Below are 188,392 nucleotides of genomic sequence, written 5' to 3' on the forward strand. Positions count from 1 at the left end.
ATGCACCTTATCGATCAGCTCGACCGGCACGCGGGCTTCGACCTCCATCGGCGAATCCTCCGGCACGATCTCCATCAGCTGCTGCCCGGCCTGAATAACGCCGCCCTCGGTAAATACCGCCATGCCGACCACCGTTCCCGCCACCGGTGCCTTAATCTGCGTATCCTGCAGATCGGCCTGCGCTTTCTCCAGCTGGTTTTTCAGAGCGGCGATCTGCACCTGGCCGTCCGCCAGCTGGGTATTCACCTCTTTACTGTACTCATCCCGACGCTGCTGCGCCTGCAGCCGCAGCTCGATCGCCTGCCGCTGCAGCCGCCCGATGCTGCCGTGGGTTTGTGAAATCTCCCCCTCCACGCTGGCAAGCTCCCCCTCCATCGACAGCAGCTGATTACGCGCCACGTAGCCCTTCGCGGCCAGCCCCCGGATGCCGGATAGCTGCTCGTTGAGCAGACGCTTTTGCTGCTGCTTGCTGCTCAGTAAAGACTGCATGCCGCTGAGCAGCGCCTGGGTACCGGCCACGCCTTCATCAATGGCCGCCAGCTCGCTGCGCAGGGCGGCGCGACGGTTGATTAACAGCTGACGCTGCAGCGCCAGCTGCTCCACCACCTCCGGTTCATCCCTGACCGCCGCCAGCTCGGGCAGCATCACGATTTCGCTCTCACCCGTTCGTTCCGCCGCCCAGCGCGCCATTTGCAGCTGCAGGCTGCGCAGCTGGCTTTGCAGCGCGTCGCGTCGGGTTTGCGTAGTCACGGTATTCATCACCACCAGCACCTGGCCTGCCTGCACCTTCTCGCCATCGTGGACGCGCAGCTGCGCAATCACCCCGCCGCCGGGATGCTGTACCGCTTTACGGTTTCCCGTCACCACCACGCTGCCGGAAACCGGCACGCCGCGGTCGAGCGGCGCGAAGCTGGCCCAGCAGAGAAACCCGCCGAATCCGACGATGACCAGCCATAATCCCCAGCGTAAATAGGCGCGTTCGCTGAACGACCCTTCATACCAGGCCAGCTGTTCGGGCTGCGTCAGCGCTCTCATAATTTACCCTCAGCGCGTACCCGCGGCTGCACCGCGGTATAGCCCACGTTAAAACCGCCGTGCCGGCCCGCGCCGATCGGCGTCACCGCGCCGGAGGTCGGCGCGCCGGCCATGCCCGGCAGCTTTTTCAACACCTCGGCGCTCGGGCCTTCGTGCTGCATTCTGCCGGCGGCCAGCACCAGCAGACGATCGGTAATCGCCAGAATAGCCGGTTTGTGCGTCACCAGAACCACGCTTTTCCCTTTCTCTTTCAGGGTCAGAATCGCCTGCTGCAGCGCCGCTTCGCCCTCTTTATCAAGGTTGGCGTTCGGCTCGTCCAGCACCACCAGGGCCGGTAAACCATAGAGCGCGCGGGCGAGCGCCACCCGCTGACGCTGACCGCCCGACAGACCGCTGCCGCCTTCGCCCAGCACCGTGTCATAGCCCTGCGGCAGGCGTAAAATCAGCGCGTGGATACCGGCCATCTGCGCGGCCAGCACCACGCTATCGGCATCCACCTCGCCAAAACGGGCGATGTTTTCCGCCAGCGTTCCGGCAAACAGCTGGATATCCTGCGGCAGATAGCCGATATGCGGACCCAGCGCCGTTTTATCCCACTGATGGATTTCAGCATCGTCCAACCGCACGCTGCCGGATAGCGGTTTCTGCACGCCGACCAGCTGCTTCATCAGCTGCGTTTTACCCGAACCGGATGCGCCAATCACCCCCAGAACGGTGCCGGCAGCCAGCGAAAACTGCAGCTGCATCAATATCGGCTGACGGCCTCCCGGCGCCGTAATCGTCAGCTGCTCAACGCGTAAATGTCCCTGCGGCGCGGGCAGCGGTAAACGCTCGGGCTGCGGCGGATTCGCGGCCAGCAGCACCTGCAGCCGCTGCCAGGCTTCGCGGGCCGCCAGCCACTGCTTCCAGCTGCCGATCAGCTGATCGATAGGCCCCAGCACGCGGCCAATCAGGATCGAGCCGGCGATCATCATGCCGGAGGTAATATCGCCGTTGACCGCCAGCAGCGCGCCGCAGCCGAGCATCAGCGACTGCAGAGCCAGCCGCAGCGTACGCGTCAGGGAGGTGATCAGCGCCATTCTCTCGCTACCGCGGCTTTGCAAATGTAAAAACTCTGCGTGCTGGCAGCGCCAGCGCTGACGCAGGGTTTGCAGCATCCCCATCGCTTCTATCGCTTCGGCCTGCCGCAGCTGGCCGTTGGCCCGCTGGCTGGCATGGAGCGCTACCTTTCCCGCCCGCTCCAGCAGCGGCTGGCTTAAGCGCAGATTGAGCCAGGCCAGCGCCAACAGCAGCGCCGCGCCGAGGGTCGCCAGAACGCCAAGCCACGGATGCAGCAGATAAACCACCAGCAGATAGAGGGGAAACCAGGGGGCGTCAAAAAAGGCGAACAGCGCGCTGCCGGTCGCGAACTGCCGTAAACTGGTGAGATCGTTTAACGCCTGGCCTGCCAGAACATTACCCGTTTTCAGGTTGGTGCCGAACGCGGCGTCAAAAACCCGCGCGTTGAGACGCATATCCAGCTGCGCGCCGAGGCGGATGACCAGCCCGCTGCGCACCCATTCCATCAGGCCAAGAAACAGCAGCAGCCCGACGATCATCAAGGTCAGCATCGTCAGCGTCATAAGGTTGCCGGACGGCAGAACGCGATCGTAGACCTGCAGCATATACAGCGCCGGGGAAAGCATCAGAATATTGATCGCCGCGGTGAACAGCGCCACGCACCAGAAGCCGCGCCGGCAGGTCGCTAACGCCGCCAGGATCTCCTGCCGTCCCGCCTGAGGCACCTGAGTTTCGCTCATTCTTTCTCCTGCCTGAACCGTTTCCCCGCCGCAGCGGGGAAACGGTAGGGTTATGCCGCCAGCAGGTCCGTATGGTCTGCGGTTGCCGATGAGCCCACGACCGCCGCGATCTGATCGAAGGTCGAATCGATGCTCAGGTTGTACTGGTCGAGGATGCCGTTCAGCGCGGTTTCCAGCGCGCTGGTATCGCCGGACATCAGGCCATAAACCACCTCATGCACGATGCCGTCATGACCTTCGGACTGCGCGCTGCTCAGGCCCAGTCCGCTGAAGCTAACGTCCAGCGCCTGGATGTTGTACGGCGAAGAGCTGCCGCCCTGCAGGCCGTCGCCGAACGACAGGCCGTCAAGGGAGCCGTACAGCGTGTGCGCCGGGTCGGCAAACAGGGTATAGGTTAAGTTTCCTTCCGCCACGAATGAGGTGATGTTATTCGCGGTACTGGTGATAGCGTACTGGCTTCCGGACAGCGAACCGCCGTAGAAGCCGCCGGAGTTGCTATCGTCCACGTTACCGTTGGTATGGTTAACGTCACCAAATGTGGCTGACCATTCAGCCAGATAATCATGAATGCTATAGCTGCCTACAGAGCTGTCGTAATCCACTGAAAATGCCATATTGGTCTCCTGATATTACAGATATCGCGGCCTTTTTACGTGCAGAGCACGCCCGAACTGCGCCGCGTCATACGGGGGTTAAAAGCGGTATTCGATGCCACCCTGCACGGTGCGGCCGCGGCCTAAGGTATTGCCCAGGGTTTCGCCGTAGCTGACCACGTAGGCGCGGTTGGAGACGTTCTCCACGGAGCCGCGCAGCGTCAGGTTGTCAGTCACGCGGTAGCTGGCGTAAAGGTCAAACAGGGTGTAGCGCGGCCAGTCGGCCAGATAGGGATAGTTGGTCGGCACGCTGTGATCCTGATAGCCCGGCGCAAAACGCACCGTGACGCCGGCGTCGAGCTTGCGGTCAAAGGCGCGTCCGCCGAGGGTAAACGAGCCGCGATCGCCGGGGAGGAACGCGGCGGAGCTGAACTGGCTGCCGCCGTCGCAGGTCACGAAGTTGTTCGCCTCATCATTATCTTCCCAGTACCAGTTATTGGCGCTGCCGGCGCCCTGCTGCTTCCCGCCCAGCCACGCTTTCCGCGAGCAAAACTCGTTTTTACCGATCATGTGCGTGTAGGTGAAATCGGTATAAACAAAGCCCGCATCGTAATTCAGCTGATACTCGATCCCACGGAAACGGGTGCTGTTGAGGTTATTGACGTACGCGGTGTTGCCCAGCCCCGGCTGCGTGATGCCCGGCTTTTCGCGGTTAATCGCCATGCTGATATAGTTCGACACCTTGGTATCGAAGTAGGCCACTTTGACCGCCAGGCGATCCTCCTCCTGCAGCAGACCGCCTTTCAGCAGGTTCACCCCCACTTCCCAGGCGCGGGAGCGTTCCGCCTGCAGGAACGGGTTGGGGTACTGCGTGGAGTCGCCGTGGGCGCTGCCGCTGGTCAGGGTTTCAGTGATGGCCGGCGGACGCCAGGAGCGGCCGTAGGTGGTATACAGCTCCAGCCAGTCGACGCCCGGCTTCACCGCCAGCGCCAGCGTCGGCGAGACGCGGGACTCTTCGCGATCCACCAGCCATTCATGGTAAGAGCTGGAAATGAGGCAGCCGCTCAGACGACGCGAGGTGCAGGGGTTATCAATGGTGTAAGTCGCTTCGGGGTAGTTCATGCCGGTGGTGCCGCGCAGACGATAGCGGTCATAGCGCAGCCCGCCTTCGACGGTGAGCCAGTCGTCGTACTCGTAGGTCAGCGTGGAGAACAGGCTGAATATCGACCGATTTCCGCCGGGCGTCACGCCCTCCATATCCTCAGACGTTGAGCGGCTGGTGGCTTTGTCATAGTAAAACTCGGCGCCGTAGTTAGCCTTCAGCGTATGCTCCGCGGCCAGCGAGAAGTGCGAGGTGTTTTGCAGCTGGGCGCCGTAGGTGCGCAGGCGGGTTTGCGTCCAGTAATCGTCCGTCGTCCCGCTGCCGTAAGTATCGCTGTTCGAGTCGGTATCGACGTAGTAGAGCTTGGCGTGCAGATCGAGCCAGTCGCGATCGTAGGGCGCGAGGCTGTAGTCGAGGGCGACGTTGCGCGCCATCACCACGTCGTAGCCGCTCTGCTTCCAGCCCAGCGTCCGGTCATCGCCTTCGCCGACGGCGGTCAGGGTGCTGGCCGTCGGCGAGCTCACCTGGGTTTGCAGATAGCTCAGCTGCAGACGCTGGTTAGCGGGCAGATTCCAGCCCACCTTCGCCATACGCGACAGCATCTTGTAGCGGCTATCGGTAATCTGATTGTTTTTTAAGGCGCTGGCATAGCGATCGTAGTTGCCGGTGTCGTTGTTGACGCGAATGTCGCCGATATCGCCTTTATTACCCGGCCAGTAATCGCTCAGGTGGCGCTCGCTGGCGGCCAGCAGAATATCCCCCGTCTCATTGCCCCACGCCAGCGCGCCGCTGCCGATAAAGCGGGTGCCGTTATCGCCGGTGCTGGCGTGCAGCTTGCCGCCCAGCTCTTTGCCGTCATAGATAAAATCGCTGGCATTCAGGGTGTTAAAGGTGGCGATGCCGCCCAGCGTGCCGGCGCTGCCCATGCCGCCGGTGGTGCCTTTTTCGACGGTGACCCCGCTCAGCAGCTCCGGATCGATATACATGGTGCCATTACGCTGACCGTGGCCGCTTTTCTGGAAATTCTGCCGCATCCCGTCGATGTTCATGTTGACCCGGCCATAGTCCTGCATCCCGCGAATATTCACCGACAGGGCCGGATCCTGCTGGCTCACGCTGGAGTAAACGCCGGCGGTCTGTTCGAGGATATCCGCCGCGTGCCGAGCCGGCCGGTCGTCCATCTTCTTGCGGTCGATCACGCTGACGGAGCGAGGCTGTTCGTAGACCCAGTCATCCGCGGAATAATTTAAGGTGGCGGTAACGGTCAAGGTATCGTCATTCACCGGCCCGCCGATGCGGGTTTCATCGGCGCGCTTCGTGCGGAGAATAATCTGCCCGTCGGCGGTAAATTCCGGCGCCACGGCGTTGTTGCCAATCAGCTGACGTAGCGCGGCGGCGATCGGCATCGTGCCGTTAAGCGACTGCGACTTCATCCCCTGCACCGTGCGGTCTTCAAAAAAGATCTGCACGCCGGACTGCTCGCCAAATCGTAGCAGCGCGCTTTGCAGGGATTGCGGGGGAATAGTGAAGGTTTTGCTCTGTTTTACCGCTTCCGTTGCCGCCGACGCGGCCTGGCTTAGCGCAGGCGCGGTCAGCGCTAACGTCAGCGATATGGCAAAAGCAAGGCGACGACGGCTTTTGCAAAATTGGGGCTGTAATGGGTGCATGTGTGTACTCGATTATCGTTGATAATGGTAATCAATCTCATTCAACAATAAAGACGAACGACGTACACAAACCCGTAAAAATTTTTTAGAAAAAGTAAAAATATAAAAATGGGGCCACAAAAATGCCCGCAGGACCTAGTACAGGAGCGTCATTCCCGGCAGCGTCACCTGCTTCGCCCCCAGCGTCTGGCGCAGGGTTTCAACGGCGCGTTCAGGCTGCTTGAGCGCGAAAGCGCCGCTGACGGTCCGCTTTCTCAACGTCGGGTTGACGACGATAACCGTTTGGTTCTGGTAGCGATTTATCTGCGCCACCGCCTCGCTTACCGGCTGCTTGTCGATAATCAGCCAGCCGCGCCGCCAGGCGAACTGCGCCGGCGAAACCGGCCGCCGCGTCAGGCTATTATCGGCATAGCGCGCGCCCTGCCGTTCAGCCAGCACCAGCGATTGCCCTTTATAGCTGACCCGCACGCTGTGCTCATGCACCGCCACGTCCGCTCCGCTGCCGTCAATATCGACGCTGAACTGCGTCCCTAATGCCTGCGTAATGCCGCCGTTCGCCTCTACGCGAAAGGGGCGCATCTCGCTGGCGCCGACCGGGGCCACGGTAAACCAGGCGTGTCCGGAGAGGAGCGTAACGCGCCGCTCCTTTGCATTGAAATGCAGCTCGATGGCGCTGCGGCTATCGAGATCGACCCGGCTGCCGTCCGGCAGCGTCACCTGGCGAATTTCGCCGGCGGCGGTGTAATAATCGGCCTGCCAGCGCAGCCAGGCGTCGGGAAGCATCAACAGTACCGGCAGGGACGCCAGCACGACGACGGCGGCCGTCGCCCAGTGGCGCCAGCGGGGACGAGCGCTCGCCGCCGGCGGAACGGGCAAAGGCAAAGGAACCACCGTGGGAGATAGCGTATCCGCTCCGCAGGCGGCCGGGGCCGATCGCGGCAATGTTCCGAGCATAAGCCACAGCTGCTGCGCCTGAATCAGCGCGTCGGCATGCTGCGGATCTGCATCCCGCCACGCGACCATCGCCCGCTCCTCATCATCCGTCAGCGACCGCTCGGCCATTTTCACAGCCCATAGCGCGGCCTGCTGACGTATTGCCTCACTCAACTGACTCATTTCACTGCTTCCTGACTATCCGGGTTAATCATTAAGACGTTTGAACCAGGTAAAACCCGTAAAAAAAATGCCATTATTTCTGTATTCCGCACATCAGGGTTGCCAGCGCCTGCGCCAGATGTTTTTCTACGGTGCTAAGCGATACGCCCAGCCGCGTCGCAATTTCCGCCTGCGGCAGCCCCTCAAGCCGGCTAAGACGAAAAATAGCCTGCGTCCGTTCCGGAAGATTCATCAGCTGGCCGATAATCCTCTCAACCTGCTGCTGGTCAATCGCGCGCTGTTCAGCGCCCGGATCGTCGCTGGGAAAGTGGGCCATCTCATCATCGCTGAACGCCATGGTTTGCCGCCGCTGCTGCTGACGGTAATGATCGAACAGCAGATTCCTCGCCGTACGGAACAGATAGGATTCACTGTCCTGAATTTTTCCCTGTGGATAATGTTCGGAGAGGCGGGCAAAACTCTCCTGCATCAAATCGTCAGCCAGCTGCGCATCGTGCAGTTGGCTTTTCAGATACGCCAACAGCGGCTGGGCATGACGCTCAAACAGCACCTGCAGCTCAATATTGGACATTAACTTTTCCCTGAAGAGCCTGCATCAAAGCCACTATAAATCACATAAATGATTCTCATTTTCAATAAGCTTTTTAGCCGCATCTGCGTCGGAAGAGTTCGGAGGGAAGCTGGCGCCGGCAACCGGCCGGCGCCAGCTTTATCAATCATGGCCTATTTTCGAGGTCAGGCGGGCGGGTAAAGCGGTGAATCGAGGCTGCGCGCGGCGTTAACGGGAGCGGCGGTTCCGGACCGAGTTTATTGGCGATCCCGCCAGCATCATCCCCGCTCTCGCGAGCTTAGCGCTCGTCGGCTTCCTCCAGCGGAACGATGCGCCACTCATTCGGCTGCTGTCCGGGTGAAATCCACATCGGCACCACGTTACCAAGCCGGATGCCGTAGGGCGTACCGAGCGCATGGCGGCGCAGCACCCGAAACACGCCGGAATGGGCGATAATCAACGGGCGCTCGTACTGCGTCAGGATCGTATTTAGCGCGCCGGTCACCCGGTGGCAAAACGCTTCCCAGCTTTCCCCGCCCGGCGGCGTCTCTTCATACGGCGGCTGTTCGCTCCACGGACGCCGTTCTAACTCCCCCCAGTCCCGCTCGCGCAGATCGTCGAACACCGTATAGGGCACGTCGGGGAGCGCCAGCTCGGCCGTTTGTCGCGCGCGCAGCAGCGGGCTGACGGCGATGCCGTTCCAGCGATAGCGCCCCAGCAGCGGACGAACCTCCTGCGCCTGCAGCTCGCCCTCTTCGGTGAGCGGTACGTCCGTGCTTCCGCCGATTAATTTATCCCGGTTAAGGGCCGTTTCGCCGTGGCGAACGAAGACAAAAGGCTTACAGATTATTGGCATAGTTCCATCTCGATCATCGGATGAGTCATAATTTGGCAGCTCAACGCCTGCTGCCACAGAAGCGGGTTGTCAATGGCGGTAAACAGCGGCGCGAAATAGCGGCAGGAGAGCTGAGAGATCAGCGTTTGCAGACAGCTGACGGTGGGGTGCACATTCCAGCGGCAAAAATCGACGTCGCCTGCCAGCCACTGCTGGTGAGCGAGCTGATTCAGGTGGCCGGTAAACAGGGTTCGATGCTGAAAATCCTCCCGTGCCCGCAGCGCGCCCGCCATGCCGCTCATGCCGTCGGGGTCGGCGGCCAATACCAGCGGCGCGTGGGGCGAAAAGACCGGAAGCACCGCGGCCAGCGCCCGCAGCTCTGCGGCGACGCCATGCTGCAGGCTGCCATCGTCATGCTCCGCCATCTGCGCCAGCATGCTCAGGCAGGCGGCGTCCATGGCAACGTCCGGCCGCCGCTCGCGGGCCATAAACAGCGCCAGCTCGGCGGCGCGTCCGGAAGGCGGCACCGGGCATAGGGTCGGCTGCAGCAGATGCGCGCGCAGCTTTTCCCGCTGCCGGCTTTGCGGCACATCGTATAAACCGTAGGAGGCATCCACCAGCGCCAGGCGCGCGGGAGGCGGAACATCAAAGCGGAACAGCAGGGATTCCATACTGATATCACCGCTGTAAAACAGGCCGCCCGCCACGTTCAGATGGAACCACATCCCGCCCCAGGCGTGGCCGCAGCTGCCGGTGGTCACGGTTATCTCGCCGAGGGAAAACTGACCGCGCACCGCTACCGGGCGGACGTTGCGCCCCGCAGGCAGCGCCTGGCCGGTGACGGCGCTGCAGTAGATAGGAATTTCCGCCGGCAGACGGCTCAGCCCGGCAATATGATCCACATGATCGTGGCTTAGCAGAATCGCGTCGATATCCGCCGGGACCGGCCACGGCGCCTCATCCGGCTCCAGCGCGCCGCCGGCATCCAGCAGGATGCGCTGGCGCGGCGTGCTCAGCAAAATAGCCGCCGGAGCCTTGCGGTTTAAGCCGCTAATGATTTCGATCTTCACGCCCTTCACGCCGCCTCCAGACGCCAGCCCTGGGTCAGCCGTACGCGGACGCTCTGCTGCGCCTGCAGCGGCGAGTGGTGGAAGGCGCTCAGCGACTGCCCGTCAGCGAGGCGCAAATCCACCAGATAACGCTCTCCCTGATAGATACAGTTTTCCACCTCCGCGCTCAGCCCGCTCTCCGCGAGCTGCACGTGTTCCGGGCGCACCAGCACCGGCTGCGCCGCCGCATGCTGGCCCGCGGAAAATCCCTCATGCAGCAGAGCGCAGTCCAGCTGGCGCTGCTGGCCGGGTATCGCCAGAGACAGCACCTGCCCCTTACCGATAAAGCGCGCCACCCAGGCGTTTTGCGGCTGCTGATAGAGCTCCTGCGGCGCGCCCCACTGCATTAACGCGCCCTGATGCATCACCGCGATGTGGCTGGCCAGCGCCATCGCTTCCGCCTGGTCGTGCGTCACGTAGACAAAGGTGGCGCCGGTACGGCGGTGAAATTCCCGGAACGTCTGCTCCATCGTCGCGCGCAGGTGCCGATCGAGGTTCGCCAGCGGTTCATCCAGCAGCACCACCTGCGGCTCGGAGACCAGACAGCGCGCCAGCGCCACCCGCTGACGCTGGCCGCCGCTCAGCTCCTGCGGCGAACGCCCGGCATAGGCCCCGAGCTCGACCACCTCCAGCGCCTCCATCACCCGCTTCTGCCGGGCGGCGCCGTTAACTTTACGCAGCCTGAGCGGATAGCCGACGTTCTCCGCCACGGTCATGTGCGGCCACAGGGCGTAGGACTGAAACACCATCCCCATATCGCGCTGCTCCGGCGGCAAATGGACGGCAGTATCCGCCAGCAGGCGATCGCCCAGCAGCAGGCGTCCATCGCTAAGCTGCTCAAGGCCGGCAAGAATGCGCAGCGTGGTGGTTTTACCGCAGCCGCTCGGCCCCAGCAGCGCGGTGAAGGCGCCCTGCGGGATGGTCAGATTGAGATCCCGTACCACGGTCTGGTTGCCAAATACTTTACTGAGCCGCTCCAGCCTCAGTTCTGCCATGGAATCACTCCTTTGGGTAAATATCTGCCGAGCGCGCTGAGCAGCAGCATCACCACCGCCACCAGCGCCACCACCAGTACCGAAACCGCCGACGCCAGCACCTTATCTCCGCTCTCATCAAGATTGAAAATCATCACCCCCAGCGTCTCTTTCCCGGCGCTCCACAGCAGCGCCGATACCGTCAGCTCGTTGACGGCGGAGAGGAACACCAGCAGCGCGCCGGCAAACGCCGCCGGCGCCATCAGCGGCAGTACGATGTGGCGCAGGCGCTGCGAAACGTTCGCTCCGGCGAGGCTGGCGGCCTCCTCCATCGCCGGGTCCAGCTGCAGCATGCTGTTGTGTACCGGCTTCAGGCAGATGGTGAGAAAACGGGCAAGATAGGCGAAAAAGATAATCGTCAGCGTCCCGATGAGGCTGATATTCAGCAGCGGCAGCGGGCGGGCAAACAGCAGAATGCAGGCAATTGCCAGCACCACGCCGGGCAGGGTGTAGGGAATATCGATAAGGTTGTGCAGCCAGCGCAGCGGCCGGGAAGGATGGCGCACCAGCAGCCACGCCAGCGGCAGGCTGAGCAGCATCAGCACCGCCGCGGCGCTAATCGAGAGCAGCATGCTATTGCTCAGCGCCCGCCAGGTGGCGCTCTGCGCATCAACGACTCCGCGCCAGGCGGCAAAGGTCAGCGTCTCGCCGTTGAGCGGCACGCCGAGCGTCGGCACCAGCGAGGTGGCGATCAGCGCCAGCAGCGGCGCGACCAGAATAGCGAACAGCACGACGCCCAGCAGCGCCTCCGTCGCCAGCCGCCACTTACCCAGCGAGAACCCCAGCGCGCGCCCCGCCATCCCAATCAGCGGCAGCGCGTAGCGGCGCTGCATATGGCCCTGGACGATAACAATCCCGATCGCCAGCACGCCCATCAGCACCGACAGCGCCGCCACCTCATTAAGCATCGACGGGCCGAAGCTGGAGAGCGTCTGGTAGATATAGACCGGCAGCACAAACAAAGAGATCGGGATCCCCAGCATAGCCGGAATACCGAAGTTGCCGAGCGCGGAAACAAAAGCAATCGCCGCCCCGCCCCATAACGCCGTGCGGCACAGCGGCAGCACGATATCGAAAAAGACCCGCCACAGCGAGGCGCCGTTGAGCCTGGCCGCTTCGATATGCTCCTTCGGCAGGCACTGCAGCTGCGTGCGCAGGGCCAGAAACACCAGCGGCGCATGCTGAATGCCGAGCAGCAGGGCGATGCCCTCGGCGGAGTAGAGCGGATTGGCGCTGCCAAATCCCGGCGCCAGGCCGATGCTGTTGAGCAGAATGCTGCTCGGCCCGAAGAGCTGCAGCCAGCTCAGGGCGGTGACCTGCGGCGGGATCATCATCGGCAGCATAAACAGGAACACCCACACCGGCTTAAAGCGGATATTGGTCAACGCCAGGCAAAAGGCGAACAGGCTGCCAAGCAGCAGCGAGATCAGCGTTCCCAGCCCGCTGGTATACAGGCTGTTATACAGCGCGGTCCAGGTGGCGGGATTGCTCAGCACGCGCCACAGGCTGCTGTCGCTGCCCTGCCGCCAGTCGATCAGCGCCGCGATAAGCAGGCGCAGGCTGGGCAGCAGGCTGACCAGCGCCACGAGGCATAATAATAGCCACAGCAGCCCCTTCAGCGAGCTGCCGCCGGCGTTTTGCCGCAGAGTCATATCGCTCATCAATTAACGGCTGCCGAACAGGTCGGCAAAGCGCTTTTTGTTAGCCTCGGTATCGGCCAGCGCTTTGGCGGCGTCGAACGGCATCAGCTTAATGCTGTCGCGCGGCGGGAAGCCCTCAGGTACCGGCAGCGAAGCATCGGCCGGCAGGTAGCCCTGCTGCAGCACCAGCTTCTGCCCCTCGGTCGAGAGTAAGAAATCGATAAACGCCTTTGCGCCCTGCGGGTTTTTCGCACTCTTCAGCATCGCTACCGGCTCGGTCACGATGCTGACGCCCTCTTTCGGGAAGGTAAACCCGATGGGCGCGCCCTTGGCCTTTTCGCGAATGGCCATGTAATCCACCAGCACGCCGTAAGCCTTGCTGCCGGAAGCGATGGCGTTCATCACCGCGCCGTTGCCGCTTTGCGGCATCGCGCCGTTCGCTTTTAGCTTCTCGTAGTATTGCCAGCCGAGATCGGGAGCGTTCATCAGCGTGGCCTGATGGATTTGCGCCGCGCCGGAGTAAAGCGGGCTGGGCAGGGTGGTCATGTTCTTTAGCTCCGGCTTCAGGAGATCCAGCCAGGAGGTCGGTTTAACCGGCGCTTTAGTATTCCAGGCGATGCCGGTGGTGATCAGCTTGGTGCCGTAGTAGTAGCCGTCTTTATCATACAGCTGCGCGTCAAAGCGGCCGGCCTGCGGCGAGCGATAGCCGGCCAGTAAATTCTGCTGCTTCAGGGCTTCCATAGTGACGCTATCGGCGATCAGCAGCACGTCCGGCGCGGCGGCGCCGGCGGCGAGCTCGGCCTGCAGGCGGGCGGTCAGCTTGGTGGTTCCGTCACGGATCCATTTCACTTCAATATCGGGATGCGCTTTTTCAAAGGCGCTGACGGTGGTCTGCGCGTCTTCGTTGGGCTGGCTGGTATAGAGCGTCAGCGTCGATTTGGCAAAAGCCGATGCGCTCATGATGGTTAGCAGCATCGCCGCCAGCACGTTTTTTTTATTCATCGTTCCGTCCCCGTGTTTTCGTTGCGACGATTAAAACAAGGGAATCTGACAAAAATATGACCACTTTCTTTCGTAGTCATAGTTTCATATTGCCGCGCTAGCATGGCCGAAAATAGCGTGACAGGAAGGGAACATGACACCGGAAACCCGTCGCAGCGCCATTGTCGCCCTGGCGACAGAACGCGGCGAAATCAGCATTGAAGCGCTCTCCAGGCACTTTGGCGTATCGCTGCAAACCATACGCAGCGATCTGCGGGACCTGACGGCGCAGGGGCTGCTGCTGCGCCGCCACGGCCTGGTCGCGCCTTTCGCGCGCGAAAATATCGCCTGGCAGCAGCGCAAGATCGTCAATATCAACGGCAAACGCTGGATTGGCGGCCAGGTTGCGCAGCTGCTCTGCGGGGCGCAAAGCTGCTTCCTCGGCACCGGCACCACGGTGGAGATGGTGGCGCACGCCCTGCCGAAGAGCGTTTCTCTCGCCGTCTTCACCAATAACCTGCACGCGGCACAGCCGCTCAGCCAGCTTCCCGACTGCGCGCTGACGATAGCCGGCGGACGTATCCGCAAGCGCGATCTGGATATTATCGGCGGCGACGCCCTGGCGTTCTTTAGCCGCTACCGGGTGGATATTGGCGTGGTGTCCGTCGGCGGCATCGACGAAGCCGGCGAGCTGTACGATTTTAACGATGATGAAGTGGTGGCGCGGCGGGCGTTAACCGCCGGCGCGGACGTCACGGTGCTGGCGATCGACAGCACCAAGTTTGGCCGCACGGCGCTGTGCCGCAACGGCCACGTCGGCGATTTTGACTATGTCGTCAGCGAGCGTCCCCCGACGGCGCAGCAGCGTACGGGGCTGGCCCAGCGCCGGACGCAATGGCTGTACCGCGACGCCGCCGCTGCCCTGACGCCGTACGGCGAGTAGGCGTCTACTCCAGATGTTTACGCTTAAACTGGCCGGCGTCGATGTCATACTGCTTCATCTTGCGCCACAGCGTGGTACGCCCGATATTCAGCAGCTGCGACATCTCCTGGACCCGGCCGCTGGTCACGCGGGCGGCGTGGATAATCGCCTCTTTTTCAATGGCGCTAAACGTCAGGCTGGCGGGGAGCAGCGAAGAGGAAGTGTCGGTGCCGGTACGTTCGGTAAACAGGTACTCCGGCAGGTTGCTCAGGCGAACGTGCCCGTTGTCGCTGCTGATCGCGACGTTTTCAATAATGCTGTTCAGTTCAAAATCATTTCCCGGCCAGGAGTAGTTCACCAGCTGCGCCAGGGCGTCATCGTCCACCTTCAGGCGCGACGAGAAGCGCTTTTCCAGGCTCCGCAGACGGTTATGCACCAGCGAGGTGATGCTGTTGCGCCGCGCCCGCAGCGGGGGAATCACGATCTCAAACGAGTGCAGCGCGTAGTACAGCTGGCGGCTAAAGCGGTTCTGCTCCACCAGGTTGGCGAGGTCGACGGTGGTCGTCGCGATCACCTTCACGTCCACCGGGATCAGGCGCCGGGCGTCGAGGCGGGTTAATACGCCCTGCTTAATGACCTGCAGCAGCGCCGACTGCAGCTCCGGCGCCAGGTACTCGATTTTTTCCAGAAACAGGGTGCCGCCGTTGGCCAGCTCCAGCCGGCTCAGGCGGCCGTTTTCGTCGTCGGTCGGCGCGCTGCCCATAAAATCCTGCCCGAGCGCGCCGTCGGCGTACAGCTGGCAGTTCACCGCAATATAGGGGCCGCCCGCCCGCTCGCTTTCATTATGGATGGCCTGGCTGAGCAGCTCTTTGCCGACGCCCTCTTCCCCGCACAGCAGCACAGGAAAAGCGCCTCTCGCCGCCTGGCGGCCAAAATGAATCAGGCGCCGGGTTTCCGGATCGTCCGCCGACATCTGCTCAAAGGTGTGGCTCACCTTGCCCAGCTGGCTGGTCATCAGCTGGCGCATCTGTTCCACCGGGTGCAGCAGCAGAATAAAGCTGTTGCCCTGCTCTTCGACAATCGGCTTCAGCGTAATCACGGCATCGACAAACTGGTGCTGGCTTTCGAAGGTGACTTCCACATGATTCAGCCCGCGCGCGTGCTTAATCGCCCTGCGCAGCAGCGCCGGCAGCGTCACCAGCTCGTTAATATTGCGTCCCTGGCTGGCCTGCGCATCGAGATGCAGCAGCGTCGCGGCCCGCGCGTTGAGAAACTGCAGAACCCCCTGCTCGTTCCACGCCATCACCCCGTCATCCATGCTTTCCAGCAGGCCGTACATCTGATTAAGGTGCCGATTGGACTCGGCCAGCAGGCTGTCGGTCAGCAGAGAGTTCCCCACCTCGCGGGCAATCGCGAGGGTCAGCGATAAATCCGACGTCGCCTGCTGCTCCGTCAGGCAGCACAGCGAGATAGAGCCAAACAGCCGGCCGTGGTTATCAAACACCGGCGTCGAGCTGAACGACCACGGCCGCAGCGCCTGCTTAAAGTGGCTGTCGCCGGCGGTTTTCACCGGCTGTCCGAGCATCGAGGCCAAAGAGAGCGCGCAGCTGCCGATAATGCTTTCCGCGCAGTAGCTGCCGTCGCGAAAGCCCAGCTCAGCAAGCTGGTCAAGGGTTTGCGGATCGCCGCAGCGGCTGAGAATACAGGCGGACTCGTCGAGGATAAACAGCCCGCAGGGACGGCTATCCATAAACTCCCAGGCGTCCTCCAGCGCCGCCTGGCCAATCGTCAGCAGCGCGGTCTTGCGCCGACAGATGGATTCAAACGTCAGCCCCTGCGCCTGGTGCGGCGCCTGCCAGGTTTCCCGCTGCATAAACTTGCTGCAACGATGCCATGACTGGGTTATCACCGAAGAAAAGCTCTGAGTCTGCGCAGTCATATCCATTTCCGCTGTGTTAAAAACGACAACCCCTCCGGCAGAAGCTGCCGAAGGGGAGAAGAGGTCTCTTTACTCTCCAGAGAAGAGACTTACCGGCACGCTATCACCGCGCCAGCCACTGCTGCCCCAGCAGGTCGGCGGTCAGAATCGCGGCGTAGACGCTGCTGGCGGTCACCGGGAACGGCATATTGTGGATGGTTTCGCCCGGCGCGCAGGTCGCCTGCGCCACGGCCGCAATTTTCCCTTCAATGCCCTCCTTCACGCCCATTTGCGCAAGGGTCACCGGCAGGCCCACTTTCTGGCAGAAGTTCAGCACCGTTTCAATCTCTTCCAGCGGGCTATTTTGTAGCACCAGCTGGGTCAGGGTACCAAACGCCACTTTTTCGCCGTGGTACAGATGGTGACACTCTTCCAGAATGGTAAAGCCGTTATGGATCGCATGCGCGCCGGCGAGGCCGCTGCTTTCAAAGCCGATACCGCTGAGGTAGGTATTGGCTTCCACGATGCGTTCCAGGGCATCGGTCACCACCCCCGCCTGGGCGGCAAGACGCGCCTTTTCACCCTCGGCCAGCAGCGTATCATAGCACAGGCGCGCCAGGCTCAAGGCCGCCGCCGTGGACTGCCCGCCCGCCATGCTGGTTGCCCTGGCATCAAAACAGGCCTTCGCTTCAAACCAGGTGGAGAGCGCATCGCCCATCCCGGCCACCAGCAGGCGCACCGGCGCTTTGGCGATAATCGCCGTATCCATCACCACCATATCCGGGTTTTTCGGATAGATCAGATACTCTTCAAACTCGCCCGCTTCGCTGTAGATAACCGACAGCGCGCTGGTTGGCGCATCGGTCGAGGCGATGGTGGGGATAACCACCACCGGCAGCTTCTGGTAAAAGCCGATGGCTTTCGCCGTATCGAGGGTCTTGCCGCCGCCAATCCCCACCACGCCGCGGCAGCCGTGCTGCTGCAGAATCGCGATCAGGCGGTTGATTTCCGCATGGCTGCATTCACCGTTAAAGCGCTCGGCATGGCAGCTAATATTGTGGCTATGCAGGCCGTTAAGCACCTTGTCTCCCGCCAGCTTCATGACGAAGTCATCGGCAATCACGAAAAAGCTGTCCGCCAGGTTTTTGGCGTACTCGCCAAACAGCGTGGATGCATCAGGTCCCTGGAGATATTTGGCTGGAGATTGAATAACTTTTAGCATTCCTTTCACCCTCAAATAAGAGCCTATCCCACCAGGCGTAATTGGCGTAGCCAGTTTGAACACGGACAGCGCGGAGAAACCGGAGCGTACACGTAGTACGTGAGGATTTCGAGCACTGCCCAGGTTCCAAATGGCAAGTAAAATAGCCCTAATGGGATAGGCTCTAAGTGCATGTTTTTACATAATGAGCCCTGGCGCCACTCCGCTCCGCCTTCTGCTAATGAGGGGAACGGGAGCGCTACCGGAGCGATGCAACCACTGTAGGGCGAGCGGAGAACAAAAAAATCTTTCGTAATTTTGTTCTGATATGGAACAGAGAAAATTTTTTTGCGTTTCATATTGAAACATTAATCACCATGAAACGCTGGGATTGCGATCCCGATCCGCCCGTGCGGCGTAAATTTGCCCGGCAAACAGCATAGCTCACCGGGAAATCGGCCCCTGGCCGCGAAAAAAAACTAAAAACCCGCTTCGTCATCGCCGCTTATCCGCCTCGCGGCGGTATGAAAAAAACCGCTCTGGGTCGCATTTTGCTTTTTTCTTCGCAATAAACGTTTCATTACGGAACATTTATCAGCAATCACGTTCCGGAATGAAACCCTCTTCGGGCAGATTTTTTTTTTCGCTAACTCAGCCAGAATCACTACATCGCCGGACAGCGCTTATCGGCTGGCGAACCCCTACACGATGACCGCCTCCGCCAGCAGAGAGGCTGCATCGAACCACTGCGACGGAGCATAAAGATGAAAAAACTGATTAACCGTGTCGAAGATGTCCTGAGCGAACAGCTGGCGGGCCTGGCGAAGGCCCATCCCGAATTAACGCTGCATCAGGACCCGGTGTACGTCACCCGCGCCGATGCGCCGGTTGCCGGAAAAGTGGCGCTGCTTTCCGGCGGCGGCAGCGGACATGAGCCAATGCACTGCGGCTACATCGGCCAGGGCATGCTCTCCGGCGCCTGTCCCGGCGAGATCTTCACCTCGCCGACGCCGGATAAAATGTTTGAGTGCGCGATGAATATCGACGGCGGCGAAGGCGTGCTGCTGATTATCAAAAACTATACCGGCGATATTTTGAATTTCGAAACCGCCGCCGAGCTGCTGCATGAGAGCGGCGTCAAGGTCACCACCGTGGTTATCGATGATGACGTGGCGGTGAAGGACAGCCTCTATACCGCCGGTCGCCGGGGCGTAGCCAACACCGTGCTGGTTGAAAAGCTGGTGGGCGCCGCCGCCGAGCGCGGCGACTCGCTGGAAGCCTGCGCCGAGCTGGGCCGCAGGCTCAACAACCTCGGCCACTCCATCGGTGTCGCCCTGGCGGCCTGCACCGTTCCGGCCGCCGGGCAGCCCTCTTTTGAGCTGCAGGATAATGAAATGGAGTTCGGCGTCGGCATCCACGGCGAGCCGGGGATTGACCGCCGCGCCTTCAGCTCCCTCGACCAGACCGTGGACGAAATGTTCGCCACCCTGCTGGAAAACGGTACCTACAGCCGCACCCTGCGCCAGTGGGACCCGGCCAAAGGCAGCTGGCAGGACGTCCAGCAGAGTAAACAGGCGCTACAGAGCGGCGACCGCGTTATCGCGCTGGTCAATAACCTCGGCGCCACGCCGCTATCGGAGCTGTACGGCGTCTACAACCGCCTCGCCGAACGCTGCGAGGAGAGCAGGATCGCTATCGCCCGCAGCCTTATCGGTAGCTACTGCACATCTCTGGATATGGTGGGCTTTTCCATCACCCTGCTGAAAGCCGACGACGATACGCTGGCCCTGTGGGATGCCCCCGTCCATACCCCGGCGCTGAACTGGGGCCATTAAGGAGCACAACATGTCACTAAACAGAACGCAGATCGTTAACTGGCTCTATCGCTGCGGCGAGATCTTTACCAAAGAGCGGGATTTTCTTACCGGGCTGGATAAAGAGATTGGCGATGCTGACCACGGCCTGAACATGCATCGCGGCTTCAGCAAGGTGGTGGAAAAGCTGCCTTCTATTGCCGATAAGGACATCGGTTTTATCCTTAAAAATACCGGGATGACGCTGCTTTCCAACGTTGGCGGTGCCAGCGGCCCGCTGTTCGGCACCTTCTTTATCCGCGCGGCCCAGGTAACCCAGGCGCACCAGAGCCTCAGCCTCGACGAGCTGTATCAGATGATGCGCGAAGGCGCGGACGGCGTGGTCAACCGCGGCAAGGCGGAGCCGGGGGATAAAACGATGTGCGACGTCTGGCTACCGGTCGTTGAATCGCTGCGCCACTCCAGCGAACAGCATCTGTCGATGCACGCCGCGCTGGATGCCGCCTGCAAGCAGGCGGAAATCGCCACCCGCTCCACCATCACCATGCAGGCGCGCAAAGGCCGCGCCAGCTATCTCGGCGAGCGCAGCATCGGACATCAGGATCCGGGCGCGACCTCGGTGATGTTTATGATTCAGGAGCTGGCTGCGGCAGCCAAAGAGTAAGGAAAAAGCGATGGTAAACCTGGTGATTGTTTCTCATAGCGCCCGGCTGGGCGAAGGTGTCGGAGAACTGGCCCGGCAGATGTTAATCGGCGACGGCTGCCGTCTGGCGATCGCCGCCGGGATTGACGATCCTGAGAACCCGATCGGCACCGATCCCATAAAGGTGATGGAGGCGATTGAATCCGTTGCCGACGCCGATCACGTGCTGGTGATGATGGATATCGGCAGCGCCCTGCTGAGCGCCGAGACGGCGCTGGATCTTCTCGATCCCGCTATCGCCGCTAAGGTTCGCCTCTGCGCGGCCCCGCTGGTCGAAGGTACGCTGGCGGCCACGGTCAGCGCGGCGACCGGTTCAACGATCGACAAGGTTATTGAGGACGCCATGAATGCGCTGGAGGCTAAGCGCGTTCAGCTGGGGTTACCGTCGCCCGCTCAGGCCGCCCCTGAGGCGACCCCCTTTGCCGAGGATGACGGCGCGCGGTCGGTTTCGGTGGTGATTAGCAACCACAACGGCCTGCACGTTCGTCCGGCCTCGCGCCTGGTGGCGGCGCTGGCCGGTTTCAACGCCGATCTGCTGCTGGAGAAAGGCGGGAAGTGCGTGGCGCCGGACAGCATCAATAAAATCGCGCTGCTGCAGGTGCGCCGCGACGACCGGCTAAGGCTGCTGGCCCGCGGGCCGGATGCCGAGGCGGCGCTGGCCGCATTCCAGGCGCTGGCGGCGGAGAACTTTGGCGAGCAGCCGGACGCCGCCCCGGCGGCTTCCGCCCCCTCCACCGCCCGTGTCCAGGGGAAGGCGCTGTTTTATCCCCTGCCGCATGCCGAGCCGAGACGGCGAAACAGCGCCAATAGCGCCAAAGAGCAGCGGCGCCTGAAGCAGGCCATTGACCAGACGCTGGCGGATCTCAACGCGCTGACCCGCCTGGCGGAGGAGCGCTATTCCGCCGATATCGCAGCCATTTTTTCCGGCCACCATACCCTGCTCGACGACCCGGACCTCTATGACGCCGCCTGCGCCATCCTGAGCAAGGAGCAGTGCTGCGCCGAGTGGGCGTGGTATCAGGTGCTGGTCGATCTCAGCCAGCAGTATCGCCAGCTGAGCGATGCCTATCTGCAGGCGCGCTATATTGATATCGAAGATCTTCTTCACCGTACGCTGCGCCATCTTCAGGGCCGCAGCGAGGTGCCGCTGGCGGTGAATGAACCGGTGATTATCATCGCCGATGATATCTTCCCCTCTACCGTACTGCAGCTCGACGCCCGGCAGGTCAAAGGGATCTGCCTGCAGGGCGGAAGCGACGTCTCCCACGGCGCGATTATCGCGCGCCAGGCCGGGATCGCCTGCCTGTGCCAGCAGGGCGACGCGTTGAAAACGCTGCACGGCGGCGATGCCATCACCCTTGATATCGCCGAAAAGCGCATTATCCGCGGGTAAGCCGTTGCCTGCCCCACTGACCTTACGCCGGAGGCCCTGCCTCCGGGGACTCTGTTTTCGCTCAACCTCCAGGAACCGTTATGTCTCAATTCTTTTTTAATCAGCGCACCAGCCTCGTCAGCGACGTTATTGAAGGGGCGATTATCGCCAGCCCGTGGAATAACCTGGCGCGGCTGGAGAGCGATCCGGCGATCCGCGTAGTCGTGCGCAGCGATCTGAATAAGAGCAACGTCGCGGTGATCTCCGGCGGCGGCTCAGGTCACGAACCGGCCCACGTGGGCTTTATTGGTAAAGGCATGCTCACCGCCGCCGTCTGCGGCGATATTTTTGCTTCACCGAGCGTCGATGCGGTGCTGACGGCCATCCAGGCCGTCACCGGCGAAGCGGGCTGCCTGCTGATCGTCAAGAACTACACCGGCGATCGCCTTAACTTTGGCCTCGCGGCGGAGAAAGCGCGTCGTCTGGGCTATAGCGTCGAGATGCTGATTGTCGGCGACGATATTTCGCTGCCGGATAACAAGCATCCGCGCGGCATTGCCGGGACCATCCTGGTACACAAAGTGGCGGGCTACTTCGCCGAACGCGGCTATAACCTGGCGACCGTGCTGCGCGAGGCGCAGTACGCGGCGAACAACACCTGCAGCCTCGGCCTCGCGCTCTCCAGCTGCCACCTGCCGCAGGAGGCCGAAACGGCCCCGCGCCATCATCCGGATCGGGCCGAGCTGGGGATGGGCATTCACGGCGAGCCCGGCGCTTCGGTTATCGCTACCCAGAACAGCGGGCAGATTATGCAGCTGATGGCGGAGAAGCTGACCGCGGCCCTGCCGGCAACCGGCCGCCTGGCGGTAATGCTCAATAATCTCGGCGGCGTGTCGGTCGCGGAGATGGCGATCCTCACCCGCGAGCTGGCCAATACCCCGCTCCATCAGCGCATTGACTGGCTGATTGGCCCGGCTTCGCTGGTCACCGCCCTGGATATGAAAGGCTTCTCGATTACCGCGATCGTGCTGGAAGAGAGCATTGAGAAAGCGCTGCTGTCCGAGGTGGAAACCGCCAGCTGGCAGAAGCCGGTTCAGCCGCGCGCCGTCGGCGTCATGCCCTGCTCGCTGCGCAGTAGCCGCGTGGAGTTCCAGCCTTCAGACAATAGCCTCGTTGCGGGCTATGTCGGGAAGGTGACCGCAACGCTGTCCGACCTTGAGGCCCACCTGAACGCGCTGGATGCCAAAGTCGGCGACGGCGACACCGGCTCGACCTTCGCCGCGGGCGCGCGCGACGTTGCTGACCTGCTGCATCGCCAGCAGCTGCCGCTCGCCGACCTCGCCACCCTGTTTGCGCTGATCGGCGAACGCCTGACCGTGGTGATGGGGGGTTCCAGCGGCGTGCTGATGTCTATTTTCTTTACCGCCGCCGGGCAGAAGCTGGAACAGGGCGCAGGCGTCGCCGAAGCGCTGAACGCCGGCCTGGCGCAGATGAAGTTTTACGGCGGGGCGGACGAAGGCGATCGCACCATGATTGACGCGCTGCAGCCGGCGCTGGCGTCGCTGCTGGCCGCGCCTGACAATCTGCAGGCGGCGTTTGCCGCGGCCGAGGCCGGCGCGGAAAGCACCCTCCACGCCAGCAAAGCCAACGCCGGGCGCGCGTCGTATCTGAACAGCGACAGCCTGCTGGGCAATATGGACCCGGGCGCTCACGCGGTGGCGATGGTGTTTAAGGCGCTGGCAGAGAGGCAGGATTAGTCAAACATTCCCGCAGGCGCACGGCGCCTGCGGGAATACAGGGCATTTTGGCAATGCGGCCCGGACAGTAAGTTAGCCGCGGCCCGGGACTTCATGGCATCCGCTTATTTACTGTGCCAGTAGGCCTGCGAGCGCACCAGCTGCGGGTCGATCTCTTCCCCTTTAAAGCGCTCAAGCAGCGATTTCACCACCGCGCCTTCGCCGGTCACCCAGATAAAGTAATCCTCAGCCGGGACGCTCACCTGCGCCAGACGTTCGGCCACCGCGGCGGGGTTATGGCCCACCACCCACTCGATATTGAAGCCATCAAAATCCGCCAGATAGTCTTTATAAGACTCATCGCCAATGGTGACGATCGCCGTAACCTGCGGTTGAACCGGCAGCTGGCTTAATGCCTGCAGGCGACGAAGCAGCGCGGGCATCCCGGACTCATCGCCGACATACAGCTGCCAGGCGTAGTCTTCCGGCACCACCAGCGAACCGCGCGGCCCGCCAATCACCAGCTTATCGCCGACGCTTGCCGCCAGCGCCCAGCGGCTGGCGATACCGCCGTCATGAATAAAGAAATCATAGGCCAGCTCGTGGCGTTCGGCATCGTACAGCGGCGTGTAGTCGCGGCTCGCCGGGCGCACGCCCTCGCCCCAGTTAATGCCTTCATCCGTCACCTGCGGCGGCGTAAAGGTCGCGCCCTCCTGCGGGAAAAAGAGCTTGGTATGGTCATCAAAACCCTGCGAAACGAAACCATCCAGCGCTTCGCCGCCCAGCACGATACGCTGGAAGCCAGCGCCCACGCGCTCAACGCGCAGCACGGTGAGCTCGCGGAAACGGAGTTCGTTTTGTACGCGTTGCGGATACTGCGTTTTTTTCATTGTTGTCATCATCAGCGGCCTTCGTGAAATTAAACAGATATATCTAAATACTTTGCAAATGATAATGATTGCCATTAAAAAAGAATGCAAGCTCTTTTTTGATATAGTCAAACCAAAAGACATGAAAATCCAAAAAACAAAATAAAGATAATAATTATCAATTAGTTAATAAAAACAAAGCAATCAAACTTGCCATGATATTACATTTAGATATAAATTAGATATATCAAAACAGACAGGAGAAAACGATGCGCAACCATCATGAAGAAGAGCACGACTCGCGCGAGCATCACGGTGAACGTGGCGATCGCGGGCGGAGAGGCGGCGGGCGGCGCCAGCGTTTCTTCGGCCACGGCGAGCTGCGGCTGGTTATCCTCGATATCCTCACCCGCAGCGCCAGCCACGGTTACGAGCTGATTAAAGAGATCGAGAGCCTGACTCAGGGCAACTACAGCCCGAGCCCCGGCGTTATCTACCCCACCCTCGACCTGCTGCAGGATCAGGGGCTGATCGGCGTTGAGGAGGAAAACGGGCGTAAAAAAATCTCGATTAGCGAAGACGGTCGCCGCCTGCACGCGGAGAATCTGCAGTCCCTGGCCGACATTCAGGAGCGTCTTCAGGCGCGGATGGTCGGCTGCGAACTGCGCAAAAATCCGCAGATGAAGCGGGCGCTGGAAAATTTTAAAGCCGTGCTGGATTTAAAAGTTAATCAGCAGGCCATCAGCGAAGCGCAGCTAAAGCAGATTATTGCCGTCATCGACCGCGCGGCGATGGAAATCTCCCAGCTCGATTAAGCTATCGCCGCGTGCCGCCCGCCAGCCGGCCCTCTTCTGCCCCAGCGTTGGGCAAAGCGCACCGCGGCGAAGCATGCGGCATAGAGCCCGCAGAGCGCATGCCGCGCCCGCTCAGGAGTAAAGCATGCCAAAAATATCGCCGGAAGATTAAATATTGCGCAATTGCGCTTTCACGCTGCGTTTATCCCGATTTTCAGCTCCTCCACCGAAGTGGCGTAATCCCTGCAATACTTAATTCAGTATCATGTGATACGCCCATCCCAGGAGCCCACTTTGAACAGGTTACCTTCCAGCGCATCGGCTCTGGCCTGTAGCGCACACGCACTGAATCTCATTGAAAAGCAAACGCTCGATCATGAGGAGATGAAAGCACTTAACCAGGAGGTCAGAGAGTACTTTAAAGAGCACGTAAATCCGGGTTTTTTAGCGTATCGAAAATCTGTTACCGCTGGCGGGGATTACGGAGCCGTAGAGTGGCAGGCGGGAAGTTTAAATACGCTTGTCGACACTCAGGGACAAGAGTTTATTGATTGTCTGGGTGGCTTTGGGATTTTTAATGTAGGGCACCGTAATCCAGTCGTTGTTTCCGCCGTAGAGCATCAGCTCGCTAAGCAACCTCTTCATAGTCAGGAACTGCTCGATCCGCTGCGGGCCATGCTGGCCAAAACGCTGGCGGCCCTGACGCCGGGCAAACTGAAATACAGCTTCTTTTCCAATAGCGGCACCGAGTCGGTCGAAGCGGCGCTGAAGCTCGCTAAAGCCTACCAGTCCCCTCGCGGCAAGTTTACCTTTGTGGCCACCAGCGGCGCCTTTCATGGCAAATCGCTGGGCGCGCTGTCTGCTACCGCCAAATCGACGTTCCGTAAGCCTTTTATGCCGCTGCTGCCGGGATTCCGTCACGTGCCGTTTGGCGACATCAACGCCATGCGCACGCTGCTCAGCGAGTGTAAAAAAACCGGCGATGACGTCGCGGCGGTGATCCTTGAGCCGATCCAGGGCGAAGGTGGGGTGATCCTGCCGCCGCAGGGCTATCTCCCCGCGGTCCGTAAGCTGTGCGACGAGTTTGGCGCGCTGCTGATCTTCGACGAAGTGCAGACCGGCATGGGCCGCACCGGCAAAATGTTTGCCTGCGAGCATGAAAACGTTCATCCGGACATTCTGTGTCTTGCCAAAGCGCTCGGCGGCGGCGTGATGCCGATTGGCGCGACGGTTGCCACCGAAGAGGTGTTCTCGGTGCTGTTCGATAATCCGTTCCTGCACACCACCACCTTCGGCGGTAACCCGCTGGCCTGCGCCGCGGCGCTGGCAACGATCAACGTTCTGCTGACGGAGAATCTGCCGGCGCAGGCCGAACAGAAAGGCGATCTGCTGCTGGACGGCTTCCGCCTGCTGGCTCGCGAGTATCCGGAGCTGGTGAACGAAGTCCGTGGTAAAGGGATGCTGATGGCCATTGAATTCGTGGATAACGAAATCGGCTATGACTTTGCCAGCCTGATGTTCCGCCAGCGGGTGCTGGTGGCCGGCACCCTGAACAACGCGAGGACGATCCGCATCGAACCCCCGCTGACCCTGACCCTTGAGCAGTGCGAGCTGGTGCTGAAGGCGGCGCGGAACGCGCTGGCCGAGCTGCGGGTTTCAGTGGAAGAAGCCTGACGATAGCCAACAAAAAGCCCGGAGGAAGCGATATTCACCGGGCTTTTTTACGCCTGCCGTTCCGCCATACTGACCCGGGAGACGCGTTATCGCCCGGCTTTCATCCTTATGCAATGCGCCGTTTGCCCATAAAGTTAATATGTCGCCCACTCATTCCATGAGTCAGTATAGATAATATTGCCATCGCAATGCTTCCAGGTAATTTTTTCATAGCGCATAAGAATCGTTTCAAGATGCGTTCCTGTATTTGCTCCTGGGTATAAATCCGGTGTAATTGATGTCAGCTTTACGTTTTCGAGAATAATATTGAAGTACTCCTGCTCTAATCCGGCCTCAATAATCTGGTACATTTTGAATATCGCAGATTGTAGGGTTTTCCCGGTACTCAGCGCGCGATAGAGCATGGGGGTTACACGATCAAATTCTTTTTGGAACATAATCGGCATATGAATACGCGTACCTGTCAGTTTTCCGGTATTGCCGTCAACTGGAATATTGACATTATGGGTGAATGATTTCAACTCGATAGCACCTTCACGACCCAATACAAGCGATGGGCCAACCATTGGTGAACCATTTTCATCCGTCAACCATAAATAAGCTGGGTTTGACATAAAAGATCCTTTTCGTAGTAATTATTTATCGTACTTATCAAATCGCCCGAATAAAACAGGATGGACAATAATTAACAATATGACTGAAACCACAGTCAATACAAACCAGTATTCAGGGACTAAATACATAAAAATTAATCCACTTGCAAATATCCAAACGAGGAAAAGTATTTCCGTAAAGAGTATTGATAGCAAGCTTTTAAACATGGTAGTGGCTCTTTAGATAAGCATAAAATTCATCGTAGTTATTATAGAATCGCATTTGATATTGCTTGATAACATCTGAAAGAATGGGATCAATAAAATAATACAACATTTCAACTTCTGCATTATAAAGGATTGCGTAATACGATGGATCGAGTGTTTTAAGTTGTCGTGCGGCAATAGCGCATTTTTGCTCAGAACCAAAAAGCTGAAGAGCCATGACGATTGCCGGTGTGCGCTTTGACAGGCGCTTAATTACGGCGTCAGATACTAAATCGGATGCAGAAAGAGCTTTCGAAAGAGTCAGAGCCAATGCAAAGCGAGTTGCTCTACCAACGGGTACTTTCGTAGCCATTTGTGTAATTTTGGAGTCAACATATCGTACACTGCCTTGCTGATTGTCATTTTTGCTATCGTTAATGATCATTTCAAAATAGAGGTAGAACATATGACCAATTACGTCGTGATAACGAAAAACAGAAAGAATCGACTTATACATGCGCTGTTCTTCAGAAACTAATTTATTACAAACATCATGATAGCGGGGGATAAGACATGAGGAATACCAGCTTACCCGCTCAACTCCAGAGTAAATATCAGAACCAATACCCTTCATTGCTTTCCATGTGGAGGTCACGCCCTGTTGTCCATAAACAGCTAACTGCCTGTCACTTTGTAACTTCATCTTTAAATAGCTGGAGGCCTTCATAAAGTGTCCTTACTTTTAATATTGTTAAATGGAAATATATGCCGAAAAAACAAACAACTCAAATGAAAATCACAAAAAACACCTTAAACTCTCGAACTGTTCATTCGTAGAGTGTTAATTAATAATTTAGTTAGCAGTTCATTTCTGTATATATAAACATGCTGAATATATCAAGAGTGGGATTCATTGAGGCTGCTATAGGTATTGAGACATAACCATACACGCGATATCAACAATACAAAAAGCTCGCCGTGCGCTGCGGTAAGAATAGTGAAGGATGATACATGTAAAACCTAATATTGCAGAAGCGACGTGAGAATAAATTCATTCTGTTGTACGGAAGGGTTATTTATGGAAGGAGGCTCTCAATTGAAAATTTAAATTCCCGAAGAAAGTTATATTTTCCAGATCAATTAATGGATAAGGCCCATACTGTGAACCACCCTTTGGTTTACTGAGCAATAAAATCTATCTTCACCACGGCGTTAAAATCGCCACCAATGACCCGGCTCCTGAAGTGGTACATCCCCGTATCCAGGGAAAAGTCCCTTGCCCCCCTCCAGCCGGGACTTAGCCTGCGGTAATCCGTTCGCCGGACGATCCCGCAGGCCAGTTTCCAATGCTATTCCGGCAGCAGGCCTATAAAGCTGCGCTTCTGCCGCGGCTGCGACATCATCTCATCCAGCTTCTCGATGCAGGCCAGATAGTGCGGCGTTTTTTTGTGCGCCAGCACGGCTTCGTCATCCCTATAGGCCTCGTAGATAAAAAACCGCGTCTTGACCTCCGGGTCCTGCAGAACGTCGAAGCGCAGGTTGCCCGGCTCCTGCAGCGCCCCTTCATGGTTCGCGCGAAAGACGTCGAGAAACTCGTGCACCCGCTCCGGCTTGATATTGATTTCGACCAGCGTCACGTTCATTTCAGCTCCCCCTGCTTCTCCTCCTGCCAGAACTGATACGCCTCGCGGGCGCTCATATTCTCGTGCACCACTTTCTTCACCGCCTTCAGCATCGCGCGCGGCGCGCTGGACTGGAAAATATTGCGTCCCATATCGACGCCGGATGCGCCCTGGTCAATCGCCCGCCAGCACATCTCCAGCGCCTCCTGCTCCGGCAGCTTTTTGCCGCCGGCAATCACGATCGGTACCGGGCAGCTGGCGGTCACTTTTTCAAAGCCTTCTTCAACAAAATAGGTTTTTACGAACTGCGCCCCCATCTCGGCGGCGATCCGGCTGGCCAGCGAGAAATAGCGCGCGTCGCGGGCCATCTCTTTACCAACCCCGGTGACCGCCAGCACCGGCATGCCGTAGCGGTTCCCGGCATCCACCAGTTTAATAATGTTGCCGATCGACTGATGCTCATATTCGCTGCCGATATAGACCTGCGCCGCGACCGCGCAGACGTTAAGGCGCAGCGCGTCCTCCATCGTTACCGCCACGCATTCGTTGGAAAGCTCGCTGAGGATTGAGTTACCGCCGGAGGCGCGCAAAACCACCGGCTTATTGGTGGCCGCCGGTACCGTGCTTCTTAAGATCCCGCGAGTACACATCAGCACGTCGGTCTCATCAAACAGCGGGGCGATGGAGAGATCGATCCGCTCAAGCCCGGTGGTCGGCCCCTGAAAATAGCCGTGATCGAAGGCCAGCATCACCGTGCGGTTGCTGTGTGGGTTAAAGATGCGCGCCAGCCGGGACTGCATCCCCCACTCCAGCGATCCGCAGCCCTTCAGCCCGTAGAGCGCGTTCTGCTGCGGTCGGTCCAGGCCAAAGTTTTTCCCCTCTTTGATATCGTCTAAATCTGCCATTTCATCCCCCGTCAGAAGTCGTAGTTGTTGATGTTCTCTTTGGTGAACACCACGCGCTCCGGCAGCAGCACGATGCCGTTGCCTTTCGCCTCATACTGATATCCCTGAACGCTGTTCGGCTCGACCTTCAGCGTCCCGATATCTTTTACCTCCACGCTGTCGCCAACGTTAAGATCGCCTTTTTTCAGCAGACGATCGGCGACGTTAACCGCAATTTTCCCCTGCTGGACCACATCCCACAGGCCGAAAGCCTTCACCGTCCCGCGCTCGACGTACGGGCGCATAACGTTCGGGGTGCTAAAGCCGACAATCGCCACCCCCTGACGCTTGAGGTTCTCCGCCGCCTGCGCCGCCGCCGGAAGCGCGTTGGCGTCCGGGGCGATAATGGCGTCGAGATCCGGATAGGCTTTTAATATTCCCTCGGCGGTTTGCAGCGATTTGGTGGCGTCGTTATAGCCGAACTGGGTGGTCACCACCTGCCACTGCGGATGCTCTTTGGCAATCTTCGCTTTGGCCTCTTTGACCCACTGGTTCTGGTCGGTCACCGTCGGGCTGGAGTAGAAGAACGCCACCTTAGCGGCCGGTTTGCTCACCTGCTGCGAGGTCATATCCACCAGCAGTCCGCCGAGCTGCTGCGGGGTGCCCTGGTTGATATAGATGCTGCGGCATTCGGGTTTGGTATCGGAGTCCCAGGTCAGCACCTTCACGCCGCGCTGCATCGCGCGCTTGAGCGCCGGACACAGGCCGTCCGGCGACACGGCGGAGACGATAATCGCGTTGTAGCCCTGGTTGACGAAGTTGTTGATCAGCTGCACCTGGCCGGAGACGCTCGGTTCGGTCGGACCGTCGTAGGTGACGTCGACGCCCAGCGCCTTGCCCGCCTCTTTGGCGCCGTTGCCGCCGCTGGTAAAAAAGCCAACGCCAACGAGTTTAGGAATAAAGGCAATGCGGTCTGCGGCCTGAGCGGTCACCACGCTCATTGCCAGCGCCAGGGCGCTCATTTGCAGGATTCGTTTGGTTTTCATCGTATGTGTGCTCCGATTGTTTTATGCGCGAGAAAGGCGTCGCCAGGTCATTCGCACCCATTCACGGTGCAGGCTCAGCGAGCGCCCCATCACCACCACAACCAACAGCGCCCCTGACAGCGCGCTCGACACCTGGTTGGGGATGCCGACCATCTGTAAACCTTGTTGTAAATATCCCACCAGCAGCGCCGCCAGCGCCGTACCGATAACCGAACCTGACCCGCCGTAGATATTCGCCCCGCCAAGCACCGCGGCGGTCAGCGCCGGCATCAGCAGGTCGCGGCCTAAATCCGAACGCGCCGAGCCGAAATAGGAGACCATCACCAGCGCGGCTACCGCCGACGCCACGCCTACCAGGCCATACAGCACGTACGGTATGCCGTTAACCGATAGCGCGGCATAGCGCGCGGCGCGCGGGTTCTGCCCGAGCAGAAAGAGGTGGCGGCCAAAGCGCCCGCGGTGGGCCAGCAGCCAGAAGAAAAAGGTGATGACGATAAACAGCACCAGCGGCAGCGGCAGGCTGAACAGCGTCAGGTTGGCGAAGGCGGTGAAGGCGTCGGGGAAGCCGCTAATCCCTTCATAGCCGGTCGCGCCCGCCATGCCGGAGAGCAGCAGCGCTCCGCCGCCGTAGAGGTACAGGGTGCCGAGGGTAATCACCAGCGGGCTGATACCGGTGTAGTGGATCAGCGCCGCGTTAATCAGCCCGCACAGCAGGCCAAGCAGCAGCGTTAGCGGGATTGCCAGCCCCATCGGCCAGCCCGCTTGCATCATCACTCCCAACGCGATGGCGCACAGGCCAATGGTCGAGCCGAGCGAAATATCGATCCCGCCGCTAATGATCACCAGAGTGAGCGGCAGGGCCACGATGCCGATACAGATAAAATCGCTGGTGCTGAACAGCAGCATATTGATATCCAGCATCCGCGGGTTAATGGCCCCGAACAGCAGAATTTCCACCACCAGCAGCGCCAGCAGCGCGCTTTCCCAGCTGAGCTTCATCACGCCACCTCTTTGTTTTTACGCTTTGTAAACGGGGCTACGCGCTTTCCCCCCTTATTACCGGGCTGAAAGCGGGCATATTTCAGCGCTCGCTGGTGGCGGCTCAGCGCCTGGCGCAGCCGCCCGTCGAGCACCAGCACGCCGAGCAGAACCAGCCCGGCGATAAAGTCGTTCCACCACGCCGGGAGCCTGAGCAGCACCAGCACGGTATCAATCTGAGTGAGGAAGAAGGCGCCGAGAAACGCGCCGATTAGCGTCCCGGTGCCGCCAAGCAGGGAAATACCGCCGAGCACGCAGGCGGCAATGGCTTTCATCTCCAGCCCGCTGCCGGTCTGGTTGGGCACGAAGCCAATCTGGGCGGCAAAAACAACGCCCGCACAGGCTGCCAGCATGCCGTTAAGGGTGAAGGCGAGCATCCGCGTGCGGTTTACCGCCACTCCCAGCTGGCGCGCGGCGGTCAGATTATCGCCGACGGCGTAGAAATCGCGGCCGGCGGCGGTCCGCGACAGCATCCAGGCCCCGGCCAGCAGCAGAACCAGCACCAGCCAGCCCAGCGGCGAGACGCCGATAAACGCCGGTTCCGAGAGCGACTTGAGGCTATCCGGCAGGCCTTCAATCCATTTACCTCCGGTCCACAGCAGCATCACCCCGCGATACAGCCCGAGGGTGCCAAGAGTGGCGACAATCGCCGGAATGCGCAGACCCACCACCAGCAGGCCGTTAAAGGCCCCCGCCAGGGCGCCAATCGCCAGCGCAAAAGCAATAGCTGCCGTCAGGCCATAGCCGCCGTTGAGCGCCACGCCCACCGCAATGGCGCACAGGCCGACGGTGGAACCGACGGAAACATCGATATTGCGGGTCAGCATCACCAGGGTTGCCCCGAGCGCCAGCAGGCAGAGGATTTGCGAGCTGGCGAAGATCATGCCCAGGGTCTGCAGGCTGAAGTAGGCCGGATTGAGCGCCACCAGCCCGGCGAACAGCACCACGATGGCGAGAAAGGCGCTCAGTTCGCGATTTTTCAATAACGTTTTCATGCCGCTCCTCCAAATGCCAGCGCCATCATGCGTTCGACGGTCACCGCCTGCTGCGCCAGCTCGCCGCTGTGTCTGCCCTGATGCATCACCAGCACCCGGTCGGCCAGGCCAACAAATTCATCCAGATCGCTGGAAATCATCAGCACCGCGACGTTCTGCGCGGCGACGCTTTTCAGCAGCTGGTAGATATCGGCGCGGGCGGAGACGTCCACGCCGCGCGTCGGCTCGTCGACGATCAGCAGCAGCGGGTTGGCCTCGAGGCAGCGCGCCAGCAGCACCTTCTGCTGGTTACCGCCGGAGAGCGTGCGCACCGGCTGGTCGCTATCGGCAAATTTGATCCCCAGCGCCCGGTGATAGCGCTCCACCACCGCCGCCTCGCGTTTATCCTGCTGCCACAGCGACGGCTGGTTAAACATCACCGTGTTCCAGCGCACCGGCGCATCGAGAAACAGTCCGGAAACCTGACGATCTTCCGGCAGATAGACCAGCCCGCCGGCAAGCCGCGCCCGGGTGCTGGCACCGCTGATATCGCGGTTCTCCAGCCAGACCCGCCCCGCGCGCAGCGGCCGCAGGCCGTAGAGGGTTTCGGCAAATTCGGTGCGCCCGGCCCCCACCAGCCCGGCGAGGCCGACGATCTCCCCGGCGTAGATCTCGAGGCTAAGATCGATAAACCCCTCGCCGGTGAGATCTTCCACCCGCAGCACCGGGAAGTCCTGCGGCTGGGTGCGTCGGTTGCCCGGCAGCGCCAGCCACAGCTTCTGCGTATCGCTGAGGGCGTGCTCCCGGTCGACGGGCGTCATGGCGCTCACCAGCTGATTGTCGCTGTAGTCGGCGGTATGCCCGCTCAGCACCACCGCGCCGTCGCGCATGACCGAGACGTGGCTGGCGATCTGGCGGATCTCCGGCAGCTTGTGCGAGATAAAGACGATGCCGACGCCGAGATCCTGCAGCGCGCGGATCTGGCAAAACAGACGCGCCGTTTCGCCCGGCGTTAAGGAGGCGGTGGGCTCGTCGAGGATCAGGATCTGCGCTTTGCGCATCAGGCCGCGCAGGATCTCGACCATTTGCTGATCCGCCACCTCGAGGGTGCTGGCCGCCGCGTCGAGATTCAGCTGGCAGCTGAGCTGCCGCAGCTTTTCCTGCAGCTGCGCGGCGCTATCGGCGCGCTTCGGCAGACGGAACATGATGTTTTCCCGCACCGTCAGGTTGGGAAACAGCATCGGCTCCTGCGGCACCAGATAAACGCCCTGCTGATGAGCCAGCGCGGGAGTCAGGCGCGCAAAGGTGCTGCCGCCGAGGGTGAGCTCTCCGCCGTCGGGGGTTTCCACTCCGGCGACAATCTTCATCAGCGTCGATTTCCCGGCGCCGTTGCCGCCCATCAGGGCGTGTACCTGGCCGGAAAATAGCGTGAAATCAATCGCCTTCAGCACGCTAATGCCGGAGAACTGTTTGTAGATTTGGCGGGCTTCAAGCAGTGGCTTCATTATCACGCCTCGGTTTGAACAAATGATTTTTTAATTTAATAATGTTCAAAAGCGTAGACCGTGAACTATATTTACAACCGTGCGATGATCACAGTTTTATGCTTTAGATCGTTTGAATAAAACCAGCGAACAGCCAAAGATCGGTTTTGCCGGCCGGCTCACATTTTCCGACCGTGCAATAGCGAACATATGATCTAAATTTTTATAAGAGTTCAATTTATGAGCGAAAAACGCATTACGGAAGAGAGCCGCTACGCCGGGCTGGCGTTAGCCGAGGAAGAGCTGGTGGCTCGGGTTGCCTGGTGCTACTACCACGATGGCCTGACGCAGAACGACATTGGCGAACGCCTGGGGCTGCCGCGGCTGAAGATCTCCCGGCTGCTGGAGAAAGGCCGTCAGTCCGGCGTGATCCGCGTGCAGATCAACTCCCGCTACGAAGGCTGCCTGGCGCTGGAGACCGAGCTGCAGCGGCGTTTCGATCTGAAGATTGCGCGCGTTCTTCCGGCGCTGAATACCCCGCCGATGAACACCCGCCTGGGGATCGGCGCGGCGCAGTCGCTGATGGGCGTGCTGGCGCCGGGGCAGCTGCTGGCGGTCGGTTTTGGCGAGGCCACCATGAGCTGCCTGCAGCATCTGAGCGGCTTTATCAGCTCTCAGCAGGTGCGGCTGGTGACCCTTTCCGGCGGCGTGGGTCCTTACATGACCGGCATCGGCCAGCTGGACGCCGCCTGTAGCGTCAGCATTATTCCGGCGCCGCTGCGGGTCTCTTCCGCCGACGTCGCCGAGATCCTGCGTCGGGAGTCGAGCGTGCGCGACGTGATCCTCGCCGCCACCGCGGCGGATGCGGCGGTGGTGGGCATCGGGGCTATCGACCAGCGCCGCGACGCCACCATCCTGCGCTCCGGCTATATCAGCGAAGGCGAACAGCTGATGTACGCCCGCAAAGGAGCGATAGGCGACATTTTGGGTTATTTCCTGCAGGCCGACGGCAGGCGGGTTGAGGGGCTGGAAATTCACCGGGAACTGCTCGGCGTTACCCTTGACGAGCTGGCGCAGCTGCCGACCATTGTCGGCGTTGCCGGAGGAACGGAAAAAGCGCAGGCGATTTACGCGGCTCTGATCGGCAAGCGGATTAATGGCCTGGTAACGGAAGAGACAACAGCACGCGCGGTGCTTACGCTGGCCTCCTGATGGCCATGCGCCGCGCAATACCAGCGAGGCGCATGTCATGAGTTACCTGTTAGCGTTAGATGCCGGGACCGGCAGCATTCGGGCGGTGGTTTTCGATCTTGCGGGGCGCCAGGTGGCGGTCGGCCAGGCCGAATGGAAACACCTAAGCGTGGAAAATGTTCCCGGCTCGATGGAGTTCGACCTTAGCACCAACTGGCAGCTGGCCTGCCAGTGCATCCGCCAGGCGCTGGCCGCCGCTCACCTCGGCGCGGCGGATATTCAGTCCGTCGCCTGCTGCTCGATGCGCGAAGGCATCGTCCTGTACGACCGCAGCGGCGAGGCCATCTGGGCCTGCGCCAACGTCGACGCGCGCGCCAGCCGCGAGGTGGCGGAGCTCAAAGAGATCCACGATTTCCGCTTTGAGTCCGAAGTGTATGAGGTCTCCGGCCAAACCCTGGCGCTCAGCGCCATGCCGCGCCTACTGTGGCTGGCCCACCATCGCCCGGATATCTACCGCCAGGCGGCAACCATCACCATGATTAGCGACTGGCTGGCGGCAAAACTCTCCGGCGAGCTGGCCGTCGACCCGTCAAACGCCGGCACCACCGGGATGCTCGATCTGTTCAGCCGCGACTGGCGTCCGGCGCTGCTGGATATGGCCGGACTGCGCGCCGATATCCTCTCGCCGGTGAAAGAGACCGGCACGCTGCTGGGAGCGATCACCGACGCCGCGGCGCAGCAGTGCGGGCTGCGGGCGGGCACGCCAGTGGTGATGGGCGGCGGCGACGTGCAGCTGGGCTGCCTCGGCCTCGGGGTGGTGCGCGCGGGGCAGACCGCCGTGCTGGGGGGCACCTTCTGGCAGCAGGTGGTCAACCTGCCGCAGCCGCGCACCGACCCGGAGATGAATATTCGCGTCAATCCCCACGTCATTCCCGGCATGGCCCAGGCGGAGTCGATTAGCTTCTTTACCGGCCTCACCATGCGCTGGTTCCGCGACGCCTTTTGCGCCGAAGAGAAGCTGGTGGCCGAGCGCCTCGGCGTTGACGCCTATTCCCTGCTGGAGGAGATGGCCAGCCGGGTGCCCGCCGGCTCTCACGGGGTGATGCCGATCTTCTCCGATGCGATGCATTTTAAGCAGTGGTACCACGCCGCGCCGTCGTTTATTAACCTCTCCATCGACCCGGAAAAGTGCAATAAGGCGACCCTGTTCCGCGCGCTGGAAGAGAATGCGGCGATTGTCTCCGCCTGCAATCTCGCGCAAATCTCCCGCTTCTCGGGGGTCACGTTCGATAGCCTGGTCTTCGCCGGCGGCGGTTCGAAAGGCGCGCTGTGGAGCCAGATCCTCAGCGACGTCACCGGCCTGCCGGTGCGCGTACCGGTGGTGCGTGAGGCCACCGCGCTCGGCTGCGCCATCGCCGCCGGGACCGGCGCCGGGCTGTACGACGATATGGCGGCGACGGGTGAAAAGCTGGTGGGCTGGCATCGGGTGTTTACCCCTGACCCGGCGCACCGCGAGCTCTATCAGGAGATGATGAGCAAATGGCAGTCGGTCTACGCCGACCAGCTCGGACTGGTGGACAGCGGGCTGACCACCTCCATGTGGCAGGCGCCGGGGCTCTCTCCGGCAGCGCCTCGCCACCGGACGTAGCCCACCGGCTACCGCGCCATCGCTGAGAGCCGATGGCGCGGCGCCGCACATCATTCTTTGAATCCCATCACAATCGCCGCACTCCCCTTTTCCCTTTTCTCCCGCGACGGCTAAATTAGTAACTCATCCGACCACATAACAATAATGTTACATATTAGCTACTGGAAGCCATTATGAGCCACTATCCGTCGTTATTCGCTCCGCTCGATCTGGGCTTTACCCAGCTTAAAAACCGCGTGCTGATGGGGTCGATGCATACCGGGCTGGAGGAACACGCCGACGGCGCGGAGCGGCTGGCGGCCTTTTACGCCGAGCGCGCTCGCCACGGGGTCGCGCTGATTGTGACCGGCGGCGTGGCGCCTGCCGCCTCCGGCGTTACGATGGCGGGCGGGGCGGTGCTCAACGACGCCAGCCACCTCGCGCATCACCGGCACATTACCGACGCAGTGCATCGGGAAGGCGGCAAAATCGCCCTGCAGATCCTGCATACCGGCCGCTACAGCTACCAGCCGCAGCTGGTGGCTCCTTCGGCGCTGCAGGCCCCTATTAACCGCTTTACCCCGCACGCCCTGAGCCACGATGAGATTCTGCGGCTGATCGACGATTTTGCCCTCTGCGCCCAGCTGGCGCGGGAAGCGGGCTACGACGGCGTCGAAGTGATGGGTTCGGAAGGCTACCTGATCAACGAATTCCTCGCCGCGCGCACCAACCAGCGCGACGATCGGTGGGGCGGCGACTACAACCAGCGCATGCGCTTTGCCGTCGAGGTCGTGCGGGCCGTGCGCCAGCGCGCGGGTGACGACTTTATTATTATTTATCGCCTGTCGATGCTCGATCTGGTGCACGATGGCAGCACCCTTCCGGAAGTGATTACGCTGGCAAAAGCCGTTGAGGCGGCGGGAGCGACGATTATCAATACCGGCATCGGCTGGCACGAGGCGCGCATTCCGACCATCGCCACCCCGGTGCCGCGCGGCGCCTTCAGCTGGGTGACCCGCAAGCTGAAAGGCGCGGTGTCGATTCCGCTCATCACCACCAACCGAATTAACGATCCGCAGGTGGCGGAGGAGATCCTCGCCCGCGGCGACGCCGATATGGTGTCGATGGCCCGCCCCTTCCTCGCCGACGGTGAATTCCTGGCGAAAGCGCAAAGCGGCCGTGCGGATGAGATCAATACCTGTATCGGCTGCAACCAGGCCTGCCTCGATCGGATCTTCGTCGGTAAAGTGACCTCCTGCCTGGTTAACCCCCGCGCCTGCCACGAAACCCTGATGCCGGTCACCCCCGCCGCCGCGCCGAAACGGCTGGCGGTGGTTGGCGCAGGCCCCGCCGGGCTGGCCTTTGCCGTCAACGCCGCCTCGCGCGGGCACCATGTGACGCTGTTCGACGCGCAAAAAGAGATCGGCGGCCAGTTTAATATCGCGAAGCAGATCCCCGGCAAAGAGGAGTTCTATGAAACCCTACGCTACTACCGGCGGATGCTGGATCTGACCGGCGTCGATCTGCGGCTGAATACGCCGATCGACGCCGATCGGCTGATGGAGTTTGATGAAACGATCCTCGCCACCGGTATCGCCCCGCGGATGCCGGATATCGACGGCATTACTCATCCGAAGGTGCTGAGCTATCTCGACGTGCTGCGCGATAAAGTGCCGGTGGGCGATAGCGTGGCGATTATCGGCTGCGGCGGCATCGGCTTTGATACCGCGATGTACCTTAGCCAGCCGGGGCCCGCCACCAGCCAGGATATTGCCGGGTTCTGCGAGGAGTGGGGAATTGATACCAGCCTGCAGAGCGCGGGCGGACTGCGGGCGGAAGGCGCCCGGCTGCCGAAAAGCCCGCGCAGGATCGTCATGCTTCAGCGTAAAGCCGGTAAGCCCGGCGACGGCTTAGGCAAAACCACCGGCTGGATCCACCGCGCCACCCTGCTGGCTCGCGGCGTGAAAATGATCCCGGCGGTGAGCTATCAGAAGATCGACGATGAGGGGCTACACGTAACCATCGGCGGCGAAGCGCAGCTGTTCAGCGTCGATCGGGTGATTATCTGCGCCGGCCAGGAGCCGAAGCGCGAGCTGGCGGATCCGCTGCGGGCGGCGGGGAAAACGGTGCATCTGATAGGCGGTTGCGACGTGGCGACGGAGCTCGACGCCCGCCGCGCAATTGCCCAGGGAACCCGGCTGGCGCTGGAGATTTAGCCGCGCTTGCCCGGCGGCGCTGCGTCCGTCCGGGCAACCGCCGCTGGCAAGTTCGTCAATCAGCGCAGCTTACGCGCCTTCACCGCTTTCAATACCACGAACTTATTGTTAGTGGCGACGGTGGTGCAGTTGCCGAAAATTTTCTTCAGCTTATGGAAATAGTCCAGGTGACGGTTTGCCACAATATACAGCTCGCCGTTGATCTTCAGGCAGCGGCGCGCGTGGTGGAACATCTCCCAGGCGATATTATCCGTCAGCGCATGCTTCTGGTGGAACGGCGGGTTGCACAGCACGGCGTTGAAGCGGAAAGGCTCCACGCCCGACAGCGCGTTGTTAATCATAAATTCGCAGCGGTCCAGCGCTTCGGGCATGTTGGTTTCAACGTTCAGGCGGCTGGAGGCAACGGCCATCGGTGATTCATCCACAAACACCACGCTGGCCTGCGGGTTTTTCTCCAGCAGCGTCAGGCCAATCACGCCGTTGCCGCAGCCGAGATCGACAATCTCGCCTTCGAGGTTTGCAGGAAGATGTTCAATAAAGAAGCGCGCGCCAATATCCAGCCCGGTACGGGAGAAGACGTTCGCGTGGTTGTGGATCGTCCACTCCGTTCCTTCCAGCTTCCAGCTCAGGGTCTCCGGCGCATCGGCCAGCGCGGGCGCGCTGAAGGTGCAGTTGATCAGGCGCGCTTTCTTCCAGGCCAGAGTGGTGGTGGTCGGGCCCAGCACCTTTTCAAACAGCTCCAGCGTCGAGGTATGGATATCCCGCGCCTTAGCCCCCGCAATAATGCGGGTTTGCGGCGTCACCACCAGGCGCAGCGCGCGCAGCTGCTGCTCCAGCAGCGCCATCGTTTTCGGCACTTTTATCAGCACCACGCCCGGCGCCTGCGGATATTCGGCGGTGCTGTCGAGAAACTTGACGCTGGATTCCGCAATATCGTTATGGCGCAGGTTCTCGCGGGTGGCGAGCTCGGTGAGGTAAGAGTCGCCGATGCTGTAAGGCGTATGTTCGGCCAGCGCGCAGCTCAATGCGCCGAAGGTGTCGTTCAGAATCAGGACCGGGCCGTTAATCTCCGTATCGTCCAACTGCTGCAGCAGGTATTCATCCGCCGCTTCCCACGCCAGCAGCGGGTTAACGTCGTCCGTTTCCGGGAAACGTTTCAGTGTCAGTGAACGGAAACCGTTGTCTAAGTGGCTCATCGGCCCTCCTGAGTGGTAAAATTTTGGCGTTATCCCTGAAAAGGGTGCGTGAGTATACCCTTTTTATTTTTTATTTGGGGCTTTGATGAGTCAACTAACTTACCTGCATGGCTATCCGGAGAGTTTACTCTCTCAGGTGCGCACATTAATTGCCGAGCAGCGCCTTGGCGCGGTGCTGGAAAAACGCTATCCACAGAGCCACGACGTCAACAGCGATAAGGCGTTGTATCAATATACCCAGGATCTGAAAACCCGCTTTTTGCGCGGCGCGGCGCCGGTGAATAAAGTGATGTATGACAGCAAGATCCACGTTCTGAACAACGCGCTCGGCCTGCATACCGCCATTTCACGCGTGCAGGGCGGCAAGCTGAAGGCGAAGGCTGAAATTCGCGTCGCGACGGTGTTCCGCGAAGCGCCGGAAGCCTTTCTGCGGATGATTGTGGTTCATGAGCTGGCGCATCTGAAAGAAAAGGACCACAACAAAGCGTTCTATCAGCTCTGCTGCTATATGGAGCCGCAGTATCACCAGCTGGAGTTCGATACCCGCCTGTGGCTAACGCACCTTTCGCTAAATCGTTCTGCGCAGTAGCGCACTGGTTTTGTCATGATGGCATGCTAGAGTGACGAAAGGTTCCCTTTCACGGAGTTCGTCAACGTTTATGATACGTTTCGCAGTTGTTGGCACAAACTGGATAACCCGCCAGTTTGTCGATGCCGCCCATGAAACCGGCAAGTATAAGCTCACCGCCATCTACTCCCGCAGCCTTGAACAAGCGCAGGCTTTCGCTAACGATTATCCGGTGGAACAGCTGTTCACCTCGCTGGACGATCTGGCGCAGAGCGATGCCGTTGACGCGGTGTATATCGCCAGCCCGAACTCCCTGCACTTCCCGCAAACGCATCTGTTTTTGACGCATAAAAAGCACGTAATTTGCGAAAAGCCGCTGGCCTCCAATATCCGCGAAGCCGAGGCCGCGATCGCCGCCGCCAGGGAAAACCAGGTGGTGCTGTTCGAAGCCTTTAAAACCGCCAGCCTGCCAAACTTCCAGCTGCTGCAGCAGTCGATGAGCAAAGTGGGCCGCCTGCATAAAGCCTTTATCAACTACTGCCAGTACTCTTCGCGCTATCAGCGCTATCTCGACGGCGAGAACCCGAACACCTTCAATCCGGCCTTCTCTAACGGCTCGATCATGGATATCGGCTTTTACTGCCTGGCCTCGGCGGTCGCGCTGTGGGGCGAGCCGCGAGCCGTCCACGCCAGCGCCAGCCTGCTGGAGAGCGGCGTCGATGCCCAGGGCACGGTGGTGCTGAGCTATCCTGATTTCGACGTCACCCTGCACCATTCAAAAGTGAGCGACTCTACGCTGCCGAGTGAAATCCAGGGGGAAGCCGGCTCGCTGGTGATCGAGAAAATCTCCGAATGCCAGAAGGTGTGCTTTATTCCGCGCGGCGGGAAAGCCCAGGACCTGACGCAGCCGCAGCATATCAATACGATGCTGTATGAAGCGGAAGAGTTTGCCCGGCTGGTTGAAGCCAATCAGGTGACTCACCCGGGGCTGGAGGTTAGCCGCATTACGGCGCAGCTGCTGAGCGAGATTCGCCGTCAGACCGGAGTCGTTTTCCCGGCGGATAGCCTGCCGGCGGCGTAAAAGAGTGTAAAGGGGCCGTCAGCGACCATTGACGCCATTTATGAGTTGTAATACTTTGTTACGTGCAAAGGGGAGTAACTTCCTTGCTGGTGGATCGTCATTACGATGTGCGTCAAACGCGCATCCGGTCGCCGGGCAACGATAAAAGGCCGCGTTCTGTGGGCGGGTACTTTTAGCGTTGTAAGTGAGACCTTGCCGGAAGGCGAGGTCTATGCATAAACACGCAGCGGCTGCCGTCTTCCGACGTCAGCCGTTTTGTTTTTATGTAAGGAATATCGTAATGAATAGTGTCGGCACACCGTTGTTATGGGGCGGATTCGCTGTGGTCGTAGCGATCATGCTGGCTATCGACCTGCTGCTTCAGGGACGTCGCGGTGCGCATAGCATGACCATGAAGCAGGCCGCGGGCTGGTCAATTCTGTGGGTCACTCTCTCCCTTCTCTTTAACGCCGCTTTCTGGTGGTATCTGGTGCAAACCGAAGGGCGCGCGGTCGCCGATCCGCAGGCGCTGGCCTTCCTCACCGGCTACCTGATCGAGAAAGCGCTGGCCGTCGATAACGTCTTTGTCTGGCTGATGCTGTTTAGCTACTTCGCCGTCCCGCCTGCGCTACAGCGTCGGGTGCTGGTATACGGCGTTCTTGGGGCGATCGTGCTGCGTACGGTGATGATTTTCGCCGGCAGCTGGCTTATCTCCCAGTTTGAGTGGCTGCTCTACATCTTCGGCGCGTTCCTGCTGTTTACCGGCGTGAAGATGGCGCTGGCGAAAGAAGATGATTCCGGCATCGGCGATAAGCCGCTGGTGCGCTGGATCCGCAGCCACCTGCGGATGACCGACAAAATTGAGGGTGAGCACTTCTTTACCCGGCAAAACGGCGTGCTGTTCGCCACGCCGCTGCTGCTGGTGCTGATCCTCGTGGAGATAAGCGACGTCATTTTCGCCGTCGATAGCATTCCGGCTATTTTCGCCGTCACCACCGATCCGTTTATCGTCCTGACCTCGAACCTGTTCGCGATCCTCGGCCTGCGCGCGATGTACTTCCTGTTGGCGGGCGTTGCGGAGCGTTTCTCGATGCTGAAATACGGCCTGTCGGTCATCCTGGTCTTTATCGGTATCAAGATGCTGATCGTCGATTTCTATCATATCCCGATCGGCGTTTCGCTCGGGGCGGTAGGCGGTATTCTGACGCTGACGCTGCTGATTAACGCCTGGGTCAATCAGCAGCACGATAAGAAAAAACGGCTGCAGTAGGCCCTTTGCGGACCGGGTGGAGCGCCATTTCCCCCGGTCCTTCACGTTTACCGCGCGTTATCCCTACCAATGTCACAAAACCGTTAAAATACAGTTAAAAAATCACATCCTGACGCAATAAGCAGCATTTTACGCTTTCTCCTCGCCGCTGTTTCCGTATACTCAACCGGGCAAACATTTACTTACATCCGGACATAAACGTAGCAAAGAATACGCCCCGGAACGGACGCAACATCACAGGAAGGAATGAATAATGACGACTCATACTCCCCCATCGGGCCTGCTAAAGCGCCTGTCCCAGGGTAGCCTGGTCAAACAAATTTTACTGGGTCTGGTTCTCGGCGTGCTGCTGGCGCTGGTGTCAAAACCTGCCGCCATCGCCGTTGGCCTGCTGGGCACGCTGTTTGTCGGCGCGCTGAAAGCCGTCGCTCCGGTGCTGGTTCTGATGCTGGTTATGGCTTCTATCGCCAACCACCAGCAGGGACAAAAGACCAATATTCGCCCCATTTTATTCCTTTATCTGCTGGGCACCTTCAGCGCCGCGCTGATCGCGGTGCTGTTCAGCTTTATCTTCCCTTCAACGCTACAGCTGACGACAGGGGCCACGGATATTACCCCGCCGTCGGGTATCGTCGAGGTTATCCACGGCCTGCTGATGAGCATTGTGGCGAACCCGGTTCATGCTCTTATCAACGCCAACTATATCGGGATTCTGGTCTGGGCGGTTGGCCTCGGCTTTGCCCTGCGTCACGGCAACCAGAGCACCAAAAACCTTGTCAATGACGTCTCCGATGCGGTGACCTTTATCGTCAGGCTGGTGATCCGCTTTGCGCCGATCGGCATTTTTGGGCTCGTGTCATCCACGCTAGCGACCACCGGTTTTTCCGCGCTGTGGGGTTACGCCCAGCTGCTGCTGGTGCTGATTGGCTGCATGGCGGTCGTCGCGCTGGTGGTTAACCCGCTGCTGGTTTTCGCGCAGACCCGCAGGAATCCCTATCCGCTGGTCCTGATGTGCCTGCGCGAAAGCGGCGTGACGGCATTCTTCACCCGCAGTTCGGCGGCCAACATCCCGGTGAATATGTCGCTGTGCGAAAAGCTGAATCTCGACCGCGACACCTACTCCGTCTCTATTCCGCTGGGCGCAACGGTGAACATGGCCGGGGCGGCCATCACCATTACCGTGCTGACGCTGGCGGCGGTACATACGCTGGGCATTCCGGTTGATCTGCCCACGGCGCTGCTGCTGAGCGTCGTCGCCTCGCTGTGCGCCTGCGGCGCTTCCGGCGTCGCGGGCGGTTCGCTGCTGCTGATCCCGCTGGCCTGCAACATGTTCGGTATTCCCAACGAGATCGCCATGCAGGTCGTGGCCGTCGGCTTTATCATCGGCGTCCTGCAGGATTCCTGCGAAACCGCCGTTAACTCCTCCACCGACGTGATGTTTACCGCTGCGGTATGCCAGGCGGAAGATGCGCGTTTAGCGAAAAACGCCCTGCGTGGCTAATCCGCCCCCCTCCGCTAGCGCGCGGAGGGGCTCTCTTTCACCTGCGCTGTCGCCACCTTGAACGGATCGATACCCCGCTTTTGCATCCGTCGGAAACGAACGATATTCAGCCCATTCATCACCAGAAAACTGCCTTCAATCAACGTGCCGCCGATCGACCCCAGCCAGAAATTATGTACCACCCAGCAGGCGGTCGCGCACCACATCACGCCGCGAACGGTCAGCCCCGTACAGCGAAACAGCGCCCAGGTGCTGGCGAGCGTGCCGATAATCGGCAATAGCTCCATCGCATGCTGAAGTTTTGCCAATCCCAGCACCAGCGTAAGCACAATGAAAACGGCCATCACCCACAGCCTGCGGGTGCGCATTGAGATAAGAGTTCGAACGGTATTAAGCTCGGCGCTCATTCCCGCCGGGTATGCCCCCATCAAAAAGAAATGTACGCCAATGGTTGCGCTATAGACGGCAAGCTGCAGCTTGAACCGGCGCTCATCGCGGTTGAAAAAAGTGGTAATACCGATCAGAAAGGCAATGACACCTACGCCCTGGGCCAGCCAATACGCAGTCATGAAAAATCCTTATAAAACAAAACGGCGCGGCATTATCTGCAACGCCGATTTTGAACCGCCTCCCCTTTATTACTCAAAAGATTTCACGCCACGGCAAGGCGGCAAGTTCAGACACCCCCGGGAGCTTACTGAAGTCAGCGACCGGGGCGAATAAACGCGGCAGGGACGTGAAAGATAACGGGTAATCAGAGGGTGACGCCGCTTTTGAAGATCGCCAGCTCGCGGAAGTCATTGCGTTCGTTACAGGTCTGCCTGCCGCTGGCAATCTCGGCGATAGTATCCACAAACTCTTCCAGCAGCTGCGGCATGGTTTTACCGTGAATCAGCTGGCCGGCATCAAAATCAATCCAGTGTTTCTTTTTCGCCGCCAGCTCGCTGTTGGTGGAGATTTTTACCGTCGGCACAAAGCCGCCGTAAGGCGTGCCGCGACCGGTGCTGAATAACACCATGTGGCAACCGGCGCCGGCCAGCGCGCTGGTCGCGACCGCATCGTTGCCCGGCGCGCTCAGCAGGTTCAGGCCGTGCACCTTCAGGCGCTCGCCGTAGCGCAGGACGTCCACCACCTGGCTGGAGCCCGCTTTCTGCGTGCAGCCCAGCGACTTATCTTCCAACGTGGTGATCCCGCCCGCTTTGTTGCCCGGCGACGGGTTCTCGTAAATCGGCTGGTTGTGCGCAATGAAATACTGTTTGAAGTCATTCACCATGGTGACCAGCTTGTCGAAGGTCGCTTCATCGCGGCAGTGGCTCATCAGCAGCTGCTCGGCGCCGAACATTTCCGGCACCTCCGTGAGTACGGTTGTGCCGCCGTTAGCAATCAGGTAGTCAGAAAAACGCCCCAGCATCGGGTTGGCGGTGATCCCCGACAGCCCGTCCGAGCCTCCGCATTCGAGGCCAAACTTCAGCTCGCTGAGCTTACCCGGCTCGCGCTTGTCCTGGCGCATCACGTGATAAAGCTGGTGGAGATGTTCGATCCCCGCTTCCACTTCATCTTCCTGAGACTGGCAGACCATAAAATGCACGCGTTGCGGATCGAAATCGCCCAGCGTCTCCCGGAAGGCGTCGACCTGATTATTTTCACAGCCGAGGCCAATCACCAGCACCGCGCCGGCGTTTGGATGACGCACCATGTTTTGCAGCATGGTGCGGGTGTTGATATGGTCATCCCCCAGCTGCGAACAGCCGTAGGTATGGCTGAAGAGGAAAACGCCGTCGGTGCCTTCCGCATCCTGGGTCTCTTTCAGGAAGCGATTCTGGATCTGACGCGCGATGCCGTTGACGCAGCCAACGGTCGGCAGGATCCACAGCTCGTTGCGCACCCCGACGTCGCCGTTAGCCCGACGATAAATCTGTACCTCGCGATCGGCGGGCTGCGCCGACGGCTCGGCGAGATCCGGTTGATAGCTATACTCGTCAAGGTCGCTCAGGTTGGTCCGCGTATTATGGGCATGAATATGCTCCCCTGGCGCGATATCCGCCAGCGCATGACCAATAGGCAAACCATACTTAATGACGTTTTTTCCCTTCGCAATGCCGCATAGCGCGAACTTGTGCCCGCGGACGATATCCTGGCTTAGCGTCACCACCGCATCGTCGATAGTGACCGTAGTACCTGCAGCCATATCAGCCAACGCAACCGCGACGTTATCCTGCGAATGGATTTTAATGTATTGCATATCAACCGACCTCTGGTCTTAGTTCAGTTCAATGGCGAAGTAATCACGCGCATTGTTAAAGCAGATGTTTTGCACCATCTCGCCCAGCAGCTGAATATCCGCCGGCGCTTCGCCCGCTTCGACCCAGCGACCGATCATCTGGCACAGGATGCGGCGGAAATATTCATGACGCGTGTAGGACAGGAAGCTGCGGCTATCGGTCAACATGCCGACGAAGCGGCTCAGCAGGCCAAGCTGAGCCAGCTGGGTCATCTGGCGCTCCATGCCATCTTTCTGATCGTTGAACCACCAGCCGGAGCCGAACTGCATCTTGCCCGGCATCCCCTCGCCCTGGAAGTTACCGATCATGGTCCCCAGCACTTCGTTGTCGCGCGGGTTCAGGCAGTAGAGGATGGTTTTCGGCAGCAGATTCTCTTCATTCTGCTTGCTCAGCAGCTTCGACAGCTCTTCCGCCATCGGCCGATCGTTGATGGAGTCGAAGCCAACGTCTGGCCCTAACAGCTTGAACTGACGCTGGTTATTGTTACGCAGCGCGCCGATGTGGTACTGCTGTACCCAGCCGCGGCGGGCGTACTCTGCGCCGAGGAAGACCAGCACGGCGGTTTTGAACTGCGCGACCTCGCGCTCGCTCAGGACGGCGCCGGTCAGGCGGCGCGCAAGGATGCTATCCAGCTCGGCCTCGCTGGCTTCGGCAAACAGCACCACATCCAGCGCGTGGTCAGAGACTTTACAGCCGTGAGCCGCGAAGTGATCGAGACGCTTCGTTAACGCAGACTGCAGGTCGGCAAAGCGACGAATATCGGTATCGGATACTTCGCCAAGCGTCGCCATGTAGTCACCAAAGGTCGCCTGTTCGATATTAAACGCCTTATCCGGACGCCAGCTCGGCAGAACTTTGGTGGTGAAGCTACCGTCTTTTGCCACCGCCGCGTGGTGTTCCAGCGAATCAACCGGATCGTCGGTCGTACCGACCATTTTCACGTTCATCTGCTGCATGATGCCGCGGGCAGAAAAACGCTCCTGCGCCAGCAGCTCGTTACATCGATCCCAGATTTCATCGGCGGTAGCCGGAGATAGCACCGTACCTGTAATACCAAAAGGACGACGCAGCTCAAGATGCGTCCAGTGGTATAACGGGTTGCCGATAGTATGCGGTACGGTGGCGGCCCAGGCGGCAAACTTCTCGCGATCCGACGCATCGCCGGTACACAGGCGTTCAGCAACGCCGTTAGTGCGCATCGCGCGCCATTTGTAATGATCGCCTTTCAGCCAGATGTCATACAGATTTTTAAAACGATAATTTTCGGCAATCTGCTGCGGAGGCAGATGGCAGTGATAGTCGAAAATCGGCTGGTCTTTGGCATAGTCATGGTACAGACGGCGGGAAAACTCGGTATCAAGCAGAAAATCTTCAGTCATAAACGGTGTCATTTTCTTTTCCTCTTCGCCCCTTTGGGGAGCCCTTCAGATGATTGACTATAATGCTGACAAAGTTATCACACCAATTTCCAGAGGCTGAAATCTTTTTCGTGAGTTAGATCAATAAACGCTGACAAAAAAATTACCGCCAAAGTAGTAAAAGCTTCGCCAGGCCGCGCCAGCACTGGCTTTGCTCGCAGAGAATAATACCCCCATAAACTTTCCCACTTTTGTGACGGCACTCAACCTTTGAAGTTGTATGACAAGTTATCTTGCTTTCGTCGAAACATATGAACCGACGGAATGCATTACCGATGACAACACGCATCGGATTGAACGGTATGGATGCCGGCTTAAACATAACGATTGATGGCAAGGTTCGGGCCATACGGGTTTCCCACCCTGAGCCCTCCGTTCTCCCTCTTCATCTCTGTTACAGAACTGAAGATGGCCGCACACGCTGCGGATATAAAATAAACGATGAGGTTTTACATGCGTAAAATTAAAGGGTTACGTTGGTATATGATCGCGCTGGTGACATTGGGCACCGTGCTGGGGTACCTGACGCGTAACACTGTGGCTGCGGCTGCGCCAACTCTGATGGAAGAGTTACACATCTCCACCCAACAGTATTCCTATATCATCGCGGCCTACTCGGCTGCTTATACCGTTATGCAGCCTGTTGCGGGCTACGTGCTGGATATTCTGGGTACCAAAATCGGCTACGCCTTCTTCGCTGTCGCCTGGGCTATTTTTTGTGGCTCAACGGCGCTGGCAGGCAGCTGGGGCGGATTAGCGCTGGCTCGTGGCGCCGTCGGCGCCGCTGAGGCCGCCATGATCCCAGCAGGGCTGAAGGCCAGCTCTGAATGGTTCCCGGCAAAGGAGCGCTCTATTGCCGTTGGCTACTTCAACGTTGGCTCCTCGATCGGGGCGATGATCGCGCCGCCGCTGGTGGTGTGGGCGATTGTGATGCACAGCTGGCAGATGGCGTTCATTATTTCCGGCGTTCTGAGCTTCGCATGGGCAATGGCGTGGCTGGTGTTCTATAAACATCCGCGTGACCAGAAAAAATTAACCACCGAAGAGCGCGACTACATCATCGGCGGCCAGGAGTCTCAGCATCAGACCAACAACGGTAAGAAAATGTCGCCGTGGCAGATTCTGCGCAACCGTCAGTTCTGGGGTATCGCCCTGCCGCGCTTCCTTGCAGAGCCGGCCTGGGGGACCTTCAACGCGTGGATCCCGCTGTTCATGTTTAAAGTGTATGGCTTTAACCTGAAAGAGATCGCCATGTTCGCATGGATGCCAATGCTGTTCGCTGACCTCGGCTGTATCGTTGGCGGCTACCTGCCGCCGCTGTTCCAGCGCTGGTTTGGCGTCAACCTGATCGTCTCGCGTAAAATGGTCGTCACCATGGGCGCCGTACTGATGATTGGCCCGGGTATGATTGGTCTGTTCACCAGCCCGTTCGTGGCTATCGCTCTGCTGTGCATCGGTGGCTTTGCTCACCAGGCGCTGTCCGGTGCGCTGATTACGCTCTCTTCCGACGTATTTGGCCGTAATGAGGTAGCGACCGCCAACGGCCTGACCGGGATGGCGGCCTGGATGGCGAGCACCATGTTTGCTCTGGTGGTCGGCGCGCTGGCGGATACCATCGGCTTTAGCCCGCTGTTCGCCGTGCTGGCAGTCTTCGACCTGCTGGGCGCCGTCGTCATCTGGACCGTACTGAAGAACAAATCGGCGAACGATGATGACCCCACTCCGCTCAGCGCGAGTAAACCGGCGACGCAAAGCTAGCGCCTGCCCCGCTCGATTGACCCGCTAAAGCCGCCTCTATAAAGGCGGCTTTTTCATGCCTGGCAGTGGTGGGATGCGCGTAAAAGTGGTATAACAAATCCAATATTGTCGCCATCTTCCGGGAGCGAATATGGAAATCACAGAACCACGTCGTTTGTATCAACAGCTTGCCGCAGAGTTGAAGGCACGTATTGAACAAGGTGTCTACCTGGTGGGCGATAAGCTGCCCGCAGAGCGGTTCATTGCCGACGAGAAAAGCGTTAGCCGTACCGTGGTTCGCGAAGCCATTATCATGCTGGAAGTAGAAGGCTATGTTGAAGTGCGCAAAGGCTCAGGCATTCACGTTATCTCCAATCATCCAAAGCACCAGCAGCCGATCGACGAAAGCCTGGAGTTCGCGAACTACGGTCCGTTTGAGCTGCTGCAGGCCCGCCAGCTGATTGAGAGCAATATCGCCGAGTTTGCCGCCACCCAGGTGACCAAGCAGGACATCATGAAGCTTATGGAGATCCAGGAGAAGGCGCGGAAAGAGAAGTGCTTCCGCGATTCCGAGTGGGACCTCCAGTTTCACGTTCAGGTTGCGCTGGCGACCCAGAACACCGCGCTCGCGGCTATTGTCGAAAAAATGTGGACCCAGCGCGTACACAACCCCTACTGGAAAAAACTGCACGACCATATCGACATGCGCACCGTCGATAGCTGGTGCGACGATCACGACCAGATCCTTAAAGCGCTGATTCGTAAAGATCCGCACGCCGCGAAGCTGGCGATGTGGCAGCATCTGGAAAATACCAAGCTGATGCTGTTCAACGAAACCAGCGATGATTTTGAATTCAACGCCGATCGCTACCTGTTTGCGGAAAATCCGGTTGTTCACCTTGATACCGCCGCCAACGGCGTAAAATAAGCGATTATCCTCATTCCGGGCCGGCGCCCAGCGTCTGCCCGCAGTCCTGACCAGGTAAGCAAACATCTATAGTGTCAGCCTGTGTAAAGACACTCGCCACCCGCCGCCGCAATCAGCAAAATCAACATGCAACAAACTGCAATTTATCTGCCGTAAAGTCAGCGGTTTTGTTACAATTAGATGCATTTCGTCGTTCTGTAGCCCGCATTTGCTTATGTTTATCTGATGCACAAAACAGTTCAGGGTGCGTTCAGAGGGCAAAGAAAGAAAAACCCGGCAACGTGGGGCTGGTTTTTCCGCGCAAAGTAGCCTGGAACGACCTGAAGAAGATGATGTCAGACAGGGATCCGTTCAGATCGCATCAGCAGCGACCATAATCCTATAACAACCTATGTCGCTATATTTACACTGCGTTCAGACGTACCGTTAACCGATGTACCAGGAATCGTGAATGGAACTATTAACCCAATTGTTAAATGCTCTGTGGAGCCAGGATTACGAAACTCTCGCCAATCCCTCCATGATTGGCATGCTCTATTTCGTCTTATTTATGATCTTATTTCTCGAAAACGGCCTGCTTCCGGCCGCTTTTTTACCGGGCGATAGCCTGTTAGTTCTGGTTGGCGTCCTGATTGCTAAGGGCGCAATGGGCTTTCCCGAAACGCTGCTGCTGCTCACCGCCGCCGCCAGCCTCGGCTGCTGGCTGAGCTATATTCAGGGCCGCTGGCTGGGCAATACGCGAATTGTGCAAAACTGGCTTTCGCATCTGCCGTCCCACTACCACCAGCGCGCACACCATCTTTTCCATAAGCACGGGCTTTCCGCGCTGCTGATTGGCCGCTTTATCGCTTTCGTTCGCACCCTGCTGCCGACGATTGCCGGCATCTCGGGGCTGAATAATGCGCGCTTCCAGTTCTTTAACTGGATGAGCGGCCTGCTGTGGGTACTGATTCTGACTTCACTGGGCTACCTGCTGGGCAAAACGCCGGTATTCCTGAAATATGAAGATCAGCTCATGTCCTGCCTGATGCTGCTGCCGGTGGTACTGCTGGTGTTTGGCTTAATCGGCTCGCTCATTGTGATGTGGAAGAAAAAACACAGAAGTCGGGGCTGATGATGGTTAAAAAACGCCCTTCTCTGCGTCAGACAGGCTGGATGCTGGGCGGTTCTCTTTTGCTGTGCGCCCTGTTCTGGCTTTGGCTGGCGGCGCAACACCACGAAGCCACTCTCGCTATCCACCCTGTAAGTCAGGATGTTGGCATGCCGGACGGTTTTTCCGTCTGGCACCATCTTGATGCCAACGGCATTCGTTTTAAAAGCATCACGCCGCAAAAAGATGGCCTGCTGATCAAATTCGATTCCAGCGCCCAAGGAATAGCGGCGAAAGAAGTGCTGGGACGCGCCCTGCCGCACGGCTATATTATTGCTTTGCTGGAGGAAGATAACACGCCGACAGCATGGCTCTCCCGCCTGCGCGATACGCCACACAGGTTTGGATAATTGCCAAAATTCTGAATATTTTCACGCAGTTTGGTGGTTTCCTGTTTTCCTTACTATGCTTAAGACTGCGGGAGCCACCGGGCTGACGTTAATCAACTGGATCGGGTATATCTTATGAATATGCCCTCACACAATGGAAGGTAGCATCCATGAAACACCGCATCGCTTTGCTCCTGGTTTTAACTTCGCTTAGCACCAGCGCTTTTGCCCTCTCCCCCTGTCAGGAAAAAGAGCAGGATATCCAGCGGGAGATTAGCTATGCCGAGAAACATCACAATCAGAACCGTATTGATGGCCTCAACAAGGCGCTGAGTGAAGTTAAGGCCCACTGTAGCGACAGCAAGCTTAAAGCCGATCACCAGCAAAAAATCGCTAAACAGCGGGAAGAAATTAGCGAACGTCAGCGCGATCTGCGCGAAGCCAAACAGAAAGGCGATGCTGAGAAAATCAGCAAGCGTCAGCGTAAACTTGATGAAGCGCAGCAAGAGCTGAAAGCGCTTGAGTCACGTGAGTACTAGTATGTATATGGATCACTTTACAGGAGAGAAAGATGCCTAAAGATAACGTTGCAGACGACCTGCGTGCAGAACTGAAGACTCTGGCTGATACCCTGGAAGAAGTGCTGAACTCCTCCACGGATAAATCGAAGGAAGAGATAGGCAAGCTGCGCAGCAAAGCGGAAAGCGCGCTGAAAGAAAGCCGCGTGCGCCTGGGTGAAACCGGCGATGCCATCGTCAGGCAGACCCGTGAAAGCGCCGCTCGCGCCGACGAATACGTTCGCGAAAATCCGTGGACCGGCGTAGGTATTGGCGCAGCCGTTGGGCTGGTGCTGGGTGTCCTGCTGACGCGTCGCTAATTATGGCGGACTCTCAACGCACGCAAGGACCAGGTCAGAGCGTTTTCGGCATTGGCCAGCGCATCGTCTCGCTGCTGGTTGAAATGGTGGAAACGCGTCTGCGTCTGGTGGTCGTGGAGCTGGAAGAAGAGAAGTCTAACCTCTTCCAGCTGTTTCTGATGCTGGGGCTGACCCTGCTGTTCGCCGCGTTCGGGTTGATGAGCCTGCTGGTGCTCATTATCTGGGCCGTCGATCCGCAGTACCGCCTGAACGTCATGATAGCGACCACCGTCGTGCTGCTGCTCGCTTCGCTGATCGGCGGTATCTGGACGCTACGTAAGGCCCGGCGTTCCACATTCCTGCGTCACACCCGCACAGAGCTGGCTAACGACAGAGCGCTGCTGGAGGATGATCAACCGTGAGCAGTCAACAGGAACGTGATCGGCGTAAGGCCCTTCTGCTGCGGCAGATCCAGCAGCAGCGGCTGGATTTAACCGCCGGCCGCCGCGACTGGCTGGCGGCCACCGCGCCGCTCGACCGAGGCTGGCTGACGCTGCAAAACCTTCGCTCGTGGGCGATGGTCGGCAGCGGTATCATGGCAATCTGGTCAGTTCGCCATCCTCGCTTTCTTCTGCGCTGGACCCGGCGCGGCGTCGGCGCCTGGAGTACCTGGCGCATGGTCAGAGGCCTGCTGCGCCAGCAATCATCGCGCTGAGTTTTTCCCCCGCTCTGCTCTCAGGACCTTAACCGGTCCTTTTATTTGCCTGTCGCATAAGCAATTACTCAGAATTCTTGAAGAAGATCTACAGTTTTCCTTGCTAACAATTACTTCAACCTCTCGCTAATATTCTCTCCATCGACAGCAACCCCGCGTAATTACGCAGGTTTGCGCCAAAAAACAAAATCGCCGCCCTTTGGGTTTTCTGGAGTAAGAAATGAAAAAATTAGAAGATGTTGGTGTACTGGTAGCACGTATCCTGATGCCAATCCTGTTTATCACCGCAGGCTGGGGAAAAATCACCGGATATGCCGGCACTCAACAATACATGGAAGCCATGGGCGTACCGGGTGCATTACTGCCGTTAACCATTCTGCTTGAGTTCGGCGGCGGCCTGGCAATCCTGTTCGGTTTCCTGACCCGTACTACCGCGCTGTTCACCGCCGGTTTTACCCTGCTGACCGCGTTCCTGTTCCACAGCAACTTTGCTGAAGGCATGAACTCCCTGATGTTCATGAAAAACCTGACCATCGCAGGCGGCTTCCTGCTGCTGGCTATCACCGGTCCGGGCGCATTCAGCATCGACCGCGTGCTGAATAAAAAGTGGTAAGCGCACTATACTGAATCGAAAAGCGAGGAGATATCTCCTCGCTTTTGCTATCTACAGTCTGAAGGAGGAAAAAATGGGCCAATTAGTCGACGGCGTCTGGCACGATACCTGGTATGACACCAAATCCACCGGAGGACGATTCAAGCGTTCCGTTTCGGCCTTCCGTAACTGGCTGACCGCCGATGGCGCTCCGGGGCCGAGCGGCGATGGCGGCTTCGCTGCCGAAAAAGATCGCTATCACCTGTACGTTTCTCTCGCCTGCCCTTGGGCGCATCGCACCCTTATTCTGCGCAAGCTAAAAGGCCTGGAGCCGTTTATCTCCGTCTCGGTGGTGAATCCCTTGATGTTCGAGAACGGCTGGACGTTCGATAGCAGCTTCCCTGACGCTACCGGCGATACGCTGTATCAGCACCAGTTCCTTTATCAGCTCTATCTGCATGCCGACCCGCAATATACCGGGAGAGTGACGGTGCCGGTACTGTGGGATAAAAAGCAGCAAACTATCGTCAGCAACGAATCGGCTGAAATTATTCGTATGTTCAATACCGCCTTCGACGGGCTTGGGGCGACGGCCGGAGATTACTATCCGCCTGCGCTACGCGAGAACATCGATGAGCTGAACGGCTGGATTTACGACAGCGTGAACAACGGCGTTTATAAAGCCGGGTTCGCCACCAGCCAGCAGGCTTATGATGAAGCCGTTGATGGCGTATTTGCTTCGCTGGAACGCCTGGAGCAGATCCTTGCCCGGCACCGTTACCTGACGGGCGACCAGCTGACCGAAGCCGACATTCGTCTGTGGACGACCCTCGTGCGCTTCGACCCGGTGTATGTGACCCACTTTAAATGCGACCAGCGGCGCATCAGCGATTATCCTAATTTGTACGGCTTCCTGCGCGACATCTACCAGATGCCGGGCATTGCGGAGACCGTTGATTTTGGCCATATTCGCAACCACTACTACCGCAGCCATAAAACCATCAACCCGACCGGAATTATCTCCGTCGGTCCGCAGCAGGATCTCAACGAGCCGCACGGCCGCGATCTTCTTTTTCGCTGATGTATCGGGCGCCCTTTGCGGCGCCTGAAATTTCAGAGCCGCGATATTTACCCGCCTTTCATTCACGTCTATTCTTATTACGATCTCTTTAAAAACAAGTGATTGACGGCTAATCGAGGCATGAGAATGGACTGGTATCTACGGGTAATAAGAAACTATATTGGCTTTGGCGGCCGCGCCCGCCGTAAAGAGTACTGGATGTTTATTCTGGTCAATATCATCCTGACCGGCGTGCTCAGCATTATCGATAAAATGCTGGGCTGGCAGCGGGCGGGAGGTGAAGGCATCCTGACGACGATTTACGGCGTGCTGATCTTTTTGCCGTGGTGGGCGGTACAGTTTCGGCGTTTGCATGACACGGACCGCTCGGCGTGGTGGCTACTGCTGCTGCTGATCCCGGTGATTGGCTGGCTGGTGATTCTGGTGTTCAATTGCCAAAGCGGAACGCCCGGAAATAACCGCTTCGGGCCCGATCCAAAACCCCTTTCATCGTGAACAACGCGCGCCGCCTTCGGGCGGCACGCGGCGCTGATTTACTTCCCGGTAAACAGTCGGGGAATTTCCCGCAGGCACCAGGATTTAGCCTCGCCCATGCTATCGCGGCGCCAGGCCATAATAATGTCAATCTCATTGGTATATTCCGGGCTGACAACCCGTAAGCGCCCTTCGGCAATATCCTGCTCAACCAGCGGGTAAGGCATTGTCGCCACCCCCAGCCCTGCCAGCAGCGCCTGGCGCTTATCTTCAATCGTACTGACCGTTAAACGCGGCTGCTTGTCGAGCAGCTGCACCGTCAGTACCGGACGTTCACGCGCGGTATCCGCCACCGCCACGCCGCGATATTTCACCCGCGTGACTTCGGAAAGCGGCTCCGGCTCCTGATGAATAGGGTGATTCGGCGCCGCAACATAGACGTTCAGCACCGAGTAGAGCTTACGCGAGTTAATTTCCGACGAAGAGCGAAAATGCATATCCGGCGCGACGACGATATCCGCCCGGCCCTGCTCAAGGCGCTCCCATGCGCCGGCAAGCACTTCCGTAATGACGGAGAGCTGCGTGTTCGATTTGGTCGCCAGCTTTTCAATCAGCGGGAAAAAGTCGGTGGTCGGTACCAGCGCTTCGGTGACGATAGTCAGGTGCGTTTCCCAACCGCGGGACAGCGCTTCAGCATCGGTAGTGAGCTTATCCGCCGCCTCCAGCAGGACGCGTCCGCGCTCCAGCAGCATGCGGCCAACGTTGGTGAATTTTGTTCGATGACCGGAGCGGTCAAACAGCACCACGTCCAGCTCCTCTTCCAGTTTTTGCATCGTGTAGCTAAGCGCCGAAGGGACGCGTCCGAGCTCGTCAGCCGCGGCGGCAAAGCTCCCGCGCCTGTCGATCGCATCCATTACGCGCAACGCCTCCAGCGTTAATGCTCTCTCTTTAGCCATAGCGCTCTCATTCAGGAAATTTGAATATACCGGGCAGAATATCTGGCTAACAATACAGCGTCCATACCTTTACCATTGATTTAGTGTAAAGAGAGGTCAAGACAATGATTACTACCCGAACAGCCAAACAATGCGGACAAGCAGATTTCGGCTGGCTGCAGGCCCGCTACACCTTTTCCTTTGGACACTACTTCGACCCTAAACTGTTAGGCTACGCCTCCCTGCGCGTGCTCAACCAGGAAGTTCTGGCACCGGGCGCATCGTTCCAGCCGCGTACCTATCCGAAAGTCGATATCCTGAATCTGATCCTGGAAGGTGAAGCGGAGTACCGCGATAGCGACGGCAACCACATGCACGCCAAAGCCGGCGAAGCGCTGCTGATTTCGACCCAGCCGGGCGTCAGCTACAGCGAGCATAATCTGAGTAAAGATCGTTCGCTAACGCGGATGCAGCTGTGGCTGGACGCCTGCCCGGAGCGTGAAAATCCGCTGGTACAGAAGATGAGTATCACCGAAGGTCCCCGGCAGCTGCTGGCTTCACCCGACGGCGCGCAGAATAGTTTGCAGCTACGCCAGCAGGTCTGGATCCATCATCTCGATCTCGCTAAAGGCGATCGGATTAACGTGCAGCTTCACGGACCGCGCGCCTATCTGCAGTCGATTCACGGGACCGTGCACGCCGTGGCGCATGAAGAGGAAAAGCAGGCGCTGACCTGCGGCGACGGCGCATTTATTCGTGATGAAGCTAACATTACCCTCGTTGCCGATACGCCTTTGCGCGCTTTACTGATAGATTTACCGGTGTAAAAACGGGAGTCATGGAGCTTATCAGTGAGTAAGAAAAAATCGAAGAAGAGCGCATCGCCGATTCAGCCGACCTTGCCGGAAACAACAAACGTCGTCAGCTTTGGCTACGAAGAGATGCTAAGCGAGCTGGAGGCTATCGTCGCCGATGCGGAGATACGACTTCAGGATGAAGAAAAAGTCGCCTGATACCCAAAATCGGCTCCTGCCGGGGCCGATGCCGCTTCATCCCGCCTGACCAGGCCATTTTGACCTCCGCCGTGCGGCTTTGTTTTCATAAAGAGCGTCGTGGACAGTCATTCATCCGTGCAGAAAGCACAAAACCCGCCGGAGCGGGGTTCCTGAATAAAGTTGAAGCTGACCGATAAGCCGCGTTCTTTTCATGGAAAGCGTCGTGGACAGTCATTCATCCGTGCAGAAAGCACAAAACCCGCCGGAGCGGGGTTCCTGAATAAAGTTGAAGCTGACCGATAAGCCGCGTTCTTTTCATGGAAAGCGTCGTGGACAGTCATTCATCCGTGCAGAAAGCACAAAACCCGCCGGAGCGGGGTTCCTGAATAAAGTTGAAGCTGACCGATAAGCCGCGTTCTTTTCATGGAAAGCGTCGTGGACAGTCATTCATCCGTGCAGAAAGCACAAAACCCCGCCGAAGCGGGGTTCCTGAATAAAGTTGAAGCTGACCGATAAGCCGCGTTCTTTTCATGGAAAGCGTCGTGGACAGTCATTCATCCGTGCAGAAAGCACAAAACCCCGCCGAAGCGGGGTTCCTGAATTAAGTTGAAGCTGACCGATAAGCCGCGTTCTTTTCATGGAAAGCGTCGTGGACAGTCATTCATCCGCGCAGAAAGCACAAAACCCGCCGGAGCGGGTTTGGTGTCGAATGAGTTGAAGCTGACCGATAAGCCGGGTTCTGTCGTGGACAGTCATTCATCTAGGCCAGCAATCGCTCACTGGCTCAAGCAGCCTACCCGGGTTCAGTACGGGCCGTACCTTATGAACCCCTATTTGGCCTTGCTCCGGGTGGAGTTTACCGTGCCGCGAACTGTTACCAGCCGCGCGGTGCGCTCTTACCGCACCCTTTCACCCTTACCTGATCCCGCTTGCGCGGGCCATCGGCGGTTTGCTCTCTGTTGCACTGGTCGTGGGTTTCCCCCCCAGGCGTTACCTGGCACCCTGCCCTATGGAGCCCGGACTTTCCTCCCCTCCGCCCGTCTCCCCCGAAGGAGGACGACGACGAAGCGGCGACTGTCTGGTCAGCTTCGGCGCGAAGTATAGAGGGTTTGCCGCCGGTTGTCATCCCTCCATCGCCATCCCGGCCCGCAATGTCGCGGCGATATTGCGCGACGCGCGATAAATATTGTCCGATGCCCCGCGAAACGCCTCTTCCAGCGTTGTAATGTTGGTCAGCACGCTGAATACCGCATCGATGCCAAACTGATGCACCACGCCAACGTCGCGGGTCAGGCTACCGGCAATACCAATCACCGGCTTATGGTATTTTTTCGCCACGCTCGCCACGCCGACCGGCACCTTGCCATGAATACTTTGGCTATCAAGCCGCCCTTCGCCGGTCACCACCAGCGAGCAGTCGAGAATATGCTCTTCCAGATTCAGCGCCTGGGTGACAATCTCGACCCCACTGCGCAGTTCGGCATTCAGGAACGCCATCAGCGCGGCCCCCATACCTCCGGCGGCGCCGGCTCCCGCCACCTGTTTCACGTCCACGCGCAAATCCGTTTTTATCACATCGGCATAGTGTTCAAGATTGCGATCCAGCTCAAGGATCATCGCTTCGGTCGCTCCCTTCTGCGGGCCAAAAATACGCGAGGCGCCCACATCACCAGTCAGCGGATTGGTCACGTCGCAGGCTACGCGGATCGCACACTCCTGAAGCCGGGCGTCCAGACCGCGGAGATCGATGGCATTCAGGCTGGCGAGGCTCCCGCCGCCGTTGCCAATCTCGCTGCCGTTAGCATCGCGGAGGCTGGCTCCTAGCGCCTGCACCATGCCAGCGCCGCCATCGTTAGTGGCGCTGCCGCCGATGCCGATAATGATATTTTTCGCCCCATGATCCAGCGCCTGGAGAATCAGCTCGCCGGTCCCGCGCGATGTCGTCAGCAGCGGGTTGCGCAGCGCCGGCGGAACCAGACCCAGTCCGCTGGCGGCCGCCATCTCGATAAACGCCGTTTTACCGTCGCCGGACATTCCCCAACTGGCATTCACCTTTTCACCTAACGGCCCCGTAACCAGAGCGGTATATTCAGAACCCTGCGTGGCGGCAATCATGGCCTCAACGGTGCCTTCACCACCGTCTGCAACCGGAACGGAAACATACTCTGCATCGGGGAAAATTTCCCGAAATCCTTTTTCTATCGCCTGAGCTACCTCAATGGCAGAAAGGCTTTCTTTATAAGAGTCTGGGGCGATTACGATTTTCATAGTTATGTAGCCTGACAGTGCCGCGCAAGGCAAGAATTACAGGGCGCGTTTCGCGCCCTTCTTGTTAGCGAGTGACTTCCACTTTCGCCAGTTTTTCGTAATAGCATGCCAGCGCGCTGTGGTCGGCGGTACCCAGACCATCGGCACGCAGCGCCTGCATCATTTCCATCACCGCCGCCGTCAGCGGCAGCTGAGCGCCCACGCCGTGGGACGTATCCAGCGCATTGGCCAGATCCTTAATATGCAGGTCGATGCGGAAACCCGGCTTGAAGTTACGATCCATGACCATCGGCGCTTTCGCATCCAGCACGGTGCTCCCCGCCAGGCCGCCGCGGATAGCCTGATACACCAGATCCGGATTGACGCCCGCTTTGGTGGCCAGGGTCAGGGCTTCAGACATCGCGGCAATATTCAGCGCGACGATCACCTGGTTGGCCAGCTTCGTCACGTTACCTGCCCCTACTTCGCCGGTGTGCACGACCGAACCGGCCATCGTCTTCATCAGGTCGTAGTATTTATCGAAGATAGCCTTATCACCGCCAACCATCACCGACAGCGTGCCGTCGATCGCCTTCGGCTCGCCGCCGCTTACCGGCGCGTCGAGCATATCCACGCCCTTCGCTTTCAGCGCTTCGCTGATTTCGCGGCTGGCCAGCGGCGCGATGGAGCTCATATCAATCAGTACGGTACCCGGCTTCGCGCCGTCAATAATGCCGTTTTCACCCAGCGCCACTTCTTTCACATGCGGGGAGTTCGGCAGCATCGTGATAATCACATCGCACTGTTCGGCAATAGCCTTTGCCGTTGCCGCTGTTTCTGCCCCGGCAGCAATCGCTTCGGCAACCGCTTCAGGATTACGGTCGGAGACCACCAGCGAGTAACCGGCTTTCAGCAAGTTTTTGCTCATAGGCTTGCCCATGATGCCCAGGCCAATAAAACCAACTTTCATCGTCATAACGTTCTCTCTCTTTTGATCCCGAGGGTTATTTTTTAAAAGAATCCGCAAGCTTCTGCGTGGCGGAGCGGAATGCGCCCAAATCGCTGCCGACGGCAACAAAGGTTGCGCCCCATTCCAGATAGCGACGCGCATCGGCCTCTACCGGCGCCAGAATTCCGCTCGGCTTACCGTGCTTTTTCGCACTCGCAAAAATTTGCTGAATAGCGCGCTGAACCTCAGGGTGTGAGGCATTGCCCAGATGGCCTAACGCCGCGGCGAGGTCGCTTGGGCCGACAAAAATGCCGTCAACGCCTTCGGTTGCCGCGATGGCATCGACGTTATCTACGCCCTGCTGGCTTTCAATCTGTACAAGAATGGTGATGTTTTTGTTTGATTGCGCGAAGTAATCCGGCACGGTGCCAAACATGTTGGCGCGGTGAGAAACGGACACCCCGCGGATGCCTTCCGGCGGATAGCGGGTGGAGGCCACGGCGTTAACCGCCTCTTCTTTACTTTCAACAAAAGGGATCAGGAAGTTATAAAAACCGATATCCAGCAGGCGCTTAATGATAACCGGCTCGTTGGTCGGGACCCGGACAACCGCAGCGCTGGAGCTGCCCTTCAGGGCCATCAGCTGTGGAATAAAGGTCGTAATATCGTTTGGCGCATGCTCGCCATCCAGCACCAGCCAGTCAAAGCCCGCCAGGCCTAATACTTCGGTGCTAACGGGGCTGGCCAGCGCGGACCAGCAGCCAATCTGAACCTGATGAGCAGCCAGCGCCGCCTTGAATTTGTTCGGGAAGATATCGTTATTCATCGCTTATACCTTGTCACTTAACCGTGAATTATTTTTGCAATTCCATACGTTTGATGTCGCCAACAATGAAGAGGTAGCAAACCATCGCCATCAGAGCTGAACAACCGACAAACACCAGCGCTGCGTTAAATGAATGCAGTTCGCTGACCAGATAGCCGATGACCAGCGGAGTAACAATGGACGCCACGTTACCGAATACGTTGAAGACCCCGCCGCACAGACCAACAATCTCTTTCGGAGCGGTATCGGAAATCACCGGCCAACCGAGGGCACCAAAGCCTTTACCGAAGAACGCCAGCGCCATCAGGGTCACCACCAGCGCGGTGTTATCGGTGTAGTTACACAGAATAATGGTTGAGGCCAGCAGCATGCCGAGAACGATGGGCAGCTTACGAGCCAGAGTGATAGAAAAACCGCGCTTAATCAGATAGTCGGAGAACACGCCGCCCAGTACGCCGCCGGCGAAACCGCACAGCGCCGGGATGGATGCCACCAGCCCCACTTTCAGAATCGACATCCCCTTTTCCTGCACCAGGTAAATCGGGAACCAGGTGAGGAAGAACCAGGTGATGGTGTTGATAAAATATTGGCCAAAGAATACGCCCAGCATCATGCGGTTGGTTAACAGCTGCTTGATATAGTGGAGTTTAGGCCCGCTGGCCGCATTGCCGCCGGGCTTTTTATGGTCCATATCCACTACCGCGCCGTTGTCAGAGATAAACTTCAGCTCTTCTTTTGACATCCGCGGATGGTCGGTCGGGTTATGAATCAGCTTTGCCCACAGGCCGGTGAGGATAAAACCAATGACCCCCATAACGGTAAACACGTGCTCCCAGCCCCAGGCGAAGGTTAACCAGCCGAGCAGAGGCGAGAACAGCGCCAGTGAAAAATATTGTGCAGAGTTAAAGATAGCGGAGGCGGTACCGCGCTCTTTCGTCGGGAACCAGGCCGCGACGATACGGGCGTTAGCCGGAAATGATGGCGCTTCCGAAAAGCCCAGCATAAACCGCATAATGAACATCGAGATCCCGGCCCAGGCAAGCGGAAAGACGTCAACAAAGCCCTGCAGAAAGGTAAACAGCGACCAGAAGAACAGACTGTAGGTGTAGACTTTCTTCGAGCCAAACTTATCAAGCAGCCAGCCGCCGGGGATTTGCATCAGCAAATAGGCCCAGCCAAAGGCGGAGAAAATGTATCCCATCGACACGGCGCTGAGCTGAAGCTCTTTTGCTACTTCGGTTCCGGCAATGGAGAGCGTTGCGCGGTCGGCATAGTTAACGGCGGTGACGATAAATATTATCAGTAAAATTAAATATCGGGTGGGGAATCCCTTTTTTGTTGCTTCAACCGTATCAAGCATCATTTTATTTACCTCAGGTACTCGAGAAGTTATTTTATTATTATTTGAGCGTTACACTAAAGATGCCCTTCAAATAAAAACAAACATCAAATAGCAAATCTGGCGTAATGAAATCGTCATTCAGTATAAACAGCAGGCATCCGCCGTGCATTGTGCAAACGCACAATTAATTAGGTTAATATAAATATTACTTTAAACATATGCATATAATAATGGGCGCTGATGCACATATTTACGCTTTGATGCCGCTGCTGGCGCGGCTATCACGATAATGAGTGATCGCGGTCACATTCTTGATGGCGAACTCCTGACATTCTAATTCCACAATACTGAGAACATCCTCAATTAGATTCAAAATATATAGAGTTTATTATTTTATTATCCCCACCTGGCTGGAGAATACTGGACAATGGCCGACATCGAAATTAGACAAGAATCGCCCAGCGCGTTTTATATAAAAGTACATGACACCGATAATGTGGCAATTATTGTTAATGATAATGGTCTGAAAGCCGGGAGTCGTTTCCCGGACGGACTGGAGCTGATTGAACATATTCCTCAGGGCCATAAGGTGGCGCTGGTGGATATTCCCGTTCACGGCGAAATCATCCGCTATGGCGAAGTCATCGGCTACGCCGTTCGCGATATCGCGCGCGGCAGCTGGATTGACGAATCCACGGTAGAACTGCCCAGCGCGCCGCCGCTGAATACCCTGCCGCTGGCCACCAAAGTCCCGCAGGCGCTGCCCGCACTGGAAGGGTATACCTTTGAAGGCTATCGCAATGCCGACGGCAGCGTCGGGAGCAAGAATCTGCTCGGCATCACCACCAGCGTGCACTGCGTGGCTGGGGTTGTCGATTACGTGGTCAAAATCATCGAACGCGACCTGCTGCCGAAGTATCCGAACGTCGATGGCGTCGTGGGCCTGAATCACCTCTACGGCTGCGGCGTAGCCATCAACGCGCCGGCGGCCGTCGTGCCTATCCGCACCATCCACAATATCTCGTTGAACCCGAATTTTGGCGGCGAGGTGATGGTGGTTGGCCTGGGCTGTGAAAAGCTGCAGCCGGAGCGCCTGCTGCAGGGGACAGAAGATGTCCAGCCTGTCGCCGTGGACAGCGCCAGCATCGTGCGGCTGCAGGATGAACATCACGTTGGCTTTAAATCAATGGTCGACGATATTCTGCAGGTTGCGGAGCGTCACCTGGCGAAGCTCAACCAGCGCCAGCGCGAAACCTGTCCGGCTTCCGAGCTGGTGGTCGGCATGCAGTGCGGCGGCAGCGACGCGTTTTCCGGCGTCACCGCCAACCCGGCGGTTGGCTATGCCTCCGACCTGCTGATACGCTGCGGCGCGACGGTGATGTTCTCAGAGGTCACCGAAGTCCGTGACGCCATTCATCTGCTAACGCCACGCGCGGTGAACGAGGAGGTCGGTAAACGCCTGCTCGAAGAGATGGCCTGGTACGATAACTATCTCGACCTCGGTCAAACCGATCGCAGCGCCAACCCCTCTCCGGGGAATAAAAAGGGCGGCCTCGCCAACGTGGTGGAAAAGGCGCTGGGCTCTATCGCCAAATCGGGGAAAAGTGCGATTGTCGAGGTGCTGTCGCCGGGCCAGCGCCCGACGAAACGCGGGCTGATATTTGCCGCCACGCCCGCCAGCGATTTTGTTTGCGGTACCCAGCAGGTCGCATCAGGCATTACGGTTCAGGTATTCACCACCGGCCGCGGTACGCCATACGGCCTCGTCGCGGTGCCGGTCATAAAAATGGCAACCCGCACCGAGCTTGCGAACCGCTGGTATGACCTGATGGATATTAACGCTGGCACAATCGCCACCGGCGAAGAGAGTATCGAAGAGGTTGGCCTGAAGCTGTTTGAGTTTATTCTTGACGTCGCCAGCGGCCGGAAGAAAACCTTCTCAGATCAGTGGGGGCTGCATAACCAGCTGGCGGTGTTTAACCCGGCGCCGGTAACCTGATTTACCGCCGGACGGCGCAGCGTTGAGCCTCTCTCCTGCGAGGAGAGGGGCCACGTTTAGCCCTTCACCAGTCGCACATCAATGCCGCTCTTGCGCAGCCCTTCAAGGCTTTCGGTCGGGATGCCTTCATCAACGATAATCATATCAATCCGCTGAGTGTCGATAATCTTATGCAGGCTCGAACGATTAAATTTCGTTGAATCGGTCACGACAACGATCCGCTCCGCCACTTCGCACATCCGGCGATTCAGACGCGCTTCATCTTCATTATGGGTACTCACGCCGCGATCGAGATCGATGGCATCGACGCCAAGAAAAAGCATGTCAAAGTGGTAATTCTGTAGAGACTGCTCCGCCTGGTCGCCATAGAACGACTGCGACTGGCGGCGCAGGTGTCCCCCGGTCATCAGCAGCTCCACCCCTTCGGCATCCAGCAGCGCATTCGCCACGTTCATCCCGTTAGTCATGACTATCAAATCGGTATGCTGACGCAGCATACGGGCAATTTCATACGTTGTGGTGCCGGAGTCGAGAATAATCCGGTGCCCCGGTTGAATCAGTTCTACCGCCGCCTGCGCGATGCTGCGCTTCACCGCGGTATTGAGCGCGCTTTTATCTTCCACTGACGGCTCCGCAGCGGGCGTTGTACCGTCACAGATCAGCGCCCCGCCATAGGCGCGAACGGCGATGCCCTGCTTTTCCAGAAAGGCCAGATCGTTGCGAATCGTCACCGTCGAGACGCCATATAGCAGAGCAAGGTCGTTCACCTGCACGCTTCCCTGCTGCCGCAGCCGCTGGATAATTTGCTCGCGCCTCTCACTGGTGCCGCTGATGCGCTTATCTGCAGAAGAGTCGGTACTGCTCATAAGTATTCCTTTAGCTAAATCTTTCGTTTCATTTCGTTTTGCCTATTAACACCTTTCTTTTAGCGGAATGCAAGCCCCGCAACGCGCTACGGCGGTCCACATCCTGACGCTGAAACCTTTCATTATGTTTCTTTTGTGAAATAGATCGGAAAACTATTATCTTTCGTTTTATTTTTACAGCACCATGACGCAGTATTAAATGAAACAAAACGAAAGATTAATGTCATTACCATCCGAAATGGAGAGGAAAGTGAAACATCTTACAGAAATGGTGGCACAGCATAAACGAGGGAGTACAAGCGGAATTTATGCCGTCTGTTCCGCGCATCCGCTGGTACTTGAAGCGGCCATTCGTTACGCCCGGGCCCAGCAGGCTCCGCTGCTGATCGAAGCCACCTCCAATCAGGTGGATCAGTTCGGCGGCTATACCGGCATGACGCCCACTGATTTCCGCGGCTTTGTCTGCCAGCTCGCCAGCTCGCTCGATTTTCCCCAGTCGCAGCTGATCCTCGGCGGCGATCATCTCGGCCCTAACCGCTGGCAAAATCTGCCCGCAGCCCAGGCGATGGCCAATGCCGACGATCTCATTAAAAGCTACGTCGCAGCAGGCTTTAAGAAAATCCATCTCGATTGCAGCATGTCCTGCGAGGGCGATCCGCTGCCGTTAACCGATGAGATCGTTGCAGATCGCGCCGCCCGACTGGCAAAGATAGCCGAAGAGACCTGCCGTAAGCACTTTGGCGAATCCGACCTGGTCTACGTGATAGGCACCGAAGTGCCCGTCCCAGGCGGCGCCCATGAAACGCTTACCGAACTGCAGGTCACCACTCCTGACGCGGCGCGCGCGACGCTGGAAGCGCATCGCCATGCCTTTGCGCAGCGCGGGTTGACCAATATCTGGCCGCGCATTATCGGGCTGGTGGTCCAGCCCGGCGTCGAATTCGATCATATCAACGTTATCGACTATCAGCCGCAGAAAGCCGTAGCGCTGAGCGCAATGGTGGAAGCTTATGACACGCTGATATTTGAAGCCCACTCCACGGACTATCAGACGCCGCAGGCGCTTCGTCAGCTGGTGAAAGATCATTTTGCCATTCTGAAGGTCGGCCCGGCGCTCACCTTCGCCCTGCGTGAAGCGCTGTTCTCGCTGGCGGCAATAGAGGAAGAACTCCTGCCCGCGAAAGCGTGCTCCGGCCTGCGTCAGGTGCTGGAAAACGTGATGCTCGATCGCCCGGAATATTGGCAAAACCACTATCACGGCGACGGCAACGCGCGGCGCCTGGCGCGCGGATACAGCTACTCCGACCGCGTCCGCTACTACTGGCCGGACAGCCAGATCGATGAGGCGTTTGCACGCCTGGTGCGCAATCTTGCCGACTGGACGATTCCGCTGCCGCTCATCAGCCAGTATATGCCGTTGCAGTACACCAAAGTTCGCGAGGGCGATCTCAAGGCGGCACCGCGGGAGCTCATCATCGACCACATTCAGGACATACTGCAGCAGTACCACGCTGCCTGTAAGGGCGTTACGTCCCATAACGCATAACAACGAAGAGGAAAACGCGATGCCAAACATTGTCTTAAGTCGTATCGATGAACGTTTGATCCACGGTCAGGTGGGCGTCCAGTGGGTCGGGTTTGCGGGAGCGAACCTGGTGCTGGTGGCCAACGATGAGGTTGCTGAAGATTCGGTACAGCAAAATCTGATGGAGATGGTGCTGGCGGAGGGGATCGCCGTGCGCTTCTGGTCGCTGCAAAAAGTGATTGAAAATATCCACCGCGCCGCCGACAGGCAAAAAATTCTGCTGGTCTGTAAAACACCGGCTGACTTCCTCAGGCTGGTGGAGGGCGGAGTTCCCGTCACGCGTATCAACGTAGGAAATATGCACTACGCCAATGGCAAACAGCATATTGCCAAAACGGTTTCTGTAGACGCGAACGATATTGCCGCGTTTAACGGCCTCAAGGCCGCCGGGGTGGAATGCTTCGTTCAGGGCGTTCCAACAGAACCCGCTTTGGATCTCTTTAAACTACTCTGAGGGATTCATAATGGAAATCAGTCTGTTGCAGGCTTTTGCATTAGGTATTCTTGCCTTTATTGCCGGCCTGGATATGTTCAACGGGTTAACCCATATGCACCGTCCGGTGGTCCTCGGCCCGCTGGTGGGCCTGATTCTGGGCGATCTGCATACCGGTATTTTAACCGGCGGCACGCTGGAGCTGGTCTGGATGGGGCTGGCCCCGCTGGCGGGCGCCCAGCCGCCAAACGTGATTATCGGCACTATCGTCGGTACCACCTTTGCCATTACCACAGGCGTGAAGCCTGATGTCGCCGTCGGCGTCGCCGTCCCCTTCGCCGTCGCGGTACAGATGGGGATCACCTTCCTGTTCTCGGTGATGTCCGGCGTGATGTCCCGCTGCGACCGCATGGCGGCAAACGCCGATACCAGGGGTATTGAGCGAGTGAACTATCTGGCCCTGCTGGCGTTAGGGATCTTCTATTTTCTCTGCGCCTTCCTGCCTATCTTTTTCGGGGCGGAACATGCGAAAACCGCCATCGATGTGCTACCGGAGCGCCTGATTGACGGCCTCGGCGTGGCGGGCGGCATCATGCCGGCTATCGGCTTCGCCGTACTGCTGAAAATCATGATGAAAAACGTCTATATCCCCTACTTTATCATCGGCTTTGTCGCCGCAGCATGGCTGAAGCTACCGGTGCTGGCGATTGCCGCCGCGGCGCTGGCGATGGCGCTCATTGACCTGCTGCGCAAATCTCCGGAACCGGCTGCGCCGGCGGCACAGAAAGAGGAATTCGAAGATGGCATCTAATCAAACCACTCTGCCAGGCGTCTCCACCTCCGAAGAGACGCTGCTTTCCGGCGTAAATGAAAACGTCTACGAAGAGCAGACCCTCGGTGCGGAGCTGACGAAAAAAGATATTAACCGCGTCGCCTGGCGCTCTATGCTTCTGCAGGCCTCGTTCAACTACGAACGTATGCAGGCGTCCGGCTGGCTGTACGGCCTGCTGCCGGCGCTGAAAAAGATCCACACCAACAAACGCGACCTGGCACGCGCCATGAAAGGTCATATGGGGTTCTTCAACACCCACCCGTTCCTGGTGACCTTTGTCATCGGCATCATCCTTGCGATGGAGCGCTCCAAGCAGGACGTCAACAGCATCCAGAGCACTAAAATCGCCGTCGGCGCCCCGCTGGGCGGGATTGGCGATGCGATGTTCTGGCTGACGCTACTGCCGATTTGCGGCGGCATTGGCGCCAGCCTCGCGCTGCAAGGTTCTATCCTCGGCGCGGTGGTGTTTATTGTGCTGTTTAACGTGGTGCATCTCGGGTTGCGCTTTGGCCTTGCGCACTATGCTTATCGTATGGGCGTGGCGGCGATACCGTTAATTAAAGCCAATACCAAAAAGGTCGGGCACGCGGCGTCAATCGTCGGGATGACGGTGATTGGCGCGCTGGTGGCAACCTATGTTCGCCTCAGCACCACGCTGGAGATCACCGCAGGTGATGCGGTGGTGAAACTGCAAACGGATGTTATCGATAAGCTGATGCCGGCGTTTCTACCGCTGGTTTATACCCTGACCATGTTCTGGCTGGTGCGCCGCGGCTGGAGCCCGCTGCGACTCATCGCGCTCACCGTCGTACTGGGTGTCGTGGGTAAATTCTGCCACTTTCTGTAAATACAAAGAGGTATGCGATGTTAGGTATTATTTTGACGGGTCATGGCGGCTTTGCCAGCGGTATGGCAATGGCGATGAAACAGATACTGGGCGAGCAGTCGCAGTTTATCGCTATCGATTTTCCGGAAACCTCAACGACCGCACTGCTCACCTCACAGCTTGAGCAGGCGGTGAGCCAGCTGGACGCTGAAGACGATATCGTTTTTCTGACGGACCTGCTGGGCGGGACGCCGTTTCGCGTGGCCTCAACGCTGGCGATGCAAAAACCAGGGAGGGAAGTGATCACCGGCACCAATCTGCAGCTGCTGCTGGAAATGGTGCTGGAACGTGAGGGCCTGAACGGCGAGGCGTTTCGTCTGCAGGCGCTGGAGTGCGGGCACCGCGGGTTAACCAGCCTGGTCGACGAGCTCGCGCGCTGTCGCGAAGAGAAACCGGTAGAGGAAGGGATATGACGCAGATTCTGCGCGCCAGACGCCTGCTGACCGAGCAGGGCTGGCTTGCCGATCATCAGTTGCGTATAGAAGCTGGCGTCATCACCGCAGTCGAGCCGGTTCCCGCCGGCGTGACCGCTCGCGACGCCGATCTGCTTTGCCCGGCTTACATCGATATTCACGTCCACGGCGGCGCGGGTATTGATGTGATGGACGAAACACCGGACGCGCTCGACAGGCTGGCAATATATAAAGCGCGCGAGGGGGTCGGCGCCTGGCTGCCGACCACCGTCACCGCGCCGCTGCCGGCCATCCACGGCGCGCTGGAACGCATCGCCCGGCGAGTGCTTTCCGGTGGCCCCGGCGCGCAGGTGCTGGGCAGCTATCTGGAAGGGCCCTACTTCACTCCGCAGAATAAAGGCGCCCATCCGCCTGAGCTGTTCCGCGAGCTGGACGTCGCCGAGCTGGACTCCTTGATTACCTGCTCGCGACGAACCCTGCGGGTGGTGGCGCTGGCGCCGGAAAAGCCGGGGGCAATAGCGGCGATTCATCATCTTAAACGGCAGGGCGTGCGGGTGATGCTGGGCCATAGCGCCGCCACCTATGACCAGACCCGTGCCGCCTTCGCTGCCGGCGCCGACGGGCTGGTGCACTGCTACAACGGGATGAGCGGATTACATCACCGGGAACCGGGCATGGTCGGCGCCGGGTTCACCACGCCGCAGGCGTGGCTGGAGCTTATTGCCGACGGGCATCATGTCCATCCCGCCGCCATGCGTCTGTGTTGCTGCTGCGCCGGGCAACGCATTGTCCTGATCACCGATGCGATGCAGGCAGCCGGTATGCCCGATGGCCGCTATTCGCTCTGCGGCGAAGCGGTGGAGATGCGCGGCGGTATCGTACGAACGGCCTCCGGTAGCCTCGCAGGCAGTACGCTCTCGCTTGATGCGGCCGTTCGCAACATGGTCGAGCTGGCGGGTGCTGCGCCGGAAGATGCCATCCATATGGCTTCGCTGCACCCCGCCCGCCTGCTGGGTATCGACGACCGATTGGGATCGTTACGCACGGGGAAATGCGCGAATGTTATTGCGCTAAACGACAGGCTACACCTTCAGCAAATCTGGATTCAGGGCCAGGCTCTCCCCCTTTAGCCCTTTCATTATGTGTCATGTTGGCCTTCGCCCTCTGCGCGCAAGGCCTTTCTTTTTCTTGCGAAAATAGCGTCAATCCCCGCGATTATTTAATTAAAAAAATATATTTATCATATAGATATATAAATTCATTGCTTTTTGATCACAGTTTTCGTTTTATTTCTTATTTCTTTAATTGAACTTTCGATTTCTTTGCTATAAATTTTATTTAACTGATTACATGAATAAGTGAAACGAAACGAAAGATAGCGACAATTTTGCCAGCGTCTGATGTGGAATTCACACGACTAAGGACTGAGTTATGCCTGAAACCTATACCGCAACCTCCGCCGCGACCGGCACCTGGACAGAAGCCGAAATCCGTCAACAGCCCGCCAGCTGGCTCCGCTCGCTGACCAACATCGACAATCTCCGTTCGGCGATCGACGACTTCCTCGCGCCATTGCTGCGTAAAGACGATTTGCGAATTGTTCTGACGGGGGCAGGAACCTCCGCCTTTATCGGTGAGATCGTTTCGCCCTGGCTATCGCGTCACACCGGAAAAAACATCAGCGCGGTGCCAACGACCGATCTGGTAACCAATCCTATGGACTACCTGAACGCCGCGCACCCTCTGCTGCTGGTCTCCTTCGCCCGCTCCGGCAATAGCCCGGAGAGCGTCGCCGCCGTAGAGCTGGCCAATCAGTTCGTCCCGAACTGTTACCACCTGTCGATTACCTGTAATGAAGCCGGCAGCCTGTATCAAAACGCGGTAAACAGCGACAACGCCTTTGCGCTACTGATGCCGACAGAAACGCACGACCGCGGCTTCGCGATGACCAGCAGTATTACCACCATGATGGCGAGCTGCCTTGCGGTGTTCGCGCCCGAAGCGATCAACAGCAGGACCTTCCGCGACGTGGCGGATCGTTGTCAGACGATCCTCACCTCGCTCGGCGAATTTAGCGGCAGCGTATTTGGCAATGAGCCGTGGCGACGGATCGTCTATCTAGGCAGCGGCGGATTACAGGGTGCGGCGCGCGAATCGGCCCTCAAGGTCCTCGAGCTGACCGCCGGTAAACTGGCGGCGTTTTATGACTCCCCAACCGGCTTTCGTCACGGGCCGAAATCACTGGTGGATAACGAAACGCTGGTGGTGGTGTTTGTCTCCAGCCACCCGTACACGCGCCAGTACGACCTCGATCTGCTGGCTGAACTGCGTCGCGACAAACAGGCAATGCGCGTGGTGGCGATTGCCGCCGAAGCCGCAGCCCCTGTCACTGCGGGTCCGCACATCCTGCTGCCGCCTTCCCGCGCTTTTATCGATGTCGAGCAGGCTTTCTGCTTCCTGATGTATGCCCAGGCGTTCGCGCTCGCGCAGTCCATCAGCGTTGGCAATACCCCGGATACCCCTTCCGCCAGCGGTACGGTTAACCGCGTGGTGCAAGGCGTCGTCATTCACCCCTGGAATGCTTGAGAGGAGCGCATCATGAGCATTATTTCTACAAAATATCTTCTGCTGGATGCCCAGGCAAAAGGCTATGCGATACCTGCATTTAACATTCATAACGCCGAGACGATCCAGGCGATCCTCGAAGTCTGCAGCGAGATGCGATCGCCGGTGATCCTCGCCGGTACGCCGGGTACCTTCAAACATATCGCGCTGGAGGAGATCTACGCGCTGTGCAGCGCTTACTCCACCAGCTATGAGATGCCTCTGGCGCTGCATCTCGATCACCATGAAACGCTGGACGATATCCGCCGCAAGGTTAACGCCGGCGTGCGTAGCGCGATGATCGACGGTAGCCACTTCCCTTTCGATGAGAACGTGAAGCTGGTGAAATCGGTCGTGGATTTTTGCCACGCGCGCGATTGCAGCGTAGAGGCTGAACTCGGTCGCCTGGGCGGGGTGGAAGATGATATGAGCGTTGATGCTGAAAGCGCGTTTTTGACCGATCCGCAGGAAGCAAAACGCTTTGTTGAGCTGACGGGTGTTGATAGTCTCGCCGTAGCTATCGGTACCGCACATGGGCTCTATACCAAACGTCCAAAAATCGACTTCCAGCGCTTAGGCGAAATTCGTCAGGTGGTCGACGTTCCTCTGGTACTCCACGGTGCCAGCGATGTGCCTGATGAGTATGTGCGTCGCGCCATCGAACTCGGGGTCTGCAAAGTCAATGTGGCAACCGAGCTGAAAATCGCGTTTTCCGGTGCCGTAAAACAATGGTTTGGCGAACATCCTGATGGCAATGACCCGCGCTATTACATGCGTGTCGGGATGGACGCCATGAAAGAAGTGGTAAAAAGCAAAATCAACGTCTGCGGCTCAGCGAATAAATTAGTGACCTGTTCGCCATCCCTTTCGTAAATTGAACATAATTATATTATTTCAACAACGCGTAACTCGCAGCCTATATCGGCAGGAATTACTAATATGAGTACTCCAAATATTTTATTAACCCGTATTGATAACCGCCTGGTACATGGACAGGTTGGCGTCACATGGACATCAACCATTGGCGCTAACTTACTGATTGTCGTGGATGATGAAGTCGCAAATGACGATATACAGCAAAAGCTGATGGGCATTACCGCTGATACCTATGGCTTCGGCATTCGTTTTTTCTCTATCGAGAAAACAGTCGCGATCATTTCAAAGGCAGCCCCTCATCAAAAGATTTTTCTAATCTGCCGCACTCCGGCCATTGTCAGAAAGCTGATCGAAGGCGGCCTGTCGTTAAAAGATGTCAACGTAGGAAATATGCATTTCTCTGAGGGGAAAAAACAGATCAGCAGCAAGGTATATGTCGATGATCGTGATTTAGACGATCTACGATTTATCAAGCGCAGCGGCGTTAATCTATTTATTCAGGACGTTCCTGGTGATGCGAAAGAGGGCATTCCTGATTAATTGCAGAGTCTCGGTATTCTAATAGCTAAAGTCACCATTACGAGGCAACAAAATGCACGAAATTACACTCCTTCAGGGAATATCCCTGGCCGCGTTAGTTTTTGTTCTTGGGATAGATTTTTGGCTGGAAGCACTGTTCCTTTTTCGTCCGATTATTGTCTGTACCCTTACCGGAGCGATTCTTGGCGATATCCATATTGGTTTGATCACCGGCGGCCTCACCGAGCTGGCTTTTGCAGGCCTGACGCCTGCCGGAGGCGTGCAGCCGCCGAACCCTATTATGGCAGGCGTAATGACGACCGTCATCGCCTGGACAACCGGGGTGGACGCGAAAACCGCAATTGGTTTAGGTCTGCCGTTTAGCCTGCTGATGCAGTATGTCATTCTGTTTTTCTACTCGGCATTTTCACTCTTTATGTCAAAAGCCGATAAGTGCGCGAAAGAAGCTAATACGGCGGCATTCTCCCGTCTTAACTGGACCACAACGCTCATTGTCGCCTGCTCCTATGCGGTTATCGCCTTTCTCTGTACCTATCTTGCGCAGGGCGCGATGCAGGCGCTGGTAAAAGCCATGCCGGCCTGGCTGACGCATGGTTTTGAAGTCGCTGGCGGCATACTGCCCGCGGTAGGTTTTGGCCTGCTGCTGCGCGTCATGTTCAAAGCCCAATACATCCCTTACCTCATCGCCGGCTTCCTGTTCGTATGCTATATCCAGGTCAGTAACCTGCTGCCGGTTGCGGTATTAGGCGCCGGGTTTGCGGTCTATGAATTCTTTAATGCCAAAGCTAAAAATGCCGCCCAGGCGCAGGCGATAGCCCAGAAAAACGATGCAGAGGATTACAGCAATGGGATCTGAAATTAGTAAAAAAGACATTACTCGCCTGGGGTTTCGCTCCTCTCTGCTTCAGGCCAGCTTTAACTATGAGCGTATGCAGGCCGGTGGGTTTACGTGGGCAATGCTGCCGATCCTGAAGAAGATCTACAAAGGCGACAAAGAGGGCCTCAGCGCCGCCATGAAGGATCATCTGGAATTCATTAACACGCACCCGAACCTGGTAGGCTTCCTGATGGGTCTGCTGATTTCAATGGAAGAAAAAGGCGAAGACCGCAGCACCATCAAAGGGCTGAAAGTCGCGCTTTTCGGACCTATCGCCGGCATCGGCGACGCAATATTCTGGTTCACCCTGTTGCCGATTATGGCCGGGATCTGCTCCTCCTTCGCCAGCCAGGGCAACCTGCTGGGGCCTATTTTGTTCTTCGCGGTCTATCTTGCCATCTTCTTCCTGCGCGTGGGCTGGACGCATGTCGGCTATTCGGTGGGGATAAAAGCGATCGATAAGGTACGGGAAAACTCGCAGATGATCGCCCGTTCGGCGACGATACTTGGTATCACGGTAATTGGCGGCCTGATTGCGTCCTACGTGCATATTAACGTCGTCACCACCTTTGCCATCGACGCCACGCATAACGTTGCGCTGCAGCAGGACTTTTTCGACAAGGTGTTCCCAAACATCTTACCAATGGGCTATACCCTGCTGATGTATTACCTGCTGCGGGTGAAAAAAGCGCACCCTGTATTGCTGATTGCCGTCACCTTCGTGCTGGCGATTCTGGGTTCCGCGCTGGGGATTTTGTAAATGAGCAGGATGACGTTTCAGGAACTGAGCGATTACCGTGCGCTGAGCAAGGAGGTCAGCGAGCGATTGCTGGCGCTCATTAAGCGTAAGCCCGACGCGGTGATTTGTCTGGCGACGGGCGCGACGCCGCTGCTGGCCTATCAAATGTTTGTTGAAAAGGCGCTGGCACAAAAAGCGGATACCAGTCGGGTCATCTTCGTGAAGCTCGACGAATGGGTTGGCCTGTCAGCCGATAACCCGGCGACCTGCGAAGCGTTTTTGCAGCAGCATATTATCCTGCCGCTCGCCGTCACGCCCGATCGCTATATTGCGTTTGCTTCCGATAAGCCTGACGAACAGGAATGCCAACGGGTTGTTGAACAGATTGCACGGTGTGGCGGTTTAGACCTTTGCCTGTTGGGGATAGGTAAGAACGGCCATTTAGGGCTTAACGAACCGGACGACGTCCTGGAACCCGCCTGCCATATTACCTATCTCGATGAGCGTACCCGCCTGCACGATATGCTGAAACAGGCGTCAGCGCCCGTCGAGCAGGGGATCACCCTCGGTCTTAGGGATATTCTGGCGGCAAAAGAGGTGTTACTGCTGGTTGCAGGTGAGGGAAAACAGCAGGCGTTCGCCGCGTTCAGAGAAGGGAAAGTATCAACTCGCGTTCCGGCATCGTTCCTGTGGCTACACTCGCAGGCAACCTGTTTGTACTACGCAATGTAGGAGCAGCCGGGCGGAGCTGCTCCCGCCCGGCTTATTGAATACAGGGTAACCTACTCGCCCTGCTGCTCCAGCGCGTGCTTATACAACGCGTTTTTCTTCACGCCGTGAATTTCAGCGGCCAGCGCGGCGGCTTTTTTCAGCGGCAGCTCCGCCTGCAGCAGGGCCAGCGTACGCAGCGCGTCCGCTGGCAGGGCCTCTTCCTGGGCTTTGAATCCTTCGACGATCAGCACCATTTCGCCTTTACGACGGTTCTCATCTTCCTTCACCCACGCCAGCAGCTCGCCGATTGGCGCGCCGTGGATAGATTCCCAGGTTTTAGTCAGTTCGCGCGCCAGCACCACGTAGCGGGACTCTCCCAGCACCGTGCAGATATCTTCCAGGCTCTCCAGCAGGCGGTGGGTGGATTCATAGAAAATAATCGTCCGCGGCTCTTCTTCCAGCGCCTTCAGCGTATCGCGACGCCCCTTCGACTTTGCCGGCAGAAAGCCTTCATAGCAGAAGCGGTCGGACGGCAGGCCCGCCGCGCTCAGAGCGGCAATCGCTGCGCACGGCCCCGGCAGCGGCACCACGCGGATATTGGCTTCGCGGCAGGTGCGCACCAGATGATAGCCGGGATCGTTGATCAGCGGGGTACCGGCATCAGATACCAGCGCGATGTTTTGCCCGTCCTGCAATTTTGCCAGAAGTGTTTCAGCTTTTTGCTGTTCATTATGGTCGTGCAGGGCAAATAATCGGGCGTTAATTCCAAAATGCTGGAGCAGTAAACCGGTATGGCGGGTATCTTCTGCAGCAATTAAATCAACGGCTTGCAACACCTCCAGCGCACGCTGCGTGATATCAGACAGATTACCTATCGGCGTGGGCACAATATAGAGCTGCCCCTGAGAATTATCTGCTGATTCGTGTTGTTTCATTGTCTCGTCCGTATTGCCGAATTAATATTGAGCATTGAGCCAAAAAAATATCACTGGATACATATGGTACCGTCAACATTTCTTCGTTCTAAACCCGCGCGTTGTCTGCCCGTACTGCTGGCTGCTCTGATCTTCGCTGGCTGCGGCACCCATACCCCGGATCAAAGCACGGCGTTTTTACAGGGTACGGCACAGGCAAACTCCAGTTACTACCTGCAGCAAATGCAGCAAAGCGCGAATGATAGCAAGACCAACTGGCAATTACTCGCCATTCGTGCACTGCTGCAGGAGGGCAAAAAGCAGCAGGCCATCGATCTGTTCAACCAGCTGCCGGCTAGCCTCGATAAAACTCAGGCCCGCGAGCAGTCGCTTCTGGCGGTCGAAGTTAAGCTGGCTCAGAACGATTTCCCGGGCGCTCAGGCGCTGCTGAGCAAGCTCGATCCGGCAAGCTTCGAGACCAACCAGCAGCCCCGCTACTGGCAGGCGCAAATCGATGCCAGCCAGGGACGCCCGTCGATTACCCTGCTGCGCGCACTTATCGCCCAGCACCCGCTGCTAAGCCAGCCGAAACAGCAGCAGAAGAATATCGACGAGACCTGGAAAGCGCTGACTTCGATGACCCAGGATCAGGCCAACGCGCTGGTTATCAATGCCGACGAGAACGTCCTGCAGGGCTGGCTGGATCTGCAGCGCATGTGGTTTGATAATCGTAACGATCCGACCCTGCTCAAAGCCGGGGTGAAAGACTGGCAGACCCGCTACCCGCAGAACCCGGGCGCTAAAATGCTGCCGACGGCGCTGGTGAATATGCAAAATTATAAGCCGGCATCAACCAATAAAATCGCCCTGCTGCTGCCGCTAAACGGCCAGGCCGCGGTATTTGGCCGCACGATCCAGCAGGGATTTGAAGCGGCGAAAAACGGCGCCCCGGCGGTTGCCGGAAGCGCGGTGCCTGCGCAGGTCGCACAGGCGGCAAACGCCGCCGGTAGCGAAGTAGTCAGCCCGTCGCAGGCGGAAATCAGCGATCTCACCTCCGCAAACGCCGCTCAGGCGCCGGTACAGACTCCGGCAGCGGACCAGGCGACGGCGCCGACCGCGGCACCCACCGCCGATCCGGCGGCCGCACAGGGCGCTACGCCGGCCGCCACCAGCGCCGCGCCTGCCGACGCCGCTCAGCCGCCGGTTACGGCGCCGCAGACCCAGCCGGTTGCCTCAACCCCGGCGAACCCTGCCGCCGAACTGAAAATCTATGACACAACCAGCCAGCCGATGAGCCAGCTGCTGGCCCAGGTGCAGCAGGACGGCGCTACCATCGTCGTTGGGCCGTTGCTCAAAAACAACGTGGAAGAGGTCATTAAAAGCAACACCTCGCTGAACGTCCTTGCGCTGAACCAGCCGGAAAAAGTCGAGAACCGCGCCAATATCTGCTATTTCGCCCTCTCTCCGGAGGACGAAGCGCGCGATGCGGCACACCATATTCACGATCAGGGCAAACAGACTCCGCTGCTGCTGGTTCCACGCGGATCGCTGGGCGATCGCGTGGTCAGCGCCTTTGCCAACGAGTGGCTTAAGATCGGCGGCGGCACGGTTTTAGAGCAGCGTTTTGGCTCAACCTCTGAGCTGAAGTCCAGCGTCAACAGCGGCATCTCGTTGACCGGTAGCCCGGTGTCGACCCTGCCTTCCGCCCAGGACAGCGCGCTGGGTAGCCCGAGCGACGTGCCGGTCAGCAGCGGCGGCAGCGTCGATGCCGCATGGATCCTGGCGACGCCGGAACAAATTGGCTACATCAAACCGATGATCGCCCTGCGCAACGGTAGCCAAAGCAACGTGACGCTGTACGCCAGCTCCCGCAGCGCTCAGGGCACAGCAGGCCCGGATTTCCGTCTGGAAATGGACGGCTTGCAGTACAGCGAAATCCCAATGCTGGCTGGCAGCAACCCGGCGCTGATGCAGCAGGCGCTGTCCGCCGTGCGTAACGACTACTCGCTGGCTCGCCTGTATGCGATGGGCGCCGATGCCTGGTCGCTGGCCAACCATTTCTCGCAAATACGTCAGGTACCGGGCTTTGAGCTGAACGGTAACACCGGCGATCTGACGGCCACGCAGGACTGCGTGATCAACAGGAAACTGTCATGGCTCAAGTACCAGCGCGGACAGATCGTCGCAGCCAACTAACCAAACAAACCGGCGACGCCTGGGAAGCCCAGGCCCGCCGCTGGCTGGAAAGTCAGGGACTGCGTTTTATCGCCGCCAACGTTCGCGAACGGGGCGGCGAGATTGACCTTATTATGCGCGACGGGGCGGTTACCGTATTTGTTGAAGTGCGCTATCGTCGTAGCGCAAGCTACGGTGATGCCGCCTCCAGCGTCACGCTGAAAAAGCAACAACGACTCCTCCATGCCGCGCGTCTGTGGCTCTCCCGACATAATGGGAGCTTTGATACTGTGGATTGCCGTTTCGATGTGGTAGCCTTCACCGGAAACGACATCCAATGGCTGAAAAACGCCTTTGGCGAATAGCGTAAACGAATTTAAGGGATCCCGTGCTCGATAGAATTAAAGCCTGCTTCACTGAAAGCATTCAAACCCAAATTGCAGCAGCGGAAGCACTCCCGGACGCCATCTCCCGCGCGGCGATGACCCTCGTGCAGTCACTTCTCAACGGCAACAAAATCCTCTGTTGTGGCAATGGCACCTCTGCCGCCAACGCACAGCATTTTGCTGCCAGCATGATCAATCGTTTCGAAACGGAGCGCCCTGGTTTACCTGCCATTGCACTAAATACCGATAATGTGGTCTTAACGGCAATAGCCAACGATCGCCTGCATGACGAGGTTTACGCCAAGCAGGTGCGCGCACTTGGGCACGCCGGCGACGTACTGCTGGCGATCTCCACCCGCGGCAATAGTCGGGATATCGTGAAAGCCGTTGAAGCGGCCGTCACTCGCGATATGACCATCGTTGCGTTAACCGGCTATGACGGCGGTGAGCTGGCTGGCCTGCTGGGTCAGCAGGACGTCGAAATTCGCATTCCCTCACATCGCAGCGCGCGTATTCAGGAAATGCATATGCTTACCGTCAACTGTCTGTGTGATTTGATTGATAACACGCTTTTTCCACACCAGGACGAATAAGGAGAACACATGAAGGCTCTCTCGCCCCTCGCCATCCTTCTTTCTGCGCTACTGCTTCAGGGATGCGTTGCCGCAGCAGTAGTCGGAACGGCAGCAGTCGGCACCAAAGCCGCAACGGACCCGCGGACGGTCGGCACACAGGTCGATGACAGTACGCTTGAGCTACGCGTCAACAGCGCGTTGTCGAAAGATGAACAAATTAAGAAGCAGGCCCGCATTAATGTCACCGCCTACCAGGGCAAAGTGCTGCTGACCGGTCAATCTCCGGTGGCCGATCTCTCCGCGCGCGCGAAGCAAATTGCGATGGGCGTCGAAGGAACCACGGAAGTCTTTAATGAAGTGCGTCAGGGTCAGCCGATAGGCTTAGGGACCGCCTCTTCGGATACCTGGATTACCACCAAGGTGCGCTCCCAGCTGCTGGGCACTGACCAGGTTAAATCATCAAACGTGAAGGTGACAACCGAGAACGGAGAAGTGTTCCTGATGGGGCTGGTTACCGACCGCGAAGGTCGCGCGGCGGCGGATATCGCCAGCCGGGTAAGCGGCGTTTCTCGCGTAACAACCGCGTTTACCTATATCAAATAAGCACCGCTTACCGGGCTACAAACCTTGTGCTTTGTAGCCCGGTAAAATCATCAGATTAACGCCAGCCCGCCAACAACCGCGCCGCACAGCGCCACCAGCCCGCCGGTCAGCCAAAGGGCCTTCGCCGGAAACGCCTTATGCAGCATAATCAGCGACGGTACGCTGACCGCAGGCAGCGTGATCAGCAGAGCCAGCGCTGGCGCAAACCCCATTCCCGCCAGCATCATGGTCTGTACGATAGGGATCTCCGCCGCCGTCGGGATAACGAACAGGCAGCCGGCTATCGCCATCGCAATGACCCAGAACAGCGTGTTACCGACCACGCCGTCGGCGTGCGGGAACAGCCAGACGCGCGCGGCCCCCAGCGCCAGCACCGCCAGAATATAGACCGGGATCGTGTTCCAGAACAGCGTCCACAGCGCCCGCAGCCAGCGGCTGAAAAAACCGCCCTCAGCAATTTGTGGGGAAAGGTCGGGCACGACTGCCGGCTGAGTAGCGGCTTCCTGAACCCATTTTTGTACCAGCGTCGCCACCACCAGCACGGTCGCGAGGCCAGCCACCAGGCGAATCAAGGCAAACTGCCAGCCGAGCACAAATCCCATAAACACCAGCGTCGCCGGGTTCAGCAGCGGATTACCCATCCAGAACGCCAGCGCGCCGCCCATCGACACCTGCTGTTTACGCATGCCTGCCGCCACCGGCGCGGCGCAGCAGGTGCACATCATGCCGGGCAGCGAGAAAATCGCCCCCAGCAACGTACCGCGAAAACGCGATTGCCCGAGGGTGCGCAGCAGCCAGTTACGCGGGATCAGCACCTGAATCAGCGAGCCCAGCAGCACGCCCAGCACCGCCGCTTTCCAGACCGCCAGGAAGTAGACCAGCGCGTAATCCCACGCGGCTTTTAGCGGATTGCTATCGGCCTGGGCCAGAATAGATTTTCCAATGCTGTGCGTTTCTGCGGCAGTGAAGGCCTTACCGTAATATGGCTGCCATTTGACAAACCACAGGCCGACGATGACAACGAGGAAAAAGAGCGCGGGCTTCCACCATTGAAAAGATGATGCCGCCTGAGATGAAGACCGATCGGCCATAGCATTCCCCAGCAAGAAATATGGTTATAAAGCGAAGCGCTGAATACTACGCCTCGCCGGCGGCGATTTCACGCAATTTTGCCGATGGCAGAACGGTGACGCCTTCCTGGGAGGGCGCGAGCGCTTCACTGAGCATCGCCCGCGCGACGTCGCGGGCGTCGATAGACTTCCAGTTCCCCGGCAGCAGGCGAAACAGCGGCGCCATCAGCACTTCATTCGCGCGTTTTTTATCACGCTCGCCCAGCAGCATAGAGGGGCGAAGGATCGTCAGATTCCGCCACGCCTGGGCGCGCAGCGCCTGCTCCATTTCCCCTTTGACGCGGTTGTAGAAAAACAGCGAATGCGGGTCGGCGCCCATGGCGCTGACGACCAGCATATGCTTTGCCCCCAGCCGTAGCCCGGTCAGCGCCGTATCCACCACCAGCGTATAGTCAGCATGGATAAAGGCCGCTTTGCTCCCCGCATCGCGCAGGGTCGTGCCCAGGCAGCAAAAGACGGTGTCTATCGGGTCAACGACCTGGGCCAGCGCGTCGCTCAGCTGAGGGTCATGGGGATTAAATACGCCTTGCGTATCCGCCAGTGGGCGGCGAGTGGGCGCGGTTATCGCCGAAATAGTCGGTTCGCTCACCAGCATTCGAAGTAAGTGCCCACCAACCAAACCGGTCGCGCCTGTTATCAGCACCTGGCTCATGATGTCTCCTGAAGTCCCGCCGCGACAGGCGGCGGATAGCCTGAGAAAAAGTATGCAAGAAAAGGAAGGATTTGCACGTTTGCAGGGGGAATTACTCTATCGCAGCGTCGCGCTGCCAGTGCAGCTTCTTGCCGAAGCCGAGGGTATTGTCGGTAAACTTGAGCTCGTCGGGGCGGATTTCCCACACCGCTGCCGGTAGCGCGCGGGCAACCGGAAAGCGCCTCACGTAGCGCTGACGCATCTCTGCCTCCTCTTCTCCGTGGAGCCGGCGGATTTCACCTTTAAACTGAACTCCGCGGATCAGCGCCACGGTTTTCGGCTGACCATTCACCGTCCCGGCAACCTTAGCGCGCTCGCCGGTCATTTGCCCGTGGCGAGTTTTTTCATCGCTAAGGAGATAAAATGCTACGTTTTCAGGATCATAAATATAGAAAGCATTGGCACACCAGAGCTCGCCCTCGCTGGCGACGCACCAGGTGATGACGTGCTGTTTGCTCAGCCAGCGGCCGATCGCGGCAAGCGTATCCATCTTTTTTCTCCAGTATGCTATGGTGCACACACCTTAACATACCGACCTTTGGACCGTGCGCTGGTTTCTCTATCTGATTCGTACCGCCGATAATCGCCTCTATACCGGGATTACCACCGACGTCTCTCGTCGCTTTTGCCAGCATCAGGATGGCAAAGGAGCGAAAGCTTTACGTGGGAAAGGCGTGCTGCAGCTGGCCTTTAGTCAGGAAGTTGGTGAACACTCACTAGCACTACGGCTGGAGTATCGCATCAAGCAGCTAACGAAGCGCCAGAAAGAGCGCCTCGTTGCCGGAGATGGTTCGTTTGAAACCCTGCTGGAGAGCCTTAGAAGCGATTGAAGTGGTCGCTGTACTCAACCAGTCCGTGTACCCCTTCCAGCGCGTCATCGGCCAGAGGATGTACCTGAAACGCCTCAGCGGTGTCCGGCCAGCGGCAGCGCAGATCAAAACGCGCGGCCGGTTCAAAGCCCAGGCGGCCATACAGCGCCGGCTCGCCGAGCGTAACGACCGCGGCGTAGCTAAATTCATTCAGCGAATCCAGCCCTTCATAGACCAGCTGGCGACCGATCCCCTGACCACGGTAGCTCTCTTCTACCGCCAGCGGCGCCATGCCAACCCACTGCAGCTCTTCGCCTTCTACGGAGACCGGGCTGAAGGCCACGTAGCCAATAACCTGACCTTCATCGTCCGTTGCCACCACGCCTAGCGTGATCAGGCCGTCTTCCCGTAAATCGTGCACCAGCTGCGCTTCGGCATCGCCGCCAAAGGTTCGGCGCAGCAGAGCGTCGATTCCCGGTGCATCAATTCCAATTTCAACTCGAATCAGCATGCCTCACCTACCGATGTCTGTTCAGGTTTCCGCGGGCTGTTTAAGCCTGCTTCAACAAAATCCGCCAGTTGCAGCAGCATTATGCGCAGCGCTTTCGGCATCTGCTCCAGCTCAATGGCATCCATCAGGTTTTTTACATACAGCCCCAGCTCGGTATCGCCTTCGATAACCAGCCGACGCTGGAAGAATAGCGTATCCGGGTCCTGCTTACGCGCCGCAATCATCAGCAGATCGCTGGCATCAGCGCTAAAGCTGACGTCCGCCTCTGCCGTTGGGCTAACCACCAGCCGACCCTCGTTTACTGAGGTATACCACAGCAGGCCAATATCGCGCACATTTATACTTAACCAGCGACCCTCGAGAAAATCCAGCTCTCCATCCGCCAGCGCCTGACGAAACTGCCAGCTGAGCACCTGTTCCAGCACCTGACGCTTGAGGGCAAAAGGCGCCAGCTTAACCGGCACGCTCATCAAAGACGGGCCAAAGTGGACCAGCCGGGAACGCAATTTATCCAACACAAGCTTTACTCCATGAAAGCGACAGTTCCGCTATTGTGCCATATCAAATAAACAACATAGCGGCGTAAATCAACAAAATCACCATGACGGGTACCTATTATTGGCGCCGCCAATACGCTTTTAACTGCCTCAAATCAAAAATTGTCACCAGAAGGTTAACTAAAATCCCTGCTCATTAACCATTCAGCGTCGCCGACAGGCCGCGTTTTTCAGGAAAAATTATGGAGCTGCTCTGCCCAGCCGGTAACCTCCCGGCGCTTAAGGCGGCCATCGAAAACGGTGCCGATGCCGTGTATATCGGGCTGAAAGATGACACCAACGCCCGCCACTTTGCCGGTCTTAATTTCACCGAAAAGAAGCTGCAGGAAGCCGTCAGCTTCGTCCATCAGCATCGCCGCAAGCTGCATATTGCGATCAACACCTTCGCCCACCCGGACGGCTACGCCCGCTGGCAGCGCGCGGTGGATATGGCCGCCCAGCTGGGAGCCGATGCCCTGATCCTCGCCGATATCGCCATGCTGGAATATGCCGCCGAGCGCTATCCGCATATTGAGCGTCACGTTTCGGTTCAGGCGTCTGCGACCAACGAAGAGGCGGTGCGCTTCTATCACCGCAATTTCGACGTCGCCCGCGTGGTGCTGCCGCGCGTGCTCTCCATCCACCAGGTCAAGCAGCTGGCGCGCGTCACCCCGGTTCCGCTGGAGGTCTTCGCCTTCGGCAGCCTGTGCATTATGGCGGAAGGCCGCTGCTATCTCTCCTCGTATCTGACCGGCGAGTCGCCGAATACCGTCGGCGCCTGTTCGCCCGCGCGCTTCGTTCGCTGGCAGCAGACTCCGCAGGGCCTGGAGTCACGCCTTAACGAAGTCCTGATTGACCGTTATCAGGACGGCGAAAATGCCGGCTACCCCACCCTGTGTAAAGGCCGCTATCTGGTGGACGGCGAGCGCTATCACGCGCTGGAAGAGCCAACCAGCCTGAATACCCTTGAGCTGCTGCCGGAGCTGATGGCGGCGAATATTGCCTCGGTGAAAATTGAGGGCCGACAGCGCAGCCCGGCCTATGTCACCCAGGTGGCGAAAGTCTGGCGTCAGGCAATCGATCGCTGCAAGGCCTCCCCACAAGACTTTGTCCCACAATCCGCATGGATGGAGACTCTCGGCTCAATGTCCGAGGGGACGCAAACCACCCTTGGCGCATATCACCGTAAATGGCAGTGAGAAACGTGATGAAATATTCGTTAGGGCCGGTGCTGTATTACTGGCCGAAAGAGACGCTGGAAGATTTTTATCAGCAGGCGGCAGGCTGTAGCGCCGACACGATTTATCTCGGCGAAGCGGTGTGCAGCAAGCGTCGCGCGACCAAGGTCGGCGACTGGATCGATATGGCGAAAATGCTGGCGGCCAGCGGGAAGCAGGTGGTCCTCTCGACCCTCGCCCTGGTTCAGGCCTCCTCTGAGCTGGGGGAGCTTAAACGCTACGTCGAGAACGGCGAGTTTTTGATTGAGGCCAGCGATCTGGGCGTCGTCAATATGTGCGCTGAGCGTAAGCTGCCGTTTGTCGCCGGCCATGCGCTCAACTGCTATAACGCCGTGACCCTGCGCCTGCTGCTCAGGCAGGGAATGGTGCGCTGGTGCATGCCGGTCGAGCTTTCCCGCGACTGGCTGATGAACCTGCTGACGCAGTGTGAAGAGCTGGGGATCCGCAAGCAGTTCGAGGTTGAAGTGCTGAGCTATGGCCATCTGCCGCTGGCCTACTCTGCGCGTTGCTTTACCGCCCGCTCTGAAGACAAACCGAAGGATGAGTGTGAAACCTGCTGCATCAAATACCCCAACGGGCGCGACGTGCTTTCGCAGGAAAACCAGCAGGTGTTCGTGCTCAACGGCATTCAGACCATGAGCGGATACGTCTATAACCTTGGTAACGAGCTGGCGTCGATGCGCGGCCTGGTCGATATGGTTCGCCTGTCGGCGCTGGATAACAACGTCTTTGCCATGCTTGACGCCTTCCGGGCAAACGAAAACGGCGCCTCGCCGCTGCCGCTCACCGCCAACAGCGAGTGCAATGGTTACTGGAAGCGGCTGGCAGGACTGGAATTACAGAGCTGATAAACCGCTCACTTTGTTAATAGCTATCATCACTTTTTAATGCACTATTGAAGTCGCAGCTTTTCTGGCCAGCGCGTCCCGGATGCGCCAGGCTGGAAGAAGACCTTCAATCTGATGACTATGCTGTAGCAAAGTGAGCCTTTATGACTGACAAATCTGTTCCGTTCTCGGTGCTCGATCTGGCGCCGATCCCGCAGGGTTCTTCGGCAAAAGAAGCCTTCTCCCACTCGTTAGACCTGGCGCAGCTGGCTGAAAAACGCGGCTATCACCGCTACTGGCTGGCAGAGCACCATAATATGGTCGGTATTGCCAGCGCCGCGACCTCGGTGCTTATCGGCTATCTGGCGGCCAACACCCGCACCCTGCGCCTCGGTTCCGGCGGCGTGATGCTGCCCAACCACTCGCCGCTGGTGATTGCCGAACAGTTTGGCACGCTGAATACCCTCTACCCCGGCCGTATCGACCTCGGTCTCGGGCGCGCCCCGGGTAGCGATCAGCCCACCATGCGCGCGCTGCGCCGCCATATGAGCGGTGACGTCGATAACTTCCCGCGCGATGTTGCGGAGCTGGTTGACTGGTTCGATGCCCGCGACCCGAATCCGCACGTGCGCCCGGTGCCCGGCTATGGCGAGCAGATCCCGGTGTGGCTGCTTGGCTCCAGCCTCTACGGCGCCCAGCTGGCAGCGCAGCTCGGCCTGCCGTTTGCCTTCGCTTCGCACTTTGCGCCGGAGATGCTGTTCCAGGCCCTGCACCTCTACCGTACTCATTTCAAGCCCTCCGCGCGGCTGGAAAAACCGTACGCGATGGTCTGCATCAATATTATTACCGCCGACAGCAACCGCGATGCGGAGTTCCTGTTCACCTCAATGCAGCAGGCTTTCGCTAAGCTACGCCGCGGTGAAACCGGCCAGTTGCCGCCGCCGGTGGAGAATATGCCCCAGCTGTGGTCCGCCTCCGAGCAATACGGCGTACAGCAGGCGCTGAGCATGTCTCTGGTTGGGGATAAAGCGAAGGTACGTCACGGTCTGGAGTCGATATTGCGCGAAACGCAGGCCGACGAGCTGATGGTTAACGGCCAGATTTTCGATCATCAGGCGCGCCTGCACTCGTTTGAGCTGGCGATGCAGGTGAAAGAGGAATTATTGGGTTAACATCTGTCGCAGCTTCCCGGCTGAGCGTAGCCCCAGCCGGGAAGCTGACGAATTTATTGATAAACCGGCAGTAGGTTAAAGCTCGATAAGAAGTGCACGATAACGTTGCCGACGCCGAATAACAGGATCAGCGCAATCATCGGCTTTCCACCCCAAACGCGGAATTGTGGGCTACCGAAGCGTTTACGCGATGCGCGGGCCAGCAGAGCCGGGACGATTGCCGCCCAGATCGTTGCCGCCAGTCCCGCATAGCCGATGGCATACAGGAAGCCGTTCGGCCACAGCAGGCCGCCGATAACCGGCGGTACGAAGGTCAGGATCGCGGTCTTAAAGCGCCCCAGCGCAGAGTCATCAAAACCGAACAGGTCAGCCAGATAGTCAAACAGTCCCAGCGTAACTCCGAGGAACGAGCTGGCCACCGCAAAGTTTGAGAACACCACCAGCAGCAGATCCAGGCTGCGGCTGTTCAGCACGCCGCTCAGCGCCTGTACCAGCACATCAATGTTACCGCCCTTCTGCGCGATGCCGATAAACTCCGCGCGCGGGATATTGCCCATGGTCACCAGCAGCCAGATTACGTACAGCCCCAGCGCCAGCAGCGTGCCGTAGACCAGACAGCGGGTAATGGTGCGGGGATCTTTGCCGTAGTACTTCATCAGGCTTGGGACGTTGCCGTGATAGCCGAAGGATGCCAGGCAGAACGGCAGGGTCATCAGCAGGTACGGCATATAGGATGCGTTTTGTTCGGCAACGTTGAACAACGTCGTCGGCTGTACGTGCCCCAGCAGGCTCCCGAAGGTCAGAAAGAACGTAATGACCTTCGCCCCCAGAACAATCGCCGTCATTCGGCTTACCGCTTTGGTACTCAGCCACACGACAAACGCCACCAGCAGGGCAAAGCCAAATCCTGCCGCTCGCGCCGGAACGTTGAGCGACATCTCGGAAAAGGTATGATGCAGAATTGAGCCGCTGGCCGAGATGTAGGCGTAGGTCAGAATATAGAGCACAAAGGCAATCGACACGCCGTTAATCAGGTTCCAGCCCTTGCCGAGCAGATCTTTGGTGATGGTATCGAAGCTGGACCCAATGCGGTAATTCAGGTTTGCTTCCAGAATCATCAGCCCGGAATGCAGCATGCAGAACCAGGTGAAAACCAGAGCCGCCAGCGACCAGAAGAACCACGCGCCGGACATAACTACCGGCAGCGAGAACATGCCCGCGCCAATAATGGTTCCGCCGATAATCACCACGCCGCCGAATAAGGACGGGCGCGATGCCGTAGTGGTTAGTGTCGCCATTTAGCGTAATCTCCAGTCAATAATACTTTGCTCATCGTTAGCGTGCAGCACTGTACCAGTACACGAGTACGATTGAAATAAAAAAAGCCCCAATCGTTAAGATCGGGGCTGTATCATTTACTTTACGCTAGCGAGCGCTAATTACGCATCGCCGCCGAAACGACGACGGCTTGATGAGTCATCACGACGCGGGGCGGAATCTTCGCGACGCGGCGCTGAATCATCACGGCGCGGAGCATGACCTTCACGACGAGGAGCATGGCCTTCACGACGTTCGCCGCTGAAACGACGACCATCACCACGACCGCCTTCGCGACGTTCACCGCCGAAAGCACGACCGCCTTCACGACGTTCGCCACCGAAGGCACGGCCGCCTTCACGACGCTCACCGCCGCCACGACGTTCACCGCTACGCTCAGGGCGCGGCTGGGCATCGCCCATCAGCTGCATGTTCATCGGTTTGTTCAGGATACGGGTACGAGTAAAGTGCTGCAGCACTTCGCCCGGCATGCCTTTCGGCAGCTCGATCGTGGAGTGGGTACCAAACAGCTTGATGTTACCGATGTAACGGCTGCTGATGTCGCCTTCGTTAGCGATAGCGCCAACAATGTGACGAACTTCAACACCATCGTCGCGGCCCACTTCAATACGATACAGTTCCATATCGCCAACATCGCGACGCTCGCGTTTAGGACGATCTTCACCGCTACGCTCAGGACGGTCGCCGCGCGGGCCACGGTCATTGCGATCGTTACGGTCATTACGACGTTCAAAACGATCGTCGCGATCGCGGAATTCGCGTTTAGGACGCATCGGCGCATCCGGCGGCAGGATCAGAGGACGTTCGCCCTGAGCCATTTTCAGCAGAGCTGCGGCCAGAGTTTCGATATCCAGCTCTTCACCTTCAGCGGACGGTTTGATGTTCGCCAGCAGCGCACGGTACTGATCCAGATCGCTGCTTTCCAGCTGCTGCTGAACCTTAGCGGCGAATTTTTCCAGACGGCGTTTGCCCAGCAGCTCTGCGTTCGGCAGCTCGACTTCCGGAATGGTCAGCTTCATGGTGCGTTCGATGTTACGCAGCAGACGGCGTTCGCGGTTCTCAACGAACAGCAGCGCACGACCTGCACGACCTGCACGACCGGTACGGCCGATACGGTGAACGTAAGATTCGGAGTCCATTGGGATGTCGTAGTTAACAACCAGGCTGATACGCTCTACGTCAAGGCCGCGGGCCGCAACGTCGGTAGCAATCAGGATGTCCAGACGACCGTCTTTCAGACGTTCCAGAGTCTGCTCACGCAGGGACTGGTTCATATCACCGTTCAGCGCGGCGCTGTTATAGCCGCTACGCTCCAGCGCTTCGGCCACTTCCAGGGTCGCGTTTTTGGTACGCACGAAGATAATCGCCGCATCAAAATCTTCCGCTTCCAGGAAACGCACCAGCGCTTCGTTTTTACGCATACCGTAAGCAGTCCAGTAGCTCTGGCTGATGTCCGGGCGAGTGGTTACGCTGGACTGGATGCGCACTTCCTGCGGCTCTTTCATAAAGCGGCGGGTAATACGACGGATCGCTTCCGGCATAGTGGCAGAGAACAGAGCGGTCTGATGACCTTCCGGGATCTGAGCCATAATCGTTTCTACGTCTTCGATAAAGCCCATGCGCAGCATTTCGTCAGCTTCATCCAGCACCAGACCGCTCAGCTTAGAGAGATCCAGAGTACCGCGCTTCAGGTGGTCAAGCAGACGACCCGGGGTACCCACAACAATTTGTGGTCCCTGGCGCAGAGCACGCAGCTGCACGTCATAACGCTGGCCGCCGTAAAGGGCTACCACGTTTACGCCGCGCATATGTTTAGAGAAGTCCGTCATCGCTTCAGCAACCTGTACCGCCAGTTCGCGGGTCGGCGCCAGCACCAGAATTTGCGGTGCTTTGAGCTCAGGATCAAGATTGTTCAACAGCGGTAAAGAGAACGCTGCGGTTTTACCGCTACCCGTCTGGGCCATACCCAGAACGTCGCGGCCGCCCAGCAGGTGCGGAATGCACTCAGCCTGGATCGGAGATGGTTTTTCGTAACCCAGATCGTTAAGGGCTTCAAGGATAGGAGCCTTCAGGCCCAGATCTGCAAAAGTGGTTTCGAATTCAGCCATGTAGTACGTGTGCCTCAAAATTAATGGCGGCCAGTCTACATAACTCAACGTGAAAATTTACAGTAATTTTCATTGAAAAGTGTGAACCGGCTCAAAGTAGGTGTATTAACGAACAACAACGCCCTCACCCGCGAAGGTGATGGCAATAAAAAAATGGGCTGATGTTTGTTCGTCAGCTATTGCTGGTCCGATTCTGCCAGGTCATCTTGCTCCTGGCCCAAGAGCGATAATTCCAACAATGCGTATCGGTGCTCAACGTAGTTGTGAACGTTGTTTGCGACCGCCAGTTTGAACAGTGCCGTAGCGCTGTCCTTGTCCCCCAGACTTAGGTAGTACTTACCTAAATAGAAGTTGGTTTCACTGAGATGCTCAGCGAGCGAGGTGTTATCCGTTGCGTCTGCCTTCAAACGATCCATCAGCGTTTTTTCGCTAATATCGTTAAGGTAGAACTCGACAATGTTCCATCCCCATTGCTCTTTGTCCGATTTCTCGAAGCGCTGTTTCAGTGCTTCAAGCGCCTGCTTCTCGTCGAGTTTGCGCTCAGCGAGGTAAAGCCACAGGCTACGGAAAGGATCATTGGGATCGTCTTGATAAAACGCCAGCAGATCATCTTGCGCTAACTTAGCACGACCCCCGTAATACAGGGCGATGCCGCGATTTAAGTGCGCGTAGTTATAAGTTGGATCAAGCTCAAGTACAGAATCAAACGCTTCATAGGCAGCATCAAAATTACCTGCCTGCGTTAAATATATGCCTAAGTAGTTGAATACTTCGGGCATATCAGGTCGGATTGCCAGCGCTTGTGAAAAATCGTTTCGCGCTAATGCCCTCAGACCGAGACTATCATACAACACTCCGCGCTCATATAAAAGCTGTGCGCGTTCATCATCGGTTAAAGCCCGACTGGCAAGAATTTGTTCCATGCGCGCCAGAATCACTTCTTGCTGCAAAGTCGGTTGCAATGGCACCGCGAGGACTGCGTCCTTACGCCAGGCAGAGTTGCTGCATCCTGCCAGCGTGAGAGCTGTCGCCACGAAACACCAGCGCAAAAAAGGCTTCATTTCCCACTCCCGAAGACAACGATTGGATGAACGTCCAGTTCCCCGGCTGCAAACAAGGCGTCCTGCCCGTAATACACCCTCCGCAAACGCGGAGGGCAAACGGCAACCTTACTCGCCCTGCTCAGCGACCGGAGCTTCCGGTGCGCTTACAGGCTGAGTCTGCTCAGTTGCTTCTTTGATGCTCAGACGGACGCGGCCCTGACGGTCAACTTCCAGAACCTTAACCGGCACTTCCTGACCCATCTGCAGGTAATCGGTCACTTTCTCAACGCGCTTGTCGGCGATCTGAGAAATATGCACCAGACCTTCTTTACCGCCGCCGATGGCAACGAATGCGCCAAAGTCAACGATACGGGTCACTTTACCATTGTAGATACGACCAACTTCGATCTCAGCGGTAATCTCTTCGATACGACGAATAGCGTGCAACGCTTTGTCGCCGTCGGTCGCTGCGATTTTCACGGTACCGTCATCTTCGATTTCGATGGTGGTGCCGGTTTCTTCAGTCAGCGCACGGATGACGGAACCGCCCTTACCGATCACGTCTTTGATCTTGTCCGGGCTGATCTTGATGGTGTGGATACGCGGTGCGAATTCGGAGATGTCGCCGCGCGGCGCGTTAATCGCCTGCTCCATTACGCCCAGGATGTGCAGACGCGCACCTTTAGCCTGGTTCAGCGCAACCTGCATGATCTCTTTGGTGATACCTTCAATTTTGATATCCATCTGCAGCGCAGAGATACCGTCGCGGGAACCCGCAACTTTGAAGTCCATATCGCCCAGGTGATCTTCGTCGCCGAGAATATCGGAGAGAACGACATAGTTGTCGCCTTCTTTCACCAGACCCATTGCGATACCCGCAACGGAGGCTTTAATCGGCACGCCAGCGTCCATCAGCGCCAGAGAGGCACCGCAAACGGAAGCCATGGAAGAAGAACCGTTAGATTCGGTGATTTCAGAAACCACGCGGACGGTGTACGGGAATTCTTCGGTGGTCGGCATTACGGCCAGTACGCCGCGCTTAGCCAGACGACCGTGACCAATTTCACGACGCTTCGGTGAACCTACCATTCCGGTCTCGCCTACGGAGTACGGAGGGAAGTTGTAGTGGAACAGGAAGGAGTCGGTACGATCGCCCATCAGCTCATCGATGTTCTGCGCGTCACGCGCGGTGCCCAGGGTCGCGGTAACCAGCGCCTGAGTTTCACCGCGGGTGAACAGTGCGGAACCGTGGGTACGCGGCAGTACGCCGGTACGAACGTCCAGACCACGAATCATATCTTTTTCACGGCCATCGATGCGCGGTTCGCCTGCCAGTACGCGGCTACGAACGGCATTTTTCTCGATAGCGTGCAGAATTTCACCCAGATCATTAGCGTCCAGGGCTTCATCTTCAGCAGTCAGCGTAGCGATAGTTTCAGCTTTGATCACACCAATCTGAGCATAGCGCTCTTGTTTGTCAGTGATGCGGTAAGCATCGCTCAGGCGAGCTTCAGCCAGGGCTGCAACGCGGGCATTCAGCGCGGCGTCTACGACTTCCGGCTGCCATTCCCAGCGCGGTTTACCCGCTTCTTTCACCAGGTCATTGATGGTCTGAATAACAATCTGCTGCTGCTCGTGGCCGAATACCACCGCGCCCAGCATCTGGTCTTCGCTCAGCAGTTCTGCTTCGGATTCAACCATCAGGACCGCAGCTTCGGTACCGGCAACAACCAGGTCCAGCTTACTTTCTTTCAGCTCATCCTGAGTCGGGTTCAGTACGTACTGGTCGTTAATGTAGCCCACGCGCGCGGAGCCGATAGGACCGTTAAACGGAATACCGGACAGAGACAGCGCAGCGGAAGCACCGATCATCGCAACGATGTCCGGGTTAACCTGCGGGTTAACGGAAACAACGGTGGCAATAACCTGAACTTCATTAACGAAACCTTCCGGGAACAGCGGACGAACCGGGCGGTCAATCAGACGCGCAATCAGGGTTTCGCCTTCGCTTGGACGGCCTTCGCGACGGAAGAAACCACCCGGGATTTTACCTGCTGCGTAGGTACGTTCTTGATAGTTTACGGTCAGCGGGAAGAAGTCCTGGCCTGGCTTCGCTTTCTTCTGGCCGACAACGGTAACGAATACCGCAGTGTCATCCATGCTTACCATGACGGCGGCAGTGGCCTGACGTGCCATCATGCCGGTTTCCAGAGTGACGGTGTGTTGGCCGTACTGGAATTTACGAACGATCGGATTTAGCAAAATTCTATCCTTTTATCAAAAAGTGACGCTATATCGAGGATATAGCGTCAGATGACCCGATCTTCTGCATCCTCGCGACTAATGACAACCTTTACCCGCCCCTGCGGATGAAGCCTCTCATTAGCCGCGCGAACCTCTGCACGAAGATCATTAATAGCAACAATACATGAGTTTTTAGCTAATTGCTGCCGCCTGGTCGAAAAAAGGGGCCCTGAGGCCCCTTTTTCTGAAACTCGCAGAATTAGCGACGCAGACCCAGACGCTCGATCAGCGAAGAGTAACGTGCAACATCTTTACGTTTCAGGTAGTCGAGCAGTTTACGACGCTGGGAAACCATGCGCAGCAGACCACGACGGCTGTGGTGATCTTTTTTATGCTCGGAAAAGTGACCCTGCAGATGGTTAATCTGGGCAGTCAGCAGTGCAACCTGAACTTCGGTAGAACCGCTGTCGTTTTCGCCACGACCAAACTCAGAAACGATTTTTGCTTTAGCTTCAACGCTTAGAGACATTTTAAAACTCCAAAAATTAAAAGAAAGAAAGGGTGCCGATCTCTAATTCAGCGACCCCTGATGCGACGCCCGAAAATGTTAAAACACTTTTGCGGACGTCAGGCGGCGATATTCTACTCGCAGCCAGCTTTTATCGCAAGATCAGCCCTCAGGCAGGGTATTCAACGACCAGACGACGCGGCGCCACGCGGCCCTCGTCATCAATTTCACCCATCCCGAGAAACTTCTCGTCTTCGCCTTCCGTTACGCGTACCAGCCCCTGCTTCGGCGCTCCCGAAGTGCGGACCGGATTACCGTTTTTAAAGTATACCGCCGACGTTTCTGGAATATTAACCAGCGGATAATCCGACGCCGGGCTGTCCATCGGCATCAGCAGCGGATCGAGCAGCTGCGCGGCAGGAATATCCTGCTCTTGCGCCTGTTCAACCAGCGCCTGCAGCTGTTCGAGCGTCACCATACGTTCAACAGGATATTTGCTGACGGCCAGGCGGCGCAGGAAAATCACGTGCGCGCCACAGCCTAGCTTTTCGCCTAAATCGTCGATAATCGTACGAATATAGGTCCCTTTTGAACAGTGGATTTCCAGCTCAAGCTCATCGCCTACATGGCGAATAAACAGCAGCTCGTAGACGGTAATCGGCCGGGCTTCGCGCGGGACGTCAATCCCCTGGCGGGCATATTCGTACAGCTTTTTACCCTGGTACTTCAGCGCCGAATACATTGACGGCACCTGCTGAGTCTCGCCGCGAAAGCCTTCCAGCGCGGAGGCCAGCTGAGCGTCGCTGAAGGCCAGCGGACGCTCTTCCACCACCTGACCATCGGCATCAGAGGTATCGGTGCGTTGACCCAGTTTGGCAATTACGCGGTAACGCTTGTCAGAATCGAGCAGGTACTGGGAAAACTTGGTCGCTTCTCCGAGGCAAATCGGCAGCATGCCGGTTGCCAGCGGATCCAGCGCACCGGTATGTCCTGCCCGGTTAGCGTTATAAATACGTTTTACTTTTTGCAGTACGTCATTGCTGGAAGCCCCCTGGGGTTTATCCAGCAAAAGTACGCCGTGCACATCGCGGCCGCGACGACGAGGACGACTCATTAGTCCTCCTTGACGTCGTCCGGATTCACACGACGCTCATCGTCATGCTTCACCACGCTGGTCACCAGGTTAGACATGCGCATCCCTTCGACCAGCGAGTTGTCGTAGAAGAAGGTCAGTTCCGGCACGATACGCAGACGCATCGCTTTACCCAGCAGCGAGCGGATAAATCCGGATGCTTCCTGCAGCGCTTTAATGCCCGCTTTAACAGCGGCTTCATCTTTGTCGTTCAGGAACGTCACAAACACTTTGGCATAGGCCAGATCGCGGGACATTTCTACACCAGAGACGGTAGTCATCATGCCCAGGCGCGGATCTTTAATTTCGCGCTGCAGGATGATAGCAATCTCTTTTTGCATCTCCTGAGCTACGCGCTGCGGGCGACCAAATTCTTTCGCCATAATAAATTCTCCAGAATAAAGACAAAAAAGGGGCTATAAGCCCCTTTTTAAAATGATTGCCGGGTGGCGCTTCGCTGACCCGGCTTACCCTCGGCGATCTTCCGTCAATTTTGAGCTGCAGCACAAGGCGCTGCGGCCCAATAGTCGACCAAGATTACGCGATGGTACGTTGGATTTCGATGATTTCGAACACTTCGATCATATCGCCAACGCGAACGTCGTTGTAGTTCTTAACGCCGATACCACATTCCATACCGTTACGGACTTCGTTAACGTCATCTTTGAAGCGGCGCAGGGATTCCAGCTCGCCTTCATAGATAACCACGTTGTCACGCAGTACGCGGATTGGGTTGTGACGCTTAATCGTGCCTTCGGTAACCATACAGCCCGCGATGGCGCCAAATTTCGGCGATTTGAACACATCACGCACTTCAGCCAGACCAATGATCTGCTGTTTCAGTTCCGGAGACAGCATGCCGCTCATTGCTGCTTTAACTTCGTCGATCAGGTTATAGATGACGGAGTAGTAGCGCAGATCCAGGCTTTCAGATTCAATCACTTTGCGAGCAGATGCATCAGCACGCACGTTGAAGCCAACCAGGATAGCGTTGGATGCCGCAGCCAAGGTCGCGTCGGTTTCAGTGATACCACCTACGCCAGAACCAATGATCTTCACTTTAACTTCGTCGGTGGACAGTTTCAGTAAAGAGTCAGAGATAGCTTCTACAGAGCCCTGAACGTCCGCTTTCAGTACCACGTTCACTTCGTGAACTTCGCCTTCGGTCATGTTAGCGAACATGTTCTCAAGCTTAGACTTCTGCTGACGCGCCAGTTTGACTTCGCGGAATTTGCCCTGACGATACAGCGCAACTTCACGCGCTTTTTTCTCGTCACGAACAACGGTCACTTCGTCGCCCGCAGCCGGAACGCCGGACAGGCCGAGGATTTCAACCGGAATGGACGGACCCGCTTCCAGCACTTCCTGACCCAGTTCGTTACGCATTGCACGAACGCGGCCGTATTCGAAGCCACACAGAACGATATCGCCCTTGTTCAGAGTACCTTCACGTACCAGAACGGTAGCTACCGGACCACGACCTTTATCCAGGAAGGATTCGATGACCGCGCCGCTTGCCATACCGTTGCGAACGGCTTTCAGCTCCAGAACTTCAGCCTGCAGCAGAATGGCGTTCAGCAGATCGTCAATACCGGTACCGGCTTTCGCAGAAACAGGGATGAACTGAGACTCGCCGCCCCACTCTTCCGGCATAACGCCGTACTGAGACAGTTCGGTTTTAACACGGTCCATATCAGCTTCTGGTTTGTCGATTTTGTTGACCGCAACAACTACCGGCACCTGCGCTGCTTTCGCATGCTGGATAGCTTCGATAGTCTGCGGCATCACGCCATCGTCCGCGGCAACAACCAGAACAACGATATCCGTTGCCTGAGCACCACGAGCACGCATCGAGGTAAACGCGGCGTGGCCCGGGGTATCCAGGAAGGTGATCATGCCGTTTTCAGTTTCAACGTGGTACGCACCGATGTGCTGGGTAATACCACCCGCTTCGCCGGAGGCAACTTTCGTTGAACGGATATAGTCGAGCAGAGAGGTTTTACCGTGGTCAACGTGACCCATGATGGTCACAACCGGTGCACGGGCTTCTGCCGCGGCGCCGGTATCACGGTCGCTCATTACCGCTTCTTCCAGCTCGTTCTCACGACGCAGGATAACCTTGTGGCCCATCTCTTCGGCAACCAGCTGTGCGGTTTCCTGGTCGATGACCTGGTTGATGGTCGCCATTGCGCCCAGCTTCATCATCGCTTTGATGACCTGAGAGCCTTTGACCGCCATCTTGTTAGCCAGATCGCCAACGGTGATGGTTTCGCCAATGATGACGTCACGGTTCACGGCCTGAGCCGGCTTCTGGAAGCCCTGCTGCAGGGAAGAACCTTTACGCTTGCCGCCTTTACCACCGCGTACGGCCGCACGGGCTTCTTCGCGATCGGCTTTGGATTCAGCGTGCTTGTTGCCTTTCTTCTGAGGGCGTGCTGCTTTGGCGTTACGGCCACGGCCGCGACCGCCTTCAACTTCACGGTCGTTGTCGTCTTCTGCCTGACGGGCATGCTGAGACGTGGTCACGTGATAGTCAGAGGTTTCTTCAGGAGGCGTTTCTGGCGTTTCGGTCCAGTTCTTTTCATTTTCGGCAGCCATACGGCGTGCATCGTCCGCCACGCGGCGCGCTTCTTCTTCAAGCTTGCGACGTGCTTCTTCTTCCGATTTACGCTTCAGCTCTGCAGCTTCGTTTTCACGGCGGCTCTTTTCAGCCTGGGCGGTTTTAGTCATGTCGTCGGTTTGTTGATTGCTCACTTTGTCTTTTTCCGCAGCTTCACGTTTCGCTTTATCAGCGACTTCACGTTTAGCTTGTTCTGCGGCCTCACGTTCAGCTTTTAATTGCGCCTCTCGCTTAGCCGTTTCTTCAGCTTCACGATGGGCCTGCTCTTCCGCTTCACGCTGCGCCTGCTCTTCCGCGGCAAGGCGTTCTGCCTCTTGCGGATCGCGTTTCACAAAGGTGCGTTTCTTGCGGACTTCGATTTGTACCGATTTGCTCTTTCCACCGGTACCTGGAATATTTAACGTGCTGCGCGTTTTGCGCTGCAGCGTCAGCTTGTCGGGCGCCGAGCCGTGTTCACGGTTCAGGTGCGTCAACAAGGTTTGCTTCTCTTGCGCGGTCACAGAGTCATCGACCGATTTGCGGATCCCTGCATCAGCAAATTGCTGTATCAGGCGATCCACAGAGGTCTGAATCTCTGAGGCCAGCGCTTTAATGGTCACATCTGTCATGCTGTTCCTTCCTGCTACAGTTTATTACGCTTCGTCGCCGAACCAACAAATATTACGGGCGGCCATGATGAGCTCTCCGGCTTTTTCGTCGGTCAACCCTTCGATATCAGCCAGATCATCAATGCCCTGCTCGGCGAGATCTTCCAGCGTACAAACGCCACGGGCAGCCAGTTTGAAAGCCATCAGACGTTCCAGACCTTCCAGATTCAGTAAATCATCGGCAGGTTTAGTCTCTCCCAGGCTTTCTTCCTGAGCCAGCGCCAACGTGGTCAGCGCATTTTTCGCACGCTCACGAAGTGCTTCAACGGTGGCTTCATCCAGACCGTCGATTTCCAGCAGTTCTTTCACCGGCACATAGGCCAGTTCTTCCAGAGTGGCGAAACCTTCTTCAACCAACATCGTAGCGAAATCTTCATCAATATCGAGATACTTGGTGAAAGTATCAATCGCCGCATGGGCTTCAGCCTGATGCTTAGCCTGCAGGTCATCAACGGTCATCACGTTGAGTTCCCAGCCGCTCAGCTGCGATGCCAGACGCACGTTCTGACCGTTACGGCCGATCGCCTGCGCCAGATTGCCCGCTTCAACGGCGATATCCATGGTGTGTTTGTCTTCATCCACCACGATAGACGCCACGTCAGCCGGAGCCATCGCGTTAATCACGAACTGCGCCGGGTTATCATCCCACAGGACGATATCGATACGCTCGCCGCCCAGTTCGGTAGAAACCGCCTGAACGCGCGCACCGCGCATGCCGACGCAGGCGCCAACCGGATCGATACGCTTATCGTTGGTTTTCACCGCGATTTTCGCACGGGAACCCGGATCGCGAGCGGCGGCTTTAATCTCGAGGACTTCTTCACCGATTTCCGGCACCTCAATGCGGAACAGTTCGATCAGCATTTCCGGCTTAGAACGGGTAACGAACAGCTGAGCGCCGCGCGCTTCCGGACGTACCGCGTACAGAACGCCGCGAATACGGTCGCCTGGACGGAAGTTTTCACGCGGCAGCATATCTTCACGCAGGATCACGGCTTCAGCATTGCTGCCCAGATCCAGAGTGATGTTATCGCGGTTCACTTTTTTCACCACGCCGGTGATGATTTCACCTTCGTGCTCGCGGAACTGATCGACAACCATTGCACGTTCGGCTTCACGTACTTTCTGTACGATAACCTGTTTTGCCGTTTGCGTGGTGATGCGGTCGAAGGTGACGGATTCAATCTGGTCTTCGACAAAGTCACCAGGATTCATGCTTTCGTCTTCGTAACGCGCCGCTTCAAGCGTAATTTCGCGAGTCGGCTGGGTAACTTCTTCAACGACCAACCAGCGACGGAAGGTATCAAAATCACCGCTACGACGATCGATGCTCACACGCACGTCGATCTCTTGTTCGTATTTTTTCTTTGTAGCCGTTGCCAGAGCGCTTTCCAGCGCTTCGAAAATCTTCTCGCGCGGCAGCGCCTTTTCGTTGGAAACGGCTTCAACAACAGCCAAAATTTCTTTGTTCATCGGGGCCTTTCACCTCAATCCAGACTGTTAAAAGTGGGGAACCAGGTTCGCCTTCTGGATGTTACTCAGCGCGAACACTTCATCTTTGCCTTCGACGGTTACCGTGATCATTTCACCATCTACCGCTTTGATAATGCCCTGCCATTTGCGGCGATTTTGAACCGCCATACGCAGTACCAGCGAAACTTCCTCACCGGAAAAACGCGCATAGTGTTCGGCGGTAAACATCGGGCGATCGAGACCAGGTGAAGACACTTCCAGGTTATAAGCAACGGTGATCGGATCTTCGACGTCCATGACAGCACTGACCTGGTGGCTAACATCAGCACAATCATCAACATTGATGCCATTATCACTATCAATATAGATGCGCAGTGTGGAAGTGCGACCACGAACGAATTCGATGCCGACCAGCTCAAAGCCAAGCGCTTCAACCGGCGCAGTGAGCATCTCTGTTAATTTTTGCTCTAATGTGGACAAACCCACCCCCAAGACATAAAAAAAGGGCGTATAGCCCAGTTATTCTGAAGTCAGATAACAAAAAACCCCGATAAATCGGGGTTTTAGATAACTGAACCCTGCGATCGCAACTGCGATCTGGAACACTTCCAGGAGAATTCTTTCAAATTCGGCTACGAAGGACCAGGTCCTCACAGTATATTTGAAAAAGTACTCAAAGGGAAAGTGGTTGCGGGGGCCGGATTTGAACCGACGACCTTCGGGTTATGAGCCCGACGAGCTACCAGGCTGCTCCACCCCGCGCCTGAAACGTGGCATATTTTACTCTTATTGAGCAAAAGACGCAAATACTGCTGGGATTTGGTACCGAGGACGGGACATAAAATCGTGGTAAAGTGTATTGATAAACCCTATATTTTGTCAACATGTATTTCACATTGCCCGCTTCCCGTTTGTGCTGGCATTTCGCCCTTTTTTAGCAAAAAAGTAATGAATCACTTCCTGTCATCCATAAAAGATGATTAAATGAAAACTCATAATTAATGCATAAACATGCAATAGGGACATATCCCATTTGACGTAATTTTTACGCCACCTTGGCATGGAGAGCGCGAGAAGACCGGCGTGTATGGTTATACATAAAGGTTTTTAAGCATGACCCTGAACCTCAATGGCAAACGGAATAGTCAAATGGGACAGGTTCTGGACCTGGTAAACCGAACTCACAACAGTCTATCTAGCAGGGTTTTATTTTATGACGACGATTCTTAAGCATCTCCCGATTGGTCAACGTATTGGTATCGCTTTCTCTGGTGGACTGGATACCAGCGCCGCCCTGCTGTGGATGCGTAAAAAAGGCGCGGTGCCGTACGCCTATACCGCTAACCTGGGCCAGCCGGACGAAGAGGATTACGATGCTATTCCTCGCCGCGCCAAAGAGTACGGTGCCGAGGGCGCTCGTCTGATCGACTGCCGCAAACAGCTGGTTGCTGAAGGCATTGCCGCGATCCAGTGCGGCGCATTCCATAACACCACCGGCGGTCTGACCTATTTTAACACCACCCCGCTCGGTCGTGCCGTTACCGGCACCATGCTGGTTGCCGCGATGAAAGAAGATGGCGTTAACATCTGGGGTGACGGCAGCACTTATAAAGGCAACGATATCGAGCGCTTCTATCGTTACGGCCTGCTGACCAACGCTGAGCTGAAAATTTACAAACCGTGGCTGGATAGTGACTTTATCGATGAGCTCGGCGGACGTCAGGAAATGTCCGAGTTTATGATTGCCTGCGGCTTTGACTACAAAATGTCCGTCGAGAAAGCCTACTCTACTGACTCCAACATGCTGGGCGCAACCCACGAAGCGAAGGACCTGGAATTCCTTAACTCCAGCGTCAAAATCGTCAACCCGATCATGGGGGTTAAGTTCTGGGATGAGAGCGTTAAGATCCCGGCGGAAGAAGTGACCATTCGCTTTGAGCAGGGTCATCCGGTCGCGCTCAACGGCCAAACCTTCAGCGATGATGTGGAACTGATGCTGGAAGCAAACCGCATCGGCGGTCGTCACGGGCTGGGCATGAGTGACCAGATTGAAAACCGCATTATCGAAGCAAAAAGCCGCGGCATCTATGAAGCACCTGGGATGGCGCTGCTGCATATTGCCTATGAGCGTCTGCTGACCGGTATCCATAACGAAGATACCATTGAGCAGTACCATGCCCACGGTCGTCAGCTGGGTCGTCTGCTGTACCAGGGACGCTGGTTTGATTCTCAGGCGCTGATGCTGCGTGACGCGCTGCAACGTTGGGTGGCGAGCGCGATTACCGGTGAGGTCACGCTGGAGCTGCGTCGCGGTAATGATTACTCCATTCTGAACACCGTCTCCGACAACCTGACCTATAAAGCAGAACGTCTGACGATGGAAAAAGGCGACTCCATGTTCTCCGCAGAGGACCGTATTGGCCAGCTGACCATGCGCAATCTGGATATTACCGATACCCGCGATAAGCTGTTCGGTTACGCGCAATCCGGCCTGCTCAGCGCCTCTTCAACTACCGGTCTTCCGCAGGTTGAGAATCTGGAAAATAGAGACAAATAATCTAACTTCATCTCCTCTTTCAGCCGACGCTAATCCGTCGGCTTTTTTCTTTCCCCAGAATTGCGCCATAAAACCTGGGGCCCATAATTTTACCGGCCGCAGTATCTAATAATCATTGCCTATGTCAGACCACCGCGGGAGATTGATCGCCTGCTGGCGACGCTTGAACCTTACGCTACCAAACGGACGGCCTTCAGTACCTTATCGATCTCTTCATTAACCCGGCAACGGTTAACAGCCTGCAATGCTGCATGGCGTTACCCACCTCTTATAAATAGATGAGCGCGACTTTAGCGACCTGGATGGGATCAAGGCCAGCGGAGAGTTATTTATAAATAAACAGCCGTCGATTTAAGGCAAAAAAAAAGACGCTTTTCAGCGTCTTTTTTTTGGAATATTGGTACCGAGGATGGGACTCGAACCCACAAGCCCGTTAGGGCACTACCACCTCAAGGTAGCGTGTCTACCAATTCCACCACCTCGGTACAGATACTACTTATCAGTGCGGGATATCGCTGCTCGGCTGCGCCGGCGCTGCTGGCTGAGTCTGCTCGGATTTCGGCGCGCTCAGATTATCCCACTCACTTCCTTTACTGGTCTTGTTGCTGTTGATATTGCCCAGCACCAAACTAATGATGAAGAACAACGCAGCCAGAATACCGGTCATGCGGGTCATGAAGTTACCAGAACCGCTGGAACCGAACAACGTGCCGGAAGCGCCTGCTCCGAACGAGGCTCCCATATCAGCGCCTTTACCTTGCTGCAGCATGATCAGACCAACAAGGCCAATCGCCACAATAAGGAAAACAACTAAAAGAGCTTCTTGCATAATCAACCTGTTCCTTGCGGATTCGCCGCATACCAATTGCTTCGACCAATAAAGCGGGACGCATTAACGTTTCCCACTGAAGCGGGTGTGAATACTAACCAAAGCGAATGACCTTCGCAAGGGCAATTTCGACGCATTGTATCAACTGCAGAAAAAAACAGCAAAAAACCGTTTATTGGCAATTAAAAAAGCGGCAAGCGCCGCCTTTTTAATCACTTAGCGCCACAAGCTATGCGTTTTTAACCGCATCAGCGATGCGGTGAGCGAATTCGTGCACCTGCTCTTCGTGCTCGCCTTCAACCATCACGCGAATCAACGGCTCGGTGCCGGATTTACGTAGCAGCACCCGGCCGCGTTTACCCAACGCCGCCTCAACCTCTGCGGTGACCGCTTTTACGTTCTCATGCTCAAGCGGATTGCTGCTGCTATCGGTAAAGCGCACGTTGACCAGAATCTGCGGGAACATCTTCACGCCGCTACACAGATCGTGCAGGCTCATATGGTTACGTACCATAGCGGCAACGACCTGCAGGCTTGCAACAATGCCGTCGCCGGTCGTCGTCTTATCCAGCAGGATAACGTGGCCGGAGTTTTCGGCGCCAATACGCCAGCCTTTCTCCTGCATTTTCTCCAGCACATAGCGGTCGCCCACTTTTGCGCGAGCAAACGGGATGCCCAGCTGTTTGAGCGCCAGCTCCAGTCCCATATTACTCATTAGCGTGCCCACGGCGCCGCCGCGCAGCTGGCCCTGACGCAGGCCTTCGCGGGCAATGATGTAGAGAATCTGGTCGCCATCGACCTTATTGCCTTCATGGTCGACCATAATGACGCGGTCGCCATCGCCGTCGTAGGCAATGCCCAAATCGGCCTTTTCCGCCAGCACCCGAGCCTGTAGGGCCCGAACATCGGTGGCTCCGACCTCTTCGTTGATATTAAGGCCGTTGGGCTCACAGCCCATGGCAATAACCTGTGCCCCGAGCTCGCGGAAGACGTTAGGCGCAATGTGGTAGGTCGCGCCGTGGGCGCAGTCGACAACCACCTTCAGCTCGTTCAGGCTCAGCTCATTCGGGAAAGTGCCTTTGCAGAACTCGATGTAGCGGCCGGCAGCATCGACAATCCGGCTGGCTTTGCCTAGTTCAGCGGAATCGACGCAGGTCAGCTCTTTCTCCATCTCGGCTTCAATCGCTTCTTCGACGTTATCCGGCAGCTTAGTGCCTTCAATAGAAAAGAACTTGATACCGTTATCGTAGAAAGGGTTATGCGACGCTGAAATGACGATCCCGGCCTCCGCGCGGAAAGCACGGGTCAGATAAGCCACCGCCGGCGTTGGCATTGGGCCAGTGAATGAGGCGGAGAGACCGGCTGCGGCCAGGCCTGCTTCGAGGGCCGACTCCAGCATATAGCCAGAGATGCGGGTATCTTTACCGATAATGATTTTACGCGAACCGTGACGCGCGAGAACTTTTCCTGCAGCCCAGCCCAGTTTAAGCACAAATTCCGGCGTAATTGGCGCATCGCCAACGCGGCCACGGATACCATCGGTGCCAAAATACTTACGGTTACTCATAACGTTTATTTTCCTTTGTGGCCAGTGTGGCTTCCACCACGCGCAGCGCTTCTACCGTTTCTTTGACGTCATGGACGCGAACTATCTGCGCGCCCTGCATCGCCGCAATTACTGCGCAAGCCAGGCTACCGCTGAGGCGCTCCGTCGGCCCAACGTTCAGTAACTGGCCGACCATCGACTTACGCGACATGCCTACCAACAGCGGGAGACCAAAATGATGGAACTCACCGAGTCGAGCAAGCAGCTCATAATTATGGGAAAGATTTTTACCGAAACCGAATCCTGGGTCGAGCAACAATTTATCTTTTGCGATCCCAGCCCGCTCGCAGCGCACGATATGCTCCGTGAAAAAACGCGTCACATCGGCGAAGACGTCTTCATACTTCGGCGCAGCCTGCATGGTTTTCGGCTGCCCCTGCATATGCATCAGACACACCGGTAGCCCGGTCTCTGCCGCCGCCTCCAGCGCGCCTGGCTCCGTTAACGAACGGATATCGTTGATGATATGCGCCCCTACCCGTGCGGCCTCACGGATCACTTCAGGCTTCGACGTATCGACCGAAATCCACACCTCAAAACGCTGAGCAATGGCTTCCACAACCGGGATCACTCGCGCCAGCTCTTCCTCAACGCTGACATCCAGAGCTCCCGGACGCGTCGATTCGCCGCCGATATCAATGATAGTCGCGCCGGCATTAATCATCAGATTGGCGTGCTTCACCGCGTCTACCAGCGAATTGTGCGTCCCGCCGTCGGAGAAGGAGTCTGGCGTAACGTTAAGGATACCCATCACGTGCGGGTGGGTGAGATCGAGGGTTGAGCCCTGGGCTACAAGTTTCATCACGAGATCCCTGAATCAGGAGAGATTAATAAAAAGAAAAACCCCAGAGCGGACGCCCCAGGGTTTAGATATGCACAACCACATCAACAGCGGCTAACTTATTTGTCGCCTAACTGCTCTGACATCGTGTTACCCGGGTTTGGCGTACGCGGTTCGTCGACCGGACGCGGCGCACTCGGGGTGCCGTTATTGCCAGAATTGTTGGTGCCAGGATCTTCCCAACCAGCCGGCGGACGAACGTCACGACGTGCCATCAGGTCATCAATCTGCGGTGCATCGATGGTCTCATATTTCATGAGCGCATCTTTCATCGAATGCAGAATATCCAGATTGTCATTGAGGATCTGACGGGCGCGGTTGTAGTTACGCTCAACCAGTGATTTCACTTCCTGGTCGATGATACGCGCGGTCTCATCGGACATATGCTTCGCTTTCGCTACGCTACGTCCCAGGAATACTTCACCCTCTTCTTCCGCATACAGCAGCGGACCGAGTTTGTCGGAGAAGCCCCACTGAGTCACCATGTTACGTGCCAGGTTGGTCGCGACTTTGATGTCGTTCGACGCGCCGGTAGAAACATGCTCTACGCCGTAGATAATCTCTTCTGCCAGACGGCCGCCGTACAGGGTCGAAATCTGGCTTTCCAGCTTCTGACGGCTGGCGCTGATTGCATCGCCTTCCGGCAGGAAGAACGTGACGCCCAGCGCGCGGCCGCGCGGAATAATAGTGACCTTATGCACCGGATCGTGTTCCGGCACCAGGCGACCGATAATCGCATGGCCTGCTTCGTGGTAAGCGGTCGACTCTTTCTGCGCTTCCGTCATCACCATGGAGCGACGTTCCGCACCCATCATGATTTTGTCTTTTGCCTTTTCGAACTCAACCATCGATACCACACGCTTGTTGCCACGGGCAGCAAACAGAGCGGCTTCGTTCACCAGGTTCGCCAGGTCAGCACCAGAGAAGCCCGGGGTACCACGCGCGATGATTGCCGCATCGATATCAGGCGACAGCGGAACGCGACGCATATGAACTTTCAGGATCTGCTCACGGCCGCGGACATCCGGCAGACCAACGACAACCTGACGGTCGAAGCGGCCCGGACGCAGCAGCGCAGGGTCCAGAACGTCCGGACGGTTTGTTGCGGCGATAACGATAATACCTTCGTTACCTTCGAAACCATCCATCTCAACCAGCATCTGGTTCAGCGTCTGCTCACGCTCATCGTGACCACCGCCCAGACCAGCGCCACGCTGGCGACCGACGGCGTCGATTTCATCGATGAAGATAATGCACGGAGCCGCTTTCTTAGCCTGTTCAAACATGTCGCGCACGCGAGATGCGCCAACACCGACAAACATTTCTACGAAGTCAGAACCGGAAATTGTAAAGAACGGCACTTTCGCTTCACCGGCGATCGCTTTCGCCAGCAGCGTTTTACCCGTACCCGGAGGGCCGACCATCAGGACGCCTTTCGGGATTTTACCGCCCAGCTTCTGGAAACGGCTCGGCTCACGCAGATACTCCACCAGTTCGGCCACTTCATCTTTCGCTTCATCGCAGCCCGCGACATCAGCAAAAGTGGTTTTGATCTGGTCTTCCGTCAGCATACGGGCTTTGCTTTTGCCGAAGGACATCGCGCCCTTTCCGCCGCCGCCCTGCATTTGCCGCATAAAGAAGATCCAGACGCCGATCAGCAACAGCATCGGGAACCAGGAAATAAAGATGGAAGCCAGCAGGCTCGGCTCTTCCGGCGGTTCGCCAACCACTTTGACGTTTTTCGTCAACAGGTTATCGAGCAGCTTCGGATCGTTAACCGGAATGTAAGTCGTGTAACGGTTACTATCTTTCTTGGTAACGTTGATCTCACGTCCGTTGATACGCGCTTCGCGAACCTGGTCCTGATTGACCTCTTGCAGGAAGGTAGAATAATCCACCTTACGGCCATTAGACTCGCTGGGCCCAAAGCTCTGGAATACTGACATCAGCACGACGGCAATGACCAGCCAGAGTATTAGGTTTTTCGCCATGTCACTCAAGGGATTAACCTCTTATTACAACTGTGTTAAAAACAGCGTCAGGATACTCTATATCCAGTTTCTTTCAAACTTTCGTTTGAAATCTACCGGTTATGGTTTTCGCCCGGTCGCTACAATGTACACTTCACGCGAACGAGCACGGGAAGAGTCCGGCTTACGAACTTTGACCTTCGTAAACAGGGAGCGAATTTCTCTTAGATACTCATCGAAGCCTTCGCCCTGGAACACCTTAACTACAAAACTACCACCTGGCGCTAATACATCACGAGCCATTCCAAGCGCCAGTTCCACCAAATACATGGCCCGGGGGATATCCACCGCCGGTGTTCCGCACATGTTTGGCGCCATATCGGACATGACAACTTGTACTTTACTGTCACCTACGCGCTCAAGTAACGCTTTCAGGACTAATTCATCACGAAAGTCGCCCTGAAGGAAGTCCACACCAACGATTGGATCCATCGGTAAAAGATCGCAAGCGATGATGCGGCCGCTGTTTCCGATCTGCGTGACCGCATATTGCGACCAGCCTCCGGGTGCAGCACCGAGGTCAACAATCGTCATCCCCGGCTTAAAAATCTTGTCACTCTGCTGTATTTCATCAAGTTTAAACCAGGCTCGGGAACGTAACCCCTTTTTCTGTGCCTGGAGAACATATTTATCGCTAAAGTGTTCCTGAAGCCAGCGGCTGGAACTGGCAGAACGCTTTTTACCTGTCATTTAACATTCCCATTTCGGGTTCATCATACTTTGCGACGTAAAAATCGACACTGTAGTTTGGCGATATATGGGAGATGGCGGTAGAATGAACCGTTTTCAATCCCAACGTAAGCAAAAAAATACGATGAATCTGAGTACTAAACAAAAACAGCACCTGAAAGGTCTGGCACATCCGCTCAAGCCGGTAGTTATGCTTGGCAATAATGGTTTGACCGAAGGGGTACTGGCCGAGATCGAACAAGCGTTAGAGCACCATGAGCTCATCAAGGTGAAAATTGCCTCGGAAGACCGCGAGACTAAAACCCTGATCGTGGAAGCTATCGTACGCGAAACCGGCGCCTGTAACGTACAGGTCATCGGTAAAACGCTGGTCCTGTACCGCCCATCTAAAGAGCGTAAAATCTCGCTGCCACGCTAAGAATATCCTGAATCTCGACACAACATTGTGTAAAACGAGGGATTTCTGCAGGTAGACGAGCAAAATGCCATGCTCTGGACGTTGATAAAAGGCCGCTATGCGGCCTTTTTCCTTTCTTTACAATCCATCAACAGCGTAGCGGGAAATGCGAATTAAAGGTACTCAACCTTGATAATTTCGTATTCGACCTCGCCACCTGGCGTGCGGATTGTCACAACATCATCCTGCTCTTTACCGATCAGCCCGCGAGCGATCGGGGAGTTCACGGAGATAAGATTCTGCTTAAAATCAGCTTCGTCGTCGCCTACGATGCGATAAATCTGTTCTTCGTCGGTATCAAGGTTCAGAACGTTCACCGTCGAACCAAAAATCACGCGGCCGTTATTCGGCATTTTGGTGATATCGATAACCTGCGCATTGGACAGCTTGGCCTCAATATCTTTGATACGTCCTTCACAGAAACCCTGCTGTTCGCGGGCCGCATGGTACTCAGCGTTCTCTTTGAGATCGCCATGTTCGCGGGCATCGGCGATGGCTGCAATGATTTCAGGGCGACGAACGGATTTCAGAAAATCCAGCTCTTCGCGCAGTTTTTCAGCGCCACGTAAGGTCATCGGAATAGCTTGCATTTGTTATACCTCTTTATCATTCCTTCATGGAACGGATATCCCCGTTCCGCAACCTGCCAGGCAAAAAGCAGGACAGGAGCAAAAAGAAAACCAACCCGGGAAACATTCCCCAGGTCAGCAGCAATTTTCAATTTGATACGTATTTTACCCTGAAGTTCACTATGGGTCATCGTTTACTTTACAGGGTGTTGCACCGTAGTATGACGGCTCGGTTTCAGGTTGTTAGCGCGAGATTATGCGATTTTCCAGATTTATCATCGGATTGACTGCCGGCATTGCGTTTAGCGCTCAGGCGGCGAACATTGACGAGTACATCAACCAGCTTCCTGCGGGTGCTAACCTCGCCTTTATGGCGCAAAAGGTTGGCTCCCCGACGCCGGAGATAGACTTTCACAGCCAGCAAATGGCGCTACCGGCTAGTACTCAGAAGGTGATCACCGCCCTGGCTGCCCTTCTCCAGCTGGGGCCAGACTTCCGTTTCACCACCACCCTGGAAACCAAAGGCAGTCTCGACGGCGGCGTGCTGAAAGGTGACCTGATTGCCCGGTTTGGCGGCGATCCTACGCTCAGGCGTCAGGATATTCGCAATATGGTGGCCACGCTCAAAAAGGCCGGCGTCCAGCGGATCGAAGGGAACGTCCTGATCGATACCTCGGTCTTCGCCAGCCATGACAAAGCGCCGGGCTGGCCGTGGAACGATATGACGCAGTGCTTTAGCGCCCCGCCGGCGGCTGCGATCGTCGATCGCAACTGTTTCTCGATCTCGCTGTACAGCGCGCAGAAACCCGGCGACCTGGCATTTATTCGCGTCGCCTCGTATTACCCGGTCACCATGTTCAGCCAGGTCCGCACGCTGGCCCGCGGCTCTGCGGAAGCCCAGTACTGCGAGCTCGACGTGGTTCCCGGCGATCTTAACCGCTACACCCTGACCGGCTGTCTGCCGCAGCGTAGCGAGCCGCTGCCGCTAGCCTTCGCCATTCAGGACGGCGCCAGCTATGCCGGCGTAATTCTTAAGTCTGAACTGACCCAGGCCGGCATCACCTACAGCGGCACCCTGCTACGCCAAACCCTGGCCAACGATCCCGGTACCGTGCTGGCGACCACCCAGTCGGCTCCGCTGCACGATCTCCTGCGCATCATGCTGAAAAAATCAGACAACATGATTGCCGATACCGTATTCCGCACCATTGGTCACGCGCGTCTCGGCGTGCCGGGCACCTGGCGCGCGGGTTCCGATGCGGTACGCCAAATCCTGCGCCAGCAGGCCGGCGTCGATTTGGGCAATACGATTATTGCCGACGGTTCCGGCCTGTCGCGCCATAACCTGATTGCCCCCGCCACGATGATGCAGGTGCTGCAATATATTGCCCAGCACGATAATGAACTCAACTTCATCTCGATGCTTCCGCTCGCCGGTCATGACGGGTCGCTGCAGTACCGTGCCGGCCTGCATCAGGCGGGCGTTGATGGTAAAGTTTCCGCGAAGACCGGTTCCCTGCAGGGGGTCTATAATCTGGCGGGCTTCATCACCGGCGCCAGCGGGCAGAAAATCGCCTTCGTGCAGTACCTGTCAGGCTATGCGGTACCGCCAGCCGATCAGCGCAATCGTCGAATTCCGCTGGTGCGCTTCGAGAGCCGGCTGTATAAGGATTTGTACCAAAACAACTAATACAAAAGGGCCGCATCAGATGCGGCCCTTTTCGTTCTATCCGGCGATGTTTCCCGCTTAGCATTACGTCGCGGGGAACGGATGCAAACCAGAATTAACGCTTGTAGATGAACTCAACGCCTTCTTCGTCGTCTTCGTCCCAGTCGTCATCCCAGTCTTCGTCATCTTCCACTTCGATCTCAGCGCTTTCGAGCTGCTCGCGATGGTAGTCATCCCACATAAACTCGACTTTTTCAGCCGGCTTATCTTCCTGCGCATGCACGATTGGGTTTTCGATGATAAAGGTCATCACATCCCAGCACAGGTCTTTCACGCCCTGCTGGCTCGCCGCAGAAATCAGGTAGAACTTCTCTTCCCAACCCAGCGCCTCGGCAATGGCTTTCGCCTTCGCTTCGGCTTCCGCTTTATCCATCAGGTCGATCTTGTTGAAGACCAGCCAGCGTGGTTTCGACGCCAGATCTTCGCTGTATTTTTCCAGCTCACCGATGATAATGCGCGCATTCTCTACCGGATCGGAACCGTCGATCGGCTCAATATCGATGAGATGCAGCAGCACGCGGCAGCGCTCAAGGTGCTTGAGGAAGCGAATACCAAGGCCTGCGCCTTCAGCAGCGCCCTCAATCAGCCCAGGGATATCCGCCACGACGAAGCTCTTCTCGTTATCCATACGCACAACGCCGAGACTAGGTACCAGCGTGGTAAACGGATAATCCGCGACTTTCGGCTTCGCCGCAGAAACGGCGCGAATGAAGGTGGATTTACCGGCATTCGGCATCCCCAGCATCCCAACGTCTGCCAGCAGCATCAGCTCAAGCTGCAGGTCGCGCTTATCGCCCGGCGTACCCATCGTCTTCTGACGCGGGGTACGGTTGACGGACGATTTAAAGCGGGTGTTACCCAGGCCGTGCCAGCCGCCTTTAGCGACCATCAGACGCTGACCGTGTTTGGTCATATCGCCCATGGTCTCGCCGGTCCCCTGATCGATAACACGGGTCCCTACGGGCACCTTAACCGATACGTCTTTACCACGCTTACCGGTACAGTCACGGCTTTGCCCGTTCTGCCCACGTTCAGCGCGGAAAGCTTTCTCAAAACGGTAGTCGATCAGGGTGTTGAGGTTCTCGTCCGCTTCCAGCCAAACGTCGCCGCCATCACCGCCGTCACCGCCGTCCGGGCCGCCTCTCGGGATATATTTTTCACGGCGGAAGCTCACGCAACCATTGCCGCCATCACCTGCTACGACCAGGATCGTTGCTTCATCAACAAACTTCATTTTACTCTCCGTAAATCATTCGCCTGAGCGGGGGACAAATATCCTTCATACTTCAAGCTGCACGCGCGTTGGCGGAGCTCGCTCACTCCAGAGACATAGCTATCTATGTTCCCGGGAATTCGCTCTCTTGCCGCCTTCCTGCAACCCGAATTATTTTGGATATACTACCGCTTCATTTTTACGCCAGCGTCCCCAAAGACGATGACCAATGGCGGAAAACATCGCGCCCGCAACCACGACAAACGCACCGAGATAACCCAACAGGTTTAACATCGGTTTGACGAAGAAATCGGGCCAGGCCATTGATAATAAATCTGAAAATAACAGCGTAAACAGCGGAGTTAGCGTAATTAATGCGCTCACCTGCGCTGCCTGCCAACGCGCCATCGCTTCCGCGAGTGCGCCATAACCTACCAGCGTGTTCAAACCACAAAAGATCAGGCACGCCAGCTGCCAGTCGCTTAGCTGGGATATCACGCCCGGCTTTGCCAGCGGCAATAATGCGATAGTACATAAAGTGTACAGCAAAAACAGGATTTGCTGTGATGCCAGACGACGCAATAACACCTTTTGCGCGACGCCATAGCTCACCCACACCGTCGCTGCAGCCACGCCAAAAATCACACCCCAGGTGTAATCCGTCAGGCGGGTAAAAATCTCGATCAGGCTGGTGTTGAAGAACATCACCAGCCCGCAGAGCAGCATTATCGCGCCGATAACCTGCGTCCCGCGCATCTTCTCCTTGAGGATAAAGACGCTGGCGACCATCATGCCAACCGGGGACAGCTGACCAATCACCTGCGAGGCCGTCGGGCTTAAATATTGCAAGGACGAGCTGAACAGAATGAAGTTACCGAACAGGCCGCCCGTCGCGATAGCCAGTAAAATTAGCCAGCGAGGTTTACGGAAAATACGCAGCGGCGGCAGCTTACCTTTAACCGCCAGGATCAACCCGAGGCCAATACTCGCCATTAAAAAGCGATAGAACACCACCGTTGGCGGTTCCATCACTTCCAGAACCTGCTTCATTGCGATGGGCAGCGCACCCCAGCACATTGCGGTGGTGAGCGCCAAAACAATACCTATGCCGGCCTGCTGCTTCATGCCCGTTTTACCTGCGGAAAATTTTCCGGACTTCTAATGTAAAAAGCCCCGCAACACGTTGCGGGGCTTTAATCCGTTACCGGACCTCGAAAACCTTACTCAGCAACGATGCTGATATATTTACGGTTGTTCGGGCCTTTAACTTCAAATTTCACTTTACCGTCTGCTTTAGCAAACAGAGTGTGGTCACGACCGCAACCTACGTTGTTACCAGCGTGGAATTTAGTGCCACGTTGACGAACGATGATGCTACCCGCCAGAACGGTTTCGCCACCGAAACGCTTAACGCCCAGGCGTTTAGCTTCTGAGTCGCGACCGTTACGAGTTGAGCCGCCAGCCTTTTTATGTGCCATTTAAATCTCTCCTCAGGTCTTAGGCGCTGATGCCAGTAATTTTCACATCAGTGAACCACTGACGATGGCCCTGCTGCTTACGGTAGTGTTTACGACGACGAAACTTAACGATTTTAACTTTCTCGCCACGACCATGAGCAACAACTTCAGCTTTGATTACGCCGCCCTCAACGAAAGGAACGCCGATCTTGATTTCTTCACCGTTTGCGACCATCAGCACTTCAGCGAACTCAACAGCTTCGCCAGTTGCGATGTCCAGCTTTTCCAGGCGAATGGTCTGACCTTCGCTTACTCGGTGTTGTTTACCACCACTTTGGAAAACCGCGTACATATAAAACTCCGCTTCCGCGCACCTCTTAATGTGATTTAGAGTGCGCTATAAATATTCACAATAGGGCGCGAATATTACGCAAAAGGCGAGCCTTTGACAAGAGCGATCGTCGCTCAACGCAGAAAAAAAACACAACTTTCACGCTAACGTTTATCTATGCCATTTTTTCAGTACAATCGTATCTTCTTTTAATTCTATCTTAATCCTGCTGTGAACCCACCTGGATTCGCGGTTACAGGACATGTGGCCCGGCTTTTGCGATGAATTTAGAAAAAATCAATGAGTTAACCGCGCAAGATATGGCGGGTGTCAATGCGACAATCCTTGAGCAACTCGACTCAGATGTTCAGCTTATCAATCAGTTAGGCTATTACATCGTCAGCGGAGGCGGTAAACGTATTCGTCCGATGATTGCGGTCCTCGCGGCGCGCGCCGTCGGTTACCAGGGGAATGCGCACGTCACCATTGCCGCGCTGATCGAATTTATCCATACCGCGACCCTGCTTCATGATGATGTTGTTGATGAGTCGGATATGCGTCGTGGCAAAGCCACGGCCAATGCGGCTTTTGGCAATGCAGCCAGCGTGCTGGTTGGTGATTTTATCTATACCCGCTCTTTCCAGATGATGACCAGCCTCGGTTCGCTGAAGGTGCTGGAAGTTATGTCGAAAGCCGTTAACGTGATTGCCGAAGGTGAAGTCCTGCAGCTGATGAACGTTAACGACCCGGACATCACGGAAGAAAACTACATGCGGGTGATTTACAGCAAAACAGCCCGACTGTTCGAAGCGGCCGCACAATGTTCCGGGATTCTCGCCGGCTGTACCGAGGAACAGGAGCGGGCATTACAGGATTACGGCCGCTATTTGGGCACCGCTTTCCAGCTGATCGATGATTTGCTGGACTATAGCTCCGACGGCGAACGTCTTGGTAAAAACGTGGGCGATGACCTGAACGAAGGTAAACCTACGCTACCGCTGCTGCATGCGATGCGTCATGGCACCCCAGAGCAGTCCGCAATGATTCGAGGCGCAATCGAACAGGGTAACGGACGTCACCTGCTGGCGGCAGTCCTCGAGGCAATGGCAGCCTGCGGTTCGCTGGAATGGACGCAAAAACGCGCGGAGGAAGAAGCCGATAAGGCGATTGTCGCGCTTCAGGTTTTACCCGACTCGCCGTGGCGCGAAGCGCTCATCGGCCTTGCGCACATCGCCGTGCAGCGCGATCGTTAACGACCCTTTCGCCCTTCCCGCGCCCGGCGCGGGAAAGTTCCAAAAAAAACCTTCCCCGCTAAACCCCGCCTTTAACCTTGATGAATTCTGAATATTCGATCCATTTACTGGAACTTGTTAGAACTTTAATAAACCAGGGGTATAGTTATTCAGTCGTCCGCTTGGGGCGATCTGGAACCTTATCAGCAGGAGAATTTATGGATAAGTTCATCGATTGGCACCCGGCCGATATTATCGCCGGATTACGCAAAAAAGGAACGTCGCTGGCGGCGGAATCACGACGCAACGGATTGAGCTCCTCTACCCTGGCCAATGCACTAACCCGGCCGTGGCCCAAAGGCGAACTGATTATTGCTAATGCGCTGGAAACCACACCCTGGGCTATTTGGCCGTCACGCTACCACGACCCGATTACCCATCAGTTTATCGACAGAACGCAGATGATACGCCAAAAGAAAAGTGAGAAGTGAGTCGAGGTAATAGAGGGTACTACAGCCCCCGGACAGACGTCAGAGGGCTGCTACAACAGATTTACTCGCCTTTTACGCGTTCGATATTCGCGCCCAGCGCCTGCAGCTTATCTTCAATACGCTCGTATCCACGATCGATGTGATAAATACGATCGACAATCGTGGTGCCTTCTGCAATACAACCCGCCAGCACCAGGCTTGCCGATGCACGCAGGTCGGTTGCCATGACCTGAGCGCCGGAGAGCTGGGCCACGCCGTGGCAGATCGCCGTATTGCTTTCGATTTCCGCGTGCGCGCCCATACGGATCAGCTCCGGAATGTGCATAAAGCGGTTTTCGAAAATGGTTTCGGTAATCACGCCGGTGCCTTCCGCCACCAGGTTTAGCAGCGTAAACTGCGCCTGCATGTCGGTCGGGAATCCCGGGTGCGGCGCGGTGCGTACGTTGACGGCTTTAGGACGATTGCCGTGCATATCAAGGCTAATCCAGTCTTCGCCGGTCTCAATATCGGCACCCGCATCGCGCAGCTTGGCCAGTACGACGTCGAGGGTATCAGGCTGCGCATTGCGGCAGACGATTTTACCGCCGGAGATTGCCGCAGCGACCAGGAAGGTCCCGGTTTCGATACGGTCCGGCAGCACGCGATATACGCCGCCGCCCAGACGCTCTACGCCTTCAATGGTAATACGGTCAGAACCCTGGCCCTTAATTTTCGCACCCAGCGCAACGAGGAAGTTGGCCGTATCGACGATTTCCGGCTCACGCGCGGCGTTTTCGATGATGGTTGTGCCTTCAGCCAGCGTCGCGGCGCTCATAATGGTGACGGTCGCGCCAACGCTGACCTTATCCATAACGATATGCGCGCCCTTGAGACGTCCATTGACCGATGCCTTGACGTAGCCCTCTTCCAGCTTGATCTCGGCACCCAGCTGCTCCAGGCCGGTAATATGCAGGTCAACCGGACGGGCGCCGATCGCACAGCCGCCCGGTAGCGAAACCTGGCCTTGGCCAAAACGCGCCACCAGCGGCCCCAGCGCCCAGATAGAGGCACGCATGGTTTTGACTAAATCGTACGGAGCACAGAAGACGTCAACCGGGCCCGCATCAATCCATACGGAACCGTTACGCTCAACTTTGGCACCTAGCTGGCTCAGCAGTTTCATCGTGGTATCGATGTCTTTCAGCTTCGGTACATTCTGGATTTCAATCGGCTCGTCTGCCAGCAGTGCGGCAAAGAGGATCGGCAGAGCTGCGTTTTTCGCACCGGAGATGGTGACTTCGCCCTGGAGACGAGTCGGACCCTGAACACGGAATTTATCCATTGATTCTGTTCTCTGTTAAGAATTCATATACGCTGCAGGGAGCATCCCTACAGCTTAAAAGCCATTTAGTTTGCGATCGCGGGCCCATTCCTGCGGGGTATACGCCTTGATCGACAGAGCATGGATGCGGTTGTCGGCAATATATTCCATCAGCGGGGCGTAGATAGTCTGCTGCTTCTTCACCCGGCTCATGCCGTCGAACAGCTCGCCCACAGCAATAACCTGAAAGTGACTGCCATCGCCAGAGACGTGGACTTCCTGGAGGGAGAGTGCGTTCATCAGCACGGTCTGAATTTCATGATTTTCCATGGGTTCAAATTTTATCTGGTAGTGAAAATAGCCCAACATCTTAGAGGAAAGTGACGCGGTCTTAAACAAGCAAAAAGCCCCATCGAAAATATTGATGAGGCTTTGCGGATAGCGTCAGCAGTAACACTCTGAAAAACTATGGGATCATATCGGCAGGAAGGTTGTAAAGACCGACCAGCGTTTGCAAATTATCGCTCTTGCCGATCAGCCGCGCCTCCCTGCCCTGACGACGAATCAGCGCCACGAAATGCACCAGCAGCGCAAGGCCGGCGGTATCGACCCGGGTTACCGCGCTCAGGTCGATAGCCGATACGCCTTCAGTCGCCTGCGCACGGTCGTCCCAGAGCGGGACCAGCAGATCCTGGTCCAGCTCCCCCTGCAGCGCCAGGCAGTCGCCGCGGCGAGTCCAGCTCAGCTGCCCGGTCATTATTTTTTCTGTTCCAGCGTAATCGGCTGCGCGGAGATCGATTTCAGCTGCGCGGTCAGGCCATCAACGCCTTTAGTACGCAGCAGATCGCTCCACTCGTTCTGCTTGGTGGTGATCATGCTCACCCCCTCAGCAATCATGTCGTAAGCCTGCCAGTTGCCGGTCTGGGTGTTTTTACGCCACTGGAAGTCCAGGCGCACCGGCGGACGGCCGTTAGGATCGAGGATCGTCACGCGGATAGGGACGATGGTCGCATCGCCCAGCGCCTGTTCCGGCGCGATTTGATAGGTCTGACCGTGATACATCGCCAGCGCCTGACCGTATGCCTGCTTCAGATATTCGCGGAAGGCGGTAAAGTAGGCCTCACGCTGCGCCGGGGTCGCATCTTTGTAATAACGGCCCAGCACCAGCGCGCCAGCGTACTTCACCTGCACATACGGCATCAGCTCCTGGTCGACGATCTCGCGCAGATAGTTCGGGTTAGCCTGAATCTTCGGCTGCTCGTTTTTCAGGCGGTCGAAGGTTTTCTGCGCGGCTTCATCCATCAGCTTGTACGGATTGGACTGATCCGCTGCGGTCGCAGCAGTCAATGGCGCAATCGCCAGCATGGCGATCATCAGTAAGCGTTTAAACATATCGGGTCTCTCCTGAAATTAGTGCGTCGTGGCGGCAGGCTGCGCTGCGTCAGTATGACTTTCCTGGGCCATCGGATCATCGCCAGAATTCTTATTGTCGCTGCCTTTACTGTTGTAAAGGAACTGGCCAATCAGATCTTCCAGAACCATGGCCGATTTCGTGTCCTGAATCGTCCCGCCGTCTTTAAGGATAGATGTCCCCAGCTCCGGGTCTTCAAAACCCATGTTCAGAGCCAGGTACTGCTCGCCCAGCAGGCCCGAAGTACGAATGGCCAGCGAACTGGAGTCAGGAATATGGTTGTAGCTCTCATCGATATCGATGGCCACCCGCGGCAGATAGGTTTTTGTATCGAGCGTGATATCCGCCACCCGGCCCACGACCACGCCGCCAATGCGTACCGGCGACCGCGCCTTCAGGCCACCGATATTGTCGAACGTCGCGTAAAGACGATACGTCGGCTCGGTCCGCAGAGAGGTCACGTTCGCTGCTTTCAGGCATACAAACAGCGCCGCCAGCAGCGCCACCAGTAAAAATACGCCTACCCAGATTTCACTTTTTTTCGTTTGCATGAACTCAATTCCCAAACATCAGCGCAGTCAGCACAAAATCCAGCCCCAGAACCGCCAGCGACGAATGCACCACGGTGCGCGTCGTTGCCCGGCTAATCCCTGCGGAAGTGGGGATAGCATCATAACCGTTAAATAACGCTACCCATGTCACCGTAATGGCGAAAACCAGACTCTTAATCAGGCAGTTAACCAGATCCATTCGCCAGTCGACGGCATTTTGCATCGCGGTCCAGAAGAACCCGCTGTCGATACCTTTCCAGTTAACGCCAACCAGCGAACCGCCCCAGATCCCCACCGCGACAAAAATAACCGTCAGCAGCGGCAGTGAGATCACCCCGGCCCAGAAGCGCGGCGATATTACGCGACGCAGCGGATCGACGGCCATCATCTCCATGCTTGAGAGCTGTTCGGTCGCGCGCATCAGCCCTATTTCGGCGGTCAGCGCCGAGCCGGCACGCCCGGCGAACAGCAGCGCGGCAACCACCGGCCCCAGCTCGCGCAGCAGAGAGAGCGCCACCAGCATACCAAGACTGGTTTCCGCGCTGTAGGTGGTCAACACCAGATAGCCCTGCAGGCCCAGCACCATGCCGATGAACAGCCCCGACACGATGATGATCAGCATCGACAGCACGCCAACGTTGTACAGCTGGCGCACCAGCAGCGGCGCGTGCTTACGAAACTCCGGCTTGCCCACTACGGCGTTGAAAAGCATTAATCCGGCACGCCCAAAAGCCGCGGTGGTTTTAATCCCCCGATGCCCGAGCGATGCCAGCATATTTAGCAGCATCAGTCGTTTAACTCCCTATGCCTAATAAATCATGCTGATAGTCGCCTGCCGGATAGCGGAACGGCACCGGGCCGTCGGCGATACCATCAATAAACTGGCGAACCCGAGGGTCGGCATTTTCCCGCAGCGAGCGGGCGCTGCCGTGGGCGACAATTTTCTTGTCGGCCACGATATAGGCGTAATCCGCAATACTGAGCACTTCCGGTACGTCGTGCGATACCACGATACACGTAACGCCCAGGGTGCTATTGAGTTCGGAAATCAGCTTAACCAGCACGCCCATAGTGATGGGGTCCTGCCCGACAAACGGTTCGTCGAACATGATGAGATCCGGCTCCAGCGCAATAGCTCTTGCCAGCGCCGCGCGGCGCGCCATGCCACCGGATAGCTCAGAAGGCATCAGCATTGCCGCTCCGCGCAGGCCAACGGCCTCAAGCTTCATCATCACGGTAGTATGCAGCAGCGCTTCGGGCAGATGAGTGTGCTCACGCAGCGGATAGGCCACGTTATTAAAGACGTTCATATCGGTGAACAGCGCGCCTGACTGGAACAGCATGCTCATGCGCTTACGCACGGTATACAGGCGCGAACGCGACATCTGCGGCACGTTTTCGCCATCAAACAGGATCTCGCCGCTATCCGGCGGGATTTGACCGCCGATCAGGCGCAGCAGGGTCGTTTTACCGATTCCCGATGGCCCCATGATCGCCGTGATCTTACCGCGCGGCACTGACAGCGAGATATCATCAAAGATCGCGCGATCGCCTCGGGAGAAGCTGATACCGCGTACTTCGACTAAATTCGCCAGAGTTTGGCTCATAAAATCATCCTTACAAAACATCCCTCAGGCTAAGCATGGTGCTTTCTTCCACCATAAACCCAACATTTTTACAGAATCTTACCTGCCCGGGTTAGCGAAAGCTGGCATTTGTTTTACTTTTGACAAACATAAAGTCAAAATTAAGAATTCGTTACGCTGCGTACGGACGGTCAGCGAGGCGACGATTATACCTGAAGAAAGGACTTTAGATGCTCTTAGCGACGGCTCTGTTAATAATTGGTTTACTGCTGGTGGTCTACAGCGCCGATCGTCTGGTCTACGCCGCTTCAATACTGTGCCGCATGATAGGGATCCCGCCGCTTATCATTGGTATGACGGTGGTGAGCATCGGTACCAGCCTGCCCGAGATCATCGTCTCCGCGGCCGCCTCCCTGCACGGACAGACCGATCTGGCCATCGGCACGGCGATCGGATCGAACATCACCAATATCTTATTAATTCTTGGCCTCGCCGCCTTACTTCATCCATTTACCGTACATTCTGATATCCTGCGCCGCGAACTGCCGCTAATGTTGCTGGTCAGCCTGCTCGCGAGCTTTGTCCTGTATGACGGTCAGCTCTCCCGCATGGACGGTCTTTTTTTACTGGCGTTAGCCATACTATGGCTGCTGTTCACGGTAAAAATAGCGCGCATCGCCGAACGTCAGGGTAACGATAGCCTGACCCGGGAACAGATAGCGGAGCTGCCGCGAGAAGGTTCGCTTCCCGTCGCCCTGCTGTGGCTGGGGGTGGCGATGATTGTCATGCCGATGGCGACCCGCATGGTGGTGGATAATGCCACCGTGCTGGCGAACTACTTCGCCATCAGCGAACTGACCGTCGGCCTCACGGTGGTCGCCATCGGCACCAGCCTGCCGGAACTGGCGACCGCGATTGCTGGCGCACGTAAAGGGGAAGATGATATTGCCATCGGGAATATCATTGGCGCCAATATCCTTAATATCGTCCTGGTTCTCGGGCTGCCGGCGCTGATCGCGCCGGGCTCCTTCGCCCCCGAAGCGTTTACGCGCGACTATGCCGTCATGATGCTGGTCAGCGTAATTTTCGCCCTGCTGTGCTGGCGCCGAAAACGGCAGCCCAGCCGGCTCGCCGGGGCGCTGCTGGTCGGCGGTTTTGTGGTTTGGTTGGCGATGCTGTACTGGGCAGCACCGCTCTTTGGTGAATGAATCGGGATACCATTATGTCGCAAATAGATTTGCCAACGGATTTTGACTTTCAACAGGCAGGCCGCAAGGTCCTGGAAATTGAACGTGAAGGTCTGGCTCAGCTCGATCAATACATTAATGAAGATTTTACGCGCGCCTGCGAAACGATTTTCCGCTGCGCCGGCAAAGTGGTGGTCATGGGGATGGGCAAGTCCGGCCACATCGGGCGTAAAATGGCAGCCACCTTCGCCAGCACCGGTACGCCATCGTTCTTCGTACATCCCGGCGAAGCGGCCCACGGCGATTTAGGCATGGTCACGCCGCAGGACGTTGTTATCGCCCTGTCGAACTCCGGCGAGTCGAACGAAATTTTAGCGCTGATCCCCGTACTTAAGCGACAGCGGGTGCCGCTTATCTGCATGACCAGCCGTGCGGAAAGCAGCATGGCGCGCGCGGCGGATATCCACCTGTGCGTGAAGGTGCTAAAAGAAGCCTGTCCGCTAGGCCTGGCCCCGACGTCAAGCACTACCGCGGCGCTGGTGATGGGCGACGCTCTGGCGGTCGCGCTGCTGGAAGCCCGCGGCTTTACCGCCGAAGATTTCGCGCTCTCCCACCCCGGCGGCGCGCTGGGCCGTAAGCTGCTGCTGCGGGTCAATGATATCATGCACACCGGAGATGAAATCCCGCACGTTACTCTGCAGGCCACGCTGCGCGACGCGCTGCTGGAAATCACGCGTAAAAATTTAGGCATGACCGCTATCTGCGATGATGACATGAACATCATCGGTATTTTCACCGACGGCGACCTGCGTCGGGTGTTCGATTCCGGGGTCGATATGCGTAATGCCGGCATCGCCGAGGTCATGACGCCGGGTGGAATTCGCATCCGTCCCGGCATTCTGGCGGTCGATGCGCTGAACCTGATGCAAGCCCGTCATATCACCTGCGTATTAGTTGCCGATGGCGACCATCTGTTGGGTGTGGTACATATGCACGATCTCCTGCGCGCAGGCGTAGTGTAAGTAAGGATAAAATAATGAATAATGCTGATGCTCCGCTAGCGACCTGCTACGGACCGGTAAGCCCCGAATTTCTCGAACGCGCGGCGAAGATCCGTTTACTGATCCTCGACGTTGACGGCGTGCTTTCCGACGGTCTTATCTATATGGGCAACAACGGCGAAGAGCTGAAAGCGTTCAACGTACGCGATGGCTACGGGATCCGCTGCGCGCTGACTTCAGGCATTGAAGTGGCGATTATTACCGGGCGAAACGCTAAACTGGTAGAAGATCGCTGTAAGACGTTAGGCATTACGCATCTGTATCAAGGGCAATCCGATAAGCTGCTGGCCTTCCGTGACTTATTAAGCAAGCTGGCCGTCCGTCCGGACGAGGTGGCCTATATTGGCGACGACCTGATCGACTGGCCGGTAATGGCAGAAACAGGCTTAAGCGTTGCAGTGGCGGATGCGCACCCGCTGCTGCTTCCACGCGCAGACTATGTTACCCGCATCAACGGCGGGCGCGGAGCGGTACGCGAAGTCTGCGATTTGTTACTATTGGCGCAGGGCAAGCTGGATGAGGCCAAAGGGCAATCAATATGAGTAAAACCAGACGTTGGGTTATCATTTTACTGTCGCTGGTCGCGCTGATCCTGATCGGCCTTAACCTGGCGGGTACCGACGATACCGCTCAGCCGGAGGTCAATCCTGATGACCCAACCTATACCAGCGAGCATACCGATACCGTCGTTTACAGTCCGGAAGGGGCGCTTAACTATCGCCTTATCGCCGAGCATGTCGCGTATTTTTCTGCGCAGGAGCTGTCGTGGTTCACTCAGCCGGTGATGACCACCTTTGATACCAACAAAGCCCCGAGCTGGTCAATCAAAGCGGATAAAGCCAAGCTGACCAACGATCGTATGCTGTATCTTTATGGGCACGTTGAGGTAAATGCGCTAAGCCCAGACTCTCAACTGCGCAAAATTACGACGGATAACGCCCAGATAAACCTGGTGACGCAGGATGTTACCTCCGATGACATGGTGACGTTGTACGGGACAACATTTAATTCCAGTGGCCTAAAAATGCGCGGGAACCTGCGCAGCAAAAATGCCGAGCTGATTGAAAAGGTTAGAACCTCTTATGAAATTCAGAACAAACAAACTCAGCCTTAAGATTGCGCTCGCCAGCGCCATACTGGCCGTCAGCCTGCCGGCACTGGCAAAGACTGGCGACACCGATCAGCCGATTCATATCGAATCCGATCAGCAGTCGCTGGATATGCAGGGCAATGTTGTCACCTTTACCGGTAATGTCGTCGTGACCCAGGGCACCATCAAGATCAATGCCGATAAGGTCGTGGTCACTCGTCCCGGCGGCGAGAGGGGTAAAGAGGTGATCGACGGATACGGTAATCCGGCAACCTTCTTCCAGATGCAGGATAACGGCAAGCCGGTTAAAGGCCGCGCGTCAAAAATGCATTATGAACTGCAAAATGATTTCGTCGTCCTGACCGGCAATGCGCATCTGGAACAGATCGATAGCAATATCCAGGGCGACAAAATCACCTATCTGGTGAAAGAGCAGAAAATGCAGGCGTTCAGCAACAAAGGCGGGCGCGTGACTACGGTTCTGGTTCCTTCGCAGCTGCAGGACAAAGGCACCGATCAGCCAAAGAAAGGTAAGTAATTCGTTATGGCAACATTAACTGCAAAGAATCTCGCCAAAGCTTATAAAGGCCGCCGCGTGGTGGAAGACGTCAGTCTGACCGTCAACTCCGGTGAGATTGTCGGCCTGCTCGGCCCGAACGGCGCCGGCAAAACCACCACCTTCTACATGGTCGTCGGGATCGTGCCGCGCGACGCCGGTAATATTATCATCGACGATGAAGATATCAGCCTGCTGCCGCTTCACGCCCGCGCGCGCCGGGGCATTGGCTACCTGCCGCAGGAAGCCTCGATTTTCCGTCGCCTGAGCGTCTACGACAACCTGATGGCGGTGCTGCAGATCCGTGACGATCTGAGCAGCGAACAGCGTGACGATCGCGCGAAAGAACTGATGGAAGAGTTCCATATCGAGCATCTGCGCGATAGCCTCGGTCAGGCGCTTTCCGGCGGCGAACGTCGCCGCGTTGAAATTGCCCGCGCGCTGGCCGCGAACCCTAAATTTATCCTTCTGGATGAACCGTTTGCCGGCGTTGACCCCATTTCGGTTATCGATATCAAACGCATCATCGAGCACCTGCGCGACAGCGGTCTTGGCGTGCTGATCACCGACCATAACGTCAGGGAAACGCTGGCCGTCTGCGAACGCGCGTATATCGTCAGCCAGGGCCACCTGATCGCCCACGGTACACCGCAGCAAATCCTTGAAGACGAGCAGGTTAAGCGCGTGTATCTTGGGGAAGACTTCAGACTCTGATAGGGTAGAGGTTACAGACGTTTTAGCCGGAGATATTAGCCCTGAATATGAAGCAAGGTTTGCAATTAAGGCTAAGCCAACAGCTTGCCATGACGCCACAACTGCAGCAGGCCATACGTTTGCTGCAGCTGTCCACGTTAGAACTCCAGCAGGAACTCCAGCAGGCGCTGGAGAGTAATCCGTTGCTTGAGCAAACCGATCTTCACGATGAGGTAGAAACCAAAGAGGTCGAGGACCGCGAATCGCTGGATAGCGTAGACGCTCTTGAACAAAAAGATATGCCGGAGGAGCTGCCGCTCGACGCCAGCTGGGATGAAATCTACACCGCCGGCACGCCGTCGGGCAACGGCGTCGATTATCAGGACGACGAGCTGCCAATTTATCAAGGCGAAACGACCCAAAGCCTGCAGGATTACCTGATGTGGCAGGTGGAGCTGACGCCGTTCACCGATACCGACCGCGCGATCGCCACCTCGATCGTCGATGCCGTTGATGACACCGGTTACCTCACTATTCGCCTGGAAGATATTGTCGAGAGCATCGACGATGACGAAATCGGCCTTGAAGAAGTGGAAGCGGTACTCAAGCGCATCCAGCGTTTCGACCCGGTTGGCGTGGCGGCAAAAGATCTGCGCGACTGCCTGCTGGTTCAGCTATCACAATACGCCAAAGAGACGCCGTGGCTGGAAGAAGCCCGGCTCATCATCAGCGATCATCTCGATCTGCTCGCCAACCACGACTTTCGTTCCCTGATGCGCGTCACGCGGCTGAAAGAGGACGTTCTGAAAGAAGCGGTTAATCTGATCCAGTCGTTAGATCCGCGCCCGGGTCAGTCGATCCAAACCAGCGAACCGGAATACGTGATTCCCGATGTGCTGGTGCGCAAGGTCAGCGATCGCTGGGTGGTAGAGCTGAATTCCGATAGCATCCCGCGCCTGAAAATCAACCAGCACTACGCCGCAATGGGTAACAGCACGCGCAACGATGCCGATAGCCAGTTTATCCGCAGCAACCTGCAGGAAGCCCGCTGGCTGATAAAAAGCCTGGAAAGCCGCAACGATACGCTGCTGCGCGTCAGCCGCTGCATCGTCGAACAGCAGCAGGCCTTCTTTGAACAGGGCGAAGAGTTTATGAAACCGATGGTGTTGGCGGACATCGCTCAGGCCGTCGAGATGCATGAATCGACGATTTCACGCGTTACCACGCAAAAGTACCTGCACAGTCCGCGCGGTATTTTTGAACTGAAGTATTTCTTCTCCAGCCACGTGAACACCGAAGGCGGAGGCGAGGCATCGTCGACCGCAATTCGCGCATTGGTGAAGAAGTTAATCGCCGCGGAGAACCCCGCGAAGCCGTTGAGTGACAGTAAGCTCACCACCATTCTGTCTGAACAGGGTATCATGGTGGCGCGCCGCACCGTCGCTAAGTACCGAGAGTCTTTATCCATTCCGCCGTCTAACCAGCGTAAACAGCTGGTGTGACCCAACCGATAAGGAAGACACTATGCAGCTCAACATTACAGGACACAACGTCGAAATAACCCCGGCACTGCGCGAGTTCGTCAACGCGAAGTTCAGCAAACTGGAGCAGTTTTTCGACAGGATCAATCAGGTCTATATTGTGTTAAAAGTAGAGAAGGTGACGCAAATTGCGGACGCCAATCTGCATGTCAACGGTGGCGAAATCCATGCCAGTGCGGAAGGGCAGGATATGTATGCCGCTATCGATGGTCTCATCGATAAGCTGGCACGACAGCTAACAAAACATAAAGATAAACTAAAACAACACTAATTGTCCGGGCGATCCTCCCTGCCAGCCGTCGGCTGTTGTCGTCAGCTGGCAGGGAGCGAGCTCAGGTGAAATTATGATGAACAACGATTCAGCTCTACAACTGAGCAATGTCCTTAACCAGGAATGTACCCGTAGCCAGGTGCACTGCCAGAGCAAGAAACGCGCGCTGGAGATCATCAGCGAGCTGGCGGCAAAGCAGCTAGGTCTGCCGTCCCAGGTGGTATTCGAAGCGATCCTCACCCGCGAGAAAATGGGCAGTACCGGAATTGGCAACGGCATCGCCATTCCGCACGGTAAGCTTGAAGAGGATACGCTGCGCGCGGTTGGCGTTTTTGTGCAGCTGGAAACGCCGATCGCCTTTGATGCGATCGACAATCAGCCCGTCGATCTGCTGTTTGCGCTTCTGGTGCCGGCCGATCAGACAAAAACCCATTTGCATACGCTGTCGCTGGTAGCAAAACGGCTGGCGGACAAAACGATTTGCCGCCGCCTGCGCGCCGCGCAAAGCGACGAAGAGCTGTATGAGATTATCACCGAAGCAGGAAGCAGCGATGACGCATAACGGGAGCCATAGCCTCCCCTTTATCGTACTGAGGAGAAACGGTACATGGTACTGATGATCGTCAGCGGCCGCTCAGGATCGGGGAAATCCGTCGCCCTGCGGGCGCTGGAAGATATGGGCTTCTACTGCGTAGATAACCTGCCGGTAGTGCTGCTGCCCGAACTGGCGAGATCGCTGGCCGACAGAAACATTTCCGCCGCCGTCAGCATTGACGTGCGCAACATGCCGGAGTCGCCAGAAATCTTTGAGCAGGCGATGAAGAACCTGCCTGAGGCGTTTTCTCCTCAGCTGCTGTTCCTTGATGCCGATCGCAACACGCTGATTCGTCGCTACAGCGACACGCGTCGCCTGCATCCGCTTTCGAGTAAAAACCTGTCGCTTGAGAGCGCCATCGATGAAGAGAGCGCGCTGCTGGAGCCGCTGCGCTCCCGCGCCGACCTGATTGTCGACACCTCAGAAATGTCGGTACATGAGCTGGCAGAAATGCTGCGCACGCGCCTGTTGGGCAAACGCGAGCGCGAGCTCACCATGGTCTTTGAATCCTTTGGCTTTAAGCACGGTATTCCGATCGATGCCGATTACGTCTTCGACGTGCGCTTCCTGCCTAACCCGCACTGGGACCCCAAGCTGCGTCCGATGACCGGCCTCGATAAGCCCGTTGCCGCCTTCCTCGACCGGCACACGGAAGTTCACAACTTTATTTATCAGACCCGCAGCTATCTTGAGCTATGGTTACCCATGCTGGAGACCAATAACCGCAGCTATCTGACGGTCGCTATCGGTTGTACCGGCGGTAAACATCGTTCGGTCTATATCGCCGAACAACTGGCCGACTACTTCCGCTCGCGCGGTAAAAACGTGCAGTCGCGTCACCGGACTCTGGAAAAACGCAAATCATGACCGTAAAGCAGAGCGTTGAGATCACCAATAAGCTGGGCATGCACGCTCGCCCGGCGATGAAGCTGTTCGAGCTGATGCAAAATTTCGATGCTGAAGTGCTGCTGCGCAACGATGAGGGCACGGAGGCGGAAGCCAATAGCGTGATTGCTCTGCTGATGCTCGACTCTGCGAAGGGTCGGCAAATTGAGATTGAGGCCAACGGTCCGCAGGAAGTCGAAGCGCTGGCCGCGGTTATTGCGCTGTTTAACGCCGGTTTTGACGAAGACTAACGCTGGCGTTATTCCCCCGGTCGCGCGATGCTTACCGGGGAAAAACAACTGCCGACAGCATCAGTACAGCCTGTTCTCCCGCATAAACCCTTCTCCGCCGAGCTGACGCATCTGACGTAAGATCCACGCCTGTCGACTGCGAACATAGCCCGACGGCGCATCCGCGCGAAAGCGGATCGGATTAGGCAATACGGCAGCCAGCAGCGCCGCTTCCGCAGGCGTCAACCTGCTTGCCGGCTTATGGAAGTAGCGCTGTGACGCAGCTTCAACGCCAAACGTCCCCTCGCCAAACTCCGCGATATTCAGATAAACGGTGAGGATGCGTTTTTTACTCCATACCGTTTCTATCCCTACCGTCAGACCGGCCTCCAGCCCCTTACGCAGCCAGCTGCGACCATCCCATAAAAACAGGTTTTTGGCCGTCTGCTGAGACAGGGTCGACGCGCCGCGAACGCGGTTTTCATTACGTTCATTATGCGCCAGCGCTTTTTCTATCGCCGGCACATCAAAGCCCCAATGATCGGGGAACTTTTGGTCCTCAGCCGCCATCACCGCCAGCCCCATCCACGGCGATATCTCATCCATCCCCACCCAATCGGAGTGGGCGACATAATGAAAATTACCGCTCAGCCAGGCGCCGACCTGCCGCTCCAGCATTACCGCCGAGAAAGGCACCGGCAGCACGCTAAACAGCGCTATACCGCCCCCCCAAAAAGCGGCGGCAACCAGCAGCACGCGCAGCAGCCCACGCTTTACCATCCGCAGCGGTGAAAAGCGGGTCTTCATGCCGTAAGAACCAGCACGCGCGCCACCAGTTTCTCAATCCCGCTCGCCGCTTCGGCTATATTCTGCGCCAGCATATAGGCCGGCGTGGTCACGACTTTATTCTCTTCATCAACCACAATGTCATCTACCGGACAGGGCACATGCTCGGCCCCCATATCTTCCAGCGCTTCGGCGGTATCCAGATCGGTGCCAATGGTTACCCGCAGCGGAGCGGGCAGGATTTTTGGCAGCAGCGCCGGCGCGATGCAGATAAAGCCCAGCGGTTTACCGGCCCGATGCATAGCCTGCGTCAGCGCCTTCAGCTCGTCGTCCACGGTACATTCACCGCCCTGCGAGGCGAAGCTGCTGAGGTTTTTCGCGGCGCCAAATCCGCCGGGAACAATCAGCGCATCGAGATCATCGGCCCGGGCGTCGGACAGCGGCTGGATCTCACCGCGGGCGATACGCGCCGCTTCAACCAGCACGTTGCGGCTTTCGGACTGGAGCTCGCCGGTCAGATGGTTGATAACATCCGTTTGCGCTTTATCAGGAGCAAAGCACACCGCCTGGGCGCCGCCGCGAGCAATCGCCAGCAGGGTAATAACCGCCTCATGAATTTCCGTGCCGTCATAGACACCGCAACCGCTTAATACGACACCAATCTTTTTCATCACCCCAGCTCCTTAGTGCAAACTTGCTGAAACCAGTCAAAAATTTTGATTTACCCGCATTGCTTCACATATTTGACTGATTCATGTAACAAATAATTTAAGGTTTGCTATCTTAATCAGCGAGCAAACCAAATCCTCGGGTTGCGCCCTGTAAAAAATATCTCTAAAAATTGTGGCGCAACGACCAGTTCCCTGGTGTTGGCGCAGTGTTCGCGCACCCCGGTTTATCCGGGGTCATTTTTTATCTGCCGCCGCAACCCACGCCTTCAGCACGGCCACATCGTTCTGCCACTCCGATTTCATCTCTTCAACCCATTCACCAACGTTATCTGACCACGCGGGCAGATCCGGCGTCTGAATCTGCTGTCCAAGCTGCTGAATGTGGCGCAGGCCGATAGAGCCCGCGGCGCCCTTAATCTTATGGCCTTCATCGACAATCCCTTTCTGGTCGCGGGCGGTGAGGTTGGACTCCAGCACCGCCAGATAGCCCGGCATCATCTTCTCGAAAACCGCCAGACCGTCGTTGATAAGCTTCGGCCCCACCAGCTCGATATACTGCTCCAGCATCGGAATATCCAGCACCGACGCCGATTTCGCGATATCAGCGGCCGGCGCCTCATCCTGGTCATCGTCCGGCGAATCCCAGAACTTTTTGATAATTGCGGTTAGCGCCGGGACCGACAGCGGTTTACTCAGCACATCATCCATGCCGGCATCCAGGTACTCTTTCTTGTCCTTCAGGACGTTGGCCGTGAGCGCCACCAGCGGCGGCAGCTCGTCGGCGGCAAAGCGCTGCTTCAGGTGGCGCGAAATATCGAGGCCGGTCATGTCCGGTAGCTGAATATCCAGCAGCACCAGGTCATATTCACCGGGTTCGAACATCTCCAGCGCGGCTTTGCCGGTCATCGCCACATCGACGCTGTTGCCCAGCTTTTCCAGCACCGAGCGGGCGACAATCACGTTAAGCTCAATATCCTCAACCAGCAGCACGTTCAGCGCCGGGAGCGGCATTTCATCGTCCGCCAGCGTGTCTTCAACTTCCTCCGCTACCGCAGGCGCATGCACGGTTAAGGTAAAGGTTGCGCCCTGCCCCGGCTGGCTGGTGACGTTGATGTCGCCGCCCATATTGCGCGCCAGCCGGCGCGACACCGCCAGGCCAATCCCGGTGCCGGTGGCAGGTTTCCCGCCGTGGCTATCCTTAACCTGGTAGTACATCGCGAAGATTTTATCCTGCTCCGCTTGCGGGATGCCGATACCGGAATCCTCAACCTCAAAGTGCAGAATATCGCCCTCATCGTAGCGAATACGTACGGTCACGTTGCCGCCCTGAGGGGTAAATTTGACCGCGTTACTGATGAGGTTCCACAGGATCTGCCGCAGGCGGGTACCGTCGGTTACCACCTTATGCGGCAACGGAAGCGTCGGGTCCATCACAAAGCGCAGGCCTTTCTGCTGCGCCTGCAGGCCGGAGAGGTTTTCGAGGTCGGCGAGGAAGCTGGTGAAGTCGACCGGCTGATTATCGAGCTGGACCTTACGCCGCTCCATCTTATCCATATCGATAATATCGTTGAAGATATTGCCCAGCGTCACCGCCGATACATGGATCGTTTTCAGATATTTTTCCTGCTCGCCGGTAAGTTCGGTATCCAGCAGGATGCGGCTGAGCCCCACGATGCCGTTAAGCGGCGTACGCAGCTCGTGGCTGATGGTTGAGATAAAGGTCGTCTTGTCGCGGCTGGCGCGCTCCAGAGCGTCCTGGTAGCGCTTACGTTCGGTAATATCGCGACCGAAGCCCATCAGGCCACGGCGTTTGCCGACGCGATCGTAGTAAGGAACCTTGCGGATTTCGAAGCAGGCCTTGCGCCCGTCCGGGTAATCCAGCCACTGTTCATAGGTCAGAGAGACGTTATGTCGGAATACCTTTTCATCCGTTTCCAGCACTTTCTCCGCCGCTTCCTCGTTATAGACATCCTGCGGCTTGAGGTGAATAAGCTGCTTCTCGCTTTTACCTGTCAGCAGCTCCATCGCCCGGTTACATCCGGAAAATTCTTTATCTTCATTGCGATAAAAAACAAGGTCCGGCGAGGCGTCGAGGAATGAGCGCAGGAAGGAGGACTGCTGTTCGAGCTGAATTTGCGTCTCTTCACGCTCTTTCATTTCGATCTTCAGCTGTTCCAGCGTCGTTTCGCGTTCCGCTTCCGCCTTCTCGCGCTCGCCAATCTCCTGATTGAGCTGCGCGATGTTGTCTTTGAGCTGCACGGTGAGCTTCAGATCCCGCTCGCGCATCTCCTCCAGCTTCTCCACCAGCCTCGAGAGGCGCTGTCGCGACTCCTCCAGCTGCTCAACCACCACCGACAGAAAGTAGACCGCCCACGGGGTAATCAGCAGGCCAAAGAAGATAGAGCGGATCACATCGATACTTTCAACCTGACCGTGCAGCACCATCGTAACGGCCATCTGTACCACAATCGCCAGCACCACCAGGGCCAGGGCTAACAGCATGGAAAAACGCACCAGACCTAGCTTCATCATCAGGTCAACATAGTACTGCGCCAGCATACGGATTTGCTTCATAAGGGATTCCTTCGCCACAACTGTGCACAATAATACCCAATTCTAAGCGAGGCGCCGTAAGTTGTGCGAAAAATGCCGATCCTCTTCATACTTCAGGCCGCAGCGGTGCGGGCTGCCGGCTGAATTATCCCCGGCGCCGCGCCATGTTCTGGCTTACACCGCGGGCGGGTTCCACGCGCGTCCCAGCGCCGAACCCTGCACGCCGTGTTGGTTCAGATAGCGATCCAGTTCGACCATCCCGGTCCAGCGATTTTCGCACCACAGCGGCGCCAGCAGGGTTGGACGGCGGGCGCTGGCGGAGATTCGGTGATAAATCACCTCCGGCGGCGTATGGCGAATCATCTCTCCGGCGGTCACGGTATAGTCATCCAGCGCAATGCCGTTAAGACGCCCGGCCTGCCAGGCTTTCGCCATAATGCTGCCGGTGACAATATGCAGAGGATGCAGCTTGATGCCATCCACGCCGGTTCCGACAACCTGCTCCAGCGTTTGCAGGCAGTGGCTCTGCCCTTCGCCCGGAAGCCCGACAATCAAATGTGAACACACCTTTAGCCCGCGCGCTCTCGCCAGTCGGGTCGTGCGCTGATAGCAGGCAAAATCATGGCCGCGGTTAATCCGCCGCAGCGTTTTGTCGTGCGCCGTTTGCAGGCCCAGCTCCAGCCATACCTCGTAGCCCTGCTCCCGGTACTCCGTCAGCAGGTCCAGCACCGCTGCGGGGACACAATCCGGACGGGTGCCAACGCAGAGCCCGACAATATTGGCCTGGCTCACCGCCTGCTGATACATCCCGCGCAGCACCTGCACTTCAGCAAAGGTGCTGGTGTAGGCCTGAAAATAAGCCAGATAGCGCTTCGCGCGGTTAACCCGCTGCGCCTGAAGCGCCAGCTGCTCGGCAATCGAGCGGTGCTGCTGCTCTTCGTCGGCAAAAGAGGCGACATTGCAGAACGTACAGCCCCCTCTGCCGATGGTGCCATCGCGATTTGGGCAGCTAAATCCACCATGCAGCGTCAGTTTATGAACCTTTTCGCCATAGCGGCGCATAAGATCCCCACCAAACATATTGACTAATTTTTGTAACTGCATAATCTGATAGACCGGCCTGAAAAAAGGGGCCAAGCCTGCCATTTTTAGTCACCTACGGCGATGACCTGGATCAATCGTCAGAGTGGCCGCTCACCTCATTGCATAAACACTCAATATAACTGCAATTTCATTCACGATTTCTATGATGACTTTTGCTTATACTTAACCTCTGGTTTGCCATTATCTTCGCCGGGGTTAAAAACAGTGTTATTTCTGGCTCCAGAGATAATAAGCAGATAAATATTCTGCAATAAAAAGACACTTCAGCACAGATCGACAATGTTCCGCTATCGATATAGTGAGACAGATCACACTAGATTACGCTTCCCGGTACGTTTCAATAGCGTTAAAAACCCGTTAATATCTTTAATAATCATATCATTAAACACCTCATAGCACATTTTTGTATAAATAAGATTGCCATTTGACGTAAGTGTGGATTCCCGATAAGTTGGGAATCCGCTGGAAGCTTTCTGGATGAGCTCTCTGCTCATCATATTTATGCAGTAATTGAGATTCCCTCTTACAGCAAGTCCTCAAACTTGCGTACCGATGCGAAAAGGATTTAAAGAGGGCGAATGCGAGGTGCAAACCCCGTCGCCATGCTCTTTCTGTGCCCGTGCGCAATCGGTATCGGAGGGTGTCCCGTAGAGCCTGGGGAGGTTCACTGATATGTTGTACGATAAATCCCTTGAGAGGGATAACTGTGGTTTCGGCCTGATCGCCCACATAGAAGGCGAACCTAGCCACAAGGTAGTGCGTACCGCTATACACGCACTGGCCCGAATGCAGCACCGCGGCGCGATTCTTGCCGATGGTAAAACCGGCGACGGTTGTGGCTTGCTGCTGCAAAAACCCGATCGTTTCTTCCGTATCGTTGCGGAAGAACGCGGCTGGCGTTTAGCCAAAAATTACGCCGTTGGGATGCTGTTCCTTAATAAAGATCCTGAACTGGCTGCTGCCTCGCGCCGCATCGTAGAAGAAGAACTGCAACGTGAAACCCTGTCTATCGTCGGCTGGCGCGAAGTGCCAACCAACGAAGGGGTTCTCGGTGAAATCGCCCTCTCCTCGCTGCCCCGTATCGAACAAATTTTTGTTAACGCACCGGCAGGCTGGCGCCCGCGTGATATGGAACGTCGCCTGTTCATCGCGCGTCGTCGCCTTGAAAAACGCCTGCAGGATGATAAAGATTTTTACGTTTGCAGCCTGTCGAACCTGGTGAATATCTATAAAGGTCTGTGTATGCCGGCGGATTTGCCGCGCTTCTATCTGGACCTTGCGGACCTGCGTCTGGAATCGGCAATCTGCCTGTTCCACCAGCGCTTTTCCACCAACACCGTGCCGCGCTGGCCGCTGGCGCAGCCGTTCCGCTACCTGGCGCACAACGGCGAAATCAACACCATCACCGGCAACCGCCAGTGGGCACGCGCGCGTACCTATAAGTTCCAGACCCCGCTGATCCCCGATCTGCACGATGCCGCACCGTTCGTCAACGAAACGGGCTCGGACTCCAGCTCGATGGATAACATGCTGGAACTGCTGCTGGCAGGCGGGATGGATATCGTTCGCGCGATGCGCCTGCTCGTTCCGCCGGCCTGGCAGAACAACCCGGATATGGATCCGGAACTGCGCGCGTTCTTCGACTTTAACTCCATGCATATGGAGCCGTGGGACGGCCCGGCGGGCATCGTCATGTCCGATGGGCGCTACGCTGCCTGTAACCTCGACCGTAACGGTCTGCGCCCGGCGCGCTACGTCATCACCAAAGATAAGCTGATCACCTGCGCTTCCGAAGTGGGCATCTGGGATTATCAGCCTGACGAAGTGGTTGAGAAAGGCCGCGTTGGCCCTGGCGAACTGATGGTTATCGATACCCGCGGTGGCCGTATTCTGCACTCGGCGGAAACCGACGACGACCTGAAAAGCCGCCACCCTTACAAAGAGTGGATGGAGAAAAACGTTCGTCGCCTCGTGCCGTTTGAAGACCTGCCTGACGAAGACGTTGGCAGCCGCCAGCTGGATGACGATACGCTCGCCAGCTATCAGAAACAGTTTAACTACAGCGCTGAAGAGCTGGATTCCGTGCTGCGCGTGCTGGGCGAGAACGGCCAGGAAGCCGTCGGCTCCATGGGCGACGACACGCCGTTCGCCGTGCTCTCAAGCCAGCCGCGTATTATTTACGACTACTTCCGCCAGCAGTTCGCGCAGGTGACTAACCCGCCGATCGACCCGCTGCGTGAAGCGCACGTGATGTCTCTGGCCACCAGCATTGGCCGCGAAATGAACGTCTTCTGCGAAGCGGAAGGCCAGGCGCACCGCCTGAGCTTCAAATCGCCAATCCTGCTGTACTCTGATTTCAAACAGCTCACGACCATGAAAGAGGAGCACTATCGCGCCGATACCCTGGATATCACCTTTAACGCCGCGGAAACCACCCTGGCCGAGACGGTGAAGGCGCTGTGCGACAAAGCGGAACAGATGGTACGCAACGGTACCGTACTGCTGGTGCTTTCGGATCGTAACATTGCCAAAGATCGCCTGCCGGTACCGGCGCCAATGGCGGTCGGCGCCATCCAGACTCGTCTGGTCGATAAGAGCCTGCGCTGCGATGCCAACATCATTGTTGAAACCGCCAGCGCCCGCGACCCGCACCACTTCGCGGTACTGTTGGGCTTCGGCGCAACGGCTATCTATCCGTATCTGGCCTATGAAACGCTGGCAAGACTGGTCGATAGCAAAGCCATCGATAAAGATTACCGCACGGTGATGCTGAACTACCGTAACGGCATCAACAAAGGTCTGTACAAGATCATGTCGAAGATGGGTATTTCGACCATCGCGTCCTATCGCTGCTCGAAGCTGTTTGAAGCCGTTGGCCTGCATCGCGAAGTTTCCGATCTCTGCTTCCTCGGCGTAGTCAGCCGTATCGGCGGCGCAGGCTTCGACGACTTCCAGCAGGACCTGCTGAATCTGTCGAAACGCGCCTGGCTGGTACGCAAACCGCTGGGCCAGGGCGGTCTGCTGAAATACGTTCACGGCGGCGAATACCACGCCTATAACCCGGACGTCGTACGCACGCTGCAGCAGGCGGTTCAGAGCGGTGAATACCACGATTACCTGCAGTATTCGCAGCTGGTCAACGAGCGCCCGGCCGCAACCCTGCGCGATCTGCTGGCGCTGAATCCTGGCGATGAAGCGATCGATATCGCGCACGTTGAGTCGGCAAAAGAGCTGTACAAACGCTTCGATACCGCAGCCATGTCTATCGGCGCATTAAGCCCGGAAGCGCATGAATCGCTGGCGGAAGCGATGAACAGCATCGGCGGCTTCTCCAACTCCGGCGAAGGCGGTGAAGATCCGGCGCGCTACGGCACCAACAAAGTGTCGCGCATCAAGCAGGTTGCTTCCGGCCGCTTCGGCGTCACGCCGGCTTACCTGGTTAACGCCGACGTTATTCAGATTAAAGTCGCTCAGGGCGCAAAACCGGGCGAAGGTGGCCAGCTGCCGGGTGATAAAGTCACCCCGTACATTGCCAAACTGCGCTACTCGGTACCGGGCGTCACGCTGATTTCTCCGCCGCCGCATCACGATATCTACTCGATCGAAGATCTGGCGCAGCTGATTTTTGACCTGAAACAGGTCAATCCGAAAGCGATGATTTCCGTGAAGCTGGTCTCCGAGCCGGGCGTTGGCACCATCGCGACCGGCGTGGCGAAAGCCTATGCCGACCTTATCACCATCGCCGGCTATGACGGCGGTACCGGCGCCAGCCCGCTCTCTTCAGTGAAGTATGCGGGATGTCCGTGGGAGCTGGGCCTGGTGGAAACCCAGCAGGCGCTGGTTGCCAACGGCCTGCGGCATAAGATTCGCCTGCAGGTGGACGGCGGCCTGAAAACCGGCCTCGACATCATCAAAGCGGCGATTCTCGGTGCGGAAAGCTTCGGCTTCGGTACCGGGCCGATGGTGGCGTTGGGCTGTAAATATCTGCGTATTTGCCATCTGAACAACTGCGCAACCGGCGTAGCGACCCAGGATGACAAACTGCGTAAGAACCACTACCACGGCCTGCCGTTCAAAGTGACCAACTACTTTGAATTCATCGCCCGCGAAACCCGCGAGCTGATGGCCCAGCTGGGCGTGAAGCGTCTGGTGGATCTGATCGGTCGTACCGATCTGCTGAAGGTGCTGGACGGCTTTACCGCGAAGCAGCAGAAGCTGGATCTGTCAAAACTGCTGGAGACCGCCGAGCCGCATGCGGGCAAAGCGCTGTACTGCACCGAGAACAACCCGCCGTTTGATAACGGCGTGCTGAACGCGCAGCTGCTGCAGCAGGCAAAACCGTTTGTTGACGGCAAGCAGAGCAAAACGTTCTGGTTTGATATCCGCAATACCGACCGCTCCGTTGGCGCTTCGCTGTCTGGCTACATTGCCCAGACTCACGGCGACCAGGGGCTGGCTGCCGACCCGATCACCGCCCACTTCAGCGGTACCGCGGGCCAGAGCTTCGGCGTGTGGAACGCCGGCGGCGTGGAGCTGCACCTGACCGGCGATGCGAACGACTACGTGGGTAAAGGTATGGCCGGCGGCCTGCTCGCCATTCGTCCTCCGGTAGGCTCAGCCTTCCGCAGCCATGAAGCAAGTATCATTGGCAATACCTGCCTGTACGGCGCGACCGGCGGTCGCCTGTACGCAGCAGGGCGCGCAGGTGAACGTTTTGCGGTACGTAACTCCGGCGCAATCACCGTCGTTGAAGGCATCGGCGATAACGGCTGTGAATACATGACCGGCGGCATCGTCTGCGTGATCGGTAAAACCGGCGTCAACTTTGGCGCAGGGATGACCGGCGGCTTCGCCTACGTGCTGGATGAAGCCGGCGACTTCCGCAAACGCGTGAATCAGGAGCTGGTGGAAGTACTGGACGTTGACTCTCTTGCTATCCACGAAGAGCATCTGCGTGGTTTGATTACCGAACACGTGCATCTGACCGGCTCGTCGCGCGGGGAAGAGATTCTGGCTAACTGGCCGGCCTTCTCGGCGAAGTTCGCGCTGGTTAAACCAAAGTCCAGCGATGTTAAAGCACTGTTGGGTCACCGTAGTCGTAGCGCAGCAGAGCTGCGTGTGCAGGCGCAGTAAGGAATTCAGATGAGCCAGAACGTATACCAGTTTATCGACTTACAGCGCGTTGATCCGCCAAAAAAGCCGCTGAAGATCCGTAAAATTGAATTTGTCGAGATTTACGAGCCGTTTTCAGAGGGCCAGGCTAAGGCGCAGGCAGACCGCTGTCTGTCCTGCGGCAACCCGTACTGTGAATGGAAATGCCCGGTTCACAACTACATCCCTAACTGGCTGAAGCTTGCCAATGAGGGTCGTATTTTTGAAGCGGCAGAGCTGTCGCATCAGACCAACACCCTTCCGGAAGTGTGCGGCCGCGTGTGCCCACAGGATCGCCTGTGTGAAGGTTCCTGTACGCTGAACGATGAGTTTGGCGCAGTGACCATCGGCAACATCGAGCGCTATATCAACGATAAAGCGTTCGAGATGGGCTGGCGTCCCGACCTTTCCGGCGTCAAGCCGGTCGGCAAAACGGTCGCCATCATTGGTGCGGGCCCGGCGGGCCTCGCCTGTGCTGACGTCCTGACCCGCAACGGCGTGAAGGCCGTGGTATTCGACCGCCATCCGGAAATCGGCGGCCTGCTGACCTTCGGCATTCCGGCATTTAAGCTGGAAAAAGAGGTCATGACCCGTCGCCGGGAAATTTTCACCGGCATGGGGATTGAATTCAAACTCAACGTTGAAGTGGGCCGTGACGTACAGCTCGACGATCTGCTGAAAGAGTACGATGCCGTGTTCCTCGGCGTAGGTACCTACCAGTCGATGCGTGGCGGACTGGAAAACGAAGATGCAAACGGCGTATATGATGCCCTGCCGTTCCTGATTGCCAACACCAAGCAGACGATGGGCTTTGGCGAAACGCCGGAGGAGCCGTACGTCAGCATGGAAGGCAAACGCGTCGTGGTTCTCGGCGGCGGCGACACCGCAATGGACTGCGTGCGTACCTCCATACGTCAGGGGGCAACTCACGTTATCTGCGCCTACCGTCGTGACGAAGAGAACATGCCGGGCTCCAAACGCGAAGTGAAAAACGCGCGTGAAGAGGGCGTTGAGTTCCAGTTCAACGTTCAGCCGCTGGGTGTTGAAGTGAATGCCAACGGTAAAGTGTGCGGCGTGAAGATGGCGCGCACCGAGATGGGCCAGCCGGATGCGAAGGGCCGCCGTCGGGCCGAAATCGTTGCCGGTTCCGAGCACGTCATCCCGGTAGATGCGGTGGTTATGGCGTTTGGCTTCCGTCCGCACAGCATGGAATGGCTGGCGAAACACAGCGTTGAGCTCGACTCACAGGGCCGTATTATTGCCCCTGAAGGTAACGAAAACGCGTTCCAGACCAGCAACCCGAAGATCTTCGCCGGCGGCGATATCGTGCGCGGTTCTGACCTGGTGGTTACGGCGATTGCCGAAGGCCGCAAAGCGGCTGACGGGATCCTGAACTACCTGGAAGTGTAACGCCAGGGCCCGGATGAACAATCCATCCGGGCTCAGTAAACGACAAAGCCCGCAGGCGAGAGCCAGCGGGCTTTTTATTACGTGAGCAGTCAATGACCGCCGCTGCGGCGTCAAAAACAGAACAGACCCCGAAGGGTCTGTCATCTGCGATCGACGAGATGGGATTACTTCACGACGCGTAGCGCCGGTCGCCCACCGCGAGGCGGCGGCGTATCATCAGGGTCGTCCTCATGATTATCCGGCTTATCGCCGTCAATCACCGACATTACCGTTTCGTTCTCGTTGCTTAACGATGCTTCGTCATCATTCAGGCTGATGGCGTCCCCATCATAAGCCGCTTCCGGCTCGAACATGGTTCCCGCGCCGTTTTCACGCGCGTAGATAGCCAGTACGGCAGCCAGCGGAACGGAGACATTGCGCGGTACGCCGCCAAAGCGGGCGTTGAAGCGCACTTCATCGTTAGCCAGCTCCAGATTACCGACGGCGCGCGGAGCAATGTTGAGAACAATTTGTCCGTCGCGTGCATACTCCATCGGAACCATAACGTTCGGCAGAGTTACATCGACGACCAGATGCGGAGTCAGCTGGTTATCCAGCAGCCACTCATAGAACGCCCGTAGCAGGTACGGGCGACGCGGCGTTAGCTGCGATACATCCATCGGTTAGCCTCGACCGAGTCGCATTTCACGCTCGGGTTCAGTTAAGGAAGCCAGGAAGGAGTCACGTTCAAATACGCGGGTCATATAGCCCTTGAGCTCCTTCGCACCGGCACCAATCACTTCTACGCCGAGTACCGGTAAACGCCACAGCAGCGGTGCAAGGTAGCAATCGACCAGGCTGAACTCGTCGCTCAGGAAATATGGCTTCTGGGTGAAGACTGGCGCAATCGCCTGCAGCTCTTCACGCAGCTGCTTACGCGCGTTATCAGCCTGTGCGGCGGTGCCGGTCTGAATGGTATTCATCAGCGAATACCAGTCTTTTTCGATACGTTGCATGTACAGACGGCTTTCGCCACGCGCCACCGGATAAACCGGCATTAACGGCGGATGTGGGAAACGCTCATCCAGATATTCCATAATGATGCGGGATTCCCACAGAGTGAGCTCACGATCCACCAGCGTCGGTACGCTTTGATTTGGGTTGAGGTCAATCAGATCCTGAGGTGGGTTATCCTTCTCCACGTGTTCTATCTCAAAACTAACACCTTTTTCTGCCAGCACGATGCGGACTTGGTGGCTATAGATGTCAGTAGGACCAGAAAACAGCGTCATTACCGAACGTTTGTTGGCAGCGACAGCCATGAAAACCTCCAGGTATATTCAGAATTTTGTACTGCTACCAGCCACGCATGGCTAGCCAGATGTAAAAACCCCATTCGCGGGAAGACATTCTCGTTTATGAAAGAAACAAAAAACGAACAATCACCAGCATTTGGGCAGAAAATTGGATGATAGTTTACCAGATCTTGACGACGTTGTGGTGAGGGGATTCTGGAAATGCTGAAAAAGTGGTAAGAATGGGTGACTTCGGCATGGAAAGCGACCGTTTTATCCATAAAAAAACCCGCCGAAGCGGGTTTTTTCGCAAATTGTTCTGCGTGAGCAGAAAACAATTAACGTTTGGAGAACTGAGGACGACGACGTGCTTTACGCAGACCGACTTTCTTACGTTCAACCTGACGAGCATCACGAGTAACGAAACCAGCTTTACGCAGTTCGCCACGCAGGGACTCATCATACTCCATCAGAGCGCGGGTGATACCGTGACGGATCGCACCAGCCTGACCAGAGATACCACCACCTTTAACGGTGATGTACAGATCCAGTTTCTCAACCATGTCGACCAGTTCCAGCGGCTGACGAACTACCATGCGGGCAGTTTCACGACCGAAGTACTGTTCCAGAGAACGTTGGTTGATAACGATTTTGCCGTTGCCCGGTTTGATGAAAACGCGAGCTGCGGAACTTTTGCGGCGACCAGTGCCGTAGTATTGATTTTCAGCCATTGCCTATAATCCCGATTAGATGTCAAGAACTTGCGGTTGCTGTGCCGCGTGGTTGTGCTCGTTACCCGCGTAAACTTTCAGTTTACGGTACATAGCACGACCCAGCGGGCCTTTTGGCAGCATGCCTTTAACCGCGATTTCAATCACACGCTCAGGACGGCGGGCAATCATCTCTTCAAAGGTCGCTTCTTTGATACCACCGATGTGGCCGGTGTGGTGGTAATACATTTTGTCTTCGCGCTTGTTGCCGGTTACAGCAACTTTTTCTGCGTTCAGAACGATGATGTAATCACCAGTATCTACGTGCGGAGTGTATTCCGCTTTATGCTTACCGCGCAGGCGACGAGCCAGTTCAGAAGCCAGACGGCCCAGAGTTTTACCGGTCGCGTCAACAACATACCAGTCGCGTTTTACGGTTTCTGGTTTAGCTGTAAAAGTTTTCATTAAAAGCTTACCCAAATAATAAGTTACACGTTGGTGAACACCCAAACGTTTAGTCAGTTGAGGTTCACACGACATTGTCCAGCAAACCTACCCCTTCGAATAGCCTATGCCGGCACATAGAAAGTTTTGGGAAAAAAACCTTCTCGTAACGTGGGGTCGCAAGATTATAGAGAAGTCACGAGTAAAGATCGACCCCTTTATGTGATTTGGCCTGGTTTTTTCGCGACCGGAGCGCGCCCTGGCGCATCCACGTCAACCCTCTCCCGCCGGGAGAGGGAGAAAGGCGCGTTACGGCATATGAGGGCGCTTTAAATACTCCTCGCTCTGCATTTCCTGCAGGCGTGACAGGCAGCGCTGGAACTCAAATTTCAGGCGTTCTCCCTGGTAGATTTCGTGCAGCGGCACCGCCGCGCTGACCGCCAGCTTAACGTGGCGCTCGTAGAATTCATCAACCAGCGCAATGAAACGCCGCGCCTCGCTCTCCAGCTGCGTCGTCATAACCGGAACATCAAAGAGCATAACGGTATGAAACAGGCGAGACAGCGCAATGTAGTCATGCTGGCTCCTCGCATCTACGCATAGCGTAGTGAACGACGCCGCCAGGGTCTGGTTCTCCACGCCAAGCGTGGGCAGGGAGCGGTGGTTAATCTCCAGCGTAGGCATCTGCTCGCGCCTCGCGCCGGCCAGCGCCAGCCACAGCTTATCCATCTGCTGCTGGGTCTGCGCGTTGAGCGGCGATAGCCAGAGGTGGGCCTGAGTGAGCGTACGTAAACGGTAATCAATGCCCGCATCGACGTTCATGATATCGCAATGCTGCTTGATCGCCTCGATAGCCGGCAGGAAACGGGCGCGCTGCAGGCCGTTACGGTACAGATCGTCCGGAGGAATATTCGAGGTCGCCACCAGCGTGATGCCGCGCGCAAACAGCGCCTTCATTAACCCGCCCAACAGCATGGCATCGGTAATGTCTGAAACAAAAAACTCATCAAAGCACAGCACATCGGTTTCCGCCTTAAAGCGGTCGGCAAGGATCTCCAGCGGGTCGCTGTGCCCCTGCAGCGCAATCAGCTCTTCATGAACGCGCAGCATAAAGCGGTGAAAGTGCAGGCGCTGCTTACGCTCGCCGGGCAGGCTCTGATAAAAGAGGTCCATCAGCCAGGTTTTACCGCGCCCCACGCCACCCCACATGTACAGGCCGCGGGAGGAGCCCGTTTCAGGCGCAGGCTCACGCTTGCCAAGCAGTTTGCCGAATTTCGCCCGCAGGCCGCCGCTTTGCGGCGTCGGCGCGGGTTTTGCCTGCAGTTCATGATAGATAGTATCGAGGCGGCTTACCGCTTCTTGCTGGACGTCGTCGGGCTGATGAGAGCCCTCTTTAAGAGCTAAAAGGTAACGCGATGTTGGGGACAGGCTTTGCATGATCTAATTGTTATTCCTTGAAAATCGTAACGTCAAAGCTCACGATTGTCGAAAAAAAGGCCGTTCTACACTACGCGATGATACGCCAGGATTCCACTTCTGTGGAATTAGCGGTTATAGTGGCACTATCGGGCGCAGGCGGAGAGCCTCATAGCCACCCTACGGAACCACAAAACAACGGGAGATGTACATGACCTGGGAATATGCGCTAATTGGGCTAGTTGTCGGTATCATCATCGGTGCCGTCGCCATGCGTTTTGGCAACCGCAAATTACGTCAACAACAGGCGCTGCAGTTCGAACTCGAAAAGAATAAAACAGAGCTTGAAGAGTATCGTGAAGAGCTGGTCAGCCATTTTGCTCGCAGCGCTGAACTGCTGGATAACATGGCCGATGACTATCGCCAGCTGTACCAGCATATGGCAAAAAGCTCCAGCAACCTGCTGCCGGATACCATGGCGGAGGCCAATCCATTCCGCAACCGCCTGGCGGAATCAGAAGCCGGTAACGATCAGGCGCCGGTCCAGATGCCGCGCGACTATTCTGAAGGCGCATCCGGCCTGCTGCGCGGCGGTGCAAAACGCGACTAATCCTAAGGTTAGCGTAAAAATATTTTCCGGGCGCACTCTTTGCGCCCGTCTTCCCCCCTACATCCCAGCTACAATTTAAAACATTGACCACGTTGTTACCTGGTCGAAAATTCAATAACATCAGGCCATTCGGGACGATTTTCCACACACCTCAGGTTACGAGAGCCAGCATCTAATGAAGAAACAGACTTTGCTGTTGAGTGCGTTAGCGTTAAGCATAGGGTTATCGTTGTCCGTTTTACCTACGGCTACGGCGTCGATCCCCACGCAGGTACCGGGCCAGGGGGCGCTACCGAGCCTTGCGCCGATGCTGGAAAAAGTGCTGCCTGCGGTGGTAAGCGTCCAGGTTGAAGGCACCGCCTCCCCTGCGCAAAACATGCCGGAAGAGCTGAAAAAATACTTTGGCGACAATGCGCCGCAGGAGCAGGCTCAGCCTTTTGAGGGTCTTGGCTCTGGCGTTATCATCGACGCGGAAAAAGGCTATGTGCTGACGAATAATCACGTCATCAGCCAGGCACAAAAGATAAGCGTTCAGCTAAACGATGGCCGCGAGTTTGATGCGAAGCTGGTCGGCAGCGATGATCAAAGCGATATCGCCCTGCTGCAGCTGCTAAAACCGACCCATCTGACGCAAATCGCTATCGCCGATTCCGATAAGCTGCGCGTGGGTGATTTTGCCGTCGCCGTCGGCAACCCCTTCGGTCTCGGGCAGACCGCCACCTCAGGCATTATCTCCGCCCTCGGCCGCAGCGGCCTGAACCTGGAAGGGCTGGAGAACTTCATCCAGACCGATGCCTCTATTAACCGCGGTAACTCCGGCGGCGCGCTGCTGAACCTGAATGGCGAACTTATTGGTATCAATACGGCGATTCTGGCGCCGGGCGGCGGCAGCGTCGGCATCGGCTTCGCCATTCCCAGCAACATGGCGAAAACACTCGCTCAGCAGCTGATTCAGTTTGGCGAAATCAAACGCGGCCTGCTGGGAATTAAAGGTACTGAAATGAGCGCCGATATCGCCAAGGCGATGAATATCGACGTTCAGCGCGGCGCTTTCGTCAGCGAGGTGTTGCCGAACTCCGGTTCAGCTAAAGCGGGGATTAAATCCGGGGACGTGATTGTCAGCATGAACGACAAGCCGCTCAACAGCTTTGCCGAACTGCGGTCGCGTATCGCCACCACCGAGCCGGGAACGAAAGTGAAGCTGGGGCTTCTGCGCGACGGTAAGCCATTGAATGTTGACGTCACGCTGGATAAGAGTACCTCTTCCAGCGCCAGCGCCGAGCTGATCATCCCCGCCCTGCAGGGCGCATCGCTGAGCGATGGCCAGATGAAGGACGGCACCAAAGGCGTGGTTGTTGATAACGTCGATAAAGCCAGCCCGGCGGCACAGGTCGGCCTGCATAAAGACGATATTATCATCGGCCTTAACCGCGAGCGCATTAGCTCTATCGCCGAGCTGCGCAAGGTGCTGGAGAGTAAACCGGCGGTCATCGCACTTAACGTGATGCGCGGTAACGAAAGCATTTATCTTCTGCTGCGCTAATGCTCAGATCCGGACATCGCGATCGCCGCGATGTCCGGAATATCGGGCGACGGGACGCAGCCTGCGCACCGGTAACGTGAAAGACGACGCCTGTAAGTCGTGCTATGCTGCGCCTGTCCATTAATCAACGATACCTGCATCATGCCTGGAAAGCTTTTACGTTCAGTACTCATTGGTTTGATCGTCGGGGGTCTGCTGCTGGCCGCGATGCCCTCGCTGCGTCAATGGCATCTGACGACGACGACCCAGTACGATAGCGCGGATGAATCGCCCGTCAGCTATAATCCTGCCGTCCGCCGGGCTGCGCCTGCGGTGGTCAACGTCTATAACCGCGCCCTCAACGGCACCAGCCACAATCAGCTGACTCTTGGTTCCGGCGTCATCATGGACCAGCGCGGGTATATTCTGACCAATAAGCACGTCATTAACGACGCTGACCAGATCATCATCGCGCTGCAGGACGGCCGCGTCTTTGAAGCCCTGCTGGTCGGTTCGGATACCCTCACCGATCTGGCGGTATTAAAAATCAACGCCAACGGCGGTCTGCCGGTTATCCCGATTAATCCGAAACGCGTGCCGCATATTGGCGATGTGGTTCTGGCGATTGGTAACCCTTATAACCTCGGGCAAACCATTACCCAGGGGATTATCAGCGCCACCGGTCGTATCGGCCTTAACCCGACGGGTCGACAAAACTTCCTGCAAACCGATGCCTCTATCAACCACGGTAACTCCGGCGGCGCGCTGGTCAATTCGCTGGGCGAACTGATGGGCATTAACACGCTGTCATTTGATAAAAGCAACGATGGCGAAACGCCGGAAGGGATCGGTTTTGCGATCCCCTTCCAGCTGGCAACGAAGATCATGGATAAGCTGATCCGCGACGGCCGCGTGATCCGCGGCTACATCGGCATTAGCGGCCGTGAGATCGCGCCGTTACACGCGCAGGGCGGCGGGATCGATCAGCTGCAGGGGATCGTGGTTAACGACGTTGCGCCGGACGGTCCTGCGGCTCAGGCCGGGATCCGCGCTAACGACGTGATCATCTCGGTAAATGACAAGCCCGCGGTTTCCGCCCTCGAAACTATGGATCAGGTTGCTGAGATCCGTCCGGGTTCAGAAATTCCGGTGGTGATCATGCGCGAAGATAAGAAAATCACGCTGCATATCGCCGTGCAGGAATACCCGGCAACCAACTAAAGCCCGACAGGCCGGGCTTTAGCTTTTGATACTGACGTTAACGTCAATCAGGCGTTAACGTCGATCATCGTCTTAATTTCATTCGTCATCGGGAGCGTCCATGCTTCCTGGGCGCGCGCCAGCGGCAAACGTCTGCTTATCAAAATATCGGCGTTCAGCCTCTGCTCCTCCAGCGCCGCGATAACCGCAGGCCAGGTGAATTTATAGCGCATAACCCCGTGAATGGTGACTTCACGTTCTATCACCGCCGACATGGGAAAGCCGCCCACCTGTTCACCCACGCCGATCATGATTGCCCGCCCGCCGGAAAGTACGCTCAGACAGGCGTCGTGGCGCACGGACTGTACGCCCGTGCATTCCAGCAGCACGTCGTACTGCCGGTCGTTATCGGCCAGAGTGCTCAGCGTTTCAGCCCCCAGCTCATGGGCAATTTTGCGCCGCCCCTCCTGAGGCTCAACCAGCACCACTTCCGTGGCGCCCAGAGTTTTAGCGACCTGAACGGCGAATAACCCCACCGGGCCGCCGCCGGTAACTAACACCCGGGAACCCAGGCCAATCCGTCCTTTTTGCGCCCCTGCCAGAGCGACTGAAATCGTTTCGACCATCGCCGCCGCGCCGTCGCTAATGGCGTCGCTGATAGCGTGCGCGTTGCCTGAAGGGACGCACAAATACTGCTGCATGGCGCCGTAGGTGCCCGGCACGCCGAAAAACTTCTGCGTCGGACAGATATTATAATTGCCCTGCACACAGTGCCGGCAGCGGCCGCAGGGTACCAGCGGATCCACCGATACGCGCTGCCCGACGCGGTGCGGCGAAATTCCCTGCCCCACCGCCACAATCGCACCGCCAAACTCGTGTCCCATAATCATCGGCGCGGTAATCATTTCGCTGCCGCAGCGCCCGTCGAAGTAAAAATGCTTATCTGAACCGCACACGCCGACCGAGCCGATTTTCAGCAGCACTTCCCCGGCCTGCGGCTGCGGCACGGCGGTGGTCCGTAGCTCAAGGGTTTCTTTCGCCATCAGGAACAGCGCGCGCTGGCTGTCCGGAATATCCGTTTTTAATTCCATAACGACCTCTCAGTCTGAGTTGATTTTATTGAGCAAAACGCCCGAAGAAGCGGCATTGCGCGAATTGAACTGCCCGTTAAGCAGGCTCTGTTCGATATCCTCCAGCGTTCTCCCCCGCGTCTCCGGGGCGTAGCGCCACACGAAGACCCAGGCGAGCGCATTGACCACCGCCAGCGCGCCGAACACCAGGCCGATGCCAAGCGCATCCGCCGTGAAATAGAGCAGCAGGGTGACGAGGAAATTGACGACCCACAGCGCAAACGAGCACAAAGCCGTGCCTTTGCCCCGCACGCCAAGAGGGAAGATTTCGGCGCAGTACAGCCAGGTTACAACCGACAGGCTGCCGCCGTTGAAGGCGAAATATCCCAGCAGGCAGGCCAGCACGATAATTTTATGGCCGTCGCTCAGCAGCTCCTGCGCGTGGGCGGACCAGGGCAGCAGCATCGACATCACCGCCAGCACCACCACCGCGCCGGGCAGGCCAATCAGCATCAGGCGCCGCCGCCCGAGCACGTCCAGCAGCCAAATCCCTAACAGGGTGAATACCGTGAGCACCACGCCGATCCCGACGGAGCCGAGGATCGCCACCGACTTGCCAAACTGCGCCATCACCAGCAAGGAAGGGGCGTAATAGATGATGGCGCTGATGCCGGTAGCCTGAGAGAAAATAGCGATGCCCAGACCGGCGACCAGCGCGGGCCGCACCCAGGGCTGGAACAGCTCTCTCCAGCTCGACTGCTGGTCCTGATGCAGCCGCTCTATCTCCTTTACTTCCTGAGCGGCTTCGTGCCCGGTGCGCCCTACGCGGACGAGGATTTCCTCCGCCCGTTTAGCCTGCTGCTTGCCCACCAGCCAGCGCGGGCTTTCCGGCAGATACAGCATCATCACGATAAAAATCACCGCCGGGATAACCGCCAGCCCGAGCATCCACTCCCAGGCCCCGGATGGACCAAGCAGATAGCCCACGGCGTAGGCCAGCAGCGTGCCGACGCAGATCATCATCTGGAACAGCACGCCCTGAGCGCCCCGCCGATGGGCAGGCGCCAGCTCGGCGATATACATCGGAACAATTTGCGAGGAGCCTCCGACGCCCAGGCCAAGCAAAAAACGCATGACAATCAGCATATTGAGGGAGGTCGCTAAAGCGCAGCCGAGAGCGAATAAAGCAAACAGTATTGAGATGACGATGACGGTTCTGCGCCGCCCCAGACGATCCGAGAGCGGGCCGGTCAGCAGCGCGCCAAATATCGCGCCGAGAAGCGTGGCGGAGGTGACCACCGACTGCATAAAGGCGTTGTCCGCGATGGCGAAATCCTCGCGCAGAAAGAGCAAGGCGCTGGCAATAATGCCCGTGTCGTAGCCGTACAGCAGGCCGCCGATGCTTGCCCCGATGGCGACCAGAAAGCTGTAGCGTCTGCCGTGGGCGACGGCCGTGGGAGGGGTCGATAACGTGTTCATATTAACCTCACAAGAGAATAGTCAGGCTCCCCGGGCCAAATTTCGGCAAAGGGAGGCCAGGCGATAGCGGGTATCACAAAAAAGTAAGGATTAAATGGGAGAAAGCGGGCTTCCCACAGGTCGTACGGCGCGCGACAGCAATTGGATCAGGACGATCGTGCGCCTGAAGATCACACCTCGTGGACAGGGATCTTCAACAGCTGCCCAAGTTTATGAAACGCCTGGGCGTGGTATCCCCGTCCCATCGCGCAGTGATGGGTCGGGCCGCAGGCGGACCAGTCATCCACAAAAGCGCGCAGCCCTTTGCGGAAGCGGAACAGGGCGTTCGTATCCCCAAGCTGCAGCGTTTTGCCTTCCACAAGCTCGCCCTCGGCCAGCACCAGCATGTACTGACCGTCGGCCCCCTGAGTAACGGAAGCCAGGGTTACCGGCCCGGTGGCCGGGGTAAACTGGGTCAGAAAACCGCTGCCCGGCTTGCCGTGGAAGACGGAGCTCATTTTGAGCAGGGATTTTTCATCGGCGATGTCCGGATCGCCCGCCCCGCTGTGCCCGACGATGCAAAGATCCTGATTGAAATCCATCGAATACAGCTCGGTCAGCGTTGCGCTGCCGGCCAGGGATTTCATCAGCGTCAGCGCGATCGCCGTTTTGACGTCGGCCTCAACCGGGCAGGCGATCCCTTGCCGGGTCAGCATGGAGAAGACCGGATTCGACGCGGAGATAATCTGGTGCATATAGCCGCTGGGCTGCACCTCGAAGTGGTTCGACAGCGCAATCAGCCGGTGCTCATCAACCAGCCTGCGGGTGGCCAGATAGACCTCAATCATTGAGGTCAGATGCTGCTCATCCAGATCCTCCGGCAGACGGAAAACCTCTTTCACTTCCCGGCCCGCCCGCTCGATGTCGTCCTGGTTAAAGCCGTGGGCGATATTGGCTGCGATATCTTCCCAGTTCAGATGCTTCACGTAGCTGCCGAAGGTGCGGAAAATCTGCGTCTCATCGACGTTGAGATCCATCATCCCCGGATACGGACGGCCAAGAATGCCGATGTTCCCCGACTTCAGGCGACGGCAGGCGTTGGCCGCGTCGCACCACTGGCTAATCTTCTCATCAAGGATGGTATCTCCTTCAAGGTAGCCGGAAACCACCGCAAAAGGATGCTCGAAACGGCGCAGCACGGCGGTCATTTCGGGCAGCCCGGCGCAGGTACAGCCTTTGCCCAGCCAGTCGTCTATCGTCTGCGTTTGGTCCAGATCCAGCGCGGGAACCGACTGCACGTTCAGCAGCACCAGCGTCACGTTGCCCAGCGCGCGCACTACCGGCAGCAGGGACTCGGACGAGGCGTAGGTTGTCAGGTGGCAGAAAATAATATCCACGTCTTCCGCCTGAAAGCGCAGCCCCGCCTCCCGCGCCCTTGCCGGATTGTCCACCATGCCTGCGGCAACGACGTCGCGCGGCGAGAATTTCTCCAGCAGCCGCTGATGATGCTCCATCAGCCGCTCTTTCATGCCCGAAAACTGCGGCCAGTACGCTTCAAGGCCGATGGCGAAAATACCAATTTTTGCACTCATAAAGGTTCTCCTTTGCGGTTATACAATGCGGGTAGCCGTCACGCCGAGCAGGCTGGCAAGCTTTTCAAGCGTCGCACCGTGGTGCCCGATACCGATGGCGCAGTGATGAGCCGCCCCGCCGCGCGACCAGCTTTCGGTGAAGGCCCGGGCGCCGCAGGCAAAGCGGTAGCGGCTGTTGGTATTGCCGATATCCAGCACTTCTCCCGCCAGCGATTCCCCTTCGGCGTACTGCAAAATCACCCGGTTGTTAACGTCCTCCACCACCGACAGGAAGGTGACCGGCCCGTTGCGTACGCTCATCTGGATCGAGATCCCTTTGCCGGGCTTACCGTGATAAACCGGCAAAGGCACGAGGCGCACTTCACCCTCGGCCATCGCCGGATGAGCCGGGCCGTCATGCCCCCACAGCACGACATCATCATCGAAATCAATGCCGTAAGGCTCGGCAAACGAGCCTCCGGCCCCGAGTAAAGAGAGAATTTTCATCGCGATAACGTTTTTAACTTCGTACTCTCCAGCGACCGGAATATCCCGCCCGGTAAGCAGCGTATTGCCCAGAATCAGCGAGGTGACGATATTTTCATGGGCGCTGCCCGGCGTGCCTTCGTAGTAGTACGCCAGCGCGTGCAGTTTGTTTTCCCGGACCAGGTCGTCGAGGGCGACGGCGGTGTGCGTTGCCCGCAGCAGTTCCTGCTCATCACAGCTGTCATCGATGACCAGCTTTTCCCTTATTTCCCGCCACTTCTCTTCTATTTGCCTGTCGGAAACCTGCTCGCGCCAGCTCAGCAGCTCGCACATCTCCAGCGGTTGGAAGCGAACGCCCAGCTTCGCTGAGAGGTTCGTCATGTTGGAATAGACGTCGTACATGCCGTTGTAGTAATGGCCCAGCACGCCAATCTGCGTCTGCGCCAGCTGCTTTTTCAGCGTCAGCGCCGTCAGCCAGGCGCGTGTTTCCCGCCAGACGTGGGGATCGTTGTGCAAAGCTCCGACGATCATTTCCCAGCTAATCCCGGCGCGATTAAAGACGTTCGCCAGCTCCGGCGCGCTGCACGCCTGGCAATGCGCCAGCCACTCGCCGGTGCGCGCCCCGCGATCGGGCAGATCGCGAATCACGCTGTACGGCAACGTGCGATCCGGCTGGAGGGCAAGGATCAGCACCGGCACGCTGAACTGCTGCACCAGCGGCAGCACCGTGGAGCTCAGGGCATAGGTGCTGATGGCGATCACGATGACGTCCGGCGAAAACTGCCTGAGGCGCAGGGCCAACGCATCGCTTTTCTCCAGCGAATCCACCAGCCCGCCGTTCAGCACAGTCAGCGAAGGCGCAGAGAGCTGCTCTTCAATCTCCTGCAGATAGCCCAGCAGGCGCTGTTCGAGGCCGCTGAACTGCGGCCAGTAGGTGTTGAGCCCGATACCAAACAGCGCGGTATTAAGCGTGGCGGGTGCGTTCATAGGTTGTCTCCTGATGAGGATAAATCGTCTGAGAAAGGAAAATGTCCGCGTCCCAGCCCCCGCGCCTGAAGCGCTCGTCGACAGTGGCTGGGGGACTGGTTAAAGCTTTTCTGAAAGATGACCGAGAAGTAGTTGCTGTCGCTAAAGCCGCTCACCGCCGCCACTTCTGCAATGGAGAGTTCGCTGGTGCCGAGCAGCGTTATGGCGCGGCACAGGCGGCGCTGCATCTGGTAGCGGCTGATGGTCATACCGGTTATCTGTTTGAAGGCGTCGCGCACCGAACGCGGAGAGAGCTGATGCTGCGCGCAGAGGGATTCCAGCTCAAATTTCTCATTCAGCCGCGAGCCGAGGCTGGCGATGACCAGATCGATATCCTGGCGGGCGTGAGAGGCCAGCTTGTCCGGCGCGTAGCGGTGGCGCATCAGCAGAAGCACCAGTTCGAGAAATATCGACTCGCTCAGGCGTAAAGAAACGGGGTCACGCCTGCCGCACTCGCCGGCCAGACGCTCAACGTGCTGGCGGATCAACGCCAGCGACTCCCGGGTTAATCGCCAGCTACGGCTTTGCTGGTGGGTTTCCGTGCCGGGCAGCAGATTGTGCCAGTCGGTGCCCAGGCGCAGGCGGTCGCGGCAAAACAGAATGTTGCCCAGCTCGAGGTTATCGACCGACTGATAGTAATGGCTATCCTGCTGGGTCACATACAGCACGTCACCGTAGGTAATGCGGTACGGCAGTCCGTTCCAGATGTGTAATCCGTTCCCGCGCCAGACAATAACGATTTCGTCAAAATCATGGCGATGCAGAGGAAAGATATCCTGCGGGCAGCGGTGCTCCACCGCCACCGGATGGGCGGCACTAGTGAAGTAATCACTGCGCTTGAGCATTAAGGAGGTCATGTTTTTCCCGGTGATGGCGGCAAGGTGGAATCAATATAAGCCAGCCAAAAGCCGGGCCGCCTTAAGAGCCGGGTGGAAATTCGGGCGGGGCGTGACCAAAAAATCAAGAATCAGGAAGGGATTGCCGAAGTTGCAGAGGCGATCACATTTTGATAACAATCAACAGCGGGGCGAAACGGCGGAGGCTTTAAAAACAGCGAGCGGGCAAGGCTGCCCGCTCGTTTACATCATTCGCAAATCAGAACGATCACTTATTAACGAAATCTTCGCCCAGGGCGATATCTTTCTTCAGCGTATCAAGCATGCCTTCCAGCGCCTGCTGTTCAAAGGCGCTGAGCGTGCCTATCGAATGGCGCTCTTCCACACCATTTTTGCCTAACAGCAGCGGCTGTGAGAAGAAGCGAGCGTACTGACCATCGCCTTCAACATAGGCGCATTCCACCACGCCCTTCTCACCCTGCATCGCGCGGACCAGGGAGAGGCCAAAACGGGCTGCCGCCTGACCCATAGAGAGCGTTGCCGATCCGCCACCGGCTTTAGCTTCAACGACTTCAGTGCCGGCGTTTTGAATGCGTTTAGTGAGGTCTGCCACCTCTTGTTCGCTGAAGCTTACGCCAGCAATCTGTGACAGTAATGGCAGGATAGTGACGCCCGAGTGGCCGCCAATAACCGGCACTTCGACATCGGATGAGGATTTACCTTTCAGCTCAGCGACAAAGGTATTAGAGCGGATAATGTCCAGCGTGGTCACGCCAAACAGCTTGTTCTTATCGTAAACGCCGGCTTTTTTCAGCACTTCCGCCGCAATAGCCACCGTTGTGTTCACCGGGTTGGTAATAATACCGATGCAGGCCTGCGGGCTGGTTTTGGCAATCTGCTGAACCAGATTTTTCACGATACCGGCGTTAACGTTAAATAAATCGGAGCGATCCATGCCTGGCTTACGCGCAACGCCAGCGGAAATCAGCACCACATCAGCGCCCTCGAGCGCCGGGGTCGCGTCTTCACCGGAGAAACCTTTGATTTTTACATCGGTAGGGATATGGCTGAGATCAACCGCCACGCCCGGAGTTACCGGAGCGATGTCGTACAACGAGAGTTCTGAACCTGAAGGCAGTTGGGTCTTAAGTAGTAGGGCAAGCGCCTGGCCTATTCCACCAGCGGCGCCGAGGACTGCAACTTTCATCCTAAACTCCTTATTATGGTTAATATCGTCTTTCGTTACTCCGTCGCCTGGACCTTAATTCACAAGATGAACAATTACAATAAGTATGGTTGAAGAATGCGTTCTGGTGCGCAGCGATGCATCCGCTTCGCATTTTCATCCCTGAGACTGGCCATCCAGCAAAACGTAGTACCGGACCGACTAGTGGTTACAATACACCCAGCCTGTTCGGCAAAACAACACCAATCTCATAACATTTAATTTACTTTTACAGCTATTTACGCGCTGTGATGAAGGCATGTTCCTTATCAGGGTTATTTGCTAAAATATGCCCCCTTCATAACATTATTTACTTTATCCCCTTGCGGATTATTTGCATAAAAATTCATGATTATGCATAATGATGTTGTTTTTACCACCATAATCTGGGTGACTTATGCGAAGTTCGGCAAAACAAGAAGAACTGGTTAAAGCATTTAAACTGCTGCTTAAAGAAGAAAAATTCAGCTCTCAAGGTGAAATCGTCCAGGCGCTGCAGGAAGAAGGTTTCGATAATATCAACCAATCGAAAGTTTCTCGCATGCTCACAAAATTTGGCGCGGTACGAACCCGTAATGCCAAAATGGAAATGGTCTACTGTCTGCCTGCCGAGCTTGGCGTTCCGACAACCTCCAGCCCGCTGAAAAACCTGGTCCTGGACATCGACTATAACGATGCCGTCGTGGTTATCCATACCAGCCCAGGCGCAGCGCAGCTCATCGCGCGTCTTCTCGACTCCCTGGGTAAAGCGGAAGGCATCCTTGGCAGTATCGCGGGTGATGACACCATCTTTACCACCCCGGCCAGAGGATTTACCGTCAAAGATCTGCACGACGCGATTCTGGTCCTGTTTGAACAAGAACTCTAAGCCCTCTCCCTCTGGCTGACGCCGGAGGGCCCTTCAAAAAATGCAGCATTTCTTTAACATTTAGTGTGGTTTTTCCCTCCTATACATTCCTTTACTGAATGAAAGGGCCGAAAACGCACAAAATATCAAATACATCCATCTTTATGATTTTATTAGAAATAGCGGGAGCCCGTGGCTAATAAATGACATTTCTAATTCTTATACGTTATAAAAAAGACATTTCTATGTAATTATTTACACGCAAAACAATTAGCACGGTATTAATATTTTTGGTGATTAGTGTATACTTGATTTTGTGATGAGGGTCACGAAACAAAGAGCTCTCAGTAATAAGATTCGACGAGGTGAACATCATGAAAATCAAAACAACCGTAGCTGCACTCAGTATCCTGTCCGTACTCTCTTTTGGCGCTTTCGCCGCTGATTCAATCAACAGCGATCAGGCTCAAAGCCGTCAGCCAATCGGCACCGTTTCCGTCGGCGCGGTAAGTGCTTCCCCGATGGATATGCATGAAATGCTGAACAAAAAAGCGCAGGAGGAAGGGGCTTCTTCCTATCGCATCATCGAAGCGCGCACCGGCGACCACTGGCACGCGACGGCAGAACTTTATAAATAAGTTTTAACGCTTATCGGTTATTCACTGAATACAGAATATCTCCAGCGGCCCAGGTACATAACAAACCTCCCGCCGCTGCAATCAACATGGTTGGAGTAAAAATTATGAAAACTGCAATGATCATCGCATCCCTGGGCCTGGCCTCCGTACTCTCTTTCGGCGCAAGCGCCGCCGTACAGCAGGTCAACGCCGAACAGGCTCAAAACCTACAGTCTATGGGCACCGTTTCTGTCTCGCAGGTAGGCAGCGCGCCGATGGATATGCGCCAGGAACTGGCGGCTAAGGCCGCTAAAGAAGGCGCCAGCAGCTACCGTATTATTGAAGCCCGTACCGGCGATACCTGGCACGCTACGGCTGAGTTGTACAAATAAACCCTCGTCGTCTTATCCGACGACTTGCCCCCGCCCGTCGGGGGCTTTTTTATGCCTGTCTGGCATTAAAACGTAATTCCCCTTCCAGCTCTTCTTCCGCTTCATCAAACAGCAAAATCAAAGCGCCAAAGCGCCGACGCTGCTTATCGCTCAAATGAATAAACTCAATCTCCAACGGCAGCGGCAGCAGGCCGCCGGTGGTCACTTCCCAGAGCGAGTCCAGGTTGTTTACCCTCTCCCGGCTCAGCTCAAAGACGCGGGAAAACTCACGATAGAAATCCTGCTGTTCCGCTATATCATCGAAATCAAACGTGTAGACCGTCATCGCCCGCCCCCGCTTAAACCCGCCGCCATTCCCCGCTAAATACCATACCGCCGGACGGTCGCTTTGCCATCCTTATATTTCTGAATCGAAGGGGTCCCGTTGATGAGTAAGTATAGCGATAAAAAAACCGACGCTTCAGGCGTCGGTTTTGGTCTTTAGCTATTCGTCAGCACATGCTGATACTTGCGCAGCATCTCCACCAGCCGTCGGACCGGCTCCGTCACCTGCGGCGACGCTTCCCAGAGCCGCAGCTTCTCCTGATAAATATCCAGCTCGTCGAGCAGGCGGGAGAAATAGCGCCGACGCTTGTCATCATTGCCTGCGGAGATTACGTGATCCGCAGTACGACGCAGCTGGCGATGGTATGCCGACAGATCGTCATTAACCGGCACCGGCGCATCCCGCAGGCGCTGATGGGCAATAATCAGCGTCAGCGCTAAGCGGAAACGGGCAATATCGTCCGGGAACTTGTTCAACAATAAGAAGAGCTGTTGATAGAGGGCCGGCAGATGGTTCTCTTTGCGCCTGGCGGTATTGGTGGTCAGCGATGAGACCGCTGCCGAGACAAACTGATTGAGCAGCACGCGCCCGGTGCGCGCCCGCGAATTATCTCGCACCAGCAGGATAACCATCAGCGCGAGGAAACAGCCAACTATCTGGCCTAACGCGCTGTCAAGGAACTGGCTGAACTGGAACTGCATCGGGTTATCCAGCACCAGGATATTGATGGTGCCGGCCAGCGCCCCCATCGATCCCAGCCGCCGCTTCTGTACTTCAATCCCAATGAAGAATGCCATCACCGCCAGGCTAATACACAGCAGCAGCATGCTTTGCTGGGTCGCGGGCATAATCACGAGGAAGAAAAACGCCCCCAGCGGTAGAGCCGCCAGCATCCCGTAGAGGAAATCCAGTGCCACCATGCGCGGGTTCGGCAGACGCATCGCCAGCGCCGTGACCACCGCGATCATCACCATTGCCCCGCTGCCGGAGGTCCAGCCGGTCCAGAGCCAGAACAGCGTGCCGAGAATGCACGAAATGGAGGTGCGCCAGAAGTTCACCATCGCATGATGGCGCTCGGCCGACTCGGCTTTCATCACCACTTCGCCCTGCAGCACTTCATCTTCAATACGGCTAATTTTGGTATTGCCGACAACGCCCCTTTTTAACAACAGATAGCGCGTGGCGGCCCCGACCCAGCTATAGATCGTTACCGGCGTATTATGCTCCCCTTTCCAGGTCAGAAAACGGCGCATTCTCTTCAGCTGTCGATGTACATCCTGCACGTTCTCAACCGGCTCGGCGAACAGCTCGCGGTAATCATCCGTCACCATTTCCGGGCGTGAATTCTGGATTAAGTAGGTCTCGCAGGCTTGGGTAATCAGCGTCAGGGAGAGGGTATTAATCGCCTTCAGGCGCTGGTTGACCTTCGCCCAGCGCGAGGATTCCATAATCAGGTTTCCGCGCATACCTTCCAGCGCGCTGGTCCGGCGTACCAATGCTCCCCAGGCTTTATCCACGATTTCGCTGTCGCCATGCGCCACGCAGAGCTGCATCAGGCGATAGTGTTCAACCAGCAGGTTATCCAGCTCCAGGTCGATCTCTTTTTTGATCGACCGCGGCGAAAACAGCAGGTCCGCCACAATGGCGCTGACAATACCGACCACAATCTCGCTGCAGCGCTCGACGGCAAACTGCGGCGCCAACATCGGATCGGTATGAATGGTGATAACAATGATCAGCGCGGTATAGCCCGCCAGCCCCCAGGCGTAGGAGTTTTCAACCCGCACCAGAGAAGAGATCCAGGTGCAGAATCCGGCCCACAGGCAGCACACCAGCATCATCAGCAGCGGGGCGCGAATCATCAGGATGATAATGGCCAGCGCCGCAATACAGCCGATAAAGGTACCGACAATACGCAGCATCCCACGATAGCGGATGGCGCCCGAATAGGGCTCCCCTCCGGCCGCGAATGCCGGACCCGCGGCAACGATCGCCGCCGTCAGCACCGCCCAGCGCGGGGTTTCCAGCTGAAAGTGGAAGCCAACAAAGAGCGCCAGCACCACCGCGCAGGCGAGCTTAACGGCGAAGCGGAGATGCCGGGGGGCAATAGTGAAGATCCCCATGACGATTAACCAAACTCACGCAGGCGCATGGCCAGTTTCTGGAAGAAATTCGCCTGCCGGGCGTCGCGGTCCTCTTTGCCGGTGATCACCACCGTTGCGGTGGTCCCCGCCGGCCAGATATTCCCCTGCTGCCGATCGAGGCGAATTCGCACCGGTACGCGCTGCGCCAGGCGCACCCACTCAAGGTTCGAGTCCACGGAGGCCATGCCTTTTGCATCGCTGCTGCTGCTGGCGTTGGTCACCCCGGCGGCAATACTGTCAACCGTCCCCTTGATCGTGCGGCTGCTGCCCAGCGGGGTAATCTCCGCCCGGAAGCCCGGACGCACGCCTTCCAGCTTGGTCTCTTCGAGATAGGCCATCACGTAGAAGGTATCCTGTTTCACCAGCGCCACCGCCGTAGAGCCGCGGGTAATAAATTCACCGCCGTAGACGTTGAGGTTGGTCACCCAGCCGTCGGCTGGCGCGCGGATAACCGTCCGCTGCAGGTCGAGCTTCGCCAGATCGCGGCTGGCTACCGATTTTGCCAGCTGGTGTTCCACCGTTTGCAGGACGTTATTGGCCTGATCTATCTCTTCCCGGGACATTGCCTGAACGCCGAGCCGATTACGACGCCCGGCTTCAACGCGTTTTTCCTGGGCCAAAGTTTGATAATAGGAGACGTCGGCCTCGGCCTCTTCAAGCGCCTTCTGGTAACGCGGTTGGTCAATCACGAATAAAACCTGACCTTGCTTAACCAGCTGGTTATCCTTGATATTAACCTGCGAAATCAGCCCCGAGACGTCGGGAGCGATGGCCACGATGTCGGCGCTAAAGCGCGCGTCGCGCGTCCACGGCGATGCGGTGTAGTATACCCACGCGCGAAAAATTGCGACAAATGCCAGGATAACCAGTATCACAGTGATTGCGGTACGGAAGATATTTCTTGTTAGTGTTTTCACATCAACCTCAAACGAACAAACGCGATATCAGATAAAAAAGGCAGCAATATAACGCGGTATTAAACAGTGCAGGGTGCCAGACGAAGTCATAGATACCGGTAGGAACCAGCAATCGGTGCACCAGCCAGAAAATGGCCAGCGATATTAACAGCTCAAAGAAGATCGGCGGAAACGACAAGCCGAAAATCACGATGACAGGAAACAGACTCATGATGACCTTGATAAGAAGCGTGCAGGTGGTAAGCGTGAAGCATTTATTATGTAGCTAACAATATAGTAACGTAACAATTGCAGCATGATCTATATTATGTGATCTAAATCACTTTTAAGTCAGAGTGAACAATGGAACGACTAAAACGCATGTCCGTTTTTGCCAAAGTGGTAGAACTGGGTTCATTTACCGCCGCGGCCCGCCAGCTCCAGATGAGCGTTTCTTCAATCAGCCAGACCGTATCCAGGCTGGAAGATGAGCTGCAGGTAAAGCTGCTCAACCGCAGCACCCGTAGCCTTGCCTTAACGGAAGCCGGGAAAATTTATTACCAGGGCTGCCGCCGAATGCTGCTTGAAGCCCAGGACGTGCATGAGCAGCTTTACGCGTTTAACAACACGCCCATCGGCACGCTGCGCGTCGGCTGCTCTTCAACTATGGCACAGAATGTCCTGGCCCATATTACCGCAGGCATGCTCAAAGAGTACCCCGGACTGTCGGTCAATCTGGTCACCGGGATCCCGGCGCCGGACCTGATTGCCGACGGTCTGGACGTGGTTATTCGCGTCGGCGCGCTGCAGGATTCCAGCCTCTTCTCACGTCGTCTGGGGTCGATGCCGATGCTGCTCTGTGCGGCAAAGAGCTACCTTCAGCAGGCGGGGATCCCGGAAAAGCCGGCGGATCTCGCCAGCCACTCCTGGCTTGAATACAGCGTGCGTCCGGATAACGAATTCGAAATCATCGCCCCGGAAGGGATCTCGACGAAGCTGATCCCCCAGGGGCGCTTCGTCACTAACGATCCGATGACCCTGGTGCGCTGGCTGACCGCCGGCGTCGGCGTCGCTTACGTTCCGCTAATGTGGGCGATCGAAGAGATCAACCGCGGGGAGCTGGAGATCCTGCTGCCAAGCTACCAGTCGGATCCCCGCCCGGTGTACGCGCTGTACACCGAAAAGGACAAGCTGCCGCTGAAGGTACAGGTGTGCATTAACTACCTGACCGAATATTTTGTCGAGGTGGCGAAAATTTATCAGGGAATGCACGGCCGCGGGCTCGACCATTAGCCGGTGGCCGCTGGAGATAACGCGCTGCGGGGTAAGTACAGGAAAGGTTACGCCTTCGACGAATGCGAAGGCGTATTGAAGAGACTCAGGCAGTGCCGCCGACGGTGAGCTTATCGACCTTCAGCGTCGGCTGGCCGACGCCAACCGGCACGCTCTGGCCCTCTTTACCGCAAACGCCAACGCCGCTATCCAGCTTCAGATCGTTCCCCACCATTGAAATCTGCTGCATGGCTTCAATCCCGGAGCCGATAAGCGTCGCGCCTTTCACCGCCCTGGTCACCTTACCTTTTTCAATCAGATAGGCTTCAGAGGTGGAGAAAACAAACTTACCGGAGGTGATATCAACCTGACCACCGCCGAAGTTTGGCGCAAAGATACCGTAATCAACCGATTCGATAATCTCCTGCGGCGTCGATTTACCCGCCAGCATGTAGGTGTTGGTCATACGCGGCATCGGCAGATGCGCGTAGGACTCGCGACGGCCGTTACCGGTAGGCGCAACGCCCATCAGGCGGGCGTTGAGCTTGTCCTGCATATAGCCTTTGAGAATACCGTTCTCAATCAATACGTTGTATTGACCCGGCGTTCCCTCATCGTCAACCGCCAGCGAACCGCGGCGATCGGCAATGGTGCCGTCATCTACCACGGTACAGAGCTCTGATGCCACCAGTTCGCCCATATGGCCGCTGAACACCGAGGTCCCGCGACGGTTAAAGTCGCCTTCCAGGCCGTGGCCTACCGCCTCATGCAGCAATACCCCGGGCCAGCCCGCGCCTAATACCACCGGCAGCATGCCGGCCGGGGCCGCAACGGCGGACAGATTAACCAGCGCCATGCGCACGGCTTCTCTTGCCCAGGCGTCAGCACGAACCTCGCCTTCTTCACTGCCGAGAAAATAGTCGTAGCCAAAACGTCCGCCGCCGCCGCTGGAGCCGCGCTCGCGTTTGCCATCATCTTCCACCAGCACGCTGACGGAAAGGCGTACCAGCGGTCGAACGTCCGCCGCCAGCGTACCGTCGGTCGCCGCAACCAGGATCAGTTCATACACGCCGCTGAGGCTGGCAGAAACTTCCTGCACGCGCTTATCGGCGGCCCGCGCCGCTTTGTCTACGCGACGCAGAATGTCCAGCTTCTCTTCACGGCTCATGCTTTGCAGCGGATCGATGCTGGCATACAGCGGGCTATACTCCACCGCCCCAAGAGTGCGAACCTTACCGTCGCCTCTGTCGCGTACGATGGTACGCGCTGCCTGCGCGCTTTGTTCCAGCGCCAGCAGGCTGATTTGGTCAGCATAGGCGAAGCCGGTCTTTTCGCCGCTTACCGCGCGAACGCCGACGCCCTGATCGATATTATACGAACCATCTTTGATGATGCTGTCTTCCAGAACCCAGGATTCGTGATAGCTCGACTGAAAATAGAGATCGCCGTAATCAAGACGGCGCTCGGCCAGCTGGCCAAGAATGGCAAAAAGGTCCTGATGGTTCAGGCCGTTTGCCGACAGTAATTGTTCACTTACCAGGTTCAGACTCATCGTTTGCTACTCATTTGTTGCCGCCTGTCAGGCGGAAATAGGTACCCTAAATAGTTCAGGTTGCAGAAAGGCGCCAGCTGAGAGTCCTCCGGCAGCACAGAATAACCATGCGACCGGGGCGAACAAGCGTAGCCAACGCATCTGTAGCTTGAAATATAACGGGTATAGAACGCTATATATTGAGAGTGCGATAATTCCCCGCAATCGTCAAATCATTGCTTTTTGTCGCTACGCGCCTGACGCAGCACTTCATTGATTTGCGGCTGATCGATAGGACCAGTGATGCGATAGCGCAGGATAGACACTTTGTTCCACAGCGGCCCCAGCACCTTACTGGCCGCAAAAACGGCGGCGCCGACGATCGGGTTAATCACAAAGGCCGTCGCCACGCCGACGGTCGCCGAGATTTCCGGCGCGACAACGGCCTGCAGATCCAGCTGGCGGCGCACGAGGTCCACCGAGCCTTTCATCGCGATATCCGCCTCCAGGCCATCCACCAGCGTATCATCGGTATTCATTACGCCATCTTTAATCCATGCCGTGCTGCGGATCGAATCGAAATAGAACCCTTCGCTGAAGGTATCGCTGAAGTCGAAACGCAGTTTACGCAGCAGCGCGTCCACGCTCAGCAGGCGCAGCAGCTGCCCGGCGTGACCGGTGCTAATGTCGGTAAACTCGCCTTTTCCAAGATGGCTTTTCAGAACCCCGTTAAGCGAGGCCACATCCGGCTGCCACGGCGGCGCGCGCCAGTGCAGATCGTAGTCGACATCAAACGACGAGCCTTTCACCGGCGTTGATACGCCAAAGAAGCCGACGAAAGAGTCCGTTTTATTGCCGTGGAGCTTACCTTTCAACGACGTGCGTACGCCGTTTGCCGCATTGACCCACACGCCATCGGCGGTCAGACGGCCGAAGCCGGTATCCACCAGCCCGTTTGCAAGGGTTAGCTTATCGCCGCTAATCGCGAAGTCGCCGTCGATACGCCCGTATTTTTGCCCCCACAGCCAGCACTCCGCGCAGCGGAGCTGAAGATCCGGCCAGCCGCGAAAATCGATGCGGCTATCGGCTAAAGGATTGCTGCCGCCCGGCGCCGCATCGCTCTTCTGAGCGGCGGCCGGGTTGTAGTAGAGGTAGCGAATGGCCGCCAGCCACGGGGCGTTTTGACGCATCGTCAGGGAAGCGTTAATTTCCCGCCCCTGTGCTTCAACCTTCGAACCACCGGCCTCCGGACGCGAGACAAGGCTAACGTTATTCCAGCTCTGCCCGGCAAAGGTCAGCGACGGCGTTCGCAGGGTAATTCGCTCGGGGAAGATGATATTGCTGCTGACCTCATTGGCCGCACCGCCCTGGAACAGAGCCAGCCACTCCGCCCCATCCATCGGCGGCATATTGAGCTCTACGCCAGCCTGCTCGGGGAGCGGAGAAACGGCCTTGCTGTCGGAGGTTAAAATCGCCCGATCCAGCGTCAGCTTGCGGTTCAGCAGCCAGCGGCTGTTGATGTGGTTTTTGGCGCCGATGGAGCCGGTCAAATCAAAGCTGTTTAGCCCGCCCGCGACGTTGATTTTCACCGGCAGCGCTTCGCCTGCCGGCTTGTCTACGGGTGTAGGTAAGTGACTGCTCACATTTTTCAGATCGCCGTTGATATCGACCTTATAGCTTGCGCTGCCGCGATACGGCAGCTCAATCGCCACCTTGCCGTCCCACGGCAAGCTGCCGCTCAGCGCTCCATCGATAGCTTTCGGCAGCAGGCCGGTTCGCGACGGCTGCCAGCTGGCGTTCATTCCCACATCAACCAGGAAGGCTTTCGGCCCCTCGGTGGTGGAAAAATTAAGATTCAGCGGCTGATTAAACCAGCTGGCGCTCATCTCCTCGCTTTTCAGATCGCCGTTCACAAAGCTGAACTTACCGCTCAGGTTGTTTAGCGTCGCATCGATAGGCTTGATAAACAGGCTGTTATTCTTGAGATTCACGTCGCCTTTAGCGGTCGTCAGCTCACCGTCCAGCGGAATGTCGAGATGTAAGCGAGCGCTCACACCACCATCCAGCTGCAGCTCATCCAGCGCGGCGCCCAGCGTCTCCTTGAGCGGCGTCTCTTTGAAATAAGGGCCAACCTCTTTGCCCGCACCGTTGATATCCGCGTCGATCAGCAGCTTTTCCCGCGAATAGTCAGGGATCGCCGCATCAAGGTTGCTGGCGGCCACCTTGCCGAGCATGACCTTATCGGCCTTCATCCACAGCCCGTTGTTGATAAAGTCGAGGTTGATGTCCAAACCGGTCAGCGCCGGCCAGTCCGGCTGGAAAGCGAAGGTGGCATTGGTCAGCGGTACGGAAACCTGGAACTGGCCTTCGTTGTGCAGATAGGGGAACAGGTGCGGGTTGCCGCCGTAAACCAGCGTGGCATCGGTGGACTGGCCGCCTTGAATCGCGCCGCTGAGGTAGTCCACCAGCTCTTTGCCCATCAGGTTTTCCGGGAAATAGCGCCACGCCTGACCGCCGTCATTGGTGCTGATCCCTGCCAGAATGCCCAGCCACGGCTCATCACCCTGCGGCTGTAAATAGCGGAAACCGCCCCGGGCACGCACGCCGGTTGCCTGGACGTCAATATTGCGCCCGTCGAGCATAAAGCCCTTTTCATTTTTCACCCAGCTAAGGGTCGCGTCGCCCTGAGCGATTTCCAGCGGCGCGCGAAATACCGTTTCATAGGGCATTTTCGCCTGCGTCATGCTGGCATGCAGGGAGCCGTTCTCTACGCTCCCGGCGACGCTGCCGGAGAAATGCTCCACGCCGGGCAGCAGCTTCCACTGCTTCCACGAGAAATCGCTCCAGCTGGCCTGGAAGCGGGATTCTTCCGCCGCCTGCAGCGGGATATCCAGCGCCAGAAGATTAATTTTGCCGTTTGGCTGGGTGGTACGCCAGATTTCGCCGAGCGCAGGCGCCAGCTTATCGGCAAAAGGCTGTAGCCCGGTCAGACCGTTCAGCTCAAGGTTGCTCGCGCGGATACGCAGCTCGTCGCTCCGGGAATGGCCGTCCCCGCCAACGTCCTGCGCCGGGATCCACGCCATCGCCAGCGCCCCGCGAGGCCAGGACTTGCCATCAATAGAGATTCGCGTATCGGGGATGTGGAAGCCCCAGCTCTGCTTATCGCGGAAGATGTGCGCCGTCAGGTTATCCACCGCCAGCCGATGGGGCTGCGTATCCCCCTGCCAGCTGGCGCCGCCTTTTTTCAGCCACACGTCGCCGCCGGCGATATCGCCTTTGTCGATACTCATCCAGCCTTCAAGGCTAAAACGCGCGCTTTGCAGGGCGATATTGTCCTGCATCCAGCGGCCCAGCCACGGCTTCACGTCAATATCATCCGCCTGCAGCCATACGCGCCCCTGGTTCAACAGGCCGTTTTCATCACGCAGATCCATCCGCACCTTCATCACCCCGTGCTGGCCGTTCAGGCTGGAAAGGCTCAGCTCGCCTTCCGCGCGATGGCGATTTTTACCGTTCAGCCAGGTAAGCTGCGGAATGGCCAGCTCGGCGCGCTGGCCGGAGAGGGTCACGAAGCTCAGGTGGCTGTCGCGGAGAATGAAGTGATCGAACTGGCGCAGGAACAGATCGCCGATATGGTCGGTTTTCAGGCTCTCGCCGCCATCGTTGGTCTGGATCGGCGTGTTGGTGTGGATTTTTAACTGCCAGAAGGTGAGATCGCGAAACTGCCAGCGCATGTGAAGCAGGCTTTGCCATACGTCCAGCGCGAGGGTGACGCGTTTAACCGACAGCTCGCCGCCATCTTTGAGGCCGGCTTTCACATCGCGGACGTCCAGCGTGGGGCCAAAATTCTGCCAGCTGGCGCTCAGCCGTGAAGCATCGACCGGAGAGCCGGAGATCGCGGAGATTTTCTCCAGCAGCTGGGGACGCCATGCGTCAAGCTGCGGCAACACGAGACGCAGACCGCTCACCAGCAGTGCGATGACAACAATCAATGTTGCCACGGTGAGCAGTAATATCCCGGGCAGTCGCCTCACGCATCTCTCCTTGTCAAACTATTACACCTCATCCTTCAGCTGCCCCTCAGCGCTGCGTTCATTCGTGCCGGCCGGCCAACGCATCACCGCGCCCGAAAGGCTGAACGAGGGCAACCCAGATGATTACATCATCACCACATCAAACTGCTCTTGATTATAGAGCGGTTCAATTTGCACTTTGACCTGTTTACCGACAAAGATTTCGACTTCCGCCAGCGCGTGCGACTCTTCCCCTTTCAGGGTTTCCGCGACGGCAGGAGAAGCATAGACCAGGAAACGATCCGAGTCGTAGGCATGATGTACGCGCACGATCTCGCGCATGATTTCATAACATACCGTTTCAACCGATTTTACCGTGCCGCGACCGTGGCAGGTCGGGCAGTCTTTACACAGCACGTGCTCCACGCTTTCACGGGTGCGCTTACGGGTCATCTCCACCAGCCCAAGCTGGGAGAAGCCGTTGATGCTGGTTTTAACCCGATCCTTATTCAGCGCCTGCTCCAGCGAATGCAGCACTCGGCGGCGGTGATCTTCATTATTCATATCAATGAAATCAATGATAATAATCCCGCCGAGGTTACGCAGCCGCAGCTGGCGGGCAATCGCCTGGGTCGCCTCAATGTTGGTATTGAAGATAGTATCGTCAAGGTTGCGGTGGCCGACGAAGGCCCCGGTGTTGATATCGACGGTGGTCATCGCTTCGGTCTGATCGATAACCAGATAGCCGCCGGACTTCAGCTCCACTTTACGCTCCAGCGCGCGCTGAATTTCGTTCTCCACGTCAAAGAGATCGAAGATCGGCTGGCGGCCGCTGTAATGCTCGAGCTTGCTGGTCATCTCCGGCATATATTCGGCGGTGAACTCCAGCAGCGATTCGTAGGTCAGGCGAGAGTCGACGCGAATGCGGTCAAGATGGGCATCGGCAAAATCACGCAGCACGCGCTGAGCCAGCGCCAGTTCGCCGTACATCTGATAGCGGGTCTGCTGGCGTTTCTTACGCTCCATCACCTTCGTCCAGACGCGCTTGAGGTAGGCGGCATCGGCGGCCATTTCCTGCTCGTGTACGCCTTCAGCCGCCGTACGGATGATAAATCCGCCCTGCTCATCGCAGTAGTCGGCGACAACTTTCTTCAGCCGCTCGCGCTCCGCTTCGCTCTCTATACGCTGGGAAACCCCAACGTGCGAGGCCCCTGGCATAAACACCAGATAGCGGGAAGGGATGGTGATATCGGTTGTCAGACGGGCGCCCTTCGTGCCAAGGGGATCTTTCACCACCTGTACCATCAGGTCCTGGCCCTGACGCACCAGCTCGGAAATATCGCGCACGGTGAACTGCTTTTGCTCTTCCCCGGCGACGCACTCGGTATGCGGCATAATGTCCGAAGCGTGCAGAAATGCGGCCTTGTCCAGACCAATATCTACAAAAGCCGCCTGCATCCCCGGCAGCACCCGACTGACACGACCTTTGTAGATATTGCCTACGATCCCACGCCGCGCTTCGCGCTCAATATGAATTTCCTGCAGAATACCGCCATCAATGTACGCGACGCGCGTTTCCGATGGCGTTACGTTAACTAATAATTCAGCCGTCATCTTTATCCCTTTTCTTCACGTAGTGAGTTAAAGTTACTCAGCAACTCATACGTTTCTACCAGCGGTAAGCCGACTACGGCGTGATAGCTGCCATTAATCTTCCTAACAAAACAGCCACCCAGCCCTTGAATACCGTATGCACCTGCTTTATCTAAAGGTTCGCCGCTGGCGACGTAGCCGGCGATATCCTGCTCGCTCAGCAGGCGGAAGGTCACCTCCGTTATCACCAGACAGTCCAGCGCCTGCTGCTTATCCGCCAGGGCAACCGCCGTCATAACCTGATGCGTTTTTCCGGAAAGCATCTGCAGCATCTCTGCGGCGTGCCCGGCATCGCGCGGTTTTTCCAGCACTTCGCCGTTAAGGATGACAATGGTGTCCGCCCCCAGCACCGGCAGATCGCGTGATGCCAGCACAACGCCTGCCTGCGCTTTTTCCCGCGCCAGGCGAGTCACGTAATGCTGAGCGCTCTCCTGCGGCTGGCGTCGCTCCTCAATACCAGGAACCACGCGCTCAAAAGAGAGCCCCATCTGAGTCAACAGCTCCTGTCGACGTGGAGAACCTGAAGCAAGATACAGAGTTGTCATATCAACCTTATTGCACCGCAAATTGCTGACGAACTTTACGCATCAGCAGGAATAGCCATGGCCAGAGCACACCGTTTACTACACTACTCCAGAACACTTCCGGACGGAAAGAGACGTTGATCACTAAAAACTCTGCCCAGAAAACAACGATGTCCACCGCGAGGGAGAGCATCATCACCACCAGCGCCTGCTGCCAGAGCGCCAGATTACGGAACAGCTGATATTTCAGAGCGACCAGATAAGCGATGATACTTAACGATAGCGCGCGAACGCCCAGCGTCGAGCCGCTGATGAGATCGAGGATAGCGCCCATCACGAAGCCCGTGCCGACGTTCACCCGATGCGGTAACGCGAGGATCCAGTACAGCAGGATAAGTAATACCCAGTTTGGCCGGAAGACGCTGATGTCCGCCGGCCAGGGCATGATCTGTAGCAATAGTGCAATAAGAAACGAGAGCCAGATAACCCAGCGTCCCTGGCTACGGTAGCTTGCCACTATTGCCCCCCTGCAGGCAGAGGTTTCGCGGGTGGCGTCAGGCCGGTAGCTGGAGCCGGCATTTGTGGCCCGACGGAATCCGGCGCAGGCAGAACCTGCGGCATCATCTGCATCAGACGTTCATTCGCTACCCGATGAACCTCTTCCGGGGTCATCGGGTTGGAGCCGTTACGATCGGCCCCCCACAGCAGCAGCAGATAGCGCAAACGCTGCAGGCCTGCGGTCGGGCGAGCCTGAATAACGGTATACGCCCGCTGCGTATCCAGCTTGACGGAAGAGACCACGCCCACCGGATACCCTTCCGGGAAACGGCCGCCAAGACCTGAGGTCACCAGCACGTCGCCGACGCGAATATCGGTATTCGCCGGCAGATGCTCCAGCTGCAGATCGTCCGTACAGCCATTACCGGCGGCAATCACGCGGATATCGTTGCGCAGCACCTGAATCGGCAGCGCATGGGTGGCGTCACAGATAAGCAGCACGCGGCTGGTCATTTTCGCGACGGCAACAACCTGGCCGACAACGCCCTTATCGCTGATAACCGGCTGGCCTTCATAAACGCCGCTGATGCTGCCTTTATCGATAACCACCTGATCGCTGTAAGGATCGTTAACCGTTGAGATGACCTGGGTCACCATCTTTTGCTCATCCTGGCGCAGCGGGGAGCCCAGCAGTTCACGCAGACGCGCGTTCTCCTGCTTGTACTGGCCCAGCATCAGCAGGTCGCTGTTCTTCAGCAACAGTTCCTGACGCAGCGCGCGGTTTTCCAGTTCGAGCTGATCGCGGGTGGCCAGCGTTTGCGATACGCTATCCAGCAATTCCCGAGGACCATTAGAAATAAAGTAGAAAGGACTGACGGCTGTATCCATGTACGTTCGAATTTGGCTGAACGTACCCAGGCGGCTGTCGGCGATAATCACGCCAAGCGCCACCAAAACCGCCAGAATAAGGCGAATCTGTAGCGACGGGCCACGGCTAAAAATTGGCTTCATAGGCTATGCGTATTCTCGTGTCAGTTAAGACCGGGGGCAGCCCTTGAGCCGCCCCAGACCTTCGGCTGACTACTCTTCGCTAAACAAGTCGCCGCCGTGCATATCGATCATTTCCAGCGCTTTACCGCCGCCACGCGCGACGCAAGTCAGTGGATCTTCTGCAACTACGACAGGGATCCCTGTCTCTTCCATCAGCAGGCGGTCGAGGTTACGCAGCAGCGCGCCGCCGCCGGTCAGGACCATACCGCGCTCGGAGATATCAGAAGCCAGCTCTGGCGGGCACTGCTCAAGAGCCACCATCACCGCGCTAACGATGCCGGTCAGCGGTTCCTGCAGCGCTTCGAGAATTTCATTCGAGTTCAGGGTGAAGCCGCGTGGAACGCCTTCAGCCAGGTTACGACCGCGCACTTCGATTTCACGCACTTCATCGCCCGGATAAGCGGAGCCGATTTCATGCTTGATACGTTCTGCGGTCGCTTCACCGATCAGGGAGCCGTAGTTACGACGCACATAATTAATCACGGCTTCATCGAAACGGTCACCGCCGATACGTACGGAAGAGGAGTAAACCACGCCGTTCAGGGAGATAACCGCCACTTCCGTGGTACCGCCACCAATATCCACAACCATCGACCCGGTTGCTTCAGAAACCGGCAGGCCTGCGCCGATCGCAGCCGCCATCGGCTCTTCGATCAGGAAGACTTCACGGGCGCCAGCGCCCTGAGCGGATTCGCGGATTGCACGGCGTTCAACCTGGGTCGCCCCAACCGGCACACATACCAGAACGCGCGGGCTCGGACGCATGAAGCTGTTGCTATGCACCTGTTTGATGAAGTGTTGCAGCATTTTTTCGGTAACAAAGAAGTCGGCGATAACGCCGTCTTTCATCGGGCGAATCGCCGCGATGTTGCCCGGTGTACGCCCGAGCATCTGCTTCGCTTCATGACCGACAGCGGCGACGCTTTTCGGCGATCCAGCACGATCCTGACGAATGGCCACAACGGAAGGCTCATTCAATACGATGCCTTGTCCTTTTACATAGATAAGGGTATTCGCGGTACCCAGGTCAATGGACAGGTCATTGGAAAACATGCCACGAAATTTTTTTAACATACTAAGGGATAATCCTGAAAGCTGGGGCGGAAAACAAAATCCGCTTACTTTACCAACCACACGCAGCAGCGACAAGGCGCAAGAATCATCTGCTACGGTGAAAATTAGTGCAGTTCATTTCCTTCGTTACAAATTTTCCGCCTCCGTTCGGTGCTGAAATCTTCAGCAGCGCTCCACGCTTCAATTTGCAACCTGTCAAAGGTCATTTACTGGCATTTACATTGCGATAATCCGGCAGGTAGACAAGCACACCCCCTTCACTATGGCGCGCGTTATTCTACGTGAAATAACGCCAAACGGCAGATCAAACCGAGTATCTTTGCGAATATTTTTTCACATTTGTGTCAAGTGGCTGTGAGGCGGCAAAAAATTCCCCCTGGCCACCGGTAACACCGCATTGAGACAGGACCTGCCACTCGCTACGACTGCGTACTCCGGTTGCAAAAACCTGGACCGGCATACCCTTGCAGGCCTCTACCAGACTCTGAACCAGCAGTTGGTTCTCACTGCGTTTTTCAATATTACGCGACAGTCCCGGGTGTAGCTTGATAACTTCGACGTCCAACTGCTTGATCCAGCTGGTTCCAACCAGCGTCAATCCGGCCTGAACAACGGCGACTCGTATACCTAAAGCGTTAACCAGCCGCATAACCGGCTGCAGGCGGCCGATATATTGACAAACATCTGCCTCTGCAAGTTCAAAAATAATGCGCTGACGTTGCGATTTTTCACATTGCATCAAAGTATCGCGCAGCCAGCGCTGGAATCGAGGACGGATCAGCGATTCCACCGTCACCTGTAAAGCGAGGTTTTCGTCCGGCCAGAAGCCTAAAAACGGCAGCAGCCGCGTGATCTGCAGGCGGTCATACTCTTCCGCCAGGCCAAACTGCTGCACCATCGGCATATATTCCGCCGCAATCACCTCTTCCGTGCCGTCGTACAGGCGGGACATCAGCTCACGGTGATGGACGCGACCGTCGCGATTCACCGCCGGTTTCTGATATAACCGCGGCCCGCCGCGGCTTAGCATCTGTTCAATCAGGGTACGCCAGCGCACGTTGCCGCGCCCTTTCTCCGGCAGCGAATCGTCATAAACCGCCCAGCTATTGCTCCCCTGCAGGACCGCGTTGCGCGTTGCGGCTTCCGCGCGCTCCATCACCTGAGCCGTCGTCTGCCCGCTGCGGAAGGCGCAAATACCGATATGCATCATGTCATCGCGGTCAAGGATGCGCGTGGGCGGCAGCGCGTCCATAGCCTTCAGCAGCAGCCCGGCGATGCTGTCCGCCTCCTTCAGGGTGCGGTGCGGCAGCAGGACGGCAAAATCGCTGCGGTGATAGCGCGCCAGCAGCGCCCCGGGATAACGCATAATAAAAGTAGAAAGCAGGTTGATAAGCGTGAAGTAATGCTCCTCCGCTGCGGCGCGGCCCCAGTTATCGCGCAGCAAATCGAACTCCGGCAGGCGGATCATCATCACAATGCCGTATGAGCCGACTTTTTCCTGATCTTCCAGCAGCGTGGCGAGCTGGTTATCGAAAAACAGACGGTTATTGAGCCCGGTTTTGGTGTCCTGAGCGGCATAGGAGCGAATAAGCGTATCCATACGGCTTCGCTGATCGCTGGCAAACTGCAGTTCTGATAGCAGCATATCCAGCGCGCTGCTGGTGCTCACCGGCCACTCGTGCACCGATCCCCGCACCTGAGGCCCGCGCTCGCCGTTAAGGATCCTTGTCGCCCGCAGCTCCAGCAGCTCCTGCCCTGACAGCTGACGGCGGATCCAGCGAACGGAAAAAAAGATCATCAGCACCATAAAGCCAATGGCAACGGAAAGCGGTGCGGTTATGTGCAGCGAGCGGAAGTAGTTGACCATCGGGTCCAGATAGACCAGATGAAGCGTCATGCCGGGGTGTTTTAGCGACGGGACCGTGATTTCCCGAAACTGGTTATTGCTGCCCAGCGGACGGTAGCTGTCGCTACGCGAGTGGCTGTACACCGATTTGCCGTTAAGCAGAAAATCAACCTGCACAACATCTACCGGCGTCATCAGCTCATCCATCTGCGGTTCGAGCCGGGCAAAGGATGAAGAGATCAGGCGGTTATCCAGCACGGTCGCCACGGCCTGGACGCGGTTCTCCATTTTTTGCTGAATACCGTTATAAAAACTCAGCGACGCGCCGATAAGCGTGACAAAGATAGTCAGGCTGGTTAGCAGCGTGAAAAATGCTGAGAATTTCGTCGTTAATCGCATCCCTGTGTTAACTCCGCGTGTGAATGACTGCCCGATAGATATTCGGGCTCCGGTACTGGCGCTTTTCCCAAAGTAAGCACTAACTTTCTAAAGTGCGAGGCATACTATCAAAGCTGACGTATCTGGCAATTTATTGCGCTGTATCGGCGTAATAATGCCGATAGCGAGTATAGTCTGCAGAAAAATTTTTCCAATCTTTGTACCAATAAGAAGGACCCGCATATGCAGGCTTTAATATTAGAACAGCAGGATGGCAAAACAATCTCTTCGGTGCAAACCATCGACGCCAGCCGGCTACCGCAGGGCGATGTCACCGTCGATATCCAGTGGTCCAGCCTCAACTATAAAGATGCGCTGGCTATCACCGGCAGCGGAAAAATCATCCGCAACTTTCCGATGATTCCTGGCATCGATTTTGCCGGTATCGTCCATACCAGCGAAGATCCGCGTTTCCACGCAGGCCAGCAGGTGCTTCTCACCGGCTGGGGCGTTGGCGAAAATCATTGGGGCGGCCTGGCCGAGCAGGCGCGCGTGAAAGGCGACTGGCTGGTTGCGATGCCTGAAGGGCTGGACAGCCGAAAAGCGATGGCTATCGGCACCGCCGGTTTCACCGCCATGCTGTGCGTCATGGCGCTGGAAGATGCCGGCATTCGTCCACAGGACGGCGAGGTTGTCGTCACCGGCGCCAGCGGCGGCGTCGGCAGCACCGCGGTCGCCCTGCTGCATCACCTGGGTTACCAGGTTGTCGCCGTTTCTGGTCGCGAAAGCACCCATGACTACCTGAAAGCTTTGGGGGCGCAGCGTATCGTTGGGCGCGAGGAGTTTGCCGAAACCCGTCCGCTGGAGAAACAGCTGTGGGCCGGCGCGGTCGATACCGTCGGCGATAAGGTGCTGGCGAAAGTGCTGGCGCAGATGAACTACGGCGGCTGCGTGGCCGCCTGCGGCCTGGCCGGCGGCTTTGCTCTGCCGACGACGGTGATGCCGTTTATTCTACGTAACGTCCGTCTGCAGGGCGTTGATTCGGTAATGACCCCACCCGCTCGGCGGGCTGAAGCCTGGCAGCGGCTGGTTCGCGATCTGCCTGAATCCTTCTATACGCAAAGCGCCACGGAAATTACGCTCGCCGAAGCGCCGGCCTTTGCCGATAAGATTATGGCTAACCAAATCCAGGGCCGGACGCTGGTGAAAATCGCCTAATATGCAATTTTTCGTGACATATTCGCGATAACTCTCCGCCTCCGTCATGCTTAGGAAAAAGCATGCCGGAGGATGTCATGAAACACAAAAAGCTAACGGAAGCCGACGTCACGGCAGAATCCGTGTTTATGCTGCAGCGTCGTCAGGTTCTGAAAACCCTGGGGATTACCGCTACGGCCCTTTCTCTTTCCCCCACGGCAAAAGCCGATCTTCTCGATTGGTTCAAAGGTCACGACCGCCCTCCCGCGCCGGCGGGCAAAGCGCTGACGTTCAACAAACCCGCCGAATGGCAAAACGCGCTGACGCTCACGCCGGAGGATAAGGTATCCGGCTACAACAACTTCTATGAATTTGGTCTGGATAAAGCCGATCCGGCGGCCAACGCGGGCAGCCTGCGAACCGATCCGTGGACGCTGACCATCGGCGGAGAAGTTGCCAAACCGCTGACGCTCGATCATCACGATCTGACCACCCGTTTTCCGCTCGAAGAGCGCATTTACCGGATGCGCTGTGTCGAAGCCTGGTCGATGGTGGTGCCGTGGGTGGGCTTCCCGCTGCATAAGCTGCTGGCACTGGTTGAGCCCACCAGCAGCGCCCGCTACGTGGCGTTTAAAACCATCTATGCTCCTGACCAGATGCCGGGGCAGAAGGATCGCTTTATCGGCGGCGGCCTGGCCTATCCTTATGTAGAAGGCCTGCGTCTGGATGAGGCGATGCATCCCCTCACCCTGCTAAGCGTCGGCGTTTACGGCAAGGCGCTACCGCCGCAAAACGGCGCGCCGGTGCGGCTGACGGTCCCGTGGAAATATGGTTTTAAAGGGATTAAGTCGATTGTCAGTATCGAACTCACCCGCGAGCGGCCGCCGACCACCTGGAATCTGGCGGGGCCGAATGAGTATGGCTTTTACGCCAACGTCAATCCGCACGTCGATCATCCGCGCTGGTCGCAGGCAACGGAACGTTTTATCGGTTCAGGAGGCGTGCTGGACGTTAAGCGCCAGCCGACGCTGCTGTTCAACGGCTATGCTGATGAGGTGGCATCGCTCTACCGGGGCCTGAATTTGCGGGAGAACTACTAGTGCGTCTGAGCATAAAACAGATTACCTGGCTGAAGGTCATCCTTCATCTGGCCGGGCTTCTCCCCTTTATCTGGCTATTCTGGGCTGCACAGCAGGGGTATTTCAGCGCCGATCCGGCAAAGGATATCCAACACTTTACCGGTAGGATGGCTCTTAAATTTCTGCTGGCAACCTTGCTTGTCTCACCGCTGGCGCGCTACGCTAAACAGCCGCTGCTGATTCGTACCCGTCGCCTGTTGGGATTATGGTGTTTTGCCTGGGCGACGCTGCACCTGACCAGCTACACGCTGCTGGAGCTAGGGATTAACAATCTGGCGCTGCTGGGTTCTGAGCTGGTTAGCCGGCCATATCTGACGCTGGGGTTTATCAGCTGGCTTACCCTGCTGGCGCTGGCGGTAACGTCAACTCAGGCGCTGCAGCGAAAATTAGGCCGACGCTGGCAAACGTTGCATAACTTCGTCTATCTGGTGGCGATCCTTGCGCCCATCCACTATCTATGGTCCGTGAAGATATTATCCCCACAGCCGTTGATATATGCCGGACTGGCGGTTGTGCTTTTGGCATGGCGTTACAAGAAGTTCCGCCAGTGGTGGCGCTAATCCCCGGATATGTGCAGTTTCCCGCAGATCTTTTATCAACCGCGACTCTTTTAACGATAGCGGTTGATAATCTTCCCTGATAAGACCAGTATTTAGCTGCCAAATGCTACGAAATCGTTATAATGTGCGACTTTGGTTTTCCTGGAGGGGTTTTAACACCCTGAAAAGGTGACAAGCGCGTTTCGAAGGTATATTTTGTTTTTTACCCGAGAATGGCAGGAGATAGCCGCACAATGGCTGACAAGTTTCGCATTTTGCTTTTGAACGGACCCAACCTTAACATGCTTGGTACACGCGAGCCTGAGAAGTATGGCACCCTTAAGCTTTCTGAGATTGTTAACCGTCTGGAATCAGAAGCTGCGGCTCTGAACGTGGCGCTGGATCACCTGCAATCAAACGCGGAGTACGCGTTAATCGACCGAATTCATCAGGCTAAAGACGCTGTCGACTATATCCTGATTAATCCGGCCGCGTTTACGCACACCAGCGTGGCAATCCGCGACGCGCTACTTGCGGTGAGCATCCCGTTTATCGAGATCCACCTGAGCAACGTACATGCCCGCGAACCATTCCGTCATCACTCTTATCTGTCGGATATCGCCGCAGGCGTTATCTGTGGATTCGGGGCGGACGGTTATTCATACGCTTTACAGACGGCGGTAAAACGCCTGTCACAATCACACTAAACAAAGAGTACGGAACCCACTCATGGATATTCGTAAGATTAAAAAACTGATCGAGCTGGTCGAAGAGTCTGGCATCAACGAACTGGAAATTTCTGAAGGTGAAGAGTCTGTGCGCATCAGCCGCTCAGCTCCAAACACCGGCTATCCAGTGATGCAGCAGGCTTATGCCGCTCCGATGATGCAGGCACAGGCACCTGTTGCCGCAGCACCGGCAGCCGCGCAGGCAGAAGCTCCGGCGAAAGCGGAAATCAGTGGTCACATCGTACGTTCCCCGATGGTCGGTACTTTCTACCGCACCCCGAGCCCGGACGCTAAAGCGTTTGTGGAAATCGGCCAGAAAGTCAACGTGGGCGACACTCTGTGCATCGTCGAAGCAATGAAAATGATGAACCAGATCGAAGCCGACAAAGCCGGCGTGGTGAAAGCCATTCTGATCGAAAGCGGCCAACCGGTAGAATTTGACGAGCCGCTGGTAGTCATCGAGTAACGAGGCGAACATGCTGGATAAAATTGTTATCGCCAACCGTGGCGAGATTGCACTGCGTATCCTGCGTGCCTGTAAAGAACTGGGCATCAAGACCGTTGCTGTGCACTCCACTGCGGATCGCGATTTAAAGCACGTATTGTTAGCGGATGAGACGGTCTGTATCGGCCCGGCTCCGTCCATTAAAAGCTACCTGAATATTCCGGCGATCATCAGCGCGGCTGAAATCACCGGCGCGGTAGCGATTCACCCGGGCTACGGCTTCCTCTCCGAAAACGCCAACTTTGCTGAGCAGGTTGAACGTTCCGGCTTTATCTTTATCGGCCCGAAGGCCGACACTATTCGTCTGATGGGCGACAAAGTGTCGGCGATTACCGCCATGAAGAAAGCCGGCGTGCCGACCGTTCCTGGCTCCGATGGCCCGCTGGGCGACGACATGGACGCTAACCGCGCCCATGCGAAACGCATCGGCTACCCGGTTATCATCAAAGCCTCCGGCGGCGGCGGCGGCCGCGGCATGCGCGTTGTGCGCAGCGACGCCGAGCTGGCGCAGTCCATCTCCATGACCAAAGCTGAAGCAAAAGCCGCTTTCAGCAACGACATGGTGTATATGGAAAAATACCTGGAAAATCCTCGTCATATCGAGATCCAGGTACTGGCTGACGGCCAGGGTAACGCTATCTATCTGGCCGAGCGCGACTGCTCCATGCAGCGCCGTCACCAGAAAGTTGTCGAAGAAGCGCCGGCGCCGGGCATTACTCCGGAACTGCGTCGCTACATCGGCGAGCGCTGCTCCAAGGCCTGCGTTGATATCGGCTATCGCGGGGCGGGTACCTTCGAGTTCCTGTTCGAAAACGGCGAGTTCTACTTCATCGAAATGAACACCCGTATTCAGGTTGAACACCCGGTAACAGAAATGATCACCGGCGTGGATCTGATTAAAGAGCAGCTGCGCATTGCCGCAGGCCAACCGCTGTCTATCAAGCAGGAAGAAGTTCAGGTCCGTGGCCATGCGGTTGAATGCCGTATTAACGCAGAAGACCCGAATACCTTCCTGCCGAGCCCGGGTAAAATTACCCGCTTCCACGCGCCGGGCGGCTTCGGCGTTCGCTGGGAGTCTCATATCTACGCCGGCTATACCGTGCCGCCGTACTATGACTCAATGATCGGCAAGCTTATCTGCTACGGCGAAAACCGTGATGTGGCGATTTCACGCATGAAAAATGCGCTGCAGGAGCTGATCATCGACGGCATCAAAACTAACGTCGATCTGCAGATTCGCATCATGAACGACGAGCACTTCCAGCATGGTGGTACCAATATCCACTATCTGGAGAAAAAGCTCGGTATGCAGGAAAAATAATCCTGTATCGCTGCAAAAGGCCGGATAATCCGGCCTTTTTTCTTTTTCTCTCCCCTCATCTTTGCCATGCGGTACAATCCCCGCTTTCTTCATCCTCCTGGGACTAAAAAATGGACAATCGTTTTGTTCAGGCCCACAAAGAAGCGCGCTGGGCGCTGTGGCTGACCCTTCTCTATCTTGCCGCCTGGCTGGCTGCGGCCTATCTCCCGGACAGCGCAATCGGCATCACCGGGCTGCCGCACTGGTTCGAAATAGCCTGCCTGCTGGTGCCGCTGGTATTTATCCTGCTGTGCTGGGCGATGGTGCGTTTTGTATTCCGCGACATTCCGCTGGAGGATAGCGATGCAGCTTGAAATCATCGTTATCCTGATTGCCTATCTGTTCGTGGTCTTCGGCCTGTCGCTTTACGCCATGCGCAAACGCAGCAGCGGCAGTTTTCTCAGCGAATATTTCCTCGGCAGCCGTTCTATGGGCGGCTTCGTGCTGGCCATGACCCTCACCGCAACCTATATCAGCGCCAGTTCATTTATCGGCGGGCCTGGGGCCGCCTACAAGTACGGGCTCGGCTGGGTGCTGCTGGCGATGATCCAGGTGCCGACGATCTGGCTTTCGCTGGGGATCCTCGGCAAGAAGTTCGCCATTCTGGCGCGACGCTACAACGCCATCACCCTCAACGACATGCTGCAGGCTCGCTACCAAAGCCGCGCCGTCGTCTGGATCGCCAGCATAAGCCTGCTGGTTGCCTTCGTCGGAGCGATCGCCGTGCAGTTTATCGGCGGCGCGCGCCTGCTGGAGACCGCGGCTGGGATTAAATATGAACACGGCCTGCTGATCTTCGGCATCACTATCGCCCTGTACACCGCGTTCGGCGGCTTTCGCGCCAGCGTGCTCAATGACACCATGCAGGGCCTGGTGATGCTGATTGGCACTATCGTGCTGCTGGTTGGGGTTGTTCACGCTGCGGGCGGTCTGCATCACGCCGTTGATACCTTACAAAAGATCGATCCGCAGCTGGTATCGCCGCACGGCGTCGACGGCATCCTTACCCCGACCTTTATGACCTCATTTTGGGTGCTGGTCTGCTTCGGCGTGATCGGCCTGCCGCATACCGCCGTACGCTGCATTTCCTATAAAGACAGCAAAGCCGTTCACCGCGGGATCATCATCGGTACCGTGGTCATCGCTCTGCTGATGTTTGGTATGCACCTCGCGGGCGCTCTGGGCCGCGCGGTGCTGCCGCATCTCACCGTTCCCGATCGGGTGATCCCAACCCTGATGGTCCAGGTGCTGCCGCCGTGGGCCGCAGGCCTGTTTTTAGCGGCGCCAATGGCGGCGATCATGTCGAACGTTAACGCCCATTTATTGCAGGCATCGGCTACGATCGTTAAAGATCTTTGGCTCAGCGCTCGCCCTGCCAAAAGGCATAATGAGCAAAAGCTGAAAAGGATCTCCACCGCCACCACCCTGGTTATCGGGATCCTGATGATGCTGGCAGCCTGGCGGCCGCCTGAAATGATCATCTGGCTCAACCTGCTGGCCTTCGGCGGCCTGGAAGCGGTGTTCTTATGGCCGCTGGTTATGGGCCTGTACTGGGAGCGCGCTAACGCGACCGGTGCCCTGAGCGCGATGATCGTTGGCGGCGTGCTCTACGCCGTGCTGGCGACATTCAATATCCAGTACCTGGGCTTTCATCCGATTGTGCCCTCGCTGCTGTTAAGCTTGCTGGCTTTTGTGATTGGCAACCGTTTCGGTCAGCCCGTCCCTCCAGCCCCTATTATGACTACTGATAAATAAAGAGTTTTGCCATGCCATGGATCCAACTGAAACTGAACACGACCGGCGCACACGCTGAAGATTTAAGCGATGCGCTGATGGAGGCCGGTGCCGTCTCTATCACCTTCCAGGATACCCACGATACGCCGGTATTCGAACCGCTGCCGGGGGAAACCCGCCTGTGGGGAGACACCGACGTTATCGGCCTGTTCGACGCAGAGAGCGATATGGACGAAGTCGTTGCCATCCTTGAGCAGCATCCTCTTCTGGGCGTCGGCTTCGCGCATAAAATCGAGCAGCTGGAAGACAAAGACTGGGAGCGCGAATGGATGGATAACTTCCACCCGATGCGCTTCGGCGAGCGGCTGTGGATTTGCCCAAGCTGGCGTGAAGTACCGGATGCCAACGCGGTTAACGTGATGCTCGATCCGGGCCTCGCCTTCGGTACCGGTACGCACCCGACGACCTCCCTGTGCCTGCAGTGGCTGGATGGGCTGGATCTGGCGGGTAAAACGATTATTGATTTCGGCTGTGGTTCCGGGATCCTGGCGATTGCCGCCCTGAAGCTCGGTGCGGCGAAGGCTATCGGTATCGATATCGACCCGCAGGCGATTCAGGCCAGCCGCGATAACGCCGAACGCAATGGCGTCTCAGAGCGTCTGGAACTCTATTTACCCCAGGATCAGCCAGAAGCTCTCAGCGCCGACGTCGTGGTCGCCAACATTCTGGCCGGCCCGTTACGCGAGCTGGCTCCGTTAATCAGCGTGCTGCCCGTTGCAGGCGGCCTGCTGGGCCTCTCCGGCATCCTTGCCAGCCAGGCTGACGGCGTCTGCGAAGCCTACGCCGATCGTTTTAATCTCGACCCGGTGGTAGAAAAAGAAGAGTGGTGCCGCATTACCGGCCAGCGGAAGTAAGCGCCAATGCGGCCTGCGGGCCGCATTTTTGTTTCCAGTAACCGCCAAATGACGTCAAGAAATGGGAGCCAGATCGCACTACGAAGCGCTTTTTTGGCTACAAAAACAGCGTTTTATGCCGTTAATGCCCCCCTTTTTCTAAGAAAAATAGAGAAGTTTTACGATTTTATAAATGGACACAAATTACCCACCCATCATTAACACAATGATTAATATAGTAATTTATTCATGGCATTTTCGTTACCCCTGGATTCATTGATCTGTGACAGGGGATTGCTCAAAGTTTGGCCTTTCATCTCGTGCAAAAAATGCGTAATATACGCCGCCTTGCAGTCACAGTATGGTCATTTCTTAACTCATGCGCATCGGACACTACCAGCTTAGAAATCGCCTGATCGCAGCACCTATGGCTGGCATTACTGACAGACCATTCAGGACGCTGTGCTATGAGATGGGAGCAGGTTTAACCGTTTCCGAGATGATGTCCTCCAACCCGCAGGTTTGGGAGAGCGACAAGTCCCGTTTGCGGATGGTGCACGTTGATGAGCCCGGTATTCGTACCGTGCAAATCGCCGGTAGCGTACCGGAAGAGATGGCCGCAGCCGCCCGTATTAACGTGGAAAGCGGCGCCCAAATTATTGATATTAATATGGGGTGCCCGGCGAAAAAGGTGAATCGCAAGCTCGCAGGTTCAGCCCTCTTGCAGCATCCCGAGCAGGTGAAGTTAATCCTGACGGCGGTCGTCAAGGCAGTGGACGTTCCCGTGACGCTCAAGATTCGCACCGGTTGGGAGCCGGAACACCGTAACTGTGTAGAAATTGCCCAACTGGCTGAAGAGTGTGGCATTCAGGCTCTGACTATTCACGGACGCACGCGCGCCTGTTTGTTTAACGGAGACGCTGAATACGACAGTATTCGGGCAGTTAAGCAGAAAGTTTCCATTCCGATTATCGCGAATGGCGACATTACTGACCCGCTTAAAGCCAGAGCTGTGCTCGACTATACGGGGGCTGATGCCCTTATGATAGGCCGCGCGGCTCAGGGAAGACCCTGGATCTTTCGGGAAATCCAGCATTATCTGGACACTGGAGAGCTGCTGCCCCCCCTGCCGTTGGCAGAGGTTAAGCGCTTGCTTTGCGCTCACGTTCGGGAATTGCATGACTTTTACGGTCAGGCAAAAGGGTACCGAATTGCGCGTAAACACGTTTCCTGGTATCTCCAGGAGCACGCTCCAAATGACCAGTTTCGGCGCACATTCAACGCCATAGAGGATGCCAGCGATCAGCTGGAGGCGTTGGAGGCATACTTCGAAAATTTTGCGTAAACAGAAATAAAGAGCTGACAGAACTATGTTCGAACAACGCGTAAATTCTGACGTACTGACCGTTTCTACCGTTAACTCTCAGGATCAGGTAACTCAAAAACCCCTGCGTGACTCGGTTAAACAGGCACTGAAGAACTATTTTGCTCAACTGAACGGTCAAGACGTTAGTGACCTGTATGAGCTGGTACTGGCTGAAGTAGAACAGCCCCTGTTGGACATGGTGATGCAATACACCCGCGGTAACCAGACCCGTGCTGCCCTGATGATGGGCATCAACCGCGGTACACTGCGTAAAAAATTGAAAAAATACGGCATGAACTGATACTAGTCAGTTAATTGCTTGAATAAAAGGCGCTCTTCGGCATGGGGAAGCGCCTTTTTACTGCCTCGCGTTTACTCCCTCCCTGCAGCAGACAGCTGACTTCTCATCTGAGTTAACTCGCCGTCCGACGATTCGGTACGCAGAGCATCGACAGTAGCGGTGAAAACGTCGAGCGCGTGATGGTTGAAGAGAGCCTTCCACGACAGCCCTCGTTGGTACTGCGATGGTGCTCATGGCCTTACGCAGCCTCAGGCCGTGGCAGGAACGCAGCGACGCAGCGACGCAGAGAACGGCGTTAAGGCGATTATCCAACGTGCCTACCGGCGCCTTCAGCAAGAAGGACGCTATGGTCTTACCGTTCAATCTGCCGGCCATTGTCGAACTCGGTAGCGCAGCGGGTTTTGACTTTGACCTTATCGATCAGGGCAACCTCGGCCACAGCGCGCTAACCCAGGCGCGTAATCAGCTGCCCGGCTGCATCCGGAGCAGCTGGCGCGCATTTCCGTACGCTGCCGGATAATATCAACAATATGTATGCGCGCAGCGCCAGCGGTGAAATGGCGCCGCTCTCTTCGTTCGTCACATCGCGTCGGGTAAAAAGTACCGGGGATACAATGCTCCTGATGGAGGCAGGCTGCCGAACGGAACTGGCTATGACTGGACTGGAATGTCGTCTCAGGAACGGCTCTCCGGAAGCCAGGCGCCTGCGCGCTATGAAAGCGGGTATCTCCCGCTCTCTGTAACCTTGGTCATTCTTAGGGATTCCTGGAGCGTTGCCGGCAGCATCGTTTAACGGGCTAAATAATGATGTTGATTTCCAGGTCGGCTTATTAACCGCGATTGGCTTATCGGCAAAAAATACCATTCCGATCGTCGGGTCTGCTAAAGATCTTATGGGTAAAGAAGGTAAAAGAATTATCGAGCCGACGCTCGAGATATCGCGTATGCGCCTGCCTCCAATCCTCATGACATCATTGGCTTTTATTCTCGGGGTGCTGCTTTTAATTATTAACCATAAGCCAGGATGCGAGGCGAAAAATGCGGTGGACACCGGCCTAATGGACGGAATGTTAACCGCTACGCTGCCGGTAATCCTTTTCGTAGAGGTGTTCTTCGTGGCTGTAAGGGGCCGCTTTACCCGGCGCGAGGAGCGCTTATTCCATCAAAGGCGCCACTCCGGCGCTTTTTTTATCCTGTACTCTGCGAATCAATGAGTTGGATGCCATTCGTTATATTCAATAATTATAAAATCAGCAGTCCCTGGCTTTATTTCATTATTTTATTCTGCATATTTTCTACGCAATCCTTCGCTTATCTCCATGATATTTACGTAGCTCATAAATTGAGATGATTTCCTCTATCCGGCCTCTGTATTCGCGATGCTAAAATAAGCTATTCCGTCGTGTATCTCATCCGATGCAGAAAAACGGACTATTCAGAGGTAATATTATGAAGAAATTTATTTTAGTGACGCTGCTGGCGACTTTACTCGCCGGCTGCGCACATGACTCTCCCTGCGTGCCGGTATACGATTCTGAAGGCAGGTTAGTTCATACCAATACCTGCATGAAAGGCACGACTCAGGATAACTGGGAAACGGCTGGAGCAATTGCCGGCGGCGCGGCGGCGGTAGCGGGATTAACTCTGGGGATTGTAGCGCTGACCCGTTAACCCTTGCCTTCCCGGTGGACAGGGTTCATTCCCCAATGAGAGAACGGATATAAAGAAAGGGCCTGGTCGAGAGACCGGGCCTTTTTTAGTAGACTGCAGGTTATAAAGGCTGCTCTACGAGCACAGAGATGCAGCCGTTTATAGCAGGCAAGCAAAAAGGCCCAGTCTTTCGACTGGGCCTTCTGCTTTATTTGATGCCTGGCAATTCCCTACTCTCACATGGGGAGACCCCACACTACCATCGGCGCTACGGCGTTTCACTTCTGAGTTCGGCATGGGGTCAGGTGGGACCACCGCGCTATCGTCGCCAGGCAAATTCTTTAAAATACTGTGTTCTAACTTAAAAACTGGTGCTGATACCCAGAGTCGAACTGGGGACCTCACCCTTACCAAGGGTGCGCTCTACCAACTGAGCCATATCAGCACACTTAATTTGGTACCGGGCAATAACTTTTCGGGCCGTTGCTTCGCAACGTTCAAAAGCATTCGCTTTTGTTCTGCTACTCTTTCGAATAGCAAACTACCTCGAAAGTCAGTGCCATACTGCTA

General features: G+C 57.0%; 176 protein-coding genes, 3 tRNA genes, 1 rRNA gene, 1 other RNA gene and 3 pseudogenes (1 of these 184 running past the window's edge). 86 read left to right on the forward strand and 98 right to left on the reverse strand.

Features of this window, described 5'->3' with window-relative positions; genetic code table 11:
• The 11 genes from GO007_RS11090 to GO007_RS11140 form a co-directional block, all read right to left on the reverse strand.
• Positions 1-1,035: the 5' portion of an HlyD family type I secretion periplasmic adaptor subunit gene (locus GO007_RS11090; protein WP_095099645.1), read on the reverse strand. Its footprint begins 294 nt before the window's first position; only the first 1,035 of its 1,329 coding nucleotides appear in the window; its start codon is at positions 1,033-1,035; the stop codon falls past the left edge of the window.
• Complete coding sequence (locus GO007_RS11095; protein WP_095099648.1) at positions 1,032-2,834, reverse strand: type I secretion system permease/ATPase; 1,803 nt, start codon at positions 2,832-2,834, stop codon at positions 1,032-1,034. Before GO007_RS11095 ends, GO007_RS11090 begins: the two co-directional genes overlap by 4 nt.
• Positions 2,835-2,884: 50 nt before the next feature.
• Positions 2,885-3,448, reverse strand: coding sequence for a heme acquisition protein HasA (locus tag GO007_RS11100; RefSeq protein ID WP_095099649.1), 564 nt, complete (start codon positions 3,446-3,448; stop codon positions 2,885-2,887).
• A gap of 78 nt (positions 3,449-3,526) precedes the next feature.
• Positions 3,527-6,196: a TonB-dependent receptor gene (locus GO007_RS11105; protein ID WP_095099650.1), complete on the reverse strand. Its 2,670-nt coding sequence runs from the start codon at positions 6,194-6,196 to the stop codon at positions 3,527-3,529.
• A 135-nt stretch (positions 6,197-6,331) separates the two neighbouring features.
• Positions 6,332-7,312 (reverse strand): FecR family protein, encoded by a 981-nt coding sequence (locus GO007_RS11110; RefSeq protein WP_095099653.1) that lies wholly within the window; start codon positions 7,310-7,312, stop codon positions 6,332-6,334.
• 73 nt (positions 7,313-7,385) lie between these two features.
• Positions 7,386-7,883 (reverse strand): RNA polymerase sigma factor, encoded by a 498-nt coding sequence (locus GO007_RS11115; protein WP_095099656.1) that lies wholly within the window; start codon positions 7,881-7,883, stop codon positions 7,386-7,388.
• 277 nt (positions 7,884-8,160) lie between these two features.
• Complete coding sequence (locus GO007_RS11120) at positions 8,161-8,718, reverse strand: histidine phosphatase family protein (RefSeq protein WP_095099658.1); 558 nt, start codon at positions 8,716-8,718, stop codon at positions 8,161-8,163.
• Entirely contained in the window at positions 8,709-9,776 is a 1,068-nt protein-coding gene (locus GO007_RS28930) for an MBL fold metallo-hydrolase (RefSeq protein ID WP_143350161.1), read from the reverse strand. Before GO007_RS28930 ends, GO007_RS11120 begins: the two co-directional genes overlap by 10 nt.
• Positions 9,773-10,801 (reverse strand): ABC transporter ATP-binding protein, encoded by a 1,029-nt coding sequence (locus GO007_RS11130; protein WP_095099663.1) that lies wholly within the window; start codon positions 10,799-10,801, stop codon positions 9,773-9,775. The genes GO007_RS28930 and GO007_RS11130 overlap by 4 nt, the downstream gene beginning before the upstream one ends.
• Entirely contained in the window at positions 10,789-12,501 is a 1,713-nt protein-coding gene (locus GO007_RS11135; protein ID WP_223261778.1) for an ABC transporter permease, read from the reverse strand. The genes GO007_RS11130 and GO007_RS11135 overlap by 13 nt, the downstream gene beginning before the upstream one ends.
• A 3-nt stretch (positions 12,502-12,504) precedes the next feature.
• Positions 12,505-13,482, reverse strand: a complete 978-nt coding sequence (locus GO007_RS11140) for an ABC transporter substrate-binding protein (protein ID WP_095099665.1) — start codon at positions 13,480-13,482, stop codon at positions 12,505-12,507.
• Between the two features lie 133 nt (positions 13,483-13,615).
• Here GO007_RS11140 and GO007_RS11145 point away from each other — a divergent pair, with 133 nt between their 5' ends.
• A complete protein-coding gene (locus tag GO007_RS11145) occupies positions 13,616-14,404 on the forward strand; it encodes a DeoR/GlpR family DNA-binding transcription regulator (RefSeq protein ID WP_095099666.1) in 789 nt (262 codons plus the stop codon).
• 4 nt (positions 14,405-14,408) lie between these two features.
• Here GO007_RS11145 and dhaR read toward each other — a convergent pair whose 3' ends face one another.
• On the reverse strand, positions 14,409-16,322 hold the full coding sequence (dhaR, locus tag GO007_RS11150; protein WP_095100115.1) for a dihydroxyacetone kinase operon transcriptional regulator DhaR: 1,914 nt from the start codon (positions 16,320-16,322) through the stop codon (positions 14,409-14,411).
• A 103-nt stretch (positions 16,323-16,425) separates the two neighbouring features.
• On the reverse strand, positions 16,426-17,523 hold the full coding sequence (locus GO007_RS11155; RefSeq protein ID WP_095099669.1) for a glycerol dehydrogenase: 1,098 nt from the start codon (positions 17,521-17,523) through the stop codon (positions 16,426-16,428).
• Between the two features lie 743 nt (positions 17,524-18,266).
• Between GO007_RS11155 and dhaK the strand changes: the two genes are divergently transcribed.
• From dhaK to GO007_RS11175, 4 genes are all read left to right on the forward strand, one after another.
• The gene (gene dhaK, locus GO007_RS11160) at positions 18,267-19,337 is read left to right on the forward strand and encodes a dihydroxyacetone kinase subunit DhaK (RefSeq protein WP_095099671.1); all 1,071 of its coding nucleotides are present in this window, start codon (positions 18,267-18,269) and stop codon (positions 19,335-19,337) included.
• A gap of 10 nt (positions 19,338-19,347) precedes the next feature.
• Positions 19,348-19,980: a dihydroxyacetone kinase subunit DhaL gene (gene dhaL / locus GO007_RS11165; RefSeq protein WP_095099674.1), complete on the forward strand. Its 633-nt coding sequence runs from the start codon at positions 19,348-19,350 to the stop codon at positions 19,978-19,980.
• 10 nt (positions 19,981-19,990) lie between these two features.
• Positions 19,991-21,412, forward strand: a complete 1,422-nt coding sequence (gene dhaM, locus GO007_RS11170) for a dihydroxyacetone kinase phosphoryl donor subunit DhaM (protein ID WP_095099677.1) — start codon at positions 19,991-19,993, stop codon at positions 21,410-21,412.
• 80 nt (positions 21,413-21,492) lie between these two features.
• On the forward strand, positions 21,493-23,148 hold the full coding sequence (locus GO007_RS11175; protein ID WP_095099680.1) for a glycerone kinase: 1,656 nt from the start codon (positions 21,493-21,495) through the stop codon (positions 23,146-23,148).
• A gap of 104 nt (positions 23,149-23,252) precedes the next feature.
• Here GO007_RS11175 and GO007_RS11180 read toward each other — a convergent pair whose 3' ends face one another.
• Complete coding sequence (locus GO007_RS11180) at positions 23,253-24,029, reverse strand: siderophore-interacting protein (protein WP_189339850.1); 777 nt, start codon at positions 24,027-24,029, stop codon at positions 23,253-23,255.
• A gap of 236 nt (positions 24,030-24,265) precedes the next feature.
• Between GO007_RS11180 and GO007_RS11185 the strand changes: the two genes are divergently transcribed.
• Entirely contained in the window at positions 24,266-24,811 is a 546-nt protein-coding gene (locus GO007_RS11185) for a PadR family transcriptional regulator (RefSeq protein WP_095099681.1), read from the forward strand.
• 273 nt (positions 24,812-25,084) lie between these two features.
• Positions 25,085-26,464, forward strand: coding sequence for a putrescine aminotransferase (ygjG, locus tag GO007_RS11190; RefSeq protein ID WP_095099685.1), 1,380 nt, complete (start codon positions 25,085-25,087; stop codon positions 26,462-26,464).
• A gap of 134 nt (positions 26,465-26,598) precedes the next feature.
• Here ygjG and GO007_RS11195 read toward each other — a convergent pair whose 3' ends face one another.
• The 8 genes and pseudogenes from GO007_RS11195 to lsrA form a co-directional block, all read right to left on the reverse strand.
• Positions 26,599-27,078 (reverse strand): Hcp family type VI secretion system effector, encoded by a 480-nt coding sequence (locus tag GO007_RS11195; protein ID WP_095099688.1) that lies wholly within the window; start codon positions 27,076-27,078, stop codon positions 26,599-26,601.
• Between the two features lie 199 nt (positions 27,079-27,277).
• Positions 27,278-27,991: a hypothetical protein gene (locus GO007_RS11200; RefSeq protein WP_095099694.1), complete on the reverse strand. Its 714-nt coding sequence runs from the start codon at positions 27,989-27,991 to the stop codon at positions 27,278-27,280.
• A 622-nt stretch (positions 27,992-28,613) separates the two neighbouring features.
• Positions 28,614-28,907, reverse strand: a complete 294-nt coding sequence (gene lsrG, locus GO007_RS11205; RefSeq protein ID WP_095099697.1) for a (4S)-4-hydroxy-5-phosphonooxypentane-2,3-dione isomerase — start codon at positions 28,905-28,907, stop codon at positions 28,614-28,616.
• Positions 28,904-29,791 (reverse strand): 3-hydroxy-5-phosphonooxypentane-2,4-dione thiolase, encoded by an 888-nt coding sequence (lsrF, locus tag GO007_RS11210; protein WP_095099700.1) that lies wholly within the window; start codon positions 29,789-29,791, stop codon positions 28,904-28,906. The genes lsrG and lsrF overlap by 4 nt, the downstream gene beginning before the upstream one ends.
• An 11-nt stretch (positions 29,792-29,802) precedes the next feature.
• Entirely contained in the window at positions 29,803-30,816 is a 1,014-nt protein-coding gene (gene lsrB / locus GO007_RS11215; RefSeq protein ID WP_095099703.1) for an autoinducer 2 ABC transporter substrate-binding protein LsrB, read from the reverse strand.
• Positions 30,813-31,815, reverse strand: a pseudogene (lsrD, locus tag GO007_RS11220) (autoinducer 2 ABC transporter permease LsrD). The gene lsrB and the pseudogene lsrD overlap by 4 nt, the downstream one beginning before the upstream one ends.
• Positions 31,815-32,849, reverse strand: a complete 1,035-nt coding sequence (lsrC, locus tag GO007_RS11225) for an autoinducer 2 ABC transporter permease LsrC (RefSeq protein WP_095099709.1) — start codon at positions 32,847-32,849, stop codon at positions 31,815-31,817. Before lsrC ends, lsrD begins: the two are co-directional and overlap by 1 nt.
• Complete coding sequence (gene lsrA, locus GO007_RS11230; protein ID WP_095099713.1) at positions 32,846-34,333, reverse strand: autoinducer 2 ABC transporter ATP-binding protein LsrA; 1,488 nt, start codon at positions 34,331-34,333, stop codon at positions 32,846-32,848. Before lsrA ends, lsrC begins: the two co-directional genes overlap by 4 nt.
• 219 nt (positions 34,334-34,552) lie before the next feature.
• On the opposite strand from lsrA, the gene lsrR reads away from it, so the two are divergent.
• From lsrR to GO007_RS11245, 3 genes and pseudogenes are all read left to right on the forward strand, one after another.
• A complete protein-coding gene (lsrR, locus tag GO007_RS11235) occupies positions 34,553-35,524 on the forward strand; it encodes a transcriptional regulator LsrR (RefSeq protein ID WP_045856735.1) in 972 nt (323 codons plus the stop codon).
• 37 nt (positions 35,525-35,561) lie between these two features.
• Positions 35,562-37,212, forward strand: a pseudogene (lsrK, locus tag GO007_RS11240) (autoinducer-2 kinase).
• Positions 37,213-37,324: 112 nt separating this feature from the next.
• Positions 37,325-39,346: an NADPH-dependent 2,4-dienoyl-CoA reductase gene (locus tag GO007_RS11245; protein WP_095099718.1), complete on the forward strand. Its 2,022-nt coding sequence runs from the start codon at positions 37,325-37,327 to the stop codon at positions 39,344-39,346.
• Between the two features lie 59 nt (positions 39,347-39,405).
• Here GO007_RS11245 and rlmG read toward each other — a convergent pair whose 3' ends face one another.
• Entirely contained in the window at positions 39,406-40,542 is a 1,137-nt protein-coding gene (gene rlmG / locus GO007_RS11250; protein WP_095099721.1) for a 23S rRNA (guanine(1835)-N(2))-methyltransferase RlmG, read from the reverse strand.
• Positions 40,543-40,627: 85 nt separating this feature from the next.
• Between rlmG and GO007_RS11255 the strand changes: the two genes are divergently transcribed.
• From GO007_RS11255 to sstT, 4 genes are all read left to right on the forward strand, one after another.
• Positions 40,628-41,131: a M48 metallopeptidase family protein gene (locus GO007_RS11255; protein WP_095099723.1), complete on the forward strand. Its 504-nt coding sequence runs from the start codon at positions 40,628-40,630 to the stop codon at positions 41,129-41,131.
• 70 nt (positions 41,132-41,201) lie between these two features.
• Entirely contained in the window at positions 41,202-42,191 is a 990-nt protein-coding gene (locus GO007_RS11260; protein WP_095099725.1) for a Gfo/Idh/MocA family protein, read from the forward strand.
• A gap of 280 nt (positions 42,192-42,471) precedes the next feature.
• A complete protein-coding gene (locus GO007_RS11265; RefSeq protein ID WP_095099727.1) occupies positions 42,472-43,440 on the forward strand; it encodes a TerC family protein in 969 nt (322 codons plus the stop codon).
• A gap of 253 nt (positions 43,441-43,693) precedes the next feature.
• Entirely contained in the window at positions 43,694-44,941 is a 1,248-nt protein-coding gene (gene sstT / locus GO007_RS11270; protein ID WP_095099730.1) for a serine/threonine transporter SstT, read from the forward strand.
• A 14-nt stretch (positions 44,942-44,955) separates the two neighbouring features.
• Here sstT and GO007_RS11275 read toward each other — a convergent pair whose 3' ends face one another.
• The 3 genes from GO007_RS11275 to uxaC all read right to left on the reverse strand — a co-directional run bounded on the left by GO007_RS11275 (position 44,956) and on the right by uxaC (position 48,614).
• A complete protein-coding gene (locus tag GO007_RS11275; protein ID WP_095099733.1) occupies positions 44,956-45,510 on the reverse strand; it encodes a YgjV family protein in 555 nt (184 codons plus the stop codon).
• 185 nt (positions 45,511-45,695) lie between these two features.
• Positions 45,696-47,183: a UxaA family hydrolase gene (locus GO007_RS11280; RefSeq protein WP_095099736.1), complete on the reverse strand. Its 1,488-nt coding sequence runs from the start codon at positions 47,181-47,183 to the stop codon at positions 45,696-45,698.
• Positions 47,184-47,201: 18 nt separating this feature from the next.
• A complete protein-coding gene (gene uxaC, locus GO007_RS11285; RefSeq protein ID WP_095099738.1) occupies positions 47,202-48,614 on the reverse strand; it encodes a glucuronate isomerase in 1,413 nt (470 codons plus the stop codon).
• Positions 48,615-49,094: 480 nt separating this feature from the next.
• On the opposite strand from uxaC, the gene GO007_RS11290 reads away from it, so the two are divergent.
• From GO007_RS11290 to GO007_RS11340, 11 genes are all read left to right on the forward strand, one after another.
• A complete protein-coding gene (locus tag GO007_RS11290; RefSeq protein ID WP_095099741.1) occupies positions 49,095-50,399 on the forward strand; it encodes an MFS transporter in 1,305 nt (434 codons plus the stop codon).
• A 130-nt stretch (positions 50,400-50,529) separates the two neighbouring features.
• Positions 50,530-51,306 (forward strand): transcriptional regulator ExuR, encoded by a 777-nt coding sequence (exuR, locus tag GO007_RS11295; RefSeq protein WP_095099744.1) that lies wholly within the window; start codon positions 50,530-50,532, stop codon positions 51,304-51,306.
• A gap of 451 nt (positions 51,307-51,757) precedes the next feature.
• Positions 51,758-52,420, forward strand: a complete 663-nt coding sequence (yqjA, locus tag GO007_RS11300) for a DedA family general envelope maintenance protein YqjA (protein WP_045856710.1) — start codon at positions 51,758-51,760, stop codon at positions 52,418-52,420.
• A complete protein-coding gene (gene mzrA / locus GO007_RS11305) occupies positions 52,420-52,806 on the forward strand; it encodes an EnvZ/OmpR regulon moderator MzrA (protein ID WP_189339851.1) in 387 nt (128 codons plus the stop codon). Before yqjA ends, mzrA begins: the two co-directional genes overlap by 1 nt.
• A 149-nt stretch (positions 52,807-52,955) precedes the next feature.
• Positions 52,956-53,324: a DUF1090 domain-containing protein gene (locus tag GO007_RS11310; RefSeq protein WP_095099746.1), complete on the forward strand. Its 369-nt coding sequence runs from the start codon at positions 52,956-52,958 to the stop codon at positions 53,322-53,324.
• Between the two features lie 32 nt (positions 53,325-53,356).
• Entirely contained in the window at positions 53,357-53,662 is a 306-nt protein-coding gene (locus GO007_RS11315; RefSeq protein WP_041147347.1) for an ElaB/YgaM/YqjD family protein, read from the forward strand.
• Positions 53,663-53,664: 2 nt separating this feature from the next.
• Entirely contained in the window at positions 53,665-54,063 is a 399-nt protein-coding gene (locus GO007_RS11320) for a phage holin family protein (RefSeq protein WP_095099749.1), read from the forward strand.
• On the forward strand, positions 54,060-54,356 hold the full coding sequence (locus tag GO007_RS11325) for a YqjK-like family protein (protein ID WP_095099752.1): 297 nt from the start codon (positions 54,060-54,062) through the stop codon (positions 54,354-54,356). The genes GO007_RS11320 and GO007_RS11325 overlap by 4 nt, the downstream gene beginning before the upstream one ends.
• A 220-nt stretch (positions 54,357-54,576) precedes the next feature.
• Complete coding sequence (locus tag GO007_RS11330; protein WP_095099755.1) at positions 54,577-54,969, forward strand: DoxX family protein; 393 nt, start codon at positions 54,577-54,579, stop codon at positions 54,967-54,969.
• Between the two features lie 73 nt (positions 54,970-55,042).
• Complete coding sequence (locus GO007_RS11335; RefSeq protein WP_095099760.1) at positions 55,043-56,029, forward strand: glutathione S-transferase family protein; 987 nt, start codon at positions 55,043-55,045, stop codon at positions 56,027-56,029.
• A 126-nt stretch (positions 56,030-56,155) separates the two neighbouring features.
• Positions 56,156-56,524, forward strand: a complete 369-nt coding sequence (locus GO007_RS11340) for a DUF805 domain-containing protein (RefSeq protein WP_095099764.1) — start codon at positions 56,156-56,158, stop codon at positions 56,522-56,524.
• A gap of 38 nt (positions 56,525-56,562) precedes the next feature.
• On the opposite strand, the gene GO007_RS11345 is transcribed toward GO007_RS11340, so the two are convergent.
• On the reverse strand, positions 56,563-57,459 hold the full coding sequence (locus GO007_RS11345; protein WP_095099767.1) for a LysR family transcriptional regulator: 897 nt from the start codon (positions 57,457-57,459) through the stop codon (positions 56,563-56,565).
• Between the two features lie 104 nt (positions 57,460-57,563).
• Between GO007_RS11345 and GO007_RS11350 the strand changes: the two genes are divergently transcribed.
• On the forward strand, positions 57,564-58,265 hold the full coding sequence (locus GO007_RS11350; RefSeq protein WP_095099770.1) for a pirin family protein: 702 nt from the start codon (positions 57,564-57,566) through the stop codon (positions 58,263-58,265).
• Positions 58,266-58,289: 24 nt separating this feature from the next.
• Positions 58,290-58,451 carry a hypothetical protein gene (locus GO007_RS11355; RefSeq protein ID WP_157349167.1) on the forward strand — a complete coding sequence of 54 codons (162 nt, stop codon included), beginning with the start codon at positions 58,290-58,292 and terminating at the stop codon, positions 58,449-58,451.
• Positions 58,452-59,145: 694 nt separating this feature from the next.
• Here GO007_RS11355 and rnpB read toward each other — a convergent pair.
• From rnpB to garP, 5 genes are all read right to left on the reverse strand, one after another.
• Positions 59,146-59,523: RNase P RNA component class A (gene rnpB, locus GO007_RS11360), an RNA gene on the reverse strand.
• Positions 59,524-59,555: 32 nt separating this feature from the next.
• Positions 59,556-60,701, reverse strand: coding sequence for a glycerate 2-kinase (gene garK / locus GO007_RS11365; RefSeq protein WP_095099773.1), 1,146 nt, complete (start codon positions 60,699-60,701; stop codon positions 59,556-59,558).
• A 64-nt stretch (positions 60,702-60,765) separates the two neighbouring features.
• Positions 60,766-61,656, reverse strand: a complete 891-nt coding sequence (garR, locus tag GO007_RS11370) for a 2-hydroxy-3-oxopropionate reductase (RefSeq protein ID WP_095099778.1) — start codon at positions 61,654-61,656, stop codon at positions 60,766-60,768.
• 28 nt (positions 61,657-61,684) lie between these two features.
• On the reverse strand, positions 61,685-62,455 hold the full coding sequence (gene garL, locus GO007_RS11375; protein WP_095099781.1) for a 2-dehydro-3-deoxyglucarate aldolase: 771 nt from the start codon (positions 62,453-62,455) through the stop codon (positions 61,685-61,687).
• Between the two features lie 28 nt (positions 62,456-62,483).
• Positions 62,484-63,818, reverse strand: coding sequence for a galactarate/glucarate/glycerate transporter GarP (gene garP, locus GO007_RS11380; RefSeq protein ID WP_095099783.1), 1,335 nt, complete (start codon positions 63,816-63,818; stop codon positions 62,484-62,486).
• Between the two features lie 406 nt (positions 63,819-64,224).
• Between garP and garD the strand changes: the two genes are divergently transcribed.
• On the forward strand, positions 64,225-65,796 hold the full coding sequence (gene garD / locus GO007_RS11385) for a galactarate dehydratase (protein WP_095099786.1): 1,572 nt from the start codon (positions 64,225-64,227) through the stop codon (positions 65,794-65,796).
• A 56-nt stretch (positions 65,797-65,852) separates the two neighbouring features.
• On the opposite strand, the gene GO007_RS11390 is transcribed toward garD, so the two are convergent.
• Positions 65,853-66,662 (reverse strand): DeoR family transcriptional regulator, encoded by an 810-nt coding sequence (locus GO007_RS11390; RefSeq protein WP_095099788.1) that lies wholly within the window; start codon positions 66,660-66,662, stop codon positions 65,853-65,855.
• A gap of 238 nt (positions 66,663-66,900) precedes the next feature.
• On the opposite strand from GO007_RS11390, the gene kbaZ reads away from it, so the two are divergent.
• From kbaZ to GO007_RS11450, 12 genes are all read left to right on the forward strand, one after another.
• Entirely contained in the window at positions 66,901-68,208 is a 1,308-nt protein-coding gene (kbaZ, locus tag GO007_RS11395; RefSeq protein ID WP_095099791.1) for a tagatose-bisphosphate aldolase subunit KbaZ, read from the forward strand.
• Positions 68,209-68,227: 19 nt separating this feature from the next.
• Positions 68,228-68,701, forward strand: a complete 474-nt coding sequence (gene agaV / locus GO007_RS11400) for a PTS N-acetylgalactosamine transporter subunit IIB (protein WP_095099794.1) — start codon at positions 68,228-68,230, stop codon at positions 68,699-68,701.
• Positions 68,702-68,711: 10 nt separating this feature from the next.
• Complete coding sequence (agaW, locus tag GO007_RS11405; RefSeq protein ID WP_095099797.1) at positions 68,712-69,491, forward strand: PTS N-acetylgalactosamine transporter subunit IIC; 780 nt, start codon at positions 68,712-68,714, stop codon at positions 69,489-69,491.
• Complete coding sequence (gene agaE, locus GO007_RS11410; protein ID WP_095099800.1) at positions 69,481-70,359, forward strand: PTS N-acetylgalactosamine transporter subunit IID; 879 nt, start codon at positions 69,481-69,483, stop codon at positions 70,357-70,359. The genes agaW and agaE overlap by 11 nt, the downstream gene beginning before the upstream one ends.
• 17 nt (positions 70,360-70,376) lie before the next feature.
• Positions 70,377-70,811, forward strand: a complete 435-nt coding sequence (agaF, locus tag GO007_RS11415; protein ID WP_095099803.1) for a PTS galactosamine/N-acetylgalactosamine transporter subunit IIA — start codon at positions 70,377-70,379, stop codon at positions 70,809-70,811.
• Entirely contained in the window at positions 70,808-71,941 is a 1,134-nt protein-coding gene (nagA, locus tag GO007_RS11420; protein WP_095099806.1) for an N-acetylglucosamine-6-phosphate deacetylase, read from the forward strand. Before agaF ends, nagA begins: the two co-directional genes overlap by 4 nt.
• 301 nt (positions 71,942-72,242) lie before the next feature.
• Positions 72,243-73,397, forward strand: coding sequence for an SIS domain-containing protein (locus GO007_RS11425; RefSeq protein ID WP_095099809.1), 1,155 nt, complete (start codon positions 72,243-72,245; stop codon positions 73,395-73,397).
• A gap of 12 nt (positions 73,398-73,409) precedes the next feature.
• Positions 73,410-74,288: a tagatose-bisphosphate aldolase subunit KbaY gene (kbaY, locus tag GO007_RS11430; RefSeq protein WP_095099812.1), complete on the forward strand. Its 879-nt coding sequence runs from the start codon at positions 73,410-73,412 to the stop codon at positions 74,286-74,288.
• A 66-nt stretch (positions 74,289-74,354) separates the two neighbouring features.
• Positions 74,355-74,831: a PTS galactosamine transporter subunit IIB gene (agaB, locus tag GO007_RS11435; RefSeq protein WP_095099814.1), complete on the forward strand. Its 477-nt coding sequence runs from the start codon at positions 74,355-74,357 to the stop codon at positions 74,829-74,831.
• 52 nt (positions 74,832-74,883) lie between these two features.
• Positions 74,884-75,687: a PTS galactosamine transporter subunit IIC gene (gene agaC, locus GO007_RS11440; RefSeq protein ID WP_095099818.1), complete on the forward strand. Its 804-nt coding sequence runs from the start codon at positions 74,884-74,886 to the stop codon at positions 75,685-75,687.
• The gene (agaD, locus tag GO007_RS11445; RefSeq protein WP_095099821.1) at positions 75,677-76,468 is read left to right on the forward strand and encodes a PTS galactosamine transporter subunit IID; all 792 of its coding nucleotides are present in this window, start codon (positions 75,677-75,679) and stop codon (positions 76,466-76,468) included. Before agaC ends, agaD begins: the two co-directional genes overlap by 11 nt.
• The gene (locus GO007_RS11450) at positions 76,469-77,179 is read left to right on the forward strand and encodes a galactosamine-6-phosphate isomerase (RefSeq protein ID WP_095099825.1); all 711 of its coding nucleotides are present in this window, start codon (positions 76,469-76,471) and stop codon (positions 77,177-77,179) included.
• A gap of 50 nt (positions 77,180-77,229) precedes the next feature.
• Here the strand turns inward: GO007_RS11450 and rsmI are convergent, their stop codons facing one another.
• The gene (gene rsmI / locus GO007_RS11455) at positions 77,230-78,093 is read right to left on the reverse strand and encodes a 16S rRNA (cytidine(1402)-2'-O)-methyltransferase (RefSeq protein WP_095099828.1); all 864 of its coding nucleotides are present in this window, start codon (positions 78,091-78,093) and stop codon (positions 77,230-77,232) included.
• Between the two features lie 63 nt (positions 78,094-78,156).
• On the opposite strand from rsmI, the gene GO007_RS11460 reads away from it, so the two are divergent.
• From GO007_RS11460 to dolP, 4 genes are read left to right on the forward strand one after another with little or no spacing between them, the layout of a single operon-like run.
• Positions 78,157-80,268, forward strand: a complete 2,112-nt coding sequence (locus GO007_RS11460) for a penicillin-binding protein activator (RefSeq protein ID WP_095099830.1) — start codon at positions 78,157-78,159, stop codon at positions 80,266-80,268.
• Positions 80,226-80,612: a YraN family protein gene (locus GO007_RS11465; RefSeq protein WP_095099833.1), complete on the forward strand. Its 387-nt coding sequence runs from the start codon at positions 80,226-80,228 to the stop codon at positions 80,610-80,612. Before GO007_RS11460 ends, GO007_RS11465 begins: the two co-directional genes overlap by 43 nt.
• Before the next feature lie 23 nt (positions 80,613-80,635).
• Positions 80,636-81,226 carry a DnaA initiator-associating protein DiaA gene (gene diaA / locus GO007_RS11470; protein ID WP_041147373.1) on the forward strand — a complete coding sequence of 197 codons (591 nt, stop codon included), beginning with the start codon at positions 80,636-80,638 and terminating at the stop codon, positions 81,224-81,226.
• Between the two features lie 9 nt (positions 81,227-81,235).
• A complete protein-coding gene (dolP, locus tag GO007_RS11475) occupies positions 81,236-81,811 on the forward strand; it encodes a division/outer membrane stress-associated lipid-binding lipoprotein (protein ID WP_045856646.1) in 576 nt (191 codons plus the stop codon).
• 50 nt (positions 81,812-81,861) lie between these two features.
• Here the strand turns inward: dolP and GO007_RS11480 are convergent, their stop codons facing one another.
• The 3 genes from GO007_RS11480 to GO007_RS11490 all read right to left on the reverse strand — a co-directional run bounded on the left by GO007_RS11480 (position 81,862) and on the right by GO007_RS11490 (position 84,122).
• Positions 81,862-82,902 carry a permease gene (locus tag GO007_RS11480; RefSeq protein ID WP_095099836.1) on the reverse strand — a complete coding sequence of 347 codons (1,041 nt, stop codon included), beginning with the start codon at positions 82,900-82,902 and terminating at the stop codon, positions 81,862-81,864.
• 46 nt (positions 82,903-82,948) lie between these two features.
• The gene (locus GO007_RS11485) at positions 82,949-83,593 is read right to left on the reverse strand and encodes an NAD(P)H-binding protein (RefSeq protein WP_095099839.1); all 645 of its coding nucleotides are present in this window, start codon (positions 83,591-83,593) and stop codon (positions 82,949-82,951) included.
• 91 nt (positions 83,594-83,684) lie between these two features.
• On the reverse strand, positions 83,685-84,122 hold the full coding sequence (locus GO007_RS11490; RefSeq protein WP_095099842.1) for a YhbP family protein: 438 nt from the start codon (positions 84,120-84,122) through the stop codon (positions 83,685-83,687).
• 55 nt (positions 84,123-84,177) lie between these two features.
• Between GO007_RS11490 and GO007_RS11495 the strand changes: the two genes are divergently transcribed.
• Positions 84,178-84,462 (forward strand): GIY-YIG nuclease family protein, encoded by a 285-nt coding sequence (locus GO007_RS11495; protein ID WP_095099845.1) that lies wholly within the window; start codon positions 84,178-84,180, stop codon positions 84,460-84,462.
• Here the strand turns inward: GO007_RS11495 and GO007_RS11500 are convergent.
• A complete protein-coding gene (locus tag GO007_RS11500) occupies positions 84,449-84,952 on the reverse strand; it encodes a GNAT family N-acetyltransferase (protein WP_095099848.1) in 504 nt (167 codons plus the stop codon). The genes GO007_RS11495 and GO007_RS11500 overlap by 14 nt on opposite strands.
• Positions 84,946-85,470 (reverse strand): ubiquinone anaerobic biosynthesis accessory factor UbiT, encoded by a 525-nt coding sequence (gene ubiT / locus GO007_RS11505; RefSeq protein WP_095099851.1) that lies wholly within the window; start codon positions 85,468-85,470, stop codon positions 84,946-84,948. Before ubiT ends, GO007_RS11500 begins: the two co-directional genes overlap by 7 nt.
• A gap of 221 nt (positions 85,471-85,691) precedes the next feature.
• Here ubiT and ubiU point away from each other — a divergent pair, with 221 nt between their 5' ends.
• The 3 genes from ubiU to GO007_RS11520 all read left to right on the forward strand — a co-directional run bounded on the left by ubiU (position 85,692) and on the right by GO007_RS11520 (position 88,725).
• Positions 85,692-86,687: a ubiquinone anaerobic biosynthesis protein UbiU gene (gene ubiU / locus GO007_RS11510; RefSeq protein ID WP_095099853.1), complete on the forward strand. Its 996-nt coding sequence runs from the start codon at positions 85,692-85,694 to the stop codon at positions 86,685-86,687.
• 8 nt (positions 86,688-86,695) lie between these two features.
• On the forward strand, positions 86,696-87,574 hold the full coding sequence (locus GO007_RS11515) for a U32 family peptidase (RefSeq protein ID WP_095099856.1): 879 nt from the start codon (positions 86,696-86,698) through the stop codon (positions 87,572-87,574).
• Positions 87,575-87,717: 143 nt separating this feature from the next.
• The gene (locus GO007_RS11520) at positions 87,718-88,725 is read left to right on the forward strand and encodes a luciferase-like monooxygenase (RefSeq protein WP_095099858.1); all 1,008 of its coding nucleotides are present in this window, start codon (positions 87,718-87,720) and stop codon (positions 88,723-88,725) included.
• Between the two features lie 53 nt (positions 88,726-88,778).
• Here the strand turns inward: GO007_RS11520 and mtr are convergent, their stop codons facing one another.
• From mtr to GO007_RS11580, 12 genes are all read right to left on the reverse strand, one after another.
• Complete coding sequence (gene mtr / locus GO007_RS11525; protein ID WP_095099861.1) at positions 88,779-90,023, reverse strand: tryptophan permease; 1,245 nt, start codon at positions 90,021-90,023, stop codon at positions 88,779-88,781.
• A 141-nt stretch (positions 90,024-90,164) separates the two neighbouring features.
• The gene (locus GO007_RS11530) at positions 90,165-92,171 is read right to left on the reverse strand and encodes a DEAD/DEAH family ATP-dependent RNA helicase (protein WP_095099864.1); all 2,007 of its coding nucleotides are present in this window, start codon (positions 92,169-92,171) and stop codon (positions 90,165-90,167) included.
• Positions 92,164-92,244: a protein YrbN gene (gene yrbN / locus GO007_RS11535; RefSeq protein WP_115191791.1), complete on the reverse strand. Its 81-nt coding sequence runs from the start codon at positions 92,242-92,244 to the stop codon at positions 92,164-92,166. Before yrbN ends, GO007_RS11530 begins: the two co-directional genes overlap by 8 nt.
• Positions 92,245-92,347: 103 nt before the next feature.
• Complete coding sequence (gene nlpI, locus GO007_RS11540) at positions 92,348-93,232, reverse strand: lipoprotein NlpI (protein ID WP_095099867.1); 885 nt, start codon at positions 93,230-93,232, stop codon at positions 92,348-92,350.
• 108 nt (positions 93,233-93,340) lie between these two features.
• Complete coding sequence (gene pnp / locus GO007_RS11545) at positions 93,341-95,476, reverse strand: polyribonucleotide nucleotidyltransferase (protein WP_095099870.1); 2,136 nt, start codon at positions 95,474-95,476, stop codon at positions 93,341-93,343.
• Between the two features lie 241 nt (positions 95,477-95,717).
• Entirely contained in the window at positions 95,718-95,987 is a 270-nt protein-coding gene (gene rpsO, locus GO007_RS11550; RefSeq protein WP_004868066.1) for a 30S ribosomal protein S15, read from the reverse strand.
• Between the two features lie 148 nt (positions 95,988-96,135).
• The gene (truB, locus tag GO007_RS11555) at positions 96,136-97,080 is read right to left on the reverse strand and encodes a tRNA pseudouridine(55) synthase TruB (RefSeq protein ID WP_095099873.1); all 945 of its coding nucleotides are present in this window, start codon (positions 97,078-97,080) and stop codon (positions 96,136-96,138) included.
• Entirely contained in the window at positions 97,080-97,481 is a 402-nt protein-coding gene (gene rbfA, locus GO007_RS11560) for a 30S ribosome-binding factor RbfA (RefSeq protein ID WP_041147389.1), read from the reverse strand. The genes truB and rbfA overlap by 1 nt, the downstream gene beginning before the upstream one ends.
• Before the next feature lie 154 nt (positions 97,482-97,635).
• Positions 97,636-100,326, reverse strand: coding sequence for a translation initiation factor IF-2 (gene infB / locus GO007_RS11565; protein ID WP_095099877.1), 2,691 nt, complete (start codon positions 100,324-100,326; stop codon positions 97,636-97,638).
• A gap of 24 nt (positions 100,327-100,350) precedes the next feature.
• On the reverse strand, positions 100,351-101,838 hold the full coding sequence (nusA, locus tag GO007_RS11570) for a transcription termination factor NusA (protein WP_095099880.1): 1,488 nt from the start codon (positions 101,836-101,838) through the stop codon (positions 100,351-100,353).
• Positions 101,839-101,865: 27 nt separating this feature from the next.
• On the reverse strand, positions 101,866-102,318 hold the full coding sequence (rimP, locus tag GO007_RS11575; protein ID WP_143350162.1) for a ribosome maturation factor RimP: 453 nt from the start codon (positions 102,316-102,318) through the stop codon (positions 101,866-101,868).
• 205 nt (positions 102,319-102,523) lie between these two features.
• Positions 102,524-102,600, reverse strand: a tRNA-Met gene (locus GO007_RS11580).
• A gap of 451 nt (positions 102,601-103,051) precedes the next feature.
• Here GO007_RS11580 and argG point away from each other — a divergent pair.
• The gene (gene argG / locus GO007_RS11585) at positions 103,052-104,395 is read left to right on the forward strand and encodes an argininosuccinate synthase (protein ID WP_095099886.1); all 1,344 of its coding nucleotides are present in this window, start codon (positions 103,052-103,054) and stop codon (positions 104,393-104,395) included.
• 398 nt (positions 104,396-104,793) lie between these two features.
• On the opposite strand, the gene GO007_RS11590 is transcribed toward argG, so the two are convergent.
• The 6 genes from GO007_RS11590 to rlmE form a co-directional block, all read right to left on the reverse strand.
• Positions 104,794-104,880: transfer RNA gene (locus tag GO007_RS11590), tRNA-Leu, on the reverse strand.
• Positions 104,881-104,894: 14 nt separating this feature from the next.
• Positions 104,895-105,224, reverse strand: a complete 330-nt coding sequence (gene secG, locus GO007_RS11595; RefSeq protein WP_041147397.1) for a preprotein translocase subunit SecG — start codon at positions 105,222-105,224, stop codon at positions 104,895-104,897.
• A gap of 229 nt (positions 105,225-105,453) precedes the next feature.
• Positions 105,454-106,791 carry a phosphoglucosamine mutase gene (glmM, locus tag GO007_RS11600; RefSeq protein ID WP_095099889.1) on the reverse strand — a complete coding sequence of 446 codons (1,338 nt, stop codon included), beginning with the start codon at positions 106,789-106,791 and terminating at the stop codon, positions 105,454-105,456.
• Positions 106,784-107,632, reverse strand: coding sequence for a dihydropteroate synthase (folP, locus tag GO007_RS11605; RefSeq protein ID WP_095099891.1), 849 nt, complete (start codon positions 107,630-107,632; stop codon positions 106,784-106,786). The genes glmM and folP overlap by 8 nt, the downstream gene beginning before the upstream one ends.
• A 98-nt stretch (positions 107,633-107,730) precedes the next feature.
• Positions 107,731-109,662, reverse strand: coding sequence for an ATP-dependent zinc metalloprotease FtsH (ftsH, locus tag GO007_RS11610; protein ID WP_041147400.1), 1,932 nt, complete (start codon positions 109,660-109,662; stop codon positions 107,731-107,733).
• Positions 109,663-109,761: 99 nt separating this feature from the next.
• Positions 109,762-110,391, reverse strand: coding sequence for a 23S rRNA (uridine(2552)-2'-O)-methyltransferase RlmE (rlmE, locus tag GO007_RS11615; protein ID WP_095099894.1), 630 nt, complete (start codon positions 110,389-110,391; stop codon positions 109,762-109,764).
• Between the two features lie 124 nt (positions 110,392-110,515).
• Here rlmE and yhbY point away from each other — a divergent pair, with 124 nt between their 5' ends.
• A complete protein-coding gene (yhbY, locus tag GO007_RS11620; protein ID WP_095099897.1) occupies positions 110,516-110,809 on the forward strand; it encodes a ribosome assembly RNA-binding protein YhbY in 294 nt (97 codons plus the stop codon).
• A 152-nt stretch (positions 110,810-110,961) separates the two neighbouring features.
• Here yhbY and greA read toward each other — a convergent pair whose 3' ends face one another.
• Entirely contained in the window at positions 110,962-111,438 is a 477-nt protein-coding gene (gene greA / locus GO007_RS11625; RefSeq protein ID WP_095099900.1) for a transcription elongation factor GreA, read from the reverse strand.
• 235 nt (positions 111,439-111,673) lie between these two features.
• Here greA and dacB point away from each other — a divergent pair, with 235 nt between their 5' ends.
• Entirely contained in the window at positions 111,674-113,107 is a 1,434-nt protein-coding gene (gene dacB, locus GO007_RS11630) for a serine-type D-Ala-D-Ala carboxypeptidase (RefSeq protein WP_095099903.1), read from the forward strand.
• A gap of 94 nt (positions 113,108-113,201) precedes the next feature.
• On the opposite strand, the gene cgtA is transcribed toward dacB, so the two are convergent.
• From cgtA to rplU, 4 genes are all read right to left on the reverse strand, one after another.
• Positions 113,202-114,380: an Obg family GTPase CgtA gene (cgtA, locus tag GO007_RS11635; RefSeq protein ID WP_095099906.1), complete on the reverse strand. Its 1,179-nt coding sequence runs from the start codon at positions 114,378-114,380 to the stop codon at positions 113,202-113,204.
• A gap of 150 nt (positions 114,381-114,530) precedes the next feature.
• The gene (locus GO007_RS11640) at positions 114,531-115,484 is read right to left on the reverse strand and encodes a DMT family transporter (protein WP_095099909.1); all 954 of its coding nucleotides are present in this window, start codon (positions 115,482-115,484) and stop codon (positions 114,531-114,533) included.
• 95 nt (positions 115,485-115,579) lie between these two features.
• On the reverse strand, positions 115,580-115,837 hold the full coding sequence (gene rpmA / locus GO007_RS11645; protein WP_007673187.1) for a 50S ribosomal protein L27: 258 nt from the start codon (positions 115,835-115,837) through the stop codon (positions 115,580-115,582).
• A 19-nt stretch (positions 115,838-115,856) separates the two neighbouring features.
• Positions 115,857-116,168 (reverse strand): 50S ribosomal protein L21, encoded by a 312-nt coding sequence (gene rplU / locus GO007_RS11650; RefSeq protein WP_041147407.1) that lies wholly within the window; start codon positions 116,166-116,168, stop codon positions 115,857-115,859.
• Between the two features lie 260 nt (positions 116,169-116,428).
• On the opposite strand from rplU, the gene ispB reads away from it, so the two are divergent.
• Together ispB and sfsB are read left to right on the forward strand one after the other, a co-directional pair.
• On the forward strand, positions 116,429-117,400 hold the full coding sequence (gene ispB, locus GO007_RS11655; protein ID WP_041147408.1) for an octaprenyl diphosphate synthase: 972 nt from the start codon (positions 116,429-116,431) through the stop codon (positions 117,398-117,400).
• Positions 117,401-117,597: 197 nt separating this feature from the next.
• Positions 117,598-117,870 carry a DNA-binding transcriptional regulator SfsB gene (gene sfsB / locus GO007_RS11660; RefSeq protein ID WP_095099912.1) on the forward strand — a complete coding sequence of 91 codons (273 nt, stop codon included), beginning with the start codon at positions 117,598-117,600 and terminating at the stop codon, positions 117,868-117,870.
• 61 nt (positions 117,871-117,931) lie between these two features.
• On the opposite strand, the gene murA is transcribed toward sfsB, so the two are convergent.
• From murA to mlaF, 7 genes are all read right to left on the reverse strand, one after another.
• Entirely contained in the window at positions 117,932-119,191 is a 1,260-nt protein-coding gene (murA, locus tag GO007_RS11665; protein ID WP_095099915.1) for a UDP-N-acetylglucosamine 1-carboxyvinyltransferase, read from the reverse strand.
• 54 nt (positions 119,192-119,245) lie between these two features.
• The gene (ibaG, locus tag GO007_RS11670) at positions 119,246-119,500 is read right to left on the reverse strand and encodes a BolA family iron metabolism protein IbaG (RefSeq protein WP_041147411.1); all 255 of its coding nucleotides are present in this window, start codon (positions 119,498-119,500) and stop codon (positions 119,246-119,248) included.
• A 136-nt stretch (positions 119,501-119,636) separates the two neighbouring features.
• Positions 119,637-119,927, reverse strand: a complete 291-nt coding sequence (gene mlaB, locus GO007_RS11675; RefSeq protein ID WP_095099918.1) for a lipid asymmetry maintenance protein MlaB — start codon at positions 119,925-119,927, stop codon at positions 119,637-119,639.
• Positions 119,927-120,562, reverse strand: coding sequence for a phospholipid-binding protein MlaC (gene mlaC, locus GO007_RS11680; RefSeq protein ID WP_095099920.1), 636 nt, complete (start codon positions 120,560-120,562; stop codon positions 119,927-119,929). The genes mlaB and mlaC overlap by 1 nt, the downstream gene beginning before the upstream one ends.
• An 18-nt stretch (positions 120,563-120,580) precedes the next feature.
• Positions 120,581-121,132, reverse strand: a complete 552-nt coding sequence (mlaD, locus tag GO007_RS11685; protein WP_095100128.1) for an outer membrane lipid asymmetry maintenance protein MlaD — start codon at positions 121,130-121,132, stop codon at positions 120,581-120,583.
• A 4-nt stretch (positions 121,133-121,136) separates the two neighbouring features.
• The gene (gene mlaE, locus GO007_RS11690) at positions 121,137-121,919 is read right to left on the reverse strand and encodes a lipid asymmetry maintenance ABC transporter permease subunit MlaE (protein WP_041147414.1); all 783 of its coding nucleotides are present in this window, start codon (positions 121,917-121,919) and stop codon (positions 121,137-121,139) included.
• 7 nt (positions 121,920-121,926) lie between these two features.
• A complete protein-coding gene (gene mlaF / locus GO007_RS11695; RefSeq protein ID WP_095099923.1) occupies positions 121,927-122,739 on the reverse strand; it encodes a phospholipid ABC transporter ATP-binding protein MlaF in 813 nt (270 codons plus the stop codon).
• Between the two features lie 209 nt (positions 122,740-122,948).
• Here mlaF and GO007_RS11700 point away from each other — a divergent pair, with 209 nt between their 5' ends.
• The 11 genes from GO007_RS11700 (at position 122,949) to npr (ending at position 130,848) form a co-directional block, all read left to right on the forward strand.
• Positions 122,949-123,926, forward strand: a complete 978-nt coding sequence (locus GO007_RS11700) for a calcium/sodium antiporter (protein ID WP_045856583.1) — start codon at positions 122,949-122,951, stop codon at positions 123,924-123,926.
• Positions 123,923-124,927 (forward strand): arabinose-5-phosphate isomerase KdsD, encoded by a 1,005-nt coding sequence (gene kdsD / locus GO007_RS11705; protein ID WP_370525549.1) that lies wholly within the window; start codon positions 123,923-123,925, stop codon positions 124,925-124,927. The genes GO007_RS11700 and kdsD overlap by 4 nt, the downstream gene beginning before the upstream one ends.
• 14 nt (positions 124,928-124,941) lie before the next feature.
• The gene (gene kdsC / locus GO007_RS11710) at positions 124,942-125,508 is read left to right on the forward strand and encodes a 3-deoxy-manno-octulosonate-8-phosphatase KdsC (RefSeq protein ID WP_095099925.1); all 567 of its coding nucleotides are present in this window, start codon (positions 124,942-124,944) and stop codon (positions 125,506-125,508) included.
• Complete coding sequence (gene lptC / locus GO007_RS11715; RefSeq protein ID WP_095099928.1) at positions 125,505-126,080, forward strand: LPS export ABC transporter periplasmic protein LptC; 576 nt, start codon at positions 125,505-125,507, stop codon at positions 126,078-126,080. Before kdsC ends, lptC begins: the two co-directional genes overlap by 4 nt.
• A complete protein-coding gene (gene lptA / locus GO007_RS11720) occupies positions 126,049-126,594 on the forward strand; it encodes a lipopolysaccharide ABC transporter substrate-binding protein LptA (protein WP_095099931.1) in 546 nt (181 codons plus the stop codon). The genes lptC and lptA overlap by 32 nt, the downstream gene beginning before the upstream one ends.
• A 6-nt stretch (positions 126,595-126,600) precedes the next feature.
• The gene (gene lptB / locus GO007_RS11725; protein WP_045856575.1) at positions 126,601-127,326 is read left to right on the forward strand and encodes an LPS export ABC transporter ATP-binding protein; all 726 of its coding nucleotides are present in this window, start codon (positions 126,601-126,603) and stop codon (positions 127,324-127,326) included.
• A gap of 47 nt (positions 127,327-127,373) precedes the next feature.
• A complete protein-coding gene (rpoN, locus tag GO007_RS11730; RefSeq protein ID WP_095099934.1) occupies positions 127,374-128,807 on the forward strand; it encodes an RNA polymerase factor sigma-54 in 1,434 nt (477 codons plus the stop codon).
• Positions 128,808-128,829: 22 nt separating this feature from the next.
• A complete protein-coding gene (gene hpf, locus GO007_RS11735; RefSeq protein ID WP_004868168.1) occupies positions 128,830-129,117 on the forward strand; it encodes a ribosome hibernation promoting factor in 288 nt (95 codons plus the stop codon).
• A gap of 73 nt (positions 129,118-129,190) precedes the next feature.
• The gene (ptsN, locus tag GO007_RS11740) at positions 129,191-129,679 is read left to right on the forward strand and encodes a PTS IIA-like nitrogen regulatory protein PtsN (protein ID WP_041147421.1); all 489 of its coding nucleotides are present in this window, start codon (positions 129,191-129,193) and stop codon (positions 129,677-129,679) included.
• A gap of 45 nt (positions 129,680-129,724) precedes the next feature.
• Positions 129,725-130,579, forward strand: coding sequence for an RNase adapter RapZ (gene rapZ, locus GO007_RS11745; protein WP_004868172.1), 855 nt, complete (start codon positions 129,725-129,727; stop codon positions 130,577-130,579).
• Positions 130,576-130,848, forward strand: coding sequence for a PTS phosphocarrier protein NPr (gene npr, locus GO007_RS11750; RefSeq protein ID WP_095099937.1), 273 nt, complete (start codon positions 130,576-130,578; stop codon positions 130,846-130,848). Before rapZ ends, npr begins: the two co-directional genes overlap by 4 nt.
• A gap of 60 nt (positions 130,849-130,908) precedes the next feature.
• On the opposite strand, the gene mtgA is transcribed toward npr, so the two are convergent.
• From mtgA to mnmL, 4 genes are all read right to left on the reverse strand, one after another.
• Positions 130,909-131,634 carry a monofunctional biosynthetic peptidoglycan transglycosylase gene (mtgA, locus tag GO007_RS11755; RefSeq protein ID WP_095099940.1) on the reverse strand — a complete coding sequence of 242 codons (726 nt, stop codon included), beginning with the start codon at positions 131,632-131,634 and terminating at the stop codon, positions 130,909-130,911.
• Complete coding sequence (gene elbB, locus GO007_RS11760; protein ID WP_095099943.1) at positions 131,631-132,284, reverse strand: isoprenoid biosynthesis glyoxalase ElbB; 654 nt, start codon at positions 132,282-132,284, stop codon at positions 131,631-131,633. The genes mtgA and elbB overlap by 4 nt, the downstream gene beginning before the upstream one ends.
• 234 nt (positions 132,285-132,518) lie before the next feature.
• A complete protein-coding gene (arcB, locus tag GO007_RS11765) occupies positions 132,519-134,858 on the reverse strand; it encodes an aerobic respiration two-component sensor histidine kinase ArcB (protein ID WP_095099946.1) in 2,340 nt (779 codons plus the stop codon).
• A 153-nt stretch (positions 134,859-135,011) separates the two neighbouring features.
• On the reverse strand, positions 135,012-135,941 hold the full coding sequence (gene mnmL, locus GO007_RS11770; RefSeq protein WP_143350163.1) for a tRNA modification radical SAM protein MnmL/YtqA: 930 nt from the start codon (positions 135,939-135,941) through the stop codon (positions 135,012-135,014).
• 672 nt (positions 135,942-136,613) lie between these two features.
• On the opposite strand from mnmL, the gene gltB reads away from it, so the two are divergent.
• Positions 136,614-141,074 carry a glutamate synthase large subunit gene (gene gltB, locus GO007_RS11775; RefSeq protein WP_095099955.1) on the forward strand — a complete coding sequence of 1,487 codons (4,461 nt, stop codon included), beginning with the start codon at positions 136,614-136,616 and terminating at the stop codon, positions 141,072-141,074.
• Between the two features lie 9 nt (positions 141,075-141,083).
• Positions 141,084-142,502: a glutamate synthase small subunit gene (locus tag GO007_RS11780; RefSeq protein ID WP_095099957.1), complete on the forward strand. Its 1,419-nt coding sequence runs from the start codon at positions 141,084-141,086 to the stop codon at positions 142,500-142,502.
• A 164-nt stretch (positions 142,503-142,666) separates the two neighbouring features.
• Here the strand turns inward: GO007_RS11780 and sspB are convergent, their stop codons facing one another.
• The 5 genes from sspB to zapE all read right to left on the reverse strand — a co-directional run bounded on the left by sspB (position 142,667) and on the right by zapE (position 146,367).
• On the reverse strand, positions 142,667-143,161 hold the full coding sequence (gene sspB, locus GO007_RS11785) for a ClpXP protease specificity-enhancing factor (protein ID WP_095099960.1): 495 nt from the start codon (positions 143,159-143,161) through the stop codon (positions 142,667-142,669).
• 3 nt (positions 143,162-143,164) lie between these two features.
• Entirely contained in the window at positions 143,165-143,803 is a 639-nt protein-coding gene (gene sspA, locus GO007_RS11790; RefSeq protein WP_041147437.1) for a stringent starvation protein SspA, read from the reverse strand.
• 311 nt (positions 143,804-144,114) lie between these two features.
• Positions 144,115-144,507, reverse strand: coding sequence for a 30S ribosomal protein S9 (gene rpsI, locus GO007_RS11795; protein ID WP_000829815.1), 393 nt, complete (start codon positions 144,505-144,507; stop codon positions 144,115-144,117).
• A 15-nt stretch (positions 144,508-144,522) separates the two neighbouring features.
• Entirely contained in the window at positions 144,523-144,951 is a 429-nt protein-coding gene (rplM, locus tag GO007_RS11800) for a 50S ribosomal protein L13 (RefSeq protein WP_004868222.1), read from the reverse strand.
• 288 nt (positions 144,952-145,239) lie between these two features.
• Positions 145,240-146,367, reverse strand: a complete 1,128-nt coding sequence (gene zapE / locus GO007_RS11805; protein ID WP_095099963.1) for a cell division protein ZapE — start codon at positions 146,365-146,367, stop codon at positions 145,240-145,242.
• Positions 146,368-146,557: 190 nt separating this feature from the next.
• Here zapE and zapG point away from each other — a divergent pair, with 190 nt between their 5' ends.
• From zapG to degS, 3 genes are all read left to right on the forward strand, one after another.
• Positions 146,558-146,956: a Z-ring associated protein ZapG gene (gene zapG / locus GO007_RS11810; protein ID WP_095099966.1), complete on the forward strand. Its 399-nt coding sequence runs from the start codon at positions 146,558-146,560 to the stop codon at positions 146,954-146,956.
• A 175-nt stretch (positions 146,957-147,131) separates the two neighbouring features.
• Positions 147,132-148,499, forward strand: a complete 1,368-nt coding sequence (degQ, locus tag GO007_RS11815; protein WP_095099969.1) for a serine endoprotease DegQ — start codon at positions 147,132-147,134, stop codon at positions 148,497-148,499.
• Positions 148,500-148,640: 141 nt separating this feature from the next.
• Positions 148,641-149,699, forward strand: coding sequence for an outer membrane-stress sensor serine endopeptidase DegS (gene degS, locus GO007_RS11820; protein WP_095099972.1), 1,059 nt, complete (start codon positions 148,641-148,643; stop codon positions 149,697-149,699).
• Between the two features lie 47 nt (positions 149,700-149,746).
• Here degS and GO007_RS11825 read toward each other — a convergent pair whose 3' ends face one another.
• The 6 genes from GO007_RS11825 to mdh all read right to left on the reverse strand — a co-directional run bounded on the left by GO007_RS11825 (position 149,747) and on the right by mdh (position 157,332).
• Positions 149,747-150,769 (reverse strand): alcohol dehydrogenase catalytic domain-containing protein, encoded by a 1,023-nt coding sequence (locus GO007_RS11825; protein ID WP_095099975.1) that lies wholly within the window; start codon positions 150,767-150,769, stop codon positions 149,747-149,749.
• Between the two features lie 9 nt (positions 150,770-150,778).
• Positions 150,779-152,227, reverse strand: a complete 1,449-nt coding sequence (locus GO007_RS11830; RefSeq protein WP_095099978.1) for a sugar porter family MFS transporter — start codon at positions 152,225-152,227, stop codon at positions 150,779-150,781.
• Positions 152,228-152,397: 170 nt separating this feature from the next.
• Positions 152,398-153,798: a sugar isomerase gene (locus tag GO007_RS11835; RefSeq protein WP_095099981.1), complete on the reverse strand. Its 1,401-nt coding sequence runs from the start codon at positions 153,796-153,798 to the stop codon at positions 152,398-152,400.
• Between the two features lie 18 nt (positions 153,799-153,816).
• A complete protein-coding gene (locus tag GO007_RS11840; protein ID WP_095099984.1) occupies positions 153,817-155,250 on the reverse strand; it encodes an L-fucose/L-arabinose isomerase family protein in 1,434 nt (477 codons plus the stop codon).
• A complete protein-coding gene (locus GO007_RS11845) occupies positions 155,247-156,146 on the reverse strand; it encodes a helix-turn-helix domain-containing protein (protein WP_065907145.1) in 900 nt (299 codons plus the stop codon). Before GO007_RS11845 ends, GO007_RS11840 begins: the two co-directional genes overlap by 4 nt.
• Positions 156,147-156,393: 247 nt before the next feature.
• Positions 156,394-157,332, reverse strand: coding sequence for a malate dehydrogenase (gene mdh, locus GO007_RS11850; protein ID WP_095099988.1), 939 nt, complete (start codon positions 157,330-157,332; stop codon positions 156,394-156,396).
• A 415-nt stretch (positions 157,333-157,747) separates the two neighbouring features.
• Between mdh and argR the strand changes: the two genes are divergently transcribed.
• The 3 genes from argR (at position 157,748) to yhcN-B (ending at position 159,206) form a co-directional block, all read left to right on the forward strand.
• Positions 157,748-158,218 (forward strand): transcriptional regulator ArgR, encoded by a 471-nt coding sequence (argR, locus tag GO007_RS11855; RefSeq protein WP_041147448.1) that lies wholly within the window; start codon positions 157,748-157,750, stop codon positions 158,216-158,218.
• Positions 158,219-158,571: 353 nt separating this feature from the next.
• Positions 158,572-158,835 (forward strand): peroxide/acid stress response protein YhcN, encoded by a 264-nt coding sequence (gene yhcN, locus GO007_RS11860; RefSeq protein ID WP_095099991.1) that lies wholly within the window; start codon positions 158,572-158,574, stop codon positions 158,833-158,835.
• A gap of 104 nt (positions 158,836-158,939) precedes the next feature.
• Entirely contained in the window at positions 158,940-159,206 is a 267-nt protein-coding gene (gene yhcN-B / locus GO007_RS11865; protein ID WP_095100131.1) for a DUF1471 family stress response protein YhcN-B, read from the forward strand.
• Between the two features lie 49 nt (positions 159,207-159,255).
• On the opposite strand, the gene GO007_RS11870 is transcribed toward yhcN-B, so the two are convergent.
• From GO007_RS11870 to aaeX, 4 genes are all read right to left on the reverse strand, one after another.
• Positions 159,256-159,531: a barstar family protein gene (locus GO007_RS11870; RefSeq protein WP_095099994.1), complete on the reverse strand. Its 276-nt coding sequence runs from the start codon at positions 159,529-159,531 to the stop codon at positions 159,256-159,258.
• Positions 159,532-159,686: 155 nt separating this feature from the next.
• Positions 159,687-161,654, reverse strand: coding sequence for a p-hydroxybenzoic acid efflux pump subunit AaeB (aaeB, locus tag GO007_RS11875; protein WP_095099997.1), 1,968 nt, complete (start codon positions 161,652-161,654; stop codon positions 159,687-159,689).
• Between the two features lie 5 nt (positions 161,655-161,659).
• A complete protein-coding gene (gene aaeA, locus GO007_RS11880; protein WP_095100000.1) occupies positions 161,660-162,592 on the reverse strand; it encodes a p-hydroxybenzoic acid efflux pump subunit AaeA in 933 nt (310 codons plus the stop codon).
• A gap of 7 nt (positions 162,593-162,599) precedes the next feature.
• Positions 162,600-162,803: a p-hydroxybenzoic acid efflux pump operon protein AaeX gene (aaeX, locus tag GO007_RS11885; RefSeq protein ID WP_004868260.1), complete on the reverse strand. Its 204-nt coding sequence runs from the start codon at positions 162,801-162,803 to the stop codon at positions 162,600-162,602.
• Between the two features lie 131 nt (positions 162,804-162,934).
• Between aaeX and aaeR the strand changes: the two genes are divergently transcribed.
• The gene (aaeR, locus tag GO007_RS11890) at positions 162,935-163,864 is read left to right on the forward strand and encodes an HTH-type transcriptional activator AaeR (RefSeq protein WP_095100003.1); all 930 of its coding nucleotides are present in this window, start codon (positions 162,935-162,937) and stop codon (positions 163,862-163,864) included.
• An 85-nt stretch (positions 163,865-163,949) separates the two neighbouring features.
• Here the strand turns inward: aaeR and tldD are convergent, their stop codons facing one another.
• The 8 genes from tldD to csrD all read right to left on the reverse strand — a co-directional run bounded on the left by tldD (position 163,950) and on the right by csrD (position 176,431).
• Positions 163,950-165,395, reverse strand: a complete 1,446-nt coding sequence (gene tldD / locus GO007_RS11895; protein ID WP_095100006.1) for a metalloprotease TldD — start codon at positions 165,393-165,395, stop codon at positions 163,950-163,952.
• A gap of 212 nt (positions 165,396-165,607) precedes the next feature.
• Entirely contained in the window at positions 165,608-169,408 is a 3,801-nt protein-coding gene (gene yhdP / locus GO007_RS11900; RefSeq protein ID WP_095100009.1) for an AsmA2 domain-containing protein YhdP, read from the reverse strand.
• Positions 169,409-169,531: 123 nt separating this feature from the next.
• Positions 169,532-171,001: a ribonuclease G gene (gene rng, locus GO007_RS11905; RefSeq protein WP_041147457.1), complete on the reverse strand. Its 1,470-nt coding sequence runs from the start codon at positions 170,999-171,001 to the stop codon at positions 169,532-169,534.
• A 2-nt stretch (positions 171,002-171,003) separates the two neighbouring features.
• Entirely contained in the window at positions 171,004-171,585 is a 582-nt protein-coding gene (locus GO007_RS11910; RefSeq protein ID WP_095100013.1) for a Maf family protein, read from the reverse strand.
• Positions 171,586-171,592: 7 nt separating this feature from the next.
• Complete coding sequence (gene mreD / locus GO007_RS11915) at positions 171,593-172,081, reverse strand: rod shape-determining protein MreD (RefSeq protein ID WP_095100016.1); 489 nt, start codon at positions 172,079-172,081, stop codon at positions 171,593-171,595.
• Positions 172,081-173,073 (reverse strand): rod shape-determining protein MreC, encoded by a 993-nt coding sequence (gene mreC, locus GO007_RS11920; RefSeq protein ID WP_095100019.1) that lies wholly within the window; start codon positions 173,071-173,073, stop codon positions 172,081-172,083. Before mreC ends, mreD begins: the two co-directional genes overlap by 1 nt.
• A 69-nt stretch (positions 173,074-173,142) precedes the next feature.
• Positions 173,143-174,186 (reverse strand): rod shape-determining protein MreB, encoded by a 1,044-nt coding sequence (gene mreB / locus GO007_RS11925; RefSeq protein WP_002918653.1) that lies wholly within the window; start codon positions 174,184-174,186, stop codon positions 173,143-173,145.
• A 304-nt stretch (positions 174,187-174,490) separates the two neighbouring features.
• Entirely contained in the window at positions 174,491-176,431 is a 1,941-nt protein-coding gene (gene csrD / locus GO007_RS11930) for an RNase E specificity factor CsrD (protein WP_095100022.1), read from the reverse strand.
• Between the two features lie 222 nt (positions 176,432-176,653).
• Between csrD and acuI the strand changes: the two genes are divergently transcribed.
• From acuI to GO007_RS12000, 13 genes and pseudogenes are all read left to right on the forward strand, one after another.
• Positions 176,654-177,628: an acrylyl-CoA reductase (NADPH) gene (acuI, locus tag GO007_RS11935; protein ID WP_095100026.1), complete on the forward strand. Its 975-nt coding sequence runs from the start codon at positions 176,654-176,656 to the stop codon at positions 177,626-177,628.
• Between the two features lie 77 nt (positions 177,629-177,705).
• Complete coding sequence (gene msrP, locus GO007_RS11940) at positions 177,706-178,707, forward strand: protein-methionine-sulfoxide reductase catalytic subunit MsrP (protein ID WP_095100029.1); 1,002 nt, start codon at positions 177,706-177,708, stop codon at positions 178,705-178,707.
• Positions 178,707-179,306, forward strand: a complete 600-nt coding sequence (gene msrQ / locus GO007_RS11945; protein ID WP_095100034.1) for a protein-methionine-sulfoxide reductase heme-binding subunit MsrQ — start codon at positions 178,707-178,709, stop codon at positions 179,304-179,306. The genes msrP and msrQ overlap by 1 nt, the downstream gene beginning before the upstream one ends.
• Before the next feature lie 233 nt (positions 179,307-179,539).
• Positions 179,540-179,992, forward strand: coding sequence for a type II 3-dehydroquinate dehydratase (gene aroQ, locus GO007_RS11950; protein WP_095100041.1), 453 nt, complete (start codon positions 179,540-179,542; stop codon positions 179,990-179,992).
• 22 nt (positions 179,993-180,014) lie between these two features.
• The gene (accB, locus tag GO007_RS11955; RefSeq protein WP_041147466.1) at positions 180,015-180,479 is read left to right on the forward strand and encodes an acetyl-CoA carboxylase biotin carboxyl carrier protein; all 465 of its coding nucleotides are present in this window, start codon (positions 180,015-180,017) and stop codon (positions 180,477-180,479) included.
• A gap of 10 nt (positions 180,480-180,489) precedes the next feature.
• Positions 180,490-181,839 (forward strand): acetyl-CoA carboxylase biotin carboxylase subunit, encoded by a 1,350-nt coding sequence (gene accC / locus GO007_RS11960; protein WP_041147467.1) that lies wholly within the window; start codon positions 180,490-180,492, stop codon positions 181,837-181,839.
• A gap of 110 nt (positions 181,840-181,949) precedes the next feature.
• Entirely contained in the window at positions 181,950-182,192 is a 243-nt protein-coding gene (locus GO007_RS11965) for a YhdT family protein (protein ID WP_095100044.1), read from the forward strand.
• The gene (gene panF, locus GO007_RS11970) at positions 182,182-183,633 is read left to right on the forward strand and encodes a sodium/pantothenate symporter (RefSeq protein WP_095100047.1); all 1,452 of its coding nucleotides are present in this window, start codon (positions 182,182-182,184) and stop codon (positions 183,631-183,633) included. The genes GO007_RS11965 and panF overlap by 11 nt, the downstream gene beginning before the upstream one ends.
• Positions 183,634-183,644: 11 nt before the next feature.
• Positions 183,645-184,526: a 50S ribosomal protein L11 methyltransferase gene (gene prmA, locus GO007_RS11975; RefSeq protein ID WP_095100050.1), complete on the forward strand. Its 882-nt coding sequence runs from the start codon at positions 183,645-183,647 to the stop codon at positions 184,524-184,526.
• 358 nt (positions 184,527-184,884) lie between these two features.
• A complete protein-coding gene (gene dusB / locus GO007_RS11980; protein ID WP_041147471.1) occupies positions 184,885-185,850 on the forward strand; it encodes a tRNA dihydrouridine synthase DusB in 966 nt (321 codons plus the stop codon).
• Positions 185,851-185,875: 25 nt separating this feature from the next.
• Complete coding sequence (gene fis / locus GO007_RS11985) at positions 185,876-186,172, forward strand: DNA-binding transcriptional regulator Fis (RefSeq protein ID WP_003855228.1); 297 nt, start codon at positions 185,876-185,878, stop codon at positions 186,170-186,172.
• 294 nt (positions 186,173-186,466) lie between these two features.
• A pseudogene (locus GO007_RS29110) lies at positions 186,467-187,386 on the forward strand (efflux RND transporter permease subunit); the annotation flags it as partial.
• A 235-nt stretch (positions 187,387-187,621) separates the two neighbouring features.
• Positions 187,622-187,843 (forward strand): lipoprotein, encoded by a 222-nt coding sequence (locus GO007_RS12000; protein ID WP_041147475.1) that lies wholly within the window; start codon positions 187,622-187,624, stop codon positions 187,841-187,843.
• A gap of 196 nt (positions 187,844-188,039) precedes the next feature.
• Here GO007_RS12000 and rrf read toward each other — a convergent pair.
• Positions 188,040-188,155, reverse strand: a 5S ribosomal RNA gene (gene rrf / locus GO007_RS12005).
• A gap of 36 nt (positions 188,156-188,191) precedes the next feature.
• Positions 188,192-188,267: transfer RNA gene (locus GO007_RS12010), tRNA-Thr, on the reverse strand.
• Positions 188,268-188,392: the final 125 nt, after the last annotated feature.

This window comes from Klebsiella sp. 10-1, assembly GCF_009758445.1.
In the GTDB taxonomy this organism is placed as follows: Bacteria; Pseudomonadota; Gammaproteobacteria; order Enterobacterales; family Enterobacteriaceae; genus Klebsiella; species Klebsiella scottii.

Bases quoted from the DNA above. Each gene is read 5' to 3' on its own strand.
- mlaE (WP_041147414.1), bottom strand. From the start codon at position 121,919: ATGCTGCTAAATATGCTGGCATCGCTCGGGCATCGGGGGATTAAAACC.
- GO007_RS11260 (WP_095099725.1), top strand. From the start codon at position 41,202: ATGATACGTTTCGCAGTTGTTGGCACAAACTGGATAACCCGCCAGTTT.
- mreB (WP_002918653.1), bottom strand. From the start codon at position 174,186: ATGTTAAAAAAATTTCGTGGCATGTTTTCCAATGACCTGTCCATTGAC.
- accB (WP_041147466.1), top strand. From the start codon at position 180,015: ATGGATATTCGTAAGATTAAAAAACTGATCGAGCTGGTCGAAGAGTCT.
- yhcN (WP_095099991.1), top strand. From the start codon at position 158,572: ATGAAAATCAAAACAACCGTAGCTGCACTCAGTATCCTGTCCGTACTC.
- mdh (WP_095099988.1), bottom strand. From the start codon at position 157,332: ATGAAAGTTGCAGTCCTCGGCGCCGCTGGTGGAATAGGCCAGGCGCTT.
- rplU (WP_041147407.1), bottom strand. From the start codon at position 116,168: ATGTACGCGGTTTTCCAAAGTGGTGGTAAACAACACCGAGTAAGCGAA.
- lptC (WP_095099928.1), top strand. From the start codon at position 125,505: ATGAGTAAAACCAGACGTTGGGTTATCATTTTACTGTCGCTGGTCGCG.
- rpsO (WP_004868066.1), bottom strand. From the start codon at position 95,987: ATGTCTCTAAGCGTTGAAGCTAAAGCAAAAATCGTTTCTGAGTTTGGT.
- secG (WP_041147397.1), bottom strand. From the start codon at position 105,224: ATGCAAGAAGCTCTTTTAGTTGTTTTCCTTATTGTGGCGATTGGCCTT.
- GO007_RS11520 (WP_095099858.1), top strand. From the start codon at position 87,718: ATGACTGACAAATCTGTTCCGTTCTCGGTGCTCGATCTGGCGCCGATC.
- GO007_RS11450 (WP_095099825.1), top strand. From the start codon at position 76,469: ATGAGCAGGATGACGTTTCAGGAACTGAGCGATTACCGTGCGCTGAGC.
- mreC (WP_095100019.1), bottom strand. From the start codon at position 173,073: ATGAAGCCAATTTTTAGCCGTGGCCCGTCGCTACAGATTCGCCTTATT.
- agaV (WP_095099794.1), top strand. From the start codon at position 68,228: ATGCCAAACATTGTCTTAAGTCGTATCGATGAACGTTTGATCCACGGT.
- GO007_RS11870 (WP_095099994.1), bottom strand. From the start codon at position 159,531: ATGACGGTCTACACGTTTGATTTCGATGATATAGCGGAACAGCAGGAT.
- dolP (WP_045856646.1), top strand. From the start codon at position 81,236: ATGAAGGCTCTCTCGCCCCTCGCCATCCTTCTTTCTGCGCTACTGCTT.
- GO007_RS11255 (WP_095099723.1), top strand. From the start codon at position 40,628: ATGAGTCAACTAACTTACCTGCATGGCTATCCGGAGAGTTTACTCTCT.
- GO007_RS11200 (WP_095099694.1), bottom strand. From the start codon at position 27,991: ATGAAGGCCTCCAGCTATTTAAAGATGAAGTTACAAAGTGACAGGCAG.
- prmA (WP_095100050.1), top strand. From the start codon at position 183,645: ATGCCATGGATCCAACTGAAACTGAACACGACCGGCGCACACGCTGAA.
- GO007_RS11530 (WP_095099864.1), bottom strand. From the start codon at position 92,171: ATGGCTGAATTCGAAACCACTTTTGCAGATCTGGGCCTGAAGGCTCCT.
- GO007_RS11120 (WP_095099658.1), bottom strand. From the start codon at position 8,718: ATGCCAATAATCTGTAAGCCTTTTGTCTTCGTTCGCCACGGCGAAACG.
- tldD (WP_095100006.1), bottom strand. From the start codon at position 165,395: ATGAGTCTGAACCTGGTAAGTGAACAATTACTGTCGGCAAACGGCCTG.
- argG (WP_095099886.1), top strand. From the start codon at position 103,052: ATGACGACGATTCTTAAGCATCTCCCGATTGGTCAACGTATTGGTATC.
- GO007_RS11465 (WP_095099833.1), top strand. From the start codon at position 80,226: ATGGCTCAAGTACCAGCGCGGACAGATCGTCGCAGCCAACTAACCAAA.
- GO007_RS11265 (WP_095099727.1), top strand. From the start codon at position 42,472: ATGAATAGTGTCGGCACACCGTTGTTATGGGGCGGATTCGCTGTGGTC.
- mlaD (WP_095100128.1), bottom strand. From the start codon at position 121,132: ATGCAAACGAAAAAAAGTGAAATCTGGGTAGGCGTATTTTTACTGGTG.
- agaB (WP_095099814.1), top strand. From the start codon at position 74,355: ATGAGTACTCCAAATATTTTATTAACCCGTATTGATAACCGCCTGGTA.
- GO007_RS11700 (WP_045856583.1), top strand. From the start codon at position 122,949: ATGCTCTTAGCGACGGCTCTGTTAATAATTGGTTTACTGCTGGTGGTC.
- aroQ (WP_095100041.1), top strand. From the start codon at position 179,540: ATGGCTGACAAGTTTCGCATTTTGCTTTTGAACGGACCCAACCTTAAC.
- accC (WP_041147467.1), top strand. From the start codon at position 180,490: ATGCTGGATAAAATTGTTATCGCCAACCGTGGCGAGATTGCACTGCGT.
- GO007_RS11195 (WP_095099688.1), bottom strand. From the start codon at position 27,078: ATGTCAAACCCAGCTTATTTATGGTTGACGGATGAAAATGGTTCACCA.
- murA (WP_095099915.1), bottom strand. From the start codon at position 119,191: ATGGATAAATTCCGTGTTCAGGGTCCGACTCGTCTCCAGGGCGAAGTC.
- GO007_RS11910 (WP_095100013.1), bottom strand. From the start codon at position 171,585: ATGACAACTCTGTATCTTGCTTCAGGTTCTCCACGTCGACAGGAGCTG.
- GO007_RS11480 (WP_095099836.1), bottom strand. From the start codon at position 82,902: ATGGCCGATCGGTCTTCATCTCAGGCGGCATCATCTTTTCAATGGTGG.
- mtr (WP_095099861.1), bottom strand. From the start codon at position 90,023: ATGGCGACACTAACCACTACGGCATCGCGCCCGTCCTTATTCGGCGGC.
- npr (WP_095099937.1), top strand. From the start codon at position 130,576: ATGACCGTAAAGCAGAGCGTTGAGATCACCAATAAGCTGGGCATGCAC.
- GO007_RS11490 (WP_095099842.1), bottom strand. From the start codon at position 84,122: ATGGATACGCTTGCCGCGATCGGCCGCTGGCTGAGCAAACAGCACGTC.
- GO007_RS11780 (WP_095099957.1), top strand. From the start codon at position 141,084: ATGAGCCAGAACGTATACCAGTTTATCGACTTACAGCGCGTTGATCCG.
- lsrB (WP_095099703.1), bottom strand. From the start codon at position 30,816: ATGAAAACCAAACGAATCCTGCAAATGAGCGCCCTGGCGCTGGCAATG.
- dacB (WP_095099903.1), top strand. From the start codon at position 111,674: ATGCGATTTTCCAGATTTATCATCGGATTGACTGCCGGCATTGCGTTT.
- GO007_RS11825 (WP_095099975.1), bottom strand. From the start codon at position 150,769: ATGGAATTAAAAACGGATATTCCGGACAGCCAGCGCGCGCTGTTCCTG.
- nusA (WP_095099880.1), bottom strand. From the start codon at position 101,838: ATGAACAAAGAAATTTTGGCTGTTGTTGAAGCCGTTTCCAACGAAAAG.
- GO007_RS11840 (WP_095099984.1), bottom strand. From the start codon at position 155,250: ATGAACGCACCCGCCACGCTTAATACCGCGCTGTTTGGTATCGGGCTC.
- ptsN (WP_041147421.1), top strand. From the start codon at position 129,191: ATGATGAACAACGATTCAGCTCTACAACTGAGCAATGTCCTTAACCAG.
- GO007_RS11180 (WP_189339850.1), bottom strand. From the start codon at position 24,029: ATGATGACAACAATGAAAAAAACGCAGTATCCGCAACGCGTACAAAAC.
- GO007_RS11500 (WP_095099848.1), bottom strand. From the start codon at position 84,952: ATGCTGATTCGAGTTGAAATTGGAATTGATGCACCGGGAATCGACGCT.
- agaW (WP_095099797.1), top strand. From the start codon at position 68,712: ATGGAAATCAGTCTGTTGCAGGCTTTTGCATTAGGTATTCTTGCCTTT.
- kdsC (WP_095099925.1), top strand. From the start codon at position 124,942: ATGAATAATGCTGATGCTCCGCTAGCGACCTGCTACGGACCGGTAAGC.
- rsmI (WP_095099828.1), bottom strand. From the start codon at position 78,093: ATGAAACAACACGAATCAGCAGATAATTCTCAGGGGCAGCTCTATATT.
- infB (WP_095099877.1), bottom strand. From the start codon at position 100,326: ATGACAGATGTGACCATTAAAGCGCTGGCCTCAGAGATTCAGACCTCT.
- GO007_RS11350 (WP_095099770.1), top strand. From the start codon at position 57,564: ATGATTACTACCCGAACAGCCAAACAATGCGGACAAGCAGATTTCGGC.
- dhaL (WP_095099674.1), top strand. From the start codon at position 19,348: ATGTCACTAAACAGAACGCAGATCGTTAACTGGCTCTATCGCTGCGGC.
- lsrC (WP_095099709.1), bottom strand. From the start codon at position 32,849: ATGAAAACGTTATTGAAAAATCGCGAACTGAGCGCCTTTCTCGCCATC.
- lsrF (WP_095099700.1), bottom strand. From the start codon at position 29,791: ATGGCAGATTTAGACGATATCAAAGAGGGGAAAAACTTTGGCCTGGAC.
- yhbY (WP_095099897.1), top strand. From the start codon at position 110,516: ATGAATCTGAGTACTAAACAAAAACAGCACCTGAAAGGTCTGGCACAT.
- rlmG (WP_095099721.1), bottom strand. From the start codon at position 40,542: ATGAGCCACTTAGACAACGGTTTCCGTTCACTGACACTGAAACGTTTC.
- cgtA (WP_095099906.1), bottom strand. From the start codon at position 114,380: ATGAAGTTTGTTGATGAAGCAACGATCCTGGTCGTAGCAGGTGATGGC.
- hpf (WP_004868168.1), top strand. From the start codon at position 128,830: ATGCAGCTCAACATTACAGGACACAACGTCGAAATAACCCCGGCACTG.
- rng (WP_041147457.1), bottom strand. From the start codon at position 171,001: ATGACGGCTGAATTATTAGTTAACGTAACGCCATCGGAAACGCGCGTC.
- GO007_RS11835 (WP_095099981.1), bottom strand. From the start codon at position 153,798: ATGAGTGCAAAAATTGGTATTTTCGCCATCGGCCTTGAAGCGTACTGG.
- GO007_RS11275 (WP_095099733.1), bottom strand. From the start codon at position 45,510: ATGACTGCGTATTGGCTGGCCCAGGGCGTAGGTGTCATTGCCTTTCTG.
- GO007_RS11425 (WP_095099809.1), top strand. From the start codon at position 72,243: ATGCCTGAAACCTATACCGCAACCTCCGCCGCGACCGGCACCTGGACA.
- garP (WP_095099783.1), bottom strand. From the start codon at position 63,818: ATGATGCTTGATACGGTTGAAGCAACAAAAAAGGGATTCCCCACCCGA.
- rapZ (WP_004868172.1), top strand. From the start codon at position 129,725: ATGGTACTGATGATCGTCAGCGGCCGCTCAGGATCGGGGAAATCCGTC.
- mnmL (WP_143350163.1), bottom strand. From the start codon at position 135,941: ATGCAGTTACAAAAATTAGTCAATATGTTTGGTGGGGATCTTATGCGC.
- GO007_RS11345 (WP_095099767.1), bottom strand. From the start codon at position 57,459: ATGGCTAAAGAGAGAGCATTAACGCTGGAGGCGTTGCGCGTAATGGAT.
- agaE (WP_095099800.1), top strand. From the start codon at position 69,481: ATGGCATCTAATCAAACCACTCTGCCAGGCGTCTCCACCTCCGAAGAG.
- glmM (WP_095099889.1), bottom strand. From the start codon at position 106,791: ATGAGTAACCGTAAGTATTTTGGCACCGATGGTATCCGTGGCCGCGTT.
- rpmA (WP_007673187.1), bottom strand. From the start codon at position 115,837: ATGGCACATAAAAAGGCTGGCGGCTCAACTCGTAACGGTCGCGACTCA.
- dhaR (WP_095100115.1), bottom strand. From the start codon at position 16,322: ATGACTGCGCAGACTCAGAGCTTTTCTTCGGTGATAACCCAGTCATGG.
- lsrR (WP_045856735.1), top strand. From the start codon at position 34,553: ATGAGCGAAAAACGCATTACGGAAGAGAGCCGCTACGCCGGGCTGGCG.
- uxaC (WP_095099738.1), bottom strand. From the start codon at position 48,614: ATGACACCGTTTATGACTGAAGATTTTCTGCTTGATACCGAGTTTTCC.
- ispB (WP_041147408.1), top strand. From the start codon at position 116,429: ATGAATTTAGAAAAAATCAATGAGTTAACCGCGCAAGATATGGCGGGT.
- GO007_RS11485 (WP_095099839.1), bottom strand. From the start codon at position 83,593: ATGAGCCAGGTGCTGATAACAGGCGCGACCGGTTTGGTTGGTGGGCAC.
- sstT (WP_095099730.1), top strand. From the start codon at position 43,694: ATGACGACTCATACTCCCCCATCGGGCCTGCTAAAGCGCCTGTCCCAG.
- GO007_RS11965 (WP_095100044.1), top strand. From the start codon at position 181,950: ATGGACAATCGTTTTGTTCAGGCCCACAAAGAAGCGCGCTGGGCGCTG.
- garK (WP_095099773.1), bottom strand. From the start codon at position 60,701: ATGAAAATCGTAATCGCCCCAGACTCTTATAAAGAAAGCCTTTCTGCC.
- aaeB (WP_095099997.1), bottom strand. From the start codon at position 161,654: ATGGGGATCTTCACTATTGCCCCCCGGCATCTCCGCTTCGCCGTTAAG.
- lptB (WP_045856575.1), top strand. From the start codon at position 126,601: ATGGCAACATTAACTGCAAAGAATCTCGCCAAAGCTTATAAAGGCCGC.
- GO007_RS11245 (WP_095099718.1), top strand. From the start codon at position 37,325: ATGAGCCACTATCCGTCGTTATTCGCTCCGCTCGATCTGGGCTTTACC.
- agaC (WP_095099818.1), top strand. From the start codon at position 74,884: ATGCACGAAATTACACTCCTTCAGGGAATATCCCTGGCCGCGTTAGTT.
- rbfA (WP_041147389.1), bottom strand. From the start codon at position 97,481: ATGGCGAAAGAATTTGGTCGCCCGCAGCGCGTAGCTCAGGAGATGCAA.
- gltB (WP_095099955.1), top strand. From the start codon at position 136,614: ATGTTGTACGATAAATCCCTTGAGAGGGATAACTGTGGTTTCGGCCTG.
- GO007_RS11135 (WP_223261778.1), bottom strand. From the start codon at position 12,501: ATGAGCGATATGACTCTGCGGCAAAACGCCGGCGGCAGCTCGCTGAAG.
- elbB (WP_095099943.1), bottom strand. From the start codon at position 132,284: ATGAAAAAGATTGGTGTCGTATTAAGCGGTTGCGGTGTCTATGACGGC.
- GO007_RS11515 (WP_095099856.1), top strand. From the start codon at position 86,696: ATGAAATATTCGTTAGGGCCGGTGCTGTATTACTGGCCGAAAGAGACG.
- yqjA (WP_045856710.1), top strand. From the start codon at position 51,758: ATGGAACTATTAACCCAATTGTTAAATGCTCTGTGGAGCCAGGATTAC.
- arcB (WP_095099946.1), bottom strand. From the start codon at position 134,858: ATGAAGCAAATCCGTATGCTGGCGCAGTACTATGTTGACCTGATGATG.
- garR (WP_095099778.1), bottom strand. From the start codon at position 61,656: ATGACGATGAAAGTTGGTTTTATTGGCCTGGGCATCATGGGCAAGCCT.
- mlaF (WP_095099923.1), bottom strand. From the start codon at position 122,739: ATGAGCCAAACTCTGGCGAATTTAGTCGAAGTACGCGGTATCAGCTTC.
- mlaB (WP_095099918.1), bottom strand. From the start codon at position 119,927: ATGACCGGGCAGCTGAGCTGGACTCGCCGCGGCGACTGCCTGGCGCTG.
- GO007_RS11290 (WP_095099741.1), top strand. From the start codon at position 49,095: ATGCGTAAAATTAAAGGGTTACGTTGGTATATGATCGCGCTGGTGACA.
- ubiU (WP_095099853.1), top strand. From the start codon at position 85,692: ATGGAGCTGCTCTGCCCAGCCGGTAACCTCCCGGCGCTTAAGGCGGCC.
- GO007_RS11640 (WP_095099909.1), bottom strand. From the start codon at position 115,484: ATGAAGCAGCAGGCCGGCATAGGTATTGTTTTGGCGCTCACCACCGCA.
- GO007_RS11390 (WP_095099788.1), bottom strand. From the start codon at position 66,662: ATGAGCAGTACCGACTCTTCTGCAGATAAGCGCATCAGCGGCACCAGT.
- aaeR (WP_095100003.1), top strand. From the start codon at position 162,935: ATGGAACGACTAAAACGCATGTCCGTTTTTGCCAAAGTGGTAGAACTG.
- lptA (WP_095099931.1), top strand. From the start codon at position 126,049: ATGAAATTCAGAACAAACAAACTCAGCCTTAAGATTGCGCTCGCCAGC.
- dusB (WP_041147471.1), top strand. From the start codon at position 184,885: ATGCGCATCGGACACTACCAGCTTAGAAATCGCCTGATCGCAGCACCT.
- kdsD (WP_370525549.1), top strand. From the start codon at position 123,923: ATGAATCGGGATACCATTATGTCGCAAATAGATTTGCCAACGGATTTT.
- agaD (WP_095099821.1), top strand. From the start codon at position 75,677: ATGGGATCTGAAATTAGTAAAAAAGACATTACTCGCCTGGGGTTTCGC.
- folP (WP_095099891.1), bottom strand. From the start codon at position 107,632: ATGAAACTTGTAGCCCAGGGCTCAACCCTCGATCTCACCCACCCGCAC.
- GO007_RS11145 (WP_095099666.1), top strand. From the start codon at position 13,616: ATGACACCGGAAACCCGTCGCAGCGCCATTGTCGCCCTGGCGACAGAA.
- GO007_RS11100 (WP_095099649.1), bottom strand. From the start codon at position 3,448: ATGGCATTTTCAGTGGATTACGACAGCTCTGTAGGCAGCTATAGCATT.
- degQ (WP_095099969.1), top strand. From the start codon at position 147,132: ATGAAGAAACAGACTTTGCTGTTGAGTGCGTTAGCGTTAAGCATAGGG.
- rpoN (WP_095099934.1), top strand. From the start codon at position 127,374: ATGAAGCAAGGTTTGCAATTAAGGCTAAGCCAACAGCTTGCCATGACG.
- zapG (WP_095099966.1), top strand. From the start codon at position 146,558: ATGACCTGGGAATATGCGCTAATTGGGCTAGTTGTCGGTATCATCATC.
- degS (WP_095099972.1), top strand. From the start codon at position 148,641: ATGCCTGGAAAGCTTTTACGTTCAGTACTCATTGGTTTGATCGTCGGG.
- truB (WP_095099873.1), bottom strand. From the start codon at position 97,080: ATGAGTCGTCCTCGTCGTCGCGGCCGCGATGTGCACGGCGTACTTTTG.
- rlmE (WP_095099894.1), bottom strand. From the start codon at position 110,391: ATGACAGGTAAAAAGCGTTCTGCCAGTTCCAGCCGCTGGCTTCAGGAA.
- GO007_RS11105 (WP_095099650.1), bottom strand. From the start codon at position 6,196: ATGCACCCATTACAGCCCCAATTTTGCAAAAGCCGTCGTCGCCTTGCT.
- sspB (WP_095099960.1), bottom strand. From the start codon at position 143,161: ATGGATGTATCGCAGCTAACGCCGCGTCGCCCGTACCTGCTACGGGCG.
- garD (WP_095099786.1), top strand. From the start codon at position 64,225: ATGGCCGACATCGAAATTAGACAAGAATCGCCCAGCGCGTTTTATATA.
- rplM (WP_004868222.1), bottom strand. From the start codon at position 144,951: ATGAAAACTTTTACAGCTAAACCAGAAACCGTAAAACGCGACTGGTAT.
- sfsB (WP_095099912.1), top strand. From the start codon at position 117,598: ATGGATAAGTTCATCGATTGGCACCCGGCCGATATTATCGCCGGATTA.
- msrP (WP_095100029.1), top strand. From the start codon at position 177,706: ATGAAACACAAAAAGCTAACGGAAGCCGACGTCACGGCAGAATCCGTG.
- GO007_RS11175 (WP_095099680.1), top strand. From the start codon at position 21,493: ATGTCTCAATTCTTTTTTAATCAGCGCACCAGCCTCGTCAGCGACGTT.
- mzrA (WP_189339851.1), top strand. From the start codon at position 52,420: ATGATGGTTAAAAAACGCCCTTCTCTGCGTCAGACAGGCTGGATGCTG.
- kbaY (WP_095099812.1), top strand. From the start codon at position 73,410: ATGAGCATTATTTCTACAAAATATCTTCTGCTGGATGCCCAGGCAAAA.
- exuR (WP_095099744.1), top strand. From the start codon at position 50,530: ATGGAAATCACAGAACCACGTCGTTTGTATCAACAGCTTGCCGCAGAG.
- GO007_RS11830 (WP_095099978.1), bottom strand. From the start codon at position 152,227: ATGAACACGTTATCGACCCCTCCCACGGCCGTCGCCCACGGCAGACGC.
- fis (WP_003855228.1), top strand. From the start codon at position 185,876: ATGTTCGAACAACGCGTAAATTCTGACGTACTGACCGTTTCTACCGTT.
- GO007_RS11095 (WP_095099648.1), bottom strand. From the start codon at position 2,834: ATGAGCGAAACTCAGGTGCCTCAGGCGGGACGGCAGGAGATCCTGGCG.
- GO007_RS11460 (WP_095099830.1), top strand. From the start codon at position 78,157: ATGGTACCGTCAACATTTCTTCGTTCTAAACCCGCGCGTTGTCTGCCC.
- argR (WP_041147448.1), top strand. From the start codon at position 157,748: ATGCGAAGTTCGGCAAAACAAGAAGAACTGGTTAAAGCATTTAAACTG.
- panF (WP_095100047.1), top strand. From the start codon at position 182,182: ATGCAGCTTGAAATCATCGTTATCCTGATTGCCTATCTGTTCGTGGTC.
- aaeX (WP_004868260.1), bottom strand. From the start codon at position 162,803: ATGAGTCTGTTTCCTGTCATCGTGATTTTCGGCTTGTCGTTTCCGCCG.
- greA (WP_095099900.1), bottom strand. From the start codon at position 111,438: ATGCAAGCTATTCCGATGACCTTACGTGGCGCTGAAAAACTGCGCGAA.
- GO007_RS11185 (WP_095099681.1), top strand. From the start codon at position 24,266: ATGCGCAACCATCATGAAGAAGAGCACGACTCGCGCGAGCATCACGGT.
- GO007_RS11315 (WP_041147347.1), top strand. From the start codon at position 53,357: ATGCCTAAAGATAACGTTGCAGACGACCTGCGTGCAGAACTGAAGACT.
- yhcN-B (WP_095100131.1), top strand. From the start codon at position 158,940: ATGAAAACTGCAATGATCATCGCATCCCTGGGCCTGGCCTCCGTACTC.
- garL (WP_095099781.1), bottom strand. From the start codon at position 62,455: ATGAATAACGATATCTTCCCGAACAAATTCAAGGCGGCGCTGGCTGCT.
- GO007_RS11845 (WP_065907145.1), bottom strand. From the start codon at position 156,146: ATGACCTCCTTAATGCTCAAGCGCAGTGATTACTTCACTAGTGCCGCC.
- zapE (WP_095099963.1), bottom strand. From the start codon at position 146,367: ATGCAAAGCCTGTCCCCAACATCGCGTTACCTTTTAGCTCTTAAAGAG.
- mlaC (WP_095099920.1), bottom strand. From the start codon at position 120,562: ATGTTTAAACGCTTACTGATGATCGCCATGCTGGCGATTGCGCCATTG.
- agaF (WP_095099803.1), top strand. From the start codon at position 70,377: ATGTTAGGTATTATTTTGACGGGTCATGGCGGCTTTGCCAGCGGTATG.
- GO007_RS11115 (WP_095099656.1), bottom strand. From the start codon at position 7,883: ATGTCCAATATTGAGCTGCAGGTGCTGTTTGAGCGTCATGCCCAGCCG.
- GO007_RS11340 (WP_095099764.1), top strand. From the start codon at position 56,156: ATGGACTGGTATCTACGGGTAATAAGAAACTATATTGGCTTTGGCGGC.
- acuI (WP_095100026.1), top strand. From the start codon at position 176,654: ATGCAGGCTTTAATATTAGAACAGCAGGATGGCAAAACAATCTCTTCG.
- mtgA (WP_095099940.1), bottom strand. From the start codon at position 131,634: ATGAAGACCCGCTTTTCACCGCTGCGGATGGTAAAGCGTGGGCTGCTG.
- rpsI (WP_000829815.1), bottom strand. From the start codon at position 144,507: ATGGCTGAAAATCAATACTACGGCACTGGTCGCCGCAAAAGTTCCGCA.
- dhaM (WP_095099677.1), top strand. From the start codon at position 19,991: ATGGTAAACCTGGTGATTGTTTCTCATAGCGCCCGGCTGGGCGAAGGT.
- GO007_RS11320 (WP_095099749.1), top strand. From the start codon at position 53,665: ATGGCGGACTCTCAACGCACGCAAGGACCAGGTCAGAGCGTTTTCGGC.
- kbaZ (WP_095099791.1), top strand. From the start codon at position 66,901: ATGGAGAGGAAAGTGAAACATCTTACAGAAATGGTGGCACAGCATAAA.
- ibaG (WP_041147411.1), bottom strand. From the start codon at position 119,500: ATGGAAAATCATGAAATTCAGACCGTGCTGATGAACGCACTCTCCCTC.
- GO007_RS11330 (WP_095099755.1), top strand. From the start codon at position 54,577: ATGAAAAAATTAGAAGATGTTGGTGTACTGGTAGCACGTATCCTGATG.
- GO007_RS12000 (WP_041147475.1), top strand. From the start codon at position 187,622: ATGAAGAAATTTATTTTAGTGACGCTGCTGGCGACTTTACTCGCCGGC.
- GO007_RS11130 (WP_095099663.1), bottom strand. From the start codon at position 10,801: ATGGCAGAACTGAGGCTGGAGCGGCTCAGTAAAGTATTTGGCAACCAG.
- yrbN (WP_115191791.1), bottom strand. From the start codon at position 92,244: ATGAAAATTACTGTAAATTTTCACGTTGAGTTATGTAGACTGGCCGCC.
- GO007_RS11310 (WP_095099746.1), top strand. From the start codon at position 52,956: ATGAAACACCGCATCGCTTTGCTCCTGGTTTTAACTTCGCTTAGCACC.
- csrD (WP_095100022.1), bottom strand. From the start codon at position 176,431: ATGCGATTAACGACGAAATTCTCAGCATTTTTCACGCTGCTAACCAGC.
- GO007_RS11335 (WP_095099760.1), top strand. From the start codon at position 55,043: ATGGGCCAATTAGTCGACGGCGTCTGGCACGATACCTGGTATGACACC.
- nlpI (WP_095099867.1), bottom strand. From the start codon at position 93,232: ATGAAGCCTTTTTTGCGCTGGTGTTTCGTGGCGACAGCTCTCACGCTG.
- GO007_RS11155 (WP_095099669.1), bottom strand. From the start codon at position 17,523: ATGCTAAAAGTTATTCAATCTCCAGCCAAATATCTCCAGGGACCTGAT.
- sspA (WP_041147437.1), bottom strand. From the start codon at position 143,803: ATGGCTGTCGCTGCCAACAAACGTTCGGTAATGACGCTGTTTTCTGGT.
- GO007_RS11280 (WP_095099736.1), bottom strand. From the start codon at position 47,183: ATGCAATACATTAAAATCCATTCGCAGGATAACGTCGCGGTTGCGTTG.
- lsrG (WP_095099697.1), bottom strand. From the start codon at position 28,907: ATGAACGTGACGCTGGTCGAAATCAATATCAAGCCGGAGCGGGTGCAC.
- lsrA (WP_095099713.1), bottom strand. From the start codon at position 34,333: ATGAAGCCACTGCTTGAAGCCCGCCAAATCTACAAACAGTTCTCCGGC.
- GO007_RS11110 (WP_095099653.1), bottom strand. From the start codon at position 7,312: ATGAGTCAGTTGAGTGAGGCAATACGTCAGCAGGCCGCGCTATGGGCT.
- nagA (WP_095099806.1), top strand. From the start codon at position 70,808: ATGACGCAGATTCTGCGCGCCAGACGCCTGCTGACCGAGCAGGGCTGG.
- dhaK (WP_095099671.1), top strand. From the start codon at position 18,267: ATGAAAAAACTGATTAACCGTGTCGAAGATGTCCTGAGCGAACAGCTG.
- ftsH (WP_041147400.1), bottom strand. From the start codon at position 109,662: ATGGCGAAAAACCTAATACTCTGGCTGGTCATTGCCGTCGTGCTGATG.
- GO007_RS11140 (WP_095099665.1), bottom strand. From the start codon at position 13,482: ATGAATAAAAAAAACGTGCTGGCGGCGATGCTGCTAACCATCATGAGC.